The sequence below is a fragment of the Actinomycetospora atypica genome (assembly GCF_042653685.1).
In the GTDB taxonomy this organism is placed as follows: domain Bacteria; phylum Actinomycetota; class Actinomycetes; order Mycobacteriales; family Pseudonocardiaceae; genus Actinomycetospora; species Actinomycetospora atypica.
This window is the reverse complement of sequence record NZ_JBHSIV010000007.1, coordinates 1-212,072: the sequence shown is the minus strand read 5'-3', so window position 1 is coordinate 212,072 and position 212,072 is coordinate 1. Positions and strand designations below refer to the sequence as shown.

General features: G+C 74.9%; 206 protein-coding genes, 1 other RNA gene and 2 pseudogenes. 77 read left to right on the top strand and 132 right to left on the bottom strand.

The window, feature by feature from the left end; translation table 11 throughout:
- Nucleotides 1–287 precede the first annotated feature (287 nt).
- The 12 genes from tyrS to ACFPBZ_RS09410 all read right to left on the bottom strand — a co-directional run bounded on the left by tyrS (nucleotide 288) and on the right by ACFPBZ_RS09410 (nucleotide 14,466).
- Nucleotides 288–1,577, bottom strand: a complete 1,290-nt coding sequence (gene tyrS, locus ACFPBZ_RS09465) for a tyrosine--tRNA ligase (protein WP_378035775.1) — start codon at nucleotides 1,575–1,577, stop codon at nucleotides 288–290.
- Between the two features lie 19 nt (nucleotides 1,578–1,596).
- Complete coding sequence (locus ACFPBZ_RS09460; protein ID WP_378035774.1) at nucleotides 1,597–2,253, bottom strand: DNA-3-methyladenine glycosylase; 657 nt, start codon at nucleotides 2,251–2,253, stop codon at nucleotides 1,597–1,599.
- Complete coding sequence (gene argH / locus ACFPBZ_RS09455; protein ID WP_378035788.1) at nucleotides 2,223–3,689, bottom strand: argininosuccinate lyase; 1,467 nt, start codon at nucleotides 3,687–3,689, stop codon at nucleotides 2,223–2,225. The genes ACFPBZ_RS09460 and argH overlap by 31 nt, the downstream gene beginning before the upstream one ends.
- A complete protein-coding gene (locus tag ACFPBZ_RS09450) occupies nucleotides 3,650–4,249 on the bottom strand; it encodes an arginine repressor (RefSeq protein WP_378035773.1) in 600 nt (199 codons plus the stop codon). Before ACFPBZ_RS09450 ends, argH begins: the two co-directional genes overlap by 40 nt.
- The gene (gene argF, locus ACFPBZ_RS09445; protein ID WP_378035772.1) at nucleotides 4,246–5,232 is read right to left on the bottom strand and encodes an ornithine carbamoyltransferase; all 987 of its coding nucleotides are present in this window, start codon (nucleotides 5,230–5,232) and stop codon (nucleotides 4,246–4,248) included. The genes ACFPBZ_RS09450 and argF overlap by 4 nt, the downstream gene beginning before the upstream one ends.
- Entirely contained in the window at nucleotides 5,229–6,440 is a 1,212-nt protein-coding gene (locus ACFPBZ_RS09440) for an acetylornithine transaminase (protein ID WP_378035771.1), read from the bottom strand. Before ACFPBZ_RS09440 ends, argF begins: the two co-directional genes overlap by 4 nt.
- Nucleotides 6,437–7,309, bottom strand: a complete 873-nt coding sequence (argB, locus tag ACFPBZ_RS09435; RefSeq protein ID WP_378035787.1) for an acetylglutamate kinase — start codon at nucleotides 7,307–7,309, stop codon at nucleotides 6,437–6,439. Before argB ends, ACFPBZ_RS09440 begins: the two co-directional genes overlap by 4 nt.
- 77 nt (nucleotides 7,310–7,386) lie before the next feature.
- Nucleotides 7,387–8,547, bottom strand: a complete 1,161-nt coding sequence (gene argJ / locus ACFPBZ_RS09430) for a bifunctional glutamate N-acetyltransferase/amino-acid acetyltransferase ArgJ (RefSeq protein ID WP_378035770.1) — start codon at nucleotides 8,545–8,547, stop codon at nucleotides 7,387–7,389.
- Between the two features lie 31 nt (nucleotides 8,548–8,578).
- A complete protein-coding gene (gene argC, locus ACFPBZ_RS09425; protein ID WP_378035786.1) occupies nucleotides 8,579–9,610 on the bottom strand; it encodes an N-acetyl-gamma-glutamyl-phosphate reductase in 1,032 nt (343 codons plus the stop codon).
- Nucleotides 9,611–9,666: 56 nt separating this feature from the next.
- Nucleotides 9,667–11,595 (bottom strand): NAD(P)/FAD-dependent oxidoreductase, encoded by a 1,929-nt coding sequence (locus ACFPBZ_RS09420; protein ID WP_378035769.1) that lies wholly within the window; start codon nucleotides 11,593–11,595, stop codon nucleotides 9,667–9,669.
- Between the two features lie 227 nt (nucleotides 11,596–11,822).
- Complete coding sequence (locus ACFPBZ_RS09415) at nucleotides 11,823–13,463, bottom strand: class I adenylate-forming enzyme family protein (RefSeq protein WP_378035768.1); 1,641 nt, start codon at nucleotides 13,461–13,463, stop codon at nucleotides 11,823–11,825.
- Nucleotides 13,464–13,482: 19 nt separating this feature from the next.
- Complete coding sequence (locus tag ACFPBZ_RS09410; RefSeq protein WP_378035767.1) at nucleotides 13,483–14,466, bottom strand: winged helix DNA-binding domain-containing protein; 984 nt, start codon at nucleotides 14,464–14,466, stop codon at nucleotides 13,483–13,485.
- A 29-nt stretch (nucleotides 14,467–14,495) separates the two neighbouring features.
- Here ACFPBZ_RS09410 and ACFPBZ_RS09405 point away from each other — a divergent pair, with 29 nt between their 5' ends.
- The gene (locus tag ACFPBZ_RS09405) at nucleotides 14,496–16,175 is read left to right on the top strand and encodes an alpha-keto acid decarboxylase family protein (RefSeq protein ID WP_378035766.1); all 1,680 of its coding nucleotides are present in this window, start codon (nucleotides 14,496–14,498) and stop codon (nucleotides 16,173–16,175) included.
- On the opposite strand, the gene ACFPBZ_RS09400 is transcribed toward ACFPBZ_RS09405, so the two are convergent.
- Complete coding sequence (locus tag ACFPBZ_RS09400) at nucleotides 16,154–16,957, bottom strand: alpha/beta hydrolase (RefSeq protein WP_378035765.1); 804 nt, start codon at nucleotides 16,955–16,957, stop codon at nucleotides 16,154–16,156. The two genes, ACFPBZ_RS09405 and ACFPBZ_RS09400, sit on opposite strands and share 22 nt — an antisense overlap.
- A gap of 37 nt (nucleotides 16,958–16,994) precedes the next feature.
- Here ACFPBZ_RS09400 and ACFPBZ_RS09395 point away from each other — a divergent pair, with 37 nt between their 5' ends.
- Nucleotides 16,995–17,552, top strand: coding sequence for a TetR/AcrR family transcriptional regulator (locus tag ACFPBZ_RS09395; protein ID WP_378035764.1), 558 nt, complete (start codon nucleotides 16,995–16,997; stop codon nucleotides 17,550–17,552).
- Between the two features lie 19 nt (nucleotides 17,553–17,571).
- On the opposite strand, the gene pheT is transcribed toward ACFPBZ_RS09395, so the two are convergent.
- The 7 genes from pheT to uvrA all read right to left on the bottom strand — a co-directional run bounded on the left by pheT (nucleotide 17,572) and on the right by uvrA (nucleotide 26,612).
- Nucleotides 17,572–20,103: a phenylalanine--tRNA ligase subunit beta gene (gene pheT / locus ACFPBZ_RS09390; protein WP_378035763.1), complete on the bottom strand. Its 2,532-nt coding sequence runs from the start codon at nucleotides 20,101–20,103 to the stop codon at nucleotides 17,572–17,574.
- Nucleotides 20,104–20,138: 35 nt separating this feature from the next.
- Nucleotides 20,139–21,206, bottom strand: a complete 1,068-nt coding sequence (gene pheS, locus ACFPBZ_RS09385) for a phenylalanine--tRNA ligase subunit alpha (RefSeq protein ID WP_378035762.1) — start codon at nucleotides 21,204–21,206, stop codon at nucleotides 20,139–20,141.
- A 49-nt stretch (nucleotides 21,207–21,255) separates the two neighbouring features.
- Nucleotides 21,256–22,056 carry a TrmH family RNA methyltransferase gene (locus ACFPBZ_RS09380; RefSeq protein ID WP_378035785.1) on the bottom strand — a complete coding sequence of 267 codons (801 nt, stop codon included), beginning with the start codon at nucleotides 22,054–22,056 and terminating at the stop codon, nucleotides 21,256–21,258.
- A gap of 5 nt (nucleotides 22,057–22,061) precedes the next feature.
- A complete protein-coding gene (gene rplT / locus ACFPBZ_RS09375) occupies nucleotides 22,062–22,457 on the bottom strand; it encodes a 50S ribosomal protein L20 (RefSeq protein WP_378035761.1) in 396 nt (131 codons plus the stop codon).
- 65 nt (nucleotides 22,458–22,522) lie between these two features.
- Entirely contained in the window at nucleotides 22,523–22,714 is a 192-nt protein-coding gene (gene rpmI / locus ACFPBZ_RS09370) for a 50S ribosomal protein L35 (RefSeq protein WP_378035760.1), read from the bottom strand.
- Between the two features lie 113 nt (nucleotides 22,715–22,827).
- Nucleotides 22,828–23,457, bottom strand: a complete 630-nt coding sequence (gene infC / locus ACFPBZ_RS09365) for a translation initiation factor IF-3 (RefSeq protein ID WP_378035784.1) — start codon at nucleotides 23,455–23,457, stop codon at nucleotides 22,828–22,830.
- A 257-nt stretch (nucleotides 23,458–23,714) separates the two neighbouring features.
- A complete protein-coding gene (gene uvrA / locus ACFPBZ_RS09360) occupies nucleotides 23,715–26,612 on the bottom strand; it encodes an excinuclease ABC subunit UvrA (protein WP_378035759.1) in 2,898 nt (965 codons plus the stop codon).
- Between the two features lie 309 nt (nucleotides 26,613–26,921).
- On the opposite strand from uvrA, the gene ACFPBZ_RS09355 reads away from it, so the two are divergent.
- Together ACFPBZ_RS09355 and ACFPBZ_RS09350 are read left to right on the top strand one after the other, a co-directional pair.
- Entirely contained in the window at nucleotides 26,922–27,611 is a 690-nt protein-coding gene (locus ACFPBZ_RS09355) for a DUF4383 domain-containing protein (RefSeq protein WP_378035758.1), read from the top strand.
- A gap of 30 nt (nucleotides 27,612–27,641) precedes the next feature.
- A complete protein-coding gene (locus ACFPBZ_RS09350) occupies nucleotides 27,642–28,319 on the top strand; it encodes an MBL fold metallo-hydrolase (protein ID WP_378035757.1) in 678 nt (225 codons plus the stop codon).
- Nucleotides 28,320–28,326: 7 nt separating this feature from the next.
- Here the strand turns inward: ACFPBZ_RS09350 and ACFPBZ_RS09345 are convergent, their stop codons facing one another.
- A complete protein-coding gene (locus ACFPBZ_RS09345; RefSeq protein ID WP_378035756.1) occupies nucleotides 28,327–29,589 on the bottom strand; it encodes an EAL domain-containing protein in 1,263 nt (420 codons plus the stop codon).
- Nucleotides 29,590–29,634: 45 nt separating this feature from the next.
- Nucleotides 29,635–30,969: a sensor domain-containing phosphodiesterase gene (locus tag ACFPBZ_RS09340; RefSeq protein WP_378035755.1), complete on the bottom strand. Its 1,335-nt coding sequence runs from the start codon at nucleotides 30,967–30,969 to the stop codon at nucleotides 29,635–29,637.
- A gap of 139 nt (nucleotides 30,970–31,108) precedes the next feature.
- Between ACFPBZ_RS09340 and ACFPBZ_RS09335 the strand changes: the two genes are divergently transcribed.
- Complete coding sequence (locus ACFPBZ_RS09335) at nucleotides 31,109–31,507, top strand: RNA-binding S4 domain-containing protein (RefSeq protein WP_378035754.1); 399 nt, start codon at nucleotides 31,109–31,111, stop codon at nucleotides 31,505–31,507.
- A gap of 1 nt (nucleotide 31,508) precedes the next feature.
- On the opposite strand, the gene ACFPBZ_RS09330 is transcribed toward ACFPBZ_RS09335, so the two are convergent.
- The 6 genes from ACFPBZ_RS09330 to nadA all read right to left on the bottom strand — a co-directional run bounded on the left by ACFPBZ_RS09330 (nucleotide 31,509) and on the right by nadA (nucleotide 38,009).
- Complete coding sequence (locus ACFPBZ_RS09330; RefSeq protein ID WP_378035753.1) at nucleotides 31,509–32,375, bottom strand: GH12 family glycosyl hydrolase domain-containing protein; 867 nt, start codon at nucleotides 32,373–32,375, stop codon at nucleotides 31,509–31,511.
- 140 nt (nucleotides 32,376–32,515) lie between these two features.
- Nucleotides 32,516–33,418: a GH12 family glycosyl hydrolase domain-containing protein gene (locus ACFPBZ_RS09325; protein ID WP_378035752.1), complete on the bottom strand. Its 903-nt coding sequence runs from the start codon at nucleotides 33,416–33,418 to the stop codon at nucleotides 32,516–32,518.
- A gap of 10 nt (nucleotides 33,419–33,428) precedes the next feature.
- Nucleotides 33,429–34,529 carry an NAD(P)/FAD-dependent oxidoreductase gene (locus tag ACFPBZ_RS09320; RefSeq protein WP_378035751.1) on the bottom strand — a complete coding sequence of 367 codons (1,101 nt, stop codon included), beginning with the start codon at nucleotides 34,527–34,529 and terminating at the stop codon, nucleotides 33,429–33,431.
- A complete protein-coding gene (nadC, locus tag ACFPBZ_RS09315; RefSeq protein ID WP_378035750.1) occupies nucleotides 34,526–35,398 on the bottom strand; it encodes a carboxylating nicotinate-nucleotide diphosphorylase in 873 nt (290 codons plus the stop codon). The genes ACFPBZ_RS09320 and nadC overlap by 4 nt, the downstream gene beginning before the upstream one ends.
- On the bottom strand, nucleotides 35,395–36,966 hold the full coding sequence (nadB, locus tag ACFPBZ_RS09310) for an L-aspartate oxidase (protein ID WP_378035749.1): 1,572 nt from the start codon (nucleotides 36,964–36,966) through the stop codon (nucleotides 35,395–35,397). The genes nadC and nadB overlap by 4 nt, the downstream gene beginning before the upstream one ends.
- The gene (gene nadA, locus ACFPBZ_RS09305) at nucleotides 36,963–38,009 is read right to left on the bottom strand and encodes a quinolinate synthase NadA (RefSeq protein WP_378035748.1); all 1,047 of its coding nucleotides are present in this window, start codon (nucleotides 38,007–38,009) and stop codon (nucleotides 36,963–36,965) included. The genes nadB and nadA overlap by 4 nt, the downstream gene beginning before the upstream one ends.
- 201 nt (nucleotides 38,010–38,210) lie before the next feature.
- Between nadA and ACFPBZ_RS09300 the strand changes: the two genes are divergently transcribed.
- Nucleotides 38,211–38,912, top strand: a complete 702-nt coding sequence (locus ACFPBZ_RS09300; protein WP_378035783.1) for an NUDIX hydrolase — start codon at nucleotides 38,211–38,213, stop codon at nucleotides 38,910–38,912.
- A 58-nt stretch (nucleotides 38,913–38,970) separates the two neighbouring features.
- Nucleotides 38,971–39,729 carry an LON peptidase substrate-binding domain-containing protein gene (locus tag ACFPBZ_RS09295; protein ID WP_378035747.1) on the top strand — a complete coding sequence of 253 codons (759 nt, stop codon included), beginning with the start codon at nucleotides 38,971–38,973 and terminating at the stop codon, nucleotides 39,727–39,729.
- A 3-nt stretch (nucleotides 39,730–39,732) separates the two neighbouring features.
- Here the strand turns inward: ACFPBZ_RS09295 and ACFPBZ_RS09290 are convergent, their stop codons facing one another.
- From ACFPBZ_RS09290 to ACFPBZ_RS09255, 8 genes are all read right to left on the bottom strand, one after another.
- Nucleotides 39,733–40,329, bottom strand: coding sequence for a DUF2567 domain-containing protein (locus ACFPBZ_RS09290; RefSeq protein WP_378035746.1), 597 nt, complete (start codon nucleotides 40,327–40,329; stop codon nucleotides 39,733–39,735).
- A gap of 43 nt (nucleotides 40,330–40,372) precedes the next feature.
- Nucleotides 40,373–40,570, bottom strand: coding sequence for a biotin synthase auxiliary protein BsaP (gene bsaP, locus ACFPBZ_RS09285; protein ID WP_378035745.1), 198 nt, complete (start codon nucleotides 40,568–40,570; stop codon nucleotides 40,373–40,375).
- A gap of 4 nt (nucleotides 40,571–40,574) precedes the next feature.
- A complete protein-coding gene (bioB, locus tag ACFPBZ_RS09280; RefSeq protein WP_378035744.1) occupies nucleotides 40,575–41,612 on the bottom strand; it encodes a biotin synthase BioB in 1,038 nt (345 codons plus the stop codon).
- 44 nt (nucleotides 41,613–41,656) lie between these two features.
- Nucleotides 41,657–42,340, bottom strand: coding sequence for a dethiobiotin synthase (gene bioD / locus ACFPBZ_RS09275; protein ID WP_378035743.1), 684 nt, complete (start codon nucleotides 42,338–42,340; stop codon nucleotides 41,657–41,659).
- 116 nt (nucleotides 42,341–42,456) lie between these two features.
- Entirely contained in the window at nucleotides 42,457–42,660 is a 204-nt protein-coding gene (locus ACFPBZ_RS09270) for a hypothetical protein (protein ID WP_378035742.1), read from the bottom strand.
- A 45-nt stretch (nucleotides 42,661–42,705) separates the two neighbouring features.
- On the bottom strand, nucleotides 42,706–43,881 hold the full coding sequence (locus ACFPBZ_RS09265; protein ID WP_378035741.1) for an 8-amino-7-oxononanoate synthase: 1,176 nt from the start codon (nucleotides 43,879–43,881) through the stop codon (nucleotides 42,706–42,708).
- A gap of 25 nt (nucleotides 43,882–43,906) precedes the next feature.
- Nucleotides 43,907–46,285 (bottom strand): SulP family inorganic anion transporter, encoded by a 2,379-nt coding sequence (locus ACFPBZ_RS09260; RefSeq protein WP_378035740.1) that lies wholly within the window; start codon nucleotides 46,283–46,285, stop codon nucleotides 43,907–43,909.
- Between the two features lie 417 nt (nucleotides 46,286–46,702).
- Nucleotides 46,703–48,010: an adenosylmethionine--8-amino-7-oxononanoate transaminase gene (locus ACFPBZ_RS09255; protein WP_378035739.1), complete on the bottom strand. Its 1,308-nt coding sequence runs from the start codon at nucleotides 48,008–48,010 to the stop codon at nucleotides 46,703–46,705.
- A 36-nt stretch (nucleotides 48,011–48,046) separates the two neighbouring features.
- Here ACFPBZ_RS09255 and ACFPBZ_RS09250 point away from each other — a divergent pair, with 36 nt between their 5' ends.
- Complete coding sequence (locus ACFPBZ_RS09250) at nucleotides 48,047–48,898, top strand: PaaX family transcriptional regulator (RefSeq protein ID WP_378035738.1); 852 nt, start codon at nucleotides 48,047–48,049, stop codon at nucleotides 48,896–48,898.
- Nucleotides 48,899–48,902: 4 nt separating this feature from the next.
- Here the strand turns inward: ACFPBZ_RS09250 and ACFPBZ_RS09245 are convergent, their stop codons facing one another.
- From ACFPBZ_RS09245 to ACFPBZ_RS09230, 4 genes are all read right to left on the bottom strand, one after another.
- On the bottom strand, nucleotides 48,903–49,310 hold the full coding sequence (locus tag ACFPBZ_RS09245; protein ID WP_378035737.1) for a VOC family protein: 408 nt from the start codon (nucleotides 49,308–49,310) through the stop codon (nucleotides 48,903–48,905).
- A complete protein-coding gene (locus ACFPBZ_RS09240; RefSeq protein WP_378035736.1) occupies nucleotides 49,307–50,683 on the bottom strand; it encodes an NAD-dependent succinate-semialdehyde dehydrogenase in 1,377 nt (458 codons plus the stop codon). The genes ACFPBZ_RS09245 and ACFPBZ_RS09240 overlap by 4 nt, the downstream gene beginning before the upstream one ends.
- Nucleotides 50,684–50,724: 41 nt before the next feature.
- Nucleotides 50,725–51,558, bottom strand: coding sequence for an amidohydrolase family protein (locus ACFPBZ_RS09235; RefSeq protein WP_378035735.1), 834 nt, complete (start codon nucleotides 51,556–51,558; stop codon nucleotides 50,725–50,727).
- Between the two features lie 76 nt (nucleotides 51,559–51,634).
- Nucleotides 51,635–52,474 (bottom strand): class II aldolase/adducin family protein, encoded by an 840-nt coding sequence (locus tag ACFPBZ_RS09230; RefSeq protein ID WP_378035734.1) that lies wholly within the window; start codon nucleotides 52,472–52,474, stop codon nucleotides 51,635–51,637.
- Between the two features lie 56 nt (nucleotides 52,475–52,530).
- Between ACFPBZ_RS09230 and ACFPBZ_RS09225 the strand changes: the two genes are divergently transcribed.
- Genes ACFPBZ_RS09225 through ACFPBZ_RS09215 form a run of 3 tightly spaced genes read left to right on the top strand, consistent with a single transcriptional unit; the run spans nucleotide 52,531 to nucleotide 55,419 of the window.
- Nucleotides 52,531–53,556: an LLM class flavin-dependent oxidoreductase gene (locus tag ACFPBZ_RS09225; protein ID WP_378035733.1), complete on the top strand. Its 1,026-nt coding sequence runs from the start codon at nucleotides 52,531–52,533 to the stop codon at nucleotides 53,554–53,556.
- 40 nt (nucleotides 53,557–53,596) lie between these two features.
- A complete protein-coding gene (locus tag ACFPBZ_RS09220) occupies nucleotides 53,597–54,664 on the top strand; it encodes an LLM class flavin-dependent oxidoreductase (RefSeq protein ID WP_378035732.1) in 1,068 nt (355 codons plus the stop codon).
- The gene (locus tag ACFPBZ_RS09215; RefSeq protein ID WP_378035731.1) at nucleotides 54,661–55,419 is read left to right on the top strand and encodes a crotonase/enoyl-CoA hydratase family protein; all 759 of its coding nucleotides are present in this window, start codon (nucleotides 54,661–54,663) and stop codon (nucleotides 55,417–55,419) included. Before ACFPBZ_RS09220 ends, ACFPBZ_RS09215 begins: the two co-directional genes overlap by 4 nt.
- Nucleotides 55,420–55,439: 20 nt before the next feature.
- Here the strand turns inward: ACFPBZ_RS09215 and dnaE are convergent, their stop codons facing one another.
- From dnaE to ACFPBZ_RS09045, 34 genes are all read right to left on the bottom strand, one after another.
- The gene (gene dnaE, locus ACFPBZ_RS09210) at nucleotides 55,440–58,976 is read right to left on the bottom strand and encodes a DNA polymerase III subunit alpha (RefSeq protein ID WP_378035730.1); all 3,537 of its coding nucleotides are present in this window, start codon (nucleotides 58,974–58,976) and stop codon (nucleotides 55,440–55,442) included.
- 87 nt (nucleotides 58,977–59,063) lie between these two features.
- A complete protein-coding gene (locus tag ACFPBZ_RS09205) occupies nucleotides 59,064–59,840 on the bottom strand; it encodes a hypothetical protein (RefSeq protein ID WP_378035729.1) in 777 nt (258 codons plus the stop codon).
- A 187-nt stretch (nucleotides 59,841–60,027) separates the two neighbouring features.
- Nucleotides 60,028–60,870 (bottom strand): 4-hydroxy-tetrahydrodipicolinate synthase, encoded by an 843-nt coding sequence (gene dapA / locus ACFPBZ_RS09200; protein WP_378035728.1) that lies wholly within the window; start codon nucleotides 60,868–60,870, stop codon nucleotides 60,028–60,030.
- A gap of 55 nt (nucleotides 60,871–60,925) precedes the next feature.
- Nucleotides 60,926–61,300 (bottom strand): cupin domain-containing protein, encoded by a 375-nt coding sequence (locus tag ACFPBZ_RS09195; protein ID WP_378035727.1) that lies wholly within the window; start codon nucleotides 61,298–61,300, stop codon nucleotides 60,926–60,928.
- A gap of 37 nt (nucleotides 61,301–61,337) precedes the next feature.
- On the bottom strand, nucleotides 61,338–62,315 hold the full coding sequence (locus ACFPBZ_RS09190; RefSeq protein ID WP_378035726.1) for a malate dehydrogenase: 978 nt from the start codon (nucleotides 62,313–62,315) through the stop codon (nucleotides 61,338–61,340).
- Nucleotides 62,316–62,409: 94 nt separating this feature from the next.
- Complete coding sequence (locus tag ACFPBZ_RS09185; RefSeq protein WP_378035725.1) at nucleotides 62,410–63,681, bottom strand: NAD(P)/FAD-dependent oxidoreductase; 1,272 nt, start codon at nucleotides 63,679–63,681, stop codon at nucleotides 62,410–62,412.
- A gap of 170 nt (nucleotides 63,682–63,851) precedes the next feature.
- Nucleotides 63,852–64,565, bottom strand: a complete 714-nt coding sequence (locus tag ACFPBZ_RS09180; RefSeq protein WP_378035724.1) for a hypothetical protein — start codon at nucleotides 64,563–64,565, stop codon at nucleotides 63,852–63,854.
- 92 nt (nucleotides 64,566–64,657) lie between these two features.
- Nucleotides 64,658–65,593: an RluA family pseudouridine synthase gene (locus ACFPBZ_RS09175; protein ID WP_378035723.1), complete on the bottom strand. Its 936-nt coding sequence runs from the start codon at nucleotides 65,591–65,593 to the stop codon at nucleotides 64,658–64,660.
- Complete coding sequence (gene lspA / locus ACFPBZ_RS09170) at nucleotides 65,590–66,150, bottom strand: signal peptidase II (RefSeq protein WP_378035722.1); 561 nt, start codon at nucleotides 66,148–66,150, stop codon at nucleotides 65,590–65,592. Before lspA ends, ACFPBZ_RS09175 begins: the two co-directional genes overlap by 4 nt.
- A gap of 46 nt (nucleotides 66,151–66,196) precedes the next feature.
- Nucleotides 66,197–67,681, bottom strand: coding sequence for a potassium/proton antiporter (locus ACFPBZ_RS09165; RefSeq protein ID WP_378035721.1), 1,485 nt, complete (start codon nucleotides 67,679–67,681; stop codon nucleotides 66,197–66,199).
- A 79-nt stretch (nucleotides 67,682–67,760) separates the two neighbouring features.
- Nucleotides 67,761–68,564: a class I SAM-dependent methyltransferase gene (locus ACFPBZ_RS09160; RefSeq protein ID WP_378035720.1), complete on the bottom strand. Its 804-nt coding sequence runs from the start codon at nucleotides 68,562–68,564 to the stop codon at nucleotides 67,761–67,763.
- A 41-nt stretch (nucleotides 68,565–68,605) separates the two neighbouring features.
- Nucleotides 68,606–70,822 (bottom strand): hypothetical protein, encoded by a 2,217-nt coding sequence (locus ACFPBZ_RS09155; RefSeq protein ID WP_378035719.1) that lies wholly within the window; start codon nucleotides 70,820–70,822, stop codon nucleotides 68,606–68,608.
- A gap of 72 nt (nucleotides 70,823–70,894) precedes the next feature.
- On the bottom strand, nucleotides 70,895–71,836 hold the full coding sequence (wag31, locus tag ACFPBZ_RS09150; RefSeq protein ID WP_378035718.1) for a DivIVA-like cell division protein Wag31: 942 nt from the start codon (nucleotides 71,834–71,836) through the stop codon (nucleotides 70,895–70,897).
- Nucleotides 71,837–72,207: 371 nt separating this feature from the next.
- On the bottom strand, nucleotides 72,208–72,753 hold the full coding sequence (locus tag ACFPBZ_RS29610; RefSeq protein ID WP_417281522.1) for a cell division protein SepF: 546 nt from the start codon (nucleotides 72,751–72,753) through the stop codon (nucleotides 72,208–72,210).
- 543 nt (nucleotides 72,754–73,296) lie between these two features.
- Nucleotides 73,297–74,040: a YggS family pyridoxal phosphate-dependent enzyme gene (locus ACFPBZ_RS09140; RefSeq protein ID WP_378035717.1), complete on the bottom strand. Its 744-nt coding sequence runs from the start codon at nucleotides 74,038–74,040 to the stop codon at nucleotides 73,297–73,299.
- Nucleotides 74,037–74,747: a peptidoglycan editing factor PgeF gene (gene pgeF / locus ACFPBZ_RS09135; RefSeq protein ID WP_378035716.1), complete on the bottom strand. Its 711-nt coding sequence runs from the start codon at nucleotides 74,745–74,747 to the stop codon at nucleotides 74,037–74,039. Before pgeF ends, ACFPBZ_RS09140 begins: the two co-directional genes overlap by 4 nt.
- Nucleotides 74,748–74,769: 22 nt before the next feature.
- A complete protein-coding gene (gene ftsZ, locus ACFPBZ_RS09130; protein ID WP_378035715.1) occupies nucleotides 74,770–76,068 on the bottom strand; it encodes a cell division protein FtsZ in 1,299 nt (432 codons plus the stop codon).
- A gap of 266 nt (nucleotides 76,069–76,334) precedes the next feature.
- Nucleotides 76,335–77,771: a polysaccharide lyase gene (locus tag ACFPBZ_RS09125; protein ID WP_378035714.1), complete on the bottom strand. Its 1,437-nt coding sequence runs from the start codon at nucleotides 77,769–77,771 to the stop codon at nucleotides 76,335–76,337.
- Nucleotides 77,755–79,122 (bottom strand): hypothetical protein, encoded by a 1,368-nt coding sequence (locus tag ACFPBZ_RS09120; protein WP_378035713.1) that lies wholly within the window; start codon nucleotides 79,120–79,122, stop codon nucleotides 77,755–77,757. Before ACFPBZ_RS09120 ends, ACFPBZ_RS09125 begins: the two co-directional genes overlap by 17 nt.
- Nucleotides 79,123–79,429: 307 nt before the next feature.
- Complete coding sequence (locus ACFPBZ_RS09115; RefSeq protein WP_378035712.1) at nucleotides 79,430–80,302, bottom strand: cell division protein FtsQ/DivIB; 873 nt, start codon at nucleotides 80,300–80,302, stop codon at nucleotides 79,430–79,432.
- Nucleotides 80,303–80,306: 4 nt separating this feature from the next.
- Nucleotides 80,307–81,773, bottom strand: coding sequence for a UDP-N-acetylmuramate--L-alanine ligase (gene murC / locus ACFPBZ_RS09110; protein WP_378035782.1), 1,467 nt, complete (start codon nucleotides 81,771–81,773; stop codon nucleotides 80,307–80,309).
- Between the two features lie 11 nt (nucleotides 81,774–81,784).
- Nucleotides 81,785–82,900 carry an undecaprenyldiphospho-muramoylpentapeptide beta-N-acetylglucosaminyltransferase gene (murG, locus tag ACFPBZ_RS09105; protein WP_378035711.1) on the bottom strand — a complete coding sequence of 372 codons (1,116 nt, stop codon included), beginning with the start codon at nucleotides 82,898–82,900 and terminating at the stop codon, nucleotides 81,785–81,787.
- Nucleotides 82,901–82,920: 20 nt separating this feature from the next.
- The gene (ftsW, locus tag ACFPBZ_RS09100) at nucleotides 82,921–84,246 is read right to left on the bottom strand and encodes a putative lipid II flippase FtsW (protein ID WP_378035710.1); all 1,326 of its coding nucleotides are present in this window, start codon (nucleotides 84,244–84,246) and stop codon (nucleotides 82,921–82,923) included.
- Nucleotides 84,243–85,700 carry a UDP-N-acetylmuramoyl-L-alanine--D-glutamate ligase gene (gene murD, locus ACFPBZ_RS09095; RefSeq protein ID WP_378035709.1) on the bottom strand — a complete coding sequence of 486 codons (1,458 nt, stop codon included), beginning with the start codon at nucleotides 85,698–85,700 and terminating at the stop codon, nucleotides 84,243–84,245. The genes ftsW and murD overlap by 4 nt, the downstream gene beginning before the upstream one ends.
- Entirely contained in the window at nucleotides 85,693–86,760 is a 1,068-nt protein-coding gene (mraY, locus tag ACFPBZ_RS09090; RefSeq protein WP_378035708.1) for a phospho-N-acetylmuramoyl-pentapeptide-transferase, read from the bottom strand. The genes murD and mraY overlap by 8 nt, the downstream gene beginning before the upstream one ends.
- Nucleotides 86,757–88,229, bottom strand: a complete 1,473-nt coding sequence (locus ACFPBZ_RS09085; RefSeq protein WP_378035707.1) for a UDP-N-acetylmuramoyl-tripeptide--D-alanyl-D-alanine ligase — start codon at nucleotides 88,227–88,229, stop codon at nucleotides 86,757–86,759. The genes mraY and ACFPBZ_RS09085 overlap by 4 nt, the downstream gene beginning before the upstream one ends.
- The gene (locus ACFPBZ_RS09080) at nucleotides 88,226–89,884 is read right to left on the bottom strand and encodes a UDP-N-acetylmuramoyl-L-alanyl-D-glutamate--2,6-diaminopimelate ligase (protein WP_378035706.1); all 1,659 of its coding nucleotides are present in this window, start codon (nucleotides 89,882–89,884) and stop codon (nucleotides 88,226–88,228) included. The genes ACFPBZ_RS09085 and ACFPBZ_RS09080 overlap by 4 nt, the downstream gene beginning before the upstream one ends.
- Nucleotides 89,877–90,485, bottom strand: a complete 609-nt coding sequence (locus ACFPBZ_RS09075; RefSeq protein ID WP_378035705.1) for a TetR/AcrR family transcriptional regulator — start codon at nucleotides 90,483–90,485, stop codon at nucleotides 89,877–89,879. Before ACFPBZ_RS09075 ends, ACFPBZ_RS09080 begins: the two co-directional genes overlap by 8 nt.
- A gap of 24 nt (nucleotides 90,486–90,509) precedes the next feature.
- Nucleotides 90,510–92,225, bottom strand: coding sequence for a peptidoglycan D,D-transpeptidase FtsI family protein (locus tag ACFPBZ_RS09070; protein ID WP_378035781.1), 1,716 nt, complete (start codon nucleotides 92,223–92,225; stop codon nucleotides 90,510–90,512).
- A 212-nt stretch (nucleotides 92,226–92,437) separates the two neighbouring features.
- Nucleotides 92,438–93,166, bottom strand: a complete 729-nt coding sequence (ftsL, locus tag ACFPBZ_RS09065) for a cell division protein FtsL (RefSeq protein WP_378035704.1) — start codon at nucleotides 93,164–93,166, stop codon at nucleotides 92,438–92,440.
- Nucleotides 93,163–94,152, bottom strand: coding sequence for a 16S rRNA (cytosine(1402)-N(4))-methyltransferase RsmH (rsmH, locus tag ACFPBZ_RS09060; protein WP_378035703.1), 990 nt, complete (start codon nucleotides 94,150–94,152; stop codon nucleotides 93,163–93,165). Before rsmH ends, ftsL begins: the two co-directional genes overlap by 4 nt.
- Before the next feature lie 202 nt (nucleotides 94,153–94,354).
- Entirely contained in the window at nucleotides 94,355–94,786 is a 432-nt protein-coding gene (gene mraZ / locus ACFPBZ_RS09055; RefSeq protein WP_378035702.1) for a division/cell wall cluster transcriptional repressor MraZ, read from the bottom strand.
- 632 nt (nucleotides 94,787–95,418) lie between these two features.
- Nucleotides 95,419–95,820, bottom strand: coding sequence for a DUF3040 domain-containing protein (locus ACFPBZ_RS09050; RefSeq protein WP_378035701.1), 402 nt, complete (start codon nucleotides 95,818–95,820; stop codon nucleotides 95,419–95,421).
- 223 nt (nucleotides 95,821–96,043) lie between these two features.
- Nucleotides 96,044–96,790, bottom strand: a complete 747-nt coding sequence (locus ACFPBZ_RS09045; protein WP_378035700.1) for a class I SAM-dependent methyltransferase — start codon at nucleotides 96,788–96,790, stop codon at nucleotides 96,044–96,046.
- 59 nt (nucleotides 96,791–96,849) lie between these two features.
- Here ACFPBZ_RS09045 and ACFPBZ_RS09040 point away from each other — a divergent pair, with 59 nt between their 5' ends.
- Complete coding sequence (locus tag ACFPBZ_RS09040) at nucleotides 96,850–97,719, top strand: ParA family protein (protein WP_378035699.1); 870 nt, start codon at nucleotides 96,850–96,852, stop codon at nucleotides 97,717–97,719.
- Nucleotides 97,720–97,723: 4 nt separating this feature from the next.
- Here the strand turns inward: ACFPBZ_RS09040 and ACFPBZ_RS09035 are convergent, their stop codons facing one another.
- The gene (locus ACFPBZ_RS09035) at nucleotides 97,724–98,305 is read right to left on the bottom strand and encodes an SAV_6107 family HEPN domain-containing protein (protein ID WP_378035698.1); all 582 of its coding nucleotides are present in this window, start codon (nucleotides 98,303–98,305) and stop codon (nucleotides 97,724–97,726) included.
- Between the two features lie 26 nt (nucleotides 98,306–98,331).
- Nucleotides 98,332–98,622, bottom strand: coding sequence for a hypothetical protein (locus ACFPBZ_RS09030; RefSeq protein ID WP_378035697.1), 291 nt, complete (start codon nucleotides 98,620–98,622; stop codon nucleotides 98,332–98,334).
- Nucleotides 98,623–98,920: 298 nt separating this feature from the next.
- On the opposite strand from ACFPBZ_RS09030, the gene ACFPBZ_RS09025 reads away from it, so the two are divergent.
- Both ACFPBZ_RS09025 and ACFPBZ_RS09020 read left to right on the top strand, forming a co-directional pair.
- The gene (locus tag ACFPBZ_RS09025) at nucleotides 98,921–99,619 is read left to right on the top strand and encodes a GNAT family N-acetyltransferase (protein ID WP_378035696.1); all 699 of its coding nucleotides are present in this window, start codon (nucleotides 98,921–98,923) and stop codon (nucleotides 99,617–99,619) included.
- Between the two features lie 30 nt (nucleotides 99,620–99,649).
- Nucleotides 99,650–100,327 (top strand): LppM family (lipo)protein, encoded by a 678-nt coding sequence (locus ACFPBZ_RS09020; RefSeq protein WP_378035695.1) that lies wholly within the window; start codon nucleotides 99,650–99,652, stop codon nucleotides 100,325–100,327.
- A gap of 14 nt (nucleotides 100,328–100,341) precedes the next feature.
- Here ACFPBZ_RS09020 and metF read toward each other — a convergent pair whose 3' ends face one another.
- Nucleotides 100,342–101,220, bottom strand: coding sequence for a methylenetetrahydrofolate reductase [NAD(P)H] (gene metF, locus ACFPBZ_RS09015; protein WP_378035694.1), 879 nt, complete (start codon nucleotides 101,218–101,220; stop codon nucleotides 100,342–100,344).
- A 128-nt stretch (nucleotides 101,221–101,348) separates the two neighbouring features.
- On the opposite strand from metF, the gene ACFPBZ_RS09010 reads away from it, so the two are divergent.
- Genes ACFPBZ_RS09010 through ACFPBZ_RS08995 form a run of 4 tightly spaced genes read left to right on the top strand, consistent with a single transcriptional unit; the run spans nucleotide 101,349 to nucleotide 105,353 of the window.
- Nucleotides 101,349–102,491, top strand: a complete 1,143-nt coding sequence (locus ACFPBZ_RS09010; RefSeq protein WP_378035693.1) for a polyprenyl synthetase family protein — start codon at nucleotides 101,349–101,351, stop codon at nucleotides 102,489–102,491.
- 17 nt (nucleotides 102,492–102,508) lie between these two features.
- On the top strand, nucleotides 102,509–103,993 hold the full coding sequence (gene crtI / locus ACFPBZ_RS09005; protein ID WP_378035692.1) for a phytoene desaturase family protein: 1,485 nt from the start codon (nucleotides 102,509–102,511) through the stop codon (nucleotides 103,991–103,993).
- Nucleotides 103,994–104,027: 34 nt separating this feature from the next.
- Nucleotides 104,028–105,002 (top strand): phytoene/squalene synthase family protein, encoded by a 975-nt coding sequence (locus tag ACFPBZ_RS09000; RefSeq protein ID WP_378035691.1) that lies wholly within the window; start codon nucleotides 104,028–104,030, stop codon nucleotides 105,000–105,002.
- 9 nt (nucleotides 105,003–105,011) lie between these two features.
- Nucleotides 105,012–105,353, top strand: a complete 342-nt coding sequence (locus ACFPBZ_RS08995; protein WP_378035690.1) for a hypothetical protein — start codon at nucleotides 105,012–105,014, stop codon at nucleotides 105,351–105,353.
- Here the strand turns inward: ACFPBZ_RS08995 and ACFPBZ_RS08990 are convergent.
- On the bottom strand, nucleotides 105,322–105,681 hold the full coding sequence (locus ACFPBZ_RS08990) for an Rv2175c family DNA-binding protein (RefSeq protein ID WP_378035689.1): 360 nt from the start codon (nucleotides 105,679–105,681) through the stop codon (nucleotides 105,322–105,324). The genes ACFPBZ_RS08995 and ACFPBZ_RS08990 overlap by 32 nt on opposite strands.
- A gap of 95 nt (nucleotides 105,682–105,776) precedes the next feature.
- Between ACFPBZ_RS08990 and ACFPBZ_RS08985 the strand changes: the two genes are divergently transcribed.
- Complete coding sequence (locus ACFPBZ_RS08985) at nucleotides 105,777–106,973, top strand: protein kinase domain-containing protein (protein ID WP_378035688.1); 1,197 nt, start codon at nucleotides 105,777–105,779, stop codon at nucleotides 106,971–106,973.
- On the opposite strand, the gene ACFPBZ_RS08980 is transcribed toward ACFPBZ_RS08985, so the two are convergent.
- The 6 genes from ACFPBZ_RS08980 to ACFPBZ_RS08955 form a co-directional block, all read right to left on the bottom strand.
- Nucleotides 106,970–108,025: a DUF2855 family protein gene (locus ACFPBZ_RS08980; protein WP_378035687.1), complete on the bottom strand. Its 1,056-nt coding sequence runs from the start codon at nucleotides 108,023–108,025 to the stop codon at nucleotides 106,970–106,972. The genes ACFPBZ_RS08985 and ACFPBZ_RS08980 overlap by 4 nt on opposite strands.
- 37 nt (nucleotides 108,026–108,062) lie before the next feature.
- Nucleotides 108,063–109,391, bottom strand: coding sequence for a class II 3-deoxy-7-phosphoheptulonate synthase (locus ACFPBZ_RS08975; protein ID WP_378035780.1), 1,329 nt, complete (start codon nucleotides 109,389–109,391; stop codon nucleotides 108,063–108,065).
- Between the two features lie 77 nt (nucleotides 109,392–109,468).
- Nucleotides 109,469–110,419, bottom strand: a complete 951-nt coding sequence (locus ACFPBZ_RS08970; protein ID WP_378035686.1) for an NAD(P)-dependent oxidoreductase — start codon at nucleotides 110,417–110,419, stop codon at nucleotides 109,469–109,471.
- 27 nt (nucleotides 110,420–110,446) lie between these two features.
- Entirely contained in the window at nucleotides 110,447–111,091 is a 645-nt protein-coding gene (locus tag ACFPBZ_RS08965) for a VC0807 family protein (protein WP_378035685.1), read from the bottom strand.
- A gap of 67 nt (nucleotides 111,092–111,158) precedes the next feature.
- The gene (locus ACFPBZ_RS08960) at nucleotides 111,159–111,677 is read right to left on the bottom strand and encodes a polyadenylate-specific 3'-exoribonuclease AS (RefSeq protein WP_378035684.1); all 519 of its coding nucleotides are present in this window, start codon (nucleotides 111,675–111,677) and stop codon (nucleotides 111,159–111,161) included.
- A 14-nt stretch (nucleotides 111,678–111,691) separates the two neighbouring features.
- Complete coding sequence (locus tag ACFPBZ_RS08955; protein WP_378035683.1) at nucleotides 111,692–112,384, bottom strand: lysophospholipid acyltransferase family protein; 693 nt, start codon at nucleotides 112,382–112,384, stop codon at nucleotides 111,692–111,694.
- A gap of 177 nt (nucleotides 112,385–112,561) precedes the next feature.
- Between ACFPBZ_RS08955 and ACFPBZ_RS08950 the strand changes: the two genes are divergently transcribed.
- Together ACFPBZ_RS08950 and ACFPBZ_RS08945 are read left to right on the top strand one after the other, a co-directional pair.
- Nucleotides 112,562–113,353: an alpha/beta hydrolase gene (locus ACFPBZ_RS08950; RefSeq protein WP_378035682.1), complete on the top strand. Its 792-nt coding sequence runs from the start codon at nucleotides 112,562–112,564 to the stop codon at nucleotides 113,351–113,353.
- The gene (locus tag ACFPBZ_RS08945) at nucleotides 113,350–113,922 is read left to right on the top strand and encodes a hypothetical protein (RefSeq protein ID WP_378035681.1); all 573 of its coding nucleotides are present in this window, start codon (nucleotides 113,350–113,352) and stop codon (nucleotides 113,920–113,922) included. The genes ACFPBZ_RS08950 and ACFPBZ_RS08945 overlap by 4 nt, the downstream gene beginning before the upstream one ends.
- Here ACFPBZ_RS08945 and ACFPBZ_RS08940 read toward each other — a convergent pair.
- The 6 genes from ACFPBZ_RS08940 to ACFPBZ_RS08915 form a co-directional block, all read right to left on the bottom strand.
- A complete protein-coding gene (locus ACFPBZ_RS08940; RefSeq protein ID WP_378035680.1) occupies nucleotides 113,919–114,881 on the bottom strand; it encodes an ROK family protein in 963 nt (320 codons plus the stop codon). The two genes, ACFPBZ_RS08945 and ACFPBZ_RS08940, sit on opposite strands and share 4 nt — an antisense overlap.
- The gene (locus ACFPBZ_RS08935; RefSeq protein ID WP_378035679.1) at nucleotides 114,875–115,636 is read right to left on the bottom strand and encodes a hypothetical protein; all 762 of its coding nucleotides are present in this window, start codon (nucleotides 115,634–115,636) and stop codon (nucleotides 114,875–114,877) included. Before ACFPBZ_RS08935 ends, ACFPBZ_RS08940 begins: the two co-directional genes overlap by 7 nt.
- Entirely contained in the window at nucleotides 115,633–116,871 is a 1,239-nt protein-coding gene (locus tag ACFPBZ_RS08930) for an ArsA family ATPase (protein WP_378035678.1), read from the bottom strand. The genes ACFPBZ_RS08935 and ACFPBZ_RS08930 overlap by 4 nt, the downstream gene beginning before the upstream one ends.
- Nucleotides 116,871–117,299: an SRPBCC family protein gene (locus ACFPBZ_RS08925; protein ID WP_378035677.1), complete on the bottom strand. Its 429-nt coding sequence runs from the start codon at nucleotides 117,297–117,299 to the stop codon at nucleotides 116,871–116,873. The genes ACFPBZ_RS08930 and ACFPBZ_RS08925 overlap by 1 nt, the downstream gene beginning before the upstream one ends.
- A 97-nt stretch (nucleotides 117,300–117,396) precedes the next feature.
- Nucleotides 117,397–118,197: a metallophosphoesterase family protein gene (locus ACFPBZ_RS08920; protein WP_378035676.1), complete on the bottom strand. Its 801-nt coding sequence runs from the start codon at nucleotides 118,195–118,197 to the stop codon at nucleotides 117,397–117,399.
- The gene (locus ACFPBZ_RS08915) at nucleotides 118,194–118,652 is read right to left on the bottom strand and encodes a polyketide cyclase / dehydrase and lipid transport (protein WP_378035675.1); all 459 of its coding nucleotides are present in this window, start codon (nucleotides 118,650–118,652) and stop codon (nucleotides 118,194–118,196) included. The genes ACFPBZ_RS08920 and ACFPBZ_RS08915 overlap by 4 nt, the downstream gene beginning before the upstream one ends.
- A gap of 166 nt (nucleotides 118,653–118,818) precedes the next feature.
- On the opposite strand from ACFPBZ_RS08915, the gene ACFPBZ_RS08910 reads away from it, so the two are divergent.
- Nucleotides 118,819–120,612: an AMP-dependent synthetase/ligase gene (locus tag ACFPBZ_RS08910; RefSeq protein WP_378035674.1), complete on the top strand. Its 1,794-nt coding sequence runs from the start codon at nucleotides 118,819–118,821 to the stop codon at nucleotides 120,610–120,612.
- A 64-nt stretch (nucleotides 120,613–120,676) separates the two neighbouring features.
- Here ACFPBZ_RS08910 and ACFPBZ_RS08905 read toward each other — a convergent pair whose 3' ends face one another.
- From ACFPBZ_RS08905 to ACFPBZ_RS08890, 4 genes are all read right to left on the bottom strand, one after another.
- Nucleotides 120,677–121,843 (bottom strand): glycosyltransferase family 4 protein, encoded by a 1,167-nt coding sequence (locus ACFPBZ_RS08905; protein ID WP_378035673.1) that lies wholly within the window; start codon nucleotides 121,841–121,843, stop codon nucleotides 120,677–120,679.
- Complete coding sequence (locus ACFPBZ_RS08900) at nucleotides 121,840–122,898, bottom strand: C40 family peptidase (RefSeq protein WP_378035672.1); 1,059 nt, start codon at nucleotides 122,896–122,898, stop codon at nucleotides 121,840–121,842. Before ACFPBZ_RS08900 ends, ACFPBZ_RS08905 begins: the two co-directional genes overlap by 4 nt.
- A 126-nt stretch (nucleotides 122,899–123,024) precedes the next feature.
- Nucleotides 123,025–123,333: a hypothetical protein gene (locus ACFPBZ_RS08895; RefSeq protein WP_378035671.1), complete on the bottom strand. Its 309-nt coding sequence runs from the start codon at nucleotides 123,331–123,333 to the stop codon at nucleotides 123,025–123,027.
- Between the two features lie 93 nt (nucleotides 123,334–123,426).
- Nucleotides 123,427–124,755 carry an NYN domain-containing protein gene (locus ACFPBZ_RS08890; protein WP_378035670.1) on the bottom strand — a complete coding sequence of 443 codons (1,329 nt, stop codon included), beginning with the start codon at nucleotides 124,753–124,755 and terminating at the stop codon, nucleotides 123,427–123,429.
- A gap of 71 nt (nucleotides 124,756–124,826) precedes the next feature.
- Between ACFPBZ_RS08890 and ACFPBZ_RS08885 the strand changes: the two genes are divergently transcribed.
- The 3 genes and pseudogenes from ACFPBZ_RS08885 to ACFPBZ_RS08875 all read left to right on the top strand — a co-directional run.
- Nucleotides 124,827–126,683 carry a DEDD exonuclease domain-containing protein gene (locus ACFPBZ_RS08885; RefSeq protein ID WP_378035669.1) on the top strand — a complete coding sequence of 619 codons (1,857 nt, stop codon included), beginning with the start codon at nucleotides 124,827–124,829 and terminating at the stop codon, nucleotides 126,681–126,683.
- On the top strand, nucleotides 126,680–126,958 hold the full coding sequence (locus ACFPBZ_RS08880) for an Lrp/AsnC family transcriptional regulator (protein WP_378035668.1): 279 nt from the start codon (nucleotides 126,680–126,682) through the stop codon (nucleotides 126,956–126,958). The genes ACFPBZ_RS08885 and ACFPBZ_RS08880 overlap by 4 nt, the downstream gene beginning before the upstream one ends.
- A 198-nt stretch (nucleotides 126,959–127,156) precedes the next feature.
- Nucleotides 127,157–127,897: pseudogene (locus tag ACFPBZ_RS08875) on the top strand (ketopantoate reductase family protein); the annotation flags it as partial.
- A 21-nt stretch (nucleotides 127,898–127,918) separates the two neighbouring features.
- Here ACFPBZ_RS08875 and trpD read toward each other — a convergent pair.
- On the bottom strand, nucleotides 127,919–128,974 hold the full coding sequence (gene trpD / locus ACFPBZ_RS08870) for an anthranilate phosphoribosyltransferase (protein WP_378035667.1): 1,056 nt from the start codon (nucleotides 128,972–128,974) through the stop codon (nucleotides 127,919–127,921).
- Nucleotides 128,971–129,399, bottom strand: a complete 429-nt coding sequence (locus ACFPBZ_RS08865; protein WP_378035666.1) for a hypothetical protein — start codon at nucleotides 129,397–129,399, stop codon at nucleotides 128,971–128,973. The genes trpD and ACFPBZ_RS08865 overlap by 4 nt, the downstream gene beginning before the upstream one ends.
- A 207-nt stretch (nucleotides 129,400–129,606) precedes the next feature.
- Here ACFPBZ_RS08865 and ctaE point away from each other — a divergent pair, with 207 nt between their 5' ends.
- The 4 genes from ctaE to qcrB are packed head-to-tail and all read left to right on the top strand — an operon-like array spanning nucleotide 129,607 to nucleotide 133,961.
- On the top strand, nucleotides 129,607–130,230 hold the full coding sequence (gene ctaE / locus ACFPBZ_RS08860; RefSeq protein ID WP_378035779.1) for an aa3-type cytochrome oxidase subunit III: 624 nt from the start codon (nucleotides 129,607–129,609) through the stop codon (nucleotides 130,228–130,230).
- Between the two features lie 46 nt (nucleotides 130,231–130,276).
- Nucleotides 130,277–131,104 (top strand): cytochrome bc1 complex diheme cytochrome c subunit, encoded by an 828-nt coding sequence (gene qcrC, locus ACFPBZ_RS08855; RefSeq protein ID WP_378035665.1) that lies wholly within the window; start codon nucleotides 130,277–130,279, stop codon nucleotides 131,102–131,104.
- Nucleotides 131,101–132,267 carry a cytochrome bc1 complex Rieske iron-sulfur subunit gene (gene qcrA / locus ACFPBZ_RS08850; protein WP_378035664.1) on the top strand — a complete coding sequence of 389 codons (1,167 nt, stop codon included), beginning with the start codon at nucleotides 131,101–131,103 and terminating at the stop codon, nucleotides 132,265–132,267. The genes qcrC and qcrA overlap by 4 nt, the downstream gene beginning before the upstream one ends.
- Nucleotides 132,264–133,961: a cytochrome bc1 complex cytochrome b subunit gene (qcrB, locus tag ACFPBZ_RS08845; RefSeq protein ID WP_378035663.1), complete on the top strand. Its 1,698-nt coding sequence runs from the start codon at nucleotides 132,264–132,266 to the stop codon at nucleotides 133,959–133,961. The genes qcrA and qcrB overlap by 4 nt, the downstream gene beginning before the upstream one ends.
- 126 nt (nucleotides 133,962–134,087) lie before the next feature.
- Here qcrB and ACFPBZ_RS08840 read toward each other — a convergent pair whose 3' ends face one another.
- From ACFPBZ_RS08840 to ctaC, 3 genes are all read right to left on the bottom strand, one after another.
- On the bottom strand, nucleotides 134,088–134,591 hold the full coding sequence (locus ACFPBZ_RS08840; protein WP_378035662.1) for a GNAT family N-acetyltransferase: 504 nt from the start codon (nucleotides 134,589–134,591) through the stop codon (nucleotides 134,088–134,090).
- 472 nt (nucleotides 134,592–135,063) lie between these two features.
- Entirely contained in the window at nucleotides 135,064–135,462 is a 399-nt protein-coding gene (locus ACFPBZ_RS08835) for a cytochrome c oxidase subunit 4 (protein WP_378035661.1), read from the bottom strand.
- Between the two features lie 36 nt (nucleotides 135,463–135,498).
- Complete coding sequence (ctaC, locus tag ACFPBZ_RS08830) at nucleotides 135,499–136,431, bottom strand: aa3-type cytochrome oxidase subunit II (protein ID WP_465251512.1); 933 nt, start codon at nucleotides 136,429–136,431, stop codon at nucleotides 135,499–135,501.
- A gap of 200 nt (nucleotides 136,432–136,631) precedes the next feature.
- Here ctaC and asnB point away from each other — a divergent pair, with 200 nt between their 5' ends.
- Together asnB and ACFPBZ_RS08820 are read left to right on the top strand one after the other, a co-directional pair.
- Nucleotides 136,632–138,590 (top strand): asparagine synthase (glutamine-hydrolyzing), encoded by a 1,959-nt coding sequence (gene asnB, locus ACFPBZ_RS08825; RefSeq protein ID WP_378035659.1) that lies wholly within the window; start codon nucleotides 136,632–136,634, stop codon nucleotides 138,588–138,590.
- Nucleotides 138,591–138,706: 116 nt separating this feature from the next.
- Nucleotides 138,707–139,696: an adenosine kinase gene (locus ACFPBZ_RS08820; protein WP_378035658.1), complete on the top strand. Its 990-nt coding sequence runs from the start codon at nucleotides 138,707–138,709 to the stop codon at nucleotides 139,694–139,696.
- A gap of 135 nt (nucleotides 139,697–139,831) precedes the next feature.
- Here ACFPBZ_RS08820 and ACFPBZ_RS08815 read toward each other — a convergent pair whose 3' ends face one another.
- The 3 genes from ACFPBZ_RS08815 to ACFPBZ_RS08805 form a co-directional block, all read right to left on the bottom strand.
- The gene (locus ACFPBZ_RS08815) at nucleotides 139,832–140,188 is read right to left on the bottom strand and encodes a HesB/IscA family protein (RefSeq protein WP_378035657.1); all 357 of its coding nucleotides are present in this window, start codon (nucleotides 140,186–140,188) and stop codon (nucleotides 139,832–139,834) included.
- A 155-nt stretch (nucleotides 140,189–140,343) separates the two neighbouring features.
- Nucleotides 140,344–140,538: a hypothetical protein gene (locus ACFPBZ_RS08810; protein WP_378035656.1), complete on the bottom strand. Its 195-nt coding sequence runs from the start codon at nucleotides 140,536–140,538 to the stop codon at nucleotides 140,344–140,346.
- Between the two features lie 51 nt (nucleotides 140,539–140,589).
- Nucleotides 140,590–141,165: a glycerate kinase gene (locus ACFPBZ_RS08805; protein ID WP_378035655.1), complete on the bottom strand. Its 576-nt coding sequence runs from the start codon at nucleotides 141,163–141,165 to the stop codon at nucleotides 140,590–140,592.
- A gap of 121 nt (nucleotides 141,166–141,286) precedes the next feature.
- Here ACFPBZ_RS08805 and ACFPBZ_RS08800 point away from each other — a divergent pair, with 121 nt between their 5' ends.
- From ACFPBZ_RS08800 to cobS, 4 genes are read left to right on the top strand one after another with little or no spacing between them, the layout of a single operon-like run.
- The gene (locus ACFPBZ_RS08800; protein WP_378035654.1) at nucleotides 141,287–141,934 is read left to right on the top strand and encodes a DUF3043 domain-containing protein; all 648 of its coding nucleotides are present in this window, start codon (nucleotides 141,287–141,289) and stop codon (nucleotides 141,932–141,934) included.
- The gene (locus ACFPBZ_RS08795) at nucleotides 141,850–142,476 is read left to right on the top strand and encodes a bifunctional adenosylcobinamide kinase/adenosylcobinamide-phosphate guanylyltransferase (protein WP_378035778.1); all 627 of its coding nucleotides are present in this window, start codon (nucleotides 141,850–141,852) and stop codon (nucleotides 142,474–142,476) included. The genes ACFPBZ_RS08800 and ACFPBZ_RS08795 overlap by 85 nt, the downstream gene beginning before the upstream one ends.
- A 55-nt stretch (nucleotides 142,477–142,531) precedes the next feature.
- Nucleotides 142,532–143,485 carry a nicotinate-nucleotide--dimethylbenzimidazole phosphoribosyltransferase gene (locus ACFPBZ_RS08790; RefSeq protein ID WP_378035653.1) on the top strand — a complete coding sequence of 318 codons (954 nt, stop codon included), beginning with the start codon at nucleotides 142,532–142,534 and terminating at the stop codon, nucleotides 143,483–143,485.
- Complete coding sequence (gene cobS / locus ACFPBZ_RS08785; RefSeq protein ID WP_378035652.1) at nucleotides 143,482–144,252, top strand: adenosylcobinamide-GDP ribazoletransferase; 771 nt, start codon at nucleotides 143,482–143,484, stop codon at nucleotides 144,250–144,252. The genes ACFPBZ_RS08790 and cobS overlap by 4 nt, the downstream gene beginning before the upstream one ends.
- An 18-nt stretch (nucleotides 144,253–144,270) precedes the next feature.
- Here cobS and ACFPBZ_RS08780 read toward each other — a convergent pair whose 3' ends face one another.
- Genes ACFPBZ_RS08780 through gcvT form a run of 3 tightly spaced genes read right to left on the bottom strand, consistent with a single transcriptional unit; the run spans nucleotide 144,271 to nucleotide 147,031 of the window.
- On the bottom strand, nucleotides 144,271–145,374 hold the full coding sequence (locus tag ACFPBZ_RS08780; protein ID WP_378035651.1) for a branched-chain amino acid aminotransferase: 1,104 nt from the start codon (nucleotides 145,372–145,374) through the stop codon (nucleotides 144,271–144,273).
- Between the two features lie 59 nt (nucleotides 145,375–145,433).
- Nucleotides 145,434–145,919, bottom strand: coding sequence for a cupin domain-containing protein (locus ACFPBZ_RS08775; RefSeq protein ID WP_378035650.1), 486 nt, complete (start codon nucleotides 145,917–145,919; stop codon nucleotides 145,434–145,436).
- Nucleotides 145,919–147,031, bottom strand: a complete 1,113-nt coding sequence (gcvT, locus tag ACFPBZ_RS08770; RefSeq protein ID WP_378035649.1) for a glycine cleavage system aminomethyltransferase GcvT — start codon at nucleotides 147,029–147,031, stop codon at nucleotides 145,919–145,921. The genes ACFPBZ_RS08775 and gcvT overlap by 1 nt, the downstream gene beginning before the upstream one ends.
- Before the next feature lie 99 nt (nucleotides 147,032–147,130).
- On the opposite strand from gcvT, the gene ACFPBZ_RS08765 reads away from it, so the two are divergent.
- The 8 genes from ACFPBZ_RS08765 to ACFPBZ_RS08730 all read left to right on the top strand — a co-directional run bounded on the left by ACFPBZ_RS08765 (nucleotide 147,131) and on the right by ACFPBZ_RS08730 (nucleotide 156,808).
- Entirely contained in the window at nucleotides 147,131–148,681 is a 1,551-nt protein-coding gene (locus ACFPBZ_RS08765) for a leucyl aminopeptidase (protein WP_378035648.1), read from the top strand.
- A 150-nt stretch (nucleotides 148,682–148,831) separates the two neighbouring features.
- Complete coding sequence (lpdA, locus tag ACFPBZ_RS08760) at nucleotides 148,832–150,214, top strand: dihydrolipoyl dehydrogenase (protein WP_378035647.1); 1,383 nt, start codon at nucleotides 148,832–148,834, stop codon at nucleotides 150,212–150,214.
- 34 nt (nucleotides 150,215–150,248) lie between these two features.
- Nucleotides 150,249–152,300 (top strand): 2-oxoglutarate dehydrogenase, E2 component, dihydrolipoamide succinyltransferase, encoded by a 2,052-nt coding sequence (gene sucB, locus ACFPBZ_RS08755; RefSeq protein ID WP_378035646.1) that lies wholly within the window; start codon nucleotides 150,249–150,251, stop codon nucleotides 152,298–152,300.
- A gap of 135 nt (nucleotides 152,301–152,435) precedes the next feature.
- Nucleotides 152,436–153,323 carry a TIGR01777 family oxidoreductase gene (locus tag ACFPBZ_RS08750; protein ID WP_378035645.1) on the top strand — a complete coding sequence of 296 codons (888 nt, stop codon included), beginning with the start codon at nucleotides 152,436–152,438 and terminating at the stop codon, nucleotides 153,321–153,323.
- Nucleotides 153,320–154,558, top strand: coding sequence for an NAD(P)/FAD-dependent oxidoreductase (locus tag ACFPBZ_RS08745; protein ID WP_378035644.1), 1,239 nt, complete (start codon nucleotides 153,320–153,322; stop codon nucleotides 154,556–154,558). The genes ACFPBZ_RS08750 and ACFPBZ_RS08745 overlap by 4 nt, the downstream gene beginning before the upstream one ends.
- 60 nt (nucleotides 154,559–154,618) lie before the next feature.
- Nucleotides 154,619–155,371, top strand: coding sequence for a lipoyl(octanoyl) transferase LipB (gene lipB, locus ACFPBZ_RS08740; RefSeq protein ID WP_378035643.1), 753 nt, complete (start codon nucleotides 154,619–154,621; stop codon nucleotides 155,369–155,371).
- Nucleotides 155,372–155,465: 94 nt separating this feature from the next.
- Nucleotides 155,466–155,981, top strand: coding sequence for a CAP domain-containing protein (locus tag ACFPBZ_RS08735; protein ID WP_378035642.1), 516 nt, complete (start codon nucleotides 155,466–155,468; stop codon nucleotides 155,979–155,981).
- Between the two features lie 134 nt (nucleotides 155,982–156,115).
- Nucleotides 156,116–156,808 carry a CAP domain-containing protein gene (locus tag ACFPBZ_RS08730; protein ID WP_378035641.1) on the top strand — a complete coding sequence of 231 codons (693 nt, stop codon included), beginning with the start codon at nucleotides 156,116–156,118 and terminating at the stop codon, nucleotides 156,806–156,808.
- Nucleotides 156,809–156,832: 24 nt separating this feature from the next.
- On the opposite strand, the gene ACFPBZ_RS08725 is transcribed toward ACFPBZ_RS08730, so the two are convergent.
- Nucleotides 156,833–157,753: an LLM class F420-dependent oxidoreductase gene (locus ACFPBZ_RS08725; RefSeq protein WP_378035640.1), complete on the bottom strand. Its 921-nt coding sequence runs from the start codon at nucleotides 157,751–157,753 to the stop codon at nucleotides 156,833–156,835.
- A gap of 42 nt (nucleotides 157,754–157,795) precedes the next feature.
- Here ACFPBZ_RS08725 and lipA point away from each other — a divergent pair, with 42 nt between their 5' ends.
- Together lipA and ACFPBZ_RS08715 are read left to right on the top strand one after the other, a co-directional pair.
- Nucleotides 157,796–158,818 carry a lipoyl synthase gene (gene lipA / locus ACFPBZ_RS08720; protein ID WP_378035639.1) on the top strand — a complete coding sequence of 341 codons (1,023 nt, stop codon included), beginning with the start codon at nucleotides 157,796–157,798 and terminating at the stop codon, nucleotides 158,816–158,818.
- A gap of 35 nt (nucleotides 158,819–158,853) precedes the next feature.
- The gene (locus ACFPBZ_RS08715) at nucleotides 158,854–159,594 is read left to right on the top strand and encodes a DUF4191 domain-containing protein (protein WP_378035638.1); all 741 of its coding nucleotides are present in this window, start codon (nucleotides 158,854–158,856) and stop codon (nucleotides 159,592–159,594) included.
- A gap of 47 nt (nucleotides 159,595–159,641) precedes the next feature.
- Here the strand turns inward: ACFPBZ_RS08715 and ACFPBZ_RS08710 are convergent, their stop codons facing one another.
- A complete protein-coding gene (locus ACFPBZ_RS08710) occupies nucleotides 159,642–160,040 on the bottom strand; it encodes an RDD family protein (protein WP_378035637.1) in 399 nt (132 codons plus the stop codon).
- 387 nt (nucleotides 160,041–160,427) lie between these two features.
- Here ACFPBZ_RS08710 and glnA (ACFPBZ_RS08705) point away from each other — a divergent pair, with 387 nt between their 5' ends.
- The gene (glnA, locus tag ACFPBZ_RS08705; protein WP_378035777.1) at nucleotides 160,428–161,849 is read left to right on the top strand and encodes a type I glutamate--ammonia ligase; all 1,422 of its coding nucleotides are present in this window, start codon (nucleotides 160,428–160,430) and stop codon (nucleotides 161,847–161,849) included.
- A 126-nt stretch (nucleotides 161,850–161,975) separates the two neighbouring features.
- Here the strand turns inward: glnA (ACFPBZ_RS08705) and ACFPBZ_RS08700 are convergent, their stop codons facing one another.
- Nucleotides 161,976–162,296: a hypothetical protein gene (locus ACFPBZ_RS08700; protein WP_378035636.1), complete on the bottom strand. Its 321-nt coding sequence runs from the start codon at nucleotides 162,294–162,296 to the stop codon at nucleotides 161,976–161,978.
- 241 nt (nucleotides 162,297–162,537) lie between these two features.
- Between ACFPBZ_RS08700 and ACFPBZ_RS08695 the strand changes: the two genes are divergently transcribed.
- Both ACFPBZ_RS08695 and ACFPBZ_RS08690 read left to right on the top strand, forming a co-directional pair.
- Nucleotides 162,538–164,154 (top strand): trypsin-like peptidase domain-containing protein, encoded by a 1,617-nt coding sequence (locus tag ACFPBZ_RS08695; protein ID WP_378035635.1) that lies wholly within the window; start codon nucleotides 162,538–162,540, stop codon nucleotides 164,152–164,154.
- A gap of 136 nt (nucleotides 164,155–164,290) precedes the next feature.
- Nucleotides 164,291–164,839 (top strand): Uma2 family endonuclease, encoded by a 549-nt coding sequence (locus ACFPBZ_RS08690; protein WP_378035634.1) that lies wholly within the window; start codon nucleotides 164,291–164,293, stop codon nucleotides 164,837–164,839.
- Here the strand turns inward: ACFPBZ_RS08690 and ACFPBZ_RS08685 are convergent, their stop codons facing one another.
- From ACFPBZ_RS08685 to ACFPBZ_RS08675, 3 genes are all read right to left on the bottom strand, one after another.
- Complete coding sequence (locus tag ACFPBZ_RS08685; protein WP_378035633.1) at nucleotides 164,840–167,890, bottom strand: bifunctional [glutamine synthetase] adenylyltransferase/[glutamine synthetase]-adenylyl-L-tyrosine phosphorylase; 3,051 nt, start codon at nucleotides 167,888–167,890, stop codon at nucleotides 164,840–164,842.
- Nucleotides 167,891–168,115: 225 nt separating this feature from the next.
- On the bottom strand, nucleotides 168,116–169,459 hold the full coding sequence (glnA, locus tag ACFPBZ_RS08680) for a type I glutamate--ammonia ligase (protein WP_378035632.1): 1,344 nt from the start codon (nucleotides 169,457–169,459) through the stop codon (nucleotides 168,116–168,118).
- Nucleotides 169,460–169,524: 65 nt separating this feature from the next.
- The gene (locus tag ACFPBZ_RS08675) at nucleotides 169,525–171,114 is read right to left on the bottom strand and encodes an alpha/beta hydrolase (protein WP_378035631.1); all 1,590 of its coding nucleotides are present in this window, start codon (nucleotides 171,112–171,114) and stop codon (nucleotides 169,525–169,527) included.
- Between the two features lie 240 nt (nucleotides 171,115–171,354).
- On the opposite strand from ACFPBZ_RS08675, the gene panB reads away from it, so the two are divergent.
- Both panB and ACFPBZ_RS08665 read left to right on the top strand, forming a co-directional pair.
- Nucleotides 171,355–172,173: a 3-methyl-2-oxobutanoate hydroxymethyltransferase gene (panB, locus tag ACFPBZ_RS08670; RefSeq protein ID WP_378035630.1), complete on the top strand. Its 819-nt coding sequence runs from the start codon at nucleotides 171,355–171,357 to the stop codon at nucleotides 172,171–172,173.
- Nucleotides 172,174–172,238: 65 nt separating this feature from the next.
- Nucleotides 172,239–172,574, top strand: coding sequence for a DUF3140 domain-containing protein (locus ACFPBZ_RS08665; protein ID WP_378035629.1), 336 nt, complete (start codon nucleotides 172,239–172,241; stop codon nucleotides 172,572–172,574).
- Between the two features lie 17 nt (nucleotides 172,575–172,591).
- On the opposite strand, the gene npdG is transcribed toward ACFPBZ_RS08665, so the two are convergent.
- Both npdG and ACFPBZ_RS08655 read right to left on the bottom strand, forming a co-directional pair.
- Complete coding sequence (gene npdG, locus ACFPBZ_RS08660; protein ID WP_378035628.1) at nucleotides 172,592–173,272, bottom strand: NADPH-dependent F420 reductase; 681 nt, start codon at nucleotides 173,270–173,272, stop codon at nucleotides 172,592–172,594.
- 58 nt (nucleotides 173,273–173,330) lie between these two features.
- The gene (locus ACFPBZ_RS08655; RefSeq protein WP_378035627.1) at nucleotides 173,331–174,266 is read right to left on the bottom strand and encodes an alpha/beta hydrolase; all 936 of its coding nucleotides are present in this window, start codon (nucleotides 174,264–174,266) and stop codon (nucleotides 173,331–173,333) included.
- Nucleotides 174,267–174,433: 167 nt separating this feature from the next.
- On the opposite strand from ACFPBZ_RS08655, the gene ACFPBZ_RS08650 reads away from it, so the two are divergent.
- Nucleotides 174,434–174,712 (top strand): hypothetical protein, encoded by a 279-nt coding sequence (locus ACFPBZ_RS08650; protein ID WP_378035626.1) that lies wholly within the window; start codon nucleotides 174,434–174,436, stop codon nucleotides 174,710–174,712.
- A 216-nt stretch (nucleotides 174,713–174,928) separates the two neighbouring features.
- Here ACFPBZ_RS08650 and ACFPBZ_RS08645 read toward each other — a convergent pair whose 3' ends face one another.
- The gene (locus ACFPBZ_RS08645; protein ID WP_378035625.1) at nucleotides 174,929–175,639 is read right to left on the bottom strand and encodes a DUF4190 domain-containing protein; all 711 of its coding nucleotides are present in this window, start codon (nucleotides 175,637–175,639) and stop codon (nucleotides 174,929–174,931) included.
- A 126-nt stretch (nucleotides 175,640–175,765) separates the two neighbouring features.
- The gene (locus ACFPBZ_RS08640; protein WP_378035624.1) at nucleotides 175,766–176,497 is read right to left on the bottom strand and encodes a hypothetical protein; all 732 of its coding nucleotides are present in this window, start codon (nucleotides 176,495–176,497) and stop codon (nucleotides 175,766–175,768) included.
- Between the two features lie 304 nt (nucleotides 176,498–176,801).
- Between ACFPBZ_RS08640 and ACFPBZ_RS08635 the strand changes: the two genes are divergently transcribed.
- Both ACFPBZ_RS08635 and ACFPBZ_RS08630 read left to right on the top strand, forming a co-directional pair.
- The gene (locus tag ACFPBZ_RS08635; protein WP_378035623.1) at nucleotides 176,802–177,980 is read left to right on the top strand and encodes an alpha/beta fold hydrolase; all 1,179 of its coding nucleotides are present in this window, start codon (nucleotides 176,802–176,804) and stop codon (nucleotides 177,978–177,980) included.
- Between the two features lie 101 nt (nucleotides 177,981–178,081).
- Nucleotides 178,082–178,528, top strand: a complete 447-nt coding sequence (locus tag ACFPBZ_RS08630; RefSeq protein WP_378035622.1) for a DUF6918 family protein — start codon at nucleotides 178,082–178,084, stop codon at nucleotides 178,526–178,528.
- Nucleotides 178,529–178,581: 53 nt separating this feature from the next.
- On the opposite strand, the gene ACFPBZ_RS08625 is transcribed toward ACFPBZ_RS08630, so the two are convergent.
- Nucleotides 178,582–179,760 (bottom strand): alpha-hydroxy-acid oxidizing protein, encoded by a 1,179-nt coding sequence (locus ACFPBZ_RS08625; RefSeq protein ID WP_378035621.1) that lies wholly within the window; start codon nucleotides 179,758–179,760, stop codon nucleotides 178,582–178,584.
- Between the two features lie 53 nt (nucleotides 179,761–179,813).
- On the opposite strand from ACFPBZ_RS08625, the gene ACFPBZ_RS08620 reads away from it, so the two are divergent.
- Entirely contained in the window at nucleotides 179,814–180,539 is a 726-nt protein-coding gene (locus ACFPBZ_RS08620) for a putative protein N(5)-glutamine methyltransferase (protein ID WP_378035620.1), read from the top strand.
- Nucleotides 180,536–181,501 carry a patatin-like phospholipase family protein gene (locus ACFPBZ_RS08615; RefSeq protein WP_378035619.1) on the top strand — a complete coding sequence of 322 codons (966 nt, stop codon included), beginning with the start codon at nucleotides 180,536–180,538 and terminating at the stop codon, nucleotides 181,499–181,501. Before ACFPBZ_RS08620 ends, ACFPBZ_RS08615 begins: the two co-directional genes overlap by 4 nt.
- On the opposite strand, the gene ACFPBZ_RS08610 is transcribed toward ACFPBZ_RS08615, so the two are convergent.
- Complete coding sequence (locus ACFPBZ_RS08610) at nucleotides 181,429–182,259, bottom strand: helix-turn-helix transcriptional regulator (protein ID WP_378035618.1); 831 nt, start codon at nucleotides 182,257–182,259, stop codon at nucleotides 181,429–181,431. The two genes, ACFPBZ_RS08615 and ACFPBZ_RS08610, sit on opposite strands and share 73 nt — an antisense overlap.
- Nucleotides 182,260–182,343: 84 nt before the next feature.
- On the opposite strand from ACFPBZ_RS08610, the gene ACFPBZ_RS08605 reads away from it, so the two are divergent.
- Complete coding sequence (locus ACFPBZ_RS08605) at nucleotides 182,344–183,081, top strand: SDR family NAD(P)-dependent oxidoreductase (RefSeq protein ID WP_378035617.1); 738 nt, start codon at nucleotides 182,344–182,346, stop codon at nucleotides 183,079–183,081.
- Here ACFPBZ_RS08605 and ACFPBZ_RS08600 read toward each other — a convergent pair.
- Nucleotides 183,059–184,885 carry a BTAD domain-containing putative transcriptional regulator gene (locus ACFPBZ_RS08600; RefSeq protein ID WP_378035616.1) on the bottom strand — a complete coding sequence of 609 codons (1,827 nt, stop codon included), beginning with the start codon at nucleotides 184,883–184,885 and terminating at the stop codon, nucleotides 183,059–183,061. The two genes, ACFPBZ_RS08605 and ACFPBZ_RS08600, sit on opposite strands and share 23 nt — an antisense overlap.
- A gap of 23 nt (nucleotides 184,886–184,908) precedes the next feature.
- On the opposite strand from ACFPBZ_RS08600, the gene ACFPBZ_RS08595 reads away from it, so the two are divergent.
- On the top strand, nucleotides 184,909–185,766 hold the full coding sequence (locus ACFPBZ_RS08595) for an alpha/beta fold hydrolase (protein ID WP_378035615.1): 858 nt from the start codon (nucleotides 184,909–184,911) through the stop codon (nucleotides 185,764–185,766).
- Nucleotides 185,767–185,820: 54 nt separating this feature from the next.
- Here ACFPBZ_RS08595 and ACFPBZ_RS08590 read toward each other — a convergent pair whose 3' ends face one another.
- Nucleotides 185,821–186,651 carry a polysaccharide deacetylase family protein gene (locus ACFPBZ_RS08590; RefSeq protein WP_378035614.1) on the bottom strand — a complete coding sequence of 277 codons (831 nt, stop codon included), beginning with the start codon at nucleotides 186,649–186,651 and terminating at the stop codon, nucleotides 185,821–185,823.
- Between the two features lie 140 nt (nucleotides 186,652–186,791).
- On the opposite strand from ACFPBZ_RS08590, the gene ACFPBZ_RS08585 reads away from it, so the two are divergent.
- Complete coding sequence (locus ACFPBZ_RS08585; RefSeq protein ID WP_378035613.1) at nucleotides 186,792–187,760, top strand: aldo/keto reductase; 969 nt, start codon at nucleotides 186,792–186,794, stop codon at nucleotides 187,758–187,760.
- Between the two features lie 163 nt (nucleotides 187,761–187,923).
- A complete protein-coding gene (locus ACFPBZ_RS08580) occupies nucleotides 187,924–188,778 on the top strand; it encodes a slipin family protein (RefSeq protein ID WP_378035612.1) in 855 nt (284 codons plus the stop codon).
- Nucleotide 188,779: 1 nt separating this feature from the next.
- Here ACFPBZ_RS08580 and ACFPBZ_RS08575 read toward each other — a convergent pair whose 3' ends face one another.
- The 3 genes from ACFPBZ_RS08575 to ACFPBZ_RS08565 form a co-directional block, all read right to left on the bottom strand.
- Entirely contained in the window at nucleotides 188,780–189,325 is a 546-nt protein-coding gene (locus ACFPBZ_RS08575) for a TetR/AcrR family transcriptional regulator (protein ID WP_378035611.1), read from the bottom strand.
- 69 nt (nucleotides 189,326–189,394) lie between these two features.
- Nucleotides 189,395–190,624 carry an acyl-CoA dehydrogenase family protein gene (locus tag ACFPBZ_RS08570; protein WP_378035610.1) on the bottom strand — a complete coding sequence of 410 codons (1,230 nt, stop codon included), beginning with the start codon at nucleotides 190,622–190,624 and terminating at the stop codon, nucleotides 189,395–189,397.
- A 97-nt stretch (nucleotides 190,625–190,721) separates the two neighbouring features.
- Nucleotides 190,722–191,630 (bottom strand): helix-turn-helix domain-containing protein, encoded by a 909-nt coding sequence (locus tag ACFPBZ_RS08565; RefSeq protein ID WP_378035609.1) that lies wholly within the window; start codon nucleotides 191,628–191,630, stop codon nucleotides 190,722–190,724.
- A 57-nt stretch (nucleotides 191,631–191,687) separates the two neighbouring features.
- On the opposite strand from ACFPBZ_RS08565, the gene ACFPBZ_RS08560 reads away from it, so the two are divergent.
- Both ACFPBZ_RS08560 and ACFPBZ_RS08555 read left to right on the top strand, forming a co-directional pair.
- Nucleotides 191,688–192,599: an alpha/beta hydrolase family protein gene (locus ACFPBZ_RS08560; protein WP_378035608.1), complete on the top strand. Its 912-nt coding sequence runs from the start codon at nucleotides 191,688–191,690 to the stop codon at nucleotides 192,597–192,599.
- 26 nt (nucleotides 192,600–192,625) lie between these two features.
- Nucleotides 192,626–193,384 (top strand): OBAP family protein, encoded by a 759-nt coding sequence (locus ACFPBZ_RS08555; RefSeq protein ID WP_378035607.1) that lies wholly within the window; start codon nucleotides 192,626–192,628, stop codon nucleotides 193,382–193,384.
- Between the two features lie 3 nt (nucleotides 193,385–193,387).
- On the opposite strand, the gene ACFPBZ_RS08550 is transcribed toward ACFPBZ_RS08555, so the two are convergent.
- A complete protein-coding gene (locus ACFPBZ_RS08550) occupies nucleotides 193,388–193,558 on the bottom strand; it encodes a CsbD family protein (protein ID WP_378035606.1) in 171 nt (56 codons plus the stop codon).
- 125 nt (nucleotides 193,559–193,683) lie between these two features.
- Here ACFPBZ_RS08550 and ACFPBZ_RS08545 point away from each other — a divergent pair, with 125 nt between their 5' ends.
- Together ACFPBZ_RS08545 and ACFPBZ_RS08540 are read left to right on the top strand one after the other, a co-directional pair.
- Nucleotides 193,684–194,181, top strand: a complete 498-nt coding sequence (locus tag ACFPBZ_RS08545) for an 8-oxoguanine DNA glycosylase OGG fold protein (RefSeq protein ID WP_378035605.1) — start codon at nucleotides 193,684–193,686, stop codon at nucleotides 194,179–194,181.
- Between the two features lie 10 nt (nucleotides 194,182–194,191).
- Nucleotides 194,192–195,541 (top strand): annotated as a pseudogene (locus tag ACFPBZ_RS08540) (carboxylesterase/lipase family protein); the annotation flags it as partial.
- A gap of 134 nt (nucleotides 195,542–195,675) precedes the next feature.
- Here the strand turns inward: ACFPBZ_RS08540 and rnpB are convergent.
- Nucleotides 195,676–196,075: RNase P RNA component class A (gene rnpB, locus ACFPBZ_RS08535), an RNA gene on the bottom strand.
- Nucleotides 196,076–196,384: 309 nt separating this feature from the next.
- On the opposite strand from rnpB, the gene ACFPBZ_RS08530 reads away from it, so the two are divergent.
- The gene (locus ACFPBZ_RS08530) at nucleotides 196,385–197,185 is read left to right on the top strand and encodes a sulfite exporter TauE/SafE family protein (protein WP_378035604.1); all 801 of its coding nucleotides are present in this window, start codon (nucleotides 196,385–196,387) and stop codon (nucleotides 197,183–197,185) included.
- 9 nt (nucleotides 197,186–197,194) lie between these two features.
- Nucleotides 197,195–198,427, top strand: coding sequence for an SLC13 family permease (locus ACFPBZ_RS08525; protein ID WP_378035603.1), 1,233 nt, complete (start codon nucleotides 197,195–197,197; stop codon nucleotides 198,425–198,427).
- A gap of 13 nt (nucleotides 198,428–198,440) precedes the next feature.
- Here ACFPBZ_RS08525 and ACFPBZ_RS08520 read toward each other — a convergent pair whose 3' ends face one another.
- The 4 genes from ACFPBZ_RS08520 to ACFPBZ_RS08505 are packed head-to-tail and all read right to left on the bottom strand — an operon-like array spanning nucleotide 198,441 to nucleotide 201,437.
- Entirely contained in the window at nucleotides 198,441–199,211 is a 771-nt protein-coding gene (locus ACFPBZ_RS08520) for an SAM-dependent methyltransferase (RefSeq protein WP_378035602.1), read from the bottom strand.
- Entirely contained in the window at nucleotides 199,208–199,894 is a 687-nt protein-coding gene (locus ACFPBZ_RS08515) for a histidine phosphatase family protein (RefSeq protein ID WP_378035601.1), read from the bottom strand. The genes ACFPBZ_RS08520 and ACFPBZ_RS08515 overlap by 4 nt, the downstream gene beginning before the upstream one ends.
- On the bottom strand, nucleotides 199,891–200,619 hold the full coding sequence (locus ACFPBZ_RS08510) for a zinc ribbon domain-containing protein (protein WP_378035600.1): 729 nt from the start codon (nucleotides 200,617–200,619) through the stop codon (nucleotides 199,891–199,893). The genes ACFPBZ_RS08515 and ACFPBZ_RS08510 overlap by 4 nt, the downstream gene beginning before the upstream one ends.
- Nucleotides 200,616–201,437: a Nif3-like dinuclear metal center hexameric protein gene (locus tag ACFPBZ_RS08505; protein ID WP_378035599.1), complete on the bottom strand. Its 822-nt coding sequence runs from the start codon at nucleotides 201,435–201,437 to the stop codon at nucleotides 200,616–200,618. Before ACFPBZ_RS08505 ends, ACFPBZ_RS08510 begins: the two co-directional genes overlap by 4 nt.
- A 49-nt stretch (nucleotides 201,438–201,486) precedes the next feature.
- Between ACFPBZ_RS08505 and ACFPBZ_RS08500 the strand changes: the two genes are divergently transcribed.
- The 3 genes from ACFPBZ_RS08500 to ACFPBZ_RS08490 are packed head-to-tail and all read left to right on the top strand — an operon-like array spanning nucleotide 201,487 to nucleotide 203,645.
- A complete protein-coding gene (locus tag ACFPBZ_RS08500) occupies nucleotides 201,487–201,948 on the top strand; it encodes a low molecular weight protein-tyrosine-phosphatase (RefSeq protein ID WP_378035598.1) in 462 nt (153 codons plus the stop codon).
- Nucleotides 201,945–202,820 carry a fructosamine kinase family protein gene (locus ACFPBZ_RS08495; protein WP_378035597.1) on the top strand — a complete coding sequence of 292 codons (876 nt, stop codon included), beginning with the start codon at nucleotides 201,945–201,947 and terminating at the stop codon, nucleotides 202,818–202,820. The genes ACFPBZ_RS08500 and ACFPBZ_RS08495 overlap by 4 nt, the downstream gene beginning before the upstream one ends.
- Before the next feature lie 24 nt (nucleotides 202,821–202,844).
- Nucleotides 202,845–203,645, top strand: coding sequence for an SURF1 family cytochrome oxidase biogenesis protein (locus ACFPBZ_RS08490; RefSeq protein ID WP_378035596.1), 801 nt, complete (start codon nucleotides 202,845–202,847; stop codon nucleotides 203,643–203,645).
- A 53-nt stretch (nucleotides 203,646–203,698) separates the two neighbouring features.
- On the opposite strand, the gene ACFPBZ_RS08485 is transcribed toward ACFPBZ_RS08490, so the two are convergent.
- Nucleotides 203,699–204,631, bottom strand: coding sequence for a cobalamin biosynthesis protein (locus tag ACFPBZ_RS08485; RefSeq protein WP_378035595.1), 933 nt, complete (start codon nucleotides 204,629–204,631; stop codon nucleotides 203,699–203,701).
- 90 nt (nucleotides 204,632–204,721) lie between these two features.
- On the opposite strand from ACFPBZ_RS08485, the gene ACFPBZ_RS08480 reads away from it, so the two are divergent.
- From ACFPBZ_RS08480 to tenA, 5 genes are read left to right on the top strand one after another with little or no spacing between them, the layout of a single operon-like run.
- Nucleotides 204,722–205,072, top strand: a complete 351-nt coding sequence (locus ACFPBZ_RS08480; protein WP_378035594.1) for a VOC family protein — start codon at nucleotides 204,722–204,724, stop codon at nucleotides 205,070–205,072.
- Entirely contained in the window at nucleotides 205,069–205,434 is a 366-nt protein-coding gene (locus ACFPBZ_RS08475; RefSeq protein WP_378035593.1) for an ArsR/SmtB family transcription factor, read from the top strand. Before ACFPBZ_RS08480 ends, ACFPBZ_RS08475 begins: the two co-directional genes overlap by 4 nt.
- Nucleotides 205,431–205,943 carry an SRPBCC domain-containing protein gene (locus ACFPBZ_RS08470; protein ID WP_378035592.1) on the top strand — a complete coding sequence of 171 codons (513 nt, stop codon included), beginning with the start codon at nucleotides 205,431–205,433 and terminating at the stop codon, nucleotides 205,941–205,943. Before ACFPBZ_RS08475 ends, ACFPBZ_RS08470 begins: the two co-directional genes overlap by 4 nt.
- Nucleotides 205,940–206,248 carry a YciI family protein gene (locus tag ACFPBZ_RS08465; protein ID WP_378035591.1) on the top strand — a complete coding sequence of 103 codons (309 nt, stop codon included), beginning with the start codon at nucleotides 205,940–205,942 and terminating at the stop codon, nucleotides 206,246–206,248. Before ACFPBZ_RS08470 ends, ACFPBZ_RS08465 begins: the two co-directional genes overlap by 4 nt.
- 13 nt (nucleotides 206,249–206,261) lie before the next feature.
- Complete coding sequence (tenA, locus tag ACFPBZ_RS08460; RefSeq protein ID WP_378035590.1) at nucleotides 206,262–206,912, top strand: thiaminase II; 651 nt, start codon at nucleotides 206,262–206,264, stop codon at nucleotides 206,910–206,912.
- A gap of 52 nt (nucleotides 206,913–206,964) precedes the next feature.
- Here the strand turns inward: tenA and ACFPBZ_RS08455 are convergent, their stop codons facing one another.
- On the bottom strand, nucleotides 206,965–207,090 hold the full coding sequence (locus ACFPBZ_RS08455; RefSeq protein WP_378035589.1) for a hypothetical protein: 126 nt from the start codon (nucleotides 207,088–207,090) through the stop codon (nucleotides 206,965–206,967).
- Between the two features lie 317 nt (nucleotides 207,091–207,407).
- On the opposite strand from ACFPBZ_RS08455, the gene ACFPBZ_RS08450 reads away from it, so the two are divergent.
- Entirely contained in the window at nucleotides 207,408–208,835 is a 1,428-nt protein-coding gene (locus tag ACFPBZ_RS08450) for an MFS transporter (RefSeq protein ID WP_378035588.1), read from the top strand.
- 92 nt (nucleotides 208,836–208,927) lie between these two features.
- On the opposite strand, the gene ACFPBZ_RS08445 is transcribed toward ACFPBZ_RS08450, so the two are convergent.
- Together ACFPBZ_RS08445 and ACFPBZ_RS08440 are read right to left on the bottom strand one after the other, a co-directional pair.
- Nucleotides 208,928–209,260, bottom strand: a complete 333-nt coding sequence (locus ACFPBZ_RS08445) for a hypothetical protein (RefSeq protein ID WP_378035587.1) — start codon at nucleotides 209,258–209,260, stop codon at nucleotides 208,928–208,930.
- A gap of 35 nt (nucleotides 209,261–209,295) precedes the next feature.
- Complete coding sequence (locus ACFPBZ_RS08440) at nucleotides 209,296–209,640, bottom strand: hypothetical protein (protein ID WP_378035586.1); 345 nt, start codon at nucleotides 209,638–209,640, stop codon at nucleotides 209,296–209,298.
- 120 nt (nucleotides 209,641–209,760) lie between these two features.
- Between ACFPBZ_RS08440 and ACFPBZ_RS08435 the strand changes: the two genes are divergently transcribed.
- From ACFPBZ_RS08435 to ACFPBZ_RS08425, 3 genes are all read left to right on the top strand, one after another.
- The gene (locus ACFPBZ_RS08435) at nucleotides 209,761–210,003 is read left to right on the top strand and encodes a hypothetical protein (RefSeq protein WP_378035585.1); all 243 of its coding nucleotides are present in this window, start codon (nucleotides 209,761–209,763) and stop codon (nucleotides 210,001–210,003) included.
- A gap of 57 nt (nucleotides 210,004–210,060) precedes the next feature.
- Complete coding sequence (locus ACFPBZ_RS08430; protein ID WP_378035584.1) at nucleotides 210,061–210,651, top strand: GNAT family N-acetyltransferase; 591 nt, start codon at nucleotides 210,061–210,063, stop codon at nucleotides 210,649–210,651.
- Between the two features lie 528 nt (nucleotides 210,652–211,179).
- The gene (locus ACFPBZ_RS08425; RefSeq protein WP_465251511.1) at nucleotides 211,180–211,857 is read left to right on the top strand and encodes a recombinase family protein; all 678 of its coding nucleotides are present in this window, start codon (nucleotides 211,180–211,182) and stop codon (nucleotides 211,855–211,857) included.
- Nucleotides 211,858–212,072: the final 215 nt, after the last annotated feature.

Here is a 212,072-nt window from a genome sequence, read left to right as displayed (position 1 = left end):
GGCCAAAACAAACAAAACGTCAGCACACTGTTGAGTTCTCAAAGGACGACCACACGGAGACCGACATCCACACCGTGGACACCGCACCACCCGGTGCTCTCAAAGAGTCAGCCTACCAGACCAGCCGGTGGGCAACCTCTCCAACCTATCCCCCGCCAGACCCCGGGGCAACCCCTCCGGCCTGGCGATGAAGAGAAGATTACACACCCCGGAGAGGCCCTGAAACAGGGGGGTCCCCGTTCGGGTTACCGCAGGTCAGGCGGCGTTTCCCGCCCGACCTGCGATCGTCACGCCCCCGACACCACCTCGACGCCCGCCGTCGTCCGCTTCCCGCGGCGCACCACGAGCCAGCGTCCGTGCAGCAGGTCGCCCTCGGCCGGCGTCCACTCCTCGCTCTCGACCTTCGCGTTGTTCACGTAGGCCCCGCCCTCGGCGACGGTGCGCCGCGCGGCGCCCCGCCCGGTGGCGAGGCCCGTCCCCACCAGGAGGTCGACGATCGTCGGGGTCTCGGAGCGGGCCACCGACGTCGACGGGATCTCGGCGAGGGCGGCGGCCAGCGTGGTGGCGTCGAGCTCCCGCAGCTCCCCCCGGCCGAACAGGGCTTGGCTCGCGGCCTGCACCCGGGCCACCTCGTCGCTGCCGTGCACCAGGGCCGTCACCGACTCGGCCAGCGCCCGCTGCGCCGCCCGCGCCTGGGGCTTGTCCGCGGTGAGCTGCTCGAGCTCGGTGATCTCCTCGTGGGACAGCCACGTGAAGGCCCGGAGGTACTCCCCCACCTTGGCGTCCTCGGCGTTGATCCAGAACTGGTAGAAGGCGTAGGGGCTCGTCAGGGCGGCGTCGAGCCAGACCGTCCCGCCCTCGGTCTTCCCGAACTTCGAGCCGTCCGCCTTGGTGATGAGCGGGGTCCCCAGCGCGTGGGCCGACCGGCCCTCCACCCGGTGGATGAGGTCGATGCCCGCCGTGAGGTTGCCCCACTGGTCGCTGCCGCCGGTCTGCATCGTGCAGCCGTACCGGCGGAAGAGCTCGAGGAAGTCGTAGGACTGCAGGATCTGGTAGGAGAACTCGGCGTAGCTGATGCCCTCGTCGGACTCCATCCGCCGGCTCACCGCCTCCTTGGCGAGCATGCGCCCGACCCGGAAGTGCTTGCCGAGGTCGCGCAGGAAGTCGAGCGCCGAGACGCCCTCGGTCCAGTCGAGGTTGTTGACGAGCAGGGCGGCGTTCTCGCCCGTGAAGTCGAGGAACGGGCGCAGCTGGGCCCCGATCTTGTCGACCCACCCGGCCACGACGTCACGGTCGTTCAGGGTCCGCTCGGCGGTCGGCTTGGGGTCGCCGATGAGCCCGGTGGCGCCGCCGACCAGGGCGATGGGCCGGTGCCCGGCCTGCTGGAAGCGCGCCAGGGTCAGCCACTGCAGGAGGTGGCCGATGTGGGCGCTGGGCGCGGTCGGGTCGATCCCGGAATAGAGCGTGACCGTCCCGGCGTCGAGATCGCGGCGCAGCGCGTCGAGGTCGGTGCTCTGGGCGATGAGACCCCGCCAGGCGAGGTCGTCGAGGATGTGCGGTGCGGTCACGACCCCCATTGTGGCCGGTGGGGACCGCCTACCAGTCGGGGCCGTCGGGCCGGGCGCGTCCGGCCTTGTAGGGGGTCACCGCGCGTGAGCCCTCGACCCACAGGCGCCACGGCCGCTGCTGACCCGCGGCCACCCCCACCCGCGGGCCGGTGCGCACGGCCTCGTCGGGAACCGGCCGTCCCCGGCTCAGCCGCACCGGCGCCGAGGGGTCGAGGACGTCGGTCCGGTTGTGGTCGCGTCCCAGGCCCAGCAGCGCGCACAACCGCGCGGGGCCCTTCGCGAGGTCGGCGTCGCGGCCCCGCGCGGTGGGTCGCCGGAGGTGGGCCGGGCCCGGGTCGGAGAGCAGTTCCCCGGCCCGCAGGAGCACCGCGCCGGGGCGGCCGTCGTCGAGCGCGACCACGTTGGCGCAGAAGTGCATGCCGTAGACGAAGTAGACGTAGAGGTGGCCGGCGGGCCCCCACATCACGTCGTTGCGGGGGGTCCGCCCGCGGAAGCAGTGCGAGCCGGGGTCGTCCTGCCCGCGGTAGGCCTCGACCTCGACGATGCGTACCCGCACCTCCCCGTCCCCGGTGTCGGCGGCGAGCTCGCAGCCCAGGAGCAGGCGGGCTGCGTCGAGGGGGTCGACGGCGAGGTCGTCGCGGGTGAGCGCGGGGGTCACCGCCGGTCGATCGGGCGCGCCGCCCATCCGCGGGCCTCGATCACGGCGCCCACGATGCGGTCGTACTGCTCGGCGACCCGCTTCGGGGCCGTCCCCCCGTGCGCGTCGCGGGAGGCGATCGAGCCCTCGACGGTCAGCACGGTGCGCACGTCGGGGGTCAGGGCCGGGTCGCAGTCCGCGAGCTCGTCGTCGGTCAGGTCGTCGAGGCCGACCCCGCGCGCCTCCGCCGCCCGGACGCACGCCCCGGCGGCCTCGTGCGCGCGGCGGAACGGCACGCCCTGGCGCACCAGCCACTCGGCGATGTCGGTGGCGAGGCTGAACCCCGCGGGGGCCAGCTCGGCGAGCCGGTCGGTGTGGATCGTCAGGGTGCGGATCATCCCAGCCATCGCGGGCAGGACCATCGCCAGCTGGGCCACCGAGTCGAACAGCGGCTCCTTGTCCTCCTGGAGATCCCGGTTGTAGGCCAGCGGGAGCGCCTTGAGGGTGGTCATCAGGCCGGTGAGGTTCCCGACGAGGCGTCCGGCCTTCCCGCGCGCCAGCTCGGCCACGTCGGGGTTCTTCTTCTGCGGCATGATCGACGACCCCGTCGACCACGAGTCGTGCAGCGTCACGTAGCCGAACTCGGCGGTGGCCCAGAGGATGACCTCCTCGGCCACCCGGGAGAGGTCGACCGCCACCATGGCGAGGACGAAGGCGCCCTCGGCGGCGAGGTCGCGCGAGGCGGTGCCGTCGATCGAGTTGTCGACGGCGTCGCGGAACCCGAGGTCGCGGGCCACGGCGGCGGGGTCGAGGCCGAGCGAGGTCCCGGCGAGCGCGCCCGACCCGTAGGGCGACAGCCCGAGGCGCCGGTCGAGGTCGCGGCAGCGCTCGACGTCGCGCAGCAGCGCCTGGGCGTGCGCCCCGAGGTGGTGGGCCAGCAGCACGGGCTGCGCGTGCTGCATGTGGGTGCGCCCGGGCATGGGGGCGTCGGGGTGGGCGCGGCCCTGGGTGACGAGCGCGTCGACCACGTCGCAGACACCCCGGGTGAGGTCGCGGAGCCGGTCGCGCAGCCACATCCGCAGCTGGGTGGCGATCTGGTCGTTGCGGGAGCGCCCCGCCCGCAGCTTCCCGCCGAGCTCGGGGCCGACCCGCTCGATCAGGCCCCGCTCGAGGGCGGTGTGCACGTCCTCGTCGTCCTCGGCCGCCACGAAGGCGCCGGCCTCGACGTCCTGCTCCAGGCGGGCCAGGCCGTCGAGCATCCCGGTGAGCTCGTCGTCGTCGAGCAGCCCGGCGTGGTGCAGCACCCGGGCGTGCGCGCGCGAGCCCGCGATGTCGTAGGGCGCCAGCACCCAGTCGAACTGGGTGGACTTCGACAGGGCCGCCATCACGGCGTCGGGCCCCGAGGAGAACCGCCCGCCCCACAGCGCCGCGCCCGTTCCCGCCGTCACTGCAGCCCCTCTCCGTGCGGTGTCCGCATCGTCGATCTCGTGACCAGGCCGCGCAGCCGGTCGGCCAGCTCGGCGCCGTCGAGCGGTGCGCGGGCGATCACGACCACCGTGTCGTCCCCGGCGATCGTCCCGACGACCTCGGGCAGCGCCGCCCGGTCGAGGGCGCTGGCGAGGTAGTTGGCGCCGCCCGGCGGGGTCCGCAGGACGGCGAGGTTGCCCGAGTGGTCGGTCGAGACGAGCAGCTCGGCGAGCAGCCGGGTCAGTCTGTCGGTGCCCCCGGTGACCCCGCGCACCGGGCTGCCGTCGTCGGGCACCACGTAGCGGCCGACGCCGCCGTCGGCGCCGCGGAGCTTCACCGCCCCGAGCTCGTCGAGGTCGCGCGAGAGCGTCGCCTGCGTGACCTCGATGCCCTCCCGGGCGAGCAGGGTCGCGAGCTCGGTCTGGCTGCGGACCTCGTGGGTGCTGATGAGCGCGACGATGCGGGCCTGGCGGGAGGCCCGACCGCCACCGGGTCGTAGCCGTTCGAGCCGCTCGCGGGCGATCTGCGGGTCGGTCACCGTCCCGGTGTCGGCCCGGGCTTCGTCCGCCGGCGTCATCGTCGGAGCAGCCAGGTCAGCAGGGCCTTCTGGGCGTGCAGCCGGTTCTCGGCCTCGTCCCACACCGCCGACGCCGGCCCGTCGAGCACCTCCGCGGTGACCTCGTCGCCGCGGTGCGCCGGCAGGCAGTGCAGCACCGTGGCCCCGGGGGCCGCCCGGGCGAGGAGCTCGTCGTCGATCCGGAACGGCCGGAAGGGCGCGGACCGGTCGAGCCCGTCGTCCTCCTGGCCCATGGAGACCCACGTGTCGGTGACGAGGACGTCGGCGCCGGCCGATGCGTCGAGCGCCGCGGCCCGCCCGCCCGCCTCGACGAGCGTGGCGGACCCCCCGGTCGCGAGCCCGCGCCGCTGGGCGGCCGCGAGCACCTCCGGGTCGGGGCGGAAGCCGTCGGGCGCGGCGACCCGGACGTGCATGCCGGCCGTGGTGCCGCCGAGGAGCAGGGAGTGCGCCATGTTGTTGGCGCCGTCGCCCAGGTAGGTCAGCGTGAGGCCCGCGGTGCGCCCGTGGCGCTCGACGACGGTCTGCAGGTCGGCGAGCACCTGGCACGGGTGGAAGCCGTCGGTCAGCGCGTTGACCACGGGGACGCGGGAGTGGGCGGCCATCTCCTCGAGGCGCTCGTCGGCCCCGGTGCGCCAGACGATGGCGTCGACGTAGCGGGAGAGCACTCGGGCGGTGTCGGCGATGGTCTCGCCGCGGCCGAACTGGGCGTCGCGGCCGTCGATCATCACGGGCGTCCCCCCGAGGGCCGCGATCCCCACCTGGAAGGACACCCGGGTGCGGGTGGAGGGCTTGTCGAAGATGACCGCGACCCCCCGCGGGCCCTCCAGCGGGCGGTGCCCGAAGGGGTCCGCCTTGATCGCGGCGGCGAGCTCGAGGACCTCGGCCTGCTCGGCGGGCGAGAGGTCGTCGTCGCGGAGCAGGTGGCGCGGGGGGCCCAAGCGTGTCCCGGCGCCGTCGGCCGCGGCGCGGGGCGGGGCGCTCACGAGGTGCCCTCGGCGGCGGACGCGCCCTGGGTGAGGACGTCGGGCAGCGCGGCGAGGAAGCCGTCGACCTGCTCGTCGGTGACGACGGCGGGCGGGGCGAGCCGCAGGCGGGCGGGCACGGCCCCGTTGATCAGGTACCCGGCCTCGAGCGCGGCCGCCGTGACCTGGGCCGAGGCGGGGCTGGTCAGCTGGACGCCGATCAGGAGCCCGGCGGCGTCGACGTGGTCGACCAGCGGGTGCCCGAGCCCCTCGATCCGCGCGGCCAGGTCCTTGCCGAGCGCGTCGGCGCGGTCGAGCAGCCCGTCGCCGGCGACGGTGTCGAGCACCGCGAGCGCGGCGGCGCAGCACACCGGGTTGCCGCCGAAGGTGGTGCCGTGCTGGCCGGGGCCGAGGAGCTCGGCGGCGGGGCCGATGCCGAGGCAGGCGCCGATCGGCAACCCTCCCCCGAGGCCCTTCGCCAGGGTCACGACGTCCGGCACGATGCCCGCACGCTGGTGGGCGAACCAGATGCCGGTGCGGCCGATCCCGGTCTGGACCTCGTCGATCACGAGCAGGGCGCCGGCGGCGCTGGTGATCTCCCGGGCGGCCTGCAGGTAGCCCTCCGGCGGGACGATCACCCCGGCCTCGCCCTGGATCGGCTCGAGGACGACCGCGGCCGTGTCGGCGTCGACCGCGGCGCGCAGCGCGTCGGCGTCGCCGTAGGGGACGAACTCGACGCCCGCGGGCATCGGCTCGAACGGCTCGCGCTTGGCCGGCTGCCCCGTCATCGCGAGGGCGCCCATCGTCCGGCCGTGGAAGCCGCCCTGGGCCGCGACGATCCTCGGGCGCCCGGTGCGGCGGGCGATCTTGAAGGCCGCCTCGTTGGCCTCGGCGCCCGAGTTCGTCATGAGGACGCGGCCGTGGGGGACGCCGAGGAGGGCGAGCAGCCGCTCGCCCAGCTCGACGGTGAGCGGGTTGATCGCCAGGTTCGAGGTGTGGCCCAGGGTCGCGACCTGGCGCGACACGGCCTCCACCACGGCGGGGTGCGCGTGGCCCAGCAGGTTGACCGCGATCCCGCCGAGCAGGTCGAGGTACTCGCGGCCGTCGGCGTCCCACACCCGGGCGCCCTCGCCGCGGACGAGGGTGACCGGCGGGGTGCCGTAGTTGCCCATCATCGTGTCCGACCACCGGCGACGGAGGTCCTCACCGGTCGGCGCTGTCGTGGTCATGCGTGGGGACCTCCTTCTGGGGATGCGGGGGTGGGGACGACCATCGTCCCGACACCCTTGCTGGTGAACACCTCGAGCAGGACCGAGTGCGCGACCCGGCCGTCGATGACGTGGGCGCGCGGCACCCCGCCCTCGACGGCCCGCAGGCACGCCTCCATCTTCGGGATCATGCCGCTGGACAGACCCGGGAGCAGGGCGGCGAGCTCGTCGGCCGACACCTCGGTGCGCAGGCTCGAGCGGTCGGGCCAGTCGGTGTAGAGCCCCTCGACGTCGGTGAGGACGACGAGCTTGCGGGCCCCGAGGGCGACCGCGAGCGCCCCGGCGGCGGTGTCGGCGTTGACGTTGTGGACCACGCCGTCGGCGTCGGGCGCCACGGTGGAGATGACCGGGATGCGGCCCCCCGCGACGAGGTCGAGCACGGCGGCCGGGTTGACCGAGACGACGTCGCCGACGAGGCCGACGTCGACCTGCTCCCCGTCGACCAGCGCCGTGCGGCGGGCGGCGGTGAACAGCTGGGCGTCCTCGCCGGACATGCCGACCGCGAGCGGGCCGTGGGCGTTGACGAGCCCGACGAGCTCGCGGCCCACCTGGCCGACCAGCACCATGCGGACGACGTCCATCGTCTCGGGGGTGGTGACCCGCAGGCCGCCGCGGAACTCCCCGCTCATGCCCAGGCGGTCGAGCATCGCGGTGATCTGCGGCCCGCCGCCGTGGACGACGACCGGGTGGATCCCGGCCAGGCGCAGGAAGACCATGTCCTCGGCGAACGCGCGCCGCAGCTCGTCGTCGACCATGGCGTTGCCGCCGTACTTGACGACGACGACGGCGCCCTGGAACTCGCGGAGCCACGGCAGGGCCTCGGCGAGCACCGCGGCCTTGGCCTGGGCCTCCTCGGGCGAGGTGGTGCGGCCGTCGGCGGGACGCGGCTGCGCGTCGGGGGCGGCGGTCACGTCGAGTACGCGCTGTTCTCTTCGACGTAGGCGTGCGACAGGTCGGTGGTGAGCACGGTCGCGGTGCCGACGCCCAGGCCGAGGTCGACCTCGACGGTGACGTCGCGCCCGGACAGGTCGGCCTTCGAGCGGTCGCCGACCGCGGTCGCGGCGGCACAGAGCAGGACCCCGTTGACCGTGACCGAGAGGGTGTCGGGCTCCACGTGGGCCTCGCTCCCCCCGATCGCGGCGGCGATCCGGCCCCAGTTGGGGTCGGAGCCGAACAGGGCCGTCTTGACGAGGCTGTCGCGGGCGACGGCGCGGGCGCCGACGAGCGCATCGGCGTCGGAGTCGGCGCCGGTCACCGTGACGACGATCCGCTTGGTCACGCCCTCCGCGTCGGCCTGCAGGCCGCGGCAGAGCTCGGCACACACCTCGCGGAGCTCGTCGGCGAAGGCCGTCTCGTCGGCGGTGACCCCCGAGGCGCCGGAGGCGAGCAGCAGCACGGTGTCGTTGGTGCTGGTGGCGCCGTCGATGTCGAGCCGGTCGAAGGTGACCGCGGTGGCGGCGCGCAGGGCCCAGTCGGCGACCCCGGCGTCGAGGACGGCGTCGGTGGTGACGACGACGAGCATCGTCGCGAGGCTCGGCGCCATCATCCCGGCGCCCTTGGCGAACCCGCCGACGGTCCAGCCGTCGCGGGAGCGCTGCGCCTGCTTGTCGACGGTGTCGGTGGTGAGCACGGCGGTGGCGGCGCGGTCTCCGGCCGGGGCGTCGGCGGCGAGCTCCCCCGCCGCGTCGTCGACCCCGGCGAGCAGCGACGGGAGCGGCAGCCGCTCGCCGATCAGCCCGGTGGAGCACACCGCGACCTCGATCGCGCCGCACCCGAGGACCTCGGCGACCTTCTCGGCCGTGCGGTGGGTGTCGCCGAACCCGTCGGGACCCGTGCACGCGTTCGCGCCGCCCGCGTTGAGCACCACGGCCCGCAGGGAGTGCTCGCGCAGGACCTGCTGCGACCACAGCACGGGTGCGGCCTTCACCTGGTTGCGGGTGAACACCCCCGCCGCGGTGGTCGACGGGCCGTCGTTCACGACCAGGCCGAGATCGGGCCGGTCGCCGTGGGCCCGGAGCCCGGCGCGGACGCCCGCGGCCCGGAACCCGGCGGCAGCGGTGACGCTCACGGTGTCCTCCTCGTCGGGGTGGGGTGGGCGCTCACGGCGCGAGGCCGGAGGTGGGCAGGCCGAGGGTCTCGTCCAGCCCGAGGGCGAGGTTCACCGATTGGAAGGCGCCGCCGGCGGTGCCCTTGGTGAGGTTGTCGATCGCCGCGGTGGCCACGAGCCGCCCGGCGTCGACGTCGACCTCGACCTGTACCTGGACGGTGTTGGAGCCGACCACGCTCTTCGTCGCCGGCTGCATCCCCTCGGGCAGCAGGTGCACGAACGGCTCGGCGGCGAACGCCTTCGCGTAGGCCTCCCGGGCCTGCGCGCCGTCGATGCCGGCGTCGGCCAGGGGGGCGCTGACGACCGCGAGGATCCCGCGGGGCATCGGCGCGAGCACCGGGGTGAACGACACGACGACCGGGCCGGCGCCGAGCCCGGAGAGGTTCTGCACGATCTCGGGGGTGTGCCGGTGCGCGCCGCCGACGCCGTACGCGGTCGCCGAGCCCATCACCTCCGACCCGAGCAGGTGGGGCTTCGCGGCGCGGCCCGCCCCCGAGGTGCCGGAGAAGGCCACGACGCTGATCTCGGGAGCGACGAGGCCCGCGGCGACCGCGGGCAGGGCGGCCAGCGTGGCCGTCGTCGGGTAGCAGCCCGGCACCGCGACGCGGCGGGACCCGCGGAGGGCCTCGCGGGCCCCGGGCAGCTCCGGCAGCCCGTAGGGCCAGTGCCCCGCGTGCTCGCCGCCGTACCAGCGCTGCCAGGCCGCGGCGTCGCGCAGCCGGTGGTCGGCCCCGCAGTCGACCACCAGCACGTCCTCGGGCAGCTGCGCCGCGAGCTCGGCGGACCGCCCGTGCGGCAGCGCGAGGAACACCACGTCGTGCCCCGCGAGGGCCTCGGGCGTGGTCGCGACGATCGTCCGGTCGGCCAGCGCGGCGAGGTGCGGCTGGTGGGCGCCGAGGAGGCTGCCCGCCGAGTCCCCGGCGGTCAGCGCGCCGACCTCCACCTCGGGATGCCCCAGCGCGAGGCGCAGGAGCTCACCTCCGACGTAGCCGCTGGCCCCGGCCACCGCGATCCGCATGCGAATGACTATGCACGATCACGGAAACCCATGCAACGCCGGTGCCACGACCGGTCCGGGGTTCAGCGCCGGTCGTGCCGCCCGCGGGTGATCCAGCTCAGGGCGGGCTGGTCCCCGGTCACGGGCCCGTCGACGCGCGCCGCGCTCGGAACGCCGAGCCGGGCCGCGCCGGACGGGTGCGGTTCGCGCAGCAGCGGGAACGAGGGGTGCGGCTCGCGCAGGGTCGGGCCGTCGATCGCGGCGAGGTCCACGGGGCCGGTGACCGGGCGGTCGGGCGCGGTCGGGCGTGGCGCCTCGCGGACGTCCGACGTCTGCGGAGTGCCATCGCTGACACCCGGGTCCGCGTCGCCCCGGCGGGGCGAGGGCACCACGGCGCCGGTCGCGACGGGGTCGCGCCCCAGCAGGGCCGCGGCCACCCAGTCGAGCAGGATGCGGGCCTTGCGCTCCGCCGTGGGCATGGCCCACATGTGGTAGGCGCGGTGCAGCGCGTAGGCCGGCCACCCCATCAGCCGCACCCCGCGGATCTCCGCGACGCCGCGGCGGCGGCCCAGTCCGGCGACCACGCCGGCCGACGCGTGGTGGTAGGGCTGCAGCGGGCGCCCGCCGAGGTGGGCGACCACGTTGCCCGCGAGCACCCGCGCCTGCCGGACGGCGTGCTGGGCGGTCGGGGCGGTGAGCACCTGGGGGTTCTCGTCGGCGAGCAGGGCGCCGCGGGCGAGGTCGGGCACCGCGGCGCCGTCGCCGGCGGCGAACACGTGCGTCCGCCCGGCGACCTGCAGCATCGCGGTGCAGCGGACCTTGCCGGTGCGCTCCAGCGGGAGGTCGGTGCGCTCGAGCAGGGGGTGCGGCCTCGTACCGGCGGCGACGACGACCGTGTCGGTGGGGATCGTCGTCCCGTCGGCCAGGCGGACGGTCCCGCCCTCCGCCGAGGCGAGCCCCGCCCCCACGCGGACCTCGATCCCGCGCCGCGCGAGGCGGCCGTGCACGCGGGCGGCGGTCATCTCGGTGACCTCGGGCATGATCCGCCTCGAGGCCTCGACGAGGACCCACCGCATCTCGTCGCGCCCCACCCCGACCTGGCGGCCGGCCCGCCGGGCGAGGTCCTCGAGCTCGCCCAGTGCCTCGACCCCGGCGAAGCCGCCGCCGATCACGACGAAGGTGAGCAGCCGCGCGCGGCGGGCGAGGTCGTCCGGCGTGGTCGGCACGATCGAGGCGGCCGCGTCGAGCCGGGACAGCACGTGGTCGCGGACCCGCTCGGCGTCGCCGACGCTGCGGAAGGTCAGCGCGCGCTCGGCGAGGCCGGGGACCGGCAGCTCGCGGGCGATCGCGCCGGGGGCGAGGACGAGGACGTCGTAGGCGAGCTCGCGCGACACCCCGTCGGGCAGTGTGACCACGGCCCGGCGGCGGGCGTCGTCGATCGCGACGACCGAGCCGGTCACCACGTCGCAGCGGTCGAGCACCCGGCGCAGCGACACCGTGAGGTGGCGCGGGGCGATCGAGCCGCCGGCCGCCTCGGGCAGGAACGGCTGGTAGGTCATGTGCGGCTGTGGGTCGACGACCGTGACCGACCCGACCGGGGTCGACGCGCGGTCGCGGGCCCCCCGGCGGCCGCGGTGCCGCCCGTCGCCGGAGGCGCCGAGCCGTGCCTGGAGGGCCCGCGCGGCGACGAGCCCGACGTAGCCGCCCCCGACGACGAGGACCCGGGCACCCGGCACGAAGTCGCCGGTGTCCGGCGACCCGGGACCACCCCGACCACGCAGCGCCCCGGGGCCGCGGAAGACGGTGGCGGCGGCCAGGACGACGCCCCCGCCGAGGACGACGGCGCCCAGGGACAGGGCGGCCCAGGAGGCGAGGACCCCCGCGGCGCCGAGCGCCACGAGGAGGGCCGGGCCGGCGAGGACGCCGAGCACGGTCAGCAGCCGCGCGGCGGTGCGGGGTCGGCGCCCGGTCGGGGACCACTGGGGGGACGGGTCGTCGGGGTGGTGCGGCATGGCGGGGCGGGCCCTCCCGGTCGGGGAACACGGGGTCGGTCGTCCACCGCCGGGCGGGGCCCGGGGGAGCCGGTGGACGGGCGCTCACGCTAGGCAGCCGCACGACGACGGAGCGCGGAGCTGAGAGCACCGGCGCGGGGCGCCGCCCGACGCCGGGATCACGGCGCCCAAGGGCAGCGGACTGCTCCGTCCGGCCCATGAGGTTCCGGCGTCCACCCGGCCGCCTCTCAGGAAGGGTCGTCGGACCAGGAGGGCTCGTCGCCGCCCGCGAGCAGGGCCTCCCGCAGGTCGCGCTTGAGGACCTTCCCCGCGGCGGAGACCGGGAGGGCGTCGACCGTGAAGATCCGTCGGAGCCGCTCGTAGGGCCGGACCTCGCCGTTCACCGCGGCGGCCAGCGCGGCGGCCGCCCCGTCCCCCGCGTCGGGGGCCAGGACGACGGCCGCGGTCGGCAGCTCGCCCACGGCCTCGTCGGGAAGGCCCACCACCGCGACCGACCGCACCCCGGGATGCCGGGCCAGGCGCTCCTCGAGGTCGCGCGGGAAGACGTTGTAGCCCTTGTACAGGAGCATGTCCTTCGCGCGGTCGACGATCGCGAGCAGGCCGTCGTCGCCGAGGATGCCGATGTCGCCGGTGCGCAGCCACCCGTCCACCAGCGTCGAGGCCGTCTCCTCGGGCCGGTCGTGGTAGCGCGCCATGACCTGCGGGCCCCGCGCCCAGACCTCGCCGCGCTCCCCCACCGCCACCGGCTCGTCGCCGGGACGCCCGCTCTCGACGGGGAGCAATTGCAGCTCCGTGTTCGCGATCGGCAGCCCCACCGTCCCGATCCGCCGATGGGCCGAGCGCTCCGAGGGCGAGGTGCAGAGCGCCATCGTCGCCTCGGTGAGGCCGTACCCCTCGAGGACGATCGCCTCGGGCATCAGGGCCGCGATCCGCTCGGCCTGGGCCACCGCCATGGGGCTCGCGCCGGAGGTCACCGAGCGGACCGACGTGAGGTCGCGGGTGCGCGCGTCGGGGTGCGCCAGCAGGGCGTGGTACATCGCCGGGGCGCCCGACAGCGTCGTCGCACCGTGGCGCTCGACGTCGGCGAGGTAGGCGGCCGGGTCGAACCGGTCCTGCACGACGGCGGTGCTGCCGGTGACCAGCCCGATCGTCAGGCCGTTGGTGCCCATCGCGTGGAACCAGGGCGCGACCGCGATCGACACGGCCTCCCCGAGGCGGACCGGGTGCTCCTCGGGCGGCGAGTGCTGCTCGAGGGTGACCCCGCCGTGCACGTCGGGGACGGGCACGGCGCCCGCGGAGCTGGCGGCGTACTGCAGGACGTTCGCGACGACCGCCGCGTGCGTCAGCTCCACGCCCTTCGACCGGCCGGTGGTGCCGCCGGTGTACGCGAGGTGGGCGAGCGCGACGGTGGGGTCGAGCTCGACGTCGGGCGGGGCGTCGGCGAGCTGGACCGGCAGGTCGAGCCGGCGCCCGTCGGTGCCGATCGCGTTCCGCAGGGTGGTGTCGCGGGTGACGACGGCGACCGCGCCCGAGTCCTCGAGCTGGGCCCGCAGCAGCTCGGCCGGCAGGGCGGGGCTCGCGAGCGCGACGGTGGCGCCGGCCAGCAGGATGCCGTGGTAGGCGATCGGCCAGACGAGGACGTTCGGCAGGTGGAGCCCGACCACGTCGCCCGGGCGGATGCCGCGGGCCACGAGCGCGTGGGCGACGCCGCACGCCTCGGCCCACAGCTCCCGGTAGGTGACGGCCTCGTCGTGGTGGATCAGCGCCGGCCGGTCGCCGAAGCGCCGGGCGGCCCCGTCGAGGAGCGCCCCCACGGGGACCACGGGGAGGTCGATGGTCTTCGGGGAGCGCACCGCCGAGCTCGTCACGACCGGGGAGTCTGCCCCGTCAGAACGGCTCGCGCTCCACCCGTCGTTTCTTCCCGGTGCCCTTCCACGCCCACGTCCCGACGACCTGGCCGTGCCGGACGATCGTCGGGCGGAAGATCCCGTTGTTGCCCGGGCAGATCCGGTCGGCGTGCTCGGGGTCGAGGACCTGGCTGCGGTCGGCGTAGCCCAGCACGAACTCGTCGAAGCCGGGCAGGAGCAGCTCGGCCCCGGGGTCGTCGGCGGCGGCGAGCCGGTCGCGGGTCGCGGGGTCGTGCAGGCGGCCGTCGGTCTCGACGAGGTCGTCGCGGGCCCCCTCGATCGCGGTGGTGACGTCGGCGGCGGGGATGCCGGTCCAGCGGGAGAAGTCCTTGCGGTCGGCCGGCCCGTGCGAGCGGAAGAAGCGGCGGGCCCACTCCGCGAGGGCCTCGTCGCGGTCGAGCCGCCGCGGCCCGGGCACCCACTCGTCGAGCAGGACGAACGCCTGCTCCTTCGGCCCGGCGAACGGCCCCTGCACCAGCAGTCCGCGCTGGCAGAGCACCGCGAGGGTGTGGTAGCCGCGGGAGGACGCGAGGTCGAGCCCCGCCTCGGCCCAGCACGCGATCAGCTCGGCCCGGGTGCGGCGCCCGCCGCCCGTGAGGACCTCGACCGCGACCTCCCCGGCGCGCTCGATCGTCGCGTCGTCGAGGCCGAGGCCGCCGCGGCGCTGGGCGGCGGCGGCGAGGGGGCGCGGGGTGCCGAGCGGCAGCATCCACGCGAGGTCCTCGGCGGCCACCACGTGCAGCGTGCCGCGCATCGGCCAGGAGCGGACGAGCCGGCCCTCGTCGAACGCGGCCCGGACCTCGTCGACCGACCCGGACGCGGTGCGCAGGGCGATCGACTCCAGCACCCCGGGCAGGTCCTGGCCCTGCGCGCAGCCGAGCCACGCGGCGGCGTCGGCGGGGGTCGCCGCCCGCTCCCCCACCAGCCGCAGGGCAGCGAGCCGCAGCAGGCCGAGGGTGTTCACGGCGCCCGAGTCTGTCAGCATCCGGGCCCATGACCTACTGCGTGGCCGACTACCTCGCCGACCGGCTCGCCGAGGTGGGTGTCGAGCACGTCTTCGGGGTGCCCGGGGACTACAACCTGGCGATGCTCGACCACGTGGTCGGCCACGACCGGCTCTCCTGGGTGGGCTGCGCCAACGAGCTGGACGCCGGGTACGCCGCCGACGGCTACGGCCGGCTGCGCGGGATGGCGGCGCTGGCCACGGCCTTCGGGGTCGGCGAGCTGTCGGCGATCAACGCGATGGCCGGGAGCTACGCCGAGCACGTGCCGGTCGTCCACGTCGTCGGCGCCCCGTCGACCGAGCACCAGTCGGCGCACCGGATGGTCCACCACTCCCTCGGCGACGGCGACTTCACCCACTTCATGACGATGCACGAGGGCATCACCTGCGCCCGGGCGGCCCTCACCGTGGACACGGCCTGCGCGGAGATCGACCGGGTGATCGCCACCGTCCGCGACCAGCACCTCCCCGGCTACCTGCTGGTGCCCACCGACGTCTCGGCCGCCCCGGTCGACCCGCCCGCGCAGAGGCTGCCCGACCCGGTCGACTACACCGACCCCGAGGCGCTCGAGGGGTTCGTCGAGGCGGCGCGCACGCTGCTCGAGCGGGCCGGTTCGGTCGACCGGGTGGCGCTGCTCGCGGGCCTGCTCACCCACCGGGTGGGCGGGCGGGAGGTGCTGGCCCGGCTGATCGACGCGGGGCCGCTGCGACACGCGACCGATGTGTGGGCGAAGAGCCTCGTCGACGAGAGCGTCGACCACTTCGTCGGGACCTACGCCGGGGGCGCGAGCCGGGAGGAGGTCCGGGCCACCGTCGAGGACGCCGCCGCGCTGATCGTCACGGGGGTCTACTTCACCGACCTGACCAGCGGGTTCTTCACCCAGCGGATCACCCGGTCCCGCACCGTCGAGCTGGGCGCGCGGACCGCGAGCGTCGGCGCCGCCACCTTCTCGCCGGTGGAGCTGCCGACGGCCCTCGCCGCGCTCGTCCCCCTGGTCGCCGAGCTCGCGGAGCGCTCCACGCCCACGGCGCCCGAGCCCGCGGAGGTCGTCGCGCTGCCGGCCGAGCCCGACGACGCCGCCCTGTCCCAGGACGCGCTGTGGGCCGAGGTCGCCGGGTTCCTGCGGGAGGGCGACATGGTGCTGGCCGACCAGGGGACGTCGTTCTACGGGGCCTCGACCCACCGGCTGCCCGCCGGGGTGGACTTCATCGGCCAGCCGCTGTGGGCCTCGATCGGCTACACGCTGCCCGCGACCCTCGGGGTGTGCCTGGCCCAGCCCGAGTCGCGGGGCGTCCTGCTCATCGGCGACGGCGCCGCGCAGCTCACGGTCGCCGAGCTCGGGACGATGGTGCGCCAGGGTCTGGCGCCGCTGGTCGTGGTGGTCGACAACGACGGCTACACCGTCGAACGCGCCATCCACGGTCCCGACGAGCCCTACAACGACATCGCGCGGTGGGACTGGACGGCCGCGCCCGCGATGTTCGCCCCCGGCGGCGGGGCGACGGCGTGCCGGGCGACGACGGTCGGGGAGCTGCGCGAGGCGTTGCGGGCGGCGCGCGAGGACCCGACGAGGATGGCGATCATCCAGGCCGTGGTGCCCCGCGACGACGTCCCGCAGCTGCTCGGGGACCTGACGAAGGCGATGGGTCAGGCCAACTCGAGCTCCTGAGCGAGGAACTCGACGGTCAGGGCGTCGACCTCGCGGGCGTGCACGGTCTGCGGGGCCGGGTCGACCCCGGGCTCCTCGGCCAGCGCGTGCCCCATCCCGTTCACCACCCGCAGGTCGGCCCGGACCCCCCGCTCCACGAGCAGATCGCGCAGGCGGCCCGCCGGGTAGAGGAAGGCGTCCCCGGAGTCCTCCGACCCGACGATGGAGCGCACCGGGGTGGGGCCGAGCTCGTCCGAGCGCGCGACGAGGTCCATCCGGTCGGCCACCGCGTCCGAATCCGGCGTCCACCGGTAGTCCATCCCGAACTGCCGGGCGAGGATCCCGACGACCGGGCGCAGCTGCAGCAGCGGGCTGATCAGGACGGCCGCCGCGGCGTCGACGACCTTCCCGACGACCGCCGCGCCCGCCACCCCGGCGCCGGCCGACCCGCCGACCACGGCCACCGGCCCGCCGCCGATCCCGTGCTCGGCCCGCACCGCGTCGAGCAGCGCGGGGAGCTCCGCGACCGCCTCGGCGTTGACCCGCCCGTGCAGCTCGAGCACCGGCTCGGAGTAGCCGAGCCGCATCACCTCGTCGAACCCGGGCGAGCGGTCACCGCTCAGGGGCAGACCGGGGTAGAGCCGCCAGGCGTCGAGCCCCTCCAGCGGCAGGGCGGCGGCGAACGCCCGCTCGGTACGCGGCGCGTCCATGAGGTGCCAGGCGATCACCAGCGGCGCGCCGGCCCGACCGCTCTCCGGCGGGCGCAGGACGTAGGGCACCCCGGCGGCGACTGAGCTGTACATAGTCCAATAGTAGCTGGACACTGTACAGTTGGGAAGCATGAGAACCCCCGGACAGCGGGCCGGCCTCACCGGAGCCGCCATCGTGGACGCCGCCCGGGCCGTCCTCGACGGCGGCACGCCGTTGTCGATGCGGGCGGTCGCCTCGCGTCTCGGAGTGGCGCCGAACGCGCTGTACAGCCACGTCGACGGGCGCGACGGCCTGCTCGACGCCGTGCTCGACGACCTGCTCGGGTCCCTGCCCGAGCCCCCGTCGTCGGATCCGCGCGACGGCCTGGTGGCGCTGATGACGGCGTCGCACGAGCTGCTCCTCGCCCATCCGGCCCTCATGCCGCACTTCGTCGCCCGCCAGGGCGCCCGCGGGCCGCACGCCCGGCGACTCGGCGACGAGATGCGCTCGTTGCTGGCCGCCGCCGGCGTGACCGACCGGGCCGCGCAGGACATGGCCGTCCGCGTCCTCGTCGTCCACGCGATCGGCAGCGCCGCCCTCGCGACGGCACCCGACGGCGCGCCGCTGCCGGTCGCACACCTGCGCGCGACCTACGCGACCGGGCTCTCGTGGCTGGTCGAGGGGGCCCTGCGGGGCTGCGAGCAGTAGTCCGGGCCCGGGGCGGTCCTCACGAGCGGAGCGACGCTCCGCACCTCTCCCCCGCCAGGGCCACCGCGGCGTCGCGGGCGGCGGTGGCCTCCTCGAGGGTGAGGGTGCGGTCGGGGGCCCGGAAGCGCAGGGCGAACGCCAGCGAGCGTCGTCCCTCGCCCGCCTGGGCCCCGGTGTAGACGTCGAAGAGGCGCACGTCCTCGAGCAGCTCGCCGCCGCCCTCGACCAGCGCCGCCTCGATCGCGGCCACCGGCACGTCCGTCGGCGCCACCAGGGCGACGTCGAGCAGCACCGGCGGGTAGGCCGACACCTCGGGCCGGGCCAGCACCTCGGTCACGGGCAGCCGGTCGAGCTCGAGCTCCACCGCGCAGGTGCGCGGCGGCAGCCCCAGGGTCTCCAGGACCTTCGGGTGCAGCTCCCCCGCGTGCCCGAAGAGCACGCCGTCGACGTGCAGGGCGGCGCACCGGCCCGGGTGCCACGGGGCGTGCTGGTCGTTCGAGACCTGCAGCGGCGCGCCGTAGACCGCGGCGACCGTGCGGGCGGCCTCGACGGCGTCGGCCCAGGTGGCGGGACGGCCCTCGCCCCACCAGCCCTTCGCCTCCCACGCGCCCGTGAGCACCGCACCGACCCGCACCGGCTGCGGCGGCAGGGCGTCCATCAGGGCCGCGATCTGCGCGTCCGAGGGCCGGGCGTCCACGCCGACCTCGACGGCCGGTCCGGGGGTACCCGAGGGGCGGGCGACCTGCCCGACGTGGAACAGCGCCAGGTCGCGCAGGCCCCGGGAGACGTTCCGGACGACCGCGTCGAGCAGACCCGGCAGCAGGGTCGTCGCGAGCAGGGACCGGTCGGCGTCGAGGGGGTTGGCGAGCCGGACGGCGGAGCGGCGGGCGTCGTCGTCGGGAAGGCCGAAGGCGTCGAGCACCGAGGGCGCCATGAACGGCGAGGGCAGGACCTCCTGGTAGCCGGCGTCGGCGAGCGAGCGCGACACCTGGCGGCGCCGGCGCTGCGCCATCGTCAGGCCGGTGCCGCCGGCGAACGCCGGCAGCACGGACGGGATCGCGTCGTAGCCCTCGAGGCGCAGGACCTCCTCGACGAGGTCGGCGGGGCGCGTCAGGTCGGGCCGCCAGCTCGGCGGGGTGACGACCAGCCCGGCAGCGCCGTCCTGCGAGTCGACGTCCACCGCACACCCCACCTGCACGAGGCGGCGGACGCTCGCGCCGCGCGGGTAGGTCACGCCCGCGACCCGGTCGGGCAGGTCGAGCGCCATGCGGATGCGCGCGGTCGGCTCCTCGGTGCCCTCGGCGTAGGGGCCGACGTCGGTGACCCCCTCGGTGACCGTCGCGTCGCCGTAGTGCGCCAGCAGCGCCGCGGCCCGGTCCGCGGCCGGCCGGGCCACGGCCGGGTCGACCGCGCGCTCGAAGCGCCGGGCGGCCTCGCTCGGCAGCTTGTGGCGGCGGGCGGTGCGCGCCACCGAGGCGGGCTCCCAGGTCGCCGCCTCGAGCAGCACGTCGGAGGTCTGCGCGGTCACCTCGGTGGTCGCCCCGCCCATCACGCCGGCGAGGCCGATGGGCCCGGAGTCGTCGCAGACCGCGACGTCGTCGGGGTCGAGGGCGCGGCTGACGTCGTCGAGCGTGGTCAGCTTCTCGTCGGCCCGCACCCGCCGGACGACGACGTCCCCGGTGATCCGGGCGGCGTCGTAGGCGTGCATGGGCTGGCCGAGCTCGAGCATCACGTAGTTGGTGACGTCGACCGCGAGCGAGATCGGCCGGACGCCGCCGAGCAGCAGGCGGCGGGTCATCCACCAGGGGGTGGGCGCGGTGGGGTCGAGGTCGGTGACGCGCCGCGCGACGAAGCGCCGGCAGGCCGACCCCGGCTCGACGCGGACGGTCCACGCCCCGCCCTCGCCGGACGGGACGCCCTGGTCGATCGCCGCGGGGTCGCCGAAGGGGGCGCCGTACGCGCACGCCACCTCGCGACCGAGCCCGCGGATCGACAGGGCGTAGCCGCGGTCGGGGTTGACCGCCACGTCGAGCACCGCGTCGGGGGCGTCGGGCGAGAGCCCGAGCAGCGGGGCCGCGTCGGTCCCCGGGTCCGCGGTACCGGGCGGCAGCACGAGGATGCCGCTGTGGTCGTCGCCGAGCCCGAGCTCGTCGAGCGCGCAGATCATGCCGTCGGAGACGCGTCCGTAGGTCTTGCGGGCCGCGATCCCGAACCCGCCCGGCAGCGTCGTGCCGGGCAGCGCCGCGACGACCAGGTCGCCGACCGCGAAGTTGGTCGCGCCGCAGACGATGCCCTGCGGCCCGGCCGGGTCGGACCCGCGGTCCCCCACGTCGACCCGGCAGAACCGGATGGGCTTCTTGAACTCGGTCAGCTCCTCGATCTCGAGGACCTTCCCGACGACGAGGGGGCCTGTGACCGGCTCGAGGGGCGCCACGTCCTCGACCTCGAACCCGACGCGGATCAGGGCCTCGGCGAGGTCGTCGGCCGACGGCTGCTCCGCCAGGGCTCCGAGGTCGATGTGCTCGGTGAGCCACGAGACGGGGACGCGCACGGGAGATCAGGCCTTTCGGTGGAGGTGCTCGGTGGTCAGGGCTCGACGGTGAACGCGCTGGTGAAGCGCACGTCGCCCTCGACCATGTCGCGCATGTCGGGCAGGCCGTTGCGGAACATCAGGGTCCGCTCCAGGCCCATGCCGAAGGCGAACCCCGAGTAGACGTCGGGGTCGACGCCGCAGGCGCGCAGGACGTTCGGGTCGACCATCCCGCAGCCGCCCCACTCGACCCAGCCCGCGCCGCCCTTCTTCTGCGGGAACCAGACGTCGGGCTCGGCCGACGGCTCGGTGAACGGGAAGTACGACGGCCGCATCCGGATCCGGGAGTCGGGCCCGAACATCGCGCGGGCGAACGCGTCGAGCGTGCCCTTGAGGTGGGCCATCGTCAGGCCCTTGTCGACGGCCAGCCCCTCGATCTGGTGAAAGACCGGGGTGTGGGTGGCGTCGAGCTCGTCGGTGCGGAACGTCCGGCCGGGGCACACGACGTAGACCGGCAGGTCGCGCTCGAGCAGCGTCCGGATCTGCACGGGCGAGGTGTGCGTGCGCAGCACCTGCTTCGCCGCCGCCGGCTCGAGGTGGAACGTGTCCTGCATCGTCCGGGCCGGGTGGTCGGGCAGGAAGTTCAGCGCGTCGAAGTTGAACCACTCCGACTCGACCTCGGGGCCCTCGGCCACCTCCCAGCCCATCCCGACGAACACGTCGGCGATCCGCTCGGAGGTCTGGGTCAGCGGGTGGCGGCTGCCGCGCGGGTGCCGCGCGGTGGGCAGCGTGACGTCGACGGCCTCCTCGCCGAGGACCCGCTCGTCGCGCTCGGTGAGGAGCGCGGCGTGCCGCTCGTCGTAGGCGGCCTGCACCGCGAGCCGGGCCTCGTTGACGCGCTTGCCGGCGTCGGCCTTGGCCTGCGGGGGCAGCGAGCCGATCTCCCGGCGGGCCAGCAGCACCGGCGAACGGTCGCCCAGGTGGGCGGGCTTCAGCGCGGTGAGGGCGTCGAGGGTGCTCGCCCCGGCGAACGCGGACGTCGCCTCGTCCCGGGCCGCCTCGAGGGTCCCGGGGTCGAGCGCGGAGACCTGCTTGGGGTCGAACGAGTCGTTGGTTCCGGACATCGCGGGTCGCCGCTGCTCCTGCTCTGGAGGAATGAGGTGGGGGTGGAGTCTATCCAGCGCTCTGGTGGGCCCTCACGGACGCGTACAGGCACACCGCCGCCGCCGTCGCGAGGTTGAGGCTCTCGGCGCGGCCCCGCATCGGGATCCGCACCCGGTGGTCGGCCGCCGCCGCCACCTCGGCCGGGACGCCGTGCGCCTCGCTGCCGAACACCCACGCGGTGGGCCGGGCGAGCAGGCCGTCGGTCGCCGGCCCCAGCTCGGCCTCCCCGGCCCCGTCGGCCACGACGACGCCGAGCCCCGCCGCCCGCAGGCGCCCGAGGGCGTCGTCGTGCCGGCGCTCCCGCACCACCGGCAGGTGGAAGAGGCTGCCCATGCTGGCGCGGACGCACTTCGGGTTGAACGGGTCGACGCTCTCCCCCGCGACGACGACGGCGTCGGCGCCCGCCGCGTCGGCGGTGCGGACGACCGTGCCCGCGTTGCCGGGGTCGGCGACGTCGACCAGCACGACGACGAGCGTCGGGGCCTCGGGGAGCGCGGCGGGAGGCTGCCGGCAGACCAGGACGAGCCCCTGGGGGTGCACCGTGTCGGTCAGCCCGGCGATCGCCTTCTCGGTGACCAGCGAGGTGCGGACACCGGCCGCACGGGCCCGGATCAACAGGTCGCGCTCGCGGTCGGCGACGGGCTCGGTGACGAACAGGTCGACGACGGCGCCCGGGTCGGACTCGGCGCGGGCCACCGCGTCGTGCGCCGGCCGGGTGCCCTCGAGGAGGAACCGGCCGGTGTCCTCGCGCGCCGCGCGCCGCAGCAGCTTGCGGGCTGCGGCGACGCGCGGGGTGCGCTCGGTGAGGATCTCGCTCAGGCGGCGTCCTCGGACGCCTCGGCGCCCTTCGGCACGTCGGCGACGGCGGCGCGGGCCACCTCGACGAGCGCCGTGAAGGCGGCCGGGTCGGACACGGCGATCTCGGCGAGGACCTTGCGGTCGGCCTCGACGCCGGCGAGCTTGAGGCCCTGCATGAACCGGTTGTAGGTCATGTCGTTGGCCCGGGCCGCGGCGTTGATGCGGGTGATCCAGAGCTGCCGGAAGTCGCCCTTGCGCTGCTTGCGGTCGCGGTAGGCGTAGGTCAGCGAGTGGAGCTGCTGCTCCTTGGCCTTGCGGTAGAGCCGCGAGCGCTGCCCGCGGTAGCCGCTGGCGTCCGCGAGAACGGTACGGCGCTTCTTCTGGGCGTTGACTGCGCGCTTGACGCGTGCCACGTCGTCCTGCCTTAGAGGGTGTCGGGGGCGGTCACCGGAGAGTCACGGCGACCCTGGAGGGACTGTCAGATGCCGAGCATCTTGCGCAGGCGCTTGCTGTCCTGCGGCGCGACCTCGACCTCGCCGGCGAGCCGACGGGTCTTCTCGCTGGACTTCTTCTCCAGCAGGTGGCGCTTGCCGGCCTTCTCGCGCATCAGCTTGCCGGTGCTCGTCACCTTGATGCGCTTCTTGGTCCCGGAGTGGGTCTTGTTCTTCATACGTCCTCGTCCTGGTCGTCCTGCCGGCCCGGGGGGCGGCTCTGGGCGGCACCCCGCCGGGGTGGGGCGGGCCGTCTCGTCGCGTTCGACGGTACGGCCCGCCCTCTCCCGGATCAGGAGGCGGGCTCGGGCTGTGCTGCCTCGGCCTCGGCCTGCTGCGCCGCCTGCTGCTTCGGCGTCTTGGCGATCTTCTTGTTGGGCGCCAGCACCATGGTCATGTTGCGGCCGTCCTGCTTCGGCGAGGCCTCGACGAAGGCCAGTTCGCCGACGTCCTCGGCCAGCCGCTGGAGCAGGCGGAAGCCCAGCTCCGGGCGGGACTGCTCGCGACCACGGAACATGATCGTGACCTTGACCTTGTGACCCTGACCGAGGAAGCGGGTGACGTGACCCTTCTTCGTCTCGTAGTCGTGCGGGTCGATCTTCGGCCGGAGCTTCTGCTCCTTGATCACGGTCTGCTGCTGGTTGCGACGCGACTCGCGGGCCTTCTGCGCGCTCTCGTACTTGAACTTGCCGTAGTCCATGAGCTTGCAGACCGGCGGGCGCGCCTGGGCCGCGACCTCGACGAGGTCGAGGTCGGCCTCACGGGCGAGACGCAGGGCGTCCTCGATACGGACGATCCCCACCTGCTCGCCGTTCGGACCGACCAGGCGGACCTCGGGCACGCGGATGCGCTCGTTGATGCGCGTCTCTGCGCTGATGAGTTCTCCTCGGGTTCGACAGTGTTTCCGTCCGCAACCCGGCAGGAGGGGTCCAACTTCTCCACGACGTCGGGCCCCTCGCCGTGGTGCTCGTGGCGGGGGCCCTGTCTCGTACCGATCCGACCCCGGCGTGCGGGGTCGAGAGGGGCTGCCCCGGAGGGCGGCTCCGACCGGAACCCGACCGTCTACGGGGACGGTGCGGGTGGGAGGCGGGGCTCCACTTGCCGCTCGACGGACACGCGGACGTGCCCGACGAGCTGGTCGCTCACCGCGACACTACCACGCGTGTGATTCCGGCCGGATCAGCCGGCCTTGGCCCGCGACCGCTTGACCGGGGGCGCCTCGGGGGTGACGAGGTTCGCCAGGAACTGCCCCGTGTAGCTCTCCGGCACGGCCGCGATCTGCTCCGGGGTGCCCTCGGCGACCACCGTGCCGCCGCCGTTGCCGCCCTCGGGGCCCATGTCGACCACCCAGTCGGACACCTTGATGACGTCGAGGTTGTGCTCGATCACCAGCACGGTGTTGCCCTTGTCGACCAGGCCGTTGATGACGCCGAGGAGCTTGCGGATGTCCTCGAAGTGCAGGCCCGTGGTCGGCTCGTCGAGGATGTAGATCGTCCGGCCCATCGACCGCTTCTGCAGCTCCGAGGCCAGCTTGACGCGCTGGGCCTCGCCGCCGGAGAGCGTCGGCGCGGGCTGGCCGAGCCGCACGTAGCCCAGGCCCACCTCGGTGAGCGTCTTCAGGTGGCGGTGGATCGCGGTGATCGGCTCGAAGAACACCGCCGCCTCCTCGATCGGCATGTCGAGGACCTCGGCGACCGTCTTGCCCTTGTAGTGCACCTCGAGGGTCTCGCGGTTGTACCGGGCGCCCTTGCAGACCTCGCAGGGGACGTAGACGTCGGGCAGGAAGTTCATCTCGATCTTGATCGTGCCGTCGCCGGCGCACGCCTCGCAGCGGCCGCCCTTGACGTTGAACGAGAACCGGCCGGGCCCGTAGCCGCGGACCTTCGCCTCGTTGGTCGACGCGAAGAGCTTGCGCATGTGGTCCCACACGCCGGTGTAGGTGGCCGGGTTGGACCGCGGGGTGCGCCCGATCGGCGACTGGTCGACCCGCACGAGCTTGTCGAGATTGTCGAGCCCCGTGACGCGGGTGTGCCGGCCCGGGACCTGGCGCGCCCCGTTGAGCTTGTTGGCCAGCACCGTGGCGAGGATGTCGTTGACCAGCGTGGACTTCCCCGAGCCGGAGACCCCGGTGATCGAGACCAGGCAGCCGAGCGGGAACGACACGTCGACGTCGTGCAGGTTGTGCTCGCGCGCGCCGACGACGCTGATCTGCCGCTTCCGGTCGCGCGGTCGGCGGATGTCGGGCACCGGGATCGAGCGCCGGCCGGACAGGTAGTCCCCGGTCATCGAGTCGGTGTTCTCCAGGAGCCCGGCGACCGAGCCGGAGTGCACCACCTGGCCGCCGTGCTCCCCCGCGCCCGGGCCGATGTCGACCACCCAGTCGCTCGCCCGCACCGTGTCCTCGTCGTGCTCGACGACGATGAGGGTGTTCCCGAGGTCGCGCAGGCGCGTGAGCGTGTCGATCAGCCGGCGGTTGTCGCGCTGGTGCAGGCCGATCGAGGGCTCGTCGAGCACGTAGAGGACCCCGACGAGGCCCGAGCCGATCTGCGTGGCCAGCCGGATGCGCTGCGCCTCGCCGCCGGACAGGGTGCCCGCCGCGCGGGAGAGCGACAGGTAGTCGAGCCCCACGTCGAGCAGGAAGCCCAGGCGGGCCTGGATCTCCTTGAGCACCGCCCCGGCGATCGCCTGCTCGCGGGCGCCGAGCACGAGGCCCTGCAGGAACGCCGCGCAGTCGTCGACCGAGAGCGCGCAGACCTCCGCGATCGAGCGGTCGCCCTGCGACTCGTGCCGCAGGGTCACCGCGAGGATCTCGGGCTTGAGGCGCGTGCCCGAGCAGACCGGGCACGGGACCTCGCGCATGTAGCCCTCGTAGCGCTCCCGGGCGTTGTCGGACTCCGCCTGGTCGAGCCGGCGCTCGAGGAACGGCACGACGCCCTCGAAGGCGGCGTAGTACGAGCGCTCGCGCCCGTAGCGGTTGCGGTAGCGCACGTGCACCTGGTCGTTCGAGCCGTGCAGCACCGCCTTGCGGACCGCCGCCGGCAGCTTGCGCCACGGGGTGTCCATGCGGAAGCCGACGGACTCCGAGAGCGCGGTGAGCAGGCGCTGGAAGTAGTCGGCCGTCTGCCCCATGTTCCAGGGGGCGATCGCGCCCTCGCCGAGGGAGAGCTCGTCGTCGGGGACCAGCAGCTCCGGGTCGACCTCCATCTTCGTGCCGAGGCCGGAGCAGGTGGGGCAGGCGCCGTAGGGCGAGTTGAACGAGAAGGCGCGGGGCTCGAGGTCGTCCACCGCGAGCTGGTGGCCGTTGGGGCAGGCCATCTTCTCGGAGAAGCGCCGCTCCCGGTCGGGGTCGTCCTCCTCGAGATCCACGAAGTCGAGCACGAGGACGCCCTCGGCCAGGCGCAGCGCGGTCTCCACCGAGTCGGTGAGGCGCTGCTTCGCGCTGGCCTTCACCGACAGGCGGTCGACCACCACCGCGATGTCGTGCTTCTCCTGCTTCTTCAGCGTGGGCGGGTCGGTCAGCGGGTGGACCGTGCCGTCGACCAGCACGCGGGAGAAGCCCTGTCCCTGCAGCTGGGAGAACAGGTCGACGTACTCGCCCTTGCGGCCCCGGATGACCGGCGCGAGGACCTGGAAGCGCCGGCCCGACTCCATGGCGAGCACCTGGTCGACGATCTGCTGCGGCGTCTGCTTGGAGATGATCTCCCCGCAGGTCGGGCAGTGCGGCGTGCCGGCGCGGGCGTAGAGCAGGCGCAGGTAGTCGTAGACCTCGGTGATCGTCCCGACGGTGGAGCGCGGGTTGCGGCTGGTCGACTTCTGGTCGATCGAGACCGCCGGGGACAGGCCCTCGATGAAGTCGACGTCGGGCTTGTCCATCTGGCCGAGGAACTGCCGCGCGTAGGCCGAGAGCGACTCGACGTACCGGCGCTGGCCCTCGGCGAAGATCGTGTCGAACGCGAGGCTCGACTTGCCCGACCCCGACAGGCCGGTGAACACGACGAGGCTCTCGCGCGGCAGGTCGATGTCGACGCCCGTGAGGTTGTGCTCACGGGCGCCCTTGACGACGAGGCGGTCGGCCACGGATCAGCTCCCAAAGGCGGTACGGGCAGGGCGACGTGCCCTGCCTACCCCGGGGCACCGACAACGTCGTCGGGCGTGCCGACGGCGAGGCGGCCGCACGGGGCTCCCCACCCATGCTAGGAGCACCCACCGACACCGCCCGCCGGGACCGGCGCCGGGCGGTGGACGGCCCGTTCCCGACGACGGGCGCACGTCGCGCCCGCCGGCCCCGGACGTCGCCGCCCGGCGCGCCCACCCGGTCGGACGCTGTCCGGCACGCTCCGCGTCCGACGGGGTTTACCGATGTGTGGTCGGCGTGAATACCGGGTCATGGCGGAGCACGAGACGGAGTCGGACACCGCGTCGGGCGCATCGCGCCGCGGGGAGTCCCCACATCCCGACGAGGGCGCCCGGGGCGACCACGACCGGGCGAGCCGGGAGTCCGGCAGTCCCTACGTCCAGCCCGGACGCGACGAGGAGGGCCGCCCGCAGCCGTCGGTCCCGCACGAGGGGCTCCTCGGGCGGATCGCGATGTCCCTCGTGATCGGGCAGTCGGTGGTGCTGCTCGTCGTCGCGGTGGCCGGCTACGTGGTCGGCAGCGACCAGGGCTTCACCGGGCGCTCCGAGGGCACCTTCCTCGCGCTGCGGCTCAACCCCGCCCACAGCACCCTGCTGCTCGTCACCGCCGTGCTGGGCCTGGTCGCCGCCCTCACCCGGCGCTCCCTGCTCCGCCGGTTCGCCATCGCCCAGGTGATCGTCTACCTCGTGGTGTTCGGCCTCGGGGCCGCCGCCTCGCTCAACACCGGCGACCCGACGGCGCTGGACCTGAACACGCCCGACCTCGTCCTGCACGGGGTGCTGTTCCTGCTCGGCTTCGTCACGCTCATGATCAGCAGTGCCCGCATCATCGAGCCGCCGCCCGGGGCCGACCCCTATCCCGACCACCCGGCCAAGCAGGACCGGGACGAGGACGGCGACCAGGACCGCGCGGACGCCGGTCGGGAGCGCGGGCAGGCGTGACCGTCGGACCGACCGGGCAGACTGGGCGACGTGGAGCTTCTCGAGGACTACACCGGCCACGTCGACCCCGAGGGCCCGGCCGCGCGCCGTGAGCTCGACGCGGTCGCCATCACCAAGGTCTCGGTCGGGCCGATGGACAACAACGCCTACCTGCTGGTCGACAAGGCCACCGGGGCCACGCTGCTGATCGACGCCGCGAACGAGGCCGAGCGGCTGCTCGACACCGTCGACACCGTCGCCGAGCGCGGGAACACCCGGACGATCATCACCACCCACCAGCACTGGGACCACGTCCAGGCGCTGGAGGCGATGACGACGGAGCTGTCGCCGCAGACCTACGCGCACGAGCTCGACGCGCCGGAGCTCCCGGTCACGCCCGACCACACCGTCGGCGACGACGACGAGGTGCGCTTCGGCGACTCGTTCGTCGAGGTCATCCACCTCGACGGGCACACCCCCGGGTCGATCGCGCTGCTCTACCGCGACCCGGACGGCTCGGCGCACCTGTTCACCGGCGACTCGCTCTTCCCGGGCGGGCACGGCAAGACCGCGACGGTCGAGCACCACAACGCCCTGATGGACGACCTCGAGCACAAGGTGTTCAGCCGGCTCGACGACGACACCTGGGTCTACCCCGGCCACGGCGACGACACGACGCTCGGCGCCGAGCGTCCGAGCCTGCCGGAGTGGCGCGAGCGCGGCTGGTGACGTCCCGTCAGACGCCGGGCATCGCCGCGTTCGAGGCCGGCACGGTGCGGCTCATCAGCGACCGGGCCAGCTCGAGCACCACCTCGCGCTCGTGGACCACGGTGTACTCCCACGCGACGGGCGGGGTGCGGCCCTCCCAGGCGTCCCCGAACGCCGGGCGGGCCACCAGCGCGGCGGCCACGTGCGGGCCGACCACCACCACGTCCCACTCGGCCCGCAGCGGGTCGCCGTCGGTGAGCGCGGCGCCGCGGACCCCGGGCAGCGGCTCGGGTCCGCCGCCGAGCACGGCGACGAGGCTCGCGGTGCGGGCCGCCTCGACGTAGCGCCGGGCCCGGGCCCCGGTCGGGATCCCGTCGGGGCCCGCGGTCGCGAGGGTGACCGTCGGGCCCTCGGCCGTCAGCGCGCGCCGCTCGAGCAGCTCGGCGGCGATGCGGACCTCGCCGAGCGTGCCTCGCCGCACCCGCCGGCCGCGGGCGACCGTGGCGAACGGGCTGCGGCGGGTCGGCCCCTCGGGGGCACGGGCCAGCGGGGTGTTCTGCGAGGTGGTGACGCGACGCCCGTCGGGACCGAGCGGACCGGGCCGGCCGTAGTGGTAGCCCTGGGCGAGGGTGGCGCCGAGCGCGAGGGCGGTGCGCTCGTGGTCGGCGGTCTCGATGCCCTCGGCGAGCACGATCGCGTCGCACCGCTCGGCGTAGGCGCCGACCGCGGCGACGATGCGGGCGGCGTCGTCGTCGAGGGGGTCCTGGACGAGGCGCTGGTCGAGCTTGACGACCTCCGGGCGCAGGAACGGCATGAGGGCGAGCGAGCTGGGGTGGCTGCCGACGTCGTCGAGCGCGACGGCGATCCCGACGTGGCGCAGCCGCGTCGCGAACCACTGCACGCGGGCCGGGTCGGCCGTCAGCGCGCGCTCGGTGAACTCCAGGACGAGCCGGCCGCCGCGCCGGAGGAACTCCACGGCCGCCGGGGGCGGCGGGCCGACCCGGATGCCGTCGGGCTCGATGTTGAGGAACAGCGTGGTGGGCGCGTCGTCGCCCGCGTCGAGGGCCGCCTCGAGGGCCCGGGCGCGGCACAGCCCGTCGAACTCGGCGAGGCCGCCGATCCGCCGGACGTGGGCGAAGAGCCGCTCGGGGTCGGCCAGCGGGCCCGCGGGACCGCGGGTGAGGGCCTCGTGCGCCACGACCCCGCCCGTCGCCAGGTCGACGATCGGCTGGAAGACGGTGGTCAGACCGCTTGCGAGGTCGGCGAGCCCGCCGACCGCCAGGTCCGCCACGAGTTCACCCCACGCCGTCGTCCCGCTCCGTCACGCTGAGCGTACCTAAGTACCCCGATCGAGAGGGACGGTCTCGGGAACGGACACCCACTCAGGGGTCAGGGGCGCCGAGGTGACGCCGGAGAGTGGCGGCGAGGGCAGGAGGCGGGCCATCAGCGATCGGGCGAGCTCGAGCACGAGCGCGCGGTCGTGGGTGAGGACGTAGTCGAACTCGCGGGACGGGTCGGCGTGGTCGCCGTCGGGCTCGAGGTCGCGGGCGATGAGGGCCGCCGCGAAGTGCGGGCCGACCACCACGACGTCCCACTCGCCGCGCACCGGGTCGTCCACGGCGAGGTCGGCGCCGCGCACGCCCGGCTCCGGCTCGGCACCGAGGCCCACGCCGAGCACCCCGACGAACGCGGCGGAGGACGCGAGCGCGCGGTAGCGGACGCGGGAGGCGGGGGTGAAGTTGCCGGCGGCCTCGTAGGCGGAGAGCACCACGGCGAGCTCGCCCTGGTCGGCGGCCTGGTTCTCGAGGTGGTGACTGACGGCGACGAGCAGCGACTTGGCCGCCCGCCGGGGGGTGCGCCAGCGCGCGGCGGCGGCGAACGGGCTGCGGGGCGTCACGACGGTCCCGGGGCGCAGCAGGAGCGGGGCCCGCCGGGTCGCGGGCAGACCGGACAGCTCGGCCGCCGGGACCGCGTGGCCGAAGTACCAGCCCTGCACGAGGGTGGCCCCGAGGCCGCGGGCGGCGGCGAGGTGCTCCGCGGTCTCGACGCCCTCCGCGAGGACGACGGCGCCGCTCTGCTCGGCGTAGGCGGCGACGGCCGACATGACCGCGGCGACCGCGGGGGCCGGGCGCCCGTGCACCAGGCTCAGGTCGAGCTTGACGATCTCCGGGCGCAGGAACGGCATGAGCGCGAGGGACGCCGGGTCGGCCCCGACGTCGTCGAGCGCGATGCGGAAGCCGTGGGCCCGGGCGCGCGCGGCGAAGACCAGCAGGCGGGCGGGGTCGGCCGTGAGGTCCCGCTCGGTCAGCTCGACGACCAGCCGCACGCCCCGGTCGAGCAGGGCGGCGGTCGCCGCGGCGGAGGTGAACACCGTCGGCGCGGTGAGCGGCTCGACGTTGACGAAGAGCCCGAGGGGCCCGGCGAGGCCGGCCGCCAGGGCCTCCTCGACGGCGCGGGCGCGGCACAGCGTGTCGAGGTCGGCGAGGCGCCCGGCCCGGCGGGCCGCCGCGAACATCGCGTCGGGACGTTCGAGGGCGCTGTCGGACGGGCCGCGGGCGAGGGCCTCGACGCCGACGACCTCCCGGGTGGCGACGTCGACGATCGGCTGGAAGACCGGCGTGACGGCCCGGTCGGCCAGCAGGTCGCGCAGCGCCTCGTCCTCGGTCGGCACGCCGTACCTCCCCCCGGGATACACCTCTTCCGGACGACGGTACGTGCGTTCGGCCGATGGAGCGACCCAATGATCGATCCGGGCCGTGACGGTCACGGTGGGTCGCCGGGGCTCCGGGCGTTCGGCAGACTGGTCGGCGATGGACACCACGCGCGTCGACCGCTGGCTCTGGGCGGTCCGCCTGAGCAAGACCCGCGCCGACGCCGCGACGGCGTGCCGCGGCGGCCACGTGCGCGTCAACGACAAGCCGGCCAAGCCGTCGACCCCGATCCGGGCCGGCGACACCGTGCGGACCCGCCTCTACGACATCCCGCGGGTGGTGGAGGTGGGCACGGTGATCGAGAAGCGGGTCGGCGCCCCGGTGGCGGTGACCTGCTACGTCGACCACACCCCGCCGCCGCCGCCGAAGGAGACGGTCGCGGCGGTCGCGCGGCGCGAGCGGGGCGCCGGCCGCCCGACGAAGCGCGACCGGCGCCGGATCGAGGCCTTCGAGCGGGCCTCCCTGGTCGAGGGCGTGGAGCACGACCTGGAGGACTGACCTATTGGCCGTCGCGGGTCACCGAGTACGAGGTGGTCTTCAGCCCGTCGCCGCCGATCCAGGGCTCGAACCCGGCCTGGATGCTCGTCAGGTACCAGCCCTCCTTCGCCTGGCCCCGGTTCTTCGCGTCGGTGACGAAGGCGGTGATGTCGAGGTCCTTCACCTCGTTCGTCTGCTCCTTGCGGACGTAGGAGATCGTCGGGAGGTCGGCCTTGCCGAGCCAGACCTCGTAGGGGACGCCGCCGAGGGTGGTCTCCCCCGTCTTCTTGCCGATCGGCTGCACGCGGTCGGTGTGCTTGAGCCAGATCATCAGCTCCAGGCCCGTCGGCCGCCCGTCCTTGCGGGCCGTCGGGTCGAGCCAGATGTCGTAGGCGACGTTGTAGTCCCCCGACGAGGGCGTGGTGGTCGCCCAGGAGGAGCGCAGGTCGCCGAGGTCGGCGATCGGGCGGGGGAAGGGCGTGCCCTTCGTGCAGTTGCCGTAGTTGCAGCCGAAGACGATCGACGGGTACGAGGCCGGGCCGCTGTCGTTGCTGTGCTTCGCCTCGACCGAGAAGCCGGTATCGAACGCGACCACGCACTGCGGCTTGTCCGAGCCCCACAGCGAGTTCTGGACCTCGTACCGCCCGCCCTCGACGGGGGTCGAGCCGAACTTCTCGCAGACCTTCCCGGCCCGCTCCCCCACCGGGGTCGTCGACGCCACCGCCGCCGGGACCGGGGCGGCGGCGGGCCCGGTGCCGGTCAGCGCGGCGAGTGCGACCAGGGCCAGGCCGCCCGCGAGGGCGCGCAGGGCGTCACCGCGCGTCGTCGACCGGCGTCGGTGCCGCCCGGCCCGTCGTCGGGTTCCGTCGTCGACATTCGTCGCGAACATGCGACCGCTCATCCTGCGCCGTCCTCCCCGTTGGACCGTTCGGCGCGTCGGAACGTACGTTCGGCGCAGTCGACGGCGCCAGACGGCCTCCCTCGTTCGGGCCACCGGAGGAGCGGACGCCACTCACACGAGTGAGGCGGTCAGACCCCGTTCCGCGTCGCGTTGAAGGCGTCGGTGGACAGGCCGCTGCCGCCCACCCACGGCTCGAAGCCGGCCTGGAGGTTCGTCAGGAACCACTCGCGCCGGACGACGCCCTGGCGCTGCGCGTCGGTGACGAACTCGGTGATGGGCAGGTCGAGCACCTGGCGGGTGGGCTGCTGGCGCACGTAGGAGATCACCGGGAGGTCCCCGTTGGAGCCCGTGTACACGTCCCAGGCGGCGCCGGCGATCGTGGTCGTGCCCCGCTTCGAGCCGATGGGGTCGATCCCGCCGGCGCGCACCGTCCAGATCATCAGCTCGGCGCCGGTGTTGTCGCCGTCGCGCCGGGGCTGCGGGTCGAACCAGACGTCGTAGGAGGCGTTGTAGCGCCCGGTGTCGGGCACGGTGACCGACCAGCTCGACCGGACGTCGCCGAGGTCGGCGACCGGGCGCGGGAAGGGGGTGTTCCGCGTGCACGTGCCGTGGTTGCAGCCCCAGACGATGCTCGGGTAGGCGGCGGGGCCGGAGTCCTTGCGGTGCGAGGCCTGGACGCTGAACCCGGTGTCGAACGCCGTGGTGCACTGCGGGGTCTCGGCGCCCCACGCGTCGTTCTGGACCTCGAAGCGCCCGCCCGCCACGGGCACCGACCCGAACTTCTCGCACACCCGGGGGCCGTTCCGGCTGCCGAGGGCCGGGAGCGGCGCGAGGAGCCTCGGCACGGCCGGGGCGGCCACTCCCGGCAGGGCGGGCGCCGGGGCCGGCAGACCGCCCGCGTTGGCGAGGTTCTCGGTGGTCACCGGCGCCACGTTGATCGGCGGCACCTGCTCGGCGGGCGCGCCGCACGCGGCGAGGAGCGCCACCAGCACCGCGACGGCGGCGAGCAGGACGCGGCGGGAATCACCCATTCCGGTGAGGCTAGAGGAGCGCCACCGGGGCGTACCGATCGGGCTCCACCCCGTGTCGCCGCAGGTCAGCGGGCACCTCGAGCCCCAGGGTGACGGCCGCGGCGAGGGCGGCGGCGGCCGGCGCGGTCTCGATGCCCGAGCCGCCCTGGCCCGCCACGACGACGAGGCCCGGGGCCCGCTCGCCGACCACGAGGACGCGGCCGGGCGCGAAGGTCCGCTGCCCGGCCCACGCGGTGACGACGCTGCGCAGCCCGAGGGTGGTGACGGCGTTGACGCGCTCGATCGCGAGGGCGACGTCGAGCTCGTCGGGCCGGGCGTCGCCGGGTTCCTGCGGGGTCTCCTCCGACGGGGAGACCAGCAGGCCCGCGCTCTCCGGCTTGGCGTACCAGTGGTCGCCGGCGGAGACGACGAACGGGTCGTCGGGCCGGACGTCCCCGGTGCGCACCACCGCGATCGTGCGGCGGTACGCGGTCAGGCCGAGCGGCGCGGCGTCGGCCAGGGCGAGCAGCCGGTCGGTCCAGGCGCCGGCGGCGAGCACGACGAGGTCGGTGTCGAGCTCGGCGTCGGGGGTGCGGACCCGCCAGCCCGCGGCGGTCCGGGCCATCGCGACGACGGGCGCGCCCGTCCGGATCTCCCCGCCCGCGGCCCGGAAGCGGCGCCGGTAGTGCTCGTGCAGACCCATGGGGTCGGCGTCCATCGCGTCCCCGGTGACGGCCGCGGCCCGGATCAGCTCCGGACGCAGCACGGGCCAGCGCCGGGCCGCCTCGTCCGCGGGGACGGCCGTGACCGGGGCGAGCGGGAGGATCTCCGTCCGGAGGATCCGCTCCTCCTCGGCGGTGTGCGCCACGTGCAGCACCGGGCGCGGCCGCAGGAACGGGTGCCCGGCCTCGTCGGCGAGCGCGTCGAACCGGTCGCGCGACGCCGTGACCAGCGCCTGCATCGGTGGGGCCCCGTGCCCGGGGATGTAGCTGGCCGCGGAGCGCCCGGTGGTGTGCCGGGCGAGCTCCGGCTCGGCCTCCAGCAGCACCGGGCGGTCGACGCCAAGCGCGGCCAGCTCCGCGGCCACCGACATCCCGCCGATGCCGCCCCCGACGACGACCGCGCCGCTCACGCCCGCAGGTCCAGCCCCAGATCGAGCGCGGGCGAGGAGTGGGTGAGCCCGCCGACGGCGAGGTAGTCCACCCCCGCCGCCCCGTAGGCGGCGGCGTTGTCGATCGTCAGGCCGCCGGAGGCCTCCAGGCCCGTCCCCGGGGCGGCCGCGTCGCGGCGGCGGACCGCCTCGGCGCAGTCGGCGGCGGAGAAGTTGTCGAGCAGGATCAGTTCGAGGTCGAGCCCGAGGGCCTCGTCGAGCTGGGCGAACGAGTCGACCTCGAGCTCGCACGGCAGCTCCGGGGCGGCGGACCGGGCGGCGTGCACGGCCGCGGTCACCGACCCGGCGGCGGCCACGTGGTTGTCCTTGATCAGCAGCGCGTCGCCGAGGGACATCCGGTGGTTGACCCCGCCGCCGCAGCGCACGGCGTACTTCTGCAGCGCCCGCAGGCCCGGGACGGTCTTGCGGGTGTCGCGGATGCGGGCGGGGGTCCCGGCCACCGCGTCGACCCACGCCGAGGTCGCGGTCGCGACGCCGGAGAGCTGGCAGAGCAGGTTCAGCGCCGTCCGCTCCGCGGTGAGCAGGGTCGCGAGCGGGGCCCGGACGGCGAGCGCGACGTCGCCGGCGGCGAGCCGCGACCCGTCCGGCAGTGCGTCGAGCACCTCGAGGTCGTCGCCGCACACCCGCTCGAGCACGCGGACCGCGACGCCGACGCCCGCCAGCGTGCCCGCGGGCCTCGTCCGGAACTCCCCCACCGCGACCGCGCCGGGCGGGACGCACGCGGCGGTGGTGCGGTCGGGGCCGTCGCGCAGGTCCTCGTCGAGGGCCCGGTCGACGACGGCGTCGATCTCGCCGGCGTCGAGGCCCGGGGGCAGGGCGATCGCGGTCATGCGACTTCTCCCAGTCGGTCGTCGAGGGGTCCGAGGCGCAGCCGGCCGTCGACGAGCGTGACGGCGACCGACGAGGCCTGCCAGCGGTCGTCGCGCCGGGGGCGGTCGCTGCGCAGGTGGCAGCCGCGCGACTCGGTGCGCGACCCGGCGGCGGCGAGCACCGCGCCCGCCGCGAGGGTGAGGGCGGCGTCCTCGACGGCCGCCCGCGAGTCGAGCGCCCGCTCGGCGGTCGTCGACTCGATCGCGTCGGAGGCGGCGGCGAGGCCCGCCGCGTCGCGCCCCACCGAGGCGTGGCGGCTCATCGCGCGCTGCAGGACGGCGCGATCGGCGGCCGGGGCGCTCGTCGGGACGGGGCCGGTCGGTGCGGCCACCGGGCGCGGCCCGGCCAGCGCGGCGACGACGTCCGCGCCCGCGCGCCGGCCCACGACGAGGCCCTCGAGCAGGCTGTTCGACGCGAGCCGGTTGGCGCCGTGCAGGCCCGTGCGCGCGACCTCCCCGGCGGCCCACAGGCCCGGCACCCCGGTGCGGCCGCGGGTGTCGGTAACGATGCCGCCGCACGCGTAGTGCTGAGCGGGGCGGACCGGGATCGGCTCGCGGGCGAGGTCGACCCCGATGGCGGCGCAGGAGGCGGCCACCGTCGGGAACCGGCGCGCCACGTCGGGCACCCCGGTGGCGTCGAGCAGCACGTGGTCGGTGCCGGTGCGGGCGAGGACCGCGGTGATGGCGCCGGCGACGACGTCGCGCGGGGCGAGGTCGCCGCGCGGGTCGACGTCGTCCATGACGCCGCGCCCGGCGAGGTCGAGCAGGTGCGCGCCCTCGCCGCGCAGGGCCTCGGTGACCAGGGGTGCCCGCCCGACGAGGCCGGGGACGGCCAGGGCGGTGGGGTGGAACTGCACGAACTCGACGTCGGCGAGCGACGCCCCGGCGCGCAGGGCCAGCGCCCAGCCGTCGGCGGTGGCGACCGCGGGGTTCGTCGTCGTCTCGTAGAGCGCGCCGATGCCGCCGGTGGCGAGCAGGACGGCCGGGGCCGCGACGTGGCCCGGGACCCCGGCGTCGTCGACGACGTCGAGGCCGGTGACCCGCGGGTCGCGGCGCACGGCGACCGCCGTGTGGCCCGCGAGCACGGTGATGTCGCCGGGCAGCGCGGCGAGCAGGGCCCGCTCGACCTCGGCGCCGGTGGCGTCGCCCCCGGCGTGGATCACGCGGGTGGTGCCGTGGCCCCCCTCGCGGGTGCGCGCCAGGCGCGCTCCGTGGACGTCGAAACGGGCGCCGTCGGTGCGCAGGGCCTCGACCGCGGCCCGGCCGCCGCCGAGGATGCCGCGGGTGGCGGCCTCGTCGACGAGCCCGCCGCCGGCGGCGAGGGTGTCGGCCACGTGCGCCTCGACGGTGTCGCCGGCGATGTCGCCCAGGACCACGGCGATGCCGCCCTGGGCCCAGCGCGTGGAGCCCTCGTCGGGCGCGTCCTTGGTGACGACGACGACCCGCAGGCCGTGCCGCGCGGCCTCGGTGGCGGCGGAGAGGCCGGCCACCCCGGAGCCGACGACGACGAGGTCGCACTCGGCGGTCATTCCCCGCCCCCGGGCTGCCCGATCGCGATCATCCGCTGCACCGAGGCGCGCGCCGCCGCGGCGGTGGCCGGGTCGACGACGACCTCGTCGCGGCCCTCGCGCAGGGCCCGCAGCAGCGCGCCCGGCGTGATCATCTTCATGTAGCCGCACGACGCGCGGTCGTTCACCGCGCGGAAGTCGACCAGCGGGTTGGCCCGGCGCAGCTGGTGGAGCATCCCGACCTCGGTGGCGACGAGCACGCTGGCCTTCGTCGTGTTCTTGGCGGCGTCGAGCATGCCGCCGGTCGAGAGGATGTGGACCTGCTCGGCGGGCACCGCGCCGGTCCCGGCGAGGTAGAGGGCGCTGGTGGCGCACCCGCACTCGGGGTGGACGAACAGGTCGGCGTCGGGGTCGGCCTGGGCCTTCGCGGTGAGCGCGGCGCCGTTGATCCCGGCGTGCACGTGGCACTCGCCGGCCCAGACGTGCAGGTTCTCGCGACCGGTGACGCGGCGGACGTGGGCGCCGAGGAACTGGTCGGGCAGGAAGAGGACCTCGCGGTCGGGGTCGATCGAGGCGACCACCTCGACGGCGTTCGACGAGGTGCAGCAGACGTCGGTCTCGGCCTTCACCGCGGCCGTGGTGTTGACGTAGGAGACGACGACCGCCCCCGGGTGCTCGGCCTTCCAGGCGCGGAGCTCGTCGGCGGAGATCGAGTCGGCGAGCGAGCAGCCGGCGCGCTCGTCGGGGATCAGCACCGTCTTCTCCGGCGCGAGGATCTTCGCGGTCTCGGCCATGAAGTGGACGCCGCAGAAGACGATGGTGCTCGCGTCCGAGGCCGCGGCGATGCGGGAGAGCGCCAGCGAGTCGCCGGTGTGGTCGGCGACGTCCTGGATCTCGGGGCGCTGGTAGTTGTGCGCCAGGACCACCGCGTCGCGCTCGCGGGCGAGCCGGCGGATCTCCGCGGCCCAGCTCCCGATCTCGTCCGCGTCGGTCAGCGACCGGGGTTCGACGAGGTCGGTCGCGGGCTCGTGTGCCCCGGTGTCCGGGTCGGCGATGACAGTCATGGCCGGTGTCCTCCCCCGGGGCGGGCGCCCTGCTCCGGACGCGTCCCGGAACTCTCCGAGGTTTTCGCCTGTTGGTCGAAAACATGGCCGACAGTACGCGGCGTGCTCCCCCGGCGCACCCCCCGTCCGTGCAGCCATGACCCAGCCCACATCCGGCCGTCCGCTCGGGGGTGTTCGTCACGGAGGGCTACCGTGGCGGTCGTGGAGGCCGAGGGCCTGATCGCGCACGACGTGCTGGCCGTCGTCCTGCGGATCACGGGAACAGTGCCCTCGGTCCTGCTGTGGCAGCGGGCCCGGGAGCCGCAAGACGGTCGCTGGGCGCTGCCCGGCGGGCGCCTCGGCGCGGCCGAGGACGTGGAGGCCTCGGTCCGGCGGCACCTGGCCGAGAAGGTCGACCTCGCGGAGGTCGCGCACGTCGAGCAGCTCTCGGTGTTCTCCGACCCGCACCGCGGACCCGCGCCCCGCCGGGTGGCCACGGCCTTCGTCGGGCTGGTCCCCTCCGACGCCGACCCGGCCGTCCCCGCCGACACCGCGTGGCACCCGGTCGACGCCCTCCCGCCCACGGCCTTCGACCACGGCGACATCACCCGCGCCGGGCTGGAGCGGCTCCGGGCCAAGCTCTCCTACACCAACATCGGGTTCGCCCTCGCCCCCGAGGCGTTCACGATCTCCGAGCTGCGCCGCCTCTACGCCGCCGCCCTGGGCCACCGCGTGTCGGCGACCAACCTGCAGCGGGTGCTCACCCGGCGGGGGGTGCTGGTGCCGACCGGGACCACCGCCGCGCCGGGGCCGTCGGGCGGCCGGCCGGCCGCGCTCTTCCGGTTCTCCGAGCGCGCCCTGCGGGTCACCGACCCCTTCGCGACCCTGCGCCCGCCGTCCTGCGACCCGTCCGGGAGCTCCTGAGCCGCGCGGAGTACCCGGACTTTCCATCCGGCAGTCGCGCGCCCGGGGCCGTAGCTTGATGCGCGTGGTCGAGACGATGCCCCTGTTCCCGTTGGGCACGGTGCTGATGCCCGGGGCACCTCTCCCACTGCACATCTTCGAGCCGCGCTACCGGCAGATGACCATCGACCTCGTCACCGGCACCGTGCCCGGCAAGCAGTTCGGCGTGGTCGCCGTCCGCGAGGGCTGGGGTCCCGACGACGGCCCCGAGGGGCTGCACGAGATCGGCTGCACGGCCGCCCTGCGCGAGGTCCGCCGCCTGCCCGACGGGCGCTTCGACGTGCTCACCGTCGGTGACCGCCGCTTCCGGCTGCTGTCGGTCGACGACACCTCGGCGCCCTACCTGACGGCGTCGATCGAGTGGCTGCCCGACCTCGAGGGCGACGACCCGGCCGAGCTCGAGCCGCTCGAGCGCATGGCCCGCGCGGCGCACCGGCGCTACTGCACCACCGCGCGCAGCTACCGGCGCGGGGTCGACGCCGCGGCGGCCGAGGCCGACCCGTCGATGGCCGACGACGAGGGCGAGGCCCCGCCGATCGACACGACGCTGTCCGACGAGGCTCCCGAGGACACCGACGTGACGGTCCTGCCGCACCTCCTCGCGGCCGACTGCCTGCTCCCGCTCGACGACCGGCAGGAGCTGCTCGAGCAGACCTGCCCGAAGGCCCGGCTGCAGCTGGTGTCGCACGCGATGGCCCGCGAGGCGACGCTGCTCTCCCAGCTGCACGCGGTGTGGGCGCCGACGGCGAAGTTCGCCGTGCCCTCGTCGGACAACTAGACCTCAGGGCCGGTCGAGGTCGTCCTCGCCGAGGGCGATCGCGCAGAGCAGGTAGGCCAGCACCGCGCCGATCCCGGCGCCGAGCACCGTCCAGAACGAGCCGATGGTGGCCGGGATCGTGGAGAGCGTCGCGGGGATCGGCGGGCCCGGGGTGGTGCTGCCGCTGGCCTGGGCGCGGTCGAGCAGCACCCCGAGCGGCCGGCGGTCGGTGAGCACGCCCGCGAGCCGGGTCCCGACGAAGGCCGCGACCCACGCCCCGGCGGTCGTCGCGATCGCGATCCCGAGCAGCGTCACCGGCCCGCGCCGCGTCCGGCGCCGCCACGCGAGCACCCCGACGACGACCCCGTAGGCCGTCGCGAGCAGGAAGAAGATCGCGGTCGCGTCGAAGACGTGGTCGGACTCGGCGGCCAGCGCCGAGCTCGCCCCGGTCGCGGTGGTGACGGTCGCCTGCCCGGGCGCGACGAGGGCCCACAGCAGCCCCAGCACCGCGCCCGCGACGACGACGAGGGCCGCCGTCAGCGCCGTCGGGCGGACGTCGTCGAGCAGCTCGGCGCGCGAGAGCATCCCGCGCGGGGGCTCGACGACGAACTCCTCGCTCACCGGGTCGAGCTCCGCTGCGCTGCGTCTCCCGTGGCCTCCGGGCTCACCGCTGCGCCCGCGCCGCGCTGGTGGTCTCCCCGTGGCGGCTGCACCGGGCGGTCCACCCCATGGGGTCGACCTGCACCACCATCCGGCGGGCGCACTCGGGGCAGTAGCGCGGCGGGTCGATCAGTGCGAGGCGCGCCCGGCAGTGCTCGTGGTCGCCGGACGCGGCCTCGCCGCCGCAGAAGGAGCAGTACATCGTCTTACAGCGTGTCGTTCAGGGCCTTGATCGGCATCTTGAGGGTCTCGAGCATCTCGAGGTCCTGCTCGGCCGGGCGCCCCAGGTTGGTCAGGTAGTTCCCGACGATGATCGCGTTAACCCCGCCGAGCATCCCCTGCTCCGCGCCGAGGTCGCCGAGGGTGAGCTCGCGCCCGCCTGCGAAGCGCAGCACCGTCTTCGGCATCGCGAGCCGGAACGCCGCGATCGTCATGAGCGCGTCGGGGCCCTGCGGCACGTCGAGGTGCGCGAACGGGGTGCCCGGGTTCGGGATCAGGAAGTTCATCGGGACCTCGTCGGGCTCCAGCGACGCGAGCTGCACCGCGAACTCCGCCCGCTGGGCCAGGGTCTCCCCCATCCCGATGATGCCGCCGCAGCAGACCTCCATGCCCGCGGCCCGCACCATCTGCAGGGTCTCCCAGCGCTCCTCCCACGTGTGGGTGGTGACGACCTCCGGGAAGTGGCTGCGCGCGGTCTCGAGGTTGTGGTTGTAGCGGTGCACGCCCATCGCGGCGAGCCGGTCGACCTGGTCCTGGTCCAGCATCCCCAGCGAGCAGGCGACGTTGATGTCGACCTCGGCGCGGATCGCGGCGACCCCGACCCGGATCTGCTCCATGAGCTTCTCGTCCGGCCCCCGGACCGCGGCGACGATGCAGAACTCGGTGGCCCCGGTCTTCGCGGTCTGCTTCGCGGCCTCGACCAGGCGGTCCTTGTCGAGCCACGCGGCACGCACCGGGGACTCGAACAGGCCCGACTGGGAGCAGAAGTGGCAGTCCTCGGGGCAGCCGCCGGTCTTGAGGCTGACGATGCCCTCGACCTCGACGTCGGGCCCGCAGTAGCGCATGCGCACCTCGTGGGCCAGCGCGAGCGCCTCGGTCAGTCGGTCGGCGGGCAGCTGGAGCACGGCGAGGACCTGCTCCTCGCTCAGCCCCTCCCCGCGCTCGAGGACCTGCTCACGGGCGACGGCGAGGATGTCGGGCGTGCCCTCACCGGTGGTCTGGGTGGCGGTGCTCGCCGTCGTCACGCGTCGCTCCAATGCGTCGGGGGTCCAACTCCGCGGAGTCTGCCTCACGACTCCGGCTCGATCCACTGCCCACCCAGGAGGGGATGCAGGCCACACCGGGCGGCGCGCTCGAGGGCCGCGGGATCGGCGTCGCCGAGACCGGCCGGCAGCACCCCGAGCAGCGGGGCGCCGGTGACGACGGGCAGGTCGCCGAGGTTCGTCCGCTCCGCCAGGTCGGGCTGCTCCGGGTAGGCGCCGACGACGGTCCCGACGAGCTCCCGGCCCCGGCTCCGGAGCGCCTCGGCGGTGAGCGCGGCGGTGTTGAGCACCCCGAGCCCGGCGGAGGCGACCAGCAGGACCGGGAGGTCGAGGTCGGCGAGGGTCTCGGCCTCGTCGTTGAGCCGGACGAGCAGGCCGCCGGCGCCCTCGACGAGGACGAGGTCGGCCTGGACGTCCCGGAGCGCCTGCTCGACGGTGACGATGTGCAGGGGCTCGAGCCCGCTGCGGCGGGCGGCGGTGGCCGGGGCCAGCGGCTCGGGGTAGCGGGCGAGCTCAAGGGTGCCCACCCGCCCGCCGGTCAGCCGCTCGACGTCCGCGAGGTCGCCCGGCTCCCCCGGCGCGATCCCGGTCTGGGCCGGCTTCACGACGACCACCCGCTGCCCCGCCGCGGCGGCGAGCGCGGCGACGGCGGCCGTGACCACCGTCTTCCCCACGCCGGTGCCGGTCCCGGTGACGATCATCGTCCGCACGGGCCCGAGGGTAGGCGCCCTGCGCCCGCTGGACAGTCGATCATGTCGAGCGCGACGTCATGCCTGCGGGAGAGGCCCGGCGGGGTCAGCCCGCCGCCCTCGTCGTCGGGAAGGGACTACGACCAGACGCGCACGCGGACGGCGTGGGGGTCGGGCGCGGGGCGCTCGGCCGCCTCGACGTCGGGACGCGGGGTCCCGTCGACGTCGTGGACGGCGCCGCAGCAGGTGCAGCGCAGGTAGTCGGGAGCCTCGGCCAGCGGGCGTCGGCACCGGCCGCAGTGCCAGAGCCGGAACGCCTGGGGGCTGTCCGTGACGGTCACGCCGATCCTCCTCATCGATTCAGTAGTGCACGACCAGGATGCCACTCACCCGGCGCTCACGCCCGTGCGCCCCAGCACGGCGGGCAGCACCTCCCCCAGGACCCGGTCGACCAGGGCGAGGTCGTCGGCGGAGAGGTCGGCCCGGGCGGTGAGCCGCAGGCGCGACGTGCCCTCGGGCACCGACGGCGGCCGGAAGCAGCCGGCCCGCAGGCCGGCGGCGGCGCAGGCGTCGCGGGCGGCGACGGCGAGGTCGGGCTCACCGAGCACCACGGGCACCATCGCCGCGGTCGGGTCCGCCACCCCGAGCTCCGGGGCGGCCGACCGCGCCGAGGCCGCCACCGCCGCCGCGGCCCGGTGCAGCGCCGCGACCCGCTCGGGCTCGTCGCGCAGCACCCCGAGGGCGGTGAGGGCGGCGCCGACGGAACCCGGGGCGAGCCCGGTGTCGAAGATGAACGCCCGGGCGGCGTCGACGAGGTGCGCGATCACGGCGGCCGACCCGAGCACCACGCCGCCCTGCGAGCCCAGCGACTTCGACAGCGTCGCGGTGGTGACCACGTCCGGCTCCCCCGCCAGGCCCGCCTCCGCGACGAGGCCCGCGCCGCCCGGCCCGCGCACGCCGAGCCCGTGGGCGTCGTCGACGAGCAGTACCGCCCCCCGCGCGCGGCACACCGCGTGCAGCGCCGCCAGCGGGGCGAGGCCGCCGTCGACCGAGTCGACCCCGTCGGTGACCACCAGGCGCCGCGTCTCCGGCGCCGCGGCCAGGTGCCGGTCGACCTCGTCGGGCGCCGAACAGCGCGCGACGACCACCCGCGCCCGCGACAGGCGGGCCGCGTCGACGAGCGAGGCGTGCGCCGCGACGTCGCTGACCACCACGGCGCCGCGTCCCGACAGGGCGGTCACCGCGCCGAGGTTCGCGGTGTAGCCGCTGGAGAACACCAGGGCGCCGGCCGTCCCGACGAAGGCCGCGAGCGCCTCCTCGAGCTCGGCGTGCAGCCGGGTGGTGCCGGTGACGAGCCGCGAGCCGGTCGACCCGGCCCCCCACGTGCGGGTCGCCACCACCGCCCCCTCGATCACCCGGGCGTCGCGGGCGAGGCCCAGGTAGTCGTTGGAGGCGAGGTCGACGAGCGGCTCGACGACGTCGCGCGGCGCCAGCACCCGGCGCAGGCCCGCCGCCTGACGGGCCTGCGCGGTGTCGTCGAGCCAGGCCAGGGGATCGTCCACGGCCCCAGACCCTAAGCCCGCGGGCCTAGGTGAGCCCCGCGCTCCCGGCCGCGAAGGCCGTGGTGGCCGGCTCGGGCTTCGTCGCCGAGGCGCCCGCCCCGATCCGATCGGTCGAGGCGGGGACGAAGCGGTCGCCGTCGAGGACCGACATCCGCGCCGAGGCGATGTCGAGGAACAGCCCGACGAGGCGCACCCGGCCCTCCTCGACGGCCTTCGCGACCCCGGGGTGGCGGGCCAGGCGGTCGAGCTGCACGGCGACGTTCACCATCGCCAGCTGGTCGACGTCGCTCGCGCCGGCCGCCGCCGCGTGCTCGCCGACGGGGTGCCTCGCCGTCCACCGCGACCGCGACTCGGCGGCCCCGGAGAGCCAGCGGCCCAGGGGGCCGTCGCCGCCGGACTCCCGGACGACGGCCTGCATCGCCCCGCACCCGGAGTGCCCGCAGACGACGAGGGTCGGCACGTGCAGGACGTCGAGGGCGTACTCGACGGTGGCGCCCACGGAGTCGTCGCCGGCGGTGCCCAGCGGCGCGAGGTTGCCGACGTTGCGCACCGTGAACAGGTCGCCGGGGCCCGACGAGGTGATGACGTTGGGGACCACGCGCGAGTCGCTGCAGGTGAGGAACCAGGCGTGCGGGGCCTGCCCGTCGGTGAGGTCGGACAGGTACGGCGCGACGAGGCCCGCGGCCCGGCGGTGGTACTCCCGCAGGCCGGTGAGGACGGGGTCGGCATCGTCGGGACGGCCGTGGCCCCGACCCGCGCCGTCCGCGGCGTCGTGCTCGGACTGCCAGACCGACCAGGGGGCGAGGAAGCGCGGCACGGGGCCGGGGCGGCGGTCGCCGGGGCCGCCGGCGGTCGACTCGCGGCGGGCGACGAGGCCCATCGTGCCCACCTCGTCGACGCGCACCGTGCCGCCGGCGAGTCGATGGCGCGCCTCCCACTCGGAGAGGTGGTCGAAGGCCGCGTGGTCGAGGTAGTCGGTGACGAGGTCGACGACGACGTCGGCGCCCTCGGGGATGCGGGCGAGGCGGCGCGAGAGGCGCGGGACCGACAGGAAGCACAGCGCGCCCTCGACGACGACGTGCCAGGTCTCGCCCTTGCGCCACGGTCCGGTCTCGTCGGCCCGGGGCGCCTGGACCTCGATCGACGCCCACACCACGCGGCGCAGGACCATGAGCAGCGCGAGACCCAGCCCCACGAGCACGCCGGTCAGCAGGTCGACGAACACGACGCCGAGGATCGTCACGACGTAGACCGGGAACTCGCCGTGGCGGTGCAGCTCCCGCATGTGCCCGACGTTGACGAGCTTCGCGCCGATGTGGACGAGCAGGCCCGCGAGCACGGCCATCGGGATCTGCTGGACCAGGCCGAGCAGGGCGATCGAGAAGACGACGATCCAGACGCCGTGCAGGATCGCCGAGGCGCGGGTGCGGGCGCCCGCGGCGGCGTTGGTGGAGCTGCGGACGATCACCCCGGTGATGGGGAGGCCGCCGAGGAGACCCGAGAGGGTGTTGCCGGCGCCCTGGCCGACCAGCTCGCGGTCGAGGTTGGTCGAGGTACCCGGGCGCATCCGCTCGACCGCCACGGCGGAGAGCAGGCTCTCGATCGAGGCGATGATGGCGACGGTGAACACGCCCACGACCACGCCGCCCAGGTCGGAGGTGGGCAGGACCGGCAGGGCGATCGCGTCGAGCACGGACCCGCCGACCTCGACGCGGTCGACCGGGAGCGCGGACAGCGCGGCGACGACGGTCAGCGCGACGACCGCGAGCAGCGGCGCCGGGATGCCCCGGACCCACCCGGGCACCGCGTCCGGGAGCCTCGGCCAGGCGAGCAGGACCGCGATGACGGCGAGCCCGAGCATCGTCGCGGGGCCGTGCGCGGAGAGCACCTGGCCGGGCAGGGCGAGCACGTTGGCGAGCGCGTCGTCCTGCTGCTCGCCGCCGAGCACCACGTGGAGCTGGCCGAGCACGATCGTCACGCCGATGCCGGCGAGCATCCCGTGCACCACGGCCGGGGAGATCGCGAGCGCGGCCCGGCCGACCCGGGTGCAGCCGAAGAGGATCTGGAGCAGGCCCGCGGCGACGGTGATCGCGCAGGTGACGCCCCAGCCGAACCGGTTGACCAGGTCGGCGACGATGACGGTGAGGCCGGCGGCCGGGCCGCTGACCTGCAGCGGCGAGCCGCCGAGGGCGCCGGCGACGATGCCGCCGACCGCGGCGGCGATCAGTCCCGCGGTCAGCGGGGCGTCGGAGGCCACCGCGATGCCGAGCGAGAGCGGCACGGCGACGAGGAAGACCACCAGCGAGGCCGGCAGGTCGTAGCGGACGGTCGAGCGGAAGCCCGTGAGGGCTCCGGCCGTCCCGCCGGAGCGGGACGTCGGTGGGGTGGGGGCGGGGGCGCGCATGGGTGTGCCAGTCCTCCGGCGTCGTCGTCTCGGCACCGCGGGACGCGCGACGTCGTCGTCGCGCGGGGAGCCCGCGTGCCCGGGGCGGTCTGCGCCGGTCGCCGTCGAGGGGCGGGGCGGCAGTCGTGTCTGCTGCCGCCGGAGTCTGCCGCAGTCCGGGCACGGACGATCCGGTTCACCGGCCGTTCACGTGACTCGCGGTACCGGGAAAGCTTCGTCCCGGTGCCTCGACGCCGGGCGGGGTGACGACGCCCGCCGATGTCCTCACTCTCGGCAGCGCTGCTCCGTCCGGCCCTGTGGTCCCCGCCGCACGGGTGCGCCGATCAGGTGATCATGGTCTTTACCCGCGCTTTGGTCGCGTGAGGGACCCTCTTGGGTTCCGGACACCCAGTCGTCACACGCGGCCCACACGCGGACTCAGCCGGCGGCCGCCGCTGCGAGGACCGCGCCCGCGATCCGCGCGACGTCCCCGGGCCCGGTGACGAAGGGCGGCATCGTGTAGATCAGGTCGCGGAACGGGCGCAGCCACACCCCGTGCTCCTCGGCCGCGGCCTGGGCGGCCGGCACGTCGACGGGGTGGTCGAGCTGCACGACCCCGATGGCGCCCAGCGTGCGCACGTCGCGGACCCCCGGCAGCTCGCGGGCGGGGGCCAGGCCGGTCGTCAGGGTCTCGTGGATCGCGGCGACCTCGCCGCGCCAGTCGCGGCGCAGCAGCTCCCGGACGCTCGCGAGCGCGACCCGCGCCGCCAGCGGGTTGCCCATGAACGTCGGGCCGTGGGCCAGGCCGCCGCCGCCGCGCTCGTCGCTGACCGCGGCCGCGACCTCCGGGGTGCACAGGGCCGCCGCCATCGACAGGTAGCCGCCGGTCAGGGCCTTGCCCACGCACAGCACGTCGGGCGCGACCCCGGCGTGGTGGGCCGCGAACAGTTCCCCGGTGCGCCCGAAGCCGGTCGCGATCTCGTCGAACACGAGGACGAGGTCGTGCTCGTCGGCGATCGCGCGCAGCGCCGCGAGGTGGCGCGGGTCGTGGAAGCGCATGCCGCCCGCCCCCTGCACCACGGGCTCGACGACGATGCCCGCCAGCTCCCCCGCGTGCTCCGCCGCCACCTGCGCGAGGTGGGCGTCGTAGGCCTCGTCGTACTCGGTGGGGTTCGCGGGGGGCGGGACGTCGGCGAAGACCTGCTCGGGCAGGAAGCCCTTCCACAGCGCGTGCATGCCGCCGTCGGGGTCGCAGACGCTCATCGCCGCGAAGGTGTCGCCGTGGTAGCCGCCGCGCCAGGTCATCATCCGCGTGCGCTCCGGGCGGCCCCGCGCGCGCTGGTACTGCAGGCACATCTTCACGGCGACCTCGATCGAGATCGACCCCGAGTCGGCGAGGAAGACGTGCTGCAGCGGCTCGGGGGTGATCTCGACGAGGAGCGTCGCGAGCGCGACCGCCGGCTCGTGGGTGAGCCCGCCGAACATGACGTGGCTGAACTCGTCGGCGTGCACCGCGGCGTCGAGCGCGGGGTGCCGGTAGCCGTGCACCGCCGCCCACCACGAGCTCATCCCGTCGACGAGCTCGCGGCCGTCGTCGAGCGTGAGCCGCACCCCCCGCGCCGAGCGCACCACGAGCGGGTCGGTCCGCCCGGGCATCGGCCCGTAGGGGTGCCAGACGTGGTCGCGGTCGGCGGTACGGAGGTCAGCGGTACCGAGGTCAGGGGGCGGGATCGGCGAGCCGGACACGCCACGCACGCTAACCGCGCCCTACGATCGGCGCCCATGGCGTCCGCGGGAGTGCAGAGCGGGGACGCCTTCTCCCGGCGCCGCGAGGTGGCCGCCACCAGCGCCCGCTCGCTGCTGCTCACGGTGCTGGGCGAGTTCGTGCTTCCGGCCGGCGAACCGGTGTGGACCCAGACCCTGCTCGACGCGCTCGGCTGCGTGGGGGTCGAGGAGAAGTCGGCCCGCCAGGCCCTGGCCCGCACCGCCGCCGACGAGGTGGTGGTCTCGGAGCGGTCCGGACGACGGGTCCGCTGGTCGCTGACCACGGGCGGCCGGCGGCTGCTCTCCGAGGGCGCGGCCCGCATCTACGCCCACGGCACCCGGCGCGAGCCGTGGGACGGCCGGTGGCTGGTGCTCGTCGTGAGCGTGCCCGAGGCCCAGCGGGCCCTGCGCCACCAGCTCCGCACCCAGCTCGCGTGGGCCGGCCTGGGTTCCCCCGCCGCCGGCGTCTGGGTGTGCCCCGACGCCGCCCGCGTCGGGGAGGCCCACCGGGCGCTCGCGGACGTCGGGCTCGACGACACCGCGCTCGTGGTGGTCGGCGGCACCCACGGGGGGCTCTCCGACGCCGAGCTCGTGGCCCAGGCCTGGGACCTGCGCGAGCTGGAGGCCCGCTACGCCGACTTCGCCGACCGCTTCACCGCCATCGAGCCGGCCCCCGACGACCCGGCGGCCGTGCTCGCCGCCCAGGTCCGGCTCGTCGACGCGTGGCGGCGCTTCCCGTTCCTCGACCCGCAGCTGCCGGCCGAGCTGCTGCCCACCGACTGGGCCGGCGCCCGCGCCGCCGAGGTGTTCCACACCTGCCACGAGGCGTGGGCCCCGGCGGCCCGGGCGGCGTTCGCGTCCCTGACGTGACGCGTCAGCCCGTCGGGAGCCAGATCTCCCAGGCGATCCCGTCGGGGTCGCCGAAGGAGACGAACTGCGCGTAGCCGATGTCGCGGACCGGCGAGTGCTCGACGCCGTGGGCGTCGAGGTGGGCGGCCCACGCGTCGAGGGCCTGCCGGTCGGGGACCGACACCGCGACGTGGTCGAGCCCCGTGCGCTGCGGGCTGAACCGCTCGCCCGACCCGTCGAGCGGCTCGTGGATGCCGAGCGTCATCCCCGAGCCGGGGTGGCGCAGCAGCTGCCGCGGGTGCCGCGCCCCGGGCGGGCCCTCGAGCCGGTCGGTGACCGCCTCGAAGCCCAGGACGCGCCCGTAGAACTCGGCGGCGGCCGCCATGTCGCGCACGACGAACGCGACATGGGCGACCCCGCCGAACGTCGTCACTGAATCCACACCGTCTTCGCGTTGGTGAAGGTCTGCGTCCCGAAGCTCGCGAGCTCACGGCCGTAGCCCGAGTTCTTGGCCCCGCCGAAGGGGACCTCCGGCGTCGAGGCGGTGATCTTGTTGATGTTCATCATGCCGGTCTCGACCTCGTTGACCAGCCGCTCCGCCTCGTCCGCGTCCTGGGTCCAGGCGCTGCCGCCGAGACCGAAGCTCGAGTCGTTGGCGATGGCGATGGCCTCGTCGAGGTCCTTCGCGCGGAAGAACAGCGCGACGGGGCCGAAGAGCTCCTCGTAGTACGCCGGGGCGTCCTTCGGGATCTCGGCGAGCACCGACGGCGGGTAGTAGTTCCCCCGGCCCTCCATCGGCTTGCCGCCGGTGAGGAGCTTGGCGCCTGCGGCGACCGAGTCCTGCACCTGCTTGTCGAGCTCCTCCAGGCCCTGCGGCCCCGACATCGGGCCGAGGTCGGTGTCCTCGGCCATCGGGTCGCCCACCTTGAGCGCCTCCATCTTCTCCACGAGGAGGCGCTGGAACTCGTCGGCCACCTGCTCGTGGACGATGATCCGCTTGGCGTTGATGCAGGACTGGCCGTTGTTGAGGGTGCGCGAGGCGACGGCCGCGTCGGCGGTGGCGTCGAGGTCGGCCGAGGGCATGACGATGAACGCGTCGCTGCCGCCGAGCTCGAGGACGCTCGTCTTGACGTTCTTCCCGGCCCGGGCCCCGACCTCGCGGCCGGCCGGCTCGCTGCCGGTGAGGGTGACGCCGCGGACGCGGTCGTCGTCGACCATGGCCTCGATCATCGAGGACCCGATGAGCAGCGTCTGGAACACGCCCTCCGGGAAGCCGGCCCGCACGAGCACGTCCTCGATGGCCAGCGCGACCTGCGGGACGTTCGACGCGTGCTTGAGCAGGCCCGTGTTCCCGGCCATGAGCGCCGGGCACAGGAAGCGGAAGACCTGCCAGTACGGGAAGTTCCACGGCATGATCGCCAGGACCGGCCCGAGCGGCTGGTAGCGGGTGAACACGCGGGCGTTCTCGGGGGCGTCCGCGGGGTCCCACGGGTGGTCGGCGAGGTGGTCGGCGGCGTGGTCGGCGTACCAGCGGCAGCCCAGGGCGCACTTGCCGACCTCGGCCTTCGCCGCGGCGAAGGTCTTGCCCATCTCGAGGGTGGCGAGCTCGGCCAGGTGGTCGACCTCGGCGTCGAGGATGTCGGCGGCGGCGCGCATCCAGCCGGAGCGCTGCTCGAACGTCGTGTCGCGGTAGCTCTGGAAGGCGTCCCAGCTGCGCTGGATCCGGTCCTCGAGCTCCTGCTCGGTGAGGGAGTCGAACTCCTGGACGGTCTCGCCGGTCGCGGGGTTCGTCGTTGCGATGGCCATGGGTGCGTACTACCCCGCGGGCCGGTCCCGGCACACAGGCGTCACAGGCGCGGGAAGACCTTCACGGCGTTGCCGCCGAGGACGGCGTCGGTGAGGTGCCCGGGCAGACCGAGGTCGCGCACGGCGGCGACGTTGCGCGACGGGCTCGCGGCCGGCGAGTCGGTGCCGAAGATCGCCTTCGCCGCGATCCGCTCCACGCCGAAGCTCGCGTAGTAGGTCGGCAGGCGCTTGGGCGGCAGGCCGGCGAGGTCGAGCCACACGTTCTCGCGCGTGAGGGCGAGCGACGCCGCGGCGTCGTAGCTCCAGCCACGGCCGCCGTGGGCGAGGACCACCGTGAGGTCGGGGAAGTCGCGCAGGACGTCGTCGATGAGGACCGGGTCGCCGTGCTTCGAGGTGGCCCCCGGGAAGAACGACGGCCCGGTGTGGACGATCACCGGCACGCCCCTCTCGACGCAGCGGGCGTAGGCCGGGTACAGCTCGCGGTCGTTCGGGGCGATCCCCGCGTGCACCGGGTGGATCTTCAGGGCGACGGCGCCGTGGTCGAGCTGCCGGTCGAGCTCCTTCGCCACCGGGTGGTGCACGTGCGGGTTGACGTTCGCGACGATGCGGAAGCGCTGCGGATCGTGCTCGACGATCGGCAGCAGGTCCTCGACGGTCTGCCAGCCGGTCGCCTTCGGGCTGTACTCGCAGAACATCAGCACCCGGTCGACGCCCTCGCCCGCGAAGTAGCGGCTGACGCGCTCCGGGACCGGGGCACCGTCCTCGTCGTACAACGACGCCCAGGCCTCGGCGTCGCCGGCCGCCCCCATCCACTGGTCCCACGACACCTTGAGCCGGGCGAGGTGGGCGACGTGGACGTGGGCGTCGACGATCATCGGTATGTGGCCTCCGGCCTCGTGAGCAGTTGGCGGGGTTATAGCACCGCGAAGTGCTCACGAGGCCTACGGCCACCTAGTCGAACAGGTCGGGGTCGGTCCGGACGATCTCGTCCCAGATCGGCTGGAACGAGAACCAGCCGGCGTAGGCCGACCCGGTCTGCTCGGCGGAGAACTTCGCGTTGACGTGGTCGATCTGCGTGGGCGTGCCGGCGGCCTCGGCGAGCAGCTGGGCCTGGCAGTTGCGCTCGGTGTTGATGAACCACCACGCCGCCTCGGCGACGGTGTCGCCCACGGTGAAGATCCCGTGGTTCTGGTGGAACACCATCTTGCGACCGGTCAGCCCGGTGGCCAGCGCGCGGCCCACCTCGGGGTCGAGCACCACGGCGCCGCGGCCCTCGGTGACCACGCCGTGGTTCTCGTAGAGGGTGCAGGCGTCCTGGGTGATCGGATCGAGCGGGCGGCCCAGCGAGCTCCACGCCTTGCCGTACACCGAGTGCGCGTGGGCGGCCGCGACGACCTCGGGGTGCGCCTGGTGGACCGCGGAGTGGATGACGAAGCCCGCCTGGTTGACCGGCCTGTTCCCGTACACGACCTCGCCCTCGTGGTTCACGGCGATGAGGTCGGAGACCCGGATGTGCCGGAAGCTCATGCCGAAGGGGTTGACCCAGAACATGTGCGGGTCCTCAGGGTCGCGGACCGTGATGTGCCCGGCGATCCCCTCCCCGAAGCCGAACCGGCCGAACACCCGGAACGCGCCGGCGAGCTGCTGCTTGCGGTGCAGCCGCTCCTCCTCGACGTTCGAGAAGGTGGGCGGCTTGGGCATCTCCAGGCCGGGCTGCTTCGGGGCGTAGCCCGGCATCCCGTCGACCTCGGGGGTGCGCTCGTCGCTGCGGTCCTGCGTCGGTGCGGCCATCCCCCGACGGTGCGCCGTGGCACGCGCACGGGTCAAGGGCGCGGCATGATCGGTCCATGCCACAACCCGGCGAGCCCCTCGGGAAGCTCGGATTCCTCACCATCGGGACGTTCTCGCCCGACGACCCCCGTCCCGGCCACGAGTACCTGCTCGCCGAGATCGAGCTGGCCGAGGAGCTCGGCTTCGACTCGGTCTGGTTGCGCCACCGGCACCTGCAGCACGGTGTCTCCTCGCCGGTGACCCTCCTGGCCGCAGCGTCGCAGCGCACCTCGCGGATCGAGTTCGGCACGGCGGTCACGCCGCTCGGCTGGGAGAACCCGCTGCGCTACGCCGAGGACCTCTCGACCCTCGACGTCCTGTCCGGGGGCCGGATGAACCCGGGCCTCTCCGTCGGCCCGCCCGGGCACTTCGACGAGGTCAAGGCGTCGCTCTACCCCGACACCGCCGACGCCGAGGACTTCACCTACACCCGCGTGAGCCGGCTGCTCTCGCTGCTGCGCGGCGAGCCGGCCAGCACCTTCTCCGGCACGCAGGGCATCGAGGTCTTCTCCGACCACGTCCAACCGCACTCCCCCGGGCTCGTCGACCGGGTCTGGTACGGCGCCGCCAGCGACCGCTCCGCGATCTGGGCCGGCGAGCAGGGGCTCAACCTGCTGACCTCCTCGGTCGTCCGGGTCGGCGAGGACGAGGAGCCGGACTTCGCCGCCATCCAGTCGCGGACGATCCGCGCCTACCGCGGGGCCCTCGCCGACGACCGCCCGGGGCGGGTCTCGCAGGGCCTCGTCGTCATCCCGACGGACACCGCGACCGCCGAGCAGAAGGCGAAGTACACGGCCTACGTCGAGGGCCGCACGCCCCGCACGTCGTCGCCGCAGGGCCCGGGCCGGCTGCTGTTCGCCCGCGACATCCTCGGCACGTCGGAGGAGGTCGCGGAGGCGCTGTACGCGCACGCGGCGTTCCGGGAGGTCTCCGAGGTGGTGTTCGCGCTGCCCTTCGGCTTCGAGCACGAGGACTACGTGCAGATCCTGACCGACATGGCAACGAGGCTCGGGCCCGCCCTGGGGTGGTCGCGAGCGGCATGATCGCTTCCGGGCGAGCGGAGCGACGGGGCATGCTCCCGGTATGCCCGCACCCGGTGTCCCCCTGGAGCGACAGGGGTTCCTGACCCTCGGCACCTACGACGGCGCCGACCCCGCACCCGGCCACGAGTACCTGCTGCGCGAGATCGTCCTCGGCGAGGAGCTGGGCTTCGACTCGGTCTGGCTGCGCCACCGCCACTTCCAGTCGGGGATCTCCTCGCCGGTGGCGATCCTCGCAGCCGCCTCGCAACGGACCTCGCGGATCGAGTTCGGCACCGCCGTGACGCCGCTGGGCTGGGAGAACCCGCTGCGCTACGCCGAGGACCTCGGCACCGTCGACGTGCTCTCCGGCGGCCGGATGAACCCCGGGATCAGCGTCGGGCCGCCCATCCACTGGGACGACGTCAAGGCCGGGCTCTACCCCGACACCGCGGACGTCGAGGACCTCACCTACACCCGCGTGGAACGCCTCCTGCGGCTGCTGCGCGGCGAGCCGGCGAGCACCTTCTCCGGCGTCGACGGCATCGAGTCGTTCTCGGACTACGTCCAGCCGCAGTCGCCCGGGCTCGCCGACCGCGTCTGGTACGGCGGCGGGAGCCGGCGCTCGGTGCGCTGGGCCGGGGAACAGGGCCTCGCGATGCTGACGAGCAACGTGATCCAGTCCGAGGGCCACGACCTGGGCGACGACGCCTCCCGGGTCTTCGCGCAGATCCAGCACGAGCAGATCGGGCTGTTCCGGTCCGTGCACCCGCTCGGCGAGGCCGCCCGGGTGGCGCAGGGGCTCGTCGTCATCCCCACCGACTCCGCGACCGCGGACCAGAAGGCGCGCTACGCCGCCTACGTGGAGCACCGGACGCCCCGGACCGCCGTCGCCCACGGGCCGCGGCAGATGCTCTTCGCCCGGGACCTCATCGGGACCTCGGAGCAGATCGCCGAACAGCTCTACGCGAACCCGGCGTTCCGCGAGGTGCGCGAGGTGGTCTGGGCGCTGCCGTTCACCTTCGAGCACGACGACTACGTCCAGATCCTCACCGACATGGCGACGAAGCTCGGCCCGGCGCTGGGGTGGTCGCCGGGGGCGAGCGGAGCGACGGGCAAGGGGACACCGTGACCGTGCACGTGGAGCGCGACGGGCCCGTGACGACCGTGACCCTCGACCGCCCGGAGCGCCGCAACGCCGTCGACGGCCCGACCGCCCGGGCGCTCGCGGACGCCTTCCGCGGGTTCGAGGCCGACGACGGGGCCGCGGTCGCCGTCCTGCACGGCGCCGGCGGCACGTTCTGTGCGGGCGCCGACCTCACCGCGGTCGCGACCGGGAACCGCAACCGCACCGAGCCCGACGGGGACGGGCCCATGGGACCGACCCGGCTCCGGCTCTCCAAGCCGGTGATCGCCGCGGTGAGCGGGCACGCGGTCGCCGGCGGGCTGGAGCTCGCCCTGTGGTGCGACCTGCGGGTGGCCGACGAGACCGCCGTGTTCGGGGTGTTCTGCCGCCGCTGGGGTGTGCCGCTCATCGACGGCGGGACGGTGCGCCTGCCCCGCCTGATCGGGACGAGCCGGGCCATGGACCTGGTCCTCACCGGGCGTGCGGTCGACGCCGCCGAGGCCCATGCCATGGGGCTGGCGAACCGGGTGGTGCCCGCCGGGGAGGCGCTGTCCGCGGCGCAGGCCCTGGCCCGGGACCTGGCGGCGTTCCCCCAGGTCTGCCTGCGCTCCGACCGGGCCTCGGTGCTCGACCAGGAGGGGCTCGACGAGCCGGCCGCGCTGGCCGCCGAGTTCGCCCACGGCCGGGCCGCGCTGGACGCCGAGACCGTCGCCGGCGCCGCGCGGTTCGCGGCCGGGGAGGGCCGGCACGGCCGGTTCTGACCGGTCGGCCTCCCCGACCCTCAGCTCAGGCAGCGCGGCCCGAGCAGCGCCTTGAGGTCGCCCATCAGGGCGCCCGAGTTGGTGACCTTGAGGCCGTCGTCGAGCCGCAGGACGTGGCTCGCCCCGTTGGCGGCGAGCAGCGTCAGGTGCACCTCGCTGGGCCCGGGGTGGGCGACGAGGACCTCCTTGAACTTCCCGACCCGCTCCGGGGTGCACCGCGCGCTCTCGATCGTCACGCGCAGCGGCGGCGCGGCGGAGCCGGTGGACAGGTCGGGCACGGCGAGGTCCTCCACGAACAGCGTCACGCGGTCGTCGCGCTTGTTGACCTTGCCCTTGACGAGCACGATCGCGTCCTCGGCGACGTCGATGGAGACCGCCGCGTAGGTGCGCGGGAAGAACAGCACCTCGATGCCGGCCGCGAGGTCCTCGATCTGGGCCGACGCCCAGGGCTCGCCCTTCTTGTTCACCCGGCGGGTGACGCTCGCGAGGATGCCGCCGACGGTGACGGTGGCGCCCTCGGGCACGTCGCCCTCGAGGATCTTCGCGATCGGGGTGTCGGCCCGGCTCGCGAGCACGTGCTCGAGGCCGTTCAGCGGGTGCCCGGAGACGTAGAGGCCGAGCATCTCCCGCTCGAGGGCGAGGCGGTGCTTGGGCTCCCACTCGCCCTCGGGCACCTTCACGTCGAACATGCCCGTGGTGTCGACGGCGTCGGCCGCGGAGTCGTCGAAGCTGCCGAACAGGTCGAACTGGCCGTCGGCCTCGGCGCGCTTGGTGGTCATCACCGCGTCGATGGCCTCGGCGTGCACGAGGGCCAGGCCCTTGCGCGTGTGCCCGAGCGAGTCGAACGCGCCGGCCTTCACCAGCGACTCGACGGTCTTCTTGTTGCAGACCTGCTGCTCGACCTTGCGCAGGAAGTCGGAGAAGTCGGCGAAGTTGCCCTTCTCGCGGCGGCTGTTGACGATCGAGTCGACGACGTTGGCGCCGACGTTGCGGATCGCGCCGAGCCCGAAGCGGATGTCGACGCCGACCGGGGCGAAGTCACGCACCGAGTCGTTGACGTCGGGCGGGAGCACCGTGATGCCCATGCGGCGGCACTCGGCGAGGTAGATCGCCGCCTTGTCCTTGTCGTCCCGGACGCTGGTGAGCACCGCGGCCATGTACTCGGCCGGGTAGTTCGCCTTGAGGTAGGCCGTCCAGTAGGAGACGACGCCGTAGGCCGCGGAGTGCGCGCGGTTGAACGCGTAGTCGGAGAACGGCAGCAGGATGTCCCACAGCGTCTTGATCGCCGCCGGGGAGTAGCCGTTGTCCTTCATCCCCTGGGCGAAGCCGGCGTACTCCTTGTCGAGGATCTCCTTCTTCTTCTTGCCCATGGCGCGGCGCAGCAGGTCGGCCTTGCCCAGCGAGTAGCCCGCGAGCACCTGGGCGATCGCCATGACCTGCTCCTGGTACACGATCAGCCCGTAGGTCTCGCCGAGGACCTCCTTGAGCGGCTCGGCGAGCTCCGGGTGGATCGGAGTGACCTCCTGGCGCTTGTTCTTCCGGTCCGCGTAGTCGTTGTGGGCGTTCGCGCCCATCGGACCCGGCCGGTAGAGGGCGCCGACGGCCGAGATGTCGTCGAACTCGGTGGGCGCCATGCGCCGCAGCAGGTCGCGCATCGGGCCGCCGTCGAGCTGGAACACCCCGAGCGTCTCGCCGCGGGAGAGCAGGTCGTAGGTGGCCTTGTCGTCGAGCCCGAGGTTGTCGAGGTCGAGCGGCTCCTTGCCGTTGAGCGTGATGTTCTTCAGCGCGTCGTCGATGATCGTGAGGTTGCGCAGGCCGAGGAAGTCCATCTTGAGCAGCCCGAGGGTCTCGCAGACCCCCATGTCGAACTGCGTGATGATCGCGCCGTCGGCCTCGCGCCGCTGGATCGGGATGACGTCGATCAGCGGTTCCTTGGACATGATCACGCCGGCGGCGTGCACGCCCCACTGCCGCTTGAGGCCCTCGAGGTCCTTCGCGGTGTCGACGATCTCCTTGACCTGCGGGTCGGACTCGTAGAGCGCCCGCATCTCGGCGGCCTCGGAGTAGCGCTTGTGGCTCGGGTCGAACACCCCGGACAGCGGGATGTCCTTGCCCATCACCGCGGGCGGCATCGACTTGGTGATCCGGTCGGCCACCGCGTAGCCGGGCTGCCCGTAGAGCACCCGCGCCGAGTCCTTGATCGCGGCCTTCGCCTTGATCGTGGAGTACGTGATGATCTGGGCGATCTTCTCCTCGCCGTACTTCTCGGTGACGTAGCGGATCATCTCGCCGCGCCGGCGCTCGTCGAAGTCCATGTCGATGTCGGGCATGGAGACGCGCTCGGGGTTGAGGAACCGCTCGAAGATCAGCTTGTGGTGGATCGGGTCGAGGTCGGTGATCCCCAGGACGTACGCGACGAGGGAACCCGCCGCCGACCCGCGGCCCGGCCCGACGCGCAGGTTGACCGATCGCGCGTAGTTCAGCAGGTCGGCCGTCACCAGGAAGTAGCCCGGGTAGCCCATCTGCATGATGACCGACACCTCGTAGTCGGCCTGCTTGCGGTACTGCTCGGAGAAGCCGTTCGGGAACCGCCAGTGCAGCCCCCGCTCGACCTCCTTGACCAGCCAGCTGCCCTCGGTCTCCCCCTCGGGCACCGGGGCCACCGGCTGCAGGTCGCGCCCCTCGGTGAACGAGACGTCGACGCGCTCGGCGATCGCGAGGGTGTTGTCGCACGCCTCGGGGAAGATCGGGTCCCACTGGTCGCGCATCTCGCGCGCGCTCTTGAGGTAGAAGTCCTGCGCGTCGAACCGGAACCGGTTCGGGTCGTTCATCGTCTTGCCGGTCTGCACGCAGAGCAGCACCTCGTGCGGCTTGGCGTCCTTCGCGTAGGTGTAGTGCAGGTCGTTCGTCGCGAGCCCGGGCAGGTCGAGCTTCTTCTTGAGGTCGTAGAGGTCGTCGCGGACCCGGCGCTCGATCTCGATGCCGTGGTCCATCAGCTCGCAGAAGAAGTTGTCCTTGCCGAAGATGTCGCGGTAGTCGCTCGCGGCCTGCATCGCGCCGTCGCGGTCGCCCTGCTGCAGCAGGCGGGCGACCTCGCCCGACGGGCACCCCGTGGTGGCGATGATCCCCTTGCCGTAGGTCTCCAGGAGCTCGCGGTCCATGCGGGGCTTGTAGTAGTAGCCCTCGAGCGAGGCGAGGCTGGAGAGCCGGAAGAGGTTGTGCATCCCCTCGGTGTTCTCGGCCAGCAGCGTCATGTGGGTGTACATGAGGTCGGGGTTGTCGCTGCCGTTGACGTTCTGGCCGATCGAGACGCGCTTGCGCTCGTGGCGCGACCCGGGCGCGAGGTAGCCCTCCATGCCGATGATCGGCTTGACCCCGTGGGCGTTGGCCTTCTTCCAGAACTCGTAGGCCCCGAAGGTGTTGCCGTGGTCGGTCATCGCCAGCGCCGGCATGCCCATGCGGGAGGCCTCGGCGAAGAGGTCGTCCAGCCGCGCCGCGCCGTCGAGCATCGAGAACTCGGTGTGGGTGTGGAGGTGGACGAACGAGTCGTCGGACACGCGAGGGACCTCCCCGGAACGGCTACCTGGCACCCGACCCCGAGGCCTGCGGGAGGCGATCTCGGAGGCGCGGGACTGCGGGCCAACCTACCCGTCGGGTCCGACAGTCTCGCCGCTCGCTCGGGTGGTGGGACGTCGGCGCTGCTCACCGCTCCGCGGCGGCGTGTCGACGCCCGGGACGACCGTGTCCGCCCGACGCCCGAGGTGGACCAGGGCGTCGGGAACGGTGTTCCCGGTGACCGCGACGAGGCCCGCCACGAGCCAGATCCGGACGGCGACCAGGTCGTGCCGGAGGCACTGGCCGAGGTCGAGCGGCCGCAGCGCGCCCGGCCCGCCGAGGAGGATCGCCTGCTGCTCGAGGCTCTGACCGGACCGGCCGAGCCGGTGCTCGACCCACCGCAGCACGTCCTCGGCCACCGCTGCCGCGTCCTCGCGGTGTCGTGCCGCCCCCAGCCACCCCACGAGGACGTCCAGGGCCAGCTCGTCCCAACCGAACAGCGTCGGGTCCACCGGCGTCATGCCGTCGAGGTAGTCGAGGTACTCCAGCTCCACGGCCTCGCCGTACTCGGTCCCGAGCCGACCGATCCGGCCGGCGACGTCCTCGGCGACGTCGGGCGACCCGGTGTCGATCGTCCGGACGACCGCGAGCTCCAGGGCGATCCGGAGGACGTCCTCGTCGGGACGGTCCGGGTCGACCTCCTCGAGGACCTCGAGCGGATGGAGCTCCGACGGCCGGTGCGGGGGCCGATCCTCCGACCGATCCCGCCTCCGCAGCCCGCGAGTTCTGTCCGGCACCCGGGCCCGCCCTCGTCGGGCCCGCACCTTCGCCGCTCGCCGCTGCCCCGTCGACGTCTTCACGCCCATGGCCGTCTCCCGTCCCCCGTCTCCTCGAGACACGGTGGCACCGACCCCTGACGGTCTCGGGGGCGTCGTGGCCAGAGACGGGCGAGGGAGTCGTCACGCACCTCCCGAGGCCCTGCCGGGGTGCGTGAGCACTCCCTCGAGGTTCCGGGGCGGCGCGACCGGCCCCCGGGCGTCGTCGGGAAGGGACCTACAGCAGGCCGGCGCCCTCGAGCGCGGCGCGCACCACGGCCTTCTCCTCGTCGGAGGCCTCGACCAGCGGCAGGCGCAGGCCCGGACCCACCAGGCCGAGCATGTGCAGCGCCGCCTTGACCGGGATCGGGTTCACGGTGACGCCGAGCACGTCGCAGATCGCCTTGAAGGTCGACTCCAGCTCCGCGCGGTGCTCCGGCTCGGCGGCCATGCGGGCCATCAGGTCGCCGCAGACGTGGGAGGCGACGGAGATGACCCCGCACTCCCCCAGGTCGAGCACGGGCCCGTACAGCTCGTCGTTGCCGGCGTAGATGCCGAGCCCGTCGACCTTCGCGAGGTTCGCGTTGTTGGCCTGCTTGACGTAGTCGACGTGCTCGATCTGCGCGAGCTCCGCCAGTTCGTCGTTGGGGACGTCGCGCGAGACCCGCGAGGGGATGTTGTAGAGCACGATCGGCTTGTCGGTGGCCTTCGCGACCTCGCGGTAGTGCGCCGCGAGCCCGCGGCGGTTCGGCCGGTTGTAGTAGGGCGTCACCGACAGGATCGCGTCGACGCCGGCCTCGGTGGCCCGCTCGGTCATCTCGACGGCGTGGCGGGTGTCGTTCGACCCGGCCGACCCGACGATCGTCACGCCCGCCGGGCGCTCGGCGCACGCCAGCTCGACGAGCCGCATGTGCTCCTCGATCGAGAGCGTCGGCGACTCCCCCGTGGTGCCGCACACGACGATGCCGTCGGACCCGTGCGTGGTCAGGTGGTGCATCAGGTCGACGAACACCTTCTCGTCGACGGCTCCCGAGTCGTCGAAGGGAGTGACGATGGCGGTGAGGACGGTTCCGAGCGACACGGGAGACAGGTTGCCCTGTCGGGTGGGGACGCGTCGAGACCGGGGGGCGGTCTGCTCAGGCGTCGGGACCGTCGACGTTCACGGTCGGCGGGCCGTCGCCGGCGCGGGCGATGACGGCGGTCGACCGGTCGCCGCCCGGGTTGGACTCGCGGTGCACCGTGTGCGCCGGCACGTGGATGAACTCCCCGGCCCCGGCGTCGGCGACCTCCGAGCCGCCCGCGCCGAACTCCAGGCGCATGGTGCCCGCGACCACGTAGAGGCTGGTCTCGTGGTCGCCGTGGTGGTGCCACCCGGAGGTGGCGCCGGGCTCGGTGTGGACGAGGCCCGCCCACAGCGACGGCGCCTCGAACGCGACCTGACGGTGCATGCCGGGGGTGGGGTCGCCGTCGACGAGGTCGTCCTCCCGGACGACGCGCACCGGTTCGCTCATGCGATCAGTGTGGCGCGCCGCCCGGGCGGAGGACAGCTCAGACCAGGCCGAGCTTCTTGACGGCCTCGCGCTCCTCGGCGAGCTCGTTCGTGGAGGCGTCGATGCGCTCGCGGGAGAAGTCGCTGATGTCCAGGCCCTGGACGATCTCCCACTTGCCGTCCTTCGCCGTCACCGGGAAGGACGAGACGAGGCCCTCGGGCACGCCGTAGGAGCCGTCGGAGACGATCGCCGCCGAGGTCCAGTCGTTCTCGCGGGTGCCGTTGACCCAGGTGTAGACGTGGTCGATCGCCGCGGCGGCCGCGGACGCCGCCGAGGAGGCGCCGCGCACCTCGATGATCTCGGCGCCGCGCTTGGCGACGCGCGGGATGAACTCGTCGGTCAGCCAGGTCTGGTCGATCTGGTCGGCGACCGGCTTGCCGTCGATGAGGACGTTCGAGACGTCGGGGTACTGCGAGGCGGAGTGGTTGCCCCAGATGGTCATCTTCGAGATCTGGCCGACGCCGACGCCGAACTTGTTGGCGAGCTGGGCGAGCGCGCGGTTGTGGTCCAGGCGCGTCATCGCGGTGAAGCGGTCCTTGGGCACGTCGGAGTTCGACGCGGCGATGAGCGCGTTGGTGTTGGCCGGGTTGCCGACGACCAGGACCTTCACGTCGTCCGCGGCACCGTTGAGGGCCTCGCCCTGCGGCTTGAAGATCCCGCCGTTGGCCTCGAGGAGGTCGGCGCGCTCCATGCCCTTGCTGCGGGGGCGGGCCCCGACGAGCAGGCCGACGTTGGCGCCGTCGAAGGCCTGGGTGGCGTCGTCGTACACGTCGACGCCCTGGAGGAGCTCGAAGGCGCCGTCCTCGAGCTCGAGGGCGGTGCCCTCCGCGGCCTTCACGGCCTGCGGGATCTCGAGCAGGCGGAGGCGTACCGGGGTGTCCTCCCCGAGCAGGTGACCGGAGGCGATGCGGAAGAGCAGCGCGTAGCCGATCTGGCCGGCGGCTCCGGTGACGACGACGTTGACGGGCGAGGCCATGCGTACTCCAGACGATGTTCCGGACTGATCTTCCTGGGCCGCCAGCCTGCCACGCCCCTCCGACGGGGACGCGGCGAGGCCGGTCACGCCGGGTTCAGTCGCCGACGACGAGCGTGGAGCGGCGCTGCCCGATGTAGCGGAACATCAGCGCCAGCGACACCATGATCCGGTTGCGGTTGCCGAGTAGCGCGAAGACGTGCACGAACATCCAGGCCAGCCACGCCAGCGTGCCGGTGAGCTTCGGGCCGTGGGCGATCTCGGCGACGGCGGCGCGGCGGCCGATCGTGGCCATCGTGCCCTTGTCGAAGTACTTGAACGGCGTCGTCGGGCGCCCCTCGAGCTCCGCGAGGAGGTTCTTCGCCGCGTGCGCCCCGGTCTGGATGGCCGGCTGCGCGAGCTGGGGCAGCGGGTTGTCGTCGATGACGCCGATGTCGCCCGCGACGAACACCTCGGGGTGCTCCGGCACGCGCAGGTCGGACCCGACGACGATGCGCCCGCCGCGGCCCTGCGGCAGGCCCCACTTCTTGACGGTGTCGTGCGCGGCGACGCCGGTGGCCCAGATCGTCATCTGCGCGGGGATCTCGGAGCCGTCCTTGAGCACGACCCGGTCGGGCTTCACCTCGGCCACGGCCGCCCCGAGCCGGAGCTCGACGCCGCGGGAGCGCAACTGGGCCGCGGCGTAGTCGCGCAGCTTCGGCGCGAACGGGCCCAGGACCTTGTCGGTCATCTCGAGCAGGATGACCTTGGTCTGGTCGGGGTCGAGCTCGGGGAAGCGCGAGGGCAGCATCGAGTTGCGCAGCTCCGCGAGGGTGCCGGCCATCTCGACGCCGGTGGCGCCGCCGCCGACGACCACGACGGAGGCCCCCGTGGCCTCGCGGGTCGCGGAGATGTGGTCGAGGTAGCCCATCATTCGGTCGCGCACCGCGAGCGCCTCGGCCCGCGTGTAGATCGGGTAGGCGTTCTCCGGGGCCCCGGGGACACCGAAGTAGTTCGTGGTGACACCGGTGCCGAGCACCAGGTAGTCGTAGGAGAGCTGCGGCCCGACGTCGAGCGTGACCGTCCTCGCCTCGGGGTCGATCTCGGTGACGACGCCCTTGCGGAAGGTCGCCCCCGCCTCGCCCCGGCGGGCCTCGGCGCTGACGAACGAGCGCGCCCCGTAGGTGATGTCGCCGGGGTTCAGCGCACCGGTCGCCACCTGGTAGAGCAGCGGCTGGAAGGTGCTGTAGCTGTGCCGGTCGACCAGGGTGACGCGCACCGGTGCCTTGCGGAGCGAGCGCACCGCGGACAGGCCGGCGAAACCGGCTCCCACGACGACGACGTGGGGACGCGTGTCCGTGCTCGTCCCCGCGGATACCGCGGCGTTCATCTGACCCGTCTCCTCTCGGTTCGCGCTGGCCGATTCGATTCAGACGACCCTGCGCGACTTCACTCCCGGACTACCCGCCATGCTCCTCCGCCACGCGGTCCCCGGGGGGCGTGACCCGTGCCGTGCACGTCACGCCGTGTCGCTGCTCACGGGCAACGCACCGGCGCGGGTCACCCGCCCGGGGGTGCGCCCGGGACGGCGAACGGGCCCAGGAGCGGGCCGTCGTCGGGAACCGGCCCGACGACGGGTCCGTCCGGGCGACCGGGCCCCTGGTCGGGCAGGAGCGGCGAGACGGCCAGCCGGGCCCGGCTCGTCCCGGGCGGCGCGACGTCGACCGCCCGGACGCCGGCGGTGGCGCGGACGGCGGGCAGGGCCGCGGGGTCGACCCGCACCACGGCCGCGACGACGCAGGCGCAGTCGGGGCGTCCCAGCGCCGCGAGCTCGCTGCGGGCCACCAGCACCCGCCGGTCCCGCCCCGCGTCCCCCGTGGTGGCCCCGGAGGCGTCCGGCACCACCTCCTGGCCCGCGGCGGTCAGCGCGGCCCGGAACGCGGCGTCCGGGGCCGCGGGCGGGAGGTCGACCCGGTGCAGGGCGGTCTGCACGCGCGGCACCGGCACCCGGACCACGGCCTGCAGGGGCGTCGTGCCCGCGACCGCGGTCGCGGCGGCCGCCGGCGCCAGGGCCTCGTCGAACTGCACGAGCGCCAGGCGCGGGGACGCGTCGGCGGGGTCGGGGACGGTCGCCGTGCGCGCGAGGTAGGCGGCGACGTCCTCCCCCGCCGCCGGGCCGAGGCGGATCGCGTCCGTGCTCCCGGCGTCGGGGGCGGGCCCGGCGCTCTGGAGGCCGGCGGCCCACGCCGTGACGAGCAGGACGACCAGGAGCACGGCCAGCCCGATCGCGTAGCGCGGCCACCGCGGCGGGTCGGCCTCGTCGGGCAGGTCGGCCCGGTCGGGCCCGTCGGGGTCGGGCCCGGCGCTCAGGCCGCCGCCCGGAACACGTCGAGGGCGTGGGCCAGGTCGGCCGGGGGCTCGCTGGTGTACTCCACCCAGCGCCCGTCGGCGGGGTGGTGGAAGCCGAGCCGGTGGGCGTGCAGCCACTGGCGGGTGAGCCCGAGGCGCTTGGACAAGGTGGGGTCGGCGCCGTAGCCCGTGTCGCCGACGCAGGGGTGGCGCAGGGCGGAGAAATGGACCCGGATCTGATGGGTGCGGCCGGTCTCGAGCTCCACCTCCAGCAGCGAGGCCGCCGGGAAGGCCTCGAGCGTGCGGTAGTGGGTGACCGAGGGCTTGCCGTCGGTCATCACCGCGAAGCGCCAGTCGTGCTTGGGGTGCCGGTCGATCGGCGCGTCGATGGTGCCGTCGCTGGGGTCGGGGTGGCCCTGGACGACGGCGAGGTAGGTCTTGGACACGGTCCGCTCGCGGAAGGCGTTCTTGAGCACCGAGTAGGCGCGCTCGGACTTCGCGACGACCATGACGCCCGTCGTGCCGGCGTCGAGCCGGTGGACGATGCCCTGGCGCTCGGCGGCCCCGCTGGTGGCGATCGAGATGCCGAGCGCGGCCAGACCGGCGACGACCGTCGGGCCGCCCCACCCGGGGCTGGGGTGCACCGCGACGCCGACGGGCTTGTCGACGACCACGATCTCGTCGTCCTCGTGCAGGACCTCCAGGCCCTCGACCGCCTGCGCGGTGACGACCCGCTCGGAGGGGTCGCGCTCCGGGTCGGGCAGTTCGACCTCGAGCCAGCTGCCGGCGGTCAGCCGGTCGGACTTCATGGCCGCGCTGCCGTCGAGCCGGACCGCGCCGTCCTCGGCGAGGGCGGCGACGACGGTCCGCGACAGGCCCAGCATGCGGGCCAGCCCGGCGTCGAGGCGCATGCCCTCGAGGCCGTCGGGCACGGGCAGGGAGCGCAGGGTCACGAGCCCTCCCCCGCCGCCACGCCCCGGGGCTCGCGCGACGGCCGGCTGCCGTCGATCTCGACGCCGAACAGGGCGAGGCCCACCAGCAGGGCGCCGCCCACGCAGATCGCGGAGTCGGCGGCGTTGAACACCGGCCACCAGCCCACGGAGACGAAGTCGACGACGTGGCCCTCGAGCGGGCCGGGGCTGCGGAAGAACCGGTCGACGAGGTTGCCCAGCGCGCCGCCGAGCACCAGCCCGAGGGCGAGCGCCCAGCCCGGCGAGTGCAGGCGGCGGGCGAAGCGGGCGATCCCGACGACGACCGCGAGCGCGACGAGCGTGAGCAGCCACGTCATGCCCGTGGCGAGGGAGAAGGCCGCGCCCGGGTTGCGCACGAGCACCAGGCTCACGGTCCCGTCGAGCAGCAGCGGGATGCGCTGGCCGTCGGCCATCGAGGCCACGACGGCGATCTTGGTCGCGATGTCGAGGGCCAGCACGACGACCGCGGTGACGACGAGCGTCGGCAGCCGCCGCGGGGCGGCCGGTGGCCGGGAATCGTCGGGGTCTGCGCTCTCCACACCCCCATCCTCCCCCGTCGCCCGGGTACGGCCGTGTGAGGGGCGCTCAGGACGGCGCCGCGCCCGCGTCCCCGCGCCAGCGGGCGAGGCGCCCGGAGCGGTCGACCGCCCGCAGGCGCCGCTCGGCGGCCTCCCGGGCGGTGGTGGTGGCGACGACGAGCAGCTGGTCGCCCTCCTGCAGGCGGGTGTCGCCCTGCGGGGTGAAGCTCGCGCCGCGGCGCACCACCAGGGACAGGCCGGTCCCCTCGGGCAGGCGCAGTTCGCGGACGTACACGCCGTGCATCCGCGAGCCCTGCGGCACCGTCATCTGCAGCAGGTCGGCGCGCAGGGCCTCCAGGGGCGCGGCGTCGACCTCGATCTCCTGCACGGGCGGCTTGGCGAGCCCGAGCACCTTCGCGACGACGGGCAGCGTCGTGCCCTGCACGACGGTGAGCACGACGACGAGGACGAACACGGCGTCGACGAGCTCCCGGGCGCCCTCGAGCCCGCTGGTGAGCGGGACGAGGGCGAGCACGATGGGCACCGCGCCGCGCAGGCCCGCCCAGGAAAGGAACACCTGTTCCCGCCACGGGACCCGGAACCAGACCGCCGCGGCGACCACGGACGCCGGGCGGGCCAGCACCAGCAGGACCGCCGCCGCGATGAGCGCCGGGACCACGGCGTAGACGAGGCGGTCGGGCGAGACGTAGAGGCCGAGCAGCACGAACAGCCCGATCTGGGCCAGCCAGCCGAGCCCCTCGGCGAACGACCGCGTGCCCTCCCGGTGGGGCAGCGTGCTGTTGCCCAGGACGAGCGCCGCGACGTAGCAGGCGAGCAGGCCGGAGGCGTGCAGCGACTGGGTCAGGGCATAGGCGCCGATGCACACCGCGAGCGTGGCGAGGGGGTAGAGCCCGGTGGCCGGCAGCGCGGCCCGTTTCAGCCCGGCCGCCCCGAGCCGCCCGATGAGGCCCCCGAGCACCCCGCCGAGGGCGAGCTCGTAGACGACGAGCAGCGGGTCGGTCCAGGAGAGCACCGCCCCGGAGGAGAGCACGACGACCGCGATGAAGGCCGGGGCGTCGTTGAGGCCCGACTCGAGCTCGAGCGCCCCCACCAGCCGCCCGCCGAGCCCCAGCCCGCGGAGCACGCTGAACACCGCGGCCGCGTCGGTGGAGGAGAGCACCGCCCCCCAGAGGAAGGCGATGCGCAGGTCGAGCCCGAGCAGCCAGTGCAGGGCGAAGCCGGTGAGCGTCACGCTGACGATCACCGAGATCGTGGAGAGCGCGATCCCCAGCCCGAGGGCGGGGCGCACCGTGGACCACCGGGTCGACAGGCCGCCGTCGGCGAGGATGAGGACGAGGGCCGCGACGCCGAGGGCCTGGGTGAGCTCGGCGTCGTCGAACCGGATCCCGAGCCCGGCCTCGCCGATGAGCACGCCGATGCCGAGGTAGAGCAGCAGTGACGGCAGCCCGATGCGGGTGGAGAGCCGGACCGCGACGACCCCGAGCAGGACGACACCGGCGCCGATCCCCAGCAGAAGCGGCAGCCGATCCACGTGCCGCGGTCCTCCCTGTCGGTCCGTCCCGGGTGGGGTTGATGATCCTAGCGGTCGCCGGGACGGTCGCCCCGCGTGCTCAGGGGCGCCAGCTGATCGTCACCCGCTCGCGCGGCGGGCCGGTGGGACCGGTGAGGCCGGCGAGGGCGTCGACGACCTCCCCGGCCCGGTCGAGCGGCAGGCACAGCCGGCGCGCCACGCGAGCGGCCCGGGCGTCGGGGTCCTCGACGGGGCGGGGCTCCGAGGTCCACCGCCGGACCTCGGGGTCGATCCCGAGCTCGGTGAGCACCGCGAGCGCGTCGTCGGCGGTCGGCGGCGCCGGGCGGCTCAGGCCGTGGAAGCGCTGCCAGAGCGGGTCGAGCCAGGCCTGCGGGTGCTCGGCGTGCAGTTCGACGACGACGCCCGTGCGCGCGGCCCGCGTGAGCCCGGCCGCGAAGGACGCGAGGTCGGTGGTGTCGTAGCCAACGTGGTGGCACAGCACGAGGTCGGCCGGGCCCGCGTCCTCGAGGACGTCGGGCCACGCCCCCAGCACCGCCTGGTAGGGCACGCCCCACTCCAGGGCCGCGCCGACGAAGGCCGCGAGCATGTCCGAGGCCGGGTCGACCCCGACGACGTGGCGCACCGACCCCGCGAGGGGCAGCGACGCCGCCCCGGCGCCGCACCCGACGTCGAGCGCGGTCCGCTCCGCCGACTCGTCGAGGAACGCCAGCGCCGCCCGCCGCGACGGGGTGTCGGGCGGCTCGGCGGCGGGCTGGAAGCGCTCCGGGTCCTGACGGTAGGGACTGGCCGGCGCGTGGGCGAGGATCTCGTCGGGCACGCGCCGGGCCGCCATCAGCGCGGTCCAGCGGGCGGCGGCGGTGTGGGTGTCGGTCTCGGTGTCCACGCCGCCCATCTGATCACGCCACCCCGACGACCGCGGAGCGGTCAGCGCCGGCTGTCGGCCCCGTGCTGCTCGGCCAGCGACCGGACCGGGGAGCACCAGGAGCACCCGGCGAACCCGAGCTCGATGGCCTCGGACACGGGCAGCGGGATGACCTCGCGGCCGAACAGGTAGCCGCAGCGCCCCAGGTGGAAGTGCGGCTCCTCGTCGATGACGAGCACCTCGTCCACCCGCGCGACGACGACGTCGAGGCTCGCGGCGTCGGGGGTCTCGTCCTCCGGCTCCGGGGCCCGCATCGGCGGCGGGGTGGGCGGCCCGGGGGTCATCGGCGGCGGACCCTGACGACCGGCCGGGGGCGGCCCGGCCGCTGCCTGCTGGCTGCCGGTTCCGGAGTACTGCTGCTGACCGGGCTGCTGCTGGGCGGCCGTGGACTGCTGACCGGCCGGCTGCTGACCGGCCGGCTGCTGGGCGGCCGCGGACTGCTGCTGCCCGATCTGCGACTGGGCCGGCTGCTGCTGACCCGGCTGCTGCTGACCCGGCTGCTGCTGACCCGGCTGCTGCTGGGCGGACTGCTGCTGAGCAGGCGACTGATCCTGGTGGGCCGACCCGGACTGCTGCCCGATGTGCGACTGCGCGGGCTGCTGCTGAGCGGGCGGCGGCTGCGCGGACTGCTGCTGGGCGGACGGCTGCCGTTCGGGCGGCTGCTGGGCCGCCGCGGCCTGCTGCTGCTGGGCGAACTGCTGCTGCGCGGACTGCTGCTGCTGGCCGGGCTGCTGCTGGCTCGGCGGCTGCTGCTGGCTCGGCGGCTGCGGGGCACCCTGCTGGCCCGGCTGCTGCTGGCCCGGCTGCTGCTGGGCCGCCTGGGGCGGCTGCTCCGGCTGGCCGTTGGTGGCGCCTCCGGGGCGGCCAGTGGCCGCCGCGACGCCGTCGGCGCCCGCGGGACGTCCGCGCGGCACCTCGGGGCCCTGGTGGCCGTTGCCACCGGCCACGGAGGCTCCGCTGCCCTCGCGCTCGGTGCCGTGACCGTTGCCCCGGCCCTGCTCGGCGGGCGTGGCACCGGCCGGCGGTCCGCGTCGGTCGTCCCGGCCGTCGGTGGAGGCGCGCGTGTCGTCGACCGGGTGGGGGTCGCGACCGTCCTGCGACCGGGCCTCCGGGCCGCGGGCCGAGGAGTCGCCCGGGCGGTCGGTGGGGGCCGCGCCGTCCGACGGGGCGCCGGAGGCATCCTGCCGGGCGCGGTCGAGACGCTCGGACGACATCCGCGACGTCGCGTCCTGCTCGTCCTCGGGGCTGTGCGAAGCCGTGTCCGACCGGCTGGTCGCGGCGGCCGCGGCCAGGCCCGCCGCGCCGGCACCGGCCGCGGCGGCGGCGGCCCCGCTCCGGGACCCGTCGGGACGGGCTCCCTCGGGAGCCGACGCGGGACGTCCGTCCGACGAATCGGCCGGGAGCGGGCTCGAGGCCGGGGCCACCGGGCCACGCGGGCCCTGCTGACCCGGGCCCTGCGGCTGGCCCGGGCCCTGCGGCTGCTGGCCCTGAGTCTGCTGGCCCTGGGTCTGCTGCTGGCCGGTCACGGAGTGCTGTCCCGGCTGGCCCTGGCCCGCCTGCTGACCGAACGGCTGGCCGGGAGCCTGGGGCTGGCCCGGACCCTGCTGGCCGGGACCCTGCTGCTGACCCGGGCCCTGGGGCTGGCCCGGACCCTGCCACGGTGCCGGAGCACCGAACCGGCCCTGTGGCGGGCCGGCGGCCGGGGACCCGGGCAGCGGCACGAGGCCGAGGAACCGGGAGCCGTCCGGGGCGTTGGGCACCCGGGACGGGTCGTGACCGAGACGTCCGGTGGCGACCGCCCGGAGGCCGGGCGGGATGCCGCGCGGCCGCATGGGCGGCGGGGGCATGGGCGGGCGACCGCCCTGGCCGTTCCCGGGCCCACCGGACGGGCCGGTGAACGGCCGGGCCGCACCGTCCTGCGGGGCGGGCCGGCTGCCCGTGCCCGGCGCCGAGGGCGGGCCGGCCGTGACGGGCGCCGAGGACGGGTCCCCGGGCTGCTGCCCGCTCCAGAACTCCTGCCCGGCGGACGGGCCCGCGGCGGCTGCCGCGGGCTCGGCCGCCCTGGCCCGGCGGCGACGCAGGAGGTCGGTGACCAGCAGCGCGGCCGCGATGGCGCTGGCGATCACCGAACCCCAGGCCCACGCCGCGGTGGTGGTGACGACGGCGACGACGAGGAGCCCGAAGGCCACGACGACGCAGAGCAGGACGAGCAGTAGCACGGGTCGGCCCCTCACCTACCGCGTCGGTTCACCGATCGGAAGCCTTCCCCTGCCCCGACCGGATCGCCCGACTCAGCTGCCGGCTTCGGCCCGGGAGCCGTATCCGCTGGTCGCGTATCCCCCGGAGCCGTTGCGGCCCGCACCGTCGGCCGGCGCGGCCGATCCACGGCCCTCGAGGTCCCGCAGCTGCGACTCCAGGTACGTCTTGAGCCGCGTGCGGTACTCCCGCTCGAAGGTGCGCAGTTCGTCGATCTTCTTCTCGAGGCCGCTCTTCTGCTGCTCGATCAGGGTGATCGTCTCGTTGTGCTTGCGCTGGGCGTCGCGCTCGAGCGTCGACGCCTTGTCGCGGGCCTGCCGCTCGAGGGTCTCCGCACGCGTCCGGGCGTCGTTCAGCATCGTCTCGGCGCGGCTCCGGGCCTCGTTGACCATGCTGTCGGACTTGGTGCGCGCCTCGGAGAGCAGCTGCTCGGACTTCGTCCGGGCGTCCGAGAGCATCCCGTCGGCCTCGGACTTGGCCTCGGCGGTGAGCCGGTCGGCCATCTCCTGGGCGAGGCCGAGCACCTTCGCCGCCTGGACGTGGTGGTCACCCCCGCCGTTCATCGGCGACGGGTCGGACCCGAAGGGCGGCGGCACCACGTTCTGCTGCGGTGCCGGGGCCTGGGCCACCGGCATCGGCTGCTGCACGGTGCGCGGCGCGTCCTCGACGGGACGCTGCTGCTGCTGGGGCGCCACCATGGTGGTGGTCGCCGCCGGCGGCTGCGCGGGGGCGCTCTGCTGGGACGGGGCCTGGGCGGCCTTCGTCCTCGCGTCGTCCAGATCGGCATGGGCACTCGAGAGCTGCTGCTCGAGCTGCTCGACCTGCTCGCGGAGATCGTTGTTCTCCTCGAGCAGTCGGCCCAGCTCGGCCTCGACGAGGTCGAGGAAAGCGTCGACCTCGTCCTCGTTGTAGCCCCTTTTGCCGATCGGCGGCTTGCTGAACGCGACGTTGTGAACGTCGGCAGGGGTCAGCGGCATCGGATCTCCTCAAGCACTCCTCGGCTGCGGAACCCCAGGTACCTCGGGCTCTTCGAGCTCCGCGACCCGCAGAGTACGACCTCTGCGAGCAGGTGAACCATAGTGGACAGGTCCAGGGTTGCGCTGCGAACAACGCCCGATCGGTGACTGAGCGCCACGGATCAAGGAGCGTCCGCCCACACGCGTACCTCGCGACACGCCGGAGGGCGATCGGCCGGACGGTGCGGGACCGCTCGTCGAGTCCCACCGCCCGTGACCGAGCTGCTCGCCCTGCTCCACAGCCCCTCCGGGGGCCGGTCGGACGCTCGGCGCCCTCGACCGACCACCCGCCGCAACCGCTCGACGAGGGGTTGCCGCCTCTCAGATTCGGTTCAGGAAGACGAGGCGAAAGACGACTCGGCGAACTTCCGCCGGTCGGTCGCGGAGACCTCGACGTTCGGGGGTGAGAGCAGGAACACGCGGTTGGTGACCTTCTCGATCGAGCCGCGCAGCGCGAAGGCCAGACCGGCCGCGAAGTCGACGAGCCGCTTGGCCGCCACGTCGTCCATCTCGGTGAGGTTCATGATCACCGGAATGCCGTCGCGGTAGCGCTCGCCGATGGTCCGCGCCTCGTTGTAGCTGGTGGGCTTCAGCGTCGTGATCTCCGGGACGGCGGGCGTGTCGGGCGCCTTGGCCGCGGGCGCGGCCGGCTCGACGGCCCGCACCGGGCGGGCGGGCTCGTCCAGGGCCAGGGCCGCCGCGCCGGAGGCCGAGAGCGACGCCCCGGACCCGGCGAGGGACCCCGACAGCGAGCTGCCCGACGACGAGCCGGACCCGCCGACCGCGGACAGCGCGCCGGAGCGGCCGGACCGGGCGGTGTGGTTGGGGCCGGTGTTCTGCTCCCAGCTTCGACCCCGTGCACTCGTGCGGACGGACACGTCGGCCTCCTCGTCGCGGTCGCCGGCCGGGGTCCGGTCGGTCTCGGGGGCGAGCCGCGGGGTGTCGCGGCCCTCCGGCTCGGGGTCCCGGGGCCGCGGGGTGCGGGTCCGGTCGTCGGCGCGGGCCGGCTCGGCCCGCCGGTCGAACTCGGAGCGGCGACCGGGCTCGGCCCGGCCGTCGTCGTAGCGGTCGGCCTCGTAGCGGTCCGACTCGTACCGGTCGGACTCGTAGCGCTCGGGGCCGTACCGGTCGGACTCGTAGGAGTCGTAGCGGTCGCCGTCGTAGCGCTCGTGCCGCGGGCGGCGCGAGTAGCGGTCGGCCGGCCCGTCGAACGAGTCGTACCGGTCGCGCGGGTCCCCGGCCCGGGAGGAGCCGACGTACTCGCCGTAGCCGTCGTAGGCGTCCAGCTCGTCCGCGGGCACCATGCCGAAGTACGCCTTCACCCGGTGCAGAGCGGTCATGGCAGCCTCTCCCTTCGCAACCGCCGGCGGGCCGGAGACTGCCGACTTACATCCGTGTCATTCACTCACACGGAACGCTAGCTACCGGGCGCCGAGCAGAGCCGTTCCGACACGCACACACGTCGATCCGTGCTCGATCGCGGCCTCGAGATCCCCGGACATCCCAGCTGAGAGCGTCGTGGCGTCGGGATAAGCAGCGCGGACCCGGGCGGCCACCGCGGCAAACGTGCCGAAGGCCTCGGCGGGTTCGACGTCGCGGGGGGCCACGGCCATCACCCCGTCGAGGGAGAGGTGGTCGCTCGCTGCGACGTGCCCGGCGAGCTCCTCGACCCGGTCGACGGCCACCCCGCCGCGTCCCTCGGCGCCGTCGAGGCTCACCTGCACCAGGACGTGCAGGGGTCCGGTGCGCTCCCCCGCCTCGAGCGCGTTGCCCGCGGCGCGGTCGAGCGCCTCGGCGAGCCGGACCGAGTCGACGGAGTCGACCGCGTGGGCCCACCGGACGAGGTGGCGCGCCTTGTTCCGCTGCAGCCGGCCCACCACCCGCCACCGGACGTCGGCGCCGGGGCGGGCGTCGGCGACCTCCGCGGCCTTGGCGGCGCCCTCCTGCTCCTTGTTCTCCCCGAAGTCGTGCAGGCCGAGGTCGACCAGGTGCACCACGTCGGCCGCCGGCCACGTCTTGGTGACGGCGAGCAGGGACACCTCGGCGGGGTCGCGGCCCGCCGCGCGGGCGGCGGCGTCGATCCGCGCGCGGACGTCCTCGAGGGCACGGGCCAGGGCGGCCCGGCGGCCGTCGGGCCGGTCCGCCTCTCCGGGATCCGCGGTCACCGGCGGTCGTACTCCCACCAGGTCACGCCGGCGAGCCGGCCGGTGGGCCGCGCCCGGCGGTGGCTGAACAGCTGGTCGTCCTCGAAGGTGCAGCGCCCGTCGGTGTCGATCTTCAGCACGCCCTCGTCCCGGAGCTGGCGCACCAGCCCGGCCCGCAGGTCGAGCGACGGCGTGCCGAGCCGGGTGGTGGCCGCACTACCGGGCAGGGCGGCCTCCACCTCGTCGCGCATCGCCGCGGGGACCTCGTAGCAGAGCCCGCAGACGGCGGGCCCGAGCAGCACCTCGGTGCGCTCCCGCTCGGCGCCGAGCTCCTCCATGGCACGCAGGGTGGCGGGCAGCACGCCCGCCGCCGCTCCGGTGCGCCCGGCGTGGGCGGCCGCGACGATCCCCGCCCCGGGGTCGGCCAGCAGCACCGGCGTGCAGTCGGCCACCACCACGACGAGCGCCAGTCTCGGCTGCTCGGTGACCAGGGCGTCGGCCGTCGGGATCTCGCTCTGGGGCCCGTCGACGACCGCGACGTCGGTGCCGTGGACCTGGTTCATCCACGCCACCTTCGCCGGCTCGAGCCCGATCCCGCGGGCCAGCCGCTCCCGGTTGGCGGCCACGGCCGCGGGATCGTCGCCGACGTGGTCGCCGAGGTTGAAGGAGTCGTACGGGGGCTTCGAGCGTCCGCCCGCACGAGTGGTCAGGACACGTCGTACCCGCACGGTGACAGTGTCCCCCGCCGGCTCAGCGCATGAAGGAGGGGACGTCGACGTCGTCGTCCTCGCCCTTGGACTTCGCCGGGGTTCCCGACGACGCGCCGTCGACGGGCGTCGCGCCCGCCGGCGGGCTCACCTCGGCCGGGGCGGACGTGGTGGCCGGGGCGGCCTTGACCTCCTCGGCCTTCGGCACCGGCATCGACGGCGTGGTCGGCGCCGAGGCCACCGACGCCGGGATGTGCGGCTGCGGCTGGTGCGGCGGCGCGCTCGGCGCGCGGTACCCCGAGTCGCCGGCGGCGATCGGGCCGCGGCTGCCACCGGCCGGAGGCGGGCCGCCGCGCTGGCCGATCGCGGCGGGGACGGCCTTCGTGTGGGTCGGGGCCCCGGAGTCGAAGCCCGCCGCGATCACCGTCACCCGCACCTCGTCGCCGAGGGAGTCGTCGATGACCGTCCCGAAGATGATGTTGGCGTCGGGGTGCGCGGCCTCCTGCACCAGCGACGCGGCCTCGTTGATCTCGAACAGGCCGAGGTCGGAGCCGCCTGCGATGGAGAGCAGGACGCCGTAGGCGCCGTCCATGGAGGCCTCGAGCAGCGGCGAGTTGATCGCCTTGCCGGCCGCCTCGACGCTGCGCCCGTCGCCGCGCGCCGAGCCGATGCCCATGAGGGCGCTGCCCGCGCCCGACATGACGCTCTTGACGTCGGCGAAGTCGAGGTTGATCAGACCCGGGGTGGTGATGAGGTCGGTGATGCCCTGGACACCGGAGAGGAGGACCTCGTCGGCGGACCGGAAGGCGTCCATCAGCGACAGCGAGACGTCGCCGAGCTGCAGGAGGCGGTCGTTCGGGATGACGATGAGCGTGTCGCACTCGTTGCGCAGCTCCTGGATGCCGTTCTCGGCCTGCGTCGCCCGGCGCTTGCCCTCGAAGGAGAAGGGCCGGGTGACGACGCCGATGGTCAGCGCGCCGAGCTTGCGGGCGATGCCCGCGACCACGGGGGCGCCGCCGGTGCCGGTGCCGCCGCCCTCGCCGGCCGTCACGAAGACCATGTCGGCCCCCTTGATGACCTCCTCGATCTCCTCGGCGTGGTCCTCGGCGGCGCGCCGGCCCACGTCGGGGGCCGCGCCGGCGCCGAGCCCCCGCGTGAGCTCGCGGCCCACGTCGAGCTTGACGTCGGCGTCCGACATCAGCAGGGCCTGGGCGTCGGTGTTCACCGCGATGAACTCGACCCCCTTGAGGCCGACCTCGATCATGCGGTTGACGGCGTTGACGCCGCCGCCACCGATGCCGACGACCTTGATCACGGCCAGGTAGTTGTGCGGGGGCGTCATCTGATCTCGCCTTTCACTGCGGAACTCGGGACCACGCCGACACGCGGGGCGAACCCTCAACCTTCGACCTCGAGTAGAGGTCTATGCTGCAGTGCCCCCACGCTCCGGCGCCGAGGGCGACCGTAGGCAGCCGACACGGGGCGATGCACGCAGGCGCGCCGCGCGTGTCGCGGGTGGATGTCACCCATCTGCCACACGAGCGCCGAACTCTCGACGCGTGGTCGAGAGTTCGGCGCTCGTGGAGACGATCTCACCCGCGTTGTGTCTCAGCCGGTGGTCACCGCGGCGTAGGACGAGCCGAGCATCGCGTCGGAGAGCTCGTAGGTGGCGGGGGTGCCGATCCCCTTGTCCCGGTAGAGCCCGAGCTTCCAGTAGCTGTACATCCCGGGGTAGAGCGTGCCGCCCGGCGGCTTGAAGCCCGCGAAACGCTGCTGCCCGTCGAGCCAGGCGTCGACGACGCCCTTGGACGGGTCGGAGGAGAACTTCACCCGCAGCACCACGGTCACGACCTTGCCGGGGACGGCCGGGCCGATGACCTTGTCGAAGCTGCGCGACCCGCCCGGGCGGCCGAAGCCCCCGGAGAGCACGAAGTTGCCCTTGCCGATGCGCAGCTCGAGGGGTGGGCTGCCGGTCCCCTCGTTCTTGAACTGGGTGATGAGCTGCCAGGAGTCGGTGTTCACGGGGAACCCGTCGGCCAGCCGCACCGAGAGGCGGACGAAGCGGTCCTGGCCCTCGGTGAAGTTGTCGACGTTCGGCTCGATCTCCGCGCGGGTCCCGCCGCCCGGCATCGTGAACCGGAGCGCCTTGCGCCCGGGGAGCCCGGTGGCGTCGACGACGGTCGGCTTCTTCGCCCCGACCATGTTCCAGGGCGTGTCCTTGAACATGCCCAGGCCCTGCTTCGTCACGTCCGCGGTCCAGATCCGCCCGGCGGCCGCCGGGGCCGGGGCCGGGGGCTTCGTCGGGGTCGACGGCTTGATCGGGATGACCGTCGTGGTGGGGGCCGCGGGCTTCGTCGTGGTGACGGGCGGCTTCGTCGTCGTGGGGGCGACCGTGCCCGGGGCGGGGGCGGCCGTGGACGTCGTCGGGACCGGGGTGGCGGCGGGCGCCGCCGCGGTCGACGCCGTGGTCAGCCACAGCCGCTCCACGGCCGGGCTCACGGCCCCCGACCCGCCCAGCATGACGATGCGGGCCTGGACCTGGGTCGTCATGGCCGGCAGGACGGTGCGGACGTCGTCCTTCGTCGGGAACCAGGGGCTCCACGCGCCGTCGGGCAGGATGCTCCGGACGTCCACCCGCGCCGCGGTGCCCGGGGGCAGGTCGGCGGTGAGCTCGGTGGTCACGGCGTTGGCCGGCACGGCGGGCCGCCGCGGGGCCAGGAGCATGACGCCCTCCGAGCGCGCCTTCTCCGTCGACGGCGCGACGAGGCGGACGGCCCCGTTGACGAGACGGACGTTGGTGTCGTCGCCCCCGGAGACCGCGAGCTCGGCCCCCCAGCTCTCGCCGGTGGGCAGGGCGGTGGCCGAGGCGGCGAACCCGATGACGCCCGCGAGCAGGGCGCCCGCCCCCGCCAGGACGGCGGACCGCCGGCGGGTGCGGCGGCGCCGGTCGCGGTCGAGCGGCGCGGCGGACGGCCGGGCCCCGGGCCCGGCGTGCGGGGAGAGCGGGCGGTCGACGGGTGCTTGCAGATCAGCAGGACGAGACACGGGGGGCCTCCACGGCGGCGGCGGGGACGTACTGCTGGGGACCGACCTGGAGCCAGCGGTCGCTCGTGCCCTGCGAGCCGGCGCGGAGCTGGCCGGCGGCGGTGCAGGTGACGGCCATGCGGGCACCGGCGGCGACGGCGCCGACGGCGGACGAGGAGTCGGTCGGGGCGGAGCGCACGACGATCGTGGGCGCGTTGGTGGGGCGGGCCAGCGCCGACGGTGCGGTGCCGGTCCAGAGGTAGGTGACGGTGACCCAGCTGTTGTCGCGCAGCTGCAGGTCGTCGTAGTAGGTGCCGTCGGCGAGGTCGATGCCCGCGGGGTTGGCGACCCGGCGCCCGAAGCCGTCCTTGCCGCCGTTGTAGCCGCGCTGGTAGGCCGCCTGGGCCTGGGGGAAGCCCTGCGGGAGGTCCTTCCACTCCTGGCGCGCGCCCGGGGTGTTCCAGTAGTCGTCGCGGATGTTCCAGGGGCCGACGTCCCACACCGGCGACCAGGAGCAGCGGCCGTTCTCGGCGCAGACCTTCACGGTGTAGTCCCCGGTGCCCTTCGGGGCGAGGCCGCGGCGCGAGGGCAGCGCCACGAAGTGGTCGCGCGGCTTGACCACGTGGCCGTTGGCCGTCGAGTTCCCGACGAGGCCGATGCGGGTGGCGAACACCCGGCTGGAGACGGCGGGCGTGGCGAGCGGCCCGGCCGGGGTCGTGGTGACCGGCGGCTTGGTCGTGGTCGGGGCGGGGGTCGTCGTCGGGGCCGGAGGCGTCGTGGTGGTCGGCGCGGGGGCGGTCGTGCTCGGCAGGGGCTGGGCCGGGCCGCGGGTGGCGGCGAGCCACAGGCGCTGCAGGGACGGGCTCGCGCCGAAGTCGCCGGCGACGAGCGTGACGCGGGTCTGGAGGTCGGTGGTCGGCTGGGCGAGGACCGCGGGGGCGCCCGGCTCGGCCGGGGTCCACTGGCTCCAGGTCCCGTTGGCGCGCAGGCCGCGGACGTCGACGTGCACCTCGCCTCCCGGCGGCACGTCCGCGGTCGCCCGGGCGTCGACCCGGTCGACGGGCGCGGCGGTCCGGCGGGGCGGCAGGAGCAGCTCGCCCTCGGCGTAGGGCGAGCGGGCGCTCTGGGCGCGCACCACGCCGTCGGCGAGGCGGATCGCGCCGGCGGTCGCGACGACGTTGACGTCGTCCCCGCCGTCGAGGGAGAGCTCGGGGATCCAGGTCTCGCCGGGCTCGGCCGCCCGGGCGTCGGGCGCCACGACGAGGGTCGCGCTCAGGACGGCGCCCACCACCCCGGCCGTGAGCACCGCCGCCAGGGCACGCCGGGCCCGTGGTGGCACTCCCCCGGTATCGCGGTCGCTGCTCATGGTCATCGTGCTCGCACCTTCTCCCCGGCGTCGCTGGACGGCGCAGAGTTGACGCTCCGTGACACGGGTGGGTCAAGCGAAACGCCTGGTGTGCGCGTGAGTGATAACCCAGGGGGTGACAGACGTCGATCGAGGTAATGGCTGCTCAGCGTGCCCCTCGGGCAGGCTCGATCGCCCACGGACGGGGGACCTGGAGCCCGGATGCACACCCACCGTGTGCGGCGCCCCGGACCGACACGGTGACACGCGGTCACACTTCGAGTGGTGATCGAGGGTCGGGGGTCGCGACCCGCGTGACGGCGGGCCCGCACGCTCAACTGACGACGGGGAGCTCCGGGGTGGACACGTCGAAGGTCTGGCCGGGGCGCGTCAGGAGGGGCCCGAGCACGGCGGCCTTGCGCTCGTCCTCGCCGTCGGCGCCCCAGCGGACCGTCCGGCCGCCGTCGACGGTGAAGGAGACGTCGTAGGCGCTCGCCGCCCGGACCTCGGTGACCGTGCGGCGCAGGGCGGGCGGGAGGGCCCCCAGGACCCGGACGGCGGCCACGGTGGCCGGGTCGGCGGGCGACGGGGCGACCGCGGGCGGCAGCACCAGGCGCGGGATCCCGGGGGGCGGGGCCGGGAGGGTGCGGTAGGCGAAGCCGGTGTCGTCGACCAGGGCCACCGCGGGCCCCAGCGGCACGGCGGCGACCGGCTCCCGCTCGGAGACGGTCACCGTCACCGTGCCCGGCAGCGAGCGCCGCACGTCCACGGACGCGACCCGCGGAATCGTCGCCACCCGCGCGTCGAGATCGCTCGTCGAGAGCCACAGCAGCGACGTCTCCGGCGGCACCGCGGCGGCGTCCCGGACCGCCGGCAGGGCCTCGGGCGAGGCCCCGGTGACCTCGACGTCCCGGACGTCGAACACCGGGGAGAAGGCGAGCAGCCACACCAGGCCGCCGACCGCGGCCAGGAGCACCACGGCGGCGGTGATCCGGCGGCGCAGGGCCCGGTGCCGCCGGTTCCGGGCGTCGAGCGCGGGATGGTCGCGCGGGCCGCGGTCGCGCGGAGGGCGCGACGACGGGCGGCGCCCACGTCCGTCGCGGGCGCGCCCGGCGCGGGGACGCGCCGCACCGGAACGGGTCGACGCCCCCTCGGGGGCGCCCTGGCGCGGACGGCGGCCCGACGTCGGCCCGCCCGACCGCGCCATGGCGTCAGCCCCCGACGGGTGCGGGCGCCTCACGGCGCTCGATCTCGGCGAGGACCTCGGGGCCCAGGACGGTGACGTCGCCCGCGCCCATGGTGATGACGAGGTCGCCGGGCCGGGCCAGGTCGGCGAGCAGGCCCGGGACGGCCGCCCAGGACGGCTCGTAGTGGACGTGCTCGGCGGGCAGGGCGACCTCGCGGGCGATCGTCGCGCCGTTGATCCCGGGCTCGGGCTGCTCGCGCGCGCCGTAGACGTCGAGCAGCACCACCTCGTCGGCGAGCGAGAGCGCCTCGCCGAAGGCGGCCGCGAAGTCGCGGGTCCGGGAGTACAGGTGGGGCTGGAAGGCGACGATCAGCCGTCCCCGGTCCCCCAGCACCGGACGGGCCGCGCGCAGCTGGGCGGCGACCTTGGTCGGCGCGTGGGCGTAGTCGTCGTACACCCGCACCCCCGCGGCCTGCCCGCGCAGCTCGAAGCGCCGCCGCACCCCGGTGAACGAGGCGAGGCCCGCGAGCAGGCGGTCGAGCGGGGCCCCGAGGTCGAGCGCGGCGAGCAGCGCGGCGCAGGCGTTGAGGGCCTGGTGCTCCCCCGCCACGCCGAGCCGCAGGGTGTGCTCCCCGCCGGCCACGAGGATCGTCAGGACCCCGGTCGACGCCTCGGCCCGGTAGTCGAGGACCCGGACGTCGTCGGGCCCCGTGGCCGCCCGGCCGTAGCGGCGGACGCGGATGCCGGCGGCCTCGGCCCGGTCCCCCAGCGCCGCGGCGCCGGGGTCGTCGGCGCACACCACGAGGGCGCCGCCGGGCTCGATGCGGCCGGCGAAGGCGTCGAACACCGCGACGTAGGCCTCGACGGTGCCGTGGTGGTCGAGGTGGTCGGGCTCGACGTTGGTGACGATCGCGACCGCGGGCGAGTAGGCGAGGAACGAGCCGTCGGACTCGTCGGCCTCGGCGACGAACACGTCGCCGTGCCCGTGGTGGGCGCTCGAGCCGGAGGCCAGCAGGTCGCCGCCGATCATGAACGACGGGTCGGCCCCGCACGCCTGCAGCGCCACCACGAGCATCGAGGTGGTCGAGGTCTTGCCGGCGCTGCCCGAGACGCACGCGGCCCGGTGGTCGGCCATGAGCTCGGCGAGCACGGCGGAGCGGTGCAGCACCGGGATGCCGCGCGCGGCGGCCTCGAGGAGCTCGGGGTTGTCGGGGTCGGCCTGGTGCACGGCCTTCGTCGTGACGAGGGCCGTGGGGCCGCCGGGAAGGAGGTCGAGGTTCGCGGCGTCGTGCCCCACGGCGATCTCCGCGCCCAGCGTGCGCAGGGCCAGGACCACGCGGGAGTCCTTGGCGTCGGAGCCCGACACCATCGCCCCGCGGGCCAGCAGGATGCGGGCGATCCCGCTCATCGCGGCCCCGCCCGCGCCGATGAAGTGGACCCGCGAGAGCAGCCGCGGCAGCTCGGGCACCACCGACTGCTCGCCGACCGCCATCGTCTCGTCCGTCACCGCTCGTCCCCCCTCGTGCCCGCCACCGCGTCCAGCACCATCCTCGCCAGTGTCTCGTCCGCGTCGGCGTGGCCCGTACGCCGGGCCGCCACGCTCATCGCCGACAGGCGTTCCCCGCTGGTCAGCAGGGGTACGACGAGCTCGACGACGCGCTCCGCGGTCAGGTCGGCGTCCTCCACGATCTCGCCGCCGCCCTGCTCCACCACGGGCAGCGCGTTGAGCCGCTGCTCGCCGTTGCCGTGGGGCAGCGGGACGTAGATCGCGGGCAGCCCGACCGCCGACACCTCCGCCACCGTCATCGCCCCCGACCGGCAGATCGCGAGGTCGGCCGCGGCGTAGGCGAGGTCCATCCGCTCCAGGTAGGGCACCGCGACGTACGGCGGCCGCCCGGGGACGGGCGCGACGTCGACGGTGTTCTTCGGCCCGTGCGCGTGCAGCACCCCGATCCCGGCGCGGGCGAGCGGGCCCGCGGCCGCGGCGACGGCCTCGTTGAGCGAGCGGGCGCCCTGCGAGCCGCCGAAGACGAGCAGCGTCGGCGCCTGCGGGTCGAGCCCGAAGTGCGCCCGGGCCTTCGCCCGCAGCGCCTCGCGGTCGAGGGTGGTGATCGCGCGCCGCAGCGGCATCCCGATCACCCGCGCGTCGAGCCCGCTGCCGGGCACGGCCGCGGCGACGGCCGCCGCGTGCCGCGCGCCGACCTTGTTCGCGATGCCGGCGCTGGCGTTGGCCTCGTGCACGACGACCGGCATCCGGGTCCCGGGCATCCGCGCGGCCAGGTAGGCGGGCAGCGCCACGTAGCCGCCGAACCCGACGACGACGTCCGCCTCGACCTGCTTGAGCACCTGCCGGGTGCGCCGCACCGAGCGCAGCACCCGCCACGGCAGCGCGAGCAGGTCCTTCGACGGCTTGCGCGGCAGCGGCACCGGCGGCACGAGCTCCAGCGCGTAGCCCCGCTTCGGGACGAGCGTCGTCTCCAGTCCGCGCGCGGTGCCGAGCGCGGTGACCCGGGCGTCCGGGCGCAGCCGCTTCACGGCGTCGGCCAGGGCGAGCGCGGGCTCGATGTGGCCGGCGGTGCCGCCACCGGCGACGACCACGGACAGGGGGCTGCGGTCCACGGGCACGGAGAGGGGGCCTCCTAGGTCGCCCGGGCGGGGCGGTGGGGTTCGGGGCGATGGGGTGGTTCGGGGAGCGGCAGGCGCAGGGCGCGCGCGAGACGGCCCTGGCCGTGGGTGCGCAGCGCGGCGGCCGCGTCGGTCTCGTGGCGGGCGAAGTTGGCGAGCAGGCCGCCGGAGAAGAGCGCGAGGGCCAGCGAGGTGCCGCCGGAGGACACCAGCGGCAGCGGGATCCCGGTGACCGGGAGCAGCCCGACCACGTACCCGATGTTGATCGCCGCCTGCACGACGAGCCACACCGTCAGCGTCGAGGCCACGATCCGGATCCACGGGTCGGCCGAGCGCGCCGCGATCCGCAGCCCCGTGTAGGCGAGCGTGCAGAACAGGGCGATCACCGCGAACGCCCCGAGGAAGCCGAGCTCCTCGCCGATGATCGCGAAGATGAAGTCGTTGTCGGCGTTGGGCAGGTAGCTCCACTTGGCGCGGCCCTGGCCCAGCCCCTGACCGAACACGCCGCCGTCGGCGAGCGAGTACAGCGCCTGGCGCGCCTGGTAGGCGGGACCGAGGGGGTCGGCGTTCTCCGGGTCGAGGAACGCGACGATGCGGCTCTGCCGGTAGCTCGCCACCACGCCGAGCACCACGGCCCCGATCACGCCCGACGTGCCGAGCAGCGCCATCAGCCCCAGCGGGGCGCCCGCGAACCACAGCAGGGACACGATGATGACCCCGAGCGAGATCGTGGTCCCGAGGTCGGGCTGCAGCATCACGAGCAGGAGGATCAGCAGGGCGACCGGGACCACCGGCATGAGGGCCTGGCGCCAGCGGCGGGGCGCGGGCCGGTGCCGGGCGAGGACGTGGGCCCCCCACAGCGCGAGCGCCACCTTGGTCAGCTCGGAGGGCTGCAGGGAGACGCCGGCGAACCGGAACCACGAGCGCGAGCCGTTCACCTGCGCCCCCAGGCCGGGCACCAGCACCAGCGCGAGCAGGAGGAGGCAGCCGACGAGCAGCCACGGGCTCGCCGCCCGCCACCGGCGCGGCGGGATCCGCAGGCCGAGCCAGAACAGGCCGGCGCCGAGCACCGCGAAGGTCAGTTGGCGGAAGAACACGCCGTACGACGAGCCGCCGGCCGCGTAGGCGTTCACCGACGACGCCGAGAGCACCATGACCAGGCCCAGGGCGGTGAGCAGCCCGAAGACGGCGAGCACCAGGTGCAGGCTCGTCAGCGGTCGCCCGAGCCACTGCGAGAGCGCGCTGCCGAGCGCCCGGACGTCGGGCGGCGCCTGCCGGGTGCGGGTGGCGCGCGTGGTCCGCGGGGAGCTCCGCCGCTCGCGCGCCGGGGAGGCCGTCACGGCGTGTCCGACGACGGGTCGGCCTCGCGGCCGGCCACACCGGCGACCCGCTGGGCCGCGGCCGCGAACGCGTCCCCCCGGGCGGCGTAGTCGCGGAACATGTCCATCGAGGCCGCGGCCGGGGCCAGCAGCACGACGTCACCGGGGCGGGCCAGGGACGACGCGGCGGCCGCGGCCCTCGTCATGGCATCGGGGTCCATCCGGCCATCGTCGCCCCCGCCCACGTCGACGACCGGCACCTCGGGGGCGTGTCGGGCCAGCGCGTCGAGGAAGCGGCCCCGGTCGAGGCCGAGCACCACCGCTCCGGCGAACCGCCCGCGGTGGGCGAGCACCAGGTCGTCGACCTCCGCGCCCTTGAGCATCCCGCCGGCCACCCACACCACGCGGGAGTGCGCGGCGAGCGACGCGGCGGCCGCGTGCGGGTTGGTGGCCTTGGAGTCGTCGAGCCAGCGCACGCCGCCCGACTCGGCGACGACGGCGCCCCGGTGGGCGCCGGGCGCGTAGGCGCGCAGCCCGGCCGCGACCGCCGCGGCGGGCACCCCGTGGGCCCGCGCGAGGGCGGCCGCCGCGAGGGCGTTGGCCTCCCCGGGCAGCCCCGGCGGCGCGATGTCGCCGGTGGTGGCGAGCGCGGCGGGGTGCCTGTCCTCGGCGCCCGAGTCGTCGAAGGCCCGGTCGACGATGGTGCCCACCCCGCGCGACGACACGAGGCCGATCTCCCCCGGCCCCGGCTCGCCGCGGGTGAACCCGACTCGCCGTCCGGGGGCCGCGCGCAGCAGGGCGGCCGCGCGCTCGTCGTCGAGCCCGCCGATCGCGATGCCGCCGCGCAGCACGCGCGCCTTCGCCTGCGCGTAGGCCGCCATCGAGCCGTGCCAGTCGAGGTGGTCGTCGGCGACGTTGAGCACCGCCCCCGCGAACGGCGCCACCGAGGGCGACCACTCGAGCTGGAAGCTGGAGAGCTCCACGGCGAGCACCCGGTGCCCGGCGCGCAGGGCGTCGACCACCGGGAGCCCGATGTTGCCGCAGGCCACGGCGTCGGCGCCGGCGGCCAGCAGGATCGCCTCGAGCATGCCGGTCGTCGTGGTCTTGCCGTTGGTGCCGGTGATCGCGAGCCAGCGGGGCGGGCCGTCGGGGCAGACCGCGGGGTCGTGGCCCAGGCGCCAGGCGAGCTCGGGCTCCCCGATCATCTCGACGCCGACGGCCCGGGCGGCCAGCGCGAGCGGCGAGTCGGGCCGGAAGCCGGGGCTGGTGACGACGAGGTCGCAGCCCGCGGGCAGCGCCGTCAGGTCGGTGGAGAACGCGGCCTTCCGGTCGGCCAGGGTGTCGAGCTGGGCCGGGTCGGCGTCGGCGACGGTCACCCGGGCGCCCACCTCGAGCAGCACGTCCACCACGGACGCGCCGGTGCGCCGCGCCCCCGCGACGAGGACGTGCCGGCCGGTGAACTCCCCGTCAGCCACCGGACGCGGCCAGCCACTCGCTGTAGAACAGCCCCAGCCCGAGAGCGCAGCAGATCGCCGCGAGCAGCCAGAACCGGATGATCACGGTGGTCTCCGCCCACCCGGCGAGCTCGAAGTGGTGGTGGAACGGCGCCATGCGGAACAGGCGACGCCTCGTCGTCCGGAAGACCGCGACCTGCAGGACCACCGACAGCGCCTCGACGACGAACACCCCGCCGAGCACCACGAGCAGCAGCTCGGTGCGGGTGACCATCGCGAGGCCCGCGAACATGCCGCCGAGCGCGAGCGAGCCGGTGTCGCCCATGAAGATGCGGGCCGGGGCGGCGTTCCACCAGAGGAACCCGATGCAGGCGCCCATGCCCGCGGCCGCGACGAGGGTGATGTCGAGCGGGTCGCGCACCTGGTAGCAGCCCGCCTCGATCGCGGTGCCGCAGGCGTTGCGGAACTGCCAGAACGAGACGATCAGGTAGGTCGCGAGCACCATCGCCGAGATGCCCGCGGCGAGCCCGTCGAGGCCGTCGGTGAGGTTCACGGCGTTCGAGGCGGCCGTGACGATGAGGTAGCAGAACAGGATGAACCCGAAGGTCCCGAAGCCGACCACCGCGATGTCGCGGACGAACGAGAGGTTCGTCGAGGCCGGGGTGAGGCCCTGCTCGTCGCGGAACTGCAGCGCGAGCACGCCGAAGATCACGGCGGTGACGAACTGCCCGACGAGCTTGGCCGTCTTGTTCAGCCCGAGGTTGCGCTGCCGACGGATCTTGATGAAGTCGTCGAGGAAGCCCACCACGCCCAGCGACGTCATGAGCAGCAGCACCAGCAGGCCCGACGCCGAGATCGAGACGTCGGCGGTGAGGTGCGAGGCGAGGTAGCCCACCCAGATCGCGATGAGGATCGCGACCCCGCCCATCGTCGGGGTCCCGCGCTTGCCCTGGTGGCTCTGCGGGCCCTCCTCGCGGATCTCCTGCCCGAAGCCCTGCCGGATGAACAGCCGGATCACGTAGGGCGTGAGCAGGATCGAGACCGCGAGCGCGACCCCCGCGGCGACCAGCACGCCCCTCACTGCGCCCCCTCCCCGCTCGCCAGGCCGGACTTCCCTGCCAGCGTGCTCCGCTGACCGCTGCGGTGGTCCATCAGTGCCTGCGCGACCTTCTCCAGCCCGGCGGAGCGGCTGGCCTTGACCAGCACCACGTCCCCGGGTTCGGCGTGGACCGCCTCGACGGCGGCCGTGGCGTCGGGCACCAGGTCGGACGCGAGGCCCGCCGAGCGCGCGGCCTCGTGCACCCCGCGGGCGGCCTCCCCCACGACGACGAGCCGGTGCAGGCCGGTGCTGGCCGCGAGGCGGCCCAGCTCGGCGTGCGCGGCGTCCGCGTCGTCGCCCAGCTCGGCCATCGGGCCGAGCACCGCCGTGTGCCGTCCCCCCATGGCCGCGAGGGTCGTCAGCGCGGCCCGCATCGACTCGGGGTTCGCGTTGTAGGCGTCGTTGAGGACCTTCACCCCGTCGGCGCGCTCGCCGACCTCCATCCGCCAGCGGCTGCGCGGGGTCGCGGCCGACAGCGCGTCCGCCACCTGCCCCGGCGTCAGCGCCGTGGTCTCGAGGGCGATCGCCGCGGCGACGAGGGCGTTGTCGACCTGGTGCGCCCCGCGCAGCCCGAGGGCCACGTCGGCCTCCCCGACCGGGGTGACGAGGCGGAACCGGGCCCGGCCCTCGTCGTCGAGCACCTCGTCGACCGCCCGGACGTGGGCCTCCGCCGCCCGCCCGGCGTGCACCACGCGGGCGAGCGTGCGCCCGGCCATGGCCGCGACCACCGGGTCGTCGGCGCCCAGCACCGCGACGCCCGAGGCCGGCAGGGCCTCCACGAGCTCGCCCTTCGCAGCCGCGATCGCCGCCCGGGAGCCGAACTCGCCGAGGTGCGCCGACCCCACGTTGAGCACGGCCCCGACCCGCGGCGGCGCCACGCGGCACAGCGACGCGATGTGCCCGGGGCCGCGGGCGGAGAGCTCGAGGACGAGGTGGCGGGTGGTCGGGTCGGCCCGCAGGACCGTCCAGGGGTGCCCGAGCTCGTTGTTGAAGCTGCCCGGCGGGGCGACGGTGGGCCCGTCGAGCTCCAGCAGGGTGGCGACGAGGTCCTTGGTCGAGGTCTTGCCCGACGAGCCGGTGAGGCCGGTGACGCGCAGGCCGTCCAGCCGGTCCACGACGGCGCGCGCGAGGGTCTGCAGCGCGACGAGCACCGCCGCGCCGCCCTCGTCGTGGGCGGCCTCGGAGACGGTGGCCCCGCGGATCGGCTCGACGATCACCGCGGGCGCGTCGACCTCCCGGGAGGCCAGCACCCCGGCCGCTCCGGCGGCCACGGCCGTCGGCGCGAAGGCGTGGCCGTCGACCCGCTCCCCCGGCAGCGCGACGAACAGCCCGCCGGGGCCGACCGCGCGGCTGTCGAACTCGACCGTGCCGGTGACGCGTTCGTCCCCGGTCGCCCGGTGCAGCCGTCCGCCGACCAGGCGGGCGACCTCGGCGAGGGTCAGGTCGATCACGCAGGATCCTCTCGCAGGGCGGGGTCGGCCAGGGCGGCCCTCAGTTCGTCCACGTCGGAGAAGGGCAGGGTCTCGGCGCCCACCTTCTGGCCCGGCTCGTGGCCCTTGCCGGCCACGACCACCACGTCCCCGGGCCGGGCGGCGGCGACGGCCGCCCGGATCGCGGTGCGGCGGTCGCCCTCCTCGATCACGGTCGCACGAGCACCCTCGGCGCTCCGCGCCCCGTCCAGCATCGCGGCGCGGATCGCGGCCGGGTCCTCGCTGCGGGGGTTGTCGTCGGTGATCCAGGCCAGGTCGGAGAGCTGCGCGGCGAGGGCGCCCATGACGGGCCGCTTCTCGCGGTCGCGGTCGCCACCGCAGCCGAGCACCGTGAGCAGCCGGCCGGCCGGTCCCCCGTCGCTGCGCCGGCCCTGGCCCGCCTCCTCCCGCAACGTCGTCAGCAACGCCTGCACCGCGGCGGGCTTGTGGGCGTAGTCGACGACCGCGAGGAACGGCTGGCCGGCGTCGACGCGCTGCATGCGCCCCGGCACGGTCACCGCGGCCAGCCCGGCGGCAAGCGCCGCGGGGTCGAGGCCCGCGGCCTGCCCACAGGCCAGCGCGACGAGGGCGTTCGCGACGTTGAACCCGCCCGGCAGACGCAGCTCCACCGGCAGGTCGAGGCCGCCGGGCCCGAGGGCGCGGAAGGTCTGCGTGCCGTCAGGGCGGGCGACGACGTCGGCCGCGGTCCAGTCGGCCCCGACCCCGGTCGCGCTGACCGTGACCGTGCCCGGCCGGACCAGCCGCGGACCCCACTCGTCGTCGACGCAGACCACGTGGTGGGCGGCGCGGCCGTCGAACAGGCGCGCCTTCGCCGCGAAGTAGTCCTCCATCGTCGGGTGGAAGTCGAGGTGCTCGGCCGAGAGGTTGGTGAACGCGCCGACCGCGAAGGCCGTGCCGCCCACCCGCCCCTGGGCCAGGGCGTGGCTGGAGACCTCCATCGCGGCGTGGGTGACGCCCTGCTCGACCATCGTCGCGAGCAGCCGCTGCAGGTCGGGCGCCTCGGGCGTGGTGAAGGCGCTCGGCACGTGCCGGCCGCGCATCCGCGTCTCGATGGTGCCGATCAGTCCGGTGGTCGCGCCGGCGGCGGCGAGGGCGGCCTCGAGCAGGTAGACGGTGGTCGTCTTGCCGCTGGTCCCGGTGACGCCGAGCAGGGCCAGGTGCGTCGACGGGTCGCCGTGGATCAGCGACGAGGCGGGACCCAGCGCCGCCCGTGGGTCGGGGTGCACCAGGACGGGGACCGTCCCGACGACGTCGCGGGTCGCCCCGGCGGCGTCGGTGAGGATCGCGGCGGCGCCCCGGTCGAGGGCCTGCGCGGCGAAGTCGGCCCCGTGGGCGCTGGCCCCGGGCAGGGCGGCGAAGAGGTCGCCCGGGCGGGCCTCGTGGGCGCGCAGCGTGGCGCCGTGCACGGTCGTGGCGGGGTCGCCGAGGAGCTCCGGGGCGATCCCGGTGGCCTCGGCGATCCGGGCGACGAGGGCCGCGAGGGTCGTCGTGCGGATCGTCCGGGGGCGGACGGGATCGTCGTCGGGCGCTGCCTCTCCCCGGGGTTCGGGGGACTCCACCGGGGGCTCCACGGCGGTCCGGCTGGGCGCGGGCGGCACGCGCGGAAGGTTACTCACCGTCCGGATGGGACCCACCCGCGCCCTCGGTGCGCCCGAGAGCATCGAGGTGGGCCCGCACCGCCGCCCCCGCCCGCGCCTCGTCGCCGGTGGCGAGGAGGTCGAGCAGGGCGCCGCGCAGCACCGCGAGCACCAGCACCCGCTCGGCCACCCCCGCGGCGGTGGTGCCCCGCCGGGTCGGCTGGTGGGCGGCGAGCAGCAGGTCCCAGTCGGTCACCGTCTGCGCGGCGAAGCCCGCCCAGGGGCCCGTCGGGTCGCCCACCGAGCGGCTGTAGGCCTGCAGCCAGAGCCGCCCGAGCCCCCGCTGCGTCGGCGCGGCGAGCACGCCCCAGAGCGCCTCGGCGACGGTGACGAGCCCGGCCTCGTCGGGCAGGGCGTCGAGGGCCCGCAACTGGTCGGTGCGGGCGCGGGTGAGCAGGGCCCGGACGAGGCCGTCCCGGTCGCCGAACAGGGTGGCGAGCTCCGGCGGGGTGGTCCCGATCCCCTCCGCCAGCGGGACCGGGTCGAGGTCGTCCCAGCCGCGGTCGAGCACCCGGCGGTACGCGGCGTCGAGCAGCTCCCGCCGCCGGCCGGTGCCCTCGGGGATCGTCGTCGCCGTCACGGCGACCAGTGTGGGATCAGGACCTCACGGCAGCTGCAGCGGGACCACGCGCGGCGGCGCCGTCGAGACCGGCACGTCGCCGTGGGCGGCGAGGTAGGTGCCGATGTCGTGGAACAGCGGAGCCGCGGAGTCGCCGCCGGGCGGGGCGTCGAGCATCAGCGCGACGACGTAGCGCGGGTTCTCGGCGGGGAACATGCCGGCGAAGGTGATCCAGTAGGTCGACTTGGCGTAGCAGCCGCAGCTCGGGTCGACCTGCTGGGCGGTCCCGGTCTTGCCCGCCACCGGGTAGCCGTCCATCGACGCCTTCGCGCCGGTGCCCTCGTTCGGGCTCTTGGCGGTCTGCGTGACCGACTGCAGCATCTGGCGCATCGTGGCCGCGGTCTGCGGGGACATGGCCCGCACCGGCTCGGGGGCGGCGGTCGGCGTGCGGACCCCGTCGGGGCCGACGGTGGCCGAGACGACCCGCGGCGGGACGCGGACCCCGTCGTTGGCGATCGCCTGGTACATGCTCGCCATCTGCAGCGTCGTCATCGACAGGCCCTGTCCGATGGGGAGGTTGCCGAACGTCGAGCCCGACCACTCCTCCCGCGGCGGCACCGAGCCGCCGCTCTCGCCGGGCAGCTCCACGCCGGTGCGGGTGCCGATCCCGAGCTTCGCGAGCATGTCCGCGAACCGGTCGGGCCCCACGCGCTGCGCGGTCATCAGCGTCCCGACGTTCGAGGACTTGCCGAGGATGCCGTTCATCGTCATCGGGACCGGGCCGTGCGACCAGGCGTCGTTGATGGTGCGGTCGGCGACCTTGATGTTGCCCGGCACCGTGACGACGTCCTCGGGCCGGATGAGGCCCGCCTCGAGCGCGGCGGAGAAGGTGACGGCCTTGTTGACCGAGCCCGGCTCGAAGGGCGTCGTCACCGCCGGGTCGCCCTGCACGGGCGCGCCGCCGACGCCGGCGTTGGCCAGCGAGAGGATCTGGCCGGTCTGCGCGTCGAGGACCACGGCGCTGCCGTCCTTGGCCCCGGTGCGCGCCACGTAGGCGGAGAGGCGGTCCTGCACCGTGTACTGCAGGTCGGCGTCGAGGGTCAGGACGACGTCGCTGCCGGCCTGGGCGGGCTGCTCGGCCCGCGTCGAGCCCGGGATCACCGCGTCGCTGCCCTCGGCGGTGTCGACCACGCGGTAGCCGTCGGCGCCGGCGAGGACCTTGTCCTCGGCGCTCTCGAGCCCGACGTTGCCGTTGATGCGGCCCTTGTCCATCGACCAGGACGCGCTGCCGACCACCGACCCGCCGACGTCGCCGGCCGGGTACTGGCGGGACTCGCGGTCCTCCTGGGCGATCTCGGGGAACTGCTGGCGGATCGTGCGCGCCGCGGTCGGGTCGACCAGCGGGGCGAGCACGACGTAGGCGCGGTCGCTCATGAGTGCCGCGTAGAACGGCGCGGGGTCGGTCCGCAGGATGGCGCCCATCCCCTGGGCGATCTGCGCCTTGCGCTGCTCCGGGGTGGGCGAGCCCGGGGTGTCGCGGATCTCGGGCTTCGACCAGTCGGCCGTGATCCGGCGCGGGTTGGCCACCAGGGCCTTCGCCTCCACCGAGAACGCCAGCGGCGTGCCGGTGCGGTCGAGGATCGCGCCGCGCTCGGCCGGCACGACCTGCTTGGTCATCCGCTGCTTCGCCGCGTCGGCGGCGAGGTCGCCGGCACTGATCGCCTGGACCTCGACGAGCTTGCCCGCGGCGATCAGCAGCATCACGACCAGCACCAGACGCCCGATCCGCAGGCGCCGCCGGGGATCCGGCGGGCGGGGGGTCCCGCGGCGCGGGCCGGGCGGCCGGGGTGGTCCCGACGCCGGCGCGCCGGAGGGCGGGAGCGGCCGGCGCGGCGGCGGGCGGTCGTCCCAGCCGCCACCCCGGCCGCGGTCCCGGGACGGCGGGCGGGTGAGTGTGGCGGGCGGGCGCGGCATCAGCGGCCTCCGGCGGCGGCGTTCGTCGTCCCGGCGGTGGCGTTCGTCGTGCCGGCCGTGGCGTTCGTGGGCGCGGCGGGCGCGGTGGTCGTCGTCCCGGCTCCCGCGGGGGGCGGGGCGGGCGTGCCGTTCGTGGCGGCCTGGACCCCGGTGGCGGGGTCGGCCGCGAGGGCCTCGGGGTCGGGCGCGCCGTTCGCGGGGGCGGCGGGCGGCGGCACGGGGGCGGGCGGCGGCGCCGCGGCCTTCGCCTTCTGCGGGGTGCCGACGACCTGGCTGGTCCCGTCCGCGCGCACCAGGATCACCGCGGGCACGCCGGCCGGCACCATCCCGATCCGCTGGGCGGCCGCCGCGAGCGCGGGCGCCGACTGCATGGCCGCGACGTCGCGGTGCAGCCGCTCGACCTCCTCGGTCCGGTCGCGCGTGGCCTGGCGGGCGTCGTCGAGCCGGTAGGAGTCGGCCGCCGCGGCGGTGGAGAGCCACAGCGTCGCGACGAGGCCCGACGTCAGCAGGACCATGATCAGCAGGACGAACGGGGCGGTGCCGCCGGTGGCCTCGGCGTGGACGAGGGCCGTGGTCCGGGCCTTCCTCGCCGAGGGGGCCGGGGTCCGCCTGCTGGTGGCGCGGGCCTTCGCCCCGGCCGCCGTGGAGCTGGTGGACCTCGCCGCCGGGGTCCGGCGCGGGGTGGGCTCGGCGGTCCGTGTCCCGCGCTCGAGCGTGCCAGAGCTCATGCCGCCGCCTCCCGGACGCGTTCCGCGGCGCGCAGCCGCACCGATGCCGCCCTCGGGTTGAGGGCGACCTCCTGCTCGTCGGCCTGCTCGGCGCCGCGCGTCAGCAGCGTGAGCTCGGGCTGGTCCTGCTCGCGCAGCACCGGCATGTCCGGCGGCGCGGTGGGTCGCGACCGTGCCGCGAGGACCCTCTTGACGATGCGGTCCTCCAGCGACTGGTAGCTCATGACGACGATGCGGCCGCCGAGCGCGAGGACGTCGACGGCGTCGGGGATCGCGCCCTTGATCGCGTCGAGCTCCCCGTTGACCTCGATGCGCAGGGCCTGGAACGTCCGCTTGGCCGGGTGTCCCCCGGTACGCCGAGCCGCGGCCGGGATCGCCTGCTCGAGGAGGGCGACGAGCTCCGCGCTGGTCCGCAGCGGAGCCCGCCGCCTCGCACGAACGACGGCCTCGACGATCCGCTTGGCCGCGCGTTCCTCCCCGTGGTCCCGGAGCACGCGCACCAGCTCGCCGGGCGCGTAGGTGTTGAGCACGTCGGCCGCGCTCGGGCCCGTCGTGGGATCCATGCGCATGTCGAGGGGTGCGTCGCGTGAGTAGGAGAAGCCGCGCCCGGTCTCGTCGAGCTGCAGGGAGGAGACCCCGAGGTCGAACAGGACGCCCTGCACGGGGCCGAGGCGCAGGTCGTCGAGCACCTCGGCGATCTCGTCGAACACGGCGTGCACGAGGTGGGTGCGGTCGGCGAAGGGGGCGAGGCGCTCCCCCGCGAGGCGCAGCGCCTCGGGGTCGCGGTCGAGCCCCACGAGCGTGAGCCCGGTGTGCCGGGCGAGCAGGGCCTCGGCGTGGCCGCCCATGCCCAGGGTGCCGTCGACGACGACGGCGCCGGGCCGGCTCACGGCCGGCTCCAGCAGCTCGAGCACGCGGGCGAGCAGGACCGGGACGTGGCGCTGAGAGGTCGGGACCTCGTGCGGCGGGGGCGCGTCGGGCTCCATGGTCGCGCCTCCCCCGTCCGCCCTGGTGGTCCTGCCTGGGTACCGCCTCCGGCGGGGCGCCCGGAGCGGGTCCCGATGCCGTCACGTCCCGGCCCGCAGGGCAGGCGGACCTGGCTCCGGGGAAGGGGAGCCAGGGCCGTCACCCTGCGGGTCGGGGCCTCACGGCACCCGGTCCGTCCGAGCTGTTCTCGCGCCACCGGGGTCAGAAGACCCCCGGCAGCACCTCCTGCTGGGCCTGCGCGTAGTCGTCCTCGTGGGCGTCCTGGTAGGTCTGCCATGCCGCCGAGTCCCAGATCTCGAGGCGGGTGACCGCCCCGATGACCGTGCAGTCCCGGTCGAGGCCGGCGTAGCGCCGCAGCTCCGCCGTGATCGGGATGCGACCCTGCGAGTCGGGCCGCTGCTCGTCCGTGCCGGCGAACAGGTAGCGCTGGTAGGCGCGGACCCGCTCGTCGGTGAAGGGAGCGTCGGCGACCTTGCGGGCCATCTGCTCGAACTCGTCGCGGGGGAACACGTACAGGCAGTGGTCCTGCCCCTTCGTGATCATCAGCCCCCCAGCGAGCTCGTCGCGGAACTTGGCGGGCAGGGTCAGCCTGCCCTTGTCGTCCAACCTGGGGGTGTGGGTGCCGAGGAACACGGCTCCACCTCCCCGGTGGGGCCCCCGTTCGCCCCACTGCGCACCACAATACCCCACCGCGCTCCACCTTCAACCTCGCCGGGGCGGTGTCCGCTCCCCGATCGGTGGAGTTCGCCCAGGTCAGCCCAGGTGGGGAGGGGTGGGGGACGTGGGGGAAACCGATCTCGACGATCCCCGACCCGGGTGTCCCGAGGGGGTTCCGACACGCCTGCGGGGCCCGTCCGGCCTGCTCGGGGGCGGGGTGGGGCGCCCGGTGGGGAGCGGTGGGGCGCCCGGTGGGGGCTCGTGGGGTGCCGGGTGGGGCGAGGTGGAGGACCGGGTGGGGCGAGGTGGGGGGAGTTCGCCCTGTCGCGGGGCTCCGGCCCTGCCACGGGGGCGCTCGTCGTGCTCATTCCCGCGAGAAGGCGGGCCCGGGGCGCCGTCGCCGCGTCGGGAGCGGCCCGGTGGGGCGCGGTGGGGCGGCCCGGTGGGGCGAGGTGGGGGCGGCCCGGCGGGGCCGAGCGGCACAGGGGGCATCCCGACGGCGCCCGCGGCCGGCCCCACGTCCTGATGATCATCGGGGTGACCGGGCCCGGATACACGAACGCGCCGCCGACCCGGGGGGTCGACGGCGCGGTGCTGAGCGGGGAGGGCTACTCCTGCTCGAAACGCTTGCGGAAGCGCTCCTCCATCTTCGTGGTGAAGCGGCTCTTCTCCTTCTCGCTGGCGGCCGGGGACTTCCCCTCGGCCTCACCGGCGGCGGCCTCACCCTTCTTGCCTCCCGTGGCCGTGATCGCGAGAACGGCCCCGGCGAACATCATCAGGAAGCCGATCACGCTCACCACCGGGAAGCCCCCGGGGAACCACTGGAAGACGAGGCCCATCACGAGCGCGGCGACCCCGACGACGAAGAGCACGACGCCCTGGACGCGACGGCGTCGCGACGGGCGGCGAAGTCGACCACCGCGGACGGTGGAGGCGAACTTCGGATCCTCGGCATAGAGAGCGCGCTCGATCTGATCGAGCAGACGCTGCTCGTGCTCGGAGAGCGGCATGTTTCTCCTCCGGCACCGGAACGAGAGCGAGTGACCGACCCGGGCGAAGGGGGCGATCGGCACATCATCGGGATGGCTGCCCCTCATCGTACGAGCCCTCCGCCAGTCCGACTACCCGGACCGCTCTGTTCCCGGGACGATCATTCTTTCGGCCGGTGAGATGGGTCCCACCACGACACGCCGCGATCAACACGGAGCACAGCGTGGCGATCGACTCCGACGGTCAGGGCGTGCGCCGGGCGAGGACGTGGATCCGCGAGGCGAGATCGCGCAGCGGGGGCGTGACGGCCGCGAGTTCCTCGAGCGCGGTGAGGTCGGCGAGCGCGACACCGCCGTCCGCGGCGTGGTCGGGCACGAGGTCGGCGAGCACCCGGTGGCCCTGCACCCGCTCCACCACGAGGGAGCCCTCGGCCTCGACGAGCGCCCGCACCTCCTCGGTCTCCATCCGCCGCAGCAGCTGGTCGCCCGGTCCCGCCCGGCCGTCGGGGTCGGCGAGCAGCCGGCGGGCCTCGGACACCCGGCCCGCCACCACGCGGGCGAGCACCGCGGCGTGGCGGCCCGCCACGAGGACCGAGACCAGTCCGCCGGGCGCCGTGGCGGCGGCGAGGGCGTGGACGGCGCCGGCCGGGTCGTCGACGTACTCGAGCAGGCCGTGCCCGAGGACGAGGTCGGCGCCGAGCCCGCCGGTGACGTCGGCCAGCGCGTCGACGTCGGCCTGCACGGCCCGGACGCGGTCGGCCACCCCGGCGTCGCGGGCCCGGCTGCGCAGGACCGCCAGCGCGTTGGCGCTCGAGTCGACGACCGTGACCTCGCACCCGTGCACGGCGAGCGGGACCGCCCAGGTGCCGCTGCCGCCCCCGACGTCGAGCACCCGCGGGACGGCCTGCCGCCCGGCGACGGCGGCGAGCTCCTCGCGGAGGGCGGCCGCGACGACGTCGGTGTCGGGGAGCGCGGTCGGGCGAGCGGTCACGGCCACACCGTAGTGCTCACCCGTCGGTGATCCGCCCGACAGCCGGTACGTTGCCTCACGTGTACGTCACCGGTGTGCTGAGCCTCAAGGGCGGGGTCGGCAAGACCACCGTGACCCTCGGCCTGGCCGGCGCCGCCGCCCGCAAGGGACTGCGGACCCTCGTCATCGACCTCGACCCCCAGGGCAACGCCACCACGGCCCTGGAACCGGCCGAGAGCGAGACCACCATCGCCGACGCCCTGGAGCACCCCTCCCCCGCCGTGCTCGCGACCTCGATCGCCCCGAGCTCGTGGGACGACACGGTCGACGTGCTCGTCGGCTCGGAGGACATCGAGCGCCACAACCACCCCGACCCCGGCTCGCAGCGCCTCGGACGGCTCTCGCGCCTGCTCGCCGCCCTCCCCCGGGCCGTCGGCGACGAGGGCGAGCCCCTGGCGCGCCCCCGCGGGGCCGGCGCCGGGTCACGGCTGCCGCACTACGAGCTGGTCCTCATCGACTGCCCGCCCTCGCTCGGCCAGCTGACCCGCTCCGCCCTGGTCGCGGTCGACCGCGCGGTCCTGGTCACCGAGCCGACGATCTTCGCGGTGTCGGGCGTGCAGCGCGCCTTCGAGGCGGTGCAGGCCGAGCGGTCGCACAACCCCCGCCTGCAGCCGCTCGGCGTCCTGATCAACAAGTACCGCACCCGCTCGGCCGAGCACGAGTTCCGCGTGAACGAGCTGCGGGAGCTGTTCGGCCCGCTGGTGCTGCCCGGGGTCATCCCCGACCGCAGCGCCGTCCAGCAGGCCCAGGGCGCCGGCGTGCCCATCCAGCGCTGGGACACCCCCGGCGCCCGGGAGATCTCCCAGCACTTCGAGAACCTGCTGGGCCGGATCGTGCGGGCCGGGCACAGCGCGCGCGACCGCCGCGACGGCCCACGCCGCACCGGCTGACCGCTCAGATCGGGCGGGAACCGCCCACGGTGCGGGTGACCAGCCCCAGGAACAGGTCGGCCTGACGCACCATGTCGTCGGCGTCGCGCTGCCCGACGAGGCGGGTGGCCCCGGCCTCCACCGCCGACCGGGTGGACGAGTGCGACGCGAAGAACGCCGCCCACTCCCCGTACTCGGGGGCGACGGAGGCGAGCAGCGTCCACGCGTCGGTGGGCCGGGCGCTGCGCTTGGACCGGGCGCGCACCGCCAGCACCGCGGCCGCCGCCCGCAGCGCCCCGAGGTGCGCCAGCCGGAAGCGCTCGGCCGGCGTCGCGGCGCCCTGGGCCTCGCGGAGCCCGTCGCGGGCGGCGCTGATGAGCGTGACCACCGAGCGGTTCGGCGGTGGCGCCGGCGGTCGCGGTGCCGCCGTGGACCGCGCCTCGCGGGCGTCGGCCCGGCGGCCGGCGACCGCGGCCCGACGGGGCCGGCTGCCCGCCGACCCGGCGGGCGGGGGCGGGGCCAGGAGCGCCCCGGTGTCGAACAGGTCGGCCGGAGCGGCGAGGTCGTCGAGGTCGTCAAGGCGGCGGCCGGTGGTGGAGATGCTCATGGTGTCCTCCCGGACGGTGGGGTGGGTCAGGCCGGCCGGCGGAGGTCCCAGACCCCCGGACCGGAGCGCATGCGCAGCACGAACTCGTCGGCCGGCAGGTGCGGCTCGTCGGAGCGCCGCGCGAGCACCCGCCAGCACCGGCACCGGTCTCCCCCGACCGGCATGATCGACCGGAACGGCCAGCGGGACTCCTCGATCCACCGCTCCTGGACCTCGGTGACCAGGTAGTGGCTGTCCCGCCGGTTCGGTCGACGGTGGAACTCGACGGGGTCCCCGTCGACGCACCGGACCTGGACCGGCGACGGGCTGCGAACCATGCGTCCTCCACGGGCGGCGCACTCATCCCGCCCCGCCGGATGCGGGGACGGTCCTGGCCTGCCACCGTGGGGAAGCCGGCGGCGGCCGGGCCGGCGAGACGCTTCCCCACGTCTCGCCGACCCGACGTGTCGAACATGTGTTCGACCAGCACGAGTGAACCCTGCCCGCTGCCGCCCGTCAAGTCGTCCGGACGGGCACCTCGTCGACCGTCCGCCGGACGGGGCGTGATCGCCGTCGCCCGGCGTGATGAGATGGGCCGATGGAGTCCGAGGCGCCGGCGCCGTCCGGGATCCGCGGGTGACCGCGGCCCCCGAGGACACCCGCCTGGTGGACCTCGAACCGTCCGAGCTCGGCCGTCGTCTGGACGAGGCGCTGGACCTCTACGTGCGCGCGATGGGCTACCCGGCCGGCACCGCGCGGCAGCGCGCCCCGATGTGGCTGGAGCACTCGCGGCGCGCCGGCTGGCGGGCGGTCGCCGCCATCGACGCCCACGACGACCTGCGGGGCATCGCCTACGGCTACCCGGGCGCGCCCGGCCAGTGGTGGTACGAGGAGGTCCGGCGGGGGGTCCGCCGCGGCGCCCGCCCCGCGCGGTCGTCGGGCGGACTCTTCGGCGGCGGCCTCGGTCGCCTGCTGGGCGAGGGCGGCGGGAGCACCCCGGGCGGGCAGCCCGCCCCCGACCTCGACGACTGGCCGCTCGACGAGGACCCCGAGGCCTACCTGGGCGACTACTTCGAGCTCACCGAGCTGCACGTGCGCACGGACGCCCAGGGCCACGGCCTCGGGGAGGCGCTGCTCCGGCGGCTGCTGGCCCGGCCCGACGCCGGCCACGTCCTGCTCTCGACCCCCGAGGCCCCGGACCCCACCCGGGCGTGGACGCTCTACCGCCGCTGCGGGTTCCGCGACGTGCTGCGCCACCACCGCTTCTCCAGCGACCCCCGGCCCTTCGCCGTCCTCGGCCGCCGGCTCCCCCTGGACCCCGACACCCGGCACTGACACCCGGCGCCGTCGGACCCGCCTGGCACGATGACCGCCGTGCCGTCCCGCCGTCGTCCCCTGGTCCTGCTGGCCCTCCTGCTGGCGCTCGTCGGGCTGCTCGGCGCCGGGTGCGTCCGCGTCCGCGCCGGGCTGGCGGTGTCCCCGCAGGACACGGTGTCCGGCACCGTCGACATCGGGACGCCCGACGGCACCCCCGGGGGCAACGGCCCGCCGCTGCAGGTGCCGTCCGACCTCGAGGGCGACGTGACCGTCACCCGCTACGAGCAGGACGGCTACGTCGGCTCGCACCTGGCGTTCGAGGACCTCAGCTTCGACGAGGTCTCCCGCCTGCTCCCGCAGATCAGCCCGACGACGTCGTCGGCCGTGCGCCTGCAGCTGCGCCGGGCGGGCGACCGGGTGATCCTCTCCGGCCAGGTCGACCTCACGCGGGTCGCACCGGAGAGCGCCGACGTCCAGCTGAAGATGGCCTTCCCCGGCACGGTCCGCCAGACCGACGGCACTGTGTCCCAAGGCGTCGTGAGCTGGACCTTCACGGCCGGGGAGGTCGGCGAGGTCAACGCGGTGGCCGAGTACCCCGACCCCAACGCCCCCTCGTGGATCAGCTGGGCCCTGCTGCTGACCGTGGTGGTGCTCGTCGCCGCCGGGGTGGTGTTCGCCCTCGCCGCCGCGACGCGCCCGAGGGTCGACCGCCGGGCGCGCCGCTGACGCGGCCGGGACCCTCAGCCCGCGGCCACGCCCAGGCGCCGCACCACGTCCACCACGGCGGGGTGGCGGTTCATGCTGATGTAGTGGATGTTGCCGACGCCCTCGTCGAACATCTTCTGGCTGAGCTCGACGCAGAGGTCGATGCCGGCCTCGCGGAACGCGGCGGCGTCGTCGACGAGCGGCTCGAGGCGCTCCTGCATGACCTTCGGCAGGGCCGCGCCGGAGAAGTCGGCGCCGCGCTCCATCGCCCGCGGGTTCGTGATCGGCATGAGCCCCGGCATGATCGGGATCTCGCAGCCGGCGGCCGCGATCCGGTCGCGCATCCGCAGGAACTGGTCGGCGTCGTAGAACATCTGCGTGATCGCGAACTCGGCGCCCGCCTTCACCTTCTGCAGGAAGAAGCGCGTGTCGGACTCCTCGTCCTCCGAGCGCGGGTGCATGTAGGGGAAGGCCGCGACCCCGACGCAGAAGTTGCCCAGGCGCCGGACCATGTGGACCAGTTCCTCGGTGTACTGCAGGCCGGCCGCGTGGGGGACCCACTCGGCGTCCTTGTCGTTCGGCGGGTCGCCCCGGATCGCGAGGACGTTCTGGATGCCCGCCTCGGCGTACGAGCCGATGACGTGGCGCAGGTCCTCCATCGAGGCGTCGACCGCGGTGAGGTGGGCCATCGCGGTGAGCGTCGTCTCCGTCGCGATGCGGCCCGTGGTGCGCACGGTGCGGTCGCGGCTCGATCCGCCCGCCCCGTAGGTCACCGACACGAAGGCCGGGTCGAGCGGCTCGAGCGACCGCACCGTGTTCCACAGCGTGCGCTCGCCCTCGTCGTTCTTGGGCGGGAAGAACTCCACGGAAAAGGTCGGCGTCCCCCGTTGGATCCGGTCCATGACAGTGGCCATCCGGTGACCATACGTGGCGAGGTGTCCGATGCGGAGCCATCGTGTGACGCCCGACGCGCCGTTCCCACCCGGCCGGTCGGCCGATCTTTCCCTACTCTGGCGCCCGCTGACCGGCGATGGGAGTACGGATGACGAGCGGCCGGACCCTGGCGACGGCGTACGACGGCACCGACACGGCCCGGAGGGTCGAGGAGATCGAGGCCGAGCTCCCGGCCGCGGTCACGGCCGAGCTCGACCGGTTCCTCGCCGCCCGGCGCGAGGTGTGCGCCGATCTCGCGCCCGAGTTCGTCGACGCGGTCGACGACCTCTCCGCGATGGCCCTCGGCGGCGGCAAGCGCCTGCGTCCCACCTTCGCCTGGTGGGGCTGGCGCGCGGCCGACGGCCCCACGGCCGGGCGGACGTCGCCCGACGTGGTGCTGCGGGTGGTCTCGGCCCTGGAGCTGGTCCAGGCCTGCGCCCTCGTGCACGACGACCTCATCGACGACTCCGACCTGCGCCGCGGCATCCCCACGGTCCACGCGCGCTGGACGGCCCGCCACCGCGAGCGCGGGTGGATCGGCGAGCCCGACCGCCTGGGCGCCGCGATCGCGATCCTCGTGGGCGACCTGGCCCTCGCCTGGTCCGACGACATGCTGCGCGGCGCGGGCCTCGACGCCACGACCCTCGGGCGGGCGGCCCCGGTGTGGGACGCGATGCGCACCGAGATGCTCGCCGGCCAGTTCCTCGACGTCGTCGGGCACGCCACCGACCTCGCCACGCCCGAGGGTGTGCTGCGCATCAGCCGGTACAAGACGGCCGCCTACACGATCGAGCGCCCGTTGCACCTCGGGGCCGCGATCGCCGGCGCCGACGACGCCCTCGTCGGCGCGCTGCGCCGCTTCGGCACCGACCTCGGCATCGCCTTCCAGCTGCGCGACGACCTCCTCGGCGTCTTCGGCGACCCGGCCGTCACGGGCAAGCCCGCCGGGGACGACCTGCGCGAGGGCAAGCGCACGCTGCTCGTCGCCCTCGCCCGGCGCCACCCCGACCCGGCCGCGGCCGCCCCGGTCGAACAGGCGCTCGGCAAGCAGGACCTGACGCCGGCCGAGGTCGACGCCGCCCGGTCCGCCCTCGTCGACCTCGGTGTGGTCGCCCAGGTCGAGGAGCGCATCGACACACTCACCGCCTCCGCGCTCGACGCCCTCGACTCCGGCGACGCCGTGGAGCTGCACCCCGACGCCCGGGAGCGCCTGACCACCCTCGCGGTGGCCGCCACCCGGCGCACCTTCTGATCCAGAGGAGTACTTCCGTGACCCACGTGGTCGTCGTCGGCGCGGGCCTCGCCGGGCTCACCTCCGCGCTGCACCTGCGCGGCGCGGGCTGCGAGGTCACCGTCGTCGAACGCGAGACCCACCCCGGCGGCCGGGCGGGCCGCCTGGATCTCGAGGGCGGGTACCGGCTCGACACCGGCCCCTCGGTCCTGACGATGCCCGACCTGCTCGAGGAGCCCCTCACCGCGGTCGGCGAGAAGCTGGGCGACCGCCTGGACCTGGTGCGGCTCGACCCGGCGTACAACGCGCGCTTCGCGGACGGGTCGGAGATCGACGTGCTCACCGACGCCGACGCGATGGAGCAGGAGGTCCGCGAGAAGGTCTCCGCCCGCGACGCCGACGGCTACCGGCGCCTGCGCGACTGGCTCGGCGAGCTCTACCGGGTGCAGATGGGCACGTTCATCGACGCCAACTTCGACTCCCCGCTCGACGCGCTCTCCCCCGAGCTCGTGCGCCTCGGGATGCTCGGCGGCTTCGGCCGGCTGGGGCCGCGGATCGCGAAGTTCCTCCAGGACGAGCGCCTGCGCCGCATCTTCTCCTTCCAGGCCCTCTACGCCGGGGTGCCGCCGGCGAAGGCGCTGGCCGCCTACGGCGTCATCGCCTACATGGACACGATCGCGGGCGTCTACTTCCCGCGCGGCAAGGACGGCGTCCCCGGCGGGGTGCGGGCGCTGCCCCAGGCCTACGCCGACGCCGCCGAGGCCGCGGGCGTGACCTTCCGCTACGGCACCGACGTCACCGGGTTGACGCGGGGCGGCGACCGGGTCACCGCGGTCGAGACCGCCGGCGGGACCCTGCCGTGCGACTCGGTCGTCCTCACCCTCGACCTGCCCGCGGTGTACGAGCTGCTGGGCCGCACGCCGCGGCGCGCGGTGCCGCTGCGCTGGTCGCCCTCGGCCTACGTCGTGCACCTCGGGCTCGACCGCCGGGCCGACGACCTCGGCCACCACACGATCTCCTTCGGCGACGCCTGGGCGTCGACGTTCGACGAGATCATCACGCGGGGCGAGCTCATGCGCGACCCGTCGCTGCTGATCACCCGGCCCACCGCCACCGACCCGACTCTCGCCCCCACGGGCGGGGACTACGTGTCGGTGCTCGCGCCGTGCCCCAACCTCGAGCGGGGCCCCGACCTCGACTGGGACCGCATGGGCCCCCGGTACCGCGACGAGCTGCTCGGCGTCCTCGCCGGTCGTGGCATCGACGTCGGTACCGGGATCGTCGCCGAGCACGCCATCTCGCCCGCCGACTGGCAGCGGATGGGCATGGCCGCCGGGACGCCGTTCTCGGCCGCGCACACGTTCGCCCAGACCGGCCCGTTCCGCTCCGGCAACCGGGTCAGGGGCGCGAGGAACGCCTTCCTCGCGGGCTGCGGGACGACCCCCGGCGTCGGTGTCCCGACCGTGGTGGTGTCGGGCAAGCTCGCCGCCGAGCGGATCGTCGGCCGGAGGACCTCGTCGTGACACCGGCGGAGACGGGACGTCCCGGAGCCCGGCCGTGACGGCGGTCGTCGTGCCCCCGCGGGCCGCCGCCGGGGAGCTCGACGCCGCGGGCATCACCTCCCCCGCCCTGCGCGACGCCTACGCCCGCTGCCGGGCGCTCAACGCCGAGCACGGGCGTACCTACTTCCTCGCGACGCGGCTGCTCACGCCCGCGCAGCGCCCGGCGATCCACGCGCTCTACGGGTTCGCGCGGATGGCCGACGACGTGGTCGACGCCCCCGGGGCGGCGGGTCTCGACGAGGTCGTCGCGCGCCTGGAGGAGGTCCGGGCGCGGATGCGGGTCGCGCTCTCGGGCGAGCACGTCCTCGACGACGAGCCCGTGGTCGCCGCCCTGGCCCACACCGTCGAGCGCTACGGCATCGACCACCGGTACCTCGAGGACTTCATGGACTCGATGGCGATGGACCTCACGGTCACCGAGTACGCGACGTTCGACGACCTCGCCGGCTACGTGCACGGGTCGGCCGCGGTGATCGGGCTGCAGGTCCTGCCGGTGCTCGGCACGGTGGTCCCGCGCGCGGAGGCGGAGCCGTCGGCGGCCGCGCTGGGTGTCGCGTTCCAGATCACGAACTTCCTGCGCGACGTCGCCGAGGACCTCGACCGCGGGCGCATCTACCTGCCGATGGACGAGCTCGCCGCGTTCGACGTCGACCGCGAGCTGCTGCTCTGGTGCCGGGCCCACGCCCGCACCGACCCGCGCGTGCGCCGCGCCCTCGCCCACCTGGTGGCCCGGACCCGCGCGACCTACCGGCGGGCCGACGACGGCATCCTGCTGCTCGACCCGGTCTCGCGCCCCTGCGTGCGGACGGCCTCGGTGCTCTACGGCGGCATCCTCGACGAGATCGTGGCGGCGGACTACGACGTGTTCTCGCACCGGGTCGTCGTCGGGAAGGCCCGGCGGGCGGCGGTGGCGGGCCCCGGCCTGCTGCGGGCGGTCGCGGCGCGGAACCGTCCGCGCCGCAGGACCTGACCTGCGCCCGTGCCGCCCGACGAGCTCGTGCTCGCGTTCGACGCGGACTGTCACCGCTGCCGCGCGGTGGCCGCGGAGGTCAGGCGGCGGGAGCCCGCGCTCGACGTCCTCCCGCTGGCCGACTACCGCGTGGCCTGGTGGCGGCGCGAGGCCTACGGCGACGACCCGCCGCACGCGCCGACGCTGCTCGCGGTGACGGTCGGCGACGACGGCGTCGACCGGGTGCGGGCGTGGCACGGCCCCGCGGTGGTGGCCGGGCTCGTCCGGCTCCTGGGCCCGCGGCGGGCCGCGGCGCTCGCGCCCGCGCTCCGGACGATCGTCAGAAGGCCATGGCCTGCGCGCGGCGCTTGACCTCACCGCCGCGATCGGCGCGGAGGGCGTCGATGGGCGCGCCGGGCAGCGTCGGGTCCTCCTGGAAGAGCCAGCGCAGGATCGCCTCGTCGGTGTAGCCGCCGTCGCGGAGCACCGTGATCAGGCCCGGGAGCCCCTTCACCACGCCGGTGTCGACGAGGAAGGCGGCCGGGACCCACCACTTGTCGCCCTCGCGGACGCCGAGGAGCTGGCCCTGCTTGATCATCTGGCTGACGCGGGTGCGGGGCAGGTCGAGGCGCTCGCCGGCCTCGGCGAGCGACAGGGCCTCGATCTCGTGCCCGACGAGAGCGGTGAGTGCGGCGGTCATCGGGGCTCATCGTGCCAGACCACGGGCCACATCTCCTCCGGACGGGAGCGCGTCGTCGCCCGGAACCCCTCGACGGCGCGCCTAGCATCCCGGGCATGGCGCGCGACACCGGGACCCGCACGGTCCTCGACGGGCGCTATCGCGTGGGCGAGGTGATCGCGCGCGGCGGGATGTCGACGGTGCACCGCGGGACCGACCTGCGCCTCGACCGGCCGGTCGCGGTGAAGATCATGGACCCCTCCCTGGCCCGCGACCCGGTGTTCGTCCGGCGCTTCGAGCGCGAGGCCCGCGCCGCCGCCCGGCTCTCGCACCCGGGCATCGTCGCCGTCCACGACCAGGGGCACGACGAGACCGGCACGATCTTCCTGGTGCTCGAGCTCGTCGAGGGCGGCACCCTGCGCGACGTCCTGCGCGAGCAGGTGCGCCTCGCCCCGGCGACCGCCCTGACCGTCGTCGAGCAGATCCTCGCCGCGCTGAGCGTCGCCCACCGGCTCGGGATGGTGCACCGCGACGTGAAGCCGGAGAACGTGCTCGTCGCCGCCGACGGCCGGGTGAAGGTGGCCGACTTCGGGCTCGTCGCCGCCGCCTGGGACGGCGCGGGCGACGGGTCGCTCGACACCGGCGGCTCCACCTCGGACGACCTCATCCTCGGGACCGCGGCCTACCTCGCCCCCGAACAGGTCCAGCACGGCCGCACCGACGAGCGCAGCGACGTCTACGCCGCCGGGGTGGTGCTCTACGAGCTGCTCACCGGGGTCCCCCCGCACGGCGGCGACACCGCGCTCGCCGTCGCCTACCGGCACGTGAACGTCGACGTGCCCGCGCCCTCGACCCGGGCCCCCGGCATCCCGCGCGCGCTCGACCGCCTCGTCCGCGCCGCCACGCGCCGCGACCCGGCGGAGCGCCTGGGGAGTGCCGGCGCCTTCCTCGAGCAGGCCCGGCGGGCCCGCGCCGCGGAGTCCCTCGCGTTCTCCCCGGTGGCGCCGCCGCGGCGCCCGCGCGTCGGGGCCGCCGCGCCGCCGCCGCACACCGGGACCCGGGTGTTCAGCGGGCCCACCCCGCGCCCGGCGCCCGACGACGAGGTCGACGAGGCCCCGGAACCGGAGGAGCCCGAGGAGGACGTCGCCCCCCGGTCGAACCACAACCACGACGTCATCGACCGCGTGGAGCGCCACGCCCGCCGGCGCGCCCGCATCCGGTCGCGGCGGGTGTTCAGCGCCTGGGTGCTGCTCGTGAGCGCGGTCAGCGTCGCGGCGGGCTTCGTCGGATGGGGTCTGGGACTGCCCGGCTAGGGCGTTCCCGGCCGGGGCACCACCGTCACCGCAGCCAGCGGATCGACCTCGCCCCGCCACGTCCGCGTCCAGGCCTCCCGGGCGCCCTCCAGCCCCGGCACGCGCTCCGCCACGAGGTGCGCCCCCGCCCACGCCACCAGCGGGTCGCGGGCGCGGCGCTCGAGGGCGATCAGCTGCTCCTCGCCGCGCTCCGCGGCCACCTCGACGCGACGCAGCCCCACGTTGAACTGCTCGACCGCGGGGCCCGGCACCGCGACCGGGGCCTCGTCGTCCGGCTGCGTGACGCCTACCCGCAGGCTGCGCACGAGGGTCGATCCGAGGGCCCGGGCCACCGCCGCGGTGACCTCCGGGCGGCCCGCCACGTCGACGTAGACCGTGCCCGGCGCGGGCCGCACGTCGCCCGCGTGGTCGTAGTCGAGGACCTCGTCGTAGACCTCCGCGCGCTCGGCCCGCCCGACCCGGGTCGCCGCGGTCAGCCCGACCACCGGGACCCCGGCCCGCCGCAGCAGCACCGCGGCGGTGATCGCGGTCCGGCTCGTGGCGCTCGAGACCACCACCCGGGCCGCCCCGCGCAGCTCCTCCCCGAGGTGGGCCGCCGCCGGGACCCCGGGCAGGACCGCGAGGCCGGTGTCGTCGACGTCCCCGGACACGGGGAGCAGGTCGCGGTAGAGCGGGTGCATGCCCGCCCACTCGGGCGCGGTGGCCCGCAGCCCGTGGGACACCGCCTCCGCCCGGACGAGCACGTGGGTCGCCATGGGCACGTAGCCGAGGAAGAGCTCGCCGGGCGCGGCCAGGGCGGGGTCGCCGTCGACCACGCGGGCCAGCCCCCACGCGGGGACCCGACCCCACCCCTCCTCCCCCGCCGGGAAGGGCGCCCAGTAGCCCAGGGCGTCGCCGCGGCGGGCGTAGGTGACGTTGTTCGAGGTCAGCGTGAACCGCTCGACCTCGAACAGCAGCTCACCGGGCCCCGGGGCGGGCAGCGGGTCGGGCACCACCCTCGTGGTGCGCAGGGGGTCGGTACGCAGGAACTCGAGGGCCCGGGAAGAGGTCACCCCACCAACATACTTGTCATACGACCAGCATGTGGGACTAGTTGCGCAGCATCTCCGCGATGAGGAAGGCGAGCTCGAGCGACTGCTGGGTGTTCAGCCGCGGGTCGCACGCCGTCTCGTAGCGCCCGGCGAGGTCGGTGTCGGAGATCTCCTGGGCGCCGCCGAGGCACTCGGTGACGTTCTCGCCCGTGAGCTCCACGTGGATGCCGCCCGGGTGGGTGCCCAGGCGGTGGTGGACCTCGAAGAAGCCCTGGACCTCGTCGACGACCTGGTCGAAGTGCCGCGTCTTGAACCCGGTGGTGGCCTCGTAGGTGTTGCCGTGCATCGGGTCGCACTGCCAGATCACCTGGTGGCCCGAGGCGGTGACCTTCTCGATGATCCCCGGCAGCACGTCGCGGACCTTCCCCGCGCCCATGCGGCTGATCAGGGTGAGCCGGCCGGGCTCGTGGTTCGGGTCGAGCCGCTCGACGTACTCCACGGCCTGCTCCGGGGTGGTCCCCGGCCCGATCTTGATGCCGATCGGGTTGGCCAGCAGCTCCGCGAACGCGATGTGCGCGCCGTCGAGAGCCCGGGTGCGCTCGCCGATCCAGAGGAAGTGCGCGCCGAGGGAGAAGAGCCGCGGGTCGTCGCGGCGGGTGGAGTCGAGGCGCAGCAGGGCGCGCTCGTAGTCGAGCACCAGCGCCTCGTGGGAGGCGTAGATCTCGGTGGAGTGCAGCGAGTGGTCGGTGACCCCGCAGGCGGACATGAACCGCAGCGCCCGGTCGATCTCACCGGCGACGGCCTCGTAACGCTCCCCCGCCGCGGAGTTCGCGACGAACTCGCGGTTCCAGTCGTGCACCTCGTGCAGGTCGGCCATCCCGCCGCTGGTCAGCGCCCGGGTGAGGTTCATCGCCGCGCTCGCGTTGGCGTAGGCGCGGATCATGCGGCCCGGGTCGGGCACGCGGAGCTCGGCGTTGCCGGCCAGCGAGTTGACCATGTCGCCGCGGTAGGACGGCAGGCCGAACGCGTCGGTGTCCGACGAGCGGGGCTTCGCGTACTGCCCGGCGATCCGCCCGATCTTGACCACCGGGGTGGACGCGCCGTAGGTGAGCACCACGGCCATCTGCAGCAGCGTGCGGATGTTGCCGCGCAGGTGCGGCTCGGTGTTGTCGGCGAAGGTCTCGGCGCAGTCGCCGCCCTGCAGCAGGAACGCCTCCCCTCGCGCCACGGCGGCGAGCTGGCCGCGGAGGCGGTCGATCTCGGCGGGCACCGTGATCGGCGGCACGTGCTCGAGCACGGTGCGGGCGTCGGTCACCGCCGCCTGGTCGGGCCAGGACGGTTGCTGCGCCGCCGGCCTCGAGAGCGCCTCGTCGAGGCGCTCCCGCATCTCGGCGGGCAGGGGGGGCAGGCCCGGCAGAGCATCCACGGGCAGGTCGACGGACCACACGTCCGCAGAGCCTACTGTCACGCGACGCGGTGCTGGATCGGTTCCCCTCGCACGAAGCGGGCGACGTTCGCGACGAAGCCCCGCGCCATCCCCGCGTACGACTCCTCGGTGATCCCGCCGACGTGGGGGGTCACGAGCACGTTCTCGGAGAACAGCTCGTCGTCGGGGTCGATCGGCTCGGTCCAGGTCACGTCGAGCCCGGCCCCCGCGAGGTGCCCCGAGCGCAGCGCCCCGAGCAGCGCGTCGTGGTCGACGACCGGGCCGCGGGCGACGTTCACCACGTGCCCGCCCGGGTTCAGCGCCGCCAGCGCGCCCTTCCCGACGATGCCCCGGGTCGCCTCGGTCAGCGGGCAGGCGACGACGAGGTCGTCGCACCCCGCCAGGGCGGCCGGGAGGTCCCCCTGGCGGTAGGTGTGGACCACGGCGGCGGCCTCCGGGTACGCCGCGGCCTCCCGCCGCCCGATGCCCACCACGTGCACGCCGAACGCCCGCAGCCGCGCCGCGACCTCCACCCCGATGTCGCCGACCCCCAGCACCGCGACGGTGCGGCCCCGGAGCATCGTGCCCATCGGGTGGCCGACGACGCGCTCGGCGACCCCGGCCCGGGCCTCGTCGTACCGGCGGACCAGGGCGAGCAGGAGCAGCAGGGCGAGCTCGGCGACGGCGGTGGCGTTGCCCGAGGCGCCGCCCGGCACGTTCGCCACCGGCACCCCGCGGCCGCGGGCCGCGTCGAGGTCGACCCCCGAAACCCCCACCCCGAACTGCTGCACGAAGCGGGCGCCGCAGGCGTCGATCAGCGGGCCGTCGATCGTGCTGCCCAGCGGCGCGAGGACGTCGGCGGGCACCGGGGCAGCGTGGACGACGTCGACGAGGGTCACGTCGTCGAGGCCCTCGACGCCCTCGGCGAGCGCCTCGTCCAGGCACCGCCGCACCTCCGGGAACCCACCGCCGACGAGTCCGATGCGCATGCCGACCATGATCCCGGCCGCGTGGCGTCAGGCCTGCGCCGGGGCGCGGCGGCGGGAGGCGCGGATCCACAGCGCGGTGACGGCCCCCAGCCCGAGGCTGACCACCAGCATCATCGCGTGCGAGATCCCCACGGCGACGCTGACCGGCAGGGCGTACACCAGCGGGACCCGCAGGGCCGCCTCGGCCAGCAGGCCGAGGCCCCACAGCACCGTGATGCCGCGGATCGTGCGCCGCGCCCGCGGGTTCTCCCGGTAGAGGCGCCCGATCTCCGGGCGGGCGCTCTCGATCGCGGTGAGTGCCATCGGCACGCGGCCCAGCAGGCTGACCAGGAAGCCCAGCCCGACGACCGCCGTGCCGGCCGAGTCCTTGAGCAGCATGAACCGCGGATCGCCGCTGACGAACGACAGGACCAGGCCGACGGCGTAGACCCCGAGCACGAGGGCGGCGAAGCCGCTCAGCCGGCGGCTGCGGACCGCCACGAGGGCGACCCGCGCCCCGGCGGCCACGGTGGCGGCGAGCAGGGCGGTCTGGTCGGAGAGGCCGAGGGCGTGCAGGCCGTAGTAGGTGCCCATGGGGAGGGCGACGTCCGCGGCGACGCCGCGCAGGGTCGAGATCGCCGAGGACCGGGCGACCGGGGTGGTGGTGGGGACGGCCGTCGTCGTGGTGCTCATGGTGGTCGAGCCTGCTGCCGGGCGGCCCGGAGCACCTCAGCCCTCGGGTGGAGGCGGGGATGAGACCTCAGCCGGTCCGCTGCACCCGGTCCATGCCGAGCTCGCGCCACCGGGCGTCGATGACCTCCCACTTGGCCAGGTTGTGCCGGGCGTCGGCCAGGGCGTCGTGGGCGTCCTGCGGGGCCGGCGGCAGCGTCGGGCGCCCGACGTCGTCCCAGCGCTGGCGCATGTCGCGGGTGAAGCGGGGCATGGCGCGCGGCAGGTCGGGCATCGCGCCCCAGAGCTGGGCGATCACCACGTGGTCGTAGGGCGCGTTCCACGCCCACAGCTCGACCTCGCCCCCGCCCGCGGTGACGAAGGCGTAGAAGTCCTCGCGGATCTGCAGGCGGCTGCACCACGCGGGGTCGGCCGAGGGGGGCAGCTTGTCGAGCACGTTCTTCCGCACCCAAGGGCCCGCGCGCATCGGGTCGAAGGACCGGGAGATCGCGTAGAACTCGCGGCCGGCCTCGTCGACGGCGCCGAGGGAGACGAGCTCGATCGTCGTCCCGTCCTCGATGAACTCGCAGTCGTAGAAGATTCGTGCCACGACCGGATTGTCGCCTACGCCGCGGCGTCGTCGCCCGTGGCCTCCTTGGCCTTGGACGCGTAGACGTCGACGTACTCCTGGCCGGAGAGCTCCATCAGGGCGTACATGACCTCGTCGGTGAGGGCCCGCTCCACCTGCCGGTCGTCGGCGATCCCGAAGTAGCGGGAGAAGTCGAGCGGCTCGCCGATGACGATCGTGATCTTGGCCGGCCGCCAGAAGCGCGACCCGACGGGGTTGGCGCGGTCGGTGCCGATCATGGCCACCGGGACCACCGGGACCTTCGCCTCCAGCGCCATCCGGGCGACGCCGGTGCGGCCCTTGTAGAGGCGCCCGTCGGGCGAGCGGGTGCCCTCGGGGTAGATGCCGAACAGCCGGCCCTCGCGCAGGACGCCGATGCCGGTGTCGAGCGCCGCCCGTGCCGCCCGCCCGTTGCCGCGCTCGATGGGCACCTGGCCCATCCCGGTGAAGAACCAGCGCTGCAGGGTGCCCTTGGGACCGGGCGTCGTGAAGTACTCCGCCTTGGCCGGGAACGCCATCCGCCGCGGCACCATCAGCGGGAGGACGAACGAGTCGATGACCGCGAGGTGGTTGGAGGCGACGAGGGCCCCACCGGTGCGCGGGAGGTTCTCGGCGCCGCGCACCTCGGGGCGGAACGCGAGCCGCAGGAGCGGGCCCAGCAGCACCCACTTCATCAACCAGTAGAGCACTGCTCTCCTCCCCGTCCCCCTCGGATGCAGCAGCGTAGGCACGCCCCGGCTGCGACTCCAACGACCACACCACCTGTTCGGGCACCTGGGCGTATCGCGGGGGTGTGGGACGTGCCACGATGTGCTCGGGTGCGCGGACGCGGCACACCCGCCCAGACCGCTGTCGTGGAGGCGCGCGTGCCCGTGATGCCCGGGGCGGAACCGTTCACCGCCGATCCCGACGGGGCACGGGTCGGCATCGTCCTGTCGCACGGCTTCACCGGCAGCCCGCAGAGCATGCGGCCCTGGGGCGAGCACCTCGCCGGGCAGGGCTTCGCGGTGCGCGGGCCGCGGCTGCCCGGGCACGGCACCGCGTGGCGCGACATGCAGGCCACCCGCTGGCCCGACTGGTACGGCGAGATCGCCCGCGCCACCGACGAGCTGATCGAGCGGTACGACGCCGTGTTCGTCTTCGGGCTGTCGATGGGCGGGACGCTGACGCTGCGGATCGCCGAGGAGTACGGCGACGCGATCGCCGGCATCTGCCTGGTCAACCCGTCGGTGACCACCCTGCGCCGCGACGCCGCCTTCGCCCGCTACCTGGCCCGGCTCTGGCCCTGGGCGCCCGGCGTCGCGAACGACGTCGCCAAGCCCGGCGTCACCGAGCTGGGGTACGACCGGGTGCCGCTCAAGGCGTTCGTGTCGCTCACCGAGCTGTGGTCGGTGGTCCGCGAGGACCTCGGCCGCGTGCGGTGCCCCGTGCTGCTCTACCGCTCGACCACCGACCACGTCGTCGAACCCGTGAACGCCCGCCTCGTCCTCGACGGGGTCGCCTCCACCGACGTCACCGAAGTGGTGCTCCCCGACAGCTACCACGTCGCCACCCTCGACCACGACGCCCCGACGATCTTCTCCGGCAGCACGGAGTTCGCCCGCCGGATCGCCGCCTCCGCCCCCTCGTCCGGCACCACCGCAGGGAACCGCGCATGAGCTCTCCCGATCCCGAGGACACCACCAGCCCCGACCGTGACGGGTCCTCGGCCGGCGCCCGGCGCTTCGAGCTGCCCGACGACGTCGACGCCGCCTTCGCGGCGATCGTCGCCGACTGGGCGGGCGCCGACGCGCCGCGCTGGCCCGAGGACCCCTCGGCGCTCTCCTCCGGGGTGGGCCTCGCGACCCCGCCGCAGGGTCAGCCCTCGGCGCACCCGGAGCGCCCGGCCGGCGAGCTCTTCGCGCCCCTGCCGGAGGTGCCCGAGGCCCCGGCCGCTCCCCCCGGCTCGGCCGCGCACCGCCCGCACCCCCCGGCCCGCGAGGACGACCACTTCGTCCCGCCGGAGCCGCCGCCGCTGCCGCGGATCGGGTTCTCCAGCCTCTTCGGCCTGCTGCTGCTCGTGGTCGGCGTCGTCCTGCTCGCCCTGCCGGCGCTCGGCGGCGGCGTGGCGGGGCTCGGGATCGTCCCGGGCCTGCTGGCGATGGCCGCCGGGCTGGGGTGGCTCGTCGTCGGGATGCGCCGCTCGTCGGACACCGGGACCGGTCCCGACGACGGCGGCGTCGTCTAGCTCCGCCCGACGGCCCGTTCGCGGGCGTCGAGGGCGGCGCCGATCATGCCGGCGTCCCCGCCGAGCACGGCGGGCCGGACGTCGGCGAGGCGGCGGTGCTCCCCGCCGGTGACCTCCGCGGCGTAGGTGGCGCGGGCGTCGTCGAGGAACGTCGCGGCCGAGGCCGACACCTCGCCGCCGATCACGACGACGTCGGGGTCGAACACGTCGGCGACCAGGGCCAGCCCGCGCCCGAGCCAGACGGCGAAGTCGGCCATCACGCGGCGGGCCAGCGCGTCCCCGGCCGCGGCCGCGTGGGCCACCTCGCGCCCGGTCAGCGGGAGCCCGCGCTCCCAGCTCGCCCGCAGCACCGAGAAGTCCTCGCTCGCCGCGACGAGCTCGTCGGCGCCGGCCCCGAGGGCGGTACCGCTGCAGTAGCGCTCCAGGCAGCCCCGCTTGCCGCACGGGCACGGGCGCCCGCCGGGCACGACGACGAGGTGGCCGAGCTCCGGGGCGACCCCGTACGCGCCGCGGAAGACCTCGCCGTCGACGACGAGGGCCGCGCCGATCCCGGTGCCGAGCGCCACGAGGACCGCGACCCGGGCGCCCGCGGCCGCGCCGACGCGGTGCTCGGCGAGGCCGGCGGCGTTCGCGTCGTGCTCGAGGGTCACCGGGAGGCCGAGGCGCTTCGCGGCCCGGTCGACCACCGGCTCGTCGCGCCAGGGCAGGTGCGCCCCGAAGGACACCGAGCGCCGCTGCGGGTCGACGAACCCGGCGACCGCGAGCCCGACGGCCGCGACCTCCCGGTCCCGCTCCCGGGCCTCGCCCTCGAGGTGCGTCACGAGGTGGTCGAGCGTGTCGTCGAGCTCGGCCGCCGTGCGCGGGGTGACGGCGACCCGGGTGGCGAGCAGGGTGCCGTCGGCGTCGACCAGGGCCGCCTTGGCGGTGGTGCCGCCGACGTCCACCCCGATCGTCAGCACGGGCGGGACCGGCGGCGCACGGGGATCCGCTGCACGCCGGAGCGTGCCGTGGGCCTCGACGGGGCGGGGCCGGTGGGGGCCGGTGGCGTGGGGGCCGCGGCGACGGGCGCCTCGTCCGCGGTGGCCCCGAGCGGGTGCCGGGGGCTCGGACGGGGGCCGCGCCGTCCGGTGGGGCGCCCGGGCCGCGGCTCCTCCGGGGAGGACCCCTCCGGGGAGCGCTCCTGCAGGAGAGGCTCCCCGGGGACGGCGACGGGCATGCCGGTGGCGGGCGTCGGGTCGAACATCGCGTGCGGGGCCTCCCAGGGCACCGCGGTCTCCTCGGCGGCGGGACCCGACGGGGCCCAGCTCGGGGCGCCCCACTCGGCGGGCCACCCGGGCGGCGCGGCGGTCCCGGCGGCGGTCGCGGCCTCGTCGGGACCGGGCGTGGGCGGCGCGTGGTGGGAGTGCCCCGTGCCGGCGTGGGACTGGACGAGCAGCCGCAGCAGCACCAGCAGCCCCGACGCCTGCTCGGCGAGCGAGGCCGTGAGCTGCGGCTGCTCCCCGCGCAGCGCGGCGGCGAGGGCGCACACCGGGCACCACCCGCACGGGCCGGGGCTCTGCGGGGGCCGCTCGGACCCGCCCGCCTCGCGGGGGGCGTCGACGCGCGTGCCCACCCAGTCCAGCAGCGCGGTCACCGTCTGCCGGGCCTCGCGGGTCAGCCGCTCGCGGGCCACCCGGTCCTGCTCGTCCTGCTCCTGCCCCCCGGTCACCGTCACCGCATCCAGACCGCGGGGTCGGGCCGGAAGGAGACCGACAGGACGTCGTCGTCGAGATCCGCGGCCACGACCTCGCAGCGGCGCAGCACCGGCGGCAGCGCGACGGTGCGCCGCCGGCCCGCGACGGTCACCAGGAGGTCGTCGGCGAGGCGCGCCAGGTCGACCTCGCCGTCGCCGATGCCGGGCACCTGCAGGTCGAGCACGTACTCGCTCTCGAGCGCCGTGCCCTCCCCCGCCGTGCGCCGCAGCTCGAGCAGGGGCCGGGCGCAGACGCCGTCGAGGGGGTCGTCGTCGCCGTAGAGGTCGGTCCCGAGCTCGCCGAGCTCCTCGATGCCCACCGGCTCCCCCGCGCGGTGCGCCACGGCGCGGACCGGCACCCCGGAGCCCTCCATGAGCCCGGCCAGCTCCGCGAGCACGTCCTCCTGCTCGCGGCGGCGGACCCGCATCCAGGTGGCCGCCGTGCCGCGGCCGGTCCCCGGGTCGGGCACCAGGCGGTTCGCGACGAGGCCGTCGACGTGCAGCTCGTGCAGCGCGAGGGCGGTGAGGGTCCGGCGGGTCTCCGCGGCGACCACCCGTTCCGGGGTGAGCACCAGGCGGATCGTCGTGGTGCTCCGGTCGGCGAGCAGCGTCCGCAGGCCCGAGAGCTGCTCGGCGAGGCGGGACAGCGACGCGGCGGCCGCGTCCCACCGGGCGACCGTGGCCCCGCTCCCGGCCAGGCCCGCGAGCACGCCGCGGACCGCCCGGCGGTGGGCCGGGAACAGGCGCTCGAGGTAGCCCCCGAGGGCCTCCGGGAGGCTGAGCAGGCGCAGGGTCTCCGCGGTGGGGCCGCAGTCGACGACCACGACCTCCCACGGCCCGTCCTCGGTGGCGCGCCGCACCTGCTCGAGGGCGAGGAGCTCCTCGACCCCGGGCAGCACGGTGAGCTCGTCGGCGACGATCTCCTCCACGCCCGCCCCGGCCAGCAGGGTCCGCAGCTGCGCGCGCAGCGGCTCCCACGCCTCGTCGACGAGGACGCGCGTGTCGACGTGCGCCGCGAAGAGGCCGGGCAGGGTGTACGCGTCGACCTCGACGGGCTCGCCGGTGAGGCGGGTGTCGAAGGCGTCGCCGAGGGAGTGTGCGGGGTCGGTCGAGAGCACGAGGACCTTGCGGCCCGATCGTGCGAGAGCCACCGCGGTCGCCGCCGCGGTCGTCGTCTTCCCGACCCCGCCCTTGCCGGTGAAGAGCAGGACCCGCACTAGCTCTCCACGCGTCGTTTGAGACCGGTCAGCGCCGTGTCCATGATCCTCTTCTCGGCCCGGCGCTTGATGAGCCCGGGCATCGGTACCGCCAGGTCCACGGACAGGGTGTAGGTGACGGTGGTCTCCTGGTCGGAACCCTCGAGCCGGTAGCGCCCGCGCTGACCGCGCTGCATCTGTCCGGACACGAGGTCCCAGGTCACACCGTCGGCCACCCAGTCGTAGGCCAGGACGTAGGTGTCCTTGAGCGGACCGGCGTCGAGAGTGAACCGGACCTGTTCTGGTCGGCCCTCGTCATCGTTCGTGAGGACCTTGGCCGACGTGATCGAGTCCGCCCACTCCGGATAGGACGGGAAATCGGCGATCACGTCGAGCACGGACGCCGGAGCGGCCGCGATGGTGATGGACTGCGTGGACTCGTCCGCCATGGCGCGGAAGGTTACCGTCGACGACCACCGGGGCTCGCCCCGCCGTCGTCCTCGCCACGCCTGACGGACCCCCGGGTACCCGAAGTTGTCGCCCGCATCACCATCGGGCCACCGTCGGGACGCCCCGGCGCCGGAAATGTCCGACGTTCAGGCACTCGGTGGTGCCGAGGCGCACACGCGACGTGAGCGGGGCGTGCACGTGCCCGTAGAGGGCGAGACGGGGCCGGTGCTCGCGTACCTGCTCGACCAGGGCGGGCGAGGTCAGCTCGTGGGTGCGGGCGACGACGTCGTAGGCGAGCTCGGCGACCGCCGGCGGCGCGTGGCTGCACAGCACGTCGACCTCCCCCAGCGCCCCGACCGCCGCCGTGTACTCCTCGGCCCCCCGCATGTAGGAGCGGAACACCCCCGGGCGGGGCTCGACGCCGGGCGGCAGCGGCACGCCCCCGACGAAGCCGACCCGGCTGTCGCCGATCTCGACGACGGTGTCGTCCACCGCGGTCACGTGCGGGTACCGGGCGAGGAACTCCGGCCACAGGTCGGGGACGTCGACGTTGCCCGGCATGAGCCACACCGGGACCGCCATCGCCCCCAGGACGGCGAACATGCGCTCGTAGCGGCGCAGGACGGCCGCCTCGACCTGCCCCCGCGGGTCGTCGACGTCCTCCCAGAGGTTCCGCGTGAAGGCCCGCAGGGCGCCCGGCCCGCCCTCGGAGCGCAGGCGGGCGAACTCCGTGGTGGCCGTCGGGCCGAGGATCTCGGCGAGGATGCCGTGGGCCGGCTCGTCGTAGTCGACGAAGTCGAGCAGGTCGCCCAGCACGACGAGGGCCTCGGCGCCGTCCGCGGCGCGGACGAGGTCGTCGGCGTTGCCGTGGACGTCGGAGACGACGTGCACCCTCATCCGGCGACGACCGGTTCCCCCGGCACGGTCGGCTCGCCGGGCCGGCGGCGCCATCCGGGCCCGTCCGCCGCGGAGTCGGGCGCCTCGAGGGTGGCCTTCAGCCCGAACGCGATCGCCTTCGCGGCCCGCTGGCGGCGCAGCGCCTCCCGGGCCGGGCCCTGCCGCCCGCGCAGCAGCTGCCGGGCCGACTCTCCCGCGGGGCCCTCGGTGGGGTCGAGGCGCAGGAACCAGTGCAGCACCGTGCCGCCGGCCACCGCCTCGCACCACACCTCGGCGCTCCCGGTCCAGCGACCCCCGACCGACCAGCGGGTCCCGGCCGCGCCGCGGTCGGCGAACACGTGCAGCTCGAGGTCGGGCCAGAGCGCCGGCCAGCGCGCGGGGTCGGCGAACGCCGCGGCCACCGCGGCCGGGTCGGCGAGGACGAACGTCTCGTCGATCACGTCGAGGGCGGCCACGACGCCAGGGTGCCCGACGATCTCCGGCGTCGCAGGGCCGTGGTGGGCGATTCGGGCGTTTCGTCCGGGATACCGTCGGGTAGTGACGCCGCGCCCCCACCGCCCTAGGCTGCGGCCACGCCGAGGTCGAGGTGGACCTCGCGGCGACGCGAGAGGGTGTGTACGGGTGCAGGAGTACAGCGTGCCGGCGACGGCCAAGGTGGCCGACGACGACCGGCTCACCGATGCGGTCTGGGCGAACGCCAGCGAGCACCCCGACGCGGTCGCGTACCGCCGGCTGGTGGGCGACGAGTGGCAGCCGATCACGTTCGGCGAGTTCCGCGACGAGGTCGTCGCGGTGGCGAAGGGCTTCGTCGCGGCCGGCCTCGAGCCGGGCGACCGGGTGGGCATCGTCGCGGCGACCCGCTACGAGTGGACCCTCATCGACTACGCGCTCTGGACCGCGGGCTGCGCCGGGCTGCCGATCTACGAGACCTCCTCGGCCTCGCAGTACCAGTGGTGCCTGTCCGACTCCGGGGCCCGCGGGGTCGTCGTCGAGAGCGACGAGCACCGCGCGACGCTCGACCAGGTCGTGGGCGAGCTCCCCGGCCTCGAGCACACCTGGCAGATCGACGGCGACCGGCCGGCCGTGGACGTCCTCAAGGAGGCGGGCCGCGACGTCTCCGACGCCGACCTCGAGGAGCGCCGCACCCGGGTCCGCGCCGACGACCTCGCCACGCTGATCTACACCTCGGGCACCACCGGGCGCCCGAAGGGCTGCGAGATCACCCACCGCAACCTGCTCTTCGAGGTCCGCGCCGCCGGCGACACGTTCGGCACGATGATGCAGGCCGGGAACTCGACCCTGCTGTTCCTGCCGCTGGCACACATCTTCGCCCGCGTGGTGCAGATCGCCGCGCAGGAGCAGCGCTACGTGGTGGGCCACTTCCACGACACCTCGAAGCTCTCCTCCGAGCTGCAGCGCTTCAAGCCCGACTTCGTCCTGTCGGTGCCCCGCGTGTTCGAGAAGGTCTACAACTCGGCCAAGCAGAAGGCCTACCAGGGCGGCAAGGGCCGGATCTTCGACCTCGCCGAGGCGACCGCGGTGGAGTACTCGCGCTCGCTCGACACCGGTGGCCCCGGGCTCCTCCTGCGGGGAAAGCACGCCGTGTTCGACCGGCTCGTCTTCTCCAAGCTGCGCGCCGCGCTCGGCGGCCAGTGCCGCGGCGCGGTGTCGGGCGGGTCGGCCCTCGGCGCGCGGATCGGCCACTTCTTCCGGGGCGTCGGCATCCCGATCCACGAGGGCTACGGCCTCACCGAGACCAGCGCCGCGATCACGGCGAACGCCGAGGGCGACATCCGGGTCGGCACCGTCGGCCGCCCGCTGCCCGGCATCACCGTCGCGATCGCCGAGGACGGCGAGGTGCTCGCCAAGGGCGACGTCGTGTTCCGCGGCTACTGGAACAACGAGACCGCGACCGCCGAGACGCTGAAGGACGGCTGGTTCCACACCGGCGACATCGGCACCCTCGACGACGGCTTCCTCTCGATCACCGGCCGCAAGAAGGAGCTCATCGTCACCGCGGGCGGCAAGAACGTCGCCCCCGCCGTGATCGAGGACCGCATCCGGGCCCACCGGCTGATCAGCCAGGCGCTCGTGGTCGGCGACAACCGGCCCTACATCGCGGCCCTGATCACCCTCGACCCGGAGGCGCTGCCGGGCTGGGCGTCCGAGCACGGCAAGTCGGGCACCACCGCGGAGGAGCTCGCCGGCGACGAGGACCTGCGCGCCGAGGTCCAGGCCGCCATCGACGACGGCAACTCCGCGGTCTCCAAGGCCGAGTCGGTGCGCCAGTTCCGGATCCTCACCTCCGACTTCACCGAGGACACGGGCGAGCTGACCCCGACGATGAAGCTCAAGCGCAACGTGATCGCCGACCAGCGGGCCGACGACATCGAGGCGTTCTACGCCCAGCGCTGACCCCCTGTGCTGGAGCGAACGGCACTTCCGCTGCTTCTAGGGCAGCGGGAGTGCCGTTCGCTTCTCAGGGGTGGGTGGCGGACGGCGCAGCGAGTGCGGCCAGACGGCGGGCCCGCGACGACCAGGTCCACTCCGCCTGCATCCACCGCCGCCCGGCCGCCCCGGCGCGCGCGGCCTCGTCGGGATCGGCCAGCAGGTCGCCGACCACCTCCGCCACGTCGGCCGGGTCGCGTCCGTCGGTGAGCCGCCCGGTGCGCGTGCCGGGCGCGCCGCCGCGGACCGTCTCGGGGGCGCCCCCGGAGCGCCCGGCGACGACCGGCACCCCGCTCGCCGACGCCTCCAGCAGCACGATCCCGAGCCCCTCGACGTCGAGCCCGCCCCCGAGCGTGCGGCACGGCAGCGCGAAGACGTCGAGCGCCGCGTGGTGGGCGGGGATCTCGTCGTGGGCCAGCGGACCCGTGAACACCACGTGGTCCTCGACCCCGGTCGTGCGCGCCAGCCGGCGCAGCCGGTCGGCGTCGGGGCCGTCCCCGGCGATCAGCAGCGCGGCCCCGGGGACCCGGCGCCGGAGGGCGGGCAGGGCCCGGACGAGCACGTCCTGCCCCTTGCGGCGCACGAGCCGCGACACGGTCCCGACGACCGGCCGGTCCCCCAGCCCGTGGCGTGCGCGGACCGCTTCGCGGGCCCCGGGGTCGGGCCGGAAGCGGGTGGTGTCGATCCCGGACGGCAGCGGCTCGAGCGCGACGTCGGGCCCGAACGCCGCGGCCACGCGGCCCCGGGTGTAGCGGCTCACCGTGGTGACGACGTCGGCGTGGCGCCCGATGCGGTGCAGCAGCTGCCGCGACCCGGGGAGCATCGACCAGCCCACCTCGTGGCCGTGGGTGCTGGCGACCACCCGGCCGACGCCGGCGCGCCGCAGGGCGGGCGCCATGAGGCCGAGCGGGGCGGCGGCACCGAACCAGACCGTGTCGTGCCCGGGGGCGAGCTCCACGGCCCGGCGGACCGCCTCGGGGGTCGGCAGCATCATCGTCGTGGGCAGCCGGTGGACGGCGAAGGGCTGCGCGGCGTCGAAGGCGGCGCACCGGCCGTCGGAGTCGTGCGCGTCGGGCCAGGTGGACGCGAGCACGGTCAGCGAGCCGGCGGGCAGCCGGACGGCGAGCTCGTGCAGGTAGGACTGGATCCCGCCCGGGCGGGGCGGGAAGTCGTTGGTGACGAGCAGGATCCGGGTCACGGAGGCGAGATGCGCCGGATCGTGGACACGTTGCTGCGCACCGGCGCCACCTTGACCACGTCGCCCGACTGCGGCGCCTCCAGGAAGCGCCCGCCGCCCACGTAGATGCCGACGTGGGTGGCCGGGCTGCCGAAGAAGATCAGGTCGCCGGGCTGGGCCTCCCCCGCGGACACGAGCTGGCCCACCTGCTGCTGCGCGGCCGCCACCCGGGGCATCCCGACCCCGATCTGCCGGTACGCCCACTGCACGAGCCCGGAGCAGTCGAACGTGTTGGGGCCGGTGGCGCCCCACACGTACGGCGCGCCCTGGCGCGAGAGCGCGGCGCGGAGGGCGGCGACGCCGAGGGAGTCGCCCGCGATGTTCGTCGGGTAGTTCGTGATCCCGCCGCCGCGCAGCAGGGCCCGGTCGCCCCGCGACAGCCGGTTCAGCGAGGCGTTGGCCGCGGCCACGTCGCGGTCGGCCTGGGCCTTCGTGCGCTCGGCGTCGGCGGCGGTGCGGGTCGCGTCCTCGGCGGCGCGCTGCGCGTCGGTGGCGCGGGCGTCGGCGTCCCGCTGGGCGCCCTCGGCCGCGGCCGAGGCGTCGAGGTAGCGCTGCAGGACCGCGCGGTTGGCCTCGGACACGGCGTCGAGGAGCTCGACCTTGTCGAGGTAGGCCTGCGGCGAGGGGCTGGACAGGAGCGCCCCGAGCTGGTCGAGGTCGCCGCCCTGGTAGGTGGTGCGGGTGAGCTGGTCGACCGCGACGTAGGCCTGGTCGAGCGCGGCGCGCGCCTGGGCGACGGCGCCCCGCGAGGCGTCGGCGGCGCGGCGGGTGCGGTCGGCCTCGGCCCGGCGGACCGGGAGCTGCTCGCGCGCCCCCATGGCCGCCTCGTTGGCGGCTTCGGCCCGGGCGTTCGCGTCGGCGAGCGAGCGGACGACGTCGTTGGCGCCGGGCGGGACGATCGGGTCGGCCGCTGCGGTGCCGGGGGTGAGCAGCGACGCCAGGGCGAGCGCCACGACGACCAGCGCCGTGCGGACGGCGGTCGTGCGCGCACCACGACGGGACGGTCCTGGCTTCACGGGGCGGGGAGGTCCTCTCGGCCGGTGGCCTGCTCGCCGACGTCGGCGGGGGAGCTCGTCCGCGAGAGGTGACGGGACGGTAACCGACCGCCCGGCCCGGCCTGCACCGGGACCCGCCGTCGACCGCTACCCCGCGTCCCGTCGGCGGGCCGGACGGGCGGCCGGCCCCGGATCGGCCGTGCCCGGGACGAGCCGCAGGTGCGGGATCAGCCCGTGGTCGGCCAGCACCTCGAGGGCGCGGCGCTCCACCGGCCCGAACTCGAGCGGCAGCGGCGTGCCCGGCGCCGCCGGCTCCCGGAACCCGGTGGCGTCGCCGGCGTCGTCCCGCCCGGGCACCGGCGGGACCCCGAGCAGGACGCCGACCACGCAGTCGTCGCACGCCTGGTGCCGCACCACGCAGGTGTCGCAGTCGATGATCATCTCGGGGCCTCCCACCGTCGGTCCCCGGAGTCCCGGGGCGTTGTGGCGGACGGTAGGAGGGGGGTCCGACAGTCTCGGGCCGTCGCCCGTCCTGCTGTGACCCAGGTCTCAGATCCGGGAGAGGCGGTCGAGCAGCACGCTCGACGGCACGGGGTGCGCCCCGCGGCGGCGGACCGAGTCGACGACCGCGCGGTCGGAGGTGACCACCACCAGCGGCCGCCCCTCGGGCTCGGCGTCGACGAGGGTGCGGATGAGGTCGTCGGCGATCACGCCGGACTCGGAGAACAGCACCCGCACCCCGCGCACCGAGGCGGTGGGCACCCCGGTGATCCCCGCACCGTCGAACACCAGCGTCGTCTCGGCCTGCGTCCGGGCCGCCAGCGGCGCCACGGCCGCCACCAGGCGGTCGCGCTGGGCGGAGAGCGACAGGGCCGGCCAGCCGGTCTTGGTGACGTTGTAGCCGTCGACGAGCAGGTGCACCTCGGGCAGCGCGAGCAGGCGGTCGAGGGCGACGGGGTCGGTGACCCGGGCCATCGGGGCCCGCGCCGACGCCCCGACCAGCTCCGCGGGACGGGGCCCCACCCGGGGGTCGTCGGCGCGCAGGCCCAGCTCGTGGCGCAGCCCGGCGGCCGCCCCCGCCACGGTGTCGACGAGCAGCGCGAGGCGCGCGTCGTCGGCCCGCCGGGACTCGTGCGCGGCCCGGCGCGCGGACTCGAGCTCGGCGGTGGCACGCTGGGCGCGGGCGTCGGCGGCGGCGACCGCGTCGTGGTCGCGGCCGCGCACGCGCCGCAGGTCGTCGAGCTCGCGCAGCAGGTCGCCCTGTCCCTGCTCCAGGCGCGCCGCCGCGTCGGCCGCGACCTCCTCGGCGCGCTTGACCCGCACGCCCTGCTCCCGCAGGCGGGTCCGCAGCTTCGCCACCTCGTCGGACTGGTCGGGGACCGAGGGCCGGGACCGGGCCGCGTCCCGTTCGGCGGTGACCCGCTCGAGCTCGGCCGCCAGCTTCTCGGCGCGGGCGAGCGCCGCGTCCCGCTCGGCCCGCAGCTTCCCGACGTCGGCCCGTTCCCCGGCGTGGCGCAGCAGGGCGCCGGCCGCGTCCGGGTCGCCGACGAGCACGGCGACCGCGGCGGCGTGGACCGGCTCGGCGACCGGCGGCTCGAAGTCGTCGGGGCGGTGCTCGCGCCACCAGGCCACGACGTCCTCGGCGAACCCCTCGGCGGTCCCGAGCGCGGTGAGCAGGGGCCCGGCCCCCACCTTGGCGCGCTTCGCGGGGGCGAAGCGGGCGACCGGGCGCACGACCGCCGGCAGCTCGGCGGGCGGCATCTGCCCCACCGCCTGCGACACCAGGTCGGCGACACGGTTCCGGACGGTGTCGGGGGCGGCGTCGAGGAGGGCGGCACGCAGGGCGGCGCCCTCCCGCGTCTCCACCCCCTCCGCCATCGGCCCAGGTTAGCGGCCCGGACGTCCGGACACGGGGAGACTGTCGGGGGGTCGTCCTAGCGTCCGTCGGCGTGGAGGCACCGCGCCCGGTCACGGGACCCGATCCGCAGCTCAGCTTCGAGGAGCTGGGCACGCCGCTGCACGCGGCCACCTTCGTCGTGCTCGACCTCGAGACCACGGGACGTCCCCCCGCCGGCTCCGACGCCGAGGGGCCCGACGCCATCACCGAGATCGGGGCGGTGAAGGTCCGCGGGGGCCAGGTGATCGGCGAGTACGCCACGCTGGTCGACCCGGGCATGGCGGTGCCGCCCCAGATCGTCGCGCTGACCGGGATCACGACGGCGATGGTCCGGGCGGCCCCGCGCCTGCCGGCCGTCCTGCCCGGGTTCCTGGAGTTCTGCGCGGGCGCGGTGGTGGTCGCGCACAACGCCCCGTTCGACGTCGGGCACCTGCGGGCGGCGTGCCGCCGCCACGGCTCGGCGTGGCCGCGCCCGCCCGTGGTCTGCACGGCCCGCCTGGCCCGCAAGGTCCTCACCCGCGACGAGGCGCCCTCGTGCCGCCTCTCCGCCCTCGCGGCCCTCGTCCGCGCCTCCACCCGGCCGATCCACCGCGCCCTCGACGACGCCCGCGCCACGGTCGACGTGCTGCACTTCCTGCTCGAGCGGGTCGGCGGCCACGGCGTGGCGACGCTGGAGGACCTGCTGGCGCTGCAGGTGGAGACCACGCCGGCGCAGCGGGGCAAGCGCCACCTCGCCGACGCCGTCCCGCACGCCGCCGGGGTGTACCTCTTCCGCGGCCCGGCCGACGAGGTGCTCTACGTCGGCACGTCGAACGACCTCCGGCGCCGGGTCCGCTCCTACTTCACCGGCTCGGAGAAGCGGGCTCGGGTGAAGGAGATGGTCGGGCTCGCCGAGCGGATCGACTGGGTGGAGTGCTCGCACCCGCTCGAGGCCGAGGTCCGGGAGCTGCGCCTGCTGGCCGGGCACGCCCCGCGGTACAACCGCCGCTCCCGCTACCCCCACAAGGGCTGGTGGGTGACGCTGACCGACGAGCCGTTCCCGCGGTGGTCGGTGGTGCGCACGCCCCGCGCCGACGCGGTGGGACCGTTCGGCCGGCGGGCCGCCGCGGTCGAGGCCGTCGAGGCCCTCGGCGACGCGGTGGCGCTGCGGCCGTGCACCCAGCGCATCCCCGCCCGGGGCGGCCGCGCCAGCCCGTGCGCGCTGCACGGGCTCGGCCGCTGCGGGGCGCCGTGCGCGGGGCTGCAGAGCCGCGACGAGTACGCGCCGGCGGTCGACGGGGCCCTCGCGCTGGTCCGCGGCGGGTGCGACGACGGCCTGGTCCGGCTGCGCGACCGGGTCACCGAACTGGCGGTCGTCGAGCGGTTCGACGACGCCGCCGCCCACCGCGACCGGCTGGCCGACCTCGCCCGCGCCCTCGGGCGGGTCCAGCGGCTCTCGGCGGTCGCGGCCACCGAGGAGCTGATCGCGGCCCGGCCCGACGGCGCGGGCGGCTGGGAGTTCGCGGTGGTCCGGCACGGTCGGCTCGCCGCGGCGGGCACCGCGGTCCGCGGCGTGCCCCCGATGCCGGTGGTGGAGACGCTCGTCGCGTCCGCCGAGACGGTCCGGCCCGGGGAGGGCCCGCTGCTCGGGGCGCCCCCGGAGGAGGTGGGGGTGATCACGCGCTGGCTGGAGCGCCCCGGCACCCGCATGGTGCGCACGACGAGCCCGTGGGCGGTCCCGGCACGGGGGGCCGGTGCGTGGTCGGAGTGGGTCGAGCGGGCCCGGGAGGCCCGCTCCGCCACGGTGGCCGGGGATGGCGAGGGAGCGGCCGACGCAGCGCAGCGGCCCGCCGCCCCGCTCTCTAGAGTCCGTGCCGTGCCCGCCGGGTCGTCCCGCGCCGGCCACCGACGAGGGAGGGAGCCCCCGTGATCACGGCCATCGTCATGATCCACGTGAACGCCGACCGCATCCCCGAGGCGGCGCAGGCCATCGCCGAGGTCCCGAACGTCTCGGAGGTCTATTCCTGCGCCGGCGACGTCGACCTCGTCGCGATGGTGCGGGTGCGGGAGCACGAGGAGCTGGCCGACGTCATCGCGGGCGGGGTGAGCCGCGTGCCCGGGGTGCGCGACACCACCACGCACATCGCCTTCCGCTCGTACTCGGCCCGCGACACCGACGCCGCCTTCTCCGTCGGACTCGACTGAGCACCGGCCGCCCGGGCATCCGTCCCCGCCCGGGGCGATGATCACGGCCGTGTCGAGCCTCGTGGTCATCGGTCCGGGTTCCGTCGGCGGCGTACTGGCGGCGCTGGCGCACGAGCGCGGGCACGACGTGGCCGTGGCCGTGCGGACCCCGTTCGAGGTGCTGCGGATGCGCTCCGGTGCGGAGGGCCCGAGCGCGAGGTCCCCGTCGCGGTGCACACCGACCCGGCCACCGTCGGGCGGGCGGAGCACGTGGTCGTGGCCACGAAGGCCCACCACACCGCCTCGGCGGTCGGGTGGCTGGCGGCGACCACGGGGCCGGGCACCGTCGTCGTCGTGGCCCAGAACGGCGTCGACCAGGAGCGACGGGTCGACGGCCTGGTCCCCCCGGAGGCGGTCGTCGTGCCCGCGGTGGTCGCGATCGGCGCCGAGGCCGTCGAGCCGGGCCGCATCGTCCACCACGGGTACGGGCTGCTGACGGTCCCCGACGGGCCGTGGGTGGCGGGGCTGCGGTCGCTGGTCGGCGGGGGCGACGACGGCGTCGAGGTGGCCGGCTCCCCCGACATCCGCACCGACGTGTGGCGCAAGCTGATCAGCAACGCGGTCGCGAACCCGATCACGGCCCTGACCGGGCGCCGCAACGACGTGCTGGCCGAGGACGCCACCGCCGACCTCGTCGTCGGGCTCGCCCGGGAGGTGGTGGCCGTGGCGCGGGCCGAGGGCGCCGACCTGTCCGAGGACGACGTCACCGCGCTGCGCCGGCACTACGCGACCATGCCGCCCGGCACCGGCACCTCGATGCTCTACGACCGGCTCGCCGGGCGCCCCCTCGAGCACGAGTACCTCACCGGCGCCGTGGTCGGGGCCGGGGAGCGCCACGGCGTCCCGACCCCGCTGAACCGCACGGTCCTCGCCCTCCTGCGCGCGATCACGCCGGGCTGAGACCGCCCGCGCGGGTGCCGGTCAGCGCCGGAGGCGGGCGGCCACGGTGGCCCACCGGGCGAGGAGCGACCCGGCGTGCCCGGCGTCGACCGCCGCCGCCGCGCGCTCCCGGCCCCGGGCCACGGCGGTGTGCAGGTCGTCGGCGCCCTGGCCGAGGGCCTCGTCGTAGGCCGCGAGGGCCGCCCCGGCGTTGAGGAGCACCGCCTCGCGCACGGGCCCCTCCTCCCCCGCGAACACGGCGCGGGCCGCGGCGGCGTTGACCGACGCGTCGCCGCCGCGCAGGTCGCCCGGCGCCGAGACGGGGATGCCGAGGCGGGTGGGGTCGAACGTCTCGACCGTCACGCCGCCCGGCCCGGCCCGCCACACCGTCGAGGTGGTCGTGGTGGTGATCTCGTCGAGCCCGTCGTCGCCGCGGACCACCAGCGCGGTGTCCCCCCGGTCGGCGAGCACGGAGGCGAGCAGGGGCGCGAACCGGGCGTCGGCGCAGCCGATCAGCGCCGCCGCGGGGCGGGCGGGGTTGGTGAGGGGCCCGAGGAGGTTGAAGGCGGTGGGCACGCCGATCTCGCGGCGGACGCCACCGACGTGGCGCATGGCCGGGTGGAAGGTCTGGGCGAAGCAGAACCCGATGCCCACCTCGCCGACGCTGGCCGCGACCGCGTCGGGCCCCAGGTCGATCGGCACCCCGAGCTCCTCGAGCAGGTCGACCGACCCGCACGCCGACGAGGCCGCGCGCCCGCCGTGCTTCACCACGCGGGCGCCCGTGGCCGCCATGACGACCGCGGCCATCGTCGAGATGTTGACCGTGTGGGCCTGGTCGCCCCCGGTCCCGACGATGTCGACGACGACGCCGTCGACCGTCACCGGGCGGGCGTGGTCGCGCATCACCTGCGCGAGGCCGCCGATCTCGGCGGCGGTCTCGCCCTTGGCCCGCAGCGCCACGACGAAGGCGCCCACCTGCGCGGGGGACGCCTCGCCCGACATCATCCGGTCCATCGCCCAGGCGGCCTCGGAGCCGGTGAGGTCCTCGCCGGCCAGCAGCCGACCGAGCAGACCGGGCCAGGTGGGGACCGTGCTCATCCCTGTCGGGCCGGCACCCCGGCCCGCAGGACGTCGGCGACGGTGCGGGCGGCGGTCACCGGGTCGAGCGGCTGGACCAGCACGGCGTCGGCCTGCGACCAGGTGGCGAGCCACCGGTCGTCCTCGCGGCGGACCACGACGATCACCGGGGCCGGGTGGTCGCTCTCGTTCTTCAGCTGGCGGCACACCCCCATGCCCCCGGTGGGCTGGGCCTCGCCGTCGAGCACCGCGAGGTCGAGCGCCCCGGCGTCGGCCGCACCGAGGACGTCGGCGATGCCGGCGGCCTCCGTGAAGCGCAGCTTCGGCAGGTCCCGCGCCGGGCGGCGGCCGACCGCGGCCATCACGGCCTCCCGGACCTCCGGGCGGTGGCTCATCACCACGACGTCCAGGGTCTCGGCCCCGCGGGCGCCTGCAGCAGTGGTCATCTCGGTGGGGCCTCCCCGGCACGGCACGAACGGTCCGCGCAGCCTAGTCCGCGACCCCGACGGCCGGTGGCGGACGGCGTCCGGGAGCCCGACTACGGCCCGACGTACGACGATCAGTAGGAGAAATCGCAGGTAGACGCGGTGCAGGTCGCGGGCGTGATCACCGCCCCTCGCCCCGGCAGGCTGATGTCGGGAGGAGGTGACATGATGACGCCTGTGACGACCGCCCAGAGTGCGCCGGCGCCCTCCTTCAGCGCGCGGATCCACTCCCTGAACCGACCCAACGTGGTCAGCGTCGGGACGATCATCTGGCTCTCCAGCGAGCTGATGTTCTTCGCCGGGCTGTTCGCCATGTACTTCGTGGCCCGCGCCCAGAACGTCGGGGACTGGCCTCCTGCCCCCACCGAGCTCGACGTGCCCTACGCGCTCGTGAACACGATCATCCTCGTGGCGTCGTCGTTCACCTGCCAGTACGGCGTGTTCGCGGCCGAGCGCGGCGACGTGTTCGGCCTGCGCCGGTGGTACGGGGTGACGTTCCTGATGGGACTGTTCTTCGTCCTGGCCCAGGTGAACGAGTACCACACGCTCGTCACCGAGCACGGCACGACGATCGCGTCCAGCGCGTACGGCTCGGTCTTCTACATCACCACCGGGTTCCACGCCCTGCACGTCACGGGCGGTCTCGTCGCGTTCGTCCTGCTGATCGCGCGGACGTTCCTCAGCCGGTTCACCCCGGCACAGGCGACGGCGGCGATCGTCGTCTCCTACTACTGGCACTTCGTGGACGTGGTCTGGATCGGCCTGTTCGCGGTCATCTACTTCATCCGCTGACGCGGCCACACCGAATCCACCACGACAGTCAGGGGACGGGCACCACATGAGCGACCGGACGCCACGCTCGCGCAGGAGGCCGTGGGCGCGCGCGGGCACCAGGACGCGTCGACGCATCGCGGGCTTCCTCGCGCTCGGCGTCGCGCTGCTCGCCATCGGCGGGCTCTACGCGGTCTTCCAGCCGACGCCGGAGACCGCCACGGCCCAGGACAACACCCTGGTCCGCGAGGGACAGTCGCTGTACGACAACTCCTGCATCACCTGTCACGGGTCGAACCTGCAGGGCGTCGTCGGCCGCGGCCCGAGCCTCATCGGGGTCGGTGAGTCCTCGGTCTACTTCCAGGTCTCCACCGGCCGCATGCCGCTGAAGGCGCAGGGCGCCCAGGCGGCCCGCAAGAAGGTCGAGTACGACGAGCAGCAGATCGACGCGCTGGGTGCCTACATCCAGGCCAACGGCGGCGGGCCGACCCTGCCCGCCGGGCCGGAGACGGCCCTCGTCGGGTCCGACCTGGGCCGCGGCGGCGAGCTGTTCCGCCTCAACTGCGCCCAGTGCCACAACTTCACCGGCCGCGGCGGCGCCCTGTCCTCGGGCAAGTTCGCCCCGGTGCTCGACGCCGCCAGCCCCGACCAGATCTACGCCGCGATGCAGGTGGGCCCGGGCAACATGCCGACGTTCGCCGACTCCCAGCTCTCCCCCCAGGAGAAGGAGGACATCATCGGCTACATCAAGTCGGTCAGCACGGCCACCGGCCCGGTGAACCCGGGCGGCAACGGACTCGGCGGCTTCGGCCCGGTGCCCGAGGGCATCGTCGCGTTCTTCGTCGGCCTCGCCGCCCTGATCGGAATCTCCCTCTGGATCGGATCCCGCCAGTGAGTGCACCCTCCGAGTCCCAGTACAGCGACCAGGCGGGCACGCAGCCCGACCGCAACGAGATGCACATCCCGAGCGACGCCGAGCTCGCCGAGATGAGCACGGACGACCTGGTCCGGCTGGGCAACCGCATCGACGACATCGAGATCGTCTCCAGCCGCGAGCGCTTCCCGGTGCCGGGCACGCGCGCCGAGAAGCGGGCCGAGCGTCAGGTCGCCGGGTGGTTCATCCTCTCGGCGATCATGGGCCTGGCCTTCATCGTCATCTTCATCGCCTGGCCGTGGGAGTACCGCTCGCCCGGCGAGGAGGGTGCGCTGCTCTACGTCCTCTACACGCCGCTGATCGGCACCACCCTGGGCCTCGCGGTCCTCGGGGTGGGGATGGGCGTCATCGCCTACTCCAAGAAGCTGCTGCCCGAGGACCTGGCGATCCAGCAGCGCCACGACGGCCGCTCCTCGGAGGTCGACCGGGCCACCGCCGCGGCCCGCCTCGTGCAGACCGGCCAGCAGAGCGGTCTCGCCCGACGCAAGCTGATCTTCCGGTCGCTCGGTGCCGCCGGCGGCATCATGACCGCGGGCATCGCGGTGGCCGCCTTCGGCGGGCTCGTGAAGAACCCGTGGAAGGAGGGCGACGAGTCGCCCCTCCTGGTCACCGACTGGAAGTCCGAGAACGGCGAGCGGGTCTACCTGCGCAAGAACAACGGCGACGCCGAGGACGTCGTCCTCGTCCGCGCCGGCGACCTCGAGCCCGGCTCGATGGAGACCGTCTTCCCGTTCAAGGAGTCCGACCGCGAGGACCCGGAGCACCTCAAGGAGGTGGTCCGGTCCTCCGACTCCCCCGTCATGCTCATCCGGCTGCGTCCCTACGTGACCGTGATCAAGCGTGAGGGCCAGGAGGACTTCAACTACGGCTCGCTCTTCGCCTACTCGAAGATCTGCAGCCACATGGGATGCCCGACCTCGCTGTACGAGGACCAGACCAACCGCATCCTGTGCCCGTGTCACCAGTCGCAGTTCCAGGCGAACGAGTACGCCCGGCCGGTCTTCGGCCCCGCGGCTCGTCCACTGGCGCAATTGCCCATCGCCGTGGACGATCAGGGGTACCTGTACGCCCGCAGCGACTTCATCGAGCCGGTGGGGCCCGGCTTCTGGGAGCGTCGATCATGAGTGCCATCACCACCCCCACCCGTAGCGGCAGCACCGCGATGAAGTACGTCGGCCTGGCGGCGGACGAGGTCGACAGCCGCATCCACCCGGCCGGCCCGGTACGTCGTCAGATCAACAAGGTCTTCCCGACGCACTGGTCGTTCATGCTGGGCGAGATCGCGATGTACACGTTCATCGTGCTGCTGATCTCCGGCACCTGGCTGGCCGTCTTCTACGACCCGTCGATGGCCGAGACGACCTATGAGGGCGTCTACCCCGGCCTGCGCGGCGTCACGATGTCCATGGCGTACGAGTCGACCGTCAACATCTCGATGGACGTCCGCGGCGGTCTGTTCATCCGCCAGGTCCACCACTGGGCGGCGCTGCTCTTCGTCGCCGCGATGATCGCGCACATGATGCGGACGTTCTTCACCGGAGCGTTCCGCCGCCCGCGCGAGACCAACTGGATCCTGGGCGTCGTCCTGCTGCTCACGGGCATGATCGAGGGCTTCATCGGCTACTCGCTGCCCGACGACCTGCTCTCCGGCACCGGCATCCGCACCGGCCTCTCCGCGATCGTCATGTCGATCCCGGTGGTCGGCACCTGGCTGCACTGGGCGATCATGGGCGGCGAGTTCCCGGGCACGATCATCATCCCGCGCCTGTACATCGTCCACGTCTTCCTGATGCCGGGGATCATCCTCGCGGTCATCGGCGTGCACGTGGCGCTGGTGTGGTTCCAGAAGCACACCCAGTTCCCCGGGCCGGGGCGCACCGAGCGCAACGTCGTCGGTGTCCGCATCCTCCCGACGTTCGCGGCCAAGGCCGGCGGCTTCATGGTCGTCTCGATCGGCGTCATGGCGATCATGTCGGGCGTGTTCCAGATCAACCCGATCTGGAAGCTCGGCCCGTACGACCCGACGCAGGTCTCCGCCGGCTCGCAGCCCGACTTCTACATGGCGGTCTTCGACGGCGCGGTCCGGTTGTGGCCCTCGTGGGAGATGTACCTGAACCTCGGCTTCATCGGGCTGAACTCCTACACGATCCCGGCGATCTTCTTCCCGGCCGTGATCGGGATGGGCATTCTGACGACGCTCCTGGCCCTCTACCCGGCCATCGAGCGCAAGCTGACCGGCGACGGGGCGCACCACAACCTGCTGCAGCGCCCGCGCGACGTCCCAGTCCGCACGGCCACCGGCATGATGGCCATGGCGTTCTACTTCTGGCTGGTCGTGGCGTGCGGCAACGACATCGTCGCCTACACGTTCGACATCTCCCTGAACGTCATGACCTGGATCGGTCGCATCGGCCTGCTGGTGATCCCGCCGGTCGTCTACTTCGCGACCTACCGGATCTGCCTCGGGCTGCAGCGCGGTGACCGCGAGGTCCTCGAGCACGGCATCGAGACCGGCCACATCAAGCGGCTGCCCCACGGTGAGTTCATCGAGGTGCACCAGCCGCTGGGCGGGGTCGACGACCACGGTCACGCCATCCCGCTCGCCTACCAGGGCGCCACGGTCCCGAAGCGCATGAACGACCTCGGGTCCGCCGGCTCCCCGGTCAAGGGCGGCTGGTTCCGCCCCGACCCGGCACAGGAGCAGGACGACGCCCTCCACGGCGGCACGGGCACCGACCCGCTGCAGGTCGAGCCGAGCAGCGGGCGCGAGCTCGCCGGTCGGCCCGACGCGGGTCGCCCGCGCGACGTCCGGGACTGACCTCCCGGGACAGCACGAGTACCGCCGGACGGGGCGGGGAGCACACGCTCCCCGCCCCGTTCGTCGTTCCGGGGTCGTCGTCGGTGCGGGCGGACCTCGTGGGCGCCGAGGGGGCACTCGCACCTGTCAGACGCCGAAGGCCGCCGGGTACCGCACGGTGCCCCGGGGGACGGCACGGGTGGCGTCGAGCGGGAGCACCATGAGTGCCCCGGCCGGCACCTCGAACGACACCCGCACCCCGGACGCGGCGGCGGGCGTGAACCCGAACCGCGGGTAGTAGTCCGGGTGCCCGAGGACGACCACCAGGGTCTCCCCCAGGTCCTGCGCCGCGTCGAGCGCCGCCCGGATCACGGCCGTGCCCACCCCGCGACGCTGGTGGTCGGGCAGGACGGAACACGGCGCGAGGGCCAGGGCGGGTTCGTCCCCGACGTGGCACCGGGTCAGCAGCGCATGCCCGACGACGCGGCCCTCGTCGTCCTCGGCGACCGTCGACAGCCCCTCGATCCAGGCGTCCGGGCCACGACGCAGGGCGTCGACGAGGTCCGCCTCCGCGGGCGTGGGGAAGGCCGCGGCGACGACCGCCCGCACGGCGTCGGCGTCCTGCGGCTCCTCGGGTCTGGTGGTCCACACGGCCTCGGTGCTCCTCACGTCCGGGGGTGGTGACGGGGCGCCTGGGGGCCAGAGGGCCTCCCGGACCTGGCCGTGCCGGCCGGCGCTCCCGCCCGGTCCAGGAGGCTTCGAGAGTCCGGGCGAGGTCCTCGGCCGGACGCACGCGGAGCAGGGTCCGCCGATCCCGGATCGCCGGGCAAGTCGATATCCCGCGCAGAGCGGGCCTCTCGAGGTCGTACCGGCCCGCCGAGTGGGCGCCTGGGGCTCCCCTGGCCGCCGTGAGGGTCCACTCGGCAGCCACCGGCCCGCCGAGTGGGCGCTCAGGGCTGCGTCGACCGCCGTGAGGGTCCACTCGGCACCCACCGCCCTGCCCAGGGCTCCCCCCGGCCGCGGTGCACGGACACCCGGATACCGGACGTCGTCGGGAAGGCCCTCAGACGCACACAGGGCCCCTCCCGACGTCCGGGAGGGGCCCTGGTGAGGGTGGTGCGACTCAGTGGGCCTCGGGGCCCGCGTGGTACTCGAAGACGAGACCGCAGATGGCGATGATCAGCGCGACGCCCGCGCCGACGATCAGCCACCACTGGTAGAAGGCGAGGCCCAGGCCGGTCATCGCCACACCCGCGGCGACGCCGAGCGGCCAGTAGCTGCCGGGGCTGAAGAAGCCGATGTCGCCGGCGCCGTCGGACACCTCGGCCTCGGGGTTGTCCTCCGGGCGCTCCTCGAGGCGCCGGGCGACGAACCGGAAGTAGGTCCCGACGATGAGGAGCAGGCCGCCGGTCAGCGTCAGCGCGACGATGCCCACCGCCTCGCCCGAGAGGAGGCCGTAGACGAGTGCCGTCACGAAGCAGAAGACGGTCAGGATCTCGAAGATGCGGGACTCGACCCTCATCGCCGGCCGCTCCTCTCAGCAGTCGTGGCGATCATCCTAGAACGCCAGCCGGTCGGTGGGGTTCGGGTTGAACGGACGCGTGCTCGTCGCCGTGGGCGAGCAGAGCTCGCCGCAGTTCATCTGGGCGAGGGCCTCGGCCGCCGAGTACGGCTGGCCGGTGGTCCGGTTCACCTGCTGGCGCAGCTGCATGTACTGGTCGAACAGGTTGCCCGGCAGGGCCCGGACCTCGAAGTTCATCATCGAGTGGTACGAGCCGCAGTACTCCGCGCAGCGCCCGACGAACGACCCCGGCCGCTCGATCTTCTCGATCACCCAGGTGTTCTTCTGGTCGTTCTTCTCCGGCGAGGGGAAGACGTCGCGCTTGAACAGGAACTCCGGGATCCAGAACGAGTGGATGACGTCCTCGGAGTGCTGGGTGAAGGAGATCGGCCGGTCGGTCGGGAGGACCAGCAGCGGGACCTCCTCGGTGGTGCCGATCGTGGCGACCGGCGCTCCGAGCGGGTTGCGGGCCTCCGGGTACGCGAACTCCCAGTTCCACTGGAAGGCGACCACGTCGATCTTGAGCTCGTTGCCGGTGGCGGGGCGGTCGACGACGTTCTGGACGACCACCGTGAAGTAGAAGAGCACCGCGACGATGATCAGCGGGATGACCGTGAGCACCAGCTCGAGCGGCAGGTTGTACTGGAACTGCCGGGGCAGCTCGGACGCGTCGGCCTTGCGGCGGTGGAACGTGACGGTCCAGGCGGTGGCGCCCCAGACGAGGGCCCCGACGATCAGCGCGGCGATCGCGGACCAGGTCCACAGCTCGCGCATCAGCGCCGACTCGGGCGTGACGCCGACGGGCCACCCGAACCGGATGGCGTCCTGGAACGAGCAGCCGGTCGTCATGAACGCGACGACGGCGCCCAGACCGGTCAACTGAGCGGCCCGCGTCGCGCGGCTCGGGCGTCGACGCTGCCGGGACGACACCTCCCGGGCCTCGGCAAGGCTCCCTGCTCCGCGCACTGCTGGCTGCCCTCCTGAAGGCCGTGCGACCTCGGGTTCGTCGGGTTCCCACCCGCCCTCGGTCCGGACAACGGGAGACTAGCCGAGCTGACTCCTACGCGCTGTCGGAGGGGCGCGGGCGGTCACCTCCGGGACCGTCGGACCCCGTCGCCATACTGGGACCCGTGTGCGGGCTGATGGGTTGGATCACCACCGAGGGTGCCGGGGCGCGGTACGCCGCGGACGTGGAGGCGGCGCTGCCCTGCATGCGTCACCGGGGCCCCGACGAGCCCGGGATCTGGCACGACGACGACGTGGCGCTGGGCTTCGCCCGGCTCTCCATCATCGACGTGGAGAACTCCCACCAGCCGCTGGAGTTCCCGGGAGACGCAGCGGAGCGGAGCTCGACCGCCGACCCGGCCGGGCGCTACCGCATCGTCTTCAACGGCGAGATCTACAACTACCTCGAGCTGCGCGAGGAGCTCGCGCGCGACCACGGGGTCCGGTTCACCACCGAGGGCGACACCGAGGCCATCGTCGCGGCGTACTCGGTGTGGGGCGCCGACGCGGTGCCGCGGCTGCGCGGCATGTTCACCTTCCTCATCTGGGACGTCCGCGACCGCGTGCTCTTCGGCGCGCGCGACCCGTTCGGCATCAAGCCGCTGTTCTTCGTCGCGGGCGCGCACGGGGTCGCCTTCTCCAGCGAGAAGAAGTGCCTGCTCGAGGTGCTCGGCCCGATCGGCGCCTCCACCGCGGCGCCCGACCCGGAGGCCCTGCAGAACTACCTGACGCTGCAGTACGTGCCCGAGCCCGCGACGCTGCACCGCGCGGTGCGCCGGCTCGAGTCGGGCTGCTCGTTCACCATCTCCCCCGGCGAGCCGATCTCGGTGCAGCGCTACTTCACCCCCCGGTTCGACGAGCGCCCGGTCCCCCGCGGCGACACGGCCGCCGAGACCCGGCGCCACGAGGAGATCACCGAGGTCCTGCGCGACTCGGTGGCCAAGCACATGCGGGCCGACGTCACGGTCGGCGCGTTCCTCTCCGGCGGGATCGACTCCACGGTGATCGCGGCGCTCGCCCGGGAGCACAACCCCGACCTCATCACCTTCACCACCGGCTTCGAGCGCGACGGCTACTCCGAGGTCGACGTCGCGGCCGAGTCGGCCCGGGCGATCGGGGTGCGCCACGTCGTCAAGACGGTGACCGCGCAGGAGATGATGGACGCGCTGCCGCTGATCGTCTGGTACCTCGACGACCCGGTGGCCGACCCGGCGCTGGTCCCGCTGTACTTCGTGGCCCGCGAGGCCCGCAAGCACGTCAAGGTGGTGCTCTCCGGGGAGGGCGCCGACGAGCTCTTCGGCGGCTACACGATCTACAAGGAGCCGATCTCGCTCGCCCCGTTCGACGCGCTGCCCGGCGCGGTGCGCAAGCTCGCCGGTGCGCTGTCCGACCGGCTGCCCACCGGGATGCGGGGCAAGGACCTGCTGCGCCGCGGCGCCCTCCCGCTCGAGGAGCGCTACTACGGCAACGCGCGGAACTTCTTCCCCGCCCAGCTCGCCGACGTGCTCCGCTCCTACGACGACGAGCTCTCCCACGTCGACATCACCGAGTCGCTCTACGCGGGCTCGCGCGATTGGAGCCCGGTCGCCCGGATGCAGCACGTCGACCTGTTCACCTGGCTGCGCGGCGACATCCTGGTCAAGGCCGACAAGATGACCATGGCCAACTCGCTGGAGCTGCGGGTCCCGTTCCTCGACCCCGAGGTCTTCCGCGTCGCCTCCGCACTGCCGACCGACCAGAAGATCGCGCACGGCACCACCAAGTACGCGCTGCGCCGGGCCATCGAGGGCATCGTCCCGCCGCACGTGCTGCACCGGCGCAAGCTCGGCTTCCCGGTGCCGATCCGGCACTGGCTCGCCACCGACATGCTCGACTGGGCCCGGGGCATCGTCCGGGACTCCCAGACCGACGCGATCCTCGACAAGGCCGCCGTGCTGCGGCTGATCGACGAGCACCGCTCGGGCCCCGTCGACCACTCGCGCCGGATCTGGACCCTGCTCGTGTTCATGCTCTGGCACGGGATCTTCGTCGAGCAGCGCATCCGCCCCGAGATCCCGGCGCCGGTCTACCCCGTGTACGCGTAGCCGTTCCACACCCCGCAGTGGTCAGGGCAACGATCGGGCTGTCGCGGCGGAGTGGTTCACCTACCGTGAGCGGTTGATCCGGAGCGAGTAGTCAACCGAGAGGACCCCCCGGCCCGATGGACGTACTGGGAATCGGCAATGCCATCGTCGACGTGCTCACGCAGACCGACGACGACACCATCACCGCCTTCGACCTGCCGAAGGGGGGCATGACGCTCGTCGACGAGGACCAGGCCGAGTCGCTCTACGCGAAGGCCGGGCAGACGACCGAGCGCTCCGGGGGCAGCGTCGCCAACAGCATCGCCATCGCCGCCGCGCTCGGCGCCGACGCCGGCTACGTCGGCAAGGTCCACGACGACCAGCTGGGCGGCTCGTTCACCTCCTCGATCCGCTCGCACGGCGTGAACTTCACCACCCCGGCGCTCACCGAGGGCCCGTCGACCGCGCGCTGCCTGGTGCTCGTCACGCCCGACGGCGAGCGCACGATGGGCACCTACCTGGGTGCGTGCACGCGGCTCGGCCCCGACGACATCGAGCAGGACGAGGTCGCGGGCTCCAAGGTCGCCCTCATCGAGGGCTACCTCGCGGACACCGAGCACGCGCGCCGCACCATCGGCAAGATCATCGACGCGGCCTCGAAGAGCGAGGCGCGGGTCGCGCTGACCCTCTCCGACGCCGGGTGCGTCGACCGCCACCGCGAGTACTTCCGCGAGCTCGCCGAGGCGAACGTCGAGATCCTGCTCGCCGACGAGGACGAGATCGCCGCGCTCGTGGGCGAGGACGGGATCGAGTCGCTGCTGCGGGGCAACGGCGGCAACTGCGAGATCGTGACCGTCACGCACGGCGCGAAGGGCTCGACGATCTACGCCGAGGGCGGGGTGAAGCACTCCGTCGAGGCGCGCCCGGCCGACGAGCTCGTCGACACCACCGGTGCCGGCGACGCCTACGCCGGCGGCTTCCTCTACGGCTGGACCCGCGGGCTCGACCTCGAGACCGCCGGGCGGATCGGCTCGGTCGCCGCGTCGCACGTGGTCGCCCAGCTCGGCGCGCAGCCCCCGGAGGACCTCCGGGCCAAGGTCACCGCGGACGTCCCGCAGGCCGGCTGACCTGCGGTGGAGCGAACGGCACTCTCGCGCACGTAGAAGCAGCGGGAGTGCCGTTCGCTCCGCCGAGGAGCACCCCCGGACGCACGAGAGCCCCGGCCCCACGTGGCGGACCGGGGCTCTCGTCGTGCCGGTCGATCAGTTGAAGCTGTCTCCGCAGGCGCACGACCCCGTGGCGTTCGGGTTGTCGATGGTGAAGCCCTGCTTGTCGATCGTGTCGACGAAGTCGATCGTCGCGCCCATGACGTACGGCGCGCTCATGCGGTCGACGGCCACCTTGAGGCCGGCGAAGTCGCGGTAGAGGTCGCCGTCGAGGCTGCGGTCGTCGAAGAACAGCTGGTACTTCAGGCCCGCACAACCCCCGGGCTGCACGGCGATGCGCAGGTGCATGTCGTCACGGCCCTCCTGGTCGAGCAGGGCCTTCGCCTTGGCGGCAGCGGCGTCGCTGAGGTCGACGCCGTGCTCCTCGGTCTTGGTGGGGTTCTCGACGGTCATGGTTCTCCCTGAGCTCCCGTGCGGTCAGTGCCCTCGGGCCGTACAACCTCTGCCGGGCGGCGGGATGTTCCCGCCCGGCGCGGCGCTCCCGTGAGAGCACGATGCGGCTCGCCTGCGATCTCCATGGTGGCACACGGACCGGCGCACTTCACCCGCTACGCGGCTCCCGGTCCCTGTGGCGCCGACGACGCGGTGGCGAGCCCGCGCCACCGCTCGCCCTGCCAACGCACCAGCGCCACGATGCCCAGCGCGATGAGCCACGCGACCTGCCAGCCGGTGGACGCCACCAACGCCAGCGGGCCGGTGATCACCACCAGCAGGACCAGGCCCTCGATGCCGTCGTCGATCAACGTTCCTCCCCCGTCCGGACGCCCGGTGCGCCCCGGCGGGGACCGGCCGTCCTACAGGGGCGGATCGGCCTCGTCGGGCCCGGCGGGACGCGGCCCGGGCACCAGGGGCTCCGGCCCGGGGAGCGACTCGGGACGGGGCCGGGGCGTCGTGGCTCCCGCCACGGCGTCGTCGGCCCGCCCGCGCCGACCACCCCAGTGGTACGCGATGCCCTCGGCGAGCACGGTCAGGGTGCCCGCGGGATCGGCGATCGACGCCTCCACGGACCCGGCGTCCGCCGCCGCGGCGTAGGCCCCGTGGATGCCGGACTCGAAGGCCACCCGGGGCCCGACGTGCACCTGCCCGGCCAGCACCACGCAGGGCACCGACCGCGACATGGCGGCCGCGGCGAGGGCGGCGACCGCGGTGTCGCGCAGCGACCGGAACTCGAGGCTGCCCTCGCCGGTGACGACGAGATCGGGCAGGTCGGGTTCGTCGGCCGTCTCGAGCGTCCGCGCGGCGTCGCCGACCGGGGCGCGCTCGAGCTCGTCCGCCGCCGCGCCGCGCGTCCACCCCTCGGCGATCGCGGTCGCGGCCTGGTCGCCGGTGAGGGTGCCGCGGAAGGCGTCCGGCGCGATGAGCACGCGCATGGGGGTTCACGGTAGAGCAGTGGCCGGGCTCCGCGGAGGCCGCTCGCCGAACGAGCGTCCCGGCGCGACGAGGCCGCCGCCGAACGGCCGCAGACCGTCCGGCGTGTCCTATCCTGGCGGGGTGAACTTCCTGCGCCGTGGATCGTCGGTCCCCGAGAGCACCGTCGTGGACGACGACGTCGAGGCCCAGGAGGTCGTGTCCGTCGGCGCCGACAAGCGCCAGAACGGCGGCAAGGGGCGCCCCACCCGGTCGCGGCGCGAGGCCGAGGGCCGCAAGCGCGGCCCGGTCGCGCCGGCCCCGAAGACGCAGCGCGAGGCCATCAAGCGCGCGAAGAGCATGCGGGGCGACAAGACCGACCGCCGCCAGGCCGCCGCCGACCGCCGCAAGCGGATGATGGCCGGGGACGACCGGGTGCTCTCGGTGCGCGACCGCGGCCCCGTCAAGGCCTACGTGCGCGACCTCGTCGACTCCCGGCGCCACCTCATGGGCCTGTTCATGCCCCTGGCGATCCTGATCTTCATCACGGTCGTCGTCCCGGTGCCCGCCGTGCAGAACATCGGCAGCCTGCTCTGCCTGTGCATGCTCGCCGCGATGGTCGTCGAGGGCACCCTGCTGGGCCGCCAGATCGTCGCGCGCGTGCGCGCGAAGTTCCCCAACGAGGAGATCCGCGGCTTCTCCACCGGCTGGTACGCCTTCACCCGCGCCACCCAGATCCGCAAGCTGCGCATGCCCGCGCCGCGGGTCAGCGCCGGCACCCCGGTCAACTGAGCCTCCTGGTCCTCGGGGGCACCCGCTCGGGCAAGTCGGCCCACGCCGAGGCGCTCCTCCCCCACGAGGGCGCGCTGTACGTCGCCACGGCCCGCCCGGTCGAGGAGTCCGCCGACCCGGAGTGGGCCGCCCGCATCGCCGCCCACCGCGACCGGCGGCCCCCGTCCTGGGAGACGGTGGAGGACGTCGACGGCACCGTGACCCCGGCCGTCGTCGCGGGGCGCCCCGAACCGGTCCTGGTCGACGACCTCGCCACCTGGGTCACCGGCCTGCTCGACGACGCCGGCTGGGCCCGCGACGCGGCCTCCGTCGCCTCCGCCCGGGCCGGCCTGGTCGACGCGGTGGCCCGCCGGACCGCGCCGCTGGTGCTCGTCTCGGCCGAGGTGGGGCTCGGCGTGGTGCCCTCCTCGTCGGCCGGGCGCCGCTTCCGCGACGAGCTGGGGCTGCTCAACCAGGAGCTGGCCGCGGTCTGCGACGAGGTCCGCCTGCTCGTGGCCGGCATCGCGCTGCCGCTTAAGGTGGCTGCGCCCCGTGAGCACTAGTCCGTGCCAGGACACGGATTACTGCGCACAGGCGACCGAAGGGAGCACCTGAGCCATGCCCGCGGTGGCACCCCCGGACGACGCCGCGCGTGCGGACGCCCGCCGGCACCTGGAGGGGCTCCCCCTCCCGTCCCACGCCCTCGGGCGCCTCGCCGACGTCGCGGCGTGGCTCGCCGCCTGCCAGGCCCGCTCCCCCGCGCGGCCGCCCGCCTCGCCCCGCGTGGTCCTCTTCGCCGCCGAGCACGGCATCGCCGCCGCCGGGGTCTCCGCCTTCGACCCCGCCGAGACCGCCGTCCGGCTGGCCGCCGTCCGGGCCGGCACGTCCCCGACGAACAGCCTCGCCACCGTCGCGGGCGCCGACGTCCGGGTGGTCGAGGTCGGCGACGGCCCCAGCGGGCGCCTCGACCGGGAGGACGCGCTGACCGGCGAGGGCGTCCAGATCGCGCTCGCCGCCGGCCGCCGGGCCGCCGACGACGCCGTCGACGAGGGCGCCGACCTCCTCGTCCCCGGCGAGCTCGCCGTCGGGATCTCCACCCCGGTCGCGGTCCTCGTCGCGGCGCTGTGCGCGCGGGAGCCGGTGGCCGTGGTCGGGCGCGGGTCGGGCATCGACGACAACGCCTGGATGCGGAAGGCGGCCGCCGTCCGCGACGGGCTGCGCCGCACGAAGGCCGTCGGCCGCGACCCGGAGGGCCTGCTGCGCGTGGCGGGGGGCGCCGACCTCGCCGCCCTCGTCGGGTTCCTCACCCAGGCCGCCCGCCGGCGCACGCCGGTGCTGCTCGACGGTGCCGCCGTCTGCGTGGCCGCGCTCCTCGCCGACGCCCATTCCCCCGGCGCCCGCGCCTGGTGGCTCGCCGCGACCCGCGACACCGAGCCCGCCCAGGCGCTCGCCCTCGAGATCCTCGGGCTCGACCCGCTGCTCGCGCTCGACCTGCGGGCCGGTGCCGCGACCGGTGCCCTCGCCGCGGTCCCGCTGGTGACGATGGCCGCCCGGGTCGCCGCGGGCTCGTGAGCCCGTCCCGCGCCGACGCGGTGCGGCTCGCGGTGTCGCTGTTCACCGTCGCGCCGGTGCGGGCCGAGGAGTTCGACCGCCGGACCGCGGGCCGGGCCCTCGTCCTCGCCCCGCTCGTGGGGCTGGTGCTCGGCGCCGTCGTCGGCGGCGTCGTCGTCGGGCTGCTCGCGCTCGGCGCCCCCGACCTTCTCGCTGGGGTCGGCGGAGTGGCCGTCGGCGCGGCCCTGACCCGCGGCCTGCACCTCGACGGGCTCGCCGACCTCGCCGACGGGCTCGGCAGCTACGGCGACGCGGAGCGGACCCTCGCCGTGATGAAGGACCCCTCGACGGGCGCGTTCGGCGTGATCGCCCTGGTCGTGGCCCTCGGCGCCCAGGCGGCGGCGCTCCCCGCGGTGGCGGGACACGGCGGCATCGTCGGCATCGCCGGGATCGCGCTGGCCTGGGCGACCGGCCGCGCCGCCTTCACCTGGTGCGCCCGCCGACGGGTCCCGGCGGCCTCGCCGGGCGGGCTCGGCGCGCTCGTCGCCGGCACCCAGCCGGTCGCGGTGCCGCTCGTGTGGCTCGTGCTCCTCGCGGCCGCGGCGGTCCCGACGACGCCCGACCGGCCCTGGCAGGGGCCGGCGGCGGTCGTCGTGGCCGCCCTCGCGGTCGTCGCGCTCGCCCGGCACGCGGTCCGGCGCCTCGGCGGGGTGAACGGCGACGTGTTCGGCGCGGCCTGCGAGGCGGCCGTGACCGTGGCGCTGGCGGGCCTGGCCCTCGGGTCGTGACCCGGAGCGCCTGGAGCGTCAGCCCAGGCGCTCCATCCAGCCGTGCGGGTCGGGGGCCGCGCCGCGCTGGATGTCGGTGAGCCGCGACCGCAGCCGCGCCGTGACCGGGCCGGGGGTGCCGTCGCCGATCTCGAAGGAGCCGCCGTCGTACTTCACGGACCCGACGGGGGTGATGACGGCCGCGGTCCCGCACGCGAACACCTCGGTGAGCGTGCCGGCGGCGACCTCCTTCTCCCACTCCTCGGTGGAGATGCGCCGCTCGGTGACGGTCGCGCCGTCCTCGCGGGCGAGGTCGAGCAGCGAGCGCCGCGTGATGCCGGGCAGCAGGGAGCCGGAGAGCTCGGGGGTGACCACCTCGTGGTGCCCGTCGGCGTCGGTGAACACGAAGAACAGGTTCATCCCGCCCATCTCCTCGACCCAGCGGTGCTCGATCGCGTCGAGCCACACCACCTGGTCGCAGCCCTGGGCCGAGGCCTGGGCCTGCGCGGCGAGCGAGGCGGCGTAGTTCCCGCCGCACTTGGCCTCGCCGGTGCCGCCGGGGGCGGCGCGCACGTAGTCGGTGGAGAGCCAGACGCTGACCGGGGCGAGCCCGCGGGGGAAGTACGCACCGGCCGGGGAGGCGATGAGGAGGTAGAGGTACTCCTCGCTGGGCCGGACCCCCAGACCCGAGGACGACCCGAACATGAACGGCCGCAGGTAGAGCGACTCCTCGCCGCCGGCCGCCGGGACCCACCGCGCGTCGACCGCGAGGAGCTCGCGGATCGAGTCGAGGAACAGGTCCTCGGGGATCGGCGGCATCGCGAGACGCTCGGCCGAGCGCCCCATCCGCTCGGCGTTGGCCCACGGGCGGAACGACGCGATCGACCCGTCGGGCTGCCGGTAGGCCTTGAGCCCCTCGAAGATCGACTGGCTGTAGTGCAGCACGACCGACGCCGGGTCGACCTGCAGCGGGCCGTACGGCATCACCTGCGCGTCGTGCCAGCCGCGCGCCGCGTCCCAGCTGATGGTGACCATGTGGTCGGTGAAGTACTTCCCGAACCCGGGCGCGGCCAGTACCTCCGCGACCCGCTCGTCCGTCGCCGGGGAGGGGTGCGGGAGGTGGCTGAAGGCCGTGCTCGACATGCCCTGCACCCTAGACCGCCACCCCGACACCGGACACGGTCCCGAGCCCGACGTGCGCCTCAGCTCCCCCTCGGCCACGCGGGCCAGTCGCGGAGGTTGACCTGGTCGCACTCGGCGGCCATGGCGTCGATCTCCTCGGCCGGCGCCCCGCGCTCCAGGCACTCGGCCAGCCGGCGGAAGTACTCCTCGCGGGGCGCCCCCGGGACGAAGAGGATGAGGAACCGGGCGATCTCGTCGCCGACCGCCTCGAAGGCGTGCACGCCGTTCACGGGCACGTGGGCGAGGTCGCCGCTGCCGAGCACCTGCCAGGTCTCGCCGCTCATCACCGCGAGCCGGCCCGAGATCACCCAGAACGACTCCGAGAACCCCTGGTGGTAGTGCGGCACGGCGCCGATGCGCCCGGGCGCGGCCGCCGACTCGAACAGGCCGAAGCCGCCCCCGACGACGTCGCCGGGCGCGATGAAGCGGGCGGGGCCCGCCGTCTCGACGTCGTCGCGGAAGCGGTAGACGCCCGGCTCGGCGTCGGGCGTCGTCGGGAAGCTCATCACCGCACCTTGGCCGGGACGAACGGCGGCGCGACGACCTCGCACTCGAGGGGCCGGCCGCGGACGTCGACCGAGACGACGTCGCCCTCGGTGAGCCCCGCGGCGGTGTCGAGCAGGGCGAGCGCGATCCCCTTCTTGAGCGTCGGGGAGAAGGTGCCCGACGTGGTCTCACCGACCGGGGTCTCGCCGAGCTTCACGGTCATGTGGGCGCGCGGGACCCCGCGCCCGGTGGCCTTCAGCCCCCAGGCCCGGCGCCGCGGCCCGGCCTCGCGCTCGGCCAGGAGGGCCTCGCGGCCCCAGAACGTCTCCTTCTTCCACCCCACCGCGAAACCGCACCGGGCCTGGACCGGGGTGATCTCCGGGCCGAGGTCCTGGCCGTGCAGCGGCAGGCCCGCCTCGGTGCGCAGGGTGTCGCGGGCGCCGAGCCCGGCGGGCAGGCCGCCCACCTCGGCGACGACCGCGGCGAGCGCGTCCCACAGGGTCTCGGCGGTCTCCGACGGCGCGATGAGCTCGTAGCCGTGCTCGCCGGTGTAGCCGGTGCGGCACACCCGGATCTTCTGGTCCGACCAGCTCGCGTCGACGAAGCCCATGTAGTCGAGGTCGTCGTCGCCGGTCTCGGGAAGGACCCCCGCCTCGGCGAGGACGCGGCGCGACGAGGGGCCCTGGACGGCGAGGACGACGTGGCGGTCGTGCTCGTCGGTCACGACGACGCCGTCGGGCGCGACCTGCGCGAGGCGCTGCCCGACGCCGGCCGAGTTCGCCGCGTTGGGGACGGCGAAGACCTCGTCGTCGCCGAGGAGGTAGAGGATGAGGTCGTCGACGACGCCGCCGTCCTCGGCGCAGCAGAGCGTGTACTGCGCCCGGCCGGGGCCGATGCGGGCCAGGTCGTTGGTCAGGCAGGTGTTGACGAACTCCGCCGCGCCCGGGCCGGCGATCCGGACCTTGCCCAGGTGGCTGACGTCGAACAGTCCCACCGCCTCGCGGGTGGCGGTGTGCTCGGCCACGGTCCCGGAGTACTGGACGGGCATCTCCCAGCCGCCGAAGGGCGCGAACGTCGCGCCGAGAGCCTCGTGGCGGGCGTGCAGGGGGCTGCGTCGGAGGTTGTCGCTCACGGGGAGGGGACCGTACGGCACGGCGGAGTGTCGGGGGCCCGTCCTAGCATGCGGTCACATCCCGTGAGCCGTCGTCCGCGACCCCTGGAGGCCCCACCCGTGAGCACCCCGCCCGACCTCGAAGTCAGCGACGTCGACGCCCAGCACGCGGAGGTCGACGTCCTCGTGGTCGGGATGCGCCCGGGCGCCGGGGGCGACGGGGCCGGGGACGACGCCCCGGCGGTGGTGCTGGTGGGGGCCGACGGGGTCGACGCCGCCTTCTCCGGCGAGCTCGCCGCCCTGCTCGCGCTCACGGGGGCCACCGGCAAGGCCGAGGAGGTCGTGAAGGTCCCCACGCGCGGGGCCGTCACGGCGCCGCTGCTGCTCGTGGTCGGCCTCGGCCCGGAGGCCCCCGCCCCCGGCACGCAGGGCGGGCCCGACGTCGAGGAGCAGGTCCGCCGGGCCAGCGGCGCGGCGGCGAGGGCGCTGCCGAAGCAGGCCCGCCGGATCGGCACCACGCTCTCCTCCCTCGGGCTCGCGGCCGCGGTCGAGGGCACGGTGCTCGGTCTCTACGCGTTCACCGAGTACCGCAGCGCCGCCGGCGACGACGAGCGGCGCCGGGTCGAGTTCCTGGGCGCCCCCGGCGGCACCGGCGGGGCGGCGGAGCGGGAGAACGCCACGCTCGCCGACGCGGCGCTGACCGCCCGCGCCGTCTGCACGGCGCGCGACCTGATCAACACCCCGCCGAACGACCTCTACCCCGCGGAGTTCGCCCGCCGGGCCACCGAGCTCGGCGAGACCGTCGGGCTCGAGGTGGACGTGCTCGACGAGGCGGCCCTCGCCGAGGGCGGCTACGGCGGCGTCCTCGGGGTCGGCGGCGGCTCGTCGCGGCCGCCGCGCCTCGTGCGGCTGCGCCACACCCACCCCGACGCCACGAAGAAGGTCGCGCTGGTCGGCAAGGGCATCACGTTCGACACCGGCGGCATCTCGATCAAGCCGGCCGCGAACATGGACCACATGACCTCGGACATGTCGGGGGCCGCGTGCGTCGTCGCCACCGTCTGCCTGGCGGCCGAGATGGGCCTGCCGCTCGACGTCACCGCCTACGTGCCGATGGCCGAGAACATGCCCTCGGGCACCGCCTACCGGCCCGGCGACGTCCTGACGATGTACGGCGGCAAGACCGTCGAGGTGCTCAACACCGACGCCGAGGGCCGGCTCGTCCTCGGCGACGCGATCGTGCGGGCGTGCGAGGACGGGCCCGACTACCTCGTCGAGACCTCCACGCTCACCGGCGCCCAGCTCGTGGCCCTCGGCTCGCGCACCGCCGGGATCATGGGCTCCGACGAGTTCCGCGACCGGGTCACCGCCGCGGCGACGAGCACCGGCGAGGGCGGCTGGGCCATGCCGCTGCCCGAGGAGCTGCGCGCCGACCTCGACTCCCGGGTCGCCGACATCGCGAACGTCACCAACCACCGCTTCGGCGGGATGCTCGCGGCCGGGATCTTCCTGCGCGAGTTCGTCGCCGAGGGCGTGCCGTGGGCCCACGTCGACATCGCCGGGCCCGCCTTCAACACCGGCGGGCCGCACGGCTACACGCCCAAGGGGGGCACGGGCCAGCCGGTCCGCACCCTCACCGCGGTGCTCGCCGACATCGCCCGGAACGGCTGAGAACGATCTCTCCGTCCGGCCGGTTGCCTGCGGTGGAAGGATGGAGTCAAGGACGGTTCCGACTGAAGGGGAACCGGACACGCCCGGTCCGGGTGGGCACCCCCACCGACAGGACCGCCGCACGCCACACGCAGACGCGGGAGAAGTGAGTTGAGCGAGAGCGACACCTACGACGTCCTCATCCTGGGTGGAGGGTCCGGCGGGTACGCCTGCGCACTGCGCGCGGCCCAGCTCGGCCTCTCCGTGGCCCTCGTCGAGCAGGACAAGCTCGGCGGCACGTGCCTGCACCGCGGGTGCATCCCCACCAAGGCGCTGCTGCACGCGGCCGAGATCGCCGACAACGCCCGGGAGGGCGAGTCCTACGGGGTCAAGACCTCGCTGTCGGGCATCGACATGTCCGGGGTCAACTCCTACAAGGACGGCGTCGTCGCCAAGCTCTACAAGGGCCTGCAGGGGCTGGTGAAGTCCCGCAAGGTCACGATGATCGAGGGCCACGGCACCCTCGTGGGGACCGACGCCGTCGAGGTCGACGGGCAGCGCTACACCGGCCGCCACGTCGTGCTCGCCTCCGGCTCGTACTCGAAGACCCTGCCCGGCCTCGAGCTCGGCGGGCGGGTGCTGACCTCCACCGAGGCCATCAACCTCGACTACGTGCCCGACCGCGTGGTGGTGCTCGGCGGCGGCGTCATCGGCGTCGAGTTCGCCAGCGTCTGGCGCTCCTTCGGCTCCGAGGTGACGATCGTCGAGGCGCTGCCGCACCTGGTGCCCAACGAGGACGAGTTCCTCTCCAAGCAGCTCGAGCGCCAGTTCCGCAAGCGCAAGATCACCTTCAAGATCGGCACGAAGTTCACCGGGGTCGAGCAGACCGCCGACGCGGTGACGGTCAGCCTGGAGAACGGCGAGCAGCTCGAGGCCGACCTGCTGCTGGTGGCGGTCGGGCGCGGCCCGAACACCGCCGAGCTCGGCTACGAGGAGCAGGGCGTCACTCTCGACCGCGGGTTCGTGCGCACCGACGAGCGCCTGCACACCGGGGTCGGCAACGTCTACGCCGTCGGCGACATCGTCCCGGGCCTGCAGCTCGCGCACCGCGGGTTCCAGCAGGGCATCTTCGTCGCCGAGGAGATCGCGGGCCTGCACCCGCCGGTCATCGACGAGAAGGGCATCCCGCGGGTCACCTACTGCGAGCCCGAGGTCGCGTCGGTGGGCCTGACCGAGGCGCAGGCCAAGGAGGTCTACGGCGAGGTGCAGACCACGACCTACGACCTCGCGGGCAACGGCAAGTCCCAGATCCTCCGCACCGCCGGCGCCATCAAGCTGGTCAAGGGCGGTACCGCCGACGACTCCCCCGTGGTCGGCGTGCACATGATCGGCACCCGCGTCGGCGAGCTCGTCGGTGAGGCGCAGCTGGTCTACAACTGGGAGGCTCTGCCGGTCGAGGTGGCCAACCTGATCCACGCCCACCCGACGCAGAACGAGGCCTTCGGCGAGGCGCACCTGGCGCTGGCCGGCAAGCCGCTCCACGCGCACAGCTGACCCTCCCGCATCGTACGAAGGAGTCCCGAGCACGATGGCCTACACCGTCCAGATGCCTGCTCTCGGCGAGAGCGTCACCGAGGGCACCATCACCCGGTGGCTCAAGCAGGAGGGCGACCACGTCGAGGTCGACGAGCCCCTGCTGGAGGTGTCGACGGACAAGGTCGACACCGAGATCCCCTCGCCGCAGGCCGGCGTCCTGCAGCGCATCGTCGCGAACGAGGACGACACGGTCGAGATCGGCGGTGACCTCGCGGTCATCGGCGACGAGTCCGAGGGGTCCGGGGGCGGCGGGGCGGCGGAGAGCGAGCCCCAGCAGGAGTCCCAGCCCGAGCCGGAGCCGGAGCCGGAGCCGGAGCCCCAGCAGGAGTCCCGGCCCGAGCCGGAGGCCCAGCAGGAGTCCCGGCCCGAGCCCGCCCCGGCGTCCTCCGGCGGCGGCTCGTCGTCGGGCGGCTCGTCGTCGGGTGGCGGGTCCGGGACGACGGTCGAGATGCCGGCGCTCGGCGAGTCGGTGACCGAGGGCACGATCACCCGCTGGCTCAAGCAGGTGGGCGACTCCGTGGAGGTCGACGAGCCGCTGCTCGAGGTCTCCACCGACAAGGTCGACACCGAGATCCCCTCCCCCGTCTCCGGCACGCTGCTGGAGATCCGGGCGAACGAGGACGACACCGTCGAGGTCGGCGGGGCGCTCGCGGTGGTCGGCAGCGGCAGCCCGGCCGCGGGCGGCGACCAGGGTTCGGCCCAGCCCGAGCCGACCCAGTCCGAGCCGGCCGCCGAGGCCACCTCGCCCGAGCCCGCGGGCGAGCCGCGGCAGGAGCAGGGTCAGCCCGGGCCCGACTCGCAGCCGTCCGTGTCGGACGGCTCGAACACCGCGGACAGCTCCGACGGGGCCATCGCCGCGTCCGGCGCCGACGACTACGTCTCGCACGACATCGAGCAGTCGACGGGCCCGAGCGGGCCGGCCAACGCCGGGGCGCTCGAGTCGCAGTCCTCCGGCGGCGGCTCGCAGTCCTCCGGCAGCAGCTCGAGCTCGAACGGCGACGGCACCCAGGCCGGCTCGCCCTACGTGACCCCGCTGGTGCGCAAGCTCGCCACGGAGCGCGGGGTCGACCTCTCGTCCATCACGGGCACCGGGGTCGGCGGCCGCATCCGCAAGCAGGACGTGGTCGCGGCGGCCGACGAGCAGGACCAGGCGTCGGCGAAGGCGGCCGAGGAGGCGCAGTCGGCCTCCAGTGCGCCGGCCGCGGCCGACGCCCCGGCCAGGGCCACCCCGTCCGACGGGTCGCAGGGCGCCGTGCACGGCGGCGAGGTCCAGAAGCCCGCCGGCGCCGGGGCGAACGTCCCGAAGCCCGACGAGTCGGGTCTGCGCGGCACCACGCAGAAGCTGTCCCGCCGTCGCTCGACCATCGCCAAGCGCATGGTCGAGTCCCTGCAGACCTCGGCGCAGCTGACCACCGTGGTCGAGGCCGACGTCACCCGCATCGCCCGGCTGCGCGACCGCGCCAAGGCCGACTTCCAGCGCCGCGAGGGCGTGAAGCTCTCGTTCCTGCCGTTCATGGCGCTGGCGACCGTCGAGGCCCTCAAGGCCCACCCGGTGGTCAACGCCATGATCGACACCGAGAAGGGCGAGGTGACCTACCACGGCGCCGAGCACCTCGGGATCGCGGTCGACTCCCCCGCGGGCCTCATCGTGCCGGTCGTGCACGACGCCGGGGACCTCAACCTGGGCGGGCTCGCCCGCAAGATCGCCGACGTGGCCGACCGGACCCGGGCGAACAAGATCGCCCCGGACGAACTCTCGGGCGGCACGTTCACGATCACCAACACGGGCTCGCGCGGCGCCCTGATCGACACCCCGATCATCAACCAGCCGCAGGTCGGCATCCTCGGCACCGGGGCCGTCGTCAAGAAGCCCGTGGTGGTCTCCGACGGCGAGGGCGGCGAGTCGATCGCGATCCGGTCGACGCTCTACCTCTGCCTGTCCTACGACCACCGGATCGTCGACGGCGCCGACGCCGCGCGGTTCCTGAACTCGATCAAGGGGCGCCTCGAGGCGGGGGCGTTCGAGGCCGACCTCGGCCTGTAGACACCACCGAACGACCCGGAGGGCCCCGCCGATCGGCGGGGCCCTCCGCGCGTCCGGGGGACCGGACATCGCGCCCATACCGCCGTCGGGGGAGCCCGGGTCGCGCGGCGGCCGGGACTCGGCGACGATCACGCCATGCGCGTCGTCATCTCCGGTTCGTCCGGGCTCATCGGTACCGCCCTGGTGCCCCACCTGCGCAGCGCCGGGCACGAGGTGCTCCGGCTCGTGCGGCGCGCCCCGCACGCCCCGGACGAGCGCGCGTGGGACCCGCCCTCGGGCCGGATCGACGAGGACGCCCTCGAGGGCGCCGACGCGGTGATCAACCTGTCCGGGGCCGGGATCGCCGACAAGCGCTGGTCGGGCGCCTACAAGCAGGAGCTGCGCGACAGCCGGATCATCCCCACCGACGTCCTCGCCCGCGCCGTCGCCGCCCGGGGCATCCCGGTGCTGATCAACGGCTCCGCCGTCGGGTTCTACGGCGACACCGGCAAGGTCGCGGTCGACGAGACCGGGGCCCGCGGCCGTGGGTTCCTCGCCGAGCTGGTGCGCGACTGGGAGAACGCCACGGCGCCCGCCGCGGAGGCCGGCGCCCGCGTCGTGATGATCCGCACGGGCCTGGTCCTGTCCCACTCCGGCGGGCTCATGGGCATCATGCGGCCGGTGTTCAAGTTCGGGCTGGGCGGGCGGCTCGGGTCGGGCGAGCAGTACTGGCCGTGGATCTCCCTCGACGACGAGGTCGGGGCCATCACCTGGGCCCTCGAGCACGACACCGTCTCGGGCCCGCTGAACGCCACGGGGCCCGCCCCCGTGACCTGCGCCGAGTTCACGAAGGTGATGGCCGGGAACGTCCACCGGCCGGCGCCGTGGATCGTGCCGGGCTTCGCCATGCGCGCGATCCTCGGCGAGTTCGCCGACGAGGGCGTCCTGGTCAGCCAGCGCGTGCTGCCGGGCGTCCTCGAGCAGGAGGGCTACACCTTCGAGCACGGGACCGTGCAGGCCGCGCTGGCGGCGGTGCTGGAGTGAGCGAGCTGCCCGACGCCGTCGACGTCGTGGTGGTCGGTGCCGGGCTCGCCGGGCTGAACGCCGCGCGGACGGTCGCCGCCGCGGGGCGCTCGGTGCTCGTGTGCGAGGCCTCCGACGACGTCGGCGGGCGGGTGCGCACCGACGTCGTCGACGGCTTCCTCGTCGACCGCGGCTTCCAGATCCTCAACACCTCCTACCCCGCACTGCAGGCGGCGGTCGACCTGTCCGCGCTCGACCTGCGGCGCTTCGAGCCCGGCGCCGCGGTGCGCACCGAGGACGGCGCGCTGCGCCGGGTGGCGCGGACCCCGCCCGGGTTGGCCCGGGCCGCGGTGACGCGGCTGCTGGGGCTGCGCGGCAAGCTCGGGATCGCCGCGTTCACGGCGCGCTCGGTGCTGGTCCCGCCGCAGCGGCAGGCCCGGGCCCCCGAACGCTCCGCGGCCGACGACCTCGCCCGCTTCGGCATCCCGGCCCCGGACGTCGACCGCTTCATCCGCCCGTTCCTGTCCGGGGTGCTCGGCGACGCCGACCTCGCCACCTCCTCGCGCGTGGTGTCGCTCTTCTGGCGCACGTTCGCCCTCGGCGACCTGACGCTGCCCTCGCGGGGCATCGGCGCGATGACCGCCCACGTCGCGGCACCGCTCCCGGCCGGCACGGTGGTGCTGGACACCCCGGTCCGCGGCGTCGCGCCCGGCGCCGTGACCACCGACGCCGGCACCGTGCGCGCGGGGGCCGTGATCGTCGCGACCGAGGGCACCGACGCGGCCGGGCTGCTCGGCGGCCGGGTCGAGACGCCCCGCACCTTCGCGCTGACCAGCCACTACCACGTCACCGACCAGCCGCCGACCCGTCGCGGCCTGCTCCACCTCGACGGCACCGGCGGCCCGGTGGTCAACACCATGGTGCTGACCGCCGCCGCGCCGTCCTACTCCCCCGACCACCGCCACCTCGTGGTCTCCACCGTCCTCGGGCCCGAGCCCCTGCCCGAGCCGCGGCTGCGCGCCGAGCTCGAGCGCATCTGGGGCGTGGGCACCGCGCACTGGGAGCACCTCGCGACGAGGCGGATCCCCCACGCCCTGCCCGCGGCCCTGCCGCCGACCCCGCCCCGGCTGCGTCGTCCCGTCGACCTCGGCGACGGGCTCTACGTCGCCGGCGACCACCGGGACTCCCCGTCGGTGCAGGGCGCCCTCGTGTCGGGGCGGCGCACCGCGCAGGCGGCCCTGGCCCGCCTCGGCTGACCGCCCCGGGCCGGGCCGAGGCGGCGGCCTACCGGCGGGTCGCCGAGTAGCGTCGCCGGTATGCCTTCCAGCCCGGCGGCCCGGTCCCATCGCGCGAGCAGCGAGCCGATGCAGGTGCTCGACCTCGGCAGCGTCGAGTACACCGCCGCGTGGGAGCAGCAGCGCGCCCACCACGCCGCGCGCGTCGACGGCACCGGCCCCGACGTCCTCATGCTCCTCGAGCACCCGAGCGTCTACACCGCGGGCCGCCGCACGCAGCCCGAGGACCGCCCGGTCGACGGCACCCCCGTGGTCGACGTCGACCGCGGCGGCCGCATCACCTGGCACGGCCCCGGACAGCTCGTCGGCTACCCGATCCTGCAGCTGGCCCAGCCGTTCGACGTCGTCGACCACGTGCGCCGCCTCGAGGAGGCCCTCATCGCCGTGTGCGCGGGCTACGGCCTCACGACGGGCCGCGTCGACGGGCGCTCCGGGGTCTGGCTCGCGGCGGAACCCGGGAGACCCGAGCGCAAGATCGCCGCGATCGGGGTGCGGGTCGCGCGCGGGACCACGCTGCACGGGTTCGCGCTGAACGCCGACCCCGACCTCACCGCCTTCGGCGCGATCGTCCCGTGCGGCATCGCCGACGCGGGGGTCACCAGCCTCTCGGCCGAGCTCGGCCGCCGGGTGGGGGTCGACGAGGTGCGCCCGCTCGTCCGGGACGCCGTGCTCGCCGCGATCGCCGGCGAGCTACCCGTCAGTGACCGGTCGCTCGCCCGTCCGGAGGTCACGACTACGCTGAAGGTGGGTAACGTCGCGGTCCAGATGTTGTAATCCGACGACCGCCGACCACCGGAGAGTCACCACTCGTCGCTCTCCGCGTCGACAAAGGCTGTGTCGGTCCGGAGCGCGACGGACGGTCGGGGGCATGACCAGAGACATCACGACGACCGTCCGCCACCGGATCCGGCGCGGTGCCGGGGTCCTCGCCGCCGTCGGCGCCCTGACCGCCCTCCCCCTGCTCGCGCCCGTGGCGTCGGCCGCACCGGCGCCGGCCGCGGTCACGCCGACCCAGGCCGCGCAGCTGAACCAGGTGGTCGCCCTGACCAACCAGTACCGCCAGCAGAACGGGTGCAGGGCGCTGATCCGCAACTCCTACGCGGAGAAGGCGGCGCAGGGGCACGCGGACTGGATGAACTCGACCGGCACGTTCTCCCACACGGGCGCCAACGGGTCGAGCTTCGTCGACCGCATGAAGGCCGCCGGCTACGCCCAGCCCGGCGGGGAGAACATCGCGCAGGGCCAGCGGGACGCCCAGGCCGTGATGACCGCGTGGATGAACTCCCCCGGCCACCGCGCCAACATCCTCAACTGCAAGTTCACGAGGATCGGCGTCGGCCTGGCGGGGACGCGGAACTACTGGGTCCAGAACTTCGGCTACTGACGCCCGGAGCGCCCGTCCGGGTTGGTCCGAACGGCTCAGCCGTTCACCCGACGACCCGGACGGGCCCGCCGCTCGTCGTCCCCGGCGGGCCGTGACCGTTCCGTGACCTGGGGGGGTCCTGTCAGATTCGGTCCGTGCCCCTCCACCGCACCGAGTCCCACCCGCGCCGCCGCCTCGCGATCGGCGGGGGCGCGGCCGTCGTCGTGCTCGGGGTGCTCGTGGCCGTCCTGGCCCTGCGCCCGGCCACCGAGGCGGTGCGCGACACCGGCTCCGCGGCGCTGCTGGTGCCGACGGCGCCGGCCGCGGCCACGCCGACCGCGGTCGTCCCGCCCGCCGCCGTCGTCCCACCCGCCCCGGCCGCCGCCCCGACGACGACCGCGCGGCGCACCACCACGACCGTCACCACCACGACGACCGCGCGGCGCAGCGCCACCACCCGCGCCGTCGCCGCCGCCCCCACCGGCGACGCCGGCCGGGTGCTCACCCTGGTCAACGCCGCCCGCGCCGACGCCGGCTGTGAGCCGGTGACCCGCAGCGCCGCCCTCGAGCGGGCCGCGGCCGACTACGCCGCCCTCATGGCCCGCACCGGCACCTTCTCCCACACCGGGCCCGACGGCTCCGACTTCTCCGACCGGGTCCGCGCCGCCGGCTACGACGACCCCGGCGGCGAGAACATCGCGAAGGGGCAGTCGAGCGCCGACGAGGTCATGACCGACTGGATGAACTCGCCGGGCCACAAGCGGAACATCCTCGACTGCTCGTTCCGCACCCTCGGGGTGGGCCACGCCGACGACGGCGACTACTGGGCCCAGGAGTTCGGCCGCTGACGCGGCCGGTGTGCGCAGCCTCGACTACAGCGCGAAGCCCCCGAGGAACTCGAGGTGCTCGAGGTCGGAGAGGTCGAGCACCTGCAGGTAGGTCCGCTCCACCCCCGCCTCGGCGAACCGGCCGAGCCGGTCGGTCACCTCCGCCGCGGTCCCCGCGATGCCGTGCTCGCGCAGCTCGTCGGGGTCGCGCCCGATCACGGCCGCGCGCCGGCGCACGTCGGCGTCGTTGCGGCCCACGCACAGCACCTGCGCGGTGGAGCGGTGCATCGTCGCGAAGTCCCGGCCCGTCTCGTCGCAGGCCGTGCGGACCCGCGCGAACTGCGCCGCGACCTCGTCGGGACCGACGAACGGCACGTTGATCTCGTCGGCGAACCGGGCGGCGAGCGCCGGGGTGCGGTGGTGCCCGGAGCCCCCGACGAGGACCGGCGGGTACGGGTGCTGCAGGGGCTTGGGCAGGCCGGGGCTGTCCGAGAGGTCGTAGTGCTCGCCGTGGAAGGTGTAGTCCTGCCCGATCGGGGTGCTCCAGGAGCCCGTGAGAATCTCCAGCTGCTCGGCGAGCATCGCGAAGCGCACCGCGAGGTCGGGGAAGGGGATGCCGTAGGCCCGGTGCTCGGCCTCGTACCAGCCGGTGCCGATCCCCAGCTCGACGCGCCCGCCGGACATCTGGTCGACCTGGGCGACGGCGACCCCGAGCGGCCCGGGCAGCCGGAAGGTCGCGGCCGTCATCAGGGTGCCCAGGCGGATCGTCGTGGTCTCGCGGGCCAGCGCGGCCAACGTGATCCACGCGTCGGTCGGGCCCGGCAGGCCCGTGGAGCCGCCCATCGCGAGGTAGTGGTCGGACCGGAAGAACGCGCCGTAGCCCACGTCCTCCGCACAGCGGGCGACGCGGAGGAGGTCGTCGTACGTGGCGCCCTGCTGCGGTTCGGTGAAGATCCGGAGGTCCACGGACGATCACCCTACGGGGGCACCCCGCGTAGGCTGGAGGTCGTGACCACGACGACCGGGCCCACCGCTCCCGAAGGACGCAAGCTGCTCCGCCTCGAGGTCCGCAACTCCCAGACGCCCATCGAGCGCAAGCCCGAGTGGATCCGCACGCGCGTGTCGACCGGCCCGAACTTCTCCGAGCTCAAGGGCATGGTGCGCTCCGCGGGGCTGGCCACGGTGTGCGAGGAGGCGGGCTGCCCCAACATCTACGAGTGCTGGGAGGACCGCGAGGCCACCTTCCTCATCGGGGGCGAGCAGTGCACCCGGCGCTGCGACTTCTGCCAGATCGACACCGGCAAGCCCGCGCTGCTCGACCGCGACGAGCCGCGCAAGGTCGCCGAGTCGGTGCGCCAGATGGGGCTGCGCTACTCGACGATCACCGGGGTCGCCCGCGACGACCAGGCCGACGGCGGCTCGTGGCTCTACGCCGAGACCGTCCGCCAGGTGCACGCGATGAACCCCGGCACCGGGGTCGAGCTGCTGATCCCCGACTTCGACGGCCGCGACGACCAGCTCGGCCCGGTGTTCGACTCCGCGCCCGAGGTGCTCGCCCACAACCTCGAGACGGTGCCGCGCATCTTCAAGCGCATCCGCCCGGGCTTCCGCTACGAGCGCTCGCTCGACGTGATCCGCAAGGCGCGCGCCGCGGGCCTCGTCACGAAGTCGAACCTCATCCTCGGCATGGGCGAGACGTTCGACGAGGTCACCGAGGCGATGGCCGACCTGCACGAGGCGGGCTGCGACCTGCTCACCCTCACCCAGTACCTGCGGCCCTCGCTGCGCCACCACCCGGTGGAGCGCTGGGTCAAGCCCGAGGAGTTCGTCGCGCACCGCGACGAGGCGCACCGCCTCGGATTCGCGGGTGTCATGGCGGGGCCGCTGGTGCGGTCGTCCTACCGCGCGGGCCGGCTCTACGCGCAGGCGAAGCTGCACCGCGGCGAGGAGCTGCCCGAGGGCATGGCCGAGCTGGCCACCGAGGGCGAGGCCCGCCAGGAGGTCGGCTCGGTCCTGGCCCGCCGCGGCTGAGCAGTCCGCCGCGGCGGTACGGCAGAATGGGCCGCATGGCCAAGGGCACTGCCGGTAAGGCGACCAAGGAAGAGAAGAAGGCCGCCAAGCAGGCTGCGAAGGCGGCGCGCCGTCAGCGCTGGTCGCAGATCTGGCAGGCCTTCCAGATGCAGCGCAAGGAGGACAAGCTCCTCCTGCCGCTGATGATCGCCGCGGTCGTCGGCACCACGCTGGTGTTCCTGGTGGTCGGGCTGCTCCTCGGCCAGTCGTGGTTCCTCGTGCCGATCGGCCTGATCCTCGGCGCCGCGATCGCGATGATCGTCTTCGGGCGCCGCGTGCAGAACAACGTCTACGCCAAGGCCGACGGCCAGCCCGGCGCCGCCGGGTGGGCGCTCGACAACATGCGCGGGCAGTGGCGGGTCACCCAGGCGGTGGCGGGCACCACCCAGCTCGACGTCGTGCACCGCGTGATCGGCCGGCCGGGCGTGGTCCTCGTCGCCGAGGGCGCCCCGCACCGCACCAAGGGCCTGCTCGCCCAGGAGAAGAAGAAGATCGCCCGGGTCGCGGGCCAGGTGCCGATCTACGAGTTCACCGTCGGCAACGGCGAGGGCGACATCCCGCTGTCCAAGCTGCAGCGGCACATGACCAAGCTGCCCCGCAACATCGCCCGCGAGCAGATGGAGACGCTCGAGAAGCGCCTCGCCGCGATCGCCGGCCGGGGCGGACCCGCCATGCCGAAGGGGCCCGCGCCCAAGGGCGCGATGAAGGGCATGCAGCGCACGGTGCGGCGCCGCTAGTCCTCGATGCGGGTCGGGCGTTCCCGACGAAGCCCGGGGCGGGCCCCTCAGCGCGAGCGCAGCACCACGGTGCGGCTCACGCGGTCGTGCAGGCCCCGGCCGTGGCGGTCCATGATCACGGCGGGGACGACGAAGAACAGCGAGACCGTCCGCGCGAGCGACCACACGCCGACGCGCTCGGCGCCGTCGACCCGCGCCACCCGCAGCCCGGTGATCACCATGGCCGGGGTCTGCCCGATGAGGGCCACGGGCACGGTGACCAGCACCGCCCACACGATCAGGCTCAGCGTGGGGGGCGCCGGGAACGCGAACGCCGAGGCGACCGCGCCCCCGATCAGCAGGTCGAGCAGGAACTGCCCGAGGCGCCGCGGGGCGGTGGCCACCGACCCGGGTCCGTGCTCCGGTAGGCCCCAGCTCTGCCCGGGCCAGGCGTCCTCGGTGTCCACCGAGGGTGGACGCCCGGTCGGCCGAGCGCCGGCCACGGCCCGTGCCCCGGAGGGCTCCCGGGCGGGACGGGCCGCCTCGTCCGGACGACCGCCCGACGCCCGTCCGGGCTCCTCACCGGCGAGCCATTCACGAAACCAGGACACTCTGACAGGCTACGGTGCCGCAGCGTGTCCGGACGTGCGGCGGCAACGGCGCCGCCGGTTCGTCCCCGGGCCGCGCGCAGGGCGGCGGGACTGTGATGCGAGCCCGTTAACTGCCGCGAAACACCGGTGCGACGAGAGAGAAACGTCCGCCGCCTAGCGTCGGGTCATCCGAAGCGGTGAGGGCCCCGGCCGGGGCGGACGGGTCCGACCGTGACGACAGTGCCAGAGAAGGAGCCAGCGAGGGTGTTCAACAACCAGGACGAGGTCTTCAAGTACATCTCCGACGAGGGGGTGAAGTACGTCGACGTCCGGTTCTGCGACCTCCCCGGCCAGATGCAGCACTTCACGGTGCCGGCCTCCGAGCTGAACGCGGACGTCTTCTCCAACGGCCTGGCGTTCGACGGATCGTCCATCACGGGCTTCCAGACGATCAACGAGTCGGACATGACGCTGCTGCCCGACCCGGCGACGTCGCGCATCGACCCGTTCCGGGCGCAGAAGACGCTGAACATGAACTTCTTCGTCCACGACCCGCTGACGCTCGAGGCCTACAGCCGCGACCCGCGCAACGTGGCCCGCAAGGCGGAGAAGTTCCTCTCGACCGTCGACGTCGCCGACACCTGCTTCTTCGGGCCCGAGGCCGAGTTCTACATCTTCGACTCGGTCCGCTACGACTCGCGGCCGAACGGCACGTTCTACGAGGTCGACGGGGTCGAGGGCGCCTGGAACACCGGGCGTGACGAGCCGGGCGGCAACAAGGGCAACAAGATCGCCATGAAGGGCGGTTACTTCCCGGTCGAGCCGACCGACCAGACCTCCGACCTGCGCGCCGCGATCGGCACCAACCTCATGAACTCGGGCTTCGAGCTCGAGAAGCTGCACCACGAGGTCGGCACCGGCGGCCAGGCCGAGATCAACTACAAGTTCAACACGCTGCTGCACGCCGCGGACGACCTGCAGCTGTTCAAGTACATCGTCAAGAACACGGCGTGGCAGGCCGGCAAGACGGTCACCTTCATGCCGAAGCCGATCGCCGGCGACAACGGCTCGGGCATGCACTGCCACCAGTCGCTGTTCAAGGGCGGCGAGCCGCTGTTCTACGACGCCAACGGCTACGCCGGGCTGTCCGACATGGGTCGCCACTACATCGGCGGCATCCTGCACCACGCACCGAGCCTCGTGGCGTTCACCAACCCCACGATCAACTCGTACCACCGCCTGGTGCCGGGCTTCGAGGCGCCGATCAACCTGGTGTACTCGAACCGCAACCGGTCGGCCTGCGTCCGCATCCCGATCACGGGCGACAACCCGAAGGCCAAGCGCCTCGAGTTCCGCTGCCCCGACTCGTCGGGCAACCCGTACCTGGCCTTCGCCGCCATGATGATGGCGGGCCTCGACGGGATCCGGAACAAGATCGAGCCGCCGACGCCGGTCGACAAGGACCTCTACGAGCTCCCGCCGGAGGAGGCCGCCAGCATCGCGCAGGTGCCGGCCAGCCTCGACGCCGCGATCAACAACCTCGAGGCGGACCACGACTTCCTCCTCGAGGGCGGCGTGTTCACGTCCGACCTGATCGAGAAGTGGGTCGAGCTCAAGCGCGACGACGTGACGGGCATCCGGCTGCGCCCGCACCCGTACGAGTTCGAGCTGTACTACAACTGCTGATCCCACCCGGCACCACGACGGCCCGGTCACCCCTGCGGGGGTGGCCGGGCCGTTTGTGCGCGAAGCGCTCGTGAGCACTTCGGGGGGCTATAGCCCCCCGAAGTGCTCACGGGCGCGCAGCGCACATCACCTCCGGTCGCGCAGGTCCTCCCGCGGGGAGAGCGCCGCGGCCGCCACGTACTGGTAGACGTAGCGGACCTCCTCGCCCTGGCTGATCGGCACGCACACCCAGCCGACCCACTCCCCCGTGGTGGTGCGGCGCCACCCGAGCAGCTCGCCCGGCACGCGGCTCTGCAGGTCGACGCCGTCGGGCACCGCCCGGGGCGGCCGCCCGCCGGGCCGCGGGTACGCGACCGCCAGGTCGACCCACACCCGGCGGACCTCGGTCCGCTGCAGGGCGCCCGAGCGGTCGTTGCGCCGCTGCGCCGGCCCACGCTCGTCGAACACGTGTTCGATGATGACCCGTCGCCCCCGGTGAACGCCAGCCGACCCGGCGGTATCACCCGCGGTAGTGATCGACGGAGTGTCACGACGACCCTCGGGAAGCGTCAATTTTCGACACAAGTCCGGGTTCTAGCTGGGATCTGCTTGCCTCGGTAGCGACGCTGTGTGACTCTATGGCGGTCCACACAGGTGAAGGTCACCTTCACCGGACACCACATCGTCACTGTGAGTCAAGGAGCCCGGCATGCGCACGAACCTCCCCACCTGGAAGTCCGCTCTCGGCGTCGTCGCCGTCACCGGTGCCGCGCTGCTGGCCACCGCTCCCCCAGCCCTGGCCCAGGACGGTGGGGGTGGCCCCGATCCGACGGCGGCACCCGTGCAGGAGCGCGTGTCCGCCGAGGTCCGCCCGGGTGTCGTCTACCTGCAGACCGAGGTCCACACCTACCTGCGCAACGTCGCCGACGGCTCGGTGGAGGGCCCGTTCGACGAGACCTACCAGTGCACCGGGTTCATCGTGAACCCGAACGGCTACGTCGCCACCGCCGGGCACTGCGTCTCCGACCTCGACATCCAGGAGTCGCTGGCCAAGGAGATCTCGGCGAACGCCGCGCAGTCGGGGTACGACCCCACGCTGATCTACGACTACGTGATGGCCAACTACAAGCTCGAGGGCGACGTCGGCGGCTCGGCGGCCGACAAGAAGGTCACCGTCGCCCAGGCCTCCGAGGGCAGCTCGCAGACCCCGATGCAGGCCCAGATCGTCGACTCGAAGCCCAACGCCCAGGGTGACGTGGCGCTGCTCAAGGTCAACGCCACCAACCTGCCCACCGTCGAGGTCGCCCCGGCGAACTCGACCACCACGGGCACGCAGATCATGAGCATCGGCTACCCGGGCGTCGTCGACCAGGTCATGGACCCGAGCCTGGAGCCGACCTTCAAGGACGGCTCGATCAGCGGCACGCAGAACCAGAAGGGCGTGCCGTTCCTGCAGATCACCGCCGACATGGGCCAGGGCATGAGCGGCGGCCCCACGGTGAACCAGCAGGGCCAGGTCGTCGGCATCAACAGCATGGGCGTCAGCGAGCGCAGCGCCTCGTTCAACTACGTGGCACCGAGCTCCACGCTGCTGGAGATGATGGCGCGCAACGGCGTGCAGCCGCAGGCGGGCGCGTTCGACGAGGCCTACCGGGCCGGGCTCGCCGACTACTACCAGGGCTACTACTCCGACGCCGAGGAGCAGTTCGCCCGGGTCCTCGACATCGCCCCGGGCTCGAAGGCCGCGACCGACTTCAAGGCCCGGGCCGCCCGGGCGCACGACCAGTACGGCGACAGGGGCCTGGGCCTGCTCGGCTGGGGCCTGATCGGTGGCGGGCTGCTGGTCCTGCTGGCGGTCGTCGGGCTGGTCGTCGGCCTCGTCGTCCGGAAGCGTCGCCGCTCCGCCGCCGTGCCGGCCGGGACCGTCGCGCCCGGCTTCACCCTGCCCCAGGGCTACCAGGTGCCGCAGCAGCAGCAGCCGATGACCGGACAGCAGTTCCAGCAGCAGTACGGCCAGCCGCAGTACGGGCAGCCGCAGTACGGCCAGCAGCAGCCCGTGCAGCACCAGGCCCCGGCCGGCTTCGGGAGCGCCCCCTTCGGCCAGGCCGGCCCGGCGCCCTCCCCCGCCTCGCCCCCGGTCGGCTTCCCGGCCCCGGCCGCTCCGGCCCCCCGGCCCGAGCCCGCGGCCGCTCCCGCGGTCGCCGTCGCCACCCCGCCCGCCGGGATCGCCACCGGCCCGTCGGGTCCCGGGCACTGCCCGAACTGCGGCGCCGCCCGCGCCACCGGCGCCCGCTTCTGCGGGGGCTGCGGGGTGGGCATCGGCTGATCCCCACGCACCCACCCCACACGGGCCGCCCGGCATCCCCGCCGGGCGGCCCGTCCGCGTGGGGCGAGACTGTCGGTGGTCGTCGCGACGGTGCGACCATGACCGTCACGGACGTCGATCCCGAGGAGGAGGCACCGTGGCCGCACCACAGCAGGTGTCCGATCCCTACGAGCACGTCGGTCCCTGGTCGGACGAGGACTTCCTCGCGCTCCCCGACGACAGGCGGGTCGAGCTGGTGGACGGCGCGCTGGTGATGAGCCCGCGAGCGTCGAACCCGCACCAGCGGCTCGCCTACCGTCTCTGGGGCGCGCTCGACGGTGCCGCGACACCCGGCTGGGACGTACTCGGCGAACCGAACGTCCGGCTCGGCGCCGACCGGGTGGTCATCCCCGACGTGGCCGTCCTCGCCGGGGCCGACATGACCGCCGCGGTCAACCAGGCCGTCGCCCTCACGCTCGTCGTCGAGGTCGTCAGCCTCGGTGACGCCGCCCACGACCGCATCCTGAAGCCGCGGCTCTACGCCGAGGCCGGCATCCCGTGGTACCTCCGCGTGGAGCAGGAGGGCCCGGTCGGGCACCTCCACCAGCTGGTCGACGGGGCCTACCGCGAGGTCGCGCACGGCCCCGTCGTCGAGCTCGCCGAGCCGTTCGGAGTCGCGCTCGACCTCCCGCGCCTCGCGCGCTGACTACCGCTCCAGCGCGGAGAACACCCGGTCCACCACCGCCCGGGCGTGCCGGGTGACCCGGCGGTAGTCGTCGACGCACTCCCCCGGGTCGTCCTCGGCGTGGCCCAGCGCGGAGGCGATCGCGGCGAGCTCGCGGCCCGAGCGGGGCAGCTGGTCGGTGGGCTTGCCCCGCACGAGGGTCGCAATGCCGCGGGTGCGGGTCGCGGTGGTCCAGCCGGCGGTCAGCGCCTCCGCGTCGTCGGCGGAGAGCAGCCCCTCCCGGGTCATCGCGGTCAGCGCGTCGAGCGTCGAGGTGGTCCGCAGCGACGGCAGCCGTCCGGCGTGCTGGAGCTGCAGCAGCTGCACGGTCCACTCGACGTCGGCGAGCCCGCCGGTCCCGAGCTTCGTGTGCAGCGCGCGGTCGGCCCCGCGCGGCAGGCGCTCGGCGTCGACCCGGGCCTTCATCCGCCGGATCTCGGTGGCCTGCTCCTCGGGCAGGCCGTCGGCCGGGTAGCGGAACGGCGCGATCATCTCGGTGAACCGCCGGCCGAGGTCCTCGTCGCCGGCGATCGGGCGGGCGCGCAGCAGGGCCTGGCACTCCCAGGTCTGCGCCCAGCGCCGCAGGTAGTCGGCGTAGGAGGGCAGCGTGCGCACGAGCGGGCCGCTGCGACCCTCGGGGCGCAGCTTGGTGTCCACCTCGAGCGGCGGGTCGGGGCTCGGCGAGCCGAGGGCGGCGGTCGCGGCCTCGACGACCGCCCGGGCGTAGGTGGTGGCCTCCTGGTCGCCGACCCCCTCGGCGGGCTCGCACACGGCGACCACGTCGGCGTCCGAGCCGTAGCCGAGCTCGGCCCCGCCGAGCCGGCCCATGCCGATGATCGCGATCGTCGCGGGCGCCGGGCCGGACCCGACGCGCTCGCGCACGGCGGCGTCGAGCGCGGCCTGCAGCACCGCCACCCACACGCTGGAGAGGGCCGCGCACACGGCGGGGACGTCGGTGAGCCCGAGCAGGTCGGCGCACGCGATCCGCAGCAGCTCCACCCGCCGCAGGGAGCGGGCGACGTTGCCGGCCGCGACGGGGTCGGTGTGCCGGGCGACGGCCGCCCGCAGCGAGCTCGCGACCTCCGCCGGGTCGCGGGCCACCAGGTCGGACTCCGGGCCGTCGTCGCCCAGCATCCGCAGCACCTCCGGCGAGCGCGGCATCATCTCCGCGACCCACCGCGAGGTGCCCAGCACGTACATGAGGCGGTCGGCCGCGAGGCCCTCGTCGCGCAGCAGGGCGAGGAACCACGGCGTGGAGGCCAGGGACTCGGAGACCTTGCGGTAGGCGAGCAGCCCGTGGTCGGGGTCGGCGGTGTGGCCGAGCTGGTCGAGCAGCACCGGCATCAGCGCCCGCTGGATGCGCGACGCGCGCCCGGTGCCCGAGGTCAGGGCGGCCACGTGCTTGAGCGCCCCGGCGGGCGAGCTCCAGCCCAGCGCCGCGAGCCGCTTCGTCGCCGAGTCCTCGGTGAGGACCAGGTCGGACCCGGACACGCGCGCGACCGACTCGAGCAGCGGGCGGTAGAAGAGCTTCTCGTGCAGGCGGCGCACGCGGACCGTGGTGCGCGACCGCTCGGCCTGCAGCACCCCGGCCGCGTCCCGACGACCGTCCGGGCGCAGCTTGGCCGCGCGCGCGAGCCAGCGCAGGCCGGCGGCGTCGTCGTCGGAGGGGAAGAGGTGGGTGCGGCGCAGGCGCTGCAGCTGGATGCGGTGCTCGAGCATCCGCAGGAACCGGTACGAGGCGGCGAGGTTGGCGGCGTCGTCGCGCCCGATGTACCCGCCCTGCCCGAGCGCGGCGAGCGTCTCGAGGGTGTTCTGCCCGCGCAGGCTCTCGTCGCCGCGGCCGTGCACCAGCTGCAGGAGCTGGACGGCGAACTCGACGTCGCGCAGCCCGCCGCGGCCGAGCTTGAGCTCGCGGTCGGCGACGTCGTGGCGGATGTGCTCCTCGACCCGCTTGCGCATCGCGCGGACGTCGGCGACGAAGTTGTCACGCTCGGCGGCGCTCCACACCATCGGCGCGAGGGCCTCGCAGTACTCCCGGCCGAGGTCGGGGTCGCCCGCGACCGGGCGGGCCTTGAGCAGCGCCTGGAACTCCCAGGTGCGGGCCCAGCGCCGGTAGTAGGAGATGTGGCCCTCGAGGTTGCGGACCAGCACCCCGGAGCGGCCCTCGGGGCGCAGGTTGGCGTCGACCTCGAGGAACGCCTCGGTGGCGATCCGCATCATCCCGGCGGCGACGCGGGTGGCGGACTCGACCGAGCCGTCGGCGACGAAGATGACGTCGATGTCCGAGACGTAGTTGAGCTCGCGCCCGCCGCACTTGCCCATCCCGATGACGGCGAGGCGGTGGTCGGCGCAGCGCTCGGGGCCGGCCTCGGCGCGGGCCACCGCGAGGGCGCCCTCCAGCGCGGCGGCGGCCACGTCGGCCAGCTGGCCCGAGATGATGTCCACCGGCCAGAACGGCAGCTCCGGCTCGCTGACCGACTGCAGGTCGGCCGCGGCGAGGAGCAGGACGTCGTCGCGCCACGCGAGCCGGAGCAGCTCCACGGCCGCCTGCCCGTCGACGGTGGCGACGGGGGCCGTCTCGTCGGCCTTCGCGCCCACCGCCTCGAGGTGGGTGCGCCGCCGGTCCTCGGCGCTGGGGAGGCGGGAGGCGTCGTGCACCCGCCCGGGGGTCAGCACCGTGCGCAGCAGCCGCCAGCGCTCGGGCTGGGCCGCGAGGTGGTCGCCCAGCGCCATCGACCCGCCGAGCACCCCGAACAGCCGGCCGCGCAGCCCCTGGTCGACGCGCAGCGCCGCGTCGAGCTCGGCCCAGCCGTCGCCCAGGGCCTCGCGCAGCCGCTCGATGCCGGCCAGGGCCTCGTCCGAGTCGGCGGCCCGGGCGAGGGCCCAGACCACCAGCGCCGCGTCGCCCACCACCTCGTCGCCGTCCCACCAGCCGAGGTCGGCCAGGCGCTGCCCGGCGTCGGCGTCGGTGAAGCCGAGCCGGGCCGGTGCGCGGGCGGGGCGACGGTCGCGCGCGGCTCGGGGGGCGGTCACGCCGCCGAGCCTAGTGCGGCGGCCGGTCCCCCGCGGGCGAGCGTGGCGCCTCCCGGACGTCCGGTGTCAGCGACGTGCCATCGCTGACACCGGGGGCCGCGCCGCTCCCGCTCCGCCACCGACCTGGCCGAGCAAGATCACCGGGACGACGAGGATCCGGACGGTCAGCGTCCGGATCCTCGTCGTCGTGACGATCTTGCTCGCGACCCCGCACGAGAGCTTCGCTCAGAGCGTCGGGAGGTAGGTCCGCAGCTCGTAGGGGGTGACGTTGCGGCGGTAGGCGTCCCACTCCTGGCGCTTGTTGCGCAGGAAGAAGTCGAACACGTGCTCGCCGAGGATCTCCGCCATGAGGTCGGACTGCTCGAAGGCCTGCAGCGCCCCGTCGAGGTTCTGCGGCAGCGTCTGGTAGCCCATCGCGCGGCGCTCGCCCTCGGTCAGCGACCACACGTTGTCCTCGGCCGCCGGCGGGAGCTCGTAGCCCTCGGCGATCCCCTTGAGCCCGGCGCCGAGGATCACGGCGTAGGCCAGGTAGGGGTTGGCCGCGGAGTCGAGCGAGCGGACCTCGACCCGCCGCGAGGACGCCTTGCCGGGCGAGTACATCGGCACCCGCACCAGCGCCGAGCGGTTCGCGTGGCCCCAGCACACCGCGGTGGGGGCCTCGCCGCCGACCACGAGGCGCTTGTAGGAGTTCACGAACTGGTTGGTCACCGCGGACATCTCGCGGGCGTGGCGCAGCACCCCGGCGACGAACGCCTTGCCGGTCTTGGAGAGCTCGTAGGGCTCGGAGGCGTCGTGGAAGGCGTTCTGGTCGCCCTCGAAGAGGCTGATGTGGGTGTGCATCGCCGAGCCCGGGTGCTCGGTGAACGGCTTGGGCATGAACGACGCCCGCACGCCCTGGGTGATCGCCACCTCCTTCACGAGGTAGCGGAACGTCATGATGTTGTCGGCCATGCTCAGCGCGTCGGCGTAGCGCAGGTCGATCTCCTGCTGGCCGGGCCCGCCCTCGTGGTGGGAGAACTCGACCGAGATGCCCATCGCCTCGAGCGCCTCGATGCTGCGGCGGCGGAAGTGCGGCGCGACGTCGTGGCTCGCCTGGTCGAAGTAGCCGCCGGTGTCGGCCGGGACCGGCGCCGAGCCGTCGTCGGGAAGGCCCCGGAGCAGGTAGAACTCGATCTCGGGGTGCACGTAGCAGGTGAACCCGGCCTCGGCGGCGCGCGAGAGCGCGCGGCGCAGGACGTGGCGCGGGTCGGCCCAGGACGGCGTGCCGTCGGGCATCGTGATGTCGCAGAGCATCCGCGCGGAGTAGTGGTCGCCCTCGGCGGTCTCCCAGGGCAGCACCTGGAACGTCGACGGGTCGGGCTTGGCGACCATGTCCGACTCGTAGACGCGGCTGAAGCCCTCGATGGACGAGCCGTCGAACCCGATGCCCTCCGCGAACGCGCCCTCGAGCTCGGCCGGCGCGATGGCCACGGACTTGAGGTAGCCGAGCACGTCGGTGAACCACAGCCGCACGAAGCGGATGTCGCGCTCGTCGAGAGTCCGCAGGACGAACTCCTGCTGCCGATCCATATCCCGGACCCTAAGGAGATCGTGTTACAGGGACGTCACAGGGGTCCCTCCGGATGACCGGGCCGTCACCCGTTCTCGGGACAGCGGGCGTCCGCCGGGGCCGGGGTGTTGGCGACGAGGTAGCGGGTGACGATGTCGTCGACGCAGCGGAAGCCCTGGAACGAGGCCGTGTGCTGGTCGCCGACCTTGGTCAGCAGCGAGCCGTTCAGCGCCTTCGCGAGGTCGACGCCGGCCTGGTAGGGCGTGGCCGGGTCGCCGGTGGTGGAGACGACGAGCGGCGGGGCGAGCCCGGGAATCTGCGGCACGTGCGGGCCGCCGGTGACCGGGGCCTGCGGGGGCCAGAAGGCGCACGCGTCGAGCGCGGCGGAGGCGCCGCGCCCGGAGTCGAGGAACGGCGCGGCCTCGTTGTAGCGCTCCGAGCGCTGCAGCGCCTCGGCCGGGTCGGTGACCCGGGGGTCGTCGACGCAGCGCACGGCGTTGAACGCGTCCTGCTGCGGGGAGTAGGTGCCGTTCGGGGCGCGGTCGTAGTACTGGTCGGCCAGGCCCATGAGCGTCTGGCCGCGGCCCTGCGCGAGCTCGGCGAGGCCCTGGCGCAGGTCGGGCCACAGCGACGTCGCGTAGAGCGACTGGATGGTGCCCTGCTGGGCGTCGTTGAAGGAGAGCACCCGGCCGTCGGGGAGCGCGACGGGCTTCGTGAGCAGCGGGCGGGTCATGGCCTGGAACCGGGCGGTGGCCTGCGTCGGGTCGGTGCCCAGCGCGCAGCCGGGCTTCGTCGCGCAGTCCTTCGCGAACGCCTCGAACGTCCCCTGGAAGCCGCGGCCCTGCTCGACGACCTCGTCGGTGGGGTCCTGGTCGGGGGCGAGCGCCCCGTCGAGGACCATCGCGCGGACGTTCTGCGGGAACTGCTCGGCGTAGGTGTAGCCGATGCGCGTGCCGTAGGAGTAGCCGAGATAGGTCAGCTTCTGGTCCTTCAGCACGCCGCGCAGGACGTCGATGTCGCGGGCGACGTCGCGGGTCCCGACGTTCGCGAGCATGTCGACGCCGGTCTTCTGCGCGCAGCCGTCCGCGGTCTGGCGGGACAGGCCCTCGGCGCGGGCGACCCCGGCGGGCGACGGGTCGGTGATGTCGGCCGCGCGCTGCGCGTCCTGCTCCGGCCCGGTGAGGCAGCGGACGGTGGGCGTGCTGCCGCCGATCCCGCGCGGGTCGAACCCGACGAGGTCGAAGCGGCGCGCCACCTCGGTGCCCTGGGTGAGGATCGCGAGCTGCGAGGCGAGCTCGATGCCCGACGCGCCCGGGCCGCCCGGGTTGATCACCAGCGAGCCGATCCGCTGTCCCGCGTCGGTCGCCCTGAGGCGCGACACCGCGATCTGGGCGGTGCGCCCGGTCGGGTTCGCGTAGTCGATCGGCACCTCGAGCTTCGAGCACTCGAAGCCGGGCTGGCCGTAGAACTGGCGCTGGTCGTCGGTCGTCGCGAACGGCAGGCACGACCCCCAGGTGAGCTGCTGGCCGTAGAAGCGGTCCAGCGCGCCCGGCGGCGTGGCGGGGGCGGACGACGAGGCCGCGGGCGCGGCCGTCGTCGGGGCCCCCGGCACCGCGTCGGCGCAGCCCGCGAGCGTCAGGAGCGCCGCCAGTGCGACGCCCCACCGGAGCGGCACCCGCCCTCGGGAGGACGGACTGCTGCTACTGCTCCCCGGGCCCGGCACCCGGCCATCCTCGCAACCGTCCGATGAGGTCACCGTCGGGGCCCGTCCGGGCGATCGTCGGGGGTCGTGCTGTGAAGCTCACGACACCCGCGGTGCGGGGGCGGGCGCCGGTGGAACGCTCGCGTCCGCACACCACCCCTCACACACGCCCGGGGACCCGCCACGCGGGCCTCGAGGCAGGAGGACCCGACGATGACGTCACCCACCCAGCTGCCGAAGCGCGTCCGCATCCACCACCTCCAGCAGTGGAAGGACGCGGGTGAGCGGTGGCCGATGCTCACCGCCTACGACTTCCCCACCGCCCGCGTGTTCGACGAGGCCGGCATCCCGGTGCTCCTGGTCGGCGACTCCGCCGCCAACAACGTCCTGGGCTACGACTCGACCGTCCCGGTCTCGGTCGACGAGCTGCTGATGCTGACCAAGGCCGTGGTCCGCGGCTCGTCGCGCGCGCTGATCGTCGCCGACCTGCCCTTCGGCTCCTACCAGGTCTCCCCCGCCCAGGCCCTCGAGACCGCCGTGCGGTTCATGAAGGAGGGCGGGGCCGCCGCGGTCAAGCTCGAGGGCGGCGCCCACTACGCCGGCCAGATCCGGGCCCTCGTCGACGCCGGCATCCCGGTCATGGCGCACCTCGGGTTCACCCCGCAGAGCGAGCACGCCCTCGGCGGCTTCCGCGTGCAGGGCCGCGGCGAGGGCGCCGACAAGCTCCTCGCCGACGCCCTCGCGGTGCAGGAGGCGGGCGCGTTCGCGACGGTGCTGGAGATGGTCCCGGCCGACGTCGCGAAGAAGGTGACCGGCGAGCTGCGCATCCCGACCGTCGGGATCGGCGCGGGCCCCGACTGCGACGCCCAGGTCCTCGTCTGGCCCGACATGGCCGGGCTCAACACCGGCAAGGGCCCGCGGTTCGTCAAGCGCTACGCCGACCTGGCCGGGGTGCTGGGCGGGGCGGCCGAGCAGTTCGCCGCCGAGGTCCGCGAGGGCGTCTACCCGGCCGAGGAGCACTCCTTCCGGTGAGCACCTGTGAGCACTCATCCGTGCCTGGACACGGATGAGTGCTCACGGGGCGGGTACGCCACCCCATGGCCGACGACGACGCCGACACGATCCGCGAGAAGTTCTCCGACTCCGTCAACATGACGGCGAAGGAGCTCGACGACTGGCTCGACACCGACGAGTCGCAGTCGGTGGGCAACGCCTCGGGCGACGAGGAGTCCACCGGGCACTACATGGGACGACGGATCGTGGAGATCCAGCACAAGAAGGTCGCCGACCTCGACGACGACGACCTCGCCGCCATGAAGAAGGTCAGCGGGTACGTGGCCCGGCACCTGAAGCAGAAGCCCACCAAGGAGGACGTCGAGACCTCGAAGTGGCGCTACTCGCTGATGAACTGGGGCCACGACCCGCTGAAATAGGCGGCGGCGCGTGGGCGTCAGCCCAGGTCGGTGATCTTGATGCCGGCGTGCACCTTGTAGCGGCGGTTGATCGCGATGAGGTTCGCCGTCAGGCACTCGACCTGGTAGGCGTTGCGCAGCCGCCCGCCGAAGACGCCCCGCACCCCCGGGATCGCGTCGGCGAGCGCCCGGACGACGTCGGTGGCCTCGCGGTCGTCGCCGAGCACCAGCACGTCGCAGTCGACCTCGTCCTGGTCGAGGTCGGCCAGCAGCACCGCGGAGACGTTGTGGAAGGCCGCGGTCACCCGCGACTCGGGCAGCAGCTGCTCGGCCTGCTGCGCGACGCTGCCCTCCTCCACCGGCAGCGGGTACGGGCCCTTCTTGTCGAAGCCGATCGGGTTGACGCAGTCGATCAGGATCTTGCCGCGCAGGGGTTCGACGAGGCCCTTGAGCGTCTCGGCGTGCGACTCCCACGGCACGGCGGCGAGGACGACGTCGGCCTCGGCCGCGCAGGTGGCGTTGTCGGCGCCGCGGACGTGGTCGGTCCCCGTGAGCTCGCGGTACTCCGCGGCGGACGCCTCGGCCCGCTCGGCGGCGCGCGACCCGATGATCACGGGGATGCCGGCCTTCGCCCACCGGAGCGCGAGCCCCTTGCCCTGCGCGCCGGTGCCGCCGAGCACCCCGACGGTGAGGGTCGTGGGATCGATGGGTTCGGTCACGGGCACTCCTGGGCGATCGGTGGCGAGACAGTCAGGTCGGACTGTTTCCGGGTTGATATCACGCGCGACTGCCCGCGTCGAGCAGCGTGGCGAACTCGGCGTGCAGGGCGGCCACGGCCTCGTCGGCCGCCGACGAGATGCCGGTGAACCCGAGGAAGCCGTGCGTCAGGGACGGGTGCTCGCGCAGGCGCGCGTCGACACCCGCGGCGACCAGCGCCTCGGCGAACGCGCGGCCGGCGTCGCGCAGGGGGTCGAACCCGGCGGTCGCGACGATCGTCGGGCCGAGGCCGGCGAGGTCGGCGCGCAGCGGGCTCAGCCGGGTCTCGCCCTTCGGCGACGTCCCGCCCAGATAGAGCTTCGAGCAGGCCACGACGTCGCCCGCCGTGAGGAAGTACCCCTCGCCGTTCTCCTTCACCGAGGCGTAGCGCCCCTCGAAGTCGGGCGGGGGGTAGACGAGCAGGGTCCCGACGACGGCCGTACCCCGGTCGCGGAGGGAGAGGGCCGCCCCGGCGACGAGGTTGGCCCCGGCCGAGTCACCGGCCAGCCCGAGGCGGGTGGGGTCGGCGTCCCAGTCGTCCGCGTGGGAGAGCACCAAGTCGACGGCGGCGAGGACGTCGTCGTGGGGCGCCGGGAAGGGGTGCTCCGGCGCGAGCCGGTGGTCGACGGCCACGACGACCGCGCCGGTGTCGTCGGCGAGCCGCTGCGCCACCGGGTCGTAGACCGCGCCGCCCCCGAGCACCCAGCCGCCGCCGTGGACGTGCACGACGAGCGCCCCGCCCGCCCCGGCCGGCCGGTGCACCCGCACCGGCACCGGGCCGTCGTCGCGGACCTCGGGAGCGCGGTCGGCGGGACGGACCGTCTCACTCATCAGGGTGGCGAAGCGGGTGCGGGCCGCGTCGATCCCGGCGGCGGTGTCGGTGCCCGCGAACATGGCCTCGTCCCTCGCGGCCAGGCGTTCGAGCAGGGCGGCGGTACCCGGGTCGAGGGAGGTCACGCGGGAACCCTACGGGCGCTCGCGATGTTGCTGAATCGAGACCTCCGCGGTGGGCAACCGACGGTGCCGCCCGGCGTCTGACTCAGCGTCCGGAGCGGCACGGCCGCCACACGCCCCGCCCGACACCCGTTCCCCGTCACGCGACACCGAAGGACTCCGCGCTCCCGATGGCTCTGCCCTGGCCCCAGAACACCCCGACCCTCCCCCGCATCGCGCTGTCCGAGCGCTCCTCGTGGGCGTCCACCACGGTGCCCGCTCTCGTCGGGCGGGCGCGCGAGCTCGCGACGTCGCCCGTGACCGCCCTCGTCGTCATGGTGCTCGGCCTCACCGGCCTGTTCGTCCTGCCGATGGTGGGGCTGCCGTTCGTGGCCCTCGTCGTGCTGCCCGTCGTCGTGTACCAGCTGCGCGCCGAGCAGCGGCACCAGCTGCGCCGCGCCCGCCGCTGACACCACCCGCACACCACCGCCCCCGGTCCTCCTCGAGGAGGACCGGGGGCGGTCGTGTGTCCGGGGTCGATGCCGAGTGGGCGTTGACGGCTGCCCGCGCCGCCCTCAGTGCCCACTCGGTGATCGGGCGGGCGCCGAGTGGGCGTTGACGGCTGCCCGCGCCGCCCTCAGAGCCCACTCGCGGCGGCGCCTCTGCGCGTCCCGCGCACATCTCCGTCAGATCGTGCTGCCCACTCCAGCCACGGCGATCAGGACGATGAAGAAGACGACGAAGGCCACGCCGAGACCGATCAGGATGTAGCCGATGATCAGGCCCGCGAGGGCGAGGCCGTCGCCCTGCTCCCCGCGCTCACGGATCTGACGTCGCGCGATGTGTCCGCAGATGACGCCGCCGATCGCGGTGAACCCGATGATGAAGCCCAGCAGCGAGAGCACCAGCGAGACGATCGCGAGGCTGTTGGTCGGGGCCGCCGCGCCGTAGCCGCCGTACCCCGGAGGCGGGCCGTACCCGGGGGCCGGACTGCCGGGGCCGGACTGCGCGGGGTAGCCGCCCGACTGGCCGTAGGCCGGCTGCCCGTAGCCGGTCTGGCCGTACTGCTGGCCGTAGCCGGACTGCTGGCCCGAGCCCGACTGGCCGTACCCGGGCTCGGCGTAGCCGGGCTGGCCGTACTGCTGCTCGGAGCCGGTCTGGCCGTACCCCTGGCCTCCGTAGCCCTGGCCGCCGTAGCCCTGGCCGCCGTACCCGGAGGCGTCGTACCCGGAGGTGTCGCTGGGGCGGTCTGCGGGTTGGTCGGTCGGCTGCGAGGAGGACCCGGGGTACGCGGTCGGCGGCGGGTAGCCCGTGCCGTCCCCCGACGTCCCGGCCTGCTCGCCCTGCGGCCGCGCGAACGGGTCGGCGTCCCGCGGCTCCCGGCTCGACTCGCTCATGTCCTCGTCCCCACGTCATCGGGGGTCGACGGCCCCCGTGACGCGGCATCCTCGCACGGCTCCCGTTACCGGACACGGATCTCGGGCACGGCGGGGCGATCCGGACCCGGAGGTCCACCAGAACGGTCAGGAGCCCGACGAGGGTGTCGGCACGGAGGCCGGGGGCGTCGGCACGGTGACCGGGGGCGGGGTGGTTCCCGGTGTCGTCGTGCCGGGCGTCGTCGTGCCGGGCGTCGTGGTCCCGGGCGTCGTGGTGCCCGGCGTCGTGGTCCCGGGCGTCGTCGTCCCGGGCGTGGTGCTCCGCGGCGGCGCGTTCCTCGGCGTCGTGGCGCCGGGGCTCGTCGGGCGGGGCCGCGGGGGACGCGAGGACTCGCCGACCGGGCCGCCGCGGCGCGGGCCCCCGGAAACCGGGCCCCCGGAGACCGGGCCCCCGGCGGCGGGGCCGCTGCCGACCGGTCCGGCGGCCGGCGGGACCACGGCCGCCCAGGGCGACGCCGGAGCGGAGGCCGGCGGCGTCGGCAGCGGGCCCTGGTTCGCGCGGAGGTCGACCTGCGGCGTGGTCGGGTCGGCGGCCGTGGTCGTCGGGACGCCGAGGTCGGTGATCGCCGGTGCCGCCCCGGGGACCGCGGCGACGGCCGGGCCCTGGGGCGTCGGGAAGGACGCGGTGCCGCCGAGCACCGCCGCGAGGTCGGGGACCATGGCGAGCGAGGTGGAGGTGCCGGTGACCGTCTGGAAGACGGCGGTGCTCACGGCGGCGGCCCCCATGAGGGAGACGCCGACGACGGCGATGCGCCGGCGCCGGTCCGCGGGGTCGGGCGCGTCCGTCGTCGTCTGCCCCGACACCGTCCTCGGATCCACCCGTCGTCCTCCCGTGCCCGTCGTCCCGCGGAGACCACGGCGGTCCGGACTCCTGCCCGGGCCCGGACGGCCGCGTACCCAGTCCAACGCGCGAACGGTGTAGTCGTCCTTCTGCTGATCAGGCGGAGTGTCCTGCGGCCGGACGGGCGTGCCCTCGGCGGGCGGATGCGCCGCGCCGACCTGCGGGACCCGCTCCTGATCGTCTGCGGACGACCGCTCACCGAGTCACCCTCGGCAGCCGGAGCGGGGCGGGCGGGGGAACACGGTCCCCCGTGATCGCCCGATCGGCCCTACGATCCGCCGCGTGTCCCGCGCAGCCTCCCCGGCGGAGGACGACTCCCGTCCCGCCACCACCCCCGCCGTCGCCGACTCCTCGACGAGCGCGACCGGGCTCGTGGGCGTGGTCGACGCGGCCCTGCGCGAGGCCTCGTCGGTGGCGGGCCGGGTCACCTCGGCGGCGACCAACGTCCGGGACCGCTTCTGGGAGGGCCACCTCGCCGACACCCGCCGGATGCCCCGCACGGCCGTGACCGGCGCCCGCGGCTGGATGCTCCACCGCTACGCGCCCCTGCCCGGCCGGGGGACGGACGTCGTCGGGACGCCGATCCTGCTGGTGCCCCCGCTCGGGGCGCCCGACCTCGCCTTCGACCTGCGCCGCGGCAACAGCCTCGTCGAGTTCCTGCTGCAGCGGGGGCGGGCGGTCTACGTGGTGACCTACGACGCGGCCTTCTGGAGCGGTCGTCGTCGGGGGCTGGAGACCTGGGTCGACGACGTGCTGCCCGCGGCGATCACCGCCGCGGCCGAGGACGGCGACGGCCCGCTGCACCTCGCCGGGTGGAGCCTGGGCGGGCTGTTCGTGCTGCTCACCGCGGCCGCGCACGACCTGCCGGTGGCGTCGGTGACGGCGTTCGCGGCGCCGGTCGACGTGGCCGCCGTGCCGATCGTCGCGCCGTTCCGGTCGATCGCGGAGTACACCGGCGGCCAGATCTTCACCACGGCGTACCGGCTGCTCGGGGGCTTCCCGGCGGCGGCGGTCCGGGCGGCGTTCCAGCTCACCAGTGCCGACCGCTACCTGACGAAGCCGATCACGATCCTGACCCACCTCGACGACCGCGAGCTCCTCGAGCAGATGGAGGCCGTCGACGTCCTGATGCGCAACATGGTGGCCTACCCGGGGCGGGCGTTCGGGCAGGTGTTCCACCACGTGATCCGCGGCAACGAGATCGCACGGGACGCCGTGGAGATCGACGGCCGCCCGGTCCACCTCTCCGACGTCACCGCGCCGGTCCTGCTGATCGCGGGCGCCGACGACGGCATCGCGCCGGTCGACGCGGTCCGTCGCGGGGTGGAGCTGCTGACTTCCTCGAGCGACCTGCGCTTCGAGATCGAGCCCGGGGGCCACCTCGGGGTGCTCTCCGGGCGGCGGGCCCGCACGCACAGCTGGCCGACGTTCCTCGACTTCGTGACCGACCACGACGCCTAGAACCACACCGGTGTCATTCGGCCCCCGGGGGTGTCCGAGGGCCACTGGGCCAGGTGTCGTACCGTCGGCGCGCCCTGCTCCCCCGTGGAAGGACACCTCGCGTGGCCCTCACCCTCAAGGCTGCTCTGCTCGACTCCGACAAGCGCGGATTCGTCGTCACCGACCTCGAGAACCTCGTCGACGAGGAGGTCAAGGACAAGAGCGGACTGTCCGGTGGCGTGATCAAGACCGGATACGCCGCGGTCAAGAAGGTCAAGCCCGGCATCATCTGGGGCGTCATCGACACGCTGCTCGACGAGTTCGTCGAGGCGCTCGAGCCGCACTGGACCGCCTACTCCGCGTCGCCCACGGGCGACTTCGGCGCCTACCTCGCGTCGCACCCGCAGCCCGTGTCGGAGGCCCTCCTCGGCGTCACCGACCGCCGCGCGCAGCGCTCGAGCCGCCAGGCCATCACGTCGATCTACTCGAAGCTGCGCCCGAAGGCCCAGGAGAACGTCATCGAGGCGCTCCCCCGGCTCGGGCGGGTCGTGGAGAAGCACAGCGTGTGAGTACCCGTGAGCACTTTCCGGGGCGATAGCCCCGGAAAGTGCTCACAGGCGCGTCAGCGCACCGCCGCGGGCAGCCGCCGGATCGAGCCCTCCGCGCGCAGGTCGGCCAGCGTCGGGTAGCCGTCGACGGCCATGACGAGGTCGGCCTCGGCGAGCACCGAGCGCAGGTGGTGCACCACGCCGTCCTCGCCGCCGAGGGCGAGCGCGTAGACGTACGGCCGGCCGAGCCCCACCGCCGTCGCCCCCAGCGCCAGCGCCTTGGCCACGTCGGCGCCGCTGCGCACCCCCGAGTCGAACAGCACCGGGACGTCGCCCGCCGCCTCGACCACCCCGGGCAGCGTCTCGAGCGCCGGGAGCCCGCCGTTGGCCTGGCGGCCGCCGTGGTTCGAGCAGTAGAGGCCGTCGACCCCGGCATCCACTGCGCGCCGGGCGTCGTCGGGATGGCTGATGCCCTTGAGCAGGATCGGCATGTCGGTGGCCTCGCGCATCCACGTGAGGTCGTCCCAGCCGACGCTGTGCCCGAACAGCCGCGACCACAGCGAGATCGCCGCCCGCGGGTCGTCCTCGGGGCTCTCGGTGAGCAGGGCACGGAACGCCGGGTCGGAGAAGTAGTTCGCGAGCACGTGCCCGCGCAGTTGCGGGAAGTTCGCGGTGTTGAGGTCGCGGGGGCGCCAGCCGGTGACCCAGGTGTCGAGGGTGACGACGAGGCCCGAGAAGCCCGCCTTCTCGGCCCGCTGGATCAGCGAGACCGCCACGTCGCGGTCCTTCGGCGTGTAGAGCTGGAAGAAGCCCGGGGTGTCGCCGAGGGCCTCCGCGACGTCCTCCATCGGGTCGTTCGTGAGCGTGGACATCACCATCGGGACGCCGGTGCGGGCGCAGGCGCGGGCGACGGCGAGGTCGCCGTGGAAGTCCTGCGAGCAGATGCCGATCACGCCGACGGGCGCGCAGAACAGCGGCGTCGGCAGGTCGACCCCGCAGATCGTCGTGCGCAGGTCGCGCTCGTAGGCGCCGTTCATCATCCGCGGGACGATCCCCCACCAGCCGAACGCCTCGGCGTTGCCGCGCTGCGTGCGCTCGTCGCCGGCGCCGCCCGCGACGTAATCGAGGATCCAGTCGGGCAGGGCCGCCGCGGCCGCCGCCTCCAACGAGGCGAAGTCGACCGGCCAGCGCGGCAGCACCCCCTTGAGCCCCGCGCCGTAGATCTCCAGCTGGTAGTCCCCGTACTGAGCCACCCGTAGATGCCACCACGCCGGGGCCCGGGCCACCACCCGCCTACGGTGACACCGTGGATCTCGTCGCCCGCCTGCGCGCCGCGGGCTGTGTGTTCGCCGAGGACGAGGCCGCGCTGCTCGTCGGGGCCGGCGCCGACGAGGCGATGGTCGCCCGGCGGGTCGCGGGCGAGCCGCTCGAGCACGTCCTGGGCTGGGCCGCCTTCCGCGGCCTGCGGGTGGCGGTCGCACCCGGGGTGTTCGTGCCGCGGCACCGCAGCGGGCTGCTGGTCGACCTCGCGGTGGCCCGCGCCGCGCCCGGCGCGGTGGTCGTCGACCTGTGCTGCGGCACCGGCGCGCTCGGCGCGGCGGTCGCCACCGAGGTGGGCGGGATCGAGCTGCACGCCGCCGACGTCGACCCGGCCGCCGTCGCCTGCGCCCGCCGCACCGTGCCCGGGCAGGTCCACGAGGGCCACCTCGACGCCGCCCTGCCCGCCGACCTGCGCGGACGCGTCGACGTCCTGCTCGCCTCGCCGCCCTACGTGCCCACCGACGAGATCGCCGCCATGCCCCCGGAGGCCCGCGAGCACGAGCCGCACCGCACCCTCGACGGCGGCACCGACGGGCTCGACCCCGCCCGCCGCATCGCCGCCCTCGCCCCGGGCTGGCTCGCGCCGGGCGGGGTGCTGCTCGTGGAGTGCGCCACCCACCAGGCGCCGGACCTCGCCGCCGCCGTGCAGGCCGCCGGCCTCGCGGCCACCGTGCACCACGACGACGACGCGACCACCGTGGAGGGCCGATGACCGACGTGCAGACCGTTCTCGCGCATCGTCGGGACAGCCGGAGAGGGGAGCACGCCGATAGGGAGGCCCGCGTCGCCCTCGTCGTCGAGGGCGGCGGCAGCCGCGCGACCTACTCGGCCGGCATGGCCGCCGCGCTCGAGGACGCCGGGCTCGGCGGATGCTTCGACGCCGTGTACGGGGTGTCGGCGGGGTCGCTCAACGCGGCCTGGTTCACCGCCGGGATGGCCCGCGAGGCGATGGCGCCGTGGACCGACCGGTCGGTGATGCGCGGGACGATCGGGCCGTGGCGCGCGCTGCGCGGCGGCCGGGTGGTCGACCTCGCCCACCTCGTGGAGCACGTCTACGTCCACGAGTTCCCGATGCCGTTCGCGACCGTGCTCGCCGGGCCCTTCCACCCGATGGCCACCGACGCCGACTCGGGCGCCTCCACCGACCTGCGGGGACTGCTCGCCGGTCCCGACGACGTGCCGCGCGCCCTGCAGGCCTCCTCGACGCTGCCGGTGCTCGCCGGCCCGCCGGTGTCCCTGGGCGGGCGCCGGTTCGTCGACGGCGGGCTCTCCGAGCCGGTCGCGGTGCACACCGCGCTCGCCGCCGGCGCGACCCACCTCGTCGTCCTGCGCACCCACGCAGAGCAGCACGCCCCGGCCGAGCCGCCGAGCCTCGTCGACGCGGTGGTCCGGCGGTGGCTGCGCCGCCACGCCCCGGGCGTGCTGGAGCCGTGGCGCCGGCGGGTCGCGAAGGCCCGGGAGACCGAGGCGCTGCTGGCCGACCTCGGCGAGCGCGTGCTGCAGGTGCGACCGCCCGCCGACGCCCCGGCGGTGTCCCGGACCTCGACCGACCTCGTGCTGCTCGGCGAGGCCCTCGCCGTGGGCCACGAGGCGGCCCGCGTTCAGCTCACGGCCACCCACGAGGCGAGCAGCGGCAGCACCCGGTCGGTCGGCGAGCCGGGTTCCACGGTGTAGATCACGAGGCGCTGCTCGGGGTCGTGCGGCGCGACGACCGCCTCGATCCCGAACTCGAGCGGGCCCGCCACGGGGTGGTCGATCCGCTTGGCGACCGAGGTCCGGTCGGTGACGCCGTGGTCGTCCCACCAGCGGGCGACGTCGGGGTCGAGGGCCCGCAGCTCCGCGACCTGGGCGGCGAGCCGGCGGTCCTCGGGGTGGCGGCCCACCTCGTAGCGCATCGCCCCGACGGCGGCCGCCGCGAAGTCGGACCAGTTGACGATCCGCTCCCGGGCACCCGGGTCGAGGAAGAGCCAGCGGGCGAACGACGAGCCCGGGGCGAGGTCGGTCCCGAGCACCGGGGCCAGCAGCGGGCCGCTCGCGAGCACGTCGGAGCGGCGCCCGAGCAGCAGGGTGGGGACGTGCGCGAGGGTCGTCATGAGGCGCAGCAGTCCCGGGTCGGGGCGCTGGGCGACCTCCCAGCCGGAGTCGCGGCGCCGCGCCGGGGCGGCGAGGTCGCGCAGGTGGGCGCGCTCGACCTCGTCGAGCCGCAGCGCCCGGGCGAGCGCGGTGAGCACCTCGTCGGTGAGGGTCGACTGGCGGCCCTGCTCGAGGCGGCTGTAGTGGTCGGGGCTCAGCCCGGCCAGCACCGCGAGCTCCTCCTTGCGCAGCCCCGGGACCCGCCGCGGCCCCGGGAACGGCGTGATGCCCGCCTGCGCCGGGGTCAGCCGGTCGCGGCGGGAGCGCAGGAAGGCGCCGAGGGCGGATCGGTCGGGCACCCCTCCAGCGTAGGTCGGGGGGCCGGATCAGCCTGGTCACGTCGTGACCTGGTTGCTCCTCGCCGCCGGGTGTCCGGTGTGGGCATGGCTCTCCACGCGATCGTCACCGGTTCCACCAGCGGCATCGGCGCCGCCACCGCCCGCGCTCTCACCGCGGCCGGCGTCCGCGTCCTCGTCACCGGGCGGGACAAGTCCCGCGGCGACGCCCTCGTCGCCGAGCTCGGCGGGGACAGCGTGTTCGTCCCGTCCGACCTCGCTGCCGGGCCCGACGAGGTGCGCGCCTTCGCCGCCGCCGCGACCGGGGCGCTCGACGGCCGGGTCGACGTCCTGGTCCACAACGCCGCGGTCTGCCCGGCCGTCGACACCGTCTCCCTCACCGACGCCGACCTCGACACCGCGCTCGCGGTCAACGTCCGCGCGCCGCACGTCCTCACCGCCGCGCTCGCCCCGGCGATGGCCGGGCGCGGGAGCGGCGCGATCGTCGTCGTCGGGTCGTGGATGGCGCACGTGGGCCACCCGTTCGTCGGGCTCTACTCGGCCACGAAGGCCGCCGAGATCCAGCTCGCCCGCAGCTGGGCCGCCGAGTTCGGGCCGCGCGGGGTGCGGGTAAACACCGTCTCGCCCGGGGCCACGCGGACGCCGATCAACGAGAACGACGACGCGGTGGTCACCGCGATGACGGCCCGCACCCCGGCGGGCCGGCCGGGGCGCCCGGAGGAGGTCGCGGCGGCCATCACCTGGCTGGTCTCCGACGCCGCCGGCTACGTGCACGGCGCCGAGATCGCCGTCGACGGCGGGATCACCTCGACGAGCCTCGGCTGAACACCTCCAGGTGGTCGGCGACCGGCCCGAACGTCAGCATCCCGCTGCCCGCGCCGGCCACCTCCCCCGCCGCGGGTTCCAGCGCGGCGACCGCCCGGTCGAGCACCGCCCGGTCCCCGACGACGAGGGACGCCCGCCCGGCGAGGATCCAGAGCACGTCGGCGAGGTGGCCGGGCGGCGGGTCGGGCGGCACCGGGGATCCGGTCACCCAGGGCGTGTAGGGGCCGGCGTCGGGCAGCAGTCCCGCCGGCTCGCCGCGGAGCATCCGGGCGCCGAGCAGGGCCAGGGCGAGCAGCCCGTCGCGGACCCCGGGCATCCCGGCGCCGGCCAGCCCCGCGTCGGCCGACCGGTAGCGCTCCTCGGCGTCCGGCTCCCCCGCCGACGCCGCCCGCATCGCGTCGAACCACGCCACGAGGACCCCCGCGCCGGGGCTGTCGTGACGGCGTCCGAGCTCGTCGACGGTCGCGGCGTGCCCGGCGGCCCGGTCCAGGTCGCCGAGACCGGAGTGCGCCTGCATCAGGACGAGGTGGCCGTGGACCAGCGAGGTCGGCCGGTCGTGCGCCGTCGCCAGCCCGACGATCTCCTCCCCCAGGCCGACCCGCTGGGCCGCGCTCCCGGGGCCGGACGCCCACACCGTCCGCGCGGCCAGGGCGTGCAGCAGGACCGCCGGGTCGCCGGTCGTCCGGGCGACCGCCTCCGCCTCGAGCGCCGCGTCCGGGCCGCGGGGGCCGGGCAGGCCGCGGGTCTCGAGCGCCACGGTCGCGAGCAGGCGGGCCCGGGTGCCCGGGGACACCTCGCCGCGCAGGCCCTGCTCGGCCGCCGCCGCGAGGACCGCGGAGGCCGCCGGGTCGTCGGAGCGGGTCCAGACGCTCGGCACGTCGTAGGCCCCGAGGAGGCGCGCGGTCAGTGCCGGGTCGCCGAGCTCCTGCGCGGCCGACACGGTCGCGGCGTGGCGGGTCAGCGCCGTGACCGGGCCGCCCCCGTGCACGGCGAGGGTGCGCAGCAGGGTGGTCGTCGACTCCAGCGTCGCGCGGCTGCCGAGCCCGGTGATCGTCGTCCAGAGCCCGTCCGCGGCGCCGTCGAGGTGGGGCGCGCGGCGTAGGACGTCGGTCTCGAGCTGCGCGAGCGCGGGGCCGGGGTCGGTGCCGAGCTCGTCGGCGAGCCGGGCCCGGGCGCGGCGCAGGACGGCGAGGGCGTCGCCCTCGCGGCGGGCGCGGTAGAGGGCGAGGGCGAGCAGGCGCCAGCCCTCCTCGCGCCACGGGTGCTCGACGGTGTGGGCGTCGAGGTCGGCCACGGCCTCGTCGGGCCGGCCCGCGTCGAGCCGCGCTCGTCCGAGCGCCTCGACCGCACCGAGCCGCAGCTCGGTCAGCCGGGCCCGCTCGCCGCGCGCCCACGGGGCGTCGAGCCCGGCGAGGGCGGGCCCGCGCCATCGTGCGAGTGCGCCCGCCAGCCGACCCACGGCATCGTCGGGAAGGTCCTGGATCTCTGCCTCGAAGTCCCAGGCGTCGACGGCTCCCTCGAAGGCGTAGCCCGGGCCGCGGGTGACGACGAGGCGCGGCGGGCGCTCGGTCTCGAGCGCGGCGCGCAGGGCCGCGACGAACGTGCGGACCGACCCGGCGGGGTGGGCCGGGAGGTCGGCACCCCAGAGGTCCTCGATCAGCACGTCCAGGGGCACCGTCCGGCCGCGGGCGACGACGAGACGGGCGAGGACGGCGCGGTGCCGGGGCCCGCGGAGGTCGATCTCGCGGCCGTCGGCGTCGACGGCGTCGACCGGTCCCAGGATGCGTACTGATCGCACGCTCATCGGCGGCGGCGAGCCTCGTCGTCGTGACCTTCTCCGACTTCCGCACCGAGCGTGTCCCCGGCGTCGACGGCGTGGAGCTGCACGTCGCCGTCGACGGCCCGGCCGACGCCCCGGCCGTCGTGCTGCTGCACGGCTTCCCGCAGACCCACCTGATGTGGCGCCACGTGGCGCCCGCCCTCGCCACCGACCACCGCGTGATCTGCCCCGACCTGCGCGGCTACGGCGCCAGCGACAAGCCCGCGACCGGCTACGACAAGCGCACCATGGCCGCCGACGTCGTCACGGCGGCCAAGCACCTCGGCGCCGACCGCTTCGCCCTCGCCGGGCACGACCGCGGGGCGCTCGTCGCGATCCGCGCCGGCCTCGACCACCCCGACGTCGTCACGCACCTGGCCTCCCTCGACGTGCTGCCGGTGCCCGAGATGTGGGACGTCCTGCACGGCGTCGACGCCGCCGTGGCCTTCCACCTCTACCTGATGGCGCAGCCGCCCGGACTGCCCGAGGCCATGATCGCAGGCGCCCCGGACGCGTTCTTCGGCTTCTTCCTCGACACCTGGGGTGGGAGCTTTCCCGACGAGGTCCGCGAGGAGTACCTGCGCGCGTCGCGGGAGGCGGTGCCCTCGATCGTCGCCGACTACCGCGCCTCGGCGGGCGTCGACCTGGAGCTCGATCGTGCCTCCCGCGCGGCGGGCGAACGGCTGACGATGCCGGTCACCGTCGTGCAGCAGGACTGGGGCGGCGCGCTCGGGTTCGACGCCGCGGGCCTGTGGAAGGCGTGGGCCGACGACCTGGACCACCGCACCCTGGACGCGGGGCACTTCATGGCCGAGCAGGCCCCGGAGGAGGTCACGGCCATCCTGCGAGGGGCCTTCGGCACGTGAGCACTCATCCGTGCCGGGACACGGATCAGTGCTCACGAGGCCGCAGGCCACCCCTCAGCGCGGCAGGACGGCCGAGTAGCCCTGCTCCTCGAGCCACGGCAGGAGCTGGCGCGCCGCGGCCACCGTCTGCCCGCGCGGTCCGCCGCCGTCGTGCAGGAGCACCACCGCCCCCGGGTGCACCCGCTGCTGCACGCGCTGCACGATCGCGGCGGCCCCGGGCGTCGTCCAGTCGAGCGGGTCGACCGTCCAGCCCAGCGACCGCATCCCGTCCTGCGCCGACATCCGGATGAGCTCCGGGGACCACCGGCCCTCCGGCGCCCGGAAGAGATCGACGTCGGCGCCGCCCGCGGCCTGGACCAGCACGTCCCGGCTGGCCCGCAGCTGCCGGTCCATGACGGCGGGGGTGCGGGCGCCGATGCCGGGGTCGTGGGTGATCGTGTGGTTGCACAGGCGGTGCCCGGCGGCGACGACCTCCCGGACGAGGTCGGGGTGGGCCTGGGCCTGCCCGCCGACCATGCAGAAGACGGCCTTCATCCGGTGCTGCGCGAGCAGGTCGAGGATCTGCGGGGTCGTCGCGGGGTCGGGCCCGTCGTCGAAGGTGAGCGCCACCGTGCGGCCCTTGCCCCCCGTCGTCGTGAGCAGGGTGGGCGCGATCGCCGGGCGGGCCGGGGCCGGGGCGGCCGGGACGATCGGCGGCCCGGCCGCGGGGACCGCGAGGCCGGGGCCCGCCGCCAGCGTGGTGGCGGGCCCGCGGTCGAGCAGCACGACGGCGGTGACCCCGGCGAACACCGCGACGACCGCGAGCAGCCCGGCCCACCGGTAGACGTACGGGGGACTCACGATCTGGCGGAGGATCACGCGCCGTCGCCGGGTCAGCAGTGTCACAGGAACCTCATCCGTCACATGAGTATCAGGCGTCACACCATAGAGCGATGATCTTCCTGGTCAAGGACGACGCGCGGCCGAGCGCGCGTGGGCTGCCGCGGTGCCGGGAATCGTGCTCCGGAATCCACGAGAGGAACCACATGAAGACCGCGAAGCTCGGCGCCCTCGAGGTGGGCCGCATCGGCCTCGGCGCCATGGGCATGTCCCACGGCTACTCGGGCGCCGGGAGCGACGACGACGGGGCCGTCCGGACGATCCACCGGGCGCTGGATCTCGGCGTCACGCTGATCGACACCGCCGAGGTCTACGGGCCCTACGTCAACGAGGAGCTCGTCGGGCGCGCGTTGGCGGGCCGGCACGACGAGGCCGTGCTCGCGACGAAGTACGGGTTGATCTCCCACACCGGGCGCGAGGGCGCCGACTCCTCGCCCGAGAACGTCCGGCAGGCCGTGGAGGGCTCGCTGCGCCGCCTCGGCGTCGACCACGTCGACCTGCTCTACCAGCACCGCGTCGACCCGCGGACGCCGATCGAGGAGACGATCGGGGCCGCGGCCGAGCTCGTCGCCGCCGGCAAGGTCCGGTACCTCGGGCTCTCGGAGGCGTGGACCGACACGATCCGCCGCGCCCACGCGACGCACCCGATCACGGCGCTGCAGTCGGAGTACTCGCTGTGGACCCGCGAGCAGGACGAGGTCCTCCCGGTGCTGCGCGAGCTGGGGATCGGGCTCGTCCCCTACTCGCCGCTCGGCCGCGGGTTCCTCACCGGCACGATCCGCTCGGTCGCCGACTTCGACGACGACGACATGCGCCGCACCAACCCGCGCTTCGCCGAGGAGAACTTCCGGGCGAACCTCGCCGCCGCCGACGAGGTGCGGGCCGTCGCCGAGGACGCCGGCGCGACGCCCGCCCAGGTCGCGCTCGCGTGGGTGCTCTCGAAGGGCTCCGACGTCGTGCCGATCCCGGGCACCAAGCGGGTCGCGCGGCTCGAGGAGAACGCGGGTGCCGACGCGGTGGAGCTCACCGACGCCCAGCTGCGCCGCCTCGACGACGTCACCCCCGCGCGGGGCGGGCACCACTCGGAGTCGCAGATGACGTTGATCGAGAGGTGAGCACCTGTGAGCACTGATCCGTGTCTGGGCACGGATCAGTGCTCACGGGCGCTTGCGCCCATCGGCGTAACCTCGGAGGTGGATCGACGAGAGCCCCGGACCCGGTCATCGCGTCCGGCCGCACGTCGCCTCGCCCGCCCGCGCGGGACCAAGGAAGACCTCCATGAGCGCTGTCCTGATCATCGTCCTCGCCGTGGTGGTGCTGGGACTGATCGTCCTGAGTTCGAGCGTCCGCCAGGTGCAGCAGTACGAGACGGGCATCGTCCTGCGCTTCGGCCGGCTGCTGCCCCGCACCCGCCAGGCCGGCCTGTCGCTGATCGTCCCCTTCGCCGACCGCATGGTGAAGGTGAACAAGCAGGTCGTCGTCCTCGGCGTCCCCGCCCAGGGCGCCATCACCCGCGACAACGTCACGCTCACCGTCGACGCCGTCGTCTACTTCCAGGTGACCGACCCCGTGAAGGCCGTCATCAACGTCGAGAACTACCTGCAGGCCACCTCGCAGGTGGCCCAGACCTCGCTGCGCTCGGTGATCGGCCGCGCCGAGCTCGACACGCTGCTCTCCGACCGCGACCAGATCAACGCCGAGCTCCGCGGCGTCATCGACGGCCCGACCGAGGACTGGGGCATCACGATCGCCCGCGTCGAGGTCAAGGACATCACCCTGCCCGAGGGCATGCGCCGCTCGATGTCGCGCCAGGCCGAGGCCGAGCGCGACCGCCGCGCCCGCATCATCGACGCCGACGGCGAGTTCCAGGCCTCGACGAAGCTGTCGCAGGCCGCCGCGGCCATGAGCGACACCCCCGGCGCCCTGCAGCTGCGCCTGCTCCAGACCGTCACCGACGTCGCCGCCGAGAAGAACAGCACGCTGGTCATGCCGTTCCCGGTGGAGCTCCTGCGGTTCTTCGACCGCATCACCGGGCCCGACGCCACCCCGGCTCCGGTCGAGACCCCGGCTCCGGTCGAGACCCCCGTTCCCGACGAGGCCGTGGTCAGCACCAACGGGGCCGTCACCGCCTAGGTCACAGGGCCGCCAGGTACGCCTCGGCGGCCCCGTGCACGCGGGCCTCGTCGCCCCCGGCGAGCAGGTCGAGCAGCAGCCCCCGCAGGGTCGCGACGACGAGGGTGGCCCGCCGGGCGGCCTCCGCCGGGTCGGTGCCGGGCCCCTGGGCCCGGCACAGCGCCCCGGTCCACTCGACCCCGACGACGTCGAGGAACCCTGCGTAGGCCTCCGGCGCCTGCAGGGCCTGGCCGAGCACCGCGAAGAACAGCCGGAACGTCGGGCGTCGGGCGGGGTCGGAGCTCTGGGCCCACACCGCCCGGGCCGCCGCCGCCAGGTCGGGTGCGTCGCCGACGGCCAGGGTCATCCGGTCGCGCAGCCGGGCGAGGACGGCGGCGAGCAGCTCCTCCTTCGTCCCGAAGTGGTGCACCAGGGTCGTGCTCGACACCCCGAGCGCACTCGCGAGGGTCCGCCACGACAGGTCGGCGAACCCGTGCTCCGCGGCGTGGTCGACGGCCGCGTCGAGCAGCTCGGCGCGCCGCCGGTGGTCCACCGGGCGTCCGACCACCGCTGGCTCCCCCCGTCGGTCCTGCTCGTCGAGGGCCGACCGTACGACGCGGTGGTCGGGCCCCCGGGATCAGGCCATTCCCGAGGCCGCCAGCGGGTCCCAGCCGGGCGTCCGGAGCAGGGTCTGCAGCTGGCGGCGCCGGACGCCGATGTTGCTGCCCTCGATCAGCGGATAGGCCAGCGCCTCGTCGAGGTACTCGTAGATCGGGTAGTGCCGGTCGTAGGCGGTGACCCCGACGACCTGCACCAGTCGCTGGATCACCTCGACCGCGGTCTCCGACCCGAACACCTTCGCGTGCAGGCCCAGTTCGAGCGCCGAGGGGTGCTGGGCCATGACGGCGTCGAGGGCCCGCCAGGTGAGCAGCCGGGTCGCCTCGATGCGGCCCTTGGCGTCGGCGAGGACGTCGGACACCGCCTGGTGGGCGATGATCGGCTCGGCGCCGCCGCGCGTCTCGGTCAGCGCGAACCGGTGCGCGAGCTCGAACGCCCCCCGCATCGCCGCCACGGCGAAGATGCCGATGGACGCTCCGCTGGGCACGAAGGCGTTGCGGGTCAGCGCGACGCCCTGGCCCTCCTCGCCGAGCAGGTTGGCCTTCGGGATCCGGACCTCGTGCAGCCGGACCCGGGAGGTCAGGCAGCCCCGCAGACCGGGCAGGTCGTAGTGCTCCTCGACCTCGAGGTGCCCCGCGAGGTGCTCCCGCTCGGCGACCAGCAGGGACACGCCCCCGGGCGCGCGGACGACGATCGTCATAAGGTCCGGCCCGTCGCCGTCCCACCCCGACAGGTGCGAGGCCCAGGCCTTCGTGCCGTCGACGACGTAGTCGTCGCCGTCGGGGGTGGCCGTCGTCGTGGTGCCCGTCCCCGGGGCCTCGGCATCGAAGTTGGCGCTGCCGCCGGGCTCGCTGAACGCCATGGCCGCCAGCGGCGCGCCCTCGTCGGCCAGGAACGGCGCGACGAACCGCTGCACCTGCTCGGGAGTCCCGGCCTCGTAGACGGGTGTGAGCGCGATGAGCGGCCCCGCGAAGGAGATCGTGAAGTCGGGGCTCTGGGTCGCCCACTCCTCGATGAAGATCGCGGCGTCGACCCCGCTGCCCGCCGCGCCGCCGACCGCGGCCGGGACGAGCCCCTTCAGGAAGCCGTGCCCCACCGCCTTCTCGAAGACCGGGCGGGCGAGCATCGCCCGCGTCAGCGGGTCCGGCTCGGCCCGCACGGCCGCGGCGAGATCGCGCAGGTGCTCCTCGGCGAAGGCGCGGGCGCCCGCCTTGAGCTGCTCCTGCTCGGGGCTCAACTGGAACGACACGGTCGCGGGGGCCTCCTCGGTGCTCCCGGGCAGCGTCGCCTCTCGGCCCCGGCGCGGTCTCGGCGTTCCGTGCGGCGCGACCGTGCCGTTCGTGCGCTCAGCGGCCGCGCATCTCCCGCGGGGAGACGCCGAAGTGCCGGCGGAAGGCCCGGCTGAACGACGTCGGGTCGTCGAAGCCGTGCGCGGCGGCCACCGAGGTGACGGTCGCCGTGCCCCCCGGCTCGGCGAGCAGGGTGGCGCACCGCTCGAGGCGCAGCCGACGCACGGTCGCGGCGAAGCTCTCGTCGGCGTCGGCGAACAGGGTGTGCGGGGTGCGCGGCGAGATCGCGAACCGTCGGCAGACCGCCTGCACGCTCAGGTCTCCTCCGAGGTGCGCCCGGGCGTGCGCGAGCACCGCGGCCCGGGTGGGGCCGGCGGCCTCGTCGTCGGGCCCGGACGCGGCGGCCGCGACCGCACTGGCGAACGAGTGCGTGAGGTCCGCCGACCCGGGCGTCTCCTCGTCGAGCGGCCACAGCGCCGTCATCAGCGCCGTGACCACGGCCCCGGGACCGGAGGCGTCGACGGGTCGCCCGAGCGCCGGACGCCGTCCGCCGAGCGGGCCGTCGAGCAGGGCGTGCGGGAGCCGGTAGGAGAGCATCTGCCAGGGCCGGTCGAGGGTGAAGAAGTAGGGCTCGGCGGTGTCGACGACGACGAGCTGGCCCTCCTCGACCACGGTCGTCGTGCCCCGCACGGTCGTGATGCACCGGCCGCGCAGCTGCAGGTTGACGAAGTACCAGCCGTCGTCGGTCCGGGCGACCTCGCGGGGGCCGTGGTCGGTGCGCTGCGGCCGCGAGCGCAGGCGTGCCCGGTTCAGCTCGGCGAGCCGGTGGGTCTCCACCTTCGCGACGAAGCCCTCCTCGTCGAGGGTGCGGTGCGGCGTCAGGGGGACGAAAGCCTGGCAGATGACCTCGTGCCAGTAGCCGAACTGCTCCCGCGCCGGCAGCACGGCGCTGTCCCACGTCGCCACGGACGCCAGTGAAGCGCACCTCCGTGCTCGGCCGCCAGTTCCTAGTACAGTCGTTCTATGAACACCGTGTCCCGCCCCGTCGTGTCCGTCGCCCCGGTGCTCCTGCCCGGCGCCCACCGCGAGGTCCCCGTGCGGATCTCCGCCCCGGCCGACGGCGGGGACCTGCCGGTCGTGCTGTTCGCCCACGGCTTCGGGTCCTCCCTGCGCGGCTACGGGCCGCTGACCGACCACTGGGCGGCGGCCGGCCTCGTCGTCGTGCAACCGACCCACCTCGACTCGCGCACCGTCGGCCTCCCGGCCGGGGACCCGCAGTGGTCCTCGCTCTGGCGGACCCGGGTGGAGGACCTGCGGACGGTCCTCGACCACCTCGAGGGCGTGGAGGCCGCGGTCCCGGGCCTGGCCGGACGCGTCGACCGCGGTCGGGTCGCCGCCGCCGGGCACTCCTTCGGCGGCCAGACCGCCGGCATCCTGCTGGGCCTGCGGGTCCTCGACCCCGACACCGGCGAGGGCCCCGACCTGTCCGACCCGCGGGTCTCCGCGGGCGTCCTGCTCGCCACGGCCGGCCGCGGGGGCGACGCCCTGCGCCCGGGCGTCGCCGAGCAGCTGCCCTGGCTGCGCCGCCCCGACTTCTCGACGATGACCGCCCCGGCCCTCGTCGTCGCCGGCGGTGCGGACGCGAGCGCCCTGACCACGATGGGGCCCGCGTGGTCGGAGGACCCGTTCCACCTGAGCCCGGGCGGCCGCGACCTCGTCGTCCTGCCCGGGGCCGAGCACTCCCTCGGCGGCATCCCCGGCTACGACGCGGCGGAGACCACCGACGCCGACCCGGCCCGCGTCGCCCTCCTCCAGCGCCTGACGACCGGCTGGCTGCGTCGCGCCCTCGGTGCCGACGACGAGGCGTGGCGCGCCGCGAGCGCCGACCTTCCGGACGGCGTGCTCCGCACCCGGGAGCGGACGGGGGTGTCGTAGGCCCGACACATCGGGCACCAGCGGCGATGACGCGCGCGAACGGCAACCGGACCTTCGGCCTCGGCGTCGCCGCGGGGGTCGCGGCGGCCGCGGCCGCCCTGGTGGGACGCAAGGCGGTGTCGGCCGCGACGATCGGCGCGGGACATCCGCTCAAGCACCGGGCCCTCGACCTGGCCTCCGGCCTGCTCCAGGCGAAGTATCCGGTCGAGGCGATGAGCACCTACCTCAACGGCTTCCACATGTACGCCGACGACATGGGCCGCCAGGTCGAGGCGAGCCACTTCTGCATCCACCTGCAGCACGACCTGCACCAGTGCGTCATCTTCGACCGCAACGCCGCCGACGCCCGGCTCATCGGCATCGAGTACATCGTCAGCGCCGAGCGGTTCGCCGAGCTCCCCGAGGACGAGAAGCCGCTCTGGCACAGCCACCACCACGAGGTGAAGTCGGGCGTGCTGGTGGCCCCGGGGATTCCCGAGATCGCCGAGCGCTCCTACTTCGAGGACCTGGTCACGACCTACGGCAAGACGTTCCACACCTGGCAGTACGACCGCGACGACTTCCCGTACGGCATCCCCCAGCTGATGATGGCGTTCACCGGCGACGGGCAGGCCGACGAGTCGGCGGTCGCTGAGCGCGACCGCCGCCTCGGGGTCTCGTCGTCGCAGCGCCGGCAGAAGCGGGCCGGGATCCCGACCCCGGAGGTCCTGCCGGGCGCCAACCCGTGGGAGAGCGGGCGCAGCGTCCAGATGCGCCTCGAGGAGGTCGACTTCCGGCGGCCCTGACGGCTACGAGAGGGCGTCCCGGATCTTCGAGCCGCGCTCCTTGACCTCGCCCTGGACCATGTCCTTCTGGCCGTCGCGCTCGAGCTTCTTGTTGCCGGTCAGCTTGCCGACCTGCTCCTTCGCCTTGCCCTTGACCTGCTGGGAACGGTTCTTCGCGGTGTCGTCGACGGCCATGGAGCCGACGGAACACCTCCGTGATCGGCTCCGGCAAGCAGGCGGCGCCGGTACCGGCGGGTAAGACGGCACCCGCAGCAGCGTCCTGGGCCGGGCGCGGACGTCGTCACGGGGAGGAGAGAGCAGTGGACCTCGGCAGGTGGCTCGACGCCCGCAGCGGACCGGCGCCCCACGAGGACCGGACGCTCGAGGGCGCGGCGCACTTCACCCGCGCCCAGGTGGAGCAGCTGGTCGACCGCAAGTTCCGGGACGACCCCCGCCGCGGCGCCCGGACGAAGGAACGGCTCGCCACGGTGGACGACGCCCGGATCGAGGACCTGACCCGCCAGGCGTTCGCCTGCTTCCACGACCTCGTCGCCCTGCTCGCCTGCGAGGCCCTGCCCGGGCTCGGGCCGGCCACGGCGAGCCTGCTGCTCGCGGCGCAGGCGCCGCACCGCTTCGTCGTGATCGACAGCCGGGTGCTGGCGGCGCTGCGCGACCTCGGGCGGTTCCCGGCCGGCGGTCACTTCGACGTCGCGGAGCACTGGGAGCCCTACCTCGTCGCCTGCCGGGAGATCGCCCGGGAGACCGGGAGGGACCTGCCCGCCGTCGGCCGGGCGTTGAGTGTCGGTGGGTCGACCTAGTCTCGTCGTCATGATCGAGGTCGAGACCACGGCGGGCCGGGTGCGCGGGCGCGTCGAGGGACCGGTGAGCGTGTTCCGCGGCGTCCCGTTCGCCGCCCCGCCCGTGGGCGCGCGCCGCTTCGCCGCCCCGGAGCCGCCCGAGCCGTGGGACGTCCTCGACGCGGCCACGTTCGGGCCGGTGCCGCCGCAGTCCGCGCAGGGGCCCGTGCCCCCGGCGCCGACCGTGCTCGACGATCCCCGCGGCTGGCTGACCGCCAACGTCTGGTCCCCCGACACCACCGGCGCCCGCTCCGTCATGGTGTGGGTCCACGGCGGGGCCTACCGGGCCGGCAGCTCCGCCGAGCCGAGCTACGACGGGGCCGTCCTCGCGGGCGAGGGCGGGGTCGTCGTCGTGACCTTCAACCACCGCGTCGGCCCCGAGGGCTACGGGTTCATCGAGGGCGCGCCCGCCAACCGCGGCCTGCTCGACCAGGTCGCGGCGCTGGAGTGGGTCCGCGACAACGCGGCGGCGTTCGGCGGCGACCCCGGGCAGGTCACGGTGTTCGGCGAGTCCGCCGGCGCCGGCGCGATCGCCTCCCTGCTCGCCATGCCGCGGGCCGTCGGGCTCTTCGGGCGCGCGATCCTGCAGAGCGTCCCCGGCACGTTCTTCTCCCCCGCCCTCGCCGCCGACGTCATGACGACGATCGCCGCCGGCCTCGGCCGTCGGGCCACGGTCGACGACCTGCGTGACGTCGCCCCCGACGACCTCGTCGCCGCCGGGGACGCCCTCGACATGCGCGCCCACCTCGACCGCTGGGGCGTCCTCGCGCTGACCCCCACGCCCTACTCCCCCGTCGTCGACGGCGAGGTCCTCCCGGCGTCGCCGTGGGAGGCCCTGCGCGCCGGCGCCTCGGCCGACGTCGAGGTGATCGTCGGCCACAACCGCGACGAGTTCCGGCTCTTCCTCGTGCTCGGCAACCTGCTCGGGCGGGTGACCCCGGAGATGGCGGCCGCGACCGTCGCGGCGTTCGCCCCCGACCCCGACGCGTTCCGCGCCGCGCACCCCGAGTCCACCGACGAGCACCTGTTCGAGCTCGTCCAGTCCGACTGGCTCTTCCGCATGCCCTCGCTGCGGATCGCCCAGGCCCATCGCGGTCGGTCGTACCTCTACGAGCTCACGGTGTCCGCGTCCGGGCGGGGCGGGGTCCTGGGCGCCTGCCACGGCCTCGACGTCCCACTCGTGTTCGGCACCCGGACCGGCGGGCTCACCGACATCGTGCTGGGCCCCGAGCCGCCCGCGGGCATCCTCGGGACCTCCCGGGCGATGCGCGCGGCCTGGACCGCCTTCGCCCGCGGGGAGGGCCCGGGGTGGGGCCCGTACGACGACGAGTCCCGGGAGACCTGGGTGATCGGTGAGCCGCCGGTGGCGGGGCGCTACCCGGAGGAGACCTCGGCCGCGCTGTGGGCCGGGCACGAGTTCGCCCCGCTGCCGCTCGGGGCTGGGTCGCGGGGCGGCGGACGAGTCGGCCTGTAAGCCGGATCCTGTGCCCACGGCCCCTCACGGGTCCGCGGGCGGCGACCATCCATCTCGGCCCGCCGTTGCCGACGGGCTCCAGCGGTCTACCCGCAGGTCTCGGGCGGGCAGCCCTCGAACGACCTGCGCAGCGAGCCGGAGCTCGCCTTCTTGACCTTGCTCCGGGTGGGGTTTACCGAGCCGCCCTGGTCACCCAGGGCGCTGGTGGTCTCTTACACCACCGTTTCACCCTCACCACCAGTTCCCTGATGGCGGTCTGTTCTCTGTGGCACTGTCCCGCGGGTCACCCCGGGTTGCTGTTGGCAACCACCCTGCCCTGTGGAGTCCGGACTTTCCTCGACGGGACCTCGTGGGTCCCGACGCGGCCGCCCGGCCGGCTCGTCCGCCACGGTCGATCGTAGCGGTGCCGCCTTGTCGTGAGGTCCGGGCCACGCATGATCACGACTTCTGCGGCGAGTCGCCTCTCCCCTTGGGCATGTCGCCACTGAAGTTCCGATCATGGTCGGGGCCGGGCCCGTGCGTGGCGCCCTCCTGCCGCTGGACGTCAGCGACGTGCCATCGCTGACACCCGGGGCCGGCACCCGAGCGCGGGATCGTGAGCACGGCTACCGTCCCCGCTCGTGCCGGAGACGCAGCGCAGCGGAGCTCGACCATGACCATCGGGACGCCGCACCACGGGGCCGACCTGTCGTGACCGACCCCAGCGCGCTCCAGATCGTCCTGCTCGTGGTGCTCGGCCTCCTCGCCGGCGCGGTCAACGCCGTCGCGGGCGGCGGGTCGCTGATCGTGTTCCCGGTCCTGCTCGGGGTCGGGCTCCCCCCGCTGCAGGCCAACGTCACCAACTCGGTCGCGCAGTGGCCGGGCTACATCGGCTCGACGCTCAGCGCGCGCAGCGACCTCGCCGGGCAGCGCCGTCGGGCGACGCTGACCGGGATCGTCGCGGTGCTGGGCTCGGTGGTCGGCTGCAGCCTGCTGCTGGTGCTGCCCGCGTCGGTCTTCGACGCGATCGTCCCCGTGCTCGTCCTGCTCGCCAGCATCACGCTCGGGTTCCAGCCGCAGCTCAAGCGGGCCAGCGCGGCCGCGGCACGGCGTCGTCGGGAACGGCAGGGCACGGCGCACGAGGAGGTCCCCGAGCAGCGCTACGGCGTCCTGCTGCCGGTCACCTTCGTCGCCTGCGTCTACGGCGGCTACTTCGGCGGCGCGCTCGGCGTCATCCTCATCGCGGTGCTCTCGCTGCTGGTGAACGACACCCTGCAGCGCCTCAACGCCCTCAAGGTGCTCCTCTCGCTGCTCACCGCGACGGCGTCGGTGGTCATCTTCGCGATCTTCGCGCCGGTGGACTGGTTCGCGGTGCTGCTGCTCGCGCCCTCGACGCTGGTCGGCGGCTACCTCGGCATCCTCGTGGCGAAGCGGATGCCGGACGCGGTGCTGCGCTGGTCGGTCGTGGTGCTCGGGATCGCGGTGGCGGTCTACCTCTTCGTCCGGGGCTAGCGGCCCACCGTGGCCGTCCTCGCGGTCGCCCTCCTGGCCGCGGTCCTCGTCGTCGCGGTCGCCCGGCCGCGGGGGCTGCCCGAGGCGTCGGCGGCGGTGCCGGCCGCGGCGGTCGTCGTCGGGGTCGGCCTGCTGTCCCCGGCGGCGGCGTGGAGCGAGGTGGTCGAGCTCGGCCCGACCGTCGGGTTCCTCGCCGCGGTCCTCGTCCTCGCCCACCTCGCCGACGCCGAGGGCGTGTTCACCTGGGCCGGGTCGCTGCTGGGTCGGCGGCGGCTGTTCGGGCGGGTCTTCGGCGTGGCCGCGGCGACGACGGCCGTGCTGAGTCTCGATGCGACCGTGGTGCTGCTGACCCCGGTCGTCGTCCGGACCGCCCGGCGCCTACGGGTCGCGGCGGCCCCCGCCGCCTACGTGTGCGCCCACCTGGCCAACTCGGCGTCGCTGCTGCTGCCGGTGTCGAACCTGACGAACCTGCTCGCGGTCGGGGCGACCGACCTGTCGTTCCTGCACTTCGCCGCCCTCATGGCGCTGCCGTGGCTCGTGGTGCTCGCCGTCGAGTACGTGGGCCTGCGCTGGGTCTTCCGCCGCGAACTGCGCGAGGAGAACGCTCGTCCGGACCACGAGGCGATGCCGGTCGCCGTGCCCGGGTTCGCCCTCGTCGTGCTCGCGCTCACCCTCGCGGGGTTCGCCGCCGCGTCGCCGCTGGGGATCGAGCCGGTGTGGGTGGCGGTGGTCGGGGCGGCGGTGCTGGCAGCGCGCTCGCTCGTGGCGCGGCGGACCTCGGCGCGGGCCCTGGTCGGGGCGGCCTCTCCGCTGTTCTGCGTGTTCGTGCTGGCGCTCGGCATCGTCGTCGCGGCCGTCGGGCAGCACGGGTTGGGCGGGCTGCTGGCCTCGCTCCTCGCCGGGCTCGGCACCGGGCTCGGCGGGCTGCTCGCGGTCGCGGCGCTCGCGGCGGTGCTGGCGAACGTCGTGAACAACCTGCCCGCGACGCTCCTGCTGCTCGCCGCCCTCGGACCGGCACCGGCGCCCGTCGTCGTGCTGGCCATGCTGATCGGGGTGGGGGTGGGCCCCAACCTCACCTACGTCGGCTCGCTCGCGACCCTGCTGTGGAGGCGGGTGATGCTCAACGAGGGCCTGGAGCCGTCGCTGCGGCGGTTCACGGTCGCGGGGCTGGTGACCACGCCGGCGGCGCTGGTGCTCGGCGTATGTGCCCTCTGGGCCTGTGAGCACTTTCCGGGGCTATAGCCCCGGAAAGTGCTCACGAGCGCGCCAGCGCACACGCCATCCCCACCGGCACCACGTCCGGGCGGGCGACCGGCCAGTCGGTGACGTCGACCAGGCCGGGCTCCACGAGCGGGCCGCCGAGCGCCGCGGCCAGCTCGGCGCGCGAGCGCAGGGTGACCGGGTTGGCGCTGTGCCGGAACTCCTCGGCGGCGGCCCGGATGCGCGCGGACAGGTCGGGGTCGGGCTGCTCGTCGGTGACGTGGCTGATCGCGAGGGCGCTGCCGGGCGCGAGGCGGTCCCGGTAGGGCGCGAGCACCGCCGTGAGGTCGCCGGGCACGTAGTGCAGCACCGCGATCGCGAGCACCGCGACGGGGCGGTCGAAGTCGAGGAGGCCCGCCACCCCGGGCGCGCCGAGCACGGTGTCGGCGTCGACGAGGTCGGCCAGGGTGATCGTCGCCCGGTCGACCGTGGCCAGGAGCTGGCGGGCGTGCGCCACCGCGACGGCCTCGTGGTCGACGTAGGCCACCCGCGCGGCGGGCGCCACCTCGTGCACGTTCCCGACGGTCGGCACCCCCGAGCCCAGGTCGAGGAACTGGTCGATGCCGTCGGCGAGGCAGCGGTGCACGACGCGCCGCAGGTAGTCGCGGTTGGAGCGGGCGGCGTGGCGGGCCGTGTGGTTCGAGGCCTCGATGCGGTCGGCCTGCGCCCGGTCGACCGCGAAGTTGTGCGCGCCGCCGAGCCAGTAGTCGTACATCCGGGCGACGTTGGCGCGGTCGACGTCGACGCCCTCGGGCGGTCCGATCACGGCAGGTAGGAGGTCTCGTTCACGAGCCGCACGCTCGCGCCGCCGTCGGACCAGAAGTCGACGACCGAGAGGCAGGCGAGGTCGAGGTGGAGCCGGAAGAGCAGCGAGGGCCCGGCGTCGAGGGCCCGCTTGAGGATCATCTTGATCGGGGTCACGTGGCTGACCAGCACGATCGTGGAGCCGGCGGCACGCTCCAGCAGCTCGTCGAGCGCGGTGTGGACCCGGCGCTCGACGTCGTCGAACGACTCCCCCTCCGGCGGCGCCACCGACGGGTCGCCCAGCCAGGTGCGGTGCACCTCGGGGTCCCGCCCGGCCGCCTCGCGGAAGGTCAGCCCCTCCCACGACCCGAAGTCGGTCTCGATGAACCCGTCGTCGACCTCGACCGGCAGCCCGAGCGCGCCGGCGACCGCGCCCGCCGTCGACGCCGCGCGTGCCAGCGGGGAGGACACGATCGCGGCGGCGGTGGGGTACCGCGCGGCGACCGCGGCGGCCGCGGCGGCCGCCTGGGCCTGCCCCAGCTCGGTGAGCTCGGGGTTGCCGCGCCCGGAGTAGCGGCGCTCCACCGAGAGCGGCGACTGGCCGTGGCGGAGCAGGACGATCCTCGTCGGGACCGCCTCCCCGCGCCCGGTCCATGCCCCCGCAGCGTCCTTCCCCGTCGCTCCGCTCGCCCCGCCGCCGCTCACTTCTTCGTCCGGACGACGATGGCCCCGCAGTTCTCGCAGCGGACCACGTCGTCGGGCGCCGCGGCCTGGATGTCGCGCAGCTCGCTGCGGTCGATCTCCAGCCGGCACGCCCCGCAGCGGTTCCCGACGAGCTCGCCGGCGCCGGGCCCGCCGCGCGAGCGGAGCTTGTCGTAGAGCCCGACGAGGTCGGCGGGCAGCTCGGCCACGAGGGCGGTCCGCTCCTCGCCGCGGCGGGCCTCCTGGACCCCGATGTCGTCGAGCACGCCGTCGCGGCGCTCGACGGCGTCCTCGAGGGCGGTCTTCGCCTCGTCGTACGCCGAGGTCTCGTGCTTGAGGTCGATGCCCGCGGCCTCCTGGCGCTCCATCACCTCGAGCTGCTCCTCCTCGAGCACCGCGCGGCGGCGCTCCAGCGAGGCCAGCTCGTGGTTCAGGTCGGTCGCCTGCTTCGCCGAGACCGAGCCGTTGTCGAGCAGCTGGCGGTCGCGGGTCTCGCGGGTGCGGACCTGCTCCACCTCCCGGTCGAGCTTCGCGACGTCCCGGTCGAGGTCGGACAGGGCGGTCTGCGCGACGACGACCGCATCGGCCGCGGCACGGAAGGCCCGTTCGGCCTCCTCGACGGCGAGCTGCTCGGGCAGGGTGCGGCGGCGGTGCTCGGCGCGGGCGAGCTCGCCGTCGACCCCGGCGAGGTCGAGCAGGCGGCGTTGGGCGGCGGGGTCGGCCTTCACGGAGTTCCTCTCTTGACCGGATTCCGGCTCGCTGCTCCCAGCGTCCACGGATCCGTGCGCAGCGTCGAGACGGTGACGGTCGCGTCGGGCAGGGCCCCCCGCAGCACGTCGGCGGCCTGGGCGCACCAGGGGTGCTCGGAGGCCCAGTGCGCCACGTCCACCAGGGCCGGGGCGCCGGGGCGTTGCAGGTGCTCGTCGGCGGGGTGGTGGCGCAGGTCGGCGGTGACGTAGGCGTCGACCCCGGCCTGCCGGACGAGGCCGAGCATCGAGTCGCCCGCCCCGCCCGAGACGGCGACCCGGGCGATCGTCCGAGCCGGGTCACCCGCTCCGCGCACGCCCCAGGCCGTCGTCGGGAGGGCCTGCTCCACCCGCGCGACGAACGCCTCGAAGCTCTCCGGGGCGGGCAGGTGCCCGATCCGGCCGATGCCCGACGAGGCGTCGAGCGGCCCCTCGACCGCCACGCCGAGCGCGTCGGCCAGGGCGTCGGAGACCCCGGGGGCGGCGGCGTCGGCGTTGGTGTGGGCGGCGAACAGCGCGACCCGGGCGCGGACGAGGCGGTGGACCACCGAGCCCTTCGGCTCGTCGGCCGGCACGCCGTGCACCCCGCGCAGCAGCAGCGGGTGGTGGGTGACCAGCAGGTCGGCGCCGGCCCCGATCGCCTCCTCGACCACCGCGGGCGACGGGTCGACCGCGACGACGATGCGGGTGGCCGGTTCGGCGGGGTCGCCGCACACCAGCCCGACGGCGTCCCAGTCCTGGGCGAGCGCGGGCGGGTACGCGGCCTCGAGGGCGGCGACCGCAGCAGAGACGGTGGGCATCGTGGCGCCATTGTGGTCCACCCGACCGACAGCCGGGATGATCGGTCCCGTGCTGTCGATCGTCACCGTCTGCTCGGGCAACATCTGCCGCTCCCCGATGGCCGAGAAGGTCCTGCGCTCCGCGCTGGCCGACGCCGGTCTCGCCGAGGAGGTGCGCGTCTCCAGCGTCGGCATCGGTCCGTGGCACGCCGGGGAGGACATGGACCCCCGCGCCGCCGCGACGCTGCAGGCGCACGGCTACGAGATCGGCCACGTCGCCCGGCAGGTGGACGGCGACATCGCCGAGGCCGACCTGGTGCTCGCAGCCACCGGCGACCACGTCCGCGACCTGCGCCGCGCCGGCGCCCCGGCCGACACGGTCCGGCTGCTGCGCTCCTTCGACCCGGCCGCCCCGCAGGGCGCCGAGGTCCCCGATCCCTACTACGGCGGCGACGACGGGTTCGACGAGGTCCTCGCGATGATCGAGGCCGCGACGCCGGGGATCGTGGCGTGGGTGGGCGAGCAGGGATGAAGGACGGACGCGGAGCGCAGCGGAGCCGGACCATCGAGCCCGTGGAGCGCCTGACGGGCCACGCGGTCGTCGGGACCCGGTCACTGGGCTCGGTCACCCGCTGCTCGCTCGATGACGGCCGGGAGGTGGTCGCGAAGTCCGGGGACACGCAGCGAAGCGGAGCTGGACCATCGACGCGCGTGGCGGCGGAGGCCGCGGGGCTGCGCTGGCTCGCGGCGGCGGAGGCCGTGGCCGTGCCGGCCGTGCTCGGGGCCGACGACGGGTGGCTCGTCACCGAGGCCGTCGCGTCGGGCTCGTCGTCGCGGGAGGCGGCGGAGGGGTTCGGGCGCTCGCTGGCGGCGATGCACGCGGCCGGCGCCCCGGCCTTCGGTTCACCCCCGCCCGGCGGGCCGGCCGACGCGTGGATCGGGGACGCGCCGATGCGCAACGAGGCCCACGACGGCCCCTGGCTCGACTGGTACGTCGAGCAGCGGGTGCTGCCCTACGCGCGGCTGGCGGTCGACCGCGGCGCGATGTCGGGCGACCAGGCCGCCCGGATCGAGAGCGCCGTCGGCCGGCTCGACCCCGGTCCCGACGAGCCCCCCGCGCGGCTGCACGGCGACCTGTGGAGCGGGAACGTGCTGTGGGGGCCCGAGGGCGCGGTCGTCATCGACCCGGCCGCGCACGGCGGGCACCGCGAGACCGACCTGGCGATGCTCGCGGTGTTCGGGCTCCCGCACCTGGAGACCGTCCTGGCCGCCTACGACGAGGCCGTGCCGCTGGCCGCGGGGTGGCGCGACCGGGTGGGGCTGCACCAGCTCTTCCCGCTGCTGGTGCACGCGGCCCTCTTCGGCGGGGGCTACGCCGACGCCGCCGTGCGCACCGTGACCTGACGCCGGGCGCGGCATACTGGACAGGTGCGCTTCCTCCTCCGCCCCGGGTGGATCGCCCTGACCCTGGCGGTCGCCGGGTTCGCCTTCGGCTGCTACTACCTGCTCGCCCCGTGGCAGTTCCACCGCAGCGACGAGCGCGCCGGCAACAACGCCGCCCTCACCCGCGCGGTCTCCACGGCGCCGGTCCCGCGGGGCGCGCTCGTCCCGCGCGGCACGGAGCCCGACGACGAGGCCGCCTGGCGGCAGGTCGTGGTCACCGGCACCTACCAGCCCGGCGAGGTCCTCGCCCGGCTCCGCTCGGTCGACGGCGCCGCCGCGAGCGAGGTGCTCACGCCGCTGCGCACCACCGACGGCGAGACCCTGCTGGTCGACCGCGGCTACGTCCGGCCGGCGGGCACGGTGCTGCCACCGGTCCCGCCCGCGCCCGGGGGCGTGGTGACGGTCGTGGCCTACCAGCGCCCCGACGAGACGCCGTCGGACCGCGCGCCGATCGACCAGGCGGGCTACCGGCAGTTCTACGCGATCGACACGGCGCAGATCGGCGCCCTGACCGGGACCGCGTTCAGCCCCGGCTACCTGCAGCTGCTGCCCGGCCAGCCGGGGGTCGTCACGGCCGTGCCGCTCCCCCAGCCCGACCCGAACCCCTCGTACTCCTACGCGTGGCAGTGGCTGATCTTCGGGATCATGGCGGTCGGCGGCTGGGCCTACTTCGTGCGCCTGGAGTACCGCACCCGCCGGGAGGAGACCGGGGCACCCGACGAGCCGGAGACCCCGGCCGCCCCGCGGACCACGGCCGAGGTGCTGGCCGACCGCTACGGCCGCTGACCGACCGGCACATCCGGCGGCCCGGCGGCCCCGACGGCCCCACCTGCTGATGATCACCGTGGCAGGGCGGCGGCGACCCCGGCGGCGAGCAGTGCGGACGCGACCGTGACGGCCCGGGAGAGCCGCACGGCCCGGGCGAGGTCGGCGACGGCGGGCGGCGGGCCGGAGCCGAGGGTCGGGCGCTCCTGGACGCCGTAGGGGTAGACGGTCCGTCCCCCCAGCCGGCGACCGAGCGCCCCGGCGAACGCCGCCTCGACCGGGCCGGCGTTGGGACTCGGGTGCGCCGCCGCGTCGCGTCGCCACGCGGCCAGGGCCGCGCCCGGACAGCCCCCGACCAGCGGGGCGGCCCCCGCGGTGAGCAGGGCGGCGACCCGGGCGGGGACGCCGTTGAGGACGTCGTCGAGCCGGGCGCTCGCCCAGCCGAACCGGGTGTGGCGCACGGAGAGGTGCCCGACCATCGCGTCGAGCGTGTTCGCCGCCCGGTAGCCGAGCAGGCCCGGCACCCCCGCCACCGCCCCCCACACCAGCGGCGCGACGACCGCGTCGGAGGTGTTCTCGGCGACCGACTCGAGGGCCGCGCGGGCGAGGCCCGGGGCGTCGAGGGAGGACGGGTCGCGGCCGCAGAGGGAGGGCAGGCGTCGTCGGGCCGCGGGCAGGTCGGCCGCCGCCAGCTCCGCGGCGAGCGCCGCCCCCTCCCCGGCCAGGGAGCGCCCGCCGAGCACCGTCCACGTGGACGCCGCGGTGAGGAGCACGGTGGCGGCCGGCGACCGGGAGGCCCCGCGCTCCAGCAGGGCCCCGCCGAGGATGGTGGCCCCCACGAGCACCCCGGCGTGCGCGGTGCCCCGGACCCGCGAGTCGGCCCACCACGCCCGCTCGAGGCGGGCCGCGGCCGCGCCGAAGCCGGCGACGGGGTGGCCGCGGCGGGGGTCGCCGAACACGGCGTCGGCGACCACGCCGAGCAGGAGGCCGAGGGCTCGTCCGCGCATCGGCCCATGATCGCAGACCGAGTCCAATTGTCAGTGGACACTGACGTTCGTCGTCGCTAACGTTAGTGACAGCCGACACGAGGAGGAGCCATGGGACGACCGGTCGCGTTCTTCGAGGTGACCAGCCCCGACCACCGGAGGGCGCAGCGCTTCTACGCCGAGCTGTTCGAGTGGCAGGTGGCCGAGGACCCGGACGGGTACGCCCTGGTCGACACCGGGGCGGGGTCCGACGCGGTGGGGGGCGGCATCGGGCCGTCGCAGGCGCCCGGCGACACGGGCGTCAAGATCTACGTGCGGGTCGACGACCTCGACGCGACCCTGGCCCGCGCCGCCGAGCTCGGAGGGACGCCCGTCCTCGCCCCGACCGACCTGCCGGGGGACTTCGGGCGGATCGCGGTGCTCGCCGACCCCGACGGCAACCCGGTCGGGCTGTGGGCATGACACCGGACCCCACCGACGAGGTGCTGCGCGCCCTGGCCGAGCCGCGGCGGCGGGCGATCCTCGAGCTGGTGGCCCACTCCGAGCTGGCGGCCGGGGAGATCGCCGCGGCGTTCGACGTGTCCCGCACCGCGGTGAGCCAGCACCTGACCGTGCTCAAGGAGGCCGGGCTGCTCCACGAGCGGCGGGAGGCCACCCGCCGGTTGTACCGGGCGCGCCCCGAGGGCCTCGCCGGCCTGCGGGACCTGCTCGACGACCTCTGGGGGGCCTCCCTGGACACCGCGCGGCGGCTCGTCGAGGCCGACCGCGCCGCCGGGACCGGGGAGGCCGGCCGGGGCGCCGGCCCGGACGAGGGGGTCGCGTGAGCGAGGAGTCCGCCCGCGTCCTGCCCCTGCGCCGGCCGCCGGTGCGGCAGTCGACGCTCGTCCGCAGCACGCTCGAGCACACCTTCACGGTCTTCGTGGAGACCATCGGGCAGTGGTGGCCGCTGCGCCCGTACTCGGCGGGCGGCGAGCGGGCCCGCGACGTCGCCCTCGAGGGCCGGCCGGGCGGGCGGGTCTACGAGACGTGGGAGGACGGCACCGTCGTCGAGTGGGGCCATCTGCTCGCCTGGGAGCCGCCGCACCGCCTCGTCATGACCTGGACGCCGACCCCGTCGCCCACCGAGGTCGAGCTGGCCTTCGCCGCCCTGGGGCCCGCGCTGACCCGGGTGTCGGTCGAGCACCGCGGCTGGGAGTCCCTGACCGCCGAGCAGCTCGCGCAGGACTGCGCCACCCCCGGCGGCTACACCGGCGGCGGGTTCACCCGCGGCTGGGCCACGATCCTGGGCCGCCTCACCGCGGCCGCCGAAGCCACCCCCGAGGAGACACCGTGACCTTCCACGCCTACCGCCTCGTCCCGCCGCGGCCGACGTTCGCGCAGGACATGACCGACCAGGAGGCCGCCGTCATGGCCGAGCACGCGCAGTACTGGCAGGAGCTCGTCGACCGGGGGACGGCCGTCGCCTTCGGACCGGTCGCCGACCCGGCCGGCGTGTGGGGCCTCGCCCTGATCGAGGTCGACTCCGACGACGAGGCCGCCGCGATCCGCGACCACGACCCGGCGGTCGTCCGGGGCGTCGCCCGCGGCGAGATGCACCCGATGCTCGGCGCGACGCTCCGGGCGGCCCAACGGGCGTGACAGGCTGGCCGCCGTGACCTTCAGCGAGCAGCTCTGGGACTCCGCGGCCGACGTCTACGACGCGATCCGCGTCCACCCGTTCCTCACCGGCCTGACCGACGGGACGCTGCCGCACGACGCGTTCGGCCACTTCGTCGTGCAGGACGGGCTCTACCTGCGCGGGTACGCCCGGGCGCTCGCGGTGCTGGCCGCACGGGCCCCCACCGAGCACGACACGACGATGTTCGCCCAGCACGCCGCCGGGGCGATCGCCGCCGAGCAGGAGATGCACGCGGAGCTCTCGGAGTCGCTGGCGATCGACCGGGACGCCGCGGCGGCCCCGACGACGCTCGCGTACACCAGCTACCTGCTCGCGACGGTGCACGGCGGCTCCTTCGCCGAGGGCCTCGGCGCCGTCCTGCCGTGCTACTGGATTTACGCGCGGGTGGGCGAGGCGCTGCTCGCGGAGTCCTCGCCCGACCCGCTCTACGCCCGCTGGATCGCCCTGTACGGCGGCGAGGAGTTCCAGGCCGTGGTCGACGCGGCGGTCGGGGTGATCGACCGGGTCGCGGACGACCTCGGGCCGGCCGAGCGGGCCCGCGTCGTCGGGCACTACCGGGCGACGTCGCGCTACGAGTGGATGTTCTGGGACGCGGCCTGGCGATCGGAGCGGTGGCCGGTCTGAGCACGCGGACGGCGGGCCCCCGTCCGGGGACCCGCCGTCGGTGTCTCGGGGATCAGGCCTGCGCGGACGCGCTGCGGGCCTGACCCTTCCAGTGGCGCTGGGCGTAGGCGGCGAGGCTCGAGGCCACTCCGACTCCCGCACCGGCAACGACGACCATCGACACGAACACAGCAGCCATCGGGTGGCTCCTCCTCACCACATGCACGCGTCGGGACCGGTGGGCGGGTCCGGATGACCCGGTCGGCACGCCGACGCTTGCGAACGTCGGATGCTGTCTGCATCCACCCCGTAGGACGCCCCGGTCCGCGCGTGTGTTCCATCGTCATCCGGTGTCGTGCCGTGTCCCGTGTCACCCTCGTCGAATGCCGTTCCGACGATGAAGCAGGCAATTCGGACATTTCGTGGATAACGGGCCGACTTGTTTGTCGTGCCCGCCCCGGGGTTAATGGTTCGCACCAGTGGGCGAGTAGTGCTCGCACGGCGGGAGGACACGACGTGACAGAAGCGATGGAGGCCGGGTCGTCCGGGGCTCCGGACAACATCACGGTGACCGACACCCCGACGATGAAGCGCGCGGTGGGCGCGGCGGCGGTCGGCAACATCACCGAGTGGTTCGACTTCGGCGTCTACGCCTACCTGGCGACGACGATCGAGGCGAACTTCTTCCCGCCCGACAACCCGACGCTCGCCCAGGTCGGCACGTTCGCGGGCTTCGCGGTGTCGTTCCTGGTCAGGCCGCTGGGCGGCCTGTTCTTCGGCCCGCTGGGCGACCGCATCGGCCGCACCAAGGTCCTCTCGATCACCGTCATCATGATGGCCGTCGGGACGTTCCTGCTCGGCTTCATCCCGCCCTACTCGGCGATCGGCATCTGGGCGCCGATCCTGCTGGTGCTCTGCCGCGTGGTGCAGGGCTTCTCCACCGGCGGTGAGTACGCGGGCGCGATGACGTTCATCGCCGAGTACTCCCCCGATCGCCGGCGCGGATTCTTCGGCAGTTTCCTCGAGTGCGGCACATTCATCGGCTACGCGCTCGGCGCCACCGTCGCGACGGTCATCCCGCTCGTGTCCTCCCCCGACTTCGCGTCCACCTGGGCGTGGCGCATCCCGTTCTTCATCGCGCTGCCGCTGGGCATCGTCGGGGTCTACCTGCGCGTCAAGCTCGAGGAGACGCCGGCGTTCCAGACGCTGCTATCGGAATCCGAGGAACGCGAGGGCAGCCAGGCCGGCGCGAGCATCAAGAAGCTCTTCGTCACGTACTGGCCGGCGATGCTCACCGCGGGCGGTCTCGTGGTCGCCTGGAACATCACCAACTACATGCTGACCAGCTACATGCCGACGTTCCTCGAGGACAACGTCAGCGCGGTGGGCGGCAAGGCGATCGACACCACGACCTCGCAGATCATCCAGATCGCGATCCTGTGGATCGCGGTGCTGATCATCCCGGTCCTCGGGATGTACTCCGACCGCATCGGCCGCAAGCCGCTGCTGATCGGCGGCTCGGTCGCGCTGATCGTCCTGGCGTTCCCGATGCTCTACGTCCTGCAGACCGGCTCGGTCCTGCTGGTCACGGTGGGCCTCGCGGTCATGGGCCTGATCCTCATCCTGTTCTCCTCGACGTGCCCGTCGACGCTGCCCGCGCTGTTCCCCACCGAGGTCCGCTACGGCGGCCTGTCGATCTCGTTCAACATCTTCGTGTCGGCCTTCGCCGGCACCACGTCGCTGCTGATGACCGGCCTGGTCCTCGGCACCGGCTGGGGCTACTGGCCGGCGGTCTACCTGATCTTCGCCGGGATCGTGGGCCTCGTCGCGCTGCTCAAGCTCCGCGACACCGCGGGGCGGCCGCTGCCGGGGTCGAACCCCTCGGTCTCCACCCCGGAGGAGGCGCGGGAGCTCGCCCGCGCGGGCGGTGGCGGACACAGCTGACCCGACCGGCGCCCCGGCCCCGTCCTCCCCGCGGAGGGCGGGGCCGTCGCGTGCGCGGGGCCGTCGCGTGCGCGGGCAGGACGGGGCCGGGCTCAGGCCGCGCGGCGCAGGACGAACCGGCTCTCGACGACGGTCGTGTACGTGCCCGAGGAGTGCACGTAGCCGGTCGGGTAGAGCGCGTGGTGCGGTCCGCCGAACTGGACCAGCTCCCAGCCGTCGCGCCCGAGGCGGTTGAGGTGCTCGGCGAACAGCCGCGCCCACGGCACGCTGTAGGGCCGGTACTCCTCGAAGATGAGCTCGTCCTTCGGCCCGATCGCGTAGGCCTGCCACTCGGCGGTGTCGTGGCTGCTCGACCCCGGATCGAGGTCGCCCTTGGCCAGCTGCACCGCCGAGATCTCCAGGGTCGCGTACTCCCAGGTCGTCACACGAGAAGACCCTGCCACCTGCCGGGGCGCGGGCGTCACGAGGCCCGGCGCCGACGGGCCTCGTCGGGCACCGGGAACGACGGACGGGGCGACCGGATGGGGCGGACCGCGGCACGGCCCGGCACATGGCGACGCAGCGCGGTGCGGCCGCCCACGGGGATCCCGGCGCGCGGGCGCTCGACGCGGCGGCCGGCGAGGGTCTGCGGCCCACGGCCCGGGGCGGCGGCCGGCGAGTCGCCGAGCAGGAAACCGGCCCCCTTCGCCAGCAGACCGAGCAGGATCGCGGCGATCCCGAGGACCAGTCCCCCCGAGAGCGCGATGAGGGCCACGCCGCCCACGACGAGCCCGAATCCGGTGAGGAGGAGGACCGCCGAGCGCATCCTCGACACGCTATGTGCCGGTGCGGCCGTCCGCGCTAGGCCGAACGGGTCCTGTCGAAGATCGTGACGTGCTCGGAGTGCAGCCGTAAGGTGCAGCAGGACGATCAGCTGGAGGGGTGCATGAGGGAAATCGTGGTCCGGTACATCAACGGCCCGCTGCAGGGACAGGGCGCGATCTCCGTCCCCGACGGCGCTCCGGAGGAGCCGCCGCTGATCCAGCGGATCCCGCTCCCCGGCAAGGAGCGCGGGGTCCAGCAGACGATGTCCCGCCTGGTCGGCGAGGCGCAGCACGCCGTGTACGAGCGGACCGTCCTGAACCCCGACTCCGGGGAGTGGGAGTTCCAGCTCGTCCGCATCGAGTAGGACGTCGGACGCCGCCGGACATGGCCCCCGGCGGCGCTCCCGGGAGAGGATGGCGCGATGACCGGTGCCGAGCGAGGGGCATCGCCCCACTCCCCCGACCGCGGGATCGTCGTGCGCCCCGCCGACGACGACGACGCCCCGCGGATCGCGGACGTGTTCGCGGGCTACGTGCTCGCCTCCGTCGCGACCTTCGTCGAGGACCCGCCCTCGACCGCCACGTGGCTCGAGCGGCTGGCGGCGGCGCGTGAGCAGAAGCTCCCCTTCGTCGTGGCCGACCTCCCCGACGGTCATCCCGCCGCGCCCCGGGGCGGCCTCCGCGTCGCCGGTTTCGCCTGGTGTGCGCAGTTCCGCCCCCACGCGGCCTACCGGTACACGGTGGAGGACTCGGTCTACATCGCCCCCGAGGCCACCGGCCAGGGCCTCGGCGGCCGCCTGCTCGGCACCCTCGTCGACGACCTCGCGCACACCGGCATCCGGCAGGTCGTCGCCGTGATCGCGACGCTTCCCGCCGCGCGCCACGACACCCCGTCGATCGTGCTGCACCGCCGGCTCGGGTTCGAGGTGGTCGGCCGCATGCCCGGGGTCGGGTACAAGCAGGGGCAGTGGGTCGACACGGTGCTGATGCAGAAGGACGTGCAGCAGCGCTGACGAAGAAATCGTCGTGCTTGCCAATGGTCAACAATTACCGGACGACCGTTCGTTCCCCCACCGGGTAGTCCACACGGTTCTCGACACGGAACGGCCACCCGTCCCGGGGGAATGGGCCGGGACGACGTCACGAATACGCTCCCGGCGCGTTCCGTTGTCGGGCGCCGGATCACCTCGTCGGCGCCCGCCTCCCCGGCCGGGCGCCCGCCGCCACGGACGCCCGGCCGGGACCCCCGACCTCGGCGTCCAGCAGGTCCCCCGACCGCACCACGCCCCGCCCGACCCGTCGGGGCGTGACTGCTCAGCGCTGCCGAGCACCCGCGGCCCGCGTCCGAACGGGCGAATTCCCCCGGTCCGGCGCGGCCCGCGACTGCTACCACTGAGTGGTAGAAAAGGGCCGGATGCGCACCCATTCCGCCGTCGAACCACGACGACAATCGGCGCAACGAGCGCCGTAAAACGTGTCGTATGCAGAATGGGCGGGGCGGCAACAGCGGTTGCGGGGGGATTCTCCTATTATTCCGCTGCGTGGATGCAGTAGAGACTCGCGATCTTCTCGCGGCCGAGCCGGAGGACCTGACCGGCGACGTGGTGGGGTACGGACGCGGGTCGACCGGGAGCCCCAGCGAGGCCGGGGACCCCGACCAGCAGCGCGACACCCTGAGGGCCGCCGGGTGCACCCGCGTGTTCGTCGACTCGTCGTCGGGCAAGGGCGGCGCGGCCCGCCCGGAGTTCGACGCCTGCCTCGCCTCCCTGACCGCCGGCGACACCCTCGTCGTGGTCCGGCTCGACCGGCTCACCCGCTCGCTGCCCCAGCTCGTGACGCTCGTCAGCGAGCTCCGGACGCGGGGCGTCGGGTTCCGGTCCCTGCACGAGGGGCTCGACACCACCACCCCCGGCGGCCGCCTGGTCTTCCACGTCTTCGCCGCGCTCGCCGAGTTCCTGCGCGAGCTCCTCATCGAGGGCACCCGCGACGGCCTGGCCGCCGCCCGGGCCCGCGGCCAGCGCCTCGGGCGGCCCCCGGCCCTCAACCCCGACCAGGTCGCCCAGGCGCGGGCGATGCTCGCGCGCCCGGAGAACTCGGTCGCCTCGATCGCCCGGCTCCTCGGCGTCAGCCGTTCCACGCTCTACAAGCACGTCCCCGAGCTCGGCGGCCGCCAGATCGTGGCCCCGGACGCCGCGGTCGTGGACGGGCCCGAGGACTGAGCGACTCAGTCGCTCCTCCGACCGGCCACCCGGCGGACCGGGCGCGGTGAGGACGTCCGCCGCCGGGTCCGCCCCGTGCGGGGCGCCTCCGACGTCCGGTCCCCGTCCGGTCCGGCGGTCGCGGGCGGCGGCTCCGGGGCCGGTGGAGCGGTCGTGGGCGGCTCCGCCCGGGGCGGTGGCGGCAGGGGCCGGACGCCGGCCGGCGGGGCCGGGCG

Excerpts from the sequence above, each read along its gene's own strand:
- tyrS (WP_378035775.1), bottom strand. The coding sequence starts at position 1,577 with ATGGGGGTCGTGACCGCACCGCACATCCTCGACGACCTCGCCTGGCGG.
- ACFPBZ_RS09460 (WP_378035774.1), bottom strand. The coding sequence starts at position 2,253 with ATGGGCGGCGCGCCCGATCGACCGGCGGTGACCCCCGCGCTCACCCGC.
- ACFPBZ_RS09450 (WP_378035773.1), bottom strand. The coding sequence starts at position 4,249 with ATGACGCCGGCGGACGAAGCCCGGGCCGACACCGGGACGGTGACCGAC.
- ACFPBZ_RS09440 (WP_378035771.1), bottom strand. The coding sequence starts at position 6,440 with ATGACCACGACAGCGCCGACCGGTGAGGACCTCCGTCGCCGGTGGTCG.
- ACFPBZ_RS09420 (WP_378035769.1), bottom strand. The coding sequence starts at position 11,595 with ATGCCGCACCACCCCGACGACCCGTCCCCCCAGTGGTCCCCGACCGGG.
- ACFPBZ_RS09405 (WP_378035766.1), top strand. The coding sequence starts at position 14,496 with ATGACCTACTGCGTGGCCGACTACCTCGCCGACCGGCTCGCCGAGGTG.
- ACFPBZ_RS09400 (WP_378035765.1), bottom strand. The coding sequence starts at position 16,957 with ATGTACAGCTCAGTCGCCGCCGGGGTGCCCTACGTCCTGCGCCCGCCG.
- ACFPBZ_RS09395 (WP_378035764.1), top strand. The coding sequence starts at position 16,995 with ATGAGAACCCCCGGACAGCGGGCCGGCCTCACCGGAGCCGCCATCGTG.
- pheS (WP_378035762.1), bottom strand. The coding sequence starts at position 21,206 with ATGTCCGGAACCAACGACTCGTTCGACCCCAAGCAGGTCTCCGCGCTC.
- rpmI (WP_378035760.1), bottom strand. The coding sequence starts at position 22,714 with ATGAAGAACAAGACCCACTCCGGGACCAAGAAGCGCATCAAGGTGACG.
- ACFPBZ_RS09355 (WP_378035758.1), top strand. The coding sequence starts at position 26,922 with ATGGCGGAGCACGAGACGGAGTCGGACACCGCGTCGGGCGCATCGCGC.
- ACFPBZ_RS09335 (WP_378035754.1), top strand. The coding sequence starts at position 31,109 with ATGGACACCACGCGCGTCGACCGCTGGCTCTGGGCGGTCCGCCTGAGC.
- ACFPBZ_RS09330 (WP_378035753.1), bottom strand. The coding sequence starts at position 32,375 with ATGTTCGCGACGAATGTCGACGACGGAACCCGACGACGGGCCGGGCGG.
- ACFPBZ_RS09325 (WP_378035752.1), bottom strand. The coding sequence starts at position 33,418 with ATGGGTGATTCCCGCCGCGTCCTGCTCGCCGCCGTCGCGGTGCTGGTG.
- nadC (WP_378035750.1), bottom strand. The coding sequence starts at position 35,398 with ATGACCGCGATCGCCCTGCCCCCGGGCCTCGACGCCGGCGAGATCGAC.
- nadB (WP_378035749.1), bottom strand. The coding sequence starts at position 36,966 with ATGACCGCCGAGTGCGACCTCGTCGTCGTCGGCTCCGGGGTGGCCGGC.
- nadA (WP_378035748.1), bottom strand. The coding sequence starts at position 38,009 with ATGACTGTCATCGCCGACCCGGACACCGGGGCACACGAGCCCGCGACC.
- ACFPBZ_RS09295 (WP_378035747.1), top strand. The coding sequence starts at position 38,971 with ATGCGCGTGGTCGAGACGATGCCCCTGTTCCCGTTGGGCACGGTGCTG.
- bsaP (WP_378035745.1), bottom strand. The coding sequence starts at position 40,570 with ATGTACTGCTCCTTCTGCGGCGGCGAGGCCGCGTCCGGCGACCACGAG.
- ACFPBZ_RS09260 (WP_378035740.1), bottom strand. The coding sequence starts at position 46,285 with ATGCGCGCCCCCGCCCCCACCCCACCGACGTCCCGCTCCGGCGGGACG.
- ACFPBZ_RS09250 (WP_378035738.1), top strand. The coding sequence starts at position 48,047 with ATGGCGTCCGCGGGAGTGCAGAGCGGGGACGCCTTCTCCCGGCGCCGC.
- ACFPBZ_RS09240 (WP_378035736.1), bottom strand. The coding sequence starts at position 50,683 with ATGGCCATCGCAACGACGAACCCCGCGACCGGCGAGACCGTCCAGGAG.
- ACFPBZ_RS09235 (WP_378035735.1), bottom strand. The coding sequence starts at position 51,558 with ATGATCGTCGACGCCCACGTCCACGTCGCCCACCTCGCCCGGCTCAAG.
- ACFPBZ_RS09230 (WP_378035734.1), bottom strand. The coding sequence starts at position 52,474 with ATGGCCGCACCGACGCAGGACCGCAGCGACGAGCGCACCCCCGAGGTC.
- ACFPBZ_RS09225 (WP_378035733.1), top strand. The coding sequence starts at position 52,531 with ATGCCACAACCCGGCGAGCCCCTCGGGAAGCTCGGATTCCTCACCATC.
- ACFPBZ_RS09220 (WP_378035732.1), top strand. The coding sequence starts at position 53,597 with ATGCCCGCACCCGGTGTCCCCCTGGAGCGACAGGGGTTCCTGACCCTC.
- ACFPBZ_RS09205 (WP_378035729.1), bottom strand. The coding sequence starts at position 59,840 with ATGGGCGTGAAGACGTCGACGGGGCAGCGGCGAGCGGCGAAGGTGCGG.
- ACFPBZ_RS09195 (WP_378035727.1), bottom strand. The coding sequence starts at position 61,300 with ATGAGCGAACCGGTGCGCGTCGTCCGGGAGGACGACCTCGTCGACGGC.
- ACFPBZ_RS09190 (WP_378035726.1), bottom strand. The coding sequence starts at position 62,315 with ATGGCCTCGCCCGTCAACGTCGTCGTCACCGGAGCCGCCGGCCAGATC.
- ACFPBZ_RS09185 (WP_378035725.1), bottom strand. The coding sequence starts at position 63,681 with ATGAACGCCGCGGTATCCGCGGGGACGAGCACGGACACGCGTCCCCAC.
- wag31 (WP_378035718.1), bottom strand. The coding sequence starts at position 71,836 with ATGCCGCTGACCCCTGCCGACGTTCACAACGTCGCGTTCAGCAAGCCG.
- ftsZ (WP_378035715.1), bottom strand. The coding sequence starts at position 76,068 with ATGACGCCCCCGCACAACTACCTGGCCGTGATCAAGGTCGTCGGCATC.
- ACFPBZ_RS09120 (WP_378035713.1), bottom strand. The coding sequence starts at position 79,122 with ATGACCATGAGCAGCGACCGCGATACCGGGGGAGTGCCACCACGGGCC.
- ACFPBZ_RS09115 (WP_378035712.1), bottom strand. The coding sequence starts at position 80,302 with ATGGCGCGGTCGGGCGGGCCGACGTCGGGCCGCCGTCCGCGCCAGGGC.
- murC (WP_378035782.1), bottom strand. The coding sequence starts at position 81,773 with ATGGCGGTCGGCGAGCAGTCGGTGGTGCCCGAGCTGCCGCGGCTGCTC.
- ACFPBZ_RS09070 (WP_378035781.1), bottom strand. The coding sequence starts at position 92,225 with ATGCTGCTGATCGCCGCGGGCAAGCTCGTCGAGGTCCAGGCGATCAGT.
- ftsL (WP_378035704.1), bottom strand. The coding sequence starts at position 93,166 with ATGAGCTCTGGCACGCTCGAGCGCGGGACACGGACCGCCGAGCCCACC.
- rsmH (WP_378035703.1), bottom strand. The coding sequence starts at position 94,152 with ATGGAGCCCGACGCGCCCCCGCCGCACGAGGTCCCGACCTCTCAGCGC.
- ACFPBZ_RS09050 (WP_378035701.1), bottom strand. The coding sequence starts at position 95,820 with ATGCCGCTCTCCGAGCACGAGCAGCGTCTGCTCGATCAGATCGAGCGC.
- ACFPBZ_RS09035 (WP_378035698.1), bottom strand. The coding sequence starts at position 98,305 with ATGAGCATCTCCACCACCGGCCGCCGCCTTGACGACCTCGACGACCTC.
- ACFPBZ_RS09030 (WP_378035697.1), bottom strand. The coding sequence starts at position 98,622 with ATGGTTCGCAGCCCGTCGCCGGTCCAGGTCCGGTGCGTCGACGGGGAC.
- ACFPBZ_RS09020 (WP_378035695.1), top strand. The coding sequence starts at position 99,650 with ATGACCGCCGTGCCGTCCCGCCGTCGTCCCCTGGTCCTGCTGGCCCTC.
- metF (WP_378035694.1), bottom strand. The coding sequence starts at position 101,220 with ATGGCCACTGTCATGGACCGGATCCAACGGGGGACGCCGACCTTTTCC.
- ACFPBZ_RS09010 (WP_378035693.1), top strand. The coding sequence starts at position 101,349 with ATGACGAGCGGCCGGACCCTGGCGACGGCGTACGACGGCACCGACACG.
- ACFPBZ_RS08990 (WP_378035689.1), bottom strand. The coding sequence starts at position 105,681 with ATGACCGCCGCACTCACCGCTCTCGTCGGGCACGAGATCGAGGCCCTG.
- ACFPBZ_RS08985 (WP_378035688.1), top strand. The coding sequence starts at position 105,777 with ATGGCGCGCGACACCGGGACCCGCACGGTCCTCGACGGGCGCTATCGC.
- ACFPBZ_RS08975 (WP_378035780.1), bottom strand. The coding sequence starts at position 109,391 with ATGCGGGAGCGCCTCGACGAGGCGCTCTCGAGGCCGGCGGCGCAGCAA.
- ACFPBZ_RS08970 (WP_378035686.1), bottom strand. The coding sequence starts at position 110,419 with ATGCGCATCGGACTCGTCGGCGGTGGGTTCCCGGAGGTGCGGCGGTGC.
- ACFPBZ_RS08965 (WP_378035685.1), bottom strand. The coding sequence starts at position 111,091 with ATGAGCACCACGACGACGGCCGTCCCCACCACCACCCCGGTCGCCCGG.
- ACFPBZ_RS08945 (WP_378035681.1), top strand. The coding sequence starts at position 113,350 with ATGAGCTCTCCCGATCCCGAGGACACCACCAGCCCCGACCGTGACGGG.
- ACFPBZ_RS08925 (WP_378035677.1), bottom strand. The coding sequence starts at position 117,299 with ATGGCGGACGAGTCCACGCAGTCCATCACCATCGCGGCCGCTCCGGCG.
- ACFPBZ_RS08920 (WP_378035676.1), bottom strand. The coding sequence starts at position 118,197 with ATGAGGGTGCACGTCGTCTCCGACGTCCACGGCAACGCCGACGACCTC.
- ACFPBZ_RS08890 (WP_378035670.1), bottom strand. The coding sequence starts at position 124,755 with ATGGCGGAGGGGGTGGAGACGCGGGAGGGCGCCGCCCTGCGTGCCGCC.
- trpD (WP_378035667.1), bottom strand. The coding sequence starts at position 128,974 with ATGAGCACGGTCCCCACCTGGCCCGGTCTGCTCGGTCGGCTGCTGGCC.
- ACFPBZ_RS08865 (WP_378035666.1), bottom strand. The coding sequence starts at position 129,399 with ATGACCACTGCTGCAGGCGCCCGCGGGGCCGAGACCCTGGACGTCGTG.
- ctaE (WP_378035779.1), top strand. The coding sequence starts at position 129,607 with ATGACGCCTGTGACGACCGCCCAGAGTGCGCCGGCGCCCTCCTTCAGC.
- qcrC (WP_378035665.1), top strand. The coding sequence starts at position 130,277 with ATGAGCGACCGGACGCCACGCTCGCGCAGGAGGCCGTGGGCGCGCGCG.
- qcrB (WP_378035663.1), top strand. The coding sequence starts at position 132,264 with ATGAGTGCCATCACCACCCCCACCCGTAGCGGCAGCACCGCGATGAAG.
- ACFPBZ_RS08835 (WP_378035661.1), bottom strand. The coding sequence starts at position 135,462 with ATGAGGGTCGAGTCCCGCATCTTCGAGATCCTGACCGTCTTCTGCTTC.
- ACFPBZ_RS08820 (WP_378035658.1), top strand. The coding sequence starts at position 138,707 with ATGGACGTACTGGGAATCGGCAATGCCATCGTCGACGTGCTCACGCAG.
- ACFPBZ_RS08815 (WP_378035657.1), bottom strand. The coding sequence starts at position 140,188 with ATGACCGTCGAGAACCCCACCAAGACCGAGGAGCACGGCGTCGACCTC.
- ACFPBZ_RS08805 (WP_378035655.1), bottom strand. The coding sequence starts at position 141,165 with ATGCGCGTGCTCATCGCGCCGGACGCCTTCCGCGGCACCCTCACCGGC.
- ACFPBZ_RS08790 (WP_378035653.1), top strand. The coding sequence starts at position 142,532 with ATGCCCGCGGTGGCACCCCCGGACGACGCCGCGCGTGCGGACGCCCGC.
- ACFPBZ_RS08780 (WP_378035651.1), bottom strand. The coding sequence starts at position 145,374 with ATGTCGAGCACGGCCTTCAGCCACCTCCCGCACCCCTCCCCGGCGACG.
- ACFPBZ_RS08775 (WP_378035650.1), bottom strand. The coding sequence starts at position 145,919 with ATGAGCTTCCCGACGACGCCCGACGCCGAGCCGGGCGTCTACCGCTTC.
- sucB (WP_378035646.1), top strand. The coding sequence starts at position 150,249 with ATGGCCTACACCGTCCAGATGCCTGCTCTCGGCGAGAGCGTCACCGAG.
- ACFPBZ_RS08750 (WP_378035645.1), top strand. The coding sequence starts at position 152,436 with ATGCGCGTCGTCATCTCCGGTTCGTCCGGGCTCATCGGTACCGCCCTG.
- lipB (WP_378035643.1), top strand. The coding sequence starts at position 154,619 with ATGCCTTCCAGCCCGGCGGCCCGGTCCCATCGCGCGAGCAGCGAGCCG.
- ACFPBZ_RS08735 (WP_378035642.1), top strand. The coding sequence starts at position 155,466 with ATGACCAGAGACATCACGACGACCGTCCGCCACCGGATCCGGCGCGGT.
- ACFPBZ_RS08715 (WP_378035638.1), top strand. The coding sequence starts at position 158,854 with ATGGCCAAGGGCACTGCCGGTAAGGCGACCAAGGAAGAGAAGAAGGCC.
- ACFPBZ_RS08695 (WP_378035635.1), top strand. The coding sequence starts at position 162,538 with ATGCGCACGAACCTCCCCACCTGGAAGTCCGCTCTCGGCGTCGTCGCC.
- glnA (WP_378035632.1), bottom strand. The coding sequence starts at position 169,459 with ATGGATCGGCAGCAGGAGTTCGTCCTGCGGACTCTCGACGAGCGCGAC.
- panB (WP_378035630.1), top strand. The coding sequence starts at position 171,355 with ATGACGTCACCCACCCAGCTGCCGAAGCGCGTCCGCATCCACCACCTC.
- ACFPBZ_RS08665 (WP_378035629.1), top strand. The coding sequence starts at position 172,239 with ATGGCCGACGACGACGCCGACACGATCCGCGAGAAGTTCTCCGACTCC.
- ACFPBZ_RS08650 (WP_378035626.1), top strand. The coding sequence starts at position 174,434 with ATGGCTCTGCCCTGGCCCCAGAACACCCCGACCCTCCCCCGCATCGCG.
- ACFPBZ_RS08645 (WP_378035625.1), bottom strand. The coding sequence starts at position 175,639 with ATGAGCGAGTCGAGCCGGGAGCCGCGGGACGCCGACCCGTTCGCGCGG.
- ACFPBZ_RS08615 (WP_378035619.1), top strand. The coding sequence starts at position 180,536 with ATGACCGACGTGCAGACCGTTCTCGCGCATCGTCGGGACAGCCGGAGA.
- ACFPBZ_RS08605 (WP_378035617.1), top strand. The coding sequence starts at position 182,344 with ATGGCTCTCCACGCGATCGTCACCGGTTCCACCAGCGGCATCGGCGCC.
- ACFPBZ_RS08600 (WP_378035616.1), bottom strand. The coding sequence starts at position 184,885 with ATGAGCGTGCGATCAGTACGCATCCTGGGACCGGTCGACGCCGTCGAC.
- ACFPBZ_RS08585 (WP_378035613.1), top strand. The coding sequence starts at position 186,792 with ATGAAGACCGCGAAGCTCGGCGCCCTCGAGGTGGGCCGCATCGGCCTC.
- ACFPBZ_RS08580 (WP_378035612.1), top strand. The coding sequence starts at position 187,924 with ATGAGCGCTGTCCTGATCATCGTCCTCGCCGTGGTGGTGCTGGGACTG.
- ACFPBZ_RS08560 (WP_378035608.1), top strand. The coding sequence starts at position 191,688 with ATGAACACCGTGTCCCGCCCCGTCGTGTCCGTCGCCCCGGTGCTCCTG.
- ACFPBZ_RS08555 (WP_378035607.1), top strand. The coding sequence starts at position 192,626 with ATGACGCGCGCGAACGGCAACCGGACCTTCGGCCTCGGCGTCGCCGCG.
- ACFPBZ_RS08550 (WP_378035606.1), bottom strand. The coding sequence starts at position 193,558 with ATGGCCGTCGACGACACCGCGAAGAACCGTTCCCAGCAGGTCAAGGGC.
- ACFPBZ_RS08505 (WP_378035599.1), bottom strand. The coding sequence starts at position 201,437 with ATGCCCACCGTCTCTGCTGCGGTCGCCGCCCTCGAGGCCGCGTACCCG.
- ACFPBZ_RS08495 (WP_378035597.1), top strand. The coding sequence starts at position 201,945 with ATGAAGGACGGACGCGGAGCGCAGCGGAGCCGGACCATCGAGCCCGTG.
- ACFPBZ_RS08485 (WP_378035595.1), bottom strand. The coding sequence starts at position 204,631 with ATGCGCGGACGAGCCCTCGGCCTCCTGCTCGGCGTGGTCGCCGACGCC.
- ACFPBZ_RS08480 (WP_378035594.1), top strand. The coding sequence starts at position 204,722 with ATGGGACGACCGGTCGCGTTCTTCGAGGTGACCAGCCCCGACCACCGG.
- ACFPBZ_RS08475 (WP_378035593.1), top strand. The coding sequence starts at position 205,069 with ATGACACCGGACCCCACCGACGAGGTGCTGCGCGCCCTGGCCGAGCCG.
- ACFPBZ_RS08455 (WP_378035589.1), bottom strand. The coding sequence starts at position 207,090 with ATGGCTGCTGTGTTCGTGTCGATGGTCGTCGTTGCCGGTGCGGGAGTC.
- ACFPBZ_RS08440 (WP_378035586.1), bottom strand. The coding sequence starts at position 209,640 with ATGCGCTCGGCGGTCCTCCTCCTCACCGGATTCGGGCTCGTCGTGGGC.
- ACFPBZ_RS08435 (WP_378035585.1), top strand. The coding sequence starts at position 209,761 with ATGAGGGAAATCGTGGTCCGGTACATCAACGGCCCGCTGCAGGGACAG.
- ACFPBZ_RS08430 (WP_378035584.1), top strand. The coding sequence starts at position 210,061 with ATGACCGGTGCCGAGCGAGGGGCATCGCCCCACTCCCCCGACCGCGGG.